Raw genomic sequence first — 225,998 nt, forward strand, 5'->3', positions numbered from 1 at the left:
GGTGGTGGCACCGACGTTGCCGCCTTGGACGCAGCGCTGAACAGCGCGGCCGAGTGGGTGGCACAGCAGTAGGAATTTGAGGGGTCGGCCCTGAGGGCGGACGCAACAAATCGGGCAACCGATTACGGCATGGGGGTTGGTGCAACAAATGGCACTTATTGTCCAGAAGTTTGGTGGTACCTCGGTGGGCAGTGTGGAACGCATTACCCAGGTAGCCGAGAAAATCAGGAAGTTCAGAGCCGAAGGGCACGGGCTGGTGGTCGTGGTCTCCGCCATGAGTGGCGAAACCAACCGGCTGATCGCGCTGGCCAGGGATATCAGCGAGGATCCGGATCCCCGGGAGCTCGATGTGATCCTGTCTACCGGTGAGCAGGTGACCATAGGTCTGCTGGCCATGGCGCTGAAGGCCATTGGGGTGCCGGCCGTGTCCTTTACCGGACCCCAGGTGCGCATCGGTACCGACAACGCCTTCGGCAAGGCGCGTATCCAGCATATTGATGATGGCAAGCTGCGCGATGCGCTGGACAGCGGCAAGGTAGCCATTGTCGCCGGTTTCCAGGGTATGGATGACAACGGCAATATCACCACTCTGGGCCGGGGCGGCTCCGATACTACCGCGGTGGCGCTGGCCGCTGCGCTGAAAGCAGATGAGTGTCAGATCTATACTGATGTGGATGGCGTCTACACCACCGACCCCCGGGTGGTAGACAGCGCCCGCCGGCTGGACAAGATCACCTTCGAGGAAATGCTCGAGATGGCCAGTCTCGGCTCCAAGGTATTGCAGATCCGGGCGGTGGAGTTCGCCGGCAAATACAACGTGCCACTGCGTGTGCTGCACAGTTTCAAAGAGGGTCCCGGGACCCTGATTACCCTTGAGGAAGAGCTTTCAATGGAACAGCCCGTCATCTCCGGCATTGCATTCAACCGTGATGAAGCCAAACTGACCATTCGTGGTGTGCCGGACACTCCCGGCGTGGCATACAAGATTCTGGGGCCGGTCAGTGCGGCGAACATCGAGATCGACATGATCGTGCAGAACGTGGCACAGGATCACACCACCGATTTCACCTTCACCGTCAACCGCAGTGACCAGCGTCGTACCGAAGAGATACTGCGCAGGGTAGCGGCGGAGATCGGTGCTCGCGAGGTCGCAGGCGACAGCGGCATTGCCAAGGTCTCCATTGTCGGGGTCGGGATGCGCTCCCATGCCGGTGTGGCGAGCAAGATGTTCGAGGCGCTGGCCAAGCATGGCATCAACATCCTGATGATCTCTACCTCGGAGATCAAGATCTCCGTGGTGATCGATGAGAAGTACCTGGAGCTGGCAGTCCGCAGTCTGCATTCGGCCTTCGAGCTGGATGCGCCCTCGGAGCAGGTTACCGAGTAAGGGACGTCGTTTCGGGCGAAAATGGGGCGGGCGCAGCAGCGTCTGCCTCTGGCCAGGGCATTAAAAGGTTCATCCAATCGAACGCCCGGGCAAGGTTGTGGTCACACTTAGGCGAACGTGACGGCCAATACAAGGGCCCGGGTTATTCGGACTGTGTCCTGATTAAATGAGCAAGGAGAAATGGAATGCTTATTCTGACTCGCAGGGTGGGTGAAACCCTGATGGTAGGTGATGAAGTAACGGTAACTGTGCTGGGTGTGAAGGGCAATCAGGTCCGAATCGGCGTCAACGCTCCGAAAGAAGTGGCGGTTCACCGCGAGGAAATCTACCAGCGCATCCAGAAAGAAAAGGATGAGTCATCAAATACCTAATTTTCTTAAATTTTTCATTGCATTAGCGCAGCGGCACGGTTAATATTCTGCGCGTGTTACGGAGAGGTGGCCGAGAGGCCGAAGGCGCTCCCCTGCTAAGGGAGTACACCTCAAAAGGGTGTCGAGGGTTCGAATCCCTCCCTCTCCGCCACTTTTGTATTGTAGAGTTGTCAACAGGTAATTTCTTGAATTAAAAAGAAAAAACAGGTTGACAGGCAGATAGAACGCTCTATAATACGCACCCACAACGCACTCGTAGCTCAGCTGGATAGAGTACTCGGCTACGAACCGAGCGGTCGGAGGTTCGAATCCTCCCGAGTGCGCCATACAGGAAACCCACTGAATTTTCAGTGGGTTTTTTTTCGCCTGGAGTTCGCGCATCGGGTGCAGGGAAGGGCTCTGGAGCAGACCGCCCGTGGCCCGGCGGTGCCTCCGGTGCGCAATGGAATGAGCCTCTGCCCCCGCTTTGTGATTGATTGGAAGCCCGAGCACAGGTACATTCAACCGGCTCATCAGGATCCGGATACCTGACCAAGGGGGAAATAACGAATGACGTCCAATGAGTTGCTGATGGAGGGGGTGGAGCTGATGTTCGTCGGAGTGGGGGCGGTATTCCTGTTCCTCATCCTGCTGGTCGGCTGCACCAATCTCATGTCCTGGCTGGTATCGCGTTTCTTTCCGGAGCAGGCGCCGGTTGCTGCTGCGCCGGTCCGCAAGGCGCCCGCAAGCGAGCCGGCTGTTGATCCCGAGATGCTGGCGGTCATCACTGCCGCGATACGCCAGCATCGCTCCCGTCGCGCAGCCTGACCGATTCTGCGCATAACGCAAAAGACAAGATAAACAATAAGGTCTGACCTACATGAGTGACTTGCAATCCGGTGCCCTGGGTATCACCGATGTCATCCTGCGCGACGCGCACCAATCCATTCTGGCCACCCGCATGCGCCTCGAGGACATGCTGCCGATCGCTGACAAGCTTGATCGGGTCGGGTTCTGGTCCGTCGAATCCTGGGGGGGAGCTACCTTCGACGCCTGCATCCGCTATCTGGGCGAGGATCCCTGGGAGCGCATCCGCGAACTGAAGAAGGCCATGCCCAATACCCGCCAGCAGATGCTGCTGCGTGGGCAGAACCTGCTTGGCTACCGTCATTACGCGGACGATGTGGTGGAGAAGTTCGTCGAGCGTGCCGCCGTCAATGGTGTGGATGTCTTCCGTGTCTTCGATGCGATGAACGATCCGCGCAACCTGGAGACCGCACTCAAGGCGGTACACCAGGTCGGCAAGCACGCCCAGGGCACCATCTCCTATACCACCAGTCCGGTACATACCCTGGACATGTGGGTGGATCTGGCAAGGCGTATCGAGGATATGGGCGCCGATTCACTCGCCATCAAGGATATGGCCGGTATTCTCACCCCCTATGTGGCCTTCGAGCTGGTCTCCCGGCTCAAGCAGACCCTGAGCATTCCGATCCACATGCAGTGCCATGCTACTGCCGGCCTGTCTTCGGCAGCCATCCTCAAGGCGGCCGAGGCGGGCATCGACAACGTGGATACCGCCATTTCCTCCATGTCGATGACCTATGGTCATTCGCCGACCGAATCCATCGTGGCGATGTTCCAGAACACGCCGCGCGATACCGGACTGGACCTCAATCTGCTGGAGGAGGTCGCGGCCTACTTCCGCGAGGTGCGCAAGAAATACGCCAAGTTCGAGGGTAACCTCAAGGGTGTGGATGCCCGCATTCTGGTCGCCCAGGTCCCCGGCGGCATGCTGACCAACATGGAAAGCCAGCTCAAGGAGCAGGGCGCCGAGGACAAGTTCGACCAGGTGCTCGAGGAAATTCCGCGGGTGCGCGAGGATCTGGGTTTCATCCCGCTGGTGACGCCCACCTCGCAGATCGTCGGTACCCAGGCGGTACTGAACGTCCTCACCGGCGAGCGCTACAAGTCCATCACCAAGGAAACAGCCGGCGTGCTGAAGGGCGAATACGGGGCTGCTCCTGCGCCCTTCAATGCTGCCCTGCAGGCCCGGGTGCTGGATGGTGGCGAAGCCATCACCTGTCGTCCGGCGGATCTGCTGGAGCCCGAAATGGATCGTCTGACCGAGGAGCTGCGCGAGTTGGCCGCGGAGAAGGGCATCCAGCTCGGCGCCAACGAGATCGACGACGTGCTGACCTACGCCCTGTTCCCGCAGATCGGCCTCAAGTTTCTGGAGAATCGTGGCAATCCCGCGGCCTTCGAGCCTGTGCCCACCGGTCGGGAGAAGGTGGCCGCGCCTGCCGAGGGTCCGGAAGTCTACACCGTATCGGTCAATGGCCGTGATTTCGTGGTTCAGGTGTCCGAGGGTGGCGATATCAGTGGCATCAAGCCGCTCGGTGGCGCCGGCAGCAGTGCTGCAGCAGCCCCCGCGTCGGCACCGGCTGGGGAAGGTGAGCCTCAGGCCGCACCGCTGGCCGGTAACATCTTCAAGGTGCTGGTCAGCCCCGGCGACCATGTCGAGGAGGGGCAGCTGATCCTCATCCTGGAAGCCATGAAGATGGAAACCGAGGTCCGTGCCAAGCGCGCCGGGGTCATCGGATCTGTCGCAGTCAAGGCCGGTGATGCCGTGTCCGTGGGCGATACCCTGGTGACCATAGGCTGAGGAGAGCTCCATGGAAAAGCTGGCACTCTTGTGGCAGACCACAGGTCTGTTCCACATTGCACCTGGTCAGGTGCTGATGATCCTGGTCTGCCTGGCGCTGATCTACCTGGCTATCCGCAAGGGCTTCGAGCCGCTGCTGCTGATTCCCATCGGGTTTGGTGGCGTACTGGCCAACCTGCCGGTGGCCGGCATGGCCGAGGCGGGCGGGCTGCTCAAGCTGATCTATGACGTCGGTATCCCGACCAGCGTGTTCCCCCTGCTGATCTTCATGGGCGTGGGTGCCATGACGGACTTCGGTCCGATGCTGGCCAACCCGCGTACCCTGCTGCTGGGGGCGGCCGCCCAGTTCGGTATCTTCGGCACCCTGCTCGGTGCGCTGGCGCTGACGGCCTGGGGCGTTCCCGGGTTCGACTTCACCCTGCGCGAGGCGGCGTCGATCGCCATCATCGGCGGGGCGGATGGGCCCACCTCGATCTTCGTCACCTCCAAGCTGGCACCGGATCTGCTGGGGCCCATTGCCGTGGCGGCCTACTCCTACATGGCACTGGTGCCCTTGATCCAGCCGCCGATCATGCGTGCACTGACCACGGAGCAGGAGCGGAGCATCGTCATGACCCAGCTGCGCACCGTGAGCAAGACCGAGAAGATCATCTTCCCGCTGGTGCTGCTGTTGCTGATCTCCCTGCTGCTGCCGGATGCGGCACCGCTGGTGGGCATGTTCTGCTTCGGCAACCTGATGCGCGAGTGTGGTGTGGTCGAGCGCCTGGCTGACACCAGTCGTAATGCCCTGATCAACATCGTCACCATTGCCCTGGGGCTGGCGGTGGGCTCCAAGCTGTCTGCCGGTGCCTTCCTGCAGCTGACCACCCTGGGGATTCTGGTGCTGGGCATGGTCGCCTTCTGCATGGGGACCGCTGCGGGCGTACTGATGGCCAAGCTGATGAACCTGCTCAGCCAGCACAAGATCAACCCCTTGATCGGGTCGGCCGGTGTGTCTGCGGTACCGATGGCGGCGCGGGTTTCGAACAGGGTGGGGCTGGAATCCAACCCGCAGAACTTCCTGCTGATGCACGCCATGGGTCCGAACGTGGCGGGTGTGATCGGCTCTGCGGTCGCCGCTGGTATCCTGCTGGCCTTCGTCAGCTGATATCCGCTTTGCGGAAACGGAAGAGCCCGCCAGGTAACCCTGGCGGGCTCTTTCATTTCCGGTCCCCGCTGGGGGCCGGGGCTGTCTGCCGATCAGGCCTGTTCGGCGGCCAGCAGGGCAAGCAGGGCGTTCTGCTGGCGACGGCTCATTTCACGGAAGCGCAGCAGCAGTTCACGCTCGGGTTGATTCAGTGCATCGACTTGCTGATCGTTGAGCGCTTGGCGAGAGGGGTACTCGGGCAGGCTCGGCAGGTCCAGCAGACTGTGCTCCAGACGGGCAATGATCTCGGAGTTCATGCTGCGGTGATGTTGCTTGGCAACTTCTGCTATGCGGTCTCGCATGCCTTCGGGCAGTCGAACGACAAACTTGTCGGCGGTGCGGCTGGTGTAGTGCTGAAGTGCAGTTTTCATGGGCAAAAATATCGCTTTTAGCTGATGAATCGATCCCGGCCAGTTGGAACCCTATGGCTTCCTGCCATCCAAGCTGCCGTGTCGTTGGGCTGGCAGATGACCCACGAGCCCGTGACATGGACAACGGATAAAGGCATTTTGCTCAAATTCAATGCCCGATCTTCCTGCGTCCGCTCCCGAAGTGCCGGAAATACGTCCACAAGGTGACGACTTTCCGACGCTGGCCATTTGAGATCGAACTTTGGCAGCATTTGTCAAGGTGGTCAAGTATTCCTGTAATCAGGTAATATCCGCCACGCTGAAACCTGCATTTCCGTGCGCTTGTAGCTCAGCTGGATAGAGCAATCGCCTCCTAAGCGATAGGTCCCCGGTTCGAATCCGGGCTTGCGCACCATTTCCTCCCCATGTCCTCCCCATGCCGCCGTTGCGTTTTGCTTCGGGCGCAGCGCGAAACCTTCGCTAAACTTGTTCGGACCTCTCGCCGCAATCCGGGTTTGCTGCCAGAATACAGCGGTTTATCTCTCGTCCTGAATATGAAGGGAATGTTATGGGCGTTCTATCCACTCATCGTTGGAAATTCTTCCGTGCCGGCGGTTTCGACCAGGTGCAACTGGAAACTCCGGAAGACCTGGCTGCATTGCGTGGTCTGGACCAGAAGCTGTGGGCCGCGCTGGCCTGTCCCACCCGCAATCTCGAACTGGACCAGCGCATGCTGGCCTATATAGATACCAACGGCGATGGGCGGATCCGTGCGCCGGAGATCCTGGACGCGGTGGACTGGACCCTGGCCCATCTGGCCGATCCCCAGAGCCTGTTCCGGGAAGAGCCCCTGACGCTGGCGTCCTTCCCTGACACGGCGGATGGCCACCGTCTTGCCTCCGCAGCGCAGCGGTTGCTGAAGGTGCTGGGCCGTGACCCCGAGCAGGGGCTGACAGCGGCGGATACCGATGACCTGGCAGCGCTGTTCCCGCCGGGTGAGACCAACGGCGACGGTCTGGTGCCGGCCAGCCTGACCAGTGACGCCGGGCTGCAGGCGGTCATTGCCGATATCATCAGCTGTCTGGGTGGCGAGCAGGATCGCAGTGGAGAGCCTGCCGTCTCCGAAGCACTGATCAACGAGTTCTTCGATCAGGCCCGCCAGGTGCAGGAGTGGCAACAGGGCGGTGCGCAGCACGGCGTGCAGTCGCTTGGTCCGGACGAGGAGCAGGCGGTTGCTGCCATCAGTGCACTGCGCGACAAGATCGATGATTACTTCACCCGGGTGGAGATGGCGGCCTTCGACCCGCGGGCGGCCAGCATCATGAATGCCGATGAGGCCGAGCTGACACGCCTGTCTGCCCTGAACCTGGCCGATGCCAGCCAGATTGCCGATCTGCCCCTGGCCAGCCTGCAGTACGGCGAGAGCCTGCCGCTGCAGCAGGGCATAAACCCTGCCTGGCGACCGGCTATGCAGGCTCTGCGCGAGCATGTGGTGCGTCCGGTGCTGGGCGATGTGGAGTCCATCACCCGCAGCCAGTGGCAGGAGCTGACCGCGCGCAGCGATGACTATTTTGCCTGGCAGGCAGCCAAGCCCCAGGTGCGCATTCTCGAGGTCCTGAGTGTGGAGCGCGTTGTCGAGCTGGTGGAGCAGGGCGTGCAGCCGCGCCTGCTGGAACTGGTGGCCAGGGACCTGGAAGTGGCCGAGGCTGCCGGTGGTCTGGTGGATCTGGACAAGTTGCTGCGTCTGCAACGGGGGCTGGTAACCCTGCTGCGCAACTTCGTGTCCTTCCAGAATTTCTACTGGCGTCGGGAAAAGGCCATCTTCCAGGCCGGCCGGCTGTACATCGATGGCCGCAGCTGCGATCTCGTGGTGGAAGTGGGCGATGTGGATGCCCACAGTGCAGTGGCCGCCAACAGCGAGAGTTTCCTGCTGTATTGCGCCTGTACCCGTCGCGGCCAGCCGGTCAGGGACCGGGAGACGCTGAACATAGTGGCAGCGGTCACCGCGGGTGAGCAGAGCGAGCTGGCGGTGGGACGCAACGGCCTGTTCTATGATCGCGATGGCAACGACTGGGACGCCACCGTGGTCAAGGTGGTGCAGAGCGCCATCAGCGTACGGGAAGCCTTCTGGTCACCCTACCGGCGGGTCTCCAAGCTGGTGTCCGACCAGATCCAGAAATTCGCCGCCAGCCGGGATGACGCCCTGGTCAACAACGCAGCCGCCCAGGTCGGCACCAGTGCAACCGCGCCGGCGGAAGCCAGTGCCGCCTCCAAGACCTTCGACATTGCCAAGTTTGCCGGGATCTTTGCCGCCATCGGTCTGGCGGTCGGCGCGCTGGGCGCCGCCCTGGCTGCCATCTTCAGCGGACTGATGTCGTTGCAGTGGTGGCAGTGGCCTCTGGTGGTGGTGGGTGTGCTGCTGGCCATTTCCGGTCCGTCGATGCTGATGGCCTGGTTCAAGCTGCGCCGGCGCAACCTGGGTCCGATCCTTGATGCCAACGGCTGGGCAGTCAACAGTCAGGCACGGATCAACATCGCCTTCGGCACCGCGCTTACCCAGCTGGCCACTCTGCCCGGTGGGTCGGCCCGTTCCCTGCGCGATCCCTATGCCGCCCGCAGGCCGGTATGGCCTTGGCTGCTGTTGCTGGTGGTGGTACTGGGGCTGGCCCTGTTCGGCCTCCAGGCCGGCTGGTTTTCCGCCTCGGTGACGCCGCCTGCCGCGCCGCCGGCCTGACAACGGCGTGATCCGGAGAAGGCAGCCCTGGGGCTGCCTTTTTCGTTTGTGGGCAAACGGCTGCTATGCTTGTTCTGGCCAGCAGGGACGCGGCCATTGATCAACCCTTCAGCCAACCTGCTGTACGTTTTCGGGAGGCACCGTTGCCCAGTACCCTTTCTTCGTTCTCCTCGCTCTATTTCTCCACGTTGCTGATGCTGATCGGCAGCGGCCTTCTCAGTACCTATCTGGGCCTTCGTCTGGCCGCCGAAGGGGTCAACGCGGTCTGGATAGGACTGTTGATGACCGGCTATTACGTGGGGCTGGTCATGGGTGCCAGCGTGGGGCACCGGCTCATCGCCCGGGTCGGCCATATCCGCGCCTTCGTCGCCAGTGCCGGTGTGGTGACGGCGTCGGTACTTGGCCATGCGCTGACCTCCAGCGTGGAAGTCTGGCTGGCGCTGCGCTGGCTGGTAGGGGTGGCGATGATGTGCCAGTACATGGTGCTGGAGAGCTGGCTGAACGAACAGGCCGAGTCCCACCAGCGCGGCACCGTGTTTGCGGGCTACATGCTGGTGACCTTTCTCGGGCTGGGATTGGGGCAACTGATCCTGACCTGGATGCCCGAGCTGAGCTTCCGGCACGTGATTCTGGTGGCGATGTGTTTCTCCCTGTGCCTGGTGCCGGTGGCGGTAACCCGCCGTATACACCCGGCGCCGCTGCATCCCGCCCCCCTGGAGATCCGCCATTTCATCAAACGCATCCCCCAGGCGTTGAGCACCATAGGTGTGGCCGGGCTGCTGCTCGGTTCCTTCTACGGACTGGCGCCGACCTATGCGGCCGCGTCGGGCCTGGATACCCATCTGGTCGGCGTCTTCATGGCGGTCACCATCGGTGCGGGGCTCTTCGCGCAGGGGCCGGCCGGCTGGCTGTCCGACCGCTTTGACCGCAGCCGCATGATCCAGGTGAATGCCATCATCCTGACCACGGTGTCCCTGCTGATAGCCCTGATTTCTCTGCCTGGGGTCCTCATGTGGCTGACTACCCTGTTCGGCCTGCTGGCGTTCACGCTGTATCCGCTGGCGGTGGCATTGGCCAATGACCACGTCGATCAGGAGCGGCGGGTGCAGCTGGCGGCGACCCTGCTGGTCACCTTCGGTGTCGGTGCCAGTACCGGTCCGCTGCTCGGCTCGGTGCTCATGCAGCTGGGCGGGCCCGGCATGCTGTACGTGTTCATGGCCTGCTGCAGTCTGCTGCTGGTGGTGTTCGTGCGCCCGGAACGGGTCACCGGGGAGAATCTGGTGGAAGAGGCGCCCATCCAGTTCATGCCGGCGGCGGGTAACCTGGCGAGCTCTCCGCTGGCGGCGGCGATAGACCCGCGGGTGGACGAGCAGGTGGTGATGGAGCAGATGGTGGATGAGGCCGACCAGGAACCGGCCGGGGATCAGGATGAAGAGGAGCACCGGCCGGGCTGAGGGAGCCCTGGCCGGCACGTGCGATCAGAACAGGTCTTCGCGCGCCTGGCGCCGCGCTTCGCGCTGCAACTGGGTTACGAAGCGCTCGATGTGGCGCTGGGTGACCGCCGGCGGCTGGTGGAAGTGCAGGCCCACATGGGTTTCATCGCCGGCCTCATGGTAGGTGCGATGGCGGATCTCCACCGCCACGTCCAGCAAGGGACTGTCCTCCAGTTGCAACTGGCTGCGCTCGTAGCGCTCGCCCGGTTGCAGCGCCTGAAGCTGGTTGCCGGCCAGGCGCAGCTTGCAGCCGGTAACGGAGATGTCGAGGAGTTCGCCGGCGAATGCGCGCTTGTCGGCGCTGTGCACAAGCTCGAGGCGGGTGTCGATGCTGCGCTGTACCGTTGCCCGGTAGGCGCCGCGGCGCTGGTGATAGGTCAGCTGCGTCGGGAAGGGGAGGCTGAAGGCCGGAGCGCCGTCATCCAGTTCGACCTGCGCGGCGTCGCTGTGCTGCCAGCGCAGGTGAACGCCGTCGAGCCACGCATCGACACGGAAACTCTCGCCCTGGGTCATCCACTTGTCACCGACGGAGGGGATGAGCTCGTCGATATACAACATGCCGCTGGCGGTATCGAGTTCGACCAGATAACTCTGGAAGGTCTGGGCCCGTTCCTCGAAACGGACCTCCAGCGGCGTTCTCGCGGCGTGCAATGCCTTGAGCAGTGACTGGATCTCCAGCGGTGCGGTGACTTCCCTGGGGGGCTGCGGGCCGAGACCCTGTTCTAGGAGCATTGACACGTCAGCTTCTCATCCGTAATTCCTGACCGGTGACAGCGATCATATATCAGGCGCGGCTGATCGGTCGTCCCGGGCGTGCGCGGTTGGCATTGCCGAGGCGATCATACACATTCAGGCTGGTTTCCCCCTGGTTGCGCAGCAGGTCCAGCAGGTTGCTGTTGATGTGCTGGCTGTGGCGGATCAGGCGTGCATTACGCAGATTGGCTTCCTCGCAGGCCCTGGCTGCGTCGAGGAAATCGGCATGCTGCCGGGACAGCTGGTCGTCGCCCAGACCGCGGATGAAATCCCCGGGGCTGAGATCCTCGGGCATGCCGGCTGCCTGCAACTGCGCAGTCATCTCGGCGTGCACCTCATTGAGCGCAGCCATTGCCGCAGACTTCTCGTCGAGCAGCCCCTGCAACGCCGTCATGTCCTGATCGAGCAGGGCCTGCTTCTCCCTGTCGAGCAGGTCGGTGAACTGCTGGCACAGGGTTGTAGCCCTCGCGAACAGCTCGCTCAGTTGCCGCATCCTTCACTCTCCACCAGTGGGGCGCCGGCCGTCACTCAGGATTCCAGGTCGATCAGCTTGTCGGCAATGCGGCGACTGTCCGGCTGGTAGCTGCCGTCGGCAATGGCCTGCTTGATCCGCTCCACGCGCGCAGTGTCTACTTCCGGCAGCTCACGCAGACGCTCTTCTATCGCCTGCAGCTGCTGGGCCTGATTGCTCAGACGGACCTCGGCGTCGCCGGTTGCCGGCTGACCGGTATTCTGGGTGCCGGCCGGGCGATCGGCAGTGACCTCGCGCTTGCCGGCAGTAGCACTGCTCTGGCTGCTGCGTGAGGCGCCGTTGGTGCCCGGGTTGAAATCGATGACCATGTGTATGTCCTCAGCCTGAATGCTTCATCGGCCTCTGTAACGGCCGCGGGGCCGTAAACTTTAGGCTTTTCCTGAAAGATTCAGGGTTGGATATGTGATCTGCCTCACAGTGTTGCCCAATGGATGGCAGGCTGGCAAGTATAGCTTCCGCGGGAGGGGCACTACATGTGGACTTCCACCTGACCGGGCCCGACTATCCGGGCGCGCACGACACGGTCGGAACGGGTGTTGCGCACCCGGATCTGCGCGCCGGTGCCACCGCTTTCCAGTGCTTCACCGGGCATGCGCACGGCGACCCGGCTGTTGGCTGCGGTGATGACCACCCGGTCGCCGCGCTTGACCGTCTCATCCTGTTCCAGCTGCTGGGGGCTGAGCACGTTGTCGGCCTGTACCGGGCGTCGCAGGCGCATGCCGATAGCCTGTTCAGGTTGCAGCAGGTAACCTCCGCTGATCTGGCCGATATTGCGCTCGCGCAGTGTAATGTCCTCCGGGCCGAGGATGGCGTGACGGGCGAGTGGTCGGGTGAGTACCACTACCGACTGGAAGAGGTCCACCTGGGCGGGCACAAACAGGCGCCATTGTACCTGGCTGCTGTCGCAGCTGACCCGGACCGTGACCCGGCCGACGGGGATCTCCGGGCTTTCGAGCTGGGCGCTGATCGCGTCCGCCGGGCACAGCGGCAGACGCAGCCTGGGGTCCAGGCGGTTGACGCTGATCTCATGCCGGGCCGGTTGGCTGCTGGCGGCCAGATGAAGCGCAACCTGATCCTCAAGATATGCGGTGGTGGTGCCGATAAGCTGGTCGATAAGCGGATTGGCGTGCAGGCTGCCACAGCCCGTGAGGGTAATGGCTATAATCAGCCGGATAAAAGGTGCCCGAAACTGCATATAATCCAACCTCGATCGTGCGATGTGTGTCAAATCGCCGGCGTCCCAAAGTGTCTGATGGATGCAAGCAAGGATCATGCCGTCTGCGCTTCCATTAAAGAAGGAGTAGTTTCATGGCTGGCATAATGGCCTCAGTGGATCAGCGCACCCAGTTGGTAGGACAGAACCGACTCGAGCTGCTGCTGTTTCGCCTGAACGGGCGGCAGCTGTATGGCATCAATGTGTTCAAGGTCAAGGAAGTACTGCAATGCCCTCGACTGACGCTGCTACCCAGGCTCAATCCCATTGTCCGCGGCGTGGCGCACATCCGCGGCGGAACGCTGCCGATCATTGATCTGGGGCGGGCTACCGGTGGCCGGGCGCTGGAAGACCTGTCCACGGCCTTCGTCATCATCACTGAATACAACAACCGGGTTCAGGGATTTCTGGTGCGGGCGGTGGAGCGCATCGTCAACCTGAACTGGAGTGACGTACATCCACCGCCAAAGGGGACCGGTCGCGACCACTACCTGACCGCGGTTACCCGGGTGGAAGACCAGATGGTGGAAATCATCGATGTGGAGAAGGTTCTGGCCGAGGTGCTGGCCGGGGACGAGGCCCTGCCGCAGCAGGCAACCACCACCGAGGCGATGCCGGAGGCTACCGGCAGCCGCATTCTGGTCGTGGACGATTCCTCAGTGGCGCGGCGGCAGATCATCCGCTGCATGGAATCGCTCGGCATCGAGGTCTTTGCCCTCAATGATGGACGTCAGGCGCTGGACTGGCTCAAGGAACAGGCGGACCAGGGCAGAGATGTCACCGAGGATCTGCTGATGATGATCTCCGACATCGAAATGCCGGAGATGGATGGCTACACTCTCACCGCCGAGGTGCGCAGTGACCCCCGGCTGAAGGATCTGCACGTGATGCTGCACACCTCCCTGTCCGGTGTGTTCAATCAGGCCATGGTGCGCAAGGTGGGGGCGGACGATTTCCTGGCCAAGTTCAGCCCCGACGAACTGGCCGACAGGGTGCTCGCGCGGATGCGTGGAGCCGGAGTTGAACATGCTTGAATATGATTTCACGGGTCTGGAGTTGATGCGTGTCGGCAAATGATCCGGACTTCGACCTGTTCCGGGATTACCTGGAGCGCACCTGCGGCATCGTGCTGGGGGACAACAAGCAGTATCTGGTGACCAGTCGTCTCGGTCGTCTGCTGACCCAGCGCGGTATCCGCAGTCTGGGGGAGTTGGTACGTCAGGTACAGCAGCAGCCCGCGTCCGGCCTGCGCGAGATGGTGGTGGATGCCATGACCACCAACGAAACCCTGTGGTTTCGCGACGGTTACCCTTTCGAGCTGCTCAAGTCACGGCTGATTCCCGAGTTTCTTGCCAGCAACCCCAACGGGCGGTTGCGGATCTGGTCGGCCGCGTGCTCCTCGGGGCAGGAGCCCTATTCGCTGAGCATGGCCGTCGACGAGTTCGAGCGCGCCAATCCCGGACGTCTGCGCGGCGGGGTGCAGATCGTTGCCAGTGAGATCTCGGCCGGCATGCTCAATGCCGCCCGTGCCGGCTGCTATGACAGCCTGGCCATGGCCCGGGGCCTGTCCCGCGAGCGCCGGGACCGTTACTTTGATGAGACCGGTCCGGGGGAGTGGACCGTCAAGCCGGCCATCCGCAGTCGGGTGGAGTTTCGCCAGCTCAATCTGCTGGACAGCTACAGCGTCCTGGGGCGCTTCGATATCGTGTTCTGCCGCAATGTCCTCATCTACTTCTCGGCCGATGTGAAGAAGGACATATTACGGCGCATTCATGCCACCCTGCGCCCCGGCGGTTATCTGATGCTGGGCGCCTCCGAAGCGCTGAATGGGTTGCCCGATCTGTATTCCATGGTCCAGTGCAACCCGGGTATCGTCTACCAGGCCCGCTGAAGACACCCTTTCCTCTCCGTTCCCTGCCGGCGGCAGCGTACAGCAAGGTTTGCCGATGAGTGCGGCAGCCTTGCCGCCCGGCGGAAATCCCTTGCCGCTCCCTGTCCTGATTTATTCGCTATCCAATTGAAAATCAAAGAGATTTCTATGGTGGCACAGGTATTGCTGTGTACTTGGCGATAGAACACTGGCCCTGGCCGATGTGAGGATTGCCACCATGAGTTTGAGTTTTGACCGCGCCCTGGGATTGCATGAGCAAGCGTTGGCTTTCCGTGCCGAGCGTGCCGCGGTGCTGGCCAACAATATTGCCAATGCCGATACGCCCAACTACAAGGCCCGGGATCTGGACTTTGCCAGCGTACTGGAGGCTCAGCAGAGCGGGGCGAACAGCACCGTGTCGCTGCAACGCACCCATGCCAATCACATTCCCGCCCAGAGTCTGATCGATCAGGCGGCAGGTTTGCGCTATCGCACACCGCATCAGCCGTCGATCGATGGCAACACCGTGGAGGTCCAGGCCGAGCAGGCCAGATACACGGAAAATGCCATCGACTTCCAGGCCAGCTTCACCTTCCTCAACAGCAAGTTCAAAGGGCTGATGACGGCCCTGCGGGGAGATTGACCATGTCCCTTGACCGAATCTTCGATATTGCCGGTTCCGGCATGAACGCCCAGTCGGTGCGCCTGAACGCGGTGGCCAGCAACATAGCCAACGCCGACACCGTGTCCAGCAGCATCGATCAGACCTATCGCGCGCGTCAGGCCGTGTTCGCCACCCTGTTCAACGAGCAGCAGCAATCGCTTGGCGGTTCCCTGTTCGCTCCGGAGGATCAGGCCGGGCAGGGCGTCAGCGTGCTCGGTGTGGTGGAGTCGGATGCCGAGCTGCAGGCCCGCTATGAACCTGACCATCCCATGGCCAACGAAGAAGGCTATGTGTTTTACCCCAACGTCAACGTGGTCGAGGAAATGGCCAACATGATGGCCGCTTCCCGCGCCTATCAGACCAACGTGGAAATCATGAATACCGCCAAGAGCATGCTGCAGCGCGTGCTGACCCTCGGACAATAGGAGAGCAGGGAATGAGCATCAGTGTCGGCAGCAGTGTGCTTGACCAGTACCAGGTGGATCAGGGGCGCTTTGCCAAGGGTAACGAGCTGGGCAAGAACGAGTTCCTGCAGCTTCTGGTAGCCCAGTTGAACAACCAGGACCCGCTGGCGCCCCAGGAAAACGGCGAGTTCATTGCCCAGCTGGCCCAGTTCAGCACCGTCGAAGGCATCGAGAAGATGAACAGCAGTATCGATGCCATGGCCAGCAGCTTCCAGTCTTCCCAGGCCCTGCAGGCCTCCTCCATGGTCGGGCGCACCGTGGTATTTCCCAGTGACCGGGCCATGGTTGATCCGGCCGAAGGCTTTACCGGCCAGTTGGTGCTGCCCCAGCCCAGCCAGATGGTGCTGGTCAACGTCTATGACGAGGCTGGCAGCATGGTGGCTACCATCAACCTCGGGGCCCAGGAAACCGGAATCCGCGACTTCGCCTGGGACGGTCAGGATGCCAGCGGCAATCCCTTGCCGGCCGGCAAATACCGCTTCGAGGCGCAGGCCAGCATCGACGGCGAGCCAGTACAGCTGGCCACCCTGTTACCAGCCAACGTGGACAGCGTCTCGCTGGGCGTGGGTAAAGGCGGGGAAATGGTTCTCAACCTGGCAGGTCTGGGCAGTATCGGCCTGTCGGATGTTTTCACTATTGGTAAATAAAACGTCGTCCGTAGAGTACGAAACAGGAGTCTGATCATGTCATTCAATATTGGCCTCAGTGGTATCCGGGCGGCATCTTCCGATCTGAATATCACCGGTAACAACATCGCCAACGCCAGCACCGTCGGCTTCAAGGCTGCACGGGCCGAGTTCGGTGATGTCTACGCCGCCTCGATTCTGGGAACCGGAACAAATGCCCAGGGCAGTGGTGTGGTGCTCAACAACGTGGCGCAGATCTTTACCCAGGGCAATATCAACTACACCGAGAACAGCCTGGACCTGGCCATCAACGGCAACGGCTTCTTTGTCACCAGCAAGAACGGGGCGCTGAGCTACACCCGTGCCGGCTACTTTGGTACCGATCGCGAAGGCTTCATCGTCAACAACCAGGGCGAACGGTTGCAGGGCTATGGCGTCAACGCCGTGACCGGGCGCATCAATGAAGGGGTGCCCACGGACCTGCGGGTCGACACCAAGGCGGCCAACCCGAACCCGACCAGCGCGGTCAGCTCCACGCTGAACCTGAACTCCACCAGCGTGCGCCCGGCAGGTGCCCAGGCCGCCTATGACGCCGCTTATGCTACCGCCTACCAGACCGCCTATGACGACGCCTACGCGACTGCCATAGCCGGTGCCGCCGATCCGCTGAACCCTACCCCTGCCGAGATAGAGGCTGCCACTGCGGCAGCGGAGGCGGCAGGTGCGCAGGTGGCTTCCGCCGAGGCCGTTGTCGCGGCTACCCAGGCTTCGCGCGCGCAGTTCGATCCCGCGGACTCTTCCACCTACAACAGCTCGACTTCCGTCACCGTGTACGACAGCCTGGGCAACTCCCACGTCATGTCCAAGTACTTCGTCAAGACCGACGCCAACACCTGGGATATGCACATCCTGATCGATGGTCGCAATCTGGACGGTGTGCTGGCGACGGATCCCGCTTTCACCAGCACACCGCGGGAACTGGTGTTCAACAATGACGGTGTGCTGGTCGGTGGCCAGATCAACGAGATTGCCGGTTGGACCCCTCTGGATGCCAACGGTCAGCCGGCAGGTGCACAGGTGCAGGCATTCACCCTGAACCTGACCGGGTCTTCCCAGTACGCCTCCACCTTCGGAGTCACCTCGGTGGTGCAGGATGGCTTCACCACCGGTGAGCTGGCAGGTCTGGAGATTGATGATCGCGGCATGCTGGTGGCGCGTTATACCAACGGTCAGACCAGGACCCAGGGCCAGCTGGTACTGGCTACCTTCGCCAACCAGCAGGGGCTGGTGCCCCTGGGTGATACCGCCTGGGCCCAGTCCAGCGCCTCCGGGGAGCCCGTGGTCGGAGCCCCCGGCAGCGGAACCCTGGGACTGGTGCAGTCCGGCGCTCTGGAGCAGTCCAACGTCGATCTGTCGGAGATGCTGATCAACCTGATCGTTGCCCAGCGCAACTACCAGGCCAATGCCAAGACCATCCAGACCGAAGATGCGGTAACCCAGACCATCATCAACCTGCGCTGATCCCTCCCCCGGGCGGCAATAGCGGCAATGACCTTGCCGCTATTGCCGCTTCTGACGCTCTACCGGCTCCTAACTCATTGATTTGACGTCTCTGTTGGCTCCCTCCGGCTGTTGGCACGATCTCTGCTTGGTTATCTGCAAGGAAAATCAGATGCGGCAGATTTCCGTCAGGGATTGCCGGAGCGGAGTTACAGCATGGACAAATCACTCTTCATTTCCATGAGCGGAGCCAGCCAGAACATGCTGGCCCAGCGTGCCCACGCCAACAATCTGGCGAACGTGGCCACCACCGGCTTCCGCCGGGATTTCGAGCAGGCGCGTTCCATGCCGGTGTTCGGCGACAGTTTTCCGACGCGGGTCTATGCCATGACCGAACGTCCCGGCACTGACCTGTCGGCCGGCACGCTTCAGGAAACCGGGCGAGATCTGGACGTTGCCATCAATGGCGAAGGCTGGATTGCCGTGCAGGCGCCGGATGGCAGCGAGGCCTACACCCGGGCGGGTAGTCTGCAGATCGACCTGTTCGGCGTGCTGCGTACCAGCAGCGGCCTGCCGGTGCTGGGCAATGCCGGTCCCATTGCATTGCCGCCGGCGGACAAGGTTGAGATCGGCACCGACGGCACCATCAGTTTCCGAGCCCAGGGCGAGGCGCCGGCGGTACTGGCCGAGGTGGACCGGATCAAGCTGGTACGCCCGGAGCAGCGCATGATCAAGGGCGCCGACGGCCTCATGCGCACCGAGGACGGTCTGGCCCAGCCGGCGGACGGGGCCGTGACCCTGGTCACCGGTTTTCTGGAAGGCAGCAACGTCAATGCGGTAGAGGAGATGACCGCCATGCTGTCACTGGCGCGGCAGTTCGAACTGCACGTCAAGATGATGCGCACCGCGGAAGAGAACGCCCAGTCCACCAACAAGCTTCTGCAGATCAGCTAAGCGGATTTTCATCAGCCGGGTCAGGCCACTGACAGGCAAGGAGACAGCACATGCACGCAGCACTTTGGGTAAGCAAGACCGGACTGTCCGCCCAGGACACCATGCTCACCACCATTTCCAACAACCTGGCCAACGTGTCCACTACCGGCTTCAAGCGTGACCGGCCCGAGTTCGAGGACCTGCTGTATCAGATCAAGCGCCAGCCCGGTGCCCAGAGTACCCAGGACACCCAGTTGCCTTCGGGTCTGCAGCTGGGTACCGGTGTGCGTGTGGCCGGGACCCAGAAGATCTTCACTGCCGGCACCCTGCAGACCACCGAGCAGCCGCTGGACATGGCCATCAACGGCCGCGGCTTCTTCCAGATCCTGATGCCCGACGGCAACATCGGTTACACCCGTGATGGCAGCTTCCATCTGGATGCCGATGGCCGGATCGTCACCTCCAACGGCTACCCCCTGGAGCCGGGCATCGAGCTGCCGCAGGATGTGCAGACCTTTACCGTTGGTGAGGACGGCACCGTATCCATCTCGGTATTCGGTGACCCGGGCGTACAGCAGCTGGGCGTCATCCAGACCGCCGACTTCATCAACCCGGCCGGACTGCAGGCCATTGGAGGCAACCTGTTCCTGGAGACCGCCTCCAGTGGCGCTCCCCAGGTCGGCAACCCCGGTGAGAACGGCCTGGGTACCGTGCTGCAGAACACCCTGGAGAACTCCAACGTCAGCGTGGTCGAGGAGCTGGTGAACATGATCACTACCCAGCGCGCCTACGAGATGAACTCCAAGGTCATCTCCACCGCCGACCAGATGCTGCAATACATCAGCCAGAACCTGTGATGACGGGTTCGGGGAGTAGATGAGAATGAAAGCCCTGCGTGCCACCCTGATGCTGTTGAGCCTGTCGACCCTGGCCGCCTGCGTGCAGACCCCGCCCAAGCCGGACGATCCGGCTTATGCGCCGGTGATGCCACGCACGCCGATTCCCCAGGAGCTGAACAACGGCGCTATCTATCAGGCCGGCTTCGAGCGCAACCTCTATGAGGACCGCAAGGCCAACCGGGTGGGCGATGTCATCACCGTGGTGCTGACCGAGCGCATGGCGGCGCAGAAGAAGGCCGAGAACGAGATCAGCAAGGGCAGCAATACCAGCATTGCCAATCCCATGCTGTTCGGACGCGCGGGCATCGCCGGCATCAACACCGGTGTCGAGTTCGGCGGTGAACGTGGCTTCAATGGCGAGGCCGATGCGAACCAGAGCAACAGCCTGACCGGCTCCATCACGGTGACCGTGGCCGATGTGCTGCCCAATGGCCTGTTGGCAGTACGCGGCGAGAAATGGATCACGCTGAACAACGGTGACGAGCTGATCCGCCTCGCCGGCCTGATCCGCCCCGAGGATGTGGGCCCGGACAACTCGGTGCTCTCGACCCGGATTGCCGACGCGCGCATCACCTACTCGGGCACCGGGGCCTTTGCCAACGCCAGCAAGCCCGGCTGGCTGAGCCAGTTCTTCATGAGCCCGGTGTGGCCTTTCTAGGATCCAGGAGTCATCCATGCGCACATTGCTGATCTGTCTCTGCCTGGCCCTGGTAAGTCCGTGGGCGCAGGCCGAACGCCTGAAGGATATCGCCAGCATCGCCGGTATCCGCAGCAACCAGCTGATCGGCTACGGCCTGGTGGTCGGTCTGGATGGGTCCGGTGATCAGACCACGCAGACGCCGTTCACCGTGCAGACCTTCAACAACATGCTCACCGAGTTCGGCATCACGGTGCCGCCGGGGACCCGCATCCAGATGAAGAATGTGGCAGCGGTGGCCATCCACGCCGAGCTGCCACCCTTCGCCAGTCCCGGGCAGACCATCGACATTACCGTGTCCTCCATCGGTAACGCCAAGAGCCTGCGCGGTGGCAGCCTGCTGATGACGCCGCTCAAGGGCATCGATGGTCAGGTCTACGCCATTGCCCAGGGCAATCTGGTGGTCGGCGGCTTCGGTGCCGAAGGGGCTGACGGCTCGCGCATCACGGTCAACGTGCCCAGCGTCGGGCGGATTCCCAATGGTGCCACCGTGGAACGTGCGGTGGCCAACCCCTTCGCCAGTGGCGACCATCTGGTATTCAACCTGAACCGGCCGGACTTCACCACGGCCAAGCGGGTGGTGGACCAGATCAACAGTACCTTCGGGCCGGATGTGGCCCAGGCGCTGAACGCCGGTTCCATTCGCGTGCGCGCGCCGCTGGATCCCAACCAGAGGGTCGACTACCTGTCCATGGTCGAGAATCTGCAGATAGAGCAGGGCACCGCGGCGGCGCGGGTCGTCATCAATTCCCGTACCGGCACCATCGTCATCGGCCAGGACGTGCGGGTACAGCCGGCGGCAGTGACCCATGGCGGGCTGACCGTGACCATCAGCGAGAACTATCAGGTCAGCCAGCCCGAGCCCTTCAGTGGTGGCCAGACCGTGGTGACGCCCAGTTCCCAGGTCAGTATCGAGGAAGGGGACGGTCGCATGTTCGTGTTCAACCCGGGAGTATCGCTGGATGAGATCGTGCGTGCGGTCAACCAGGTAGGGGCCGCCCCCGGCGATCTGATGGCCATCCTCGAAGCGCTCAAGCAGGCCGGTGCGCTGAATGCCGACCTGATAGTGATCTGAGGAGTACTGACATGAACGGTCCGAGTCTCAGCTACACCGACCTCAACGCCATGGCCCAGATGAAGGCCGGCAGTCAGGCCGACAGTCCCGAGAACATGGAGCGGGTAGCCCGCCAGTTCGAGTCGCTGTTCCTCAATGTCATGCTCAAGAGCATGCGTGACGCCAACCAGGTGTTCGCCGAGGGTAACCCGCTGAACAGTCCCCAGACCCGCTTCTATCAGGACATGTACGACAATCAGATGGCGGTACACCTGGCGGAAAAACAGGGTATGGGTCTGGCGGACGTGATGCTGCGTCAGTTGCAGCCGAGCCAGGCCCGTCCGGCCCCGGCGGTCGGCGCGGTGGCGTCGGGCAGCGATGCCGGTGAGCGTGCGGACCAGTCCGCCCTGCTGGCGCGCCGCCGTCTGGCCATTCGTCTGGGTCATGGCGAGGCTGCCCTGGGTGGCAGCAGTACAGCCGAGGCTCCGGCAGCTGCTGCCCGCGACGCGGCTCCGGCGACCCGCACCGAGCCCTCGGCCAGCTGGCAGCCCCTGCGCGGCCTGCGCGCCGCCGAGCGCAGCCAGGCGGCGCAAGCCGCTGCGCCGACCCGCTTCAACAGTCCGGAGGAATTCGCCGCGGCCATGCTGCCAATGGCGGAGAAGGCCGCCTCGCGACTGGGCGTGGACCCGCATTACCTGGTGGCCCAGGCCGCGCTGGAAACCGGTTGGGGCAAGTCCATCATCCGCAACGGTGATGGCAGCACCAGCTACAACCTGTTCGGCATCAAGAGTCACGGCCAGTGGCAGGGCGACTCGGCCGAGGTGCTGACCACCGAATACCGTGACGGGGTGCAGCGCAAGGAGCGGGCCGAGTTCCGCAGTTACGCCTCCTACGAGGAGAGCTTCAACGACTATGTGGACTTCCTGCATCGCAACGGTCGTTATTCCCGGGCGCTGCAACGCACGGACAATGGCGATACTTTCTTCCGTGAGCTGCAGGCGGCCGGTTACGCCACCGACCCTCGCTACGCCAGCAAGGTATCGCAGATCGCCCGCAAGCTGATCGGCCAGAACATTGCAGCCGCCAGCCAGGCGCCGGACAACCAGGGTAGGGTGTAAGTCATGGCAGACCTGTTCAAAATCGGCCTGAGCGGGCTGCGCGCAGCCCAGACCAACCTGTCGGTCACCGGCCAGAACATCACCAATGTCAACACGCCGGGCTACACCCGGCAGACCGCTGTTCAGACCACCAGTCCCGCCGCCTTCACCGGCGCGGGCTATCTGGGCAGCGGCACCAAGGTGGTGGATATCCAGCGTATCTACAACCAGTTCCTGACCAACCAGGTACGCACCACCACCTCGGCGGCAGCGGCGAACCAGGCCTACAACGCCCAGATCGAGGCACTGAACAACACCCTCTCGAGTACCGCATCGGGCATCACCGATGCCATGAAGAACTACTTCTATGCCCTGCAGACCGCCATCGAAGATCCCGCCAGCCTGCCTGCTCGCCAGCTGTTCCTGTCCGAGGCGCAGGGGCTGGCCGGGCGCTTCAACTCGGCCCAGGATCAGCTGTCGGCCCAGAACCGCTTCATCAACGAAGAGTTGACCTCGATAGCGCAGCAGGTCACCCGCCTGGCCAGTTCCGTGGCCGGCTACAACGACGCGATTGCCAAGGCAGCTGCCAACGGCGCCATGCCCAATGACCTGCTGGATGCCCGGGATGAAGCGATCCGCGAGCTGAGCAGCTATGTCGGCGTCAATGTGGTGCCCCAGGATGACCACAGCGTCAATCTGTTCATCGGTTCCGGTCAGCCCCTGGTCATCGGCAAGGAAGCATCCAGCCTGCAGACCTTGCCGGGGCTGGATGATCCCTCGCGGCTCGAACTGCATGTGGTCAGCGGGCATACCGCCCAGAATGTGACCAGCCTGCTGAGTGGCGGGGAGCTGGGCGGGCTGCTGAGCTATCGCCGGGACGTGCTGGACATGGCGCAGAACGCCCTGGGGCGGATGTCGCTGGCATTGGCCAGCGAGTTCAATCAGCAGCTGGGCAAGGGGCTGGACCTCAACAGCGAGCTTGGCCGCGGGCTGTTCAATGACATCAATGCCGATGCGCTGGTGGAGCCGCGCAGCCGCGGGCGGGATGGAAACCAGTCCACCGACCCCTTGACGGTGCACATCGGCGACACCAGCCAGCTGCAGACCTCGGATTATGAACTGACCTTCATCGGTGACACGGAGTTCAGGGTGCGCCGGGTCAGTGACGGTCAGATGCTGGGGCCCTTCGATCTGAGCGTGACGGATGAGAGTGCGCCCGGTTACCCGGCCTTCGACGGACTGGATCTGAGCCAGAGCAACGGTAGCTATATCGAGGGCGACCGGTATCTGCTGACCCCGACACGCCACGCAGCGGGCAGCCTGTCGGTGGTAATGACGGATCCGCGTCAGCTGGCCTTTGCGGGACCTGTGGCAGTGGAGGCCGATCTGCAGAACCGGGGCACCGGCAGCATGACCCAGCCGGTGCTCAACAGCGGGCCCGAGCCCATGGACCTGCAGGCGTTGCAGGCGATGGGCGTGACCCTGACCTACGTCAACGGCACCCTGAGCATCGAAAGTACGGCAACTCCGCCGCGGACCATTGAAATACTGAACCCGACCGACCCGGCCAATCCCGGGGCATGGAGTCTGGAGGCAGGCGCGACCGCCGAGCTGCAGTGGAGCATAGACGGTTACAGCTTCAGCATGAGCATTTCCGGCAGACCGCTGGACGGGGACAGTTTTGCCGTCAGCTTCAACGAGGGGGGCGTGGCGGACAATCGCAACGCCTTGCTGATGTCCGAACTCCAGAGTCGCCAGGTTCTGGGGCAGGCCGACGGGGCTCGCGGCTTCTCCCTGCTGGATGGCTACGGTGATCTGGTTCAGCGGGTAGCGACACTGACCGCCCAGTCCCGTACCGAAGCCGAGGCCAATCAGGCCATGCTGGTGCAGGCGACCAATCAGCGCAACTCGATATCGGCAGTGAATCTGGACGAAGAGGCAGCCAACCTGATCCAGTTCGAGCAGTACTACAACGCCTCCGCACAGATAATTCAAGTTGCGCGCACCGTGTTCGATACATTGATCAGCACCATGCGCTGAAGGGGATAGACCGGCATGCGTATTTCTACCATTCAGGCATTCAACACCAGTGTGCGCGGCATTCAGGATAACTATTCCGCGGCCATGCGTACCCAGGAGCAGATCAGCTCCGGCAAGCGGCTGCTGAGTCCGGCGGACGACCCGGTGGCTTCCGTGCGCCTGCTGCAACTGGATCAGGAAGCCAGCAAACTGAGTCAGTACAAGGACAACCTCACGGCAGCGACCAACAGCCTCACCCAGCAGGAAGCGGTGCTGAATTCGGTGAACAATATCCTGCAGCGGGTGCGGGAAATTGCCCTGAGCGCGGGTAATGGCGCGCTGGATGCCGGCGGCCGACAGGCGCTGGCCCAGGAGCTGGCGGAACGGGAAGATGAACTCTATGGCTTGCTGAACAGCCAGAACGCGCGCGGGGAGTATCTGTTCGGCGGGTTCAAGAGTGACGCCAGGCCCTTTGAACGTCAGGCCGATGGCAGCTATCGCTATCAGGGCGACGAGGGGCAGCGGTCGATCCAGATCGGCAGCTCCAGGATGGTGGCTATCAATGATAATGGCAAGGAGCTGTTTGTTGACGTGCCCAATGCCTCCCGCCTGGAGATGGCGGCGAGTTCCCGGGAGGGCTATATCGCTCAGGCCGGGGTGGTGGATGAGGCGGCCCTGTACCCGGGTGCGGGCTTCCGGGTAACCATCCATCGGGAAGCAACAGATCCATCCCTTCCGGAAGATGCAGAGACCAACCCGGTTATCGACAAGTATTCGATTACCAATGCGGACGGAAGCCCGGTTCTGGACGACAATGGCGATCCTGTCCCGGACTACACCGATGCTGACGGCAACCCGCTCAGACTGGCGCTGGAGCCCAACGCCGACGGGAATTATGACATCAGCTATGCCGGCATGACGGTCACCTTGAGTGGAGACCTCGCCGCCGATGATCATTTCACTGTCGGCCATCGGGAAAAGCAGGGTGTGCTCGATACCGTGCGCCAGCTACGCCAGGTGCTGGAGAACCCGGGGGACGCCGGCACCGACAGGCAGCGGTTGGCCGTTGCACTGTCGTTCAGCCTGCAGAACATCGACAACGCCATAGGGCAGGTCGATGGCGTGCGCACCAGCCTCGGTGCCCGTCTCAACGTGATCGAGTCGACCCAGCTGGAGAACGACGAGGCCACACTGATCAACACCCAGGTGCAATCAGGACTGAAGGATCTGGATTATGCCGAGGCCCTGAGTCGACTGAGCATGCAGAGCATAGTGCTTCAGGCGGCCCAGCAGACCTTCGTCAAGACCAGCAATCTGAGTCTGTTCAACTTTCTGCGCTGAACTTTCCCGGCCCTGGGGTAGACTATCCCCGGACTCCAGGGCTCCGGCAGGGCTTTGATTTTCCTTAACATTAGATTATTCTAATTTAGTTTATTGAGAAGCAGATCATGTCATTGAGTGCAGAGGACATCGAGCAGTTCGCTGAAGGGGCAGCGCGTGCCGCAGCACTGCTCAAGGCGGTGGGTAATGAGCACCGCCTGCTGGTGCTGTGCCTGCTGGTCGCCCACGGTGAGCTGACCGTAGGGGAGTTGCTGCAGCGCATACCACTGAGCCAGTCGGCCCTGTCCCAGCACCTTGCGCGCATGCGGGAAGAGGGGCTGGTGGCTTTCCGGCGCGAGTCCCAGACGCTGTACTATCGCATCGCCGACCCGAGGGTCGAACGCTTGCTGGGTACCCTCAAGGAGATGTTCTGCCCCTGACACTACAGGAGGGAATGTTGATGTCTCTGAAATCCGTTTCGCCGCAGGCGGCCAGGCAATTGCTGGACGCCGGGGCTGTACTGGTGGATATCCGCGGTGCGGATGAGTATGCCCGGGAGCATATCCGTGGTGCGCGACACCTTTCGCTCGATCAGCTGAATGCTGCCGGCACCGAGCTGGTCGGCAGCAAGGCCGTCATCTTCCACTGCCGGGGCGGTCAGCGCACCCGCATGAACGAGGCCCGATTGGCCGGCTGCGTCAGCTGTGAGGCGTACATGCTCGAAGGGGGCATTGATGCCTGGAAGGCGGAGGGTCTGGAAGTGGAAAAGGACCCGGCGCAGCCGCTGGAGCTGCAGCGGCAGGTGATGATCGCCGCCGGCAGCCTGGTGCTGCTGGGCGTGCTGCTGGGCTACGCCCTGTCGCCCTGGTTGTTTCTGTTGTCGGGATTCGTCGGCGCCGGGCTGATCTTTGCGGGTATCAGCGGATTCTGCGGCATGGCCCTGTTGCTGCAGCGCATGCCCTGGAACAGGCGCCTCAATCAGACCTGAGCGAGCCGTCCGGCAGCGGCTGGTCATCGGCCAGCCGTTCGAGAATCGGACAGTCCGGGCGGTCATCGCCCAGACAGCAGCTGGCCAGCTCCGCCAGGCTGGCGTGCATGGCCTGCAGGCCGGCGATCTTCTCCTCCAGCTCCTGCAGGTGCTGGCGGGCCAGCTGTTTGACTACGGCGCTGCTGCGCCCTCGATCCTGCCACAGCGCCAGCAGCTGACCTATCTGCTCAATGGAAAACCCCAGGCTGCGTGCGCGCTGGATGAAGCGCAGGGTATGGATATCCTGCTCGTCAAACAGGCGGTAGCCCGACGCGGTACGACGGGTGCTGCGCAGCAGTCCTATCTTTTCGTAATGCCGGATCATTCTCGGTGTCAGACCGGTGGTCGTCGCTGCCTGGCTGATGTTCATCATGTCGGTTGCTCCGGCTGTGCAGGGGCGCTGCAGGGAAAGCTAATTTTCAGCCTGGCGGGTCAGCTTCAGGCCGATCTTCTGGATCCAGCCGTCCTCCATCTCGGCCACTACCCAGGTCAGCCCATGCCAGACGATGCTGTCACCGATATCGGGGAAGCCATCGAACTGTCTTACGAAGAGTTCCGCCAGGCTCATCTCGGCCATATCCTCGGGCAGCTCGAAATTATACACCTGGGCCACATCCCTTATCCGGGCGCCGCCGTCCAGAATGAAGTCGCCGAAGAACTGACGGTTGTTCAGGTGCTGCCGGGTGGAGGTGGTGCTGAACAGGCGTGACAGCGCCGGCAGATCCCGACCACGTCCGACTACACAGAGAACATCATTGAGCTCCAGTCGGGTGCTGCCGGAGGGGTGAAGCAGTTTTCGCTGGCGGAACACTGCTGCGATACGGGTATCAGGCGGCATCTTCAGCGAGCGCAGCTGGGTCCCCACGCACCAGTTGGTTTGGGACAGCTGGTAGACCATGAGTTCATAGTCGCTTTCCACAATGACGTCCAGACTGGTGCGATACAGCGGTTCGGGGGTCGGAGGTATTTCCACCTTGCACAGCCGGGCGGCCAGCGGCAGGCTGGCGCCTTGCAGCAGAAGAGACAGCAACACCACGATGAAGGCGACGTTGAACAGCAGCTGGGCCTGTTCCAGCCCGGCTACCAGCGGAAAGATCGCCAGCATCACCGGGACGGCTCCACGCAACCCCACCCAGCTGATGAACAGCCGCTCCATGGTGGAGAACCGGAAGGGCGCCAGGCACACCAGAACCGCCACCGGCCGCGCCACCAGTATGAGGAACACCGCCACCGCCAGTGCCGGCACTGCCACCTCCAGCATGGCCGAAGGGCTGACCAGCAGCCCGAGCATCAGGAACAGACCGATCTGGCTCAGCCAGGCCATGCCGTCCTGCATGTGAAGGATGTTCTGCAGGCTACGCAGGCGCTTGTTGCCCAGCACCAGGCCGGTTACGAAGATCGCCAGAAAGCCGCTGCCGCCGAGGATGTTGGTCAGAGCGAATACCAGCACTGCGCCGCTGGTGATCAGCAGCGGATACAGGCCGCCCTCCAGGGTCATGCGGTTGACCAGCCAGACGATGGCCAGACCGCCGCCCAGACCACACAGGCCGCCGATGCCGAACTGCTGAACCAGAAGACCGAGAAACGACCAGCTGAAGGCGGTCTGGCCGTCGGCAAGCATCTCCACCAGGGTGATGGTAAGGAAGATTGCCATGGGGTCGTTGGAGGCCGACTCCATCTCCAGGGTGGCACTGACCCGGCGCTTGAGATTCAGCCCCTTGCCCTGCAGCAGGGAGAATACCGCAGCAGCGTCGGTGGAGCCGACAATGGACCCCAGAAGCAGACCTTCCAACCAGTGCAGATCCAGCAACCAGGCCGCGAACAGACCGGCTAGCAAGGCGCTGATGAGCACGCCGAAGCTGGCCAAGGTCAGCGACGGCCAGAGTGCCACCTTGAAGTTCTCGGCCCGGGTGCGCATACCCCCGTCCAGCAGGATGATCGCCAGCGCCAGGCTGCCGAGGACATAGACGGTGTCGACGTTATCGAAGGCGATCCCACCCGGGCCTTCCTCACCGGCGAGCATGCCCACCACCAGAAAAAGCAGGAGCAGAGGGATTCCCAGCCGGGAAGACATGGAACTGGCCAGAATGCTGATGGACAGCAGTCCGGCGCAGATTACGAAAAGGGTGTTCATTACATCCATGGGGGCTGAGCTCTGAGTGGTCGTTGGGCCGTCCTGACGGCACTGTTACGGCTGTTGGGGGCGAATCCGAGGCGGCCGGCGCAATGGCTCCAGCAGGGCTGACAGACCGTTGTGATCTATCTCCTGCATCAGCTGCAGCAGTCGACCTGTCTCGCCGGCAGGAAAGCCCTCCCGAGCAAACCAGTTCAGATAGTGGCCGGGCAGGTCGGCGATCAGCCGGCCCTTGTATTTGCCGAAGGGCATCTGGCGGGTAACCAGCAGTTGCAGATCTTCAGGTCGCATGAAAGGCCTCTGGCAGGTGGTGCCGGGAGATTATACCGGCGTCGGACGGCCAGCGCTCGTCGGCCGCGTGATTGCAGATCCCGCACCTGCCGGTTTGGTTACATAAGAAGAATCGGCTTGTAAGTTACGGGCAAGCCGTTACAATAGCGCGGCCCGCATCAGTCGGGTTCGTTATGGCGACCCTGTCGGTCCCCTCGCAACGATTCGCCGTGAACCCGGTCAGGCCCGGAAGGGAGCAGCCGTAGCGGTACCGTCGTGTGCCGGGGTGTGGCTGGCAGGGTTGCCACCCTTGTTCCCCCCCCTCTGTTGTTTTGCATTGGTCACCCCTTTCTTCGGATTCTGCCCGGCGCCCAGCCGGTCACAGAGCATTCTGCGTCTTTCGGTTGTGATGATACATTTCTGCTGTTTGCACAATGGTGCTTCAGCATCCAGAATCATCCTGCTGGAATACTCCAGCCAAATAACAACAAGAAGAGGACATTTTCATGAGAAGTACCGCATACCTGCGTGGCGCCGGACTCGTTCTGGGTCTTGGCATGGCAACGCTGCTGGCCGGCTGCCTGAGTGGTTCCGGCTCCAGTTCGGGGAGTGGACTGCTGCCTGGGCCGTCCATGCCGGACATACCCGAGGAGCGGGTTCTGCCATTGATCTTCGTGCATGGTACCGCCGGCTCGGCATCCCAGTACCAGACCCAGGCCATGCGCTTTTCCAGCAACGGTTATCCTGACGATCACGTTCTGGCCTTCGAGTACAGCACTGCAGGTATCGGCGAGGTGACGTGGGCGCTGACCGGTGAACTGAGTCCGGATCTGGACGCCTTCATCGACCAGGTGCTGAGTGATCTGGACGCTGACCAGGTCTATCTCGCCTGTCACTCGCTCGGTACTGCGGTATGTGGCTACTACCTGACTGATCCCGCGCGCGCCGCCAAGGTCGCCGGCTATGTCGCCATTGATGGCGCCACCGGCGAGAACTGCCCCGGTAACTCCAACTGCATGGGCATCTTTGTCAGCGAGGAGCGGCGCCTGGGCTCCAACAATGCCTACTTCCCGGATGAGACCCACGTTCAGGTGGCAACATCGGAAGCCTCCTTCGCTGCCCAGTTCGAATTCTTCACCGGGGTCGAGCCCGAGCGCGTGCGCATTCTGCCCGCCCGCGGTGATGCGAATATTTCCGGACGGGCGGTGTACTTCCCGGCCAACAGCGGTGCCGCCGGTACTGAGCTGCAGATCTGGGAAGTGGATGCGGATACCGGGGAGCGGCTCGGAGACAGTTCGCTGGCCAACTTCAATATAGGCACCGACGGTCGCTGGGGACCGGTCCGTCTCGACCCGGAGGCGCACTATGAATTCCTGCTGCTGCGCCCGGGCAGGGCCGATCATCACTTCTACCGCCAGCCGCTGATCCGTGACAGTCATCTGGTGCGGCTCAATACCTCGCCGGCGGGGTCCGAGATCGAGCTCAATACCCATGTCAGCGATGACCATGCCGCGCTGGTCATCAGTCGGGACATGGAATGGTGGGGCGACCGGGGTGCGGACAATGATGTGCTGGAAATCTCCACCACCAGCGCCTCCGGCGATCAGGCCGCCGTGGATATCATCAGCAGTGCCATGGGCAGCGCCAATATCGGCATCCATGTGCATGATGATGAGGCCACACCGCTGCTGACCAGTGGCGAGCCGCTGCCGTACTTCCCGGACCAGCCGTTCCAGTGGGGTGTGGATGTCTACATGCCCGCCGCTGAGCCGCCGGATGGCACCATCTCGATTGTCAGCTCGCCCCGCGGCGACACGGCCAATCAGCAGATACTGAACGTGCCCAACTGGGCCTCCTCGGGTCACCGCATATCGCTGATCTTCAACGACTACCAGCAGGACTGAGCGGGCCGGGGCCCGGTGGCGTGCATCTCGCCTTCACCGGGCCCTTTAAGGTACAGTAGCCGCCTATAGTTGACACCGGATAGCAGCCCATACGATGAGTTACCAGGTACTAGCCCGCAAATGGCGTCCGCGCCTGTTCCGTGAAATGGTCGGCCAGACCCACGTGTTGCAGGCGTTGATCAATGCCCTGGACCACAACCGGCTGCACCATGCCTATCTGTTTACCGGTACCCGTGGGGTGGGCAAGACCACCATAGCGCGGATTCTGGCCAAGTGCCTGAACTGCGAGGCGGGGGTCAGTTCCGAGCCATGCGGGGTCTGCTCGGCCTGCCGGGAAATCGACGAGGGGCGCTTCGTTGACCTGATCGAGGTCGACGCCGCGAGCCGTACCAAGGTCGAGGACACCCGCGAGCTGCTGGACAACGTGCAGTACGCGCCGTCCCGCGGTCGTTTCAAGGTCTACCTCATCGACGAAGTGCACATGCTCTCCGGGCACAGCTTCAATGCCCTGCTCAAGACCCTGGAGGAGCCGCCGGCACACGTGAAGTTCCTGCTGGCCACCACGGACCCGCAGAAGCTGCCGGTCACCATTCTGTCGCGCTGTCTGCAGTTTTCCCTGAAGAACATGCTGCCCGAACGGGTGGTCGAACATCTGCGCCATGTGCTGGCCGAAGAACAGGTACCCTTCGACGAGGAGTCCCTGTGGCTGCTCGGCCGGGCCGCTGACGGCTCCATGCGTGATGGCCTGAGCCTGACCGATCAGGCCATCGCCTTCGGTAACGGCCAGCTGCGGGCGGCAGAAGTGCGCGCCATGCTCGGGACCATCGATCAGGGGCAGGTATTCGATCTGCTCAACGCCCTGGTAGCCAATGATGCCCCCGGGCTGCTGGCCGCAGTGGCCGAGCTGGCGGAGCAGGGCGCGGACTTCGCCGGCGTGCTGGCCGAACTCATCACCACCCTGCAGCGTGTTGCCGTGGCCCAGGTTCTGCCCGAGGCGGCGGACAACAGCCTGGGCGATCAGCAGCGGGTACTCGAGCTGGCGGGCCGCGTCAGTGCCGAGGACGTTCAGCTGTTCTATCAGCTGGCGTTGCACGGCCGTCGGGATCTGCCGTTGGCACCGGACCCCCGTGGCGGCTTCGAGATGGCGCTGCTGCGCATGCTGGCGTTCCGCCCCGGCACCCTGACCCATACCGGGCCGACTGCTCCGGCGACGGAGCTGTCCCGGCAGGCATCTGCGGTAGCGCGCGCCCAGGCGGCAACCCCGGCCCCCCCGCCGCAGCCCGATCCGGAACCGGTGTCGGGAAAGTCGACGGGAGTCAGCCAGGCCAGGCCTGATTCCGATACACAGCGGCCAGCAGCACAACCGGTGGCTGCCCCTGCTGTTGTCGCGGCGCCAGCGATCACCGAGGCTTGCGTTGATGCAGCCACGGTCACCGACGTGCCGGCGCCTGGCGAAGCCCGGTCGGGCATACAGCAGTCTGGCCAATCCGAGGAGCCTCCCGCCTGGTTGCAGGAGGCGCCGCCGGATGACGACTTCGAGGCCGAGAGCGAAGACCAGGACGTTGATGTCAGCCAGTACATGGATGGCTGGGAGCCGGCAGAGCCCGCAGCCCCTGTGGCCGATACAGCGGATGAAACCAGCGATCTGCCCCCTGCCACCGGGCTGGCAGCCCGCTGGCTGGATATCTACCCGGATCTCGGCGTGGCGGGCCTGACCCAGAGCATTGCCGCGCATTGCCAGCTGGTCGCCGTCGAAGGGGATCACTGGCGCCTGCACCTGGACCCCGGTCACAGCGCCCTGTACAACGAGAACCATCGTCTGCGGCTGCAGAATGCCCTTGTCGAGCTGGAAGGGCGTCCGCTCACCCTTGAGGTGCTGGTAAAGGCACCCGATCAGGAAACCCCCGCGGTGGCAGCGGCACGCCGTCGGGCGGCGCGCCAGCGGCAGGCCGAGGAGAGCATCCAGGCCGACCCGCTGGTACAGGCCCTGATCACCGATTTCTCTGCGCAGGTCTACCCTGACAGTATTCGCCCGATAGACGCGTAATCAAATCCATACCGAGGATACCGACATGATGAAAGGCGGCATGGCTGGCCTGATGAAGCAGGCCCAACAGATGCAGGAAAAGATGCAGAAGATGCAGGAAGAACTGGCCAACGCGGAAGTCACCGGCCAGTCCGGCGCCGGCCTGGTGTCAGTGGTGATGACCGGTCGCCACGACGTGCGCCGGGTCACCATCGATGAAAGCCTGCTGACCGAGGACAAGGAAGTGCTCGAGGACCTGATTGCTGCAGCGGTCAACGACGCCGTGCGCAAGGTGGAGAAGAACAGTCAGGAGAAGATGGCCGGCATGACCGCCGGACTGAACCTGCCTGACGGCTTCAAGATGCCCTTCTGAGCAGGCCGACCGAGCAATGAGTTTCAGCCCGCTGATCCGTCAGTTGATCGACGCCCTGAGGGGCCTGCCCGGGGTAGGTCCCAAAACCGCACAACGCATGGCGCTGCACCTGCTTGAACGCAACCGCGAGGCGGGGCGGCAGCTGGCCCATGCACTGGAAGCGGCGATGGATGGGGTGGGTTACTGCTCGCGCTGCCGCACCCTGAGCGAGACCGAGATCTGCGAGCTGTGCCGTGATCCGCGTCGGGATGACAGTCTGCTGTGCGTGCTGCAGAGCCCGGCGGATGTCTGGGCGGTGGAGATGGCCGGCAGTTTCCGCGGGCGCTACTTTGTGCTCAAGGGGCACCTGTCGCCGATCGACGGCCTCGGCCCCGAAGAGATAGGCGTGCCGGCGCTGCTGGAGCGGGTGCAGGGCAGTGACGTGGCGGAGGTGATTCTGGCGACCAACCCTACGGTCGAGGGTGAGGCCACTGCACACTATGTCGCCGGGCTGCTCAAGCCGCTGGGTATCAGCGTATCGCGGATAGCCCATGGGGTGCCCCTGGGCGGTGAGCTCGAATTCATTGATGGCGGCACCCTGGCCCATGCCCTGGCCGGGCGCACCCGGATCGACTGATCAGGTGAAACGGCGGTGGCCCGGACGGGCATCACCGCTCAGATCTGCAAACGGAACCCCAGCTGGTCAGCTGGGGTTTTTCTCCCTCAGTTCCTTGATCACGCGGTCGTAGGCTTCGCAGGCTCCATGATCACTGCGGGTCGGATCGCGCTGTTGCAGCTCGATCAGCTGATTGTGCAGGCGTTCTGCCTTGGCGGCATCCCCGGCGGCAATCTCATTGATGGTGATGGCGGTTTCTTCCGCCTTCTTCAGGGCTTCTTCCGGGGTGCAGACATAGGGCGGTGTGTCAGTGGTCTCGACGCTTTCTGCCGATACCAGTGTGGCGAAGCCCAGCAGGGCGACAAGAATCAGGGGAGAACGCAGTTTCATCATTTACCTCATCGGACCCGCGTGGGTATAAGGCCATCTATATTAGTCCCTTGTCCGCCGTACTCCAAGCATCTCGGTCCGGGTGCGTCACCCGGTAGCAGGTGGGACTCAGAGCGTTTCCCGCAGTTCGCGCAGCAGTTCCGGCGGAACATCCCGGCGGTGGGCGAGGCTGGTATCACCGGTCTCGGGATGGAATACGATCAGCACTTCGCTGCGTTCGATCTGCCGGCGCAGGCGCTCGACCCGCTGCTGCAGGGTGGCCTCGTAACCGTTGTCGGTGCCGTCGCGGGTGACGAAGTCCTCCAGCAGGCGCTGCAGGGTATCGGGGTCGAGCAGGGTGTGGGGTATCAGCATGGTGTCTACTTCCCGGATGACGGACTGAACAGGGGGAACCCACGGGCGGGGCTACGCGTCAATGATACACTGTCGGCTTTTCCATGCCTTTGCGGTGCCCATGCTAACTGATCCTCTGTTCTATCTCTGCGCCATCCCCGCCGTGCTGCTCTACGGCATAGCCAAGGGTGGTTTCGGCGGCAATATCGCCATACTTTCGGTGCCGCTGATGACCCTGGTCATGCCGCCCCAGCAGGCGGCGGCGATACTGCTGCCGATACTCTGCACCATGGACCTGGTGGCACTGCGGACCTTCCGCGGGCGCTGGAGTCTGCCGAATCTGCGCATCATAGTGCCGGCGGCGCTGGTCGGCACGGTGCTGGCCTGGGTGGGCTTTCGCTGGATGAGCGAGGCGCATATCCAACTGATGATCGGCATTATCGCGCTGGTCTTCACCCTGAATATCTGGCTGCGTCGGGGCGAGCCGCCGACCCGGGGAGTAAGCCGCTGGCGCGGCGGCTTCTGGGGTACCATCGCCGGTTTTACCAGCTTCAGCATCCACGCGGGCGGGCCGCCAATCAACGTCTATCTGCTGCCGCAGAAGCTGGACAAGACCCTGTTGATGGGCACCATCGCGGTCTTCTTCGCCGTGGTCAACTTCGCCAAGATTCCCTTCTACATCCAGCTGGGGCTGTTCGACACCAGCAACCTGCTGACTGCCCTGGTGCTGCTGCCGCTGGCCCCGATCGGCATTCGTCTGGGGTTCTGGATGCTGCAGCGCACCAATCAGGAACTGATCTACCAACTGTGCTACGTCTTCCTGTTCTTCACCGGCTGCAAGCTGCTGTACGACGGGATCACCAATCTGCTGGCCTGAGTTCAGCGGCCCCGGATCAGCCGACGCAGCATGAAACGCGTCGGATGTACCGCTGCCACCACATCTGCGGGCAGGGGCAGTGGCTCGTCGTTCAGCCAGGCGGCGATCAGCTCGCCACTCAGCGGGCAGCTGATCATGCCTCGCGAGCCGTGACCGGCGTTGATGTAGAGCCCCGGATACCAGGGGGCCGGCGCGGTCGGCTGGCGCGAGGCATCCTTGGCCAGCTCTGCGTAGCGCTCGCGGAAGGCCTGGGCATCCACCACCGGGCCTATCAGTGGCAGGTAGTCCGGTGAAGTGCAGCGCAGGGCGGCGCGTGCCGGCAACCGGTCGGCGTCCAGCGTCTCGAGCTGCAGGTGTCCGGCAAGCTCGGGCGACAGCTGGCCGATCAGCTGCAGGTTGCTGTGGTTCTCCTCGCTGCTCGGCTCAGTATCCAGGCGATCGAAACGGAAGCTGGCACCCACATGGTGTTCGTCATGACGCGCCGGCGAGATATAGCCTTCGGCGCAGAGCACCGTCTTCAGCGTCTTGCTGCTGCTGGTGGCCGGCAACTGGGTGACCTGGCCGCGGATGGGCTTGAGTGGCAGTTCGGCGGTCTGGGCAAAGCGCTGGCTGTCGTTGGCCGAGCAGATAACGGCGACGCTGGCCCGGGCCAGTGACCGCCCCTTATCATCCAGTGCCTGCCATTCGCCGTCCCGGTGTTGCAGAGACATGGCTTCGCTGCGGGTGAGCAGACGAATGTTGCCGTGCTGCAGCATGGCCCGGCACAGACTCGGTGGATGCACCCAGCCGGCGCCGGGGAAGAACAGCCCCGGTCGATTTACTGCCACGCCCGCCAGCGTGCTGGCCTGGTCGGCATCCACCGCACACAGGAAGCTCTCCGGATAACCCTGTTCGGCAAGGGCCAGCTGCCGTTGACGCTCCCGGTCATCGGTGCACAGCTGCAGTACGCCGCAGGCCTGCCAGCTGTCCTGGCCCTGCGGCAGGATCTGATGCAGCAGGCGCAGGCCGAAGGCATAGCTGGCCTGAACGTAGCGTGACAGGGGCGTCTGATGGGCCGAGAGCTTGCAGTAGAGAATGCCCTGAGTATTGCCGGAGGCTTCGGCCGCGGCCCGGTCATGCCGTTCTATCAGGGTCACCTGCCAGCCGCGTCGTGCCAGGGCCAGGGCGGTAGCGCAGCCGGCCAGTCCAGCGCCTACGATCAGCGCGCTGCGCTCGCCGGCCGGCGACTCGGGTCGGGCCAGCCAGGGGGCGCTCCAGGCAGCAGCGCCGGCGCCGGCCAGGGTGCCGCAGAGCATTTCCCGCTTGCGCCCGTAACCCTTGACCTTGCGCATCTCGAAGCCGACCGCCTGCAGGCCGCGGCGGACCTCGCCGACACTGGTGAAGGTGGCCAGGGTGGCAGACGGGGCGGACAGCCGGGCAAGCTGGGCGTAGAGTGCCGGCTGCCACATGTCCGGGTTCCTGGCTGGAGCGAACCCGTCCAGGAACCAGGCATCGACCCGGGCATCCAGCTGGGGCAGGGTATCCAGGACGTCGCCGATCAGCAGGGTCAGGGTGACCCGTCCATCTGCCAGATTGAAGTGCTGCCAGCCGGGCGCCAGGTCGCTGTACTGGGCCAGCAGCTGATCGGCCCAGGGAGTCAGCTCCGTCCAGAGGGCCAGGGCACGCTGCAGATCCTCGCGGCGGAGGGGATATTTTTCGCAGCTGACGAAATGCAGCCGGGCATCCGCCGGTGCCAGCTCGTCCCAGAGTTGCCAGGCGCAGAGAAAGTTCAGGCCGGTACCGAAGCCGGTTTCACCGATGCAGAATCGGGTTCCGGGGGGCAGGGCGCGCCAGCGTCGGGACAGATCATTGTGCTGCAGGAACACATGGCGGGTTTCCGCCAGCCCGGACTCCCGGGAGAAGTACACATCATCGAAGCGGGTGGAAAAGGGCTGACCGTCTTCCGACCAGCTCAGCTGGGCAAAGGGGGGCGTATTCACGGTTACTCCGGCGCACACTGGGGCGCGCCATTGTAACCGGAAAAGCCTCAGCCCATATTGGGCAGGATCAGCAGCAACCAGGTCGCCAGAAAGATCAGCGCAACGCTCGGCAATTTCGCCTGAATGGAATATTTCATGGACACACCTTTTATTGTTCTGATCGCAGGCCCGGTACGGACGAATCCAGTCAATCCGCAGGCGGCGAGCATGGGTCCGAATATCCGTTGTGCGCGTTTTCCTCACAACGTCCATTTGTAGTATCGCCCGCTTTTCATACTATTCCAGAAGCCGGCGAGCGTCTTTTAGACCATTTGGCTACATGGCCGAAGGCGCTTGTCGCGAAGCGACTGATACTTCCGCGGCTGTTAAGTCCTTGCCCCGGACCTTACAATGGACGCTGCCTTTCCTCTTCGAATCGAGAAATCCCCATGCATGTCACATCCGGTCGCTGGTTGTACGGATTCCTGTTGGCGTTGACCACCACTCTGCTCTGGGGCGTGCTGCCGATCATGCTCAAGCAGGTGCTGCAGGGCATGGATGCAGCGACTGTCTCCTGGTATCGCATGCTGTCCTCGGGGGTGGTGCTGCTGATCTGGCTCGGCGTCCGTGGCCAGCTGCCATCCCTGCGGTCGCTGTCCCCGGCAAACCGCTGGTTGCTGGCGGTCGCGGTGCTGGGGCTGGGCTGCAACTATGTGCTTTATGTTCAGGGGCTGGATCGCCTGACCCCCGGCACCATGCAGCTGATGATCCAGTTGGCGCCCATCATGCTGATGTTCGGCAGCATGCTGGTATTCGGAGAGCGCTTCGGTATCGGGCAACTGGCGGGTCTGGCAATACTGCTGCTGGGCTTCGTGCTGTTCTTCAATCAGCGGCTGGAGGAGCTCTTCACCCAGCTCACCGACTACACCCTCGGCATTCTCATTACCCTGGCGGCGGCCTTCGCCTGGGCGTTGTACGGGCTGGCCCAGAAGCAGCTGCTGACCGTCTGGTCGTCGGTCAGCATCATGCTGGTGATCTATCTGGCCTGCGCGGTACTGATGCTGCCGCTGGTGACACCCAGCCAGATCCTGGAGCTCGACGCGCTGCAGTTGTGGATGCTGCTGGGCTGCTGCCTGAACACCCTGGTGGCCTACGGCGCCTTTGCCGAAGCACTGGTGCACTGGGAAGCCTCCCGGGTTGGCGCCACCGTGGCCACCACGCCATTGTTCACCTTCGCCCTGGTTGGCCTGGGCTCCGCACTCTGGCCTACCGTTATCCAGCCCGAGCTGCTCAACAGCCTGGCCTATCTGGGGGCCCTGCTGGTGGTGTCGGGCTCGGCGCTCATCGCCCTGGCGCCGGCGCTGCTGCATCAGTGGCGGACCCGGCGCCTGCGGCAAGGGGTCAATCGCTGAGCGGGTCCGGGTTGCCGAGCATGGATTCGGGACGCACCGCCTGATCGAAGCTGGCCGCATCCAGATAGCCCAGCGCCAGGGCTGCCTCGCGCAGGGACAGTCCCTCGGCATAGGCCTTCTTGGCGATCTCCGCCGCCCGGTCGTAGCCGATGACCGGATTCAGGGCCGTCACCAGCATCAGACTGTTGTCCAAGTGTTCACGCATGCGTTGGGCATCGGGCTGCAGCCCCTGCACGCAGTGCTCGCGGAAGCTCCGGCAACCATCGGCCAGCAGCCGCACGGACTGCAGCAGGGTATGTATGATGACCGGCTTGTACACATTCAGCTGCAGCTGGCCCTGGCTGGCGGCCACCCCCAGGCTGACATCATTGCCCAGCACCTGACAGGCGATCATCGACAGGGCCTCGCACTGGGTGGGATTGACCTTGCCCGGCATGATCGAGCTGCCCGGCTCGTTGGCCGGCAGGCGCACTTCAGCCAGTCCGGCGCGCGGGCCGCTGCCGAGCAGGCGCAGGTCATTGGCCAGCTTCATCAGGGTGACTGCCAGTTGACGACAGGCTCCATGCAGCTGGACCAGCGGCTCATGCCCACTGAGCGCGGCGAACTTGTTGCTCGCCGAGGTGAAGGGCAGGCCGGTCAGCGTCCTGAGCTTATCCGCCAGCCGTTCGGCAAAACCGGCGGGGGTGTTGAGGCCGGTTCCCACCGCTGTACCGCCCTGGGCCAGGGCGCAGACCGCCGGCAGCGCCTGGCGCAGCGCGGCGATGCCCATGTCCAGCTGGGCGACAAAGGCGGACAGCTCCTGGCCGAAGGTCACCGGGGTGGCGTCCATCAGGTGGGTACGACCGATCTTGATCAGCTGCGCGTGGCGACGAGCCTGCGCCTCGAGGCTGTCGCGCAGTTCGCTGACGGCGGGCAACAATTGCTGGTCTACCTGAATTACCGCCGCTACATGCATGGCGCTGGGGAAGGTATCGTTGGAACTCTGTGAACGGTTGACGTGGTCATTGGGATGTACCGGCGTCTTGCCCCCCAGGGGCTGGCCGGCCAGTTCGTTGGCACGGTTGGCCAGTACCTCGTTGACGTTCATGTTGCTCTGGGTGCCGCTGCCGGTCTGCCATACCGCGAGAGGGAAGTGTTCGTCGAGATGGCCGGTCAACACCTCATCCGCGGCCCGGGTGATGAGTTCCACGAGGGCGCTGTCCAGATTGCCGAGCTCGCCGTTGGTCAGGGCGGCGGCCTTCTTGATCAGTGCCAGGGCATGCACGACCGGGAGCGGCATGCGCTCTTCGCCGATCGCAAAATGCTGCAGCGAGCGCTGGGTCTGGGCGCCCCAGTAGCGATCTGCCGGGACTTCGATGTTGCCCATGCTGTCTGATTCGATACGTGTCTTCATCGTGTTGGCCTGTAACTGGAGAATGGCGTTCCAAGCTGCCAGTATAGTTAGCTCGACCTTCACTGGACCTTTCGTCATGCGCCTGCTCTGCCTGTTGCTGCTCTGCTGCCTGTCGATGTCATCCGTGGCGCTGGCCTCCGAGGCCGGTCACCGGGCAGCCGCCGAGCGTTTTCTCAAGCTGGCCAGGGCCCAGAGCATGACCGCGCCCCTCTATGTGCAGACCGACCAGCTGCTGGTCGCTCGCTTTGCCCAGCTGGGCGGCTCCATGCAGCACGAGACCCTGCTGTGCAAGTACCGGGAGCGTGCCAGAACGCTGCTGGACAGGCAGCTGGCCTGGGAAGCGATCCGCGACGAGCTGATCGAGCTGTATCTGCCGGTCTTTTCCGAGCAGGAGTTCGAGGAACTGGCCCGATTCTATGAGTCGGAGGTCGGCAGCAAGCTGCTCGAGCACCTGCCGGAGCTGACCCGGGGCTCCATGGCCATCGCCCGGGAGCGGGTCGAGGAGGTGCTGGCGCCGCAGCTGGAACAGCTGATCGAGGAGATGGGGCGCGAGCTGGAACTGCACCAGCTGGGGCCGACCGACGGGTGAACGCAGGGTACAATGCGGGGCATTGCCTCAGCTTTCCGGAGAACTGCCCATGACTACTACCCAAGCCGCCCTGGAACGAGCGCTGCAGAGCCTGGCGCCGGTGCATATGGAACTGCTCAACGAGAGTCACATGCACGCCGTGCCGCCGGGTTCGGAATCCCACTTCAAGCTGGTGATCGTCAGCCAGGAGTTCGAGGGGCTCAATGCGGTCAAGCGCCACCAGGCCGTTTACCGCACCCTTGGCGACCTGATGCAGCAGATCCATGCCCTGGCCCTGCACACCTACAGCCCGGCCGAATGGCAGGCGCGCAGCGCCGCACCGGATTCGCCGGCCTGCATGGGCGGCAGCAAGGCCGACCATTGACCGTTTGCCCGGCGGTACCTCGCCGCCGGGTATTTCCTGCTAGAATCGCCACCGCGCAGCACTGCGCTCTTTCAAGGTATGCCCTTTACGCGGGCGTCTACTGAACAACGAGGTATGCATGTCCAATATTGTCGTGGTGGCGCTGTACAAGTTCGTCACCCTGGAAGACTTTCAATCCCTGCGCGAGCCGCTGCTCGATACCATGAACCAGCATGGGGTCAGGGGCACCCTGCTGCTGGCCCTGGAAGGCATCAACGGCACCGTTGCCGGCACCCGCGAAGGTACCAGCGCGCTGCTGGAGTGGCTGCGCCGTGATCCGCGTCTGGCGGATCTGGACTGGAAGGAGTCCTTCTGTGACGAGATGCCCTTCTACCGCACCAAGGTCAAGCTGAAGAAGGAAATCGTCACCATGGGCATTCCCGGTATCAGCCCCAACGAGCGGGTGGGTACCTATGTCGAGCCCAGGGACTGGAATGACCTGATCAGTGATCCTGAGGTGCTGCTGATCGACACCCGCAACGACTATGAGGTGTCCATAGGCACCTTTGAAGGGGCTATTGATCCGCAGACCAGGACCTTCAGGGAATTCCCCGAGTACGTGCGTCAGCAGTTCGATCCGCAGAAGCACAAGAAGGTCGCCATGTTCTGCACCGGCGGCATCCGCTGCGAGAAGGCGTCCAGCTTCATGCTCAAAGAAGGATTCGAGGAGGTCTACCACCTCAAGGGCGGCATTCTCAAGTATCTGGAGGAAGTGCCCGCCGAGCAGAGCAAGTGGCGAGGCGAGTGCTTCGTGTTCGACAACCGGGTCACCGTACGCCATGACCTGGCGCCGGGCACCTTCGACCAGTGCCATGCCTGCCGGCATCCGGTATCAGCCGAGGACATGGCTTCCCCGCAGTACGAGCAGGGCGTCAGTTGCCCGCATTGCTATGACAGCCTGCCGGAGAAGACCCGGCGCCGGGCGGAGGAGCGTCAGCGGCAGATCGAGCTGGCCAAGCGGCGCAATCAGCCTCATCCCATAGGCCTGGCACCGGAACTGGCCAGCCCCAGCGCCCGTTAGGCCGGAGAGCAGCGCATGTCCCAGCGCCTGATCTACATAATGGATCCCATGTGTTCCTGGTGCTGGGGCTTCGCCCCGGTGATCGATGCGCTGCAGGCAGCTCACCCACAGTTGCCGTTGCATCTGGTGGTCGGCGGGCTGCGCCCCGGCGTCACCGATCCGCTGTCCGAAGCCACCCGTCGCACGCTCGGCGAGCACTGGCAGGCGGTAGGCCGGAGCAGCGGTCAGCCGCTTTTGACGCCCGATGCCCTGCCGGACGGTTTCATCTACAACACCGAGCCGGCCTGCCGTGCGCTGGTGGTGGCCCGGGAGCTGGATCCACAGTGCGTCTGGCCGCTGGCCAGGGCCATTCAGGCTGCCTTCTACACCCAGGCCCGGGATGTGACGCAGTGCCAGATCCTCATCGAGCTGGCCGAGCAGGTGGGCTACAACCGGCAGCGCTTTCACAGGGCCTTCATCGCCGAACAGGCGGTGACGGCAACCGCAGCGGATTTCAACTGGGTGGCGGATCTGGGGATCAGTGGGTTCCCCACGCTGCTGGCACAGCGCAACGGCATGCTGGCGCTGCTCGCCAACGGCTATCAGCCGGCGGAGCGGATACTGCCGCTGTTGCAGCGCTGGGTGGAGGCGGGCTGAGAAAAACCCCCGCCAGGGCGGGGGCTTCTCGGACTCAGTGGCGCGGGTCGAGCAGGGCCGGGCGGCCCTTCTCTTCGGGGGCCTGGAACAGCAGGTAGAGCTGGGTCAGCACGTCGGGGATGTGGTCCAGCATGTCCTGTACCATTTCCTCGTCCTGGGCGATCTCGGCGAACTCGGGCTGATCCTCGAACAGGCCGGAGCCGACCATGATCGGCAGCAGCAGCTCGCTGACGGTTTCCTCGTCCTGACGGAACCAGTCTTCCTCGCGCAGGAATACCCCTTCCAGAAAGCCCACGCACCAGCTGCGCAGATCCGACAGGTCCGGCTCGTCACCCAGGGAGAGTTCACACGGCGGCTCCAGATCCTCGTCACTGGCCAGGGTCCGGGCGATCTGCTCCTTGAGCTCGCGCAGGGCGGACTCGATATCGGCCTTCTGGGCCTCGTCAACGTAGCGGGGCTCCTCGGCGAACAGCTCGAACATCCACTCCTGTTCCGGCACTTCAACCGGGGCGATGGACAGGGCGGTCAGGTAACCATGCCCGGCTAGATAATCGAGGGCTTCATCGTGCAGGTCGTCGGCATCAAGGAACTGCTGCAGGCGCTCGAGTTGGTCGGCAAAGGACATGGCACACCTCATCATGGATAATGGGTCGCATTGTACGCATCTGCCGGGCGTTTTGCCAAAGCATTGGCAAACCGGCAGTGTGTCCGGGCGAACCCCGCCTGGGCTGATATACTCGCCCCTTTCATGCCGGTCTCAACCGGCTGCCCGAGTGCAATCATGCAAGGAGAACCATGCGCGAGCAAGCCTTACAGAAACTGCGGGATATTTTCGGTTATGGCGAGTTTCGCGGACAGCAGGCCGATATCATCGATCAGGTTGCCTGCGGCGGTGATGCCCTGGTCCTGATGCCCACCGGCGGTGGCAAGTCCCTGTGCTACCAGATCCCCGGCCTGCTGCGCCCCGGGCTGACGGTGGTGGTGTCGCCGCTGATCGCGCTGATGGACGATCAGGTGGCCACTCTCAACGAGCTGGGGCTGCGGGCGGCGGCGCTGAACTCGACCCTGGACGAGCAGAGTCGGCGGGATATCGCCGAGCGCCTGCGTCGGGGTGACATGGACTTTCTCTATCTGGCCCCGGAGCGCCTGCTCAAGCCCCGCACCCTGCAGTTCCTGCAGAGTCTGGACATTGCCCTGTTCGCCATCGACGAGGCCCATTGCGTATCCCAGTGGGGGCATGACTTCCGCCCCGAGTATCTGCAGCTGGGGCAACTGGCCGAGCTGTTCCCCGGCGTGCCGCGCATGGCGCTGACCGCCACGGCCGATGAACGTACCCGGGAGGAGATTGCCCAGCGACTTCGCCTGGAGCACGCCAGGCGCTTCATCTCCGGCTTTGACCGGCCCAACATCTTCTATCGCATCGTGCCCAAGGACCGCCCGCGCCAGCAGCTGCTGGCCTTTCTCAGGGACCAGCGCGGCAATGCCGGTATCGTCTACTGCCTGTCGCGCAAGAAGGTGGAGGACACCGCCCAGTGGCTGAGCGAGCAGGGCTGGCCGGCCTTGCCCTATCACGCGGGGCTGCCGCCGGAGCTGAGGGCCACCCACCAGCGGCGCTTCCTCAACGAGGAGGGGCTGATCATGGTGGCGACCATCGCCTTCGGCATGGGTATCGACAAATCCAACGTGCGTTTCGTGGCGCATCTGGACCTGCCCAAGAGCATCGAGGCCTATTATCAGGAAACCGGTCGTGCCGGACGTGACGGGCTGCCGGCCGACGCCTGGATGGCCTACGGGCTGCAGGACGTGCTGCTGCTCAACCAGATCATGGCCAGCTCCGAGGGTGATGAGCGACACAAGCGCATCGAGCGGCACAAGCTCGACGCCATGCTGGCATTGTGTGAGCTTACCGGCTGCCGGCGGCAGTCGCTGCTGGGCTATTTCGGTGAAACCCTGGAAGAGCCCTGCGGGCACTGTGACAACTGCCTGGAACCGGCGGACACCTGGGACGGCAGCGAGGCCGCCCGCATGGCCCTGTCCGCCATCTACCGCAGCGGACAGCGCTATGGAGTGGGACATCTGGTGGACATACTGCTGGGACGGGATAACGAGAAGATCCGCAGCGCCGGACACCAGCACCTGTCCACCTACGGGATCGGCAAGCAGCTGAGCGAGCAGGAGTGGCGTTCGGTATTCCGTCAGTTGATCGCCCGCGGGCTGGTGGAGATCGATCTGGACGGCTTCGGCAGCCTCAGACTCTCTGAGAGCTGCCGTCCGCTGCTGCGTGGCGAGCAGACCCTGGCCCTGCGCCGGGATATCGCCAGAACCGCACCGCTGCCGGCCCGCGGAGGCGACAAGCCGGTGATTGCCGAGGCCGATCGTGCCCTCTGGGAGCAGCTGCGGGCGCTGCGCAAGCGCCTGGCCGAGGCCCATGGCGTTCCGCCCTATGTGGTATTCGCCGACTCCACCCTGGTCGACATGCTGCGTCTGCGTCCCACCACCATGCAGGACATGGCCCAGGTCAGCGGTATAGGTGCGCACAAGCTGGAGCGATACGGTGCGGACTTCCTGCAGGTGCTGCTGGCCGATGGCGAGGGCGGGGATGCTGTCCCGCCGGTGCACCAGGCCCAGGAGGTTCAGGCCCTGGCGCTGGCCGGCATGGAGCCGGCGCAGATTGCCGCGCAGACCGGCATGCCGATAAAACAGGTCTATCTGAAGCTGGCCCAGGCCATCAGTACCGGCCAGCTGGAGCTGCACCATGCGGTGGACCTGCCGCCGGGGCAGCTGGAGCGCATCCAGGATCTGTTCCTGAACGAGGCCGAGGATGACCTTCCGGGGGTGCGCGCGGTGGCCCGGGAACTGGATGAGCCGGTGGAGGAGGGCGTGCTGCACTGCATCCGGGCGGCCCTGGTGCTGGAGATCAGCGGCTGAGCCGGGGCGGACTCAGAAGGTCTGCCCCAGGTTCATGTACAGCGCCCGCTCGCCTTCCTCGTTGGCGCCTATGCCCAGAAACAGCGGCCCGAGGAAGGTGTCCATGCCCAGCAGCAGGCTGGCGGCGCCCATGTAGCCGGTATCCAGCTCATTGGCTCCGCGGTTGTAGATACGCCCGTACTCCAGGGTGCCACCCAGATACATGGGAATGGTCAGCGGCATGCTGCTGGGGTTGAGCCGGCGGTAGTACACGGCCCGGGCCAGATTGTAATTCTGGCCGGCCAGGGCGTTTTCCCGGAACCCGGAGAACTTGCCCAGCCCGCCCAGGATGAAACTGCTCTGGGCTACATCCACGTCATCATCCGTACGCCCGATGGAGGCGCCCAGTTGCAAGCTGTGCGGACCGCTGGCGAAGGCCCGGCTGGCGCGCAGCTCGACCTGCTGGTAGCGCTCATCGGCACCCAGGCTGGGCTCCGACTGTCGCCACATCAAGCGTGCCGAATCACCGGAGCGGGGGAAGTTGACGTTGTCCAGGGTATCGCGATCGACCTGCAGGGTGTAGAAGGCCTCGTTGAATTTCAGGGTCGGCTGATCCTGATCGCCCACCCGGATCTCCGCCTCGCCGTCGTAGCGGGAGATGCCGAAGCGCACCTCACCATTATTGGCTATCTGCCGACCCACGTTGATCCCCGCACCGTAGCGCTGCTGGCGATAATCGGCCACCGGGTCGTTGTCCAGGATCACTTCCACATTGCGCGCTTCGGCGTCGATGAAGGGTGCGATGAAGTAGCGCGAGCCGTAGTCCAGCGGCTGGTAGAACTCGCTGTACAGCTGCTGGTGCTCGCCCAGCTGCAGTCGGGTCAGCCACTCGGCGCCCAGCGGGTTGACGCCATTGACCCGGAAGCTCGCGCCTATGGTGAAGCGGCTGCCTCCCTCGAAATCGTCGGACAGGTTCAGCCCCAGGCGCAGGTAGTCGGTGCCGGTCTGGCGACCATGGGTGCGGATCAGCAGGGTATTGCGCTCGCCCTCATGCACTATCTCGTAATTGACCTGACTGAAGTAGTCGGTGCCGTAGATGGTGCCCATGTCCTTGGCCAGGTGGTCGGGGTTCAGCGGCTCACCCAGCTGCTGGCGCACCATGCTGCGTACTACCTCGTCGGCGACCTTGCCGCTGTTGATCACCCGGATGTCATGGATGATCGGCTGGCGGTGGGGGCGGGCACGGGCCAGGTTGCCCCCGGTGCGGTCATCCCGGGGTGAGGAATAGGCGTGCAGCAGGGGCGATTGCAGCAGGCTCTGTTCCCCGGCAGCTATGGCCTCCTCCGCCTCGGCAAAGCTGCTGAAGGCGATGTCGCCCAGTTCCGGCTGCAGCAGCATGTCCGTACCGGTCAGTGTGGCCAGCTGCTCCTGGGTGTTGTGTCGGGTCAGCAGGGTGGTGGTCTGGTCCATAACGTCGAGAATGGTGGTCATCTGCTCCGCCGGCTTCAGCGGAGTGGCGATGTCCACCACTATTACCCGGTCCACGCCCATCTGGCGGGCCACGTCCACCGGCAGGTTCTTCGACAGCACGCCGTCTACCAGCATGCGCCCGTCGACGGTCACCGGGGCAAAGAAGCCGGGCAGGGCGATGCTGGCCCGAATGGCCTGGGGAAGGTGGCCTCGATCAAACACCACGGCGTCGCCGGTGGCAATGTCGGTGGCCACGGCGCGGAAGGGAATGGGCAGCCGGTCGAAGTCGTCTATGTCGTTGGTATGGACCAGCAGGCTCTCCAGAACCAGGCCCAGGTTCTGGCCCTGCAGCAGGCCCAGCGGGAAACTCAGCTTGCCGTCCTTGAAGGACAGCCGCTGCTTGACCAGGAAGTCCCGGTCGTCCTGCTTGCGGCGGTAGGGAATGTCCTCGCGCTGGGGTGAGTCGCTCAGGGCTGCCGGCCAGTCCATTTCCAGGGCGATGCGTTCCAGTTCCTCGGCGCTGTAGCCGGCGGCGTACAGACCGCCGATCACCGCGCCCATGCTGGTGCCGGCGATGGCGTGAATCTGGATGTCCATCTTCTCGATCTGCTTGAGCACGCCGATATGGGCCAGGCCGCGGGCGCCTCCGCCGGACAGTACCAGGCCGGTGCGGGGTTCGCTGGCGGTGGTGGTATCGGCCAGACTCGGCAGGCACAACAGCAGGAGCAACAGAATGAGCGCGGATCTGAACATGGTACGGCCTGAAGAGTGACAAAGAGGGCGAACGGATTGCGCCATAGTATACGGGGCAGGAGACCCGGGGTGCACCCGCCGGCCCGGGGGAGTTGTTTCAGCGCCGGCACCCGCCGGCGAGTGCTCAGATGATGACCTTGTCGCGCAGCTTGCGCGCGGCCAGCTCCAGGGCCTTGACGATCTCGTCCTTGTCGTAGTTGCGAATGCCGTTGGTGTCCAGGTACATGGAGAATCCCGGCAGCTCGTGCTCGACGAAGGTGGGGGCGGCCCCCAGATCCCGGCGCAGACCGACCACCTGATAGATCTGCATCGGCCGGCTGAAGCCCTTGACGTTCAGCTGGCCCTTGTCCCGGCACATGACCAGATCCTTGGTCAGCGACCAGGTTTCGTGGGAGATCAGAATCTCCCCGGCCTCGGCGGCGCTTTCCAGACGGCTGGCCAGGTTCACCTCGCGGCCGATGATGGTGTAGTCCATGCGCATGTCGGCGCCGAAGTTGCCGACGGTACAGTAGCCGGTGCTCAGACCCATACGGATCTCCAGCGGCTTGGTGATGCCCTGGCTGCGCCATTGCTGGCGCAGCACCTTCATGTGCTTGCGCATGGCGATGGCCATGGATACGGCCGCTTCGGCGTCCTGCTTGGCGCCGCGGCTGACCGGGTCGCCGAAGAACACCATCATGCTGTCACCGATGAACTTGTCGATGGTGCCGCCGTATTGCAGGGCGATGCGGGACATCTCGTTCAGATAGTTGTTGAGCAGGTCGGTCAGTGCTTCGGCTTCCATCTCTTCGGCCAGCTCGGTGAAGCCGCGGATGTCGGAGAAGAACACCGTGAGTTTCTTGCGTCGGGTTTCCAGGGTGACCTTCTGGTTGCCGGAGAAGATGGATTCCCAGACCTGGGGTGACAGATACTTGGCCAGATTGCTGGCCAGGGTGGCAGCCTTTTCCTGTTCAGCGCTGATCACCTCCTGTGCCTGTTCCAGATGGCGGCCCTGACGATAGATGAACATGGCCATCACCACGGTGAAGATCCCGCCTCCCGCCAGACTGCAGAACGCCAGCAGCGGGCTGCTGGCAAACTGCGGCTCCGGCGTCAGCAGCGCGGCGGACAGCATGGTACCGGTCATTGCCAGCAGAAGGGCGGAAAACAGATACAGCGGCCCGCCGATGATGATGGCGGTGAAGCTGATCAGCAGCAGGAACACCAGACTGGGGACCATGCTGAACTGGCACAGGGTGATGAACACCCCGGTGTGCACGGCATCCAGCGCGAGCAGCACCAGATTGAACTGGCTGCGCTGCCCCTTGTTGCGCCAGCGGGCGATCAGGCGCATGAGATGGGGGTAGATCAGGGCGTAGAGGACCGCGCCACCGGTTATCGGGGTCAGTCCCTGCTCCCGGGCCAGCGCGGCAAATACCAGGGCCACGCACAGATAGGCCATGACCCGGGAGTAGTAGCCCTCCAGCGGTGGGCGAACCGGTTGCGTTCGAGTATCCAGATTCATGATCAGTCGTTCCCTGGCCTTGGCGTTTGCCGGCCTGATCTCTGGGACATACCCTGATCGGACCGGACGCCGGACCGATCATAGTACGCATGTATCACCGGGAAAAGTACCGCCCCGTGCTGCAGGGGGCGCATCAGAAGCGGATACGCCCGGTCAGCGCGTCGCGCAGCATGACCCAGTCACCCATGAAGCTGTACAGCGGGTACTTGAAGGTCGCCGGACGGTTCTTCTCGAAGAAGAAGTGGCCTACCCAGGCAAACCCGTAGCCGGCCACGGGCAGTGCCAGCAGCAGCCAGAAGTTGGCGCTGATGAGGGCCCAGGCCAGTATCGTCAGGACCAGCAGACTGCCGACGTAGTGCAGGCGGCGGCTCACATCATTGCTGTGTTCGCTGAGGTAGAACGGATAGAACTCGGCAAAGGAGCGGAACTCGCGGCTGGCGGCGGGCTGCTGGATGCTGGTATCGGACATGGATGTTCTCCTTTGTTGTTATGGGTTTGTTACTGGATCCTGCCCGCCGGTCGTTGCCGGGGGTTTGCTATGATTCCCAACTCATGTTTCTGGAGTTGGTCTGATAATGAATGCATTGAGTGCTTTGCACAACCGTGTTTCCATGCCAAGGCTGACCGGTCCGGCACCGACCGCAGAGCAACAGGAGGCCATGTTCCGGGCCGCCCTGCGTGCACCGGATCATGCCTGGCTGCGGCCCTGGCGTTTTCTGGTGCTGGAGGGGGCGGATCTGGAGCGGCTGGGCGAACTCTTCCATGCAGCGGCGCTGGCACGCTGTGGAGACCCCTCTGCCGAGGAGGTGCAACGTGCACGCAAGCTGCCGCTGCGTGCGCCCATGATCATTGTTGCCATCTGCAGTCCAAGGGCGCACCCCAAGGTGCCGGCTCAGGAGCAGGAAATGTCCTGTGCCGTGGCGGTGGGCAACATGCTGCTGGCAGCCCATGCGCTGGGATTGGGGGCGGTGTGGCGCACGGGTGATCCGGCCCGGGATCCGGTGATACGTGAGGGTCTGGGGCTCAGCGCCGAGGAAAGCATCGTTGCCTTCCTCTATGTCGGTCAGCCTCTTGGGGAGCCCAAGCCGGTGCCGCTGCTCGATTCGCGGGACTTCTTCCAGCGCTGGCCCGACAACTGAGCATGGCGGGGCAGGCTGATGCGGGCGCGCAGACCACCTGTATCGGTCAGACTGAAATCCAGCGTGCCACCGTGTCTGGCCACCGCCCGCCGGGCGATGGCCAGCCCCAGACCATGGCCTGAGTCGGCGGGCTGGCCGGGTACCCGGGCGAAGGGCTCACCGAGGCGCGACAGCCACTCCTCGGGAACCCCGGGACCCTGATCGCTGATTTCCACCTGATAATCACGGCCAGTGGCCTCCAGCCTGACCATCACTTCTCCTCCTGCCGGGGAAAAGCGCAGGGCATTGCGCAGCAGATTGTCCACGGCGCTGGCCAGCTGGTCCGACCAGCCGTACAGGGTGCCGCCGGTGGCACCTTCCAGCCTGAGCTGCCGATCACCGGCAACGAAACGGGCATCCTCCAGGGTGTCGGCAACCAGACTGTCCAGTTCGAAGGGCACGGGCGGGATGTCCCGCGCATCGAGTCGGCTGAGGGTCAGAATATCCCCGATCAGACTGTCAAGGCGGCTGCATTCGCGGTCCAGGCGCTCCCAGAGAGGATTGTCCGCGCTCAGCCCCTGCTTCTGTCCCAGCGCCAGTCCGATACGCAGCCGCGCCAGCGGCGAGCGCAGCTCATGGGATATGTCTCGCATCAGCTGGGTCTGACTGTTGAGCAGGCTCTGCACCCTGTCTGCCATGTTCTGGAACTGGCGCGACAGCTGGCCTATCTCGTCCCGACGGCGTCCGGTCCGGGCCAGGGCGGTGGCATCGAAGCGGCCCTCGGCCAGATCCTCGGCGGCAGCGCCGAGCTGGCGCAGGGGAGCCGTCAGGTAGCGGCTGAGCAGTAGACTCAGTGCGGCCAGCACCAGCATGGCGATGGTGATATTGGTCAGCATGGCAAAGGGTGTGCGCTGCCAGCGGAACAGCTCGGGGCCGGGTATGTGCAACAGCAACTGGTAGGACGCCTGATCGGAATCCCAGGCCAGCTGGAACAGGCGGCCATAGCGCGGTCGCGGGGGGGAGGCTTCGTCGCTGGCCTCGCGCCGGGGCAGGGTGGGCAGGGTGCCCTGCAGCAGTCGCTGGCCCTGGTCATTGAACAGCTCGGCGCGCAGACGGTACTGCTGCAGCTGCTGCTCCAGCCACTGCTGCGCGGCAGCCGGGCCCTGCTCCTCATAGACGCCAACCAGCTGCGAGCTGAAATCGCGCAGCTGCGGATGGAACTGCAGCAGGAGCCAGTCCTGCTGCAGGGCGCGGCTGATCAGGAAGCCCGAACCACCCACCAGCAGGGTGGCCAACCAGAGAACGGCGAAGACCTTCCAGAACAGCCGCATGGGCGGGGTTACTCCCGGAGTCAGTTAGTGTCGGCGTCGCGCTCGGCGCCACGGCCCTGGCGACGCTCCTGCATGTGCTTGCGCATCTCTTCGCGGCGCTGCTCGCGCAGTTCCTGCAGTTTGCTGCGCTGCTCCTCGGTCAGTACCGCGTTGACCTGCTCCTGGCGCTGTTCGCGCAGGGTGCGCATCTGTTCGCGCTGCTGCTGGTGGATGTCACGCAATTGTTCCTGCTGCTGTTCGGTCAGTTGCAGTTCGCTTGCCATGCGCTCCATATGGCGCTGGTGATGCTTGCCCGGCGCCTCGGTGGCGGCCAGTGTGCTGGTGGCCAGGGCGGTAGTCAGGGTGAAGAGACCGGCAATCAGAATAGGTTTCATGGACTTGCTCCCGTTATGACGACCGGGGAATCCGGCCAGTGATTGACAGTCTAGGGATGCCAGTGTCAGCCAGCGCCAGTGTTGGGTAAAGGCTGTGTAAAGTCATTGCCGCGGCGTCCGGAAACGGCATCAGCCATACAGATAGCCGCGCCCGCGGATCGACTGTATGCGGTTGCGCCCGTCGGCAAAACTGCCGAGCTTGCGTCGCAGATTGCTGATATGCATGTCCAGGCTGCGGTCATAGGGGCCCAGCGGCTTGCCCAGTGCCTGCCGGGACAGGGACTGGCGATCAACCAGCTGGCCGGCGTGCTCCAGCAGGGTCCTGAGGATCAGCGCCTCGGTCTGGGTCAGGGGCAGCAGCTCGTCATCCTGCCAGCACATCAGGCTGGCGGTGTCCATGCGCAGATCGCCGACTTGCAGTACCGGCGCATCGCTGCCTGCGGCGGAGCGGCGCAGCAGTGCTCGCAGGCGGGCCACCAGTTCCCTCGGGTCGGCGGGCTTGGCCAGATAGTCGTCGGCGCCCAGCTCCAGACCGAGGATGCGGTCCACCGGCTCGCCGCGGGCACTGAGCATCAGCAGCGGCGTGTTGCAGCTCTGACGCAGGGCGCGCAGCACCTCGAGGCCATTCATGCCGGGCAACATCATGTCCAGCACTATGGCACCATAGTCACCGTTGAGCGCTGCCTCCAGGCCCGCGGCGCCGTCATGTACGGCGGTCAGGCTGAAACCCTCCGCCTCGAGCCAGGAACCCAGCAGATCGCAGAGTTCCCGGTCGTCGTCGATCATCAGGATATGCTGTTTCAATTCAACCACATATTGCGTTTGCGACCACCACCCAGACGGCCCAGCAGCCAGCCGGCCAGCAGGCTGAGCGCCACAGTGGCACCGCCGACCGTGAACCATTTGCGTTGTTCTTCGCTGCGCTGGGTGTCAACCAGTTCCTCCATGACCGCCAGACGGTCACGCAGGGCTATGTTCTGCGTACTCAACTGCTCGATCTGCGCAGCGTTGTCATTGCCGCCGCCTGCCAGCTGGTCAGCCAGGCGCTGGCGCTCGGCTTCGATCCGGGCCAGCTCGGCCTGAAGGGTGCCTATGTCCTGTTCGGTCTGCTGTTCGATGGCAGACTCATCGGCGGGCGTGTCGGCAGACTGCGCAATGCCGGTCTGGGGAAGCCAGAGTGTGGCCAGCAGAGCGAGGATCAGGGGGCGGCTGGACATGTGGATTCTCCGGTCATCAGGCTGGCAGTACGCGTTTGAAAGGTTTTACCACGACCTGCGAATACACCCCGGCGCTGACATAGGGGTCGGCATCGGCCCAGGCGCGTGCTTCCTCCAGGGAGGCAAACTCGGCGACTACCAGACTGCCGGTGAACCCGGCTTCCCCGGGGTCGTTGGCGTCCACCGCGGGGTGGGGGCCGGCCAGCAGCAGGCGGCCGGCATCCTGCAGCTGCTGCAGGCGCTCCAGATGCGCCGGTCGGGCGGCCAGTCGGGCCTGGAGTGAGCCAGGCGCATCGCTGGCGATGATGGCGTAGAACATGGGTTCTCCTGATCGGTGAAGCGGGTCCTGGCGCCTACGTTATGCGATTCGGTTAGGTGTTGTCAGCGCCCAGGCGGCATAATAGCCGAATTCTCTTGCCGGATGACCGGAGACAGGCGTGTTGGTTGATCTTCATATGCACAGTACCGCGTCGGATGGTGCCCTGGCGCCGGCCGAGCTGATGGCCCGGGCGGCCGAGGCCGGTGTCGACCTGGTCGCTCTGACCGACCACGACTGCGTGGACGGTCTGGATGAGGCCCGTGACGCCGCTGCCCGGCTGGGCATGGCGTGGGTCAGTGGCGTTGAACTCTCGGCCCAGTGGCAGGGCCATACCGTGCACGTGCTGGGCTATGGCTTCGACCCTGCCGCACCGGGGTTGCAGGACGCCCTGGGGCAGGTGCGCCAGGGGCGCTGGCGCCGGGCCGAACAGATTGCCGAGCGATTGGCCGCCAAGCGCATGCCCGGCGCCCTGGAGGGCGCGCTGGCTGCCCAGCGCGCCGCTGGGGGCGACCCCGACAGCCCACCGGCGCGGCCGCACTTTGCTGACTGGATGGTGCAGGCCGGCCATGTCCGTGATCAGGGCGAGGCTTTCCGCAAGTGGCTGGGGGCCGGCAAGCTGGGGGATATCAAGCAGCACTGGCCGACCCTGGCCGAGGCGGTGCAGCAGCTGCGTGGGGCAGGCGGGGTTGCGGTGCTGGCGCACCCCTGGCATTACGGCTTCACCCGGGCCCGGCTGCGGCGCCTGCTGCGCGACTTCGCCGAGGCCGGCGGGCGCGGTCTGGAGGTGGTCAATGGCAAGCAGGCCCCGGAGCAGGTCGGGTTGCTGGGCCGGCTGAGCATCGAGTTCGGATTCCTGGCCAGTGTCGGCAGTGATTTCCACCATCCGGCAGCCCCGTGGATGGCCCTGGGGGCCATGACGCCCCTGCCGAGCGACTGCCAGCCGCTGTGGACCGACAACCAATTTACCGATGCGGTTGTGATGCATGCTCAATAAATCCTAAACTCCTGCTAAACAACGCGAGATTACTGCCGTGAGCCAATATTTTCAGATCCACCCGGACAACCCCCAGCCGCGGCTGATCAGCCAGGCGGTTGAGATCATCCGTGCGGGCGGGGTGATCGCCTATCCGACCGACTCGGCCTATGCACTGGGCTGTCATCTCGGCGACAAGAACGCGCTGGAGCGCATTCGGCGGCTGCGGCAGCTGGACGACAAGCACAACTTCACGCTGGTGTGCCGCGACCTCTCCGAGCTGGGGGTCTACGCGAAGGTGGACAATGCCACCTTCCGCGCATTGAAGAACAACACTCCGGGGCCCTATACCTTCATTCTGCACGCCACCACCGAAGTGCCCCGGCGGCTGCTGCACCCCAAACGGCGCACCATAGGCCTGCGGATACCCGGTCACCGCATTACCCAAGCGCTGCTCGAGGCCCTGGGCGAGCCGCTGATGAGCGTCACCCTGATGCTGCCCGGCGAGGACCTGCCGCTGACCGATCCGGAGGATATCCGCGACCGGCTGGACAAGCATGTGGATCTGATCATTGACGGCGGCGCCTGCGCCATCGAGCCGACCACTGTGGTGGCGCTGCTCAATGGCGAGACTGAGGTGCGCCGCATCGGTCTCGGCGATCCCGAGCCCTTCGGTGCAAGCCGTGACTGAAGCCACGCCGGCCGCCGACCAGAGCGTCGGTGGCCGGCAACTAACCGACGACTGCCAACCCCTATGAACTACCAGACAATCAGGAGTATCCCTTGAGTTCCGTTGAATCCCGGCACCGGGTCGTATCCGGCATGCGTCCTACCGGACGCCTGCATCTTGGTCATTATCACGGTGTGCTGAAGAACTGGGTGAAGCTGCAGCATGAGTACGAGTGCTTCTTCTTTGCCGCCGACTGGCACGCTCTGACCACCCTCTACGAAAACCCGCAGGACATCGAACAGAACGTCTGGGACATGATGATCGACTGGCTGGCAGCCGGCGTCAGTGGCACCTCCGCGACCCTGTTCATCCAGTCACAGGTGCCGGAACACGCCGAACTCAGTCTGCTGCTGGGCATGTCCACCCCGCTCAGCTGGCTGGAGCGGGTGCCGACCTACAAGGATCAGCAGGAAAAACTGCGCGAGCTGGATCTGGCCACCTACGGTTTCCTCGGTTACCCGCTGCTGATGAGTGCGGATATCCTGATCTACCGCGCCGGCCTGGTGCCGGTGGGCGCCGATCAGCTGTCCCACGTGGAGATTACCCGGGAGCTGGCGCGCCGCTTCAACCATCTGTATGGCAAGGAGCCGGGGTTCGAGGACAAGGCCCGTGCGGCAATCCAGAAGATGGGCAAGAAGGCTGCCAAGCTCTACAGCAACCTGCGCGCCGCGTACCAGGAGCAGGGCGATGCCGAGGCCCTGGAAACGGCTCGAGCGCTGTTGCAGGAGCAGCAGAACATCACCCTGGGTGACAAGGAACGCCTGTTCGGTTACCTGGAAGGCGGTGGCAAGGTCATCCTGCCCGAGCCGCAGGCGCTGCTGACCCCGGCCTCGAAGATGCCGGGGCTGGATGGGCAGAAGATGTCCAAATCCTATGGCAATACCATCACGCTGCGCGACACCACCGACGAAGTGAGCGAGAAGGTGCGTCGCATGCCGACCGATCCGGCCCGTGTGCGGCGCACCGATGCGGGTGATCCGGACAAGTGCCCGGTCTATCAGCTGCACCTGGTGTACACCGATCAGGCCACCCACGACTGGGTCAATCAGGGCTGCCGCAGCGCCGGCATCGGCTGTCTGGACTGCAAGAAGCCGGTGATCGACGCTATCTGCGCTGAACTGGGCCCGATCCAGCAGCGGGCCGTGGAGTACGAAGGCAATCCGGATGCGGTGCGCCTGATCCTCAACGAAGGTGCCGAGCGCGCCCGTGATGCGGCCCGTGATACCCTCAACGAAGTGCGCCAGGCTATGGGCCTGAGCTACCGCCGCGGCTGATGAGCACTCGCGAGCCGGAGCAACCGTCCGCCGCTGCCCCGCCAGCGGCGCCGCCGGTTGCTCCGGCTCCGGTGCAGCATGAGCTGCCGCTGGCCATCGTCAACGGCCAGCCGCTTACCGAACTGCCCCAGGATCTGTACATACCGCCCCAGGCGCTGGAGGTCTTTCTTGATGCCTTCGAAGGGCCCCTGGATCTGCTGCTGTATCTGATACGCCGGCAGAACCTGGATATCCTCGACATCCCCGTTGCCCAGATCACACACCAGTACATGGGTTACGTGGAGCTGATGAAGGCCGTGCGCCTGGAGCTGGCCGCCGAATACCTGGTGATGGCGGCCATGCTGGCGGAGATCAAGTCGCGCATGCTGCTGCCACGCCAGGAGACCCAGGGTGACGAGGAAGAGGACCCCCGGGCGGAGCTGATCCGGCGGCTGCAGGAATACGAACGTTTCCGCCAGGCCGCCGAGCAGCTGGACGAGCTGCCGCGAGTGGGTCGGGATATCGCCCTGGCCAGCGCTGCGCCGCCGGCCCTGCAGGCGCGGACCGCCCATCCGCCGGTGAGCATGGAGGAGCTGTTGCTGTCGCTCGCCGAGGTGCTGCGTCGGGCGGACATGTTCGAAAGTCATCAGATCAGTCGCGAGACACTGTCGACCCGAGAGCGCATGACACAGGTACTGGAGCGGCTCAAGGGCGGCCAGTTCGTGCCCTTCAGCGGCCTCTTCACTCCCGAGGAGGGGCGGCTCGGAGTGGTGGTGACCTTCATGGCGGTGCTCGAGCTGATCAAGGAACAACTGGTCGATCTGGTGCAGAGCGAGCCCTTTGCACCCATTCACGTCAAGGTAAGGACAGATGTCACAGCCAGCGCTTGAACGGATTCTCGAGGCGGTGCTGCAGGCGGCGGGCAAGCCGCTGAGCCTGGAGCGCATGCGTGAACTCTTCGACGAGCACCTGACGCCCTCGGCGCAGGAGCTGCGCAGCGCGCTGACCCGTTTGCAGGAGGAGTATGCCGACCGGGCGGTGGAGTTGCGCGAGGTGGCCGGTGGCTGGCGTCTGCAGGTGCGCAGTGATTATGCCGAGTGGGTCGGTCGGCTCTGGGAGGAGCGGCCGCAGCGCTACTCCCGGGCACTGCTGGAGACCCTGGCGCTGATCGCCTATCGCCAGCCTGTAACCCGGGGCGAGATCGAGGAAGTGCGGGGCGTGGCGGTGAGCAGCCAGATCATCCGCACGCTGCTGGATCGGGAATGGGTACGGGTGGTCGGCCATAGGGAGGTGCCGGGCCGACCGGCCATGTACGCTACCACCCGGCAGTTTCTCGACTACTTCAATCTGACCAGTCTGGCCGAGCTGCCGCCACTGGCGGAGCTGCGTGAACCCAGCGAGGTGCTGGAGCACCCGCCGCTGGCCGATGAGCAGGCACCTGACGGCACGCAGCCTGCCTGGCCGCCGGCCGACAGTGGCGAGGAGGAGGTGGAGACCGGCACCGACTTCCATACCCTGCTCGAAGAACTCAATGCAATGGAGACCGGCCTCAAGACCGATTTTGCCGACCTGCCGCCACCGGGGATGGATGTCGAGCCCGAGGATCCGGACGAGCAGTAGATCCCGCTGGCTGCTGCGCGGGCAGGGTGCTATTCTGCGCACCCATCCGTTCATTTCAGTCGCAAACACACCGGGAGGTGCCCATGACAGACCAACCCATCAATCCCGAACTGCAGGAAGACGTGCCTGCCGCCGGGGAAAAACTGCAGAAAGTCCTGGCCCGCATGGGGCTGGGTTCCCGCCGCCAGGTCGAGGAGTGGATCTCCGCCGGTCGGGTAACCGTCAACGGTGAACCGGCACGTCTGGGTTGTCGCGTGGACAGCCTCGACCAGATCGCCGTCGATGGCCGCCCGCTCAAGCGTGACCTCAACACCGAAGTGGTACGCCGGGTGCTGATCTACAACAAGCCCGAGGGCGAGGTGTGCACCCGTGACGACCCCGAAGGGCGCCCGACCGTGTTCGACCAGCTGCCGCGGCTCAAGCAGGGGCGCTGGGTCAATGTCGGACGACTGGATATCAACACCACCGGGTTGCTGCTGTTCACCACTGATGGCGAGCTGGCGAACCGGCTGATGCATCCGTCCTGGCAGATGGACCGCGAGTACGCGGTCCGCGTGATGGGCGAGGTGGACGAGGAGATGATCGAGCGGCTCAAGGAGGGCGTCATGCTCGAGGACGGGCCGGCGCGCTTCACCGACATCGTCAGTTCCGGTGGCGAGGGTATCAACCGCTGGTTCCATGTCTGTCTGCTGGAGGGCCGCAACCGCGAAGTGCGACGCCTGTGGGAATCCCAGGGCGTGCGGGTCAACCGTCTCAAGCGGGTACGTTTCGGGCCGGTGTTCCTGGGCGCGGAGGTGCCGGTGGGGCGCTGGCGTGAGATGAACCAGCAGGAGCTGGATGTGCTCAGCGCCGAAGTCGGACTGCCGCCGGTGCGTCTGCCCGAAGTCAGCGTGGCGGAGAAGGAAAGGCAGAAGCGCCAGTCGCGCAAGCCCTCCATGCACCAGGCGCGCTCGGTACGCCAGAGCAAGCCCAGGGACAGGGATCGGCGCCGCTGATCGATCTGAGGCCCCGGTTCGCCGGGGCCTGTCATTTCAGCCCCGCGCGTCCAGCGCCTGGCCGTTGACCTTCCGGCTGTCGGGGCCCAGCAGGTACAGGAAGGCCGGCATGATATCCGCCGGTTCGGGGTTCTTCTCCGGCTCCTCGGCGGGGTAGGCCGCCTTGCGCATCGCAGTGCGGGTCGCGCCGGGATTGATGCTGTTGACCCGAATCTCGCTGGTACCTTCCTGCTCATCGGCCAGCACCTGCATCAGCCCTTCCAGGGCGAACTTGCTGACCGCATAGGGGCCCCAGTAGGCCCGTGCCCGGCGGCCGACGCTGGAGGACACGAAAATCACCGAGGCATCCGGCGCAGCGCGCAGCAGCGGCATCATCGCCTTGGTCAGGGCGAAGGGCGCGTTGACGTTGACCTGCATCAGCCTGAGCCAGTCCTCGTTCTTGACCTGATCGAGCAGGGTACGCGGGCCAAGCTGCGCAGCATTGTGGACCAGGCCGTCGAGCTTGCCGAAGGTATCGAACAGCTGGTCGGCCAGGTCGTTGTAATCCTTCTCTGCCGCCGTCTCCAGATTCAGCGGACAGATCGCCGGCTGCGGATACCCGGCTTTCTCTATTTCGTCGTACACCGCCTCCAGCTTGGCCAGGGTGCGGCCCAGCAGCACCACGGTGGCGCCGTGGGCGGCACAGGCCAGGGCGCAGGCGCGACCGATGCCGTCGCCGGCGCCGGTGACCAGAATGACACGTCCCTGCAGCAGATCCGGTGAGGCCTGGTAATCAAACATGGGAAGACTCCTGTTGTTTCAGCTGCTCCAGCCAGGGGCGCAGGGCAGCGGCGTTCCTGATGGTGAAATCGGCGTTCCAGTGTAACGGATCATCCCCGGGGGGAAGATAGCCATAGAGCGCTGCGACCGTGCGCATGCCGGCAGCGTGCCCGGCCTGGATGTCCCGCAGGTGATCACCGACGTAGACACTGCGTGCCGGATCCACACCCATCTTGGCACAGGCCTTGAGCAGGGGCTCGGGGTGCGGCTTGCCCCGGCTGACCTGATCGGGGCACACCAGGCTGGCGCAGCGCCCGGCCAGACCCACCGCTTCGAGCAGCGGGATGCTGAACCGGCTCATCTTGTTGGTTACCACGCCCCAGGGCAGCTGCTCGGCGTCGAGCCAGTCGAGCAGCTCGACAATACCCGGAAAGGGGCGGGTGTGGCGGGCAATGTCCTGCTGGTAGCGCTCCAGAAACTCGTCCCTGAGCTCGGCGAACTGCGCATGCTCCGGGGTGATGGAAAAGGCGGCGCAGAGCATGCCGGCGGAGCCATCGGAGACCGTGGAGCGGATCAGGTGCAGCGGTGCTTCCGGCATGCCGCGTTGCTCGCGCATGCTGTGGATGATCGCGAGAAAGTCCTCGACCGTATCCAGCAGTGTGCCGTCCAGGTCGAAAAGTACTGCCTGGAGCATGGTCACTGACCGCGCTGGCAGTGGATCATGTAGTTGACGTCCACGTCCGGGGCGAGCTTGTAGTGGCGCAGCAGCGGGTTGTAGGTCAGGCCGATGATGTCCCGGGTATCCAGGTCCGCTTCCCGAGCCCAGCGGCTCAATTCGGCCGGGCGGATGAACTTGGCATATTCGTGGGTGCCGCGCGGCAGCATGCGCAGCAGGTATTCTGCACCGACAATGGCAAAGGCGAAGGCTTTCGGGTTGCGGTTGATGGTGGAGAAGAACACGTGGCCGCCCGGCTTGACCAGGGTGGCGCAGGCGCGGATGACAGAGGCCGGATCGGGGACGTGCTCGAGCATCTCCATGCAGGTCACTACATCGAAGCGCCCGGGGTGGAGTTCGGCCATTTCCTCGGCGGTGCACTGCTGGTAGTCCACCTGCACTCCGGACTCGAGCTGATGCAGACGGGCAACCGCCAGTGGCGCTTCGCCCATGTCGATACCGGTGACATTGGCGCCACGCTGGGCCATGGCTTCGCTGAGAATGCCTCCGCCGCAGCCGACGTCCAGGACTTCCTTGCCGGCCAGTGATGCCTTGTCGTCAATCCAGTTGGTACGCAGCGGGTTGATCTCGTGCAGTGGCTTGAATTCGCTCTCACGGTCCCACCAGCGGCTGGCCAGTGCTTCGAATTTGGCAACTTCCGCACGATCGACGTTAAGCGTCATTTCAATCCCCTCATTGAATTAGCCGGCCCCCGCGGGGCTGATATCTGTTATTGACCTGCCGTGTCGCGGGCCGCCCGGGTTGCGGACGGCTTTCGGCAGTATACCCTCTGCTCCCGGGCTGGGGCAGTGACATTTGCGCACGCGCCGAGGCGCTGGGGGTATAATGGCGTTTTCGCTGGAGTCCCCCATGCAGTTTCCTTCCCGGGATCAGGTGCCGCCGGCCGCATCGGCACTGGAATGGCACACCAATCATCTGCGCCTGCTCGATCATCGGAGTCTTCCCGAGGCCCGGGTGTGGGTGGAATGTTGGGATGCGGATGAGGTGGCAGACGCCATCGTCCAGGGCGTGGTCCCGGGTGCGGCCGCCGGCGTGGTGGCGGCCTACGGTATCGCCCTGGCGGCGCGCCGTATCGGTCGGAGCGCTGACTGGCTGGCGGCACTGAAACCTGATCTGACGCTGCTGGCCGGGTCGTCACCGGCATCGGCTCAGCTGGGCTGGGTGCTGGGCGTCGTGACCGATCGGCTGCAGCGTCTGCCTTCCAGCGGAGCGGATGTGCCGGAGCTGCTGGCGCAGCTGGCCATGGATCTGCATCTGAGTGATCGGGAGGCGGCGCGCAGCATGGGCCAGCTGGGGCTGCAGGTCCTCAAGCGTCATGCCAGTCAGTCGCAGCGATTGCTGGCGATGCCCGGCAATCTGGCCGGCGGCAGTCTGCGTGGGCTGCTGGAGCTGGTCCGTGCCGCCCATGGGGCGGGACTGATGGAGCATCTCCATCTGTGTGCGGATCAGGATGCCGGGGCGTTGCGCCTGGCGCGCTGGGCGCTGGAGCAGGATGGGGTGCCGGTCAGTGCTCAGGTACTCGCTGCAGCCGGCCAGCTGATGAAGGGCGACAATCTGCACTGGGTGGTGGTGGGTGCCCAGCGCGTTGCCGCCAACGGTGATGTGATCAGCGATCTGGGCACCTATGCGCTGGCGGTGCTGGCCATGCACCATGGGCTGCGTTTCATGGTGGTTGCGCCCAGCTCCGCGTTCGATGCGGAGCTGGAGGATGCGGATGAGATCGAGCCCGAGGATGCGCTGCTGCAGCGCGATGGGCGGTTGCAACTGGATGTCACCCCGGCGGAGCTCATCGATGTGCTGGTAACCGAGCGCGGGGTGGTCGAGCGTCCCGATGCCAGCCGAATCGCCGAGTTGCTGAGTCCGCTGCGGCTGCACTGAATAATGTCGTCGATCGCCTGTGATGCCGAGCACGGGATTGTCGGGCAACTCCCGTCGGGTCATGGGGTGTGGTATCATTTGGCGCTTTGATCCGGACCCGACAGGGCCTCGTTCCGCGTTGTGTACGCATGGTCACCCCCGCGGTGGCCGACAATAAAAGGAATGCCGTTTCATGGGTGAGCTGGCCAGAGAGATCCTTCCAGTCAATATTGAAGATGAGATGAAGCAGTCGTACCTCGACTACGCGATGAGCGTGATCGTGGGACGGGCGCTGCCGGATGTGCGCGACGGACTCAAGCCGGTGCACCGCCGGGTGCTGTTCGCCATGAGCGAGCTGAAGAACGACTGGAACAAGCCCTATCTCAAGTCTGCCCGTGTGGTCGGTGACGTGATCGGTAAATACCACCCCCACGGTGACTTGGCGGTCTACGACACCATAGTGCGCATGGCCCAGCCGTTCTCCCTGCGCTACCTGCTGGTGGACGGTCAGGGCAACTTCGGTTCGGTGGACGGTGACAGCGCGGCAGCCATGCGTTACACCGAAATCCGCATGACCAGGCTGACCCATGAGCTGCTGGCGGACCTGGACAAGGAAACCGTCGACTGGGTCGACAACTACGACGGCTCCCTGCAGATTCCCGAGGTGCTGCCGACCCGTATCCCCAACCTGCTGGTCAACGGTTCCAGCGGTATTGCGGTGGGCATGGCGACCAACATCCCGCCGCACAACCTCACCGAGGTGATCAACGGCTGTCTGGCGATGATCGCCAATCCGGATATCACCATCGACGAGCTGATGGAGCACATTCCCGGCCCGGACTTCCCCACCGCCGGCATCATCAATGGCCGTGCCGGTATCGTCGAGGCCTACCGCACCGGCCGTGGCCGCATTTACGTGCGTGCCCGCTGCGAGATCGAGGATATCGACAAGGTCGGCGGCCGGCAGCAGATCATCATCAACGAGCTGCCGTACCAGGTGAACAAGGCCAGGCTGATCGAGCGCATCGCCGAGCTGGTCAAGGAAAAGAAACTCGAGGGCATCAGCGAGCTGCGTGACGAGTCCGACAAGGACGGCATGCGCGTGGTGATCGAACTGCGCCGTGGCGAAGTGGCCGAGGTGGTGCTCAACAACCTCTATGCCCAGACCCAGATGCAGAGCGTGTTCGGCATCAACGTGGTGGGTCTGCTGGACGGCCAGCCGCGCATCCTCAACCTGAAGGAGCTGCTGGACGCCTTCATCCGCCACCGCCGCGAGGTGGTGACCCGCCGCACCGTCTACGAACTGCGCAAGGCCCGCGAGCGCGGCCATATCCTCGAAGGCCAGGCGGTGGCCCTGTCCAACATCGATCCGGTGATCGAGCTGATCAAGGCTTCGCCGTCCCCGGCCGAAGCCCGCGAGCGCCTGCTGGCGACCGCCTGGGAGCCGGGCAGCGTGATGGAGATGGTCGAGCGTGCCGGTGCCGAATCCTGCCGTCCCGATGAGCTGCCCGAGCAGTACGGTCTGCGTGACGGCAAGTACTACCTGTCTCCGGAACAGGCCCAGGCCATCCTTGATCTGCGCCTGCACCGCCTGACCGGTCTGGAACACGAGAAGCTGCTGACCGAGTATCAGGAGATCCTGGTTCAGATCGGCGAGCTGCTGCGCATCCTCAACAGCGAGGTGCGCCTGATGGAAGTCATCGTCGAGGAGCTGGAGCAGATCCGTGACAGCTACGGCGATGAGCGCCGCACCGAGATCGTGGCTTCGCGCATGGATCTGAGTGTGGCCGATCTGATCACCGAGGAAGACCGCGTGGTGACCATTTCCCACGGCGGTTATGCCAAGAGCCAGCCGCTGGCCGACTACCAGGCCCAGCGCCGTGGCGGTCGCGGCAAGGCCGCGACCGGGGTAAAGGACGAGGATTACGTATCCCACCTGCTGGTGGCCAACAGTCACACCACGCTGATGCTGTTTTCCAGCAAGGGCAAGGTGTACTGGCTCAAGACCTACGAGATTCCCGAGGCCTCGCGTACCGCCCGCGGCCGGCCGCTGGTCAACCTGCTGCCGCTGGAAGAGGGCGAGTTCATCACCGCCATGCTGCCGGTGGAGGAGTACACCGAGGGCTGGTACGTGTTCATGGCCACCGCCAACGGCACCGTGAAGAAGACCCCGCTGCCGCAGTTCAGTCGTCAGCGCAGTGTTGGTCTGATCGCGCTGGATCTGGACGAGGGCGACATCCTGATCGGCGCTGCCCTGACCGATGGCAGCAAGCAGGTCATGCTGTTCTCCGACGGCGGCAAGGTGACCCGTTTCGAGGAGTCCGACGTCCGGCCGATGGGCCGTACCGCGCGCGGCGTGCGCGGCATGCGCCTGGCCGACGGGCAGCGACTGGTGTCCATGCTGATTGCCGAGGAGGGTACGCAGATTCTGACCGCCTCCGAAAACGGTTACGGCAAGCGTACGCCGGTGGAGGACTTCCCGCAGTACAAGCGGGGTGGCCAGGGCGTCATCGCCATGATCACCAACGAACGCAATGGTCCGCTGGTCGGCGCGGTACAGGTGGTCGACGGCGAGGAAATCATGCTGATCTCGGATCAGGGTACTCTGGTGCGTACCCGGGTGTCCGAGGTCTCAAGCCTGTCCCGCAACACCCAGGGCGTGACCCTGATCAAGCTGTCCAACGGCGAGAAGCTGGTGGGTCTTGAGCGGGTGCAGGAGCCTTCCGATGACGAGGAAGGCGATGATGAAGAGATGGGCGATACCGACGCCGGTGCAGCCGAAGGCAGTACCGGAACCACAGACGCAGAAGAGTAGAGGTCAAGGTGAGCAAACGCGTGTTCAATTTCTGTGCTGGCCCGGCAGCGTTGCCGGAAGCCGTATTGCAGACAGCCCAGGCTGAGCTGCTGGACTGGCAGGGCAAGGGCCTGTCGGTCATGGAAATGAGCCACCGCAGTGACGAGTTCGTGGGTATCGCCGAGCGGGCCGAACAGGACCTGCGCGACCTGCTCGCCGTCCCGTCGGACTACAAGGTGCTGTTCCTGCAGGGTGGCGCCAGTCAGCAGTTCGCGCAGATCCCGCTGAATCTGCTGGGCGAGGGCGGCAGTGCCGACTACATCGACACCGGCATCTGGTCGCGCAAGGCCATCGAGGAGGCCTCCCGTTACGGTCACGTCAACGTCGCGGCCTCGGCCAAGGGCTACGATTACTTCGCCATCCCCGGGCAGAACGAGTGGCAGCTGTCGGCCGATGCCGCCTATGTGCACTACACCCCGAACGAAACCATCGGCGGCCTGGAGTTCAACTGGATTCCCGAGGTGGGTGACAAGCCGCTGGTGGCGGACATGTCCTCCACCATACTGTCCCGTCCGCTGGATGTATCGCGTTTCGGCCTGATCTACGCCGGCGCGCAGAAGAACATCGGCCCCAGTGGCCTGGTGGTGGTCATCATCCGCGAGGACCTGCTCGGCAAGGCCCACAGCAAGTGCCCGACCATGCTCGATTACAGCGTGGCCGCCGCCAATGGCTCCATGTACAACACCCCGCCGACCTTCGCCTGGTACCTGTCCGGGCTGATCTTCCAGTGGCTCAGGGAGCAGGGTGGGCTGGAGGCGATTCAGCGCATCAACGACGCCAAGCAGCGCAAGCTGTACGCCGCGATCGATGCCAGCGAGCTGTACACCAACCCGATCAATGTCGCCGACCGCTCCTGGATGAACGTGCCTTTCCGTCTGGCCGACGACCGTCTGGACAAGGCGTTCCTGGCCGGTGCCGAAGAACGCGGCCTGCTCAACCTCAAGGGGCATCGCTCGGTGGGTGGCATGCGTGCCTCCATCTACAATGCCGTGCCCGAGGCGGCGGTGGATGCGCTGGTGGCCTACATGGCCGAATTCGAAAAACAGCACGGTTGATCAGCGATGTCAGAAGAAGCCCAACTCAAGGCCCTGCGTAACCGGATCGACGCCATCGACGAGAAGGTTCTGGAGCTGATCAGCGAGCGTGCCCGCTGTGCCCAGGTGGTGGCCGAGGTGAAGCAGAAGACCCTGGCCGAGGGCGAGCAGCCGGTGTTCTACCGCCCCGAGCGCGAGGCCCAGGTACTCAAGCGCATCATGGAGCTGAACAAGGGGCCGCTGGACAACGAAGAGGTTGCCCGGCTGTTCCGCGAGATCATGTCTGCCTGCCTGGCACTGGAAGAGCCGCTGCGTGTGGCCTATCTGGGGCCCGAGGGTACCTTCACCCAGGCCGCGGCGCTCAAGCATTTCGGTCACTCGGTGAAGAGCCTGCCGATGGCGGCCATCGATGAGATCTTCCGCGAGGTGGCGGCCGGCGCCATGCATTTCGGCGTGGTGCCGGTGGAGAATTCCACCGAGGGTGCGATCAACCACACCCTGGACAGCTTCCTTGAGCATGACCTGGTCATCTGCGGCGAGGTGGAGCTGCGCATTCACCACCATCTGCTGGTGGGCGAGAACACCCGGGTGGACAAGATTTCCCGGGTCTACTCCCATGCCCAGTCCCTGGCGCAGTGCCGCAAGTGGCTGGATGCCCACTACCCCAACATCGAGCGGGTGGCGGTGGCCAGCAATGCGGATGCGGCGCGCCGGGTGCAGAGCGAGTGGAATTCGGCGGCCATCGCCGGCGACATGGCCTGCGAACTCTACGGGCTGACCCGGATTGCCGAGAAGATCGAGGACCGCCCGGACAACTCCACGCGTTTCCTGATCATCGGCAATCAGGAAGTGCCGCCGACCGGCGATGACAAGACCTCGGTGATCGTGTCCATGAGCAACCGTCCGGGCGCGCTGCATCATCTGCTGCAGCCGTTCCACGACAACGGCGTGGACCTGACGCGCATCGAGACCCGTCCCTCGCGCAGTGGCAAGTGGACCTACGTGTTCTTCATCGACTTCCTCGGCCATCAGCATGATCCGCTGGTCAAGGATGCACTGGAAAAGATTCGCGATGAGTCGGTAGGGCTGAAGATTCTCGGTTCCTACCCCAAAGCAGTACTTTGAAACTGTCGCAGCAGGCCGCAAGCGTCCGGCGAAAGGCGATGCTTGGGGCCTGCCGCCTGAAGCTTGAGGCTTGGACATGAGTTGTGATTTTCTGAGTTTGGCGCTGCCGGGCGTGCAGAAGCTGTCGCCCTATGTGCCCGGCAAGCCGGTGGAAGAGCTGGCCCGGGAGTTCGGTCTGGACCCGGCCAGCATCGTAAAGCTGGCCAGTAACGAGAACCCTCTGGGGCCGGCTCCCTCGGTCCTTCAGGCGGTGCAGCGGGCCCTGCCGGAGCTGACCCGTTATCCCGATGGCAACGGTTTTACCCTCAAGCAGGCGCTGTCCGAGCGCTTCGGCTTCGAGCTGTCGCGTATCACCCTGGGCAACGGCTCCAATGATGTGCTCGAGCTGATAGGTCGAGCCTTCGCCATGCCCGGTGTTGAGGTGGTGTTCAGTCAGCACGCCTTCGCCGTCTACCCGATAGTGACCCAGGCGGTGGGCGCTACTGCGGTCCAGGTGCCGGCGCGCAACTGGGGTCATGACCTGCCGGCCATGGCTGCGGCCATCACCCCGGCGACCCGGCTGGTGTTCATCGCCAACCCCAACAACCCGACCGGCACCTGGTTCGAGCGGGCGGAGTTCGAGGCGTTCATGGCCAGCGTGCCGGAGCATGTGCTGGTTGTGCTGGATGAAGCCTATACCGAATACGTCGAGCCCGGCGAGGCGCTGAACGGCTTCGATTACATCGAGCGCTATCCCAACCTGATCGTCTGCCGCACCCTGTCCAAGGCCTACGGTCTGGCAGCCCTGCGGGTCGGTTACTGCATCAGCCACCCGCAGGTGGCAGATGTGCTGAACCGGGTGCGTCAGCCGTTCAACGTCAACAGCCTGGCCCTGGCCGCAGCGGTCGCGGCCCTGGCAGACGAGAGCTATCTGGCGGAAAGCCGCCAGCTCAATCGCGATGGCATGCGCCAGCTGGAGCAGGGGCTGAACGAGCTCGGACTGCAGTGGATTCCCTCGCGCGGCAACTTCATTGCCGTGGACCTGGGGCGCGATGCTGGCCCCGTCTACCAGGGACTGCTGCGCGCCGGTGTCATCGTACGCCCGGTCGCCGGCTACGAAATGCCCAATCACCTGCGCGTCTCCATCGGGCTGCGCGAGGAAAACCAGCGATTCCTCGAAGCGCTGGCCGCGGTGCTCGCCCAGTGAGCCAGTCGATCATCGGATCGTCCTCGGCCCAGCCGACAATAGGCCGTCTGGCGGTCATCGGGCTCGGCCTCATCGGCGGCTCCTTTGCCAAGGGGCTGCGCGAGTCCGGTTGTTGCCGAGAGGTGGTCGGCTGCGATCCCGATCCGCAGACCCAGCAGCTGGCGGTATCCCTGGGTGTGGTGGATCGCATGGCCGCAGACATTGTCGACGCGGTACGGGGCGCTGATCTGATCCTGCTGGCGGTACCGGTGCTGGCCATGGAGTCGGTACTGCGTCAGCTTGCCGCCCTGGACCTGGGGTCGGCGGTGATCACCGACACTGGCAGCACCAAGACCGCAGTGGTCGAGGCGGTCCGTCAGGCCTATGGCCGCGTGCCGCCCCGCTTCGTGCCCGGTCACCCGATAGCCGGCTCCGAGCGCAGCGGCGTGGAAGCCGCGGATGCCGGGCTGTTCCGCCGGCACAAGGTCATACTGACACCGTTGGAGGATACCGACCAGGCCGCCCTGGCTCTGGTGCGCCGGGCCTGGCAGTTGTTGGACGCCGATGTCGAGGAGATGCCGCTGGCAGACCATGACGAGGTGCTGGCGGCGACCAGTCATCTGCCGCATCTGCTGGCCTTCTCGCTGGTCGATACCCTGGCCTCGCGCAGCGAGAACCTGGAGATATTCCGCTATGCTGCCGGCGGCTTTCGAGATTTTACCCGGATCGCTGCCAGCGATCCGGTCATGTGGCGTGATGTGTTCCTGGCCAACCGCGATGCGGTGCTGCGCAGTCTTGACACCTTCACCCGTGATTTAAGCCGCTTGCGTGCGGCGGTCGAGGAGGGGGATGCCAACACCCTGTTGGGGGTGTTTACCCGGGCCCGGTCCGCACGTGAGCATTTCAGCAAGATTCTGGCCCGCAGGGCATATATGGAACCCATGCAGACTCAATCAATCAATTTCATCGCCAGCCCCGGCGGCACCGTTCAGGGGCGTATCCGCGTACCGGGCGACAAGTCCATCTCCCATCGCTCGATCATGCTGGGCTCCCTGGCCGAAGGGGTGACTGAGGTCGAGGGCTTCCTCGAGGGCGAGGACAGCCTGGCGACCCTGCAGGCCTTCCGCGACATGGGGGTGGTCATTGAGGGGCCGCACCGTGGTCGGGTGACCATCAATGGCGTGGGTCTGCACGGTCTGCAGCCTCCCCCGGGGCCCATCTATCTGGGCAACTCCGGCACTTCCATGCGACTTCTGGCCGGCCTGCTGGCCGGACAGAGGTTCACCAGTGAGCTGTCCGGTGATGCCTCCCTGAGCAAGCGCCCGATGGGGCGTGTGGCCGACCCGCTGCGGCAGATGGGTGCCAGCATCGACACCGCCGAGGGCGGGCGTCCGCCGCTGGTGATCAAGGGCGGCGAAAGCCGGCTCAAGGGCATGGATTACCAGATGCCGATGGCCAGTGCCCAGGTCAAATCCTGCCTGCTGCTGGCGGGCCTGTACGCCGAGGGCGCCACCTCGGTGACCGAACCGGCACCGACCCGGGATCACACCGAGCGCATGCTCCGCGGCTTCGGTTATCCGGTCAAGGTGGAGGGCAGCAGGGTGACCGTCGAGTCCGGCCACAAGCTGACAGCCTGCAGGATCGATGTGCCGGCGGACATCTCCTCGGCGGCCTTCTTCATGGTCGCGGCGAGCATTGCCGAAGGCTCGGATCTGACCCTGGAGCATGTGGGCATCAACCCCACCCGGGTCGGTGTGATCAACATCCTGCGTGCCATGGGCGCGGATATCACCCTGAGCAACGAGCGCGAAGTGGGAGGCGAGCCGGTGGCCGACATCCGCGTGCGCTACGCGCCGCTCAAGGGCATCGAGATTCCCGAGGATCAGGTGCCCCTGGCGATCGACGAATTCCCGGTGCTGTTCATCGCTGCCGCCTGCGCCGAAGGGCGCACCGTGCTGCGCGGCGCCGAGGAACTTCGGGTCAAGGAATCCGATCGTATCCAGGTCATGGCCGACGGTCTGCAGCAGCTGGGAATCAAGGCAGAGCCGACCCCGGACGGGATCATCATCGAGGGCGGCGTCATGGGCGGCGCCACGGTCGACAGCCACATGGACCACCGCATCGCCATGTCCTTCGCCGTGGCCTCCCTGCGCGCCACCGCCGATATCCGCATCACCGACTGCGTCCACGTGGGTACTTCCTTCCCCGGCTTCATCGACCTGGCCCGTTCGGTCGGTATGAATCTTCGTCAGGAGGCCAGCGCGTGAGCGATCACTCCACCCCCGTGATCACCGTTGACGGGCCCGGCGGCTCGGGCAAGGGCACCCTGTCCGGCATGCTGGCAGCACGTCTGGGCTGGCACCTGCTGGACTCCGGCGCCCTGTACCGGCTGCTGGCCTTTGCCGCGCAGAAGCGCGGCACCGACCTGGCCGACGAGCTGGCGCTGGTACAACTGGCGGCCAACCTGGACGTGCAGTTCATCGCCGATGCCGAGGGTGGCGAGCAGCGCATCATGCTTGAGGGCGACGATGTCAGCCGCAGCATTCGGACCGAAACCGTCGGTGCCGGCGCCTCCCGTGTGGCAGCCCTGCCGGCGGTACGTCAGGCGCTGCTGGCCCGCCAGCAGGCCTTCCGCGAGGCGCCCGGACTGGTGGCCGACGGCCGGGACATGGGGACAGTGGTTTTTCCCGATGCGCAGTTGAAGATCTTTCTGACCGCAAGCCCCGAGATTCGCGCCGAACGGCGCTACAGGCAGTTGCTGGAAAAGGGCGAAACTGCTAGTCTTGCGGGTCTTCTCGATGAGATCAATGCACGGGACGAGCGGGACATGAATCGCAGCGTAGCGCCACTGCGGCCGGCTGAGGATGCGGTTCTGATCGATTCCTCGCACATGAGCATCGAAAACGTACTTGAGACAGTGCAGGCGGAAGCGCGCAAACGTAACCTTCTGGGCTGATCAGGCGAGTCCTTTGTCGGGCAACCAGCATCACCGTCAGGGGCATTACTTTAATCAACCCACGCAAGCTGGTGGCGTGGCGGGTACGTGGCTGCAGGGCGCGCGAAGTTGGCGGCTCGGCGGTAGCGGCCTTTTACATATCTACAGGAATCCAAATGAGCGAAAGCTTTGCCGAACTTTTTGAAGAAAGCCTGAAAACCCTTGATATGGAGCCGGGCTCCATCATCACCGGTATCGTTGTGGACATCGACTCCGACTGGGTCACCGTTCACGCCGGCCTGAAATCCGAGGGTGTCATTCCGCGTGAGCAGTTCCTGGACGACCAGGGTGAACTGACCATCAACGTGGGTGATGAGGTACACGTTGCACTGGACGCCGTCGAAGACGGTTTCGGTGAGACCAAACTGTCCCGTGAGAAGGCCAAACGCGCCGAATCCTGGAAAGTCCTCGAAGCAGCTTTCGCCGCAGAAGAAATCGTCAAGGGTGTCATCAACGGCAAGGTCAAAGGTGGCTTTACCGTGGACGTCAACACCATCCGTGCGTTCCTGCCGGGTTCCCTGGTCGATGTTCGCCCGGTTCGCGACACCGCGCACCTGGAAAACAAAGAGCTGGAATTCAAGGTCATCAAGCTGGACCAGAAGCGCAACAACGTTGTCGTTTCCCGCCGTGCCGTCCTCGAAGCCGAGAACAGCGCCGAGCGCGAAGCCCTGCTGGAAACCCTGCAGGAAGGCCAGGTTGTCAAGGGTATCGTCAAGAACCTCACCGACTACGGTGCGTTCGTTGACCTGGGCGGCGTAGACGGCCTGCTGCACATCACCGACATGGCCTGGAAGCGCATCAAGCATCCGTCCGAGATCGTCAACGTTGGCGACGAGATCGACGTCAAGGTGCTGAAGTTCGACCGCGAGCGCAACCGCGTTTCCCTGGGTCTGAAGCAGCTGGGCGAAGATCCGTGGGTCGCGATCACCGGTCGTTATCCGGAAGGTACCCGCGTCATGGCCAAGGTCACCAACCTCACCGACTACGGCTGCTTCGCCGAGCTGGAAGAGGGTGTCGAAGGCCTGGTTCACGTTTCCGAAATGGACTGGACCAACAAGAACATCCATCCTTCCAAGGTCGTTCAGGTTGGCGACGAAGTGGAAGTCATGGTTCTGGACATCGACGAAGACCGTCGTCGCATCTCCCTGGGTATCAAGCAGTGCAAGATGAACCCCTGGGAAGAGTTCTCCAGCAAGTTCAACAAGGGCGACAAGATCTCCGGTTCCATCAAGTCCATCACCGACTTCGGTATCTTCATCGGTCTGGACGGCGGCATCGACGGTCTGGTTCACCTGTCCGATATCTCCTGGAACGAGACTGGCGAAGAAGCCGTACGCCGCTTCAAGAAGGGCGACGAGCTGGAAACCGTCATCCTGTCCGTTGATCCGGAGCGTGAGCGCATCTCCCTGGGTATCAAGCAGCTGGAAGACGATCCGTTCTCCAACTTCGTTGCCCTGAACGAGAAAGGCAGCATCGTTACCGGTACCGTCAAGGAAGTTGACGCCAAGGGTGCGGTAGTTACCCTGGGTGACGACATCGAAGGTACCCTGAAGGCCTCCGAAATCAGCCGTGACCGCGTTGAAGATGCGCGCAACGTGCTGAACGTCGGCGACGAAGTCGAAGCCAAGATCATCGGTGTTGACCGCAAGACCCGCGTCATCAGCCTGTCGATCAAGGCCAAGGACGTCGAGGACGAGAAGGAAGCCATGCAGGATCTGCGCAAGCAGGAAATGCTGGCCGCCGGTCCGACCACCATTGGTGATCTGATCAAGCAGCAGATGGAAAACAAGGGCAACTGATTGCCTGAGTGACTCCATGCAAGAAAGGGCGACTTCGGTCGCCCTTTTTTGTGCCCGCATAAAAAACGGCACCTGAGGCTTGACTTCGTGAAGGTGTTCGGATCTTCAGCCTTGAACCTTTAAGCGCAAGCGTGGTACAACCCTTGAAGTGGATCCTACTCGCTTGAATAAAAAGGGAAAATGATGACCAAGTCTGAGTTGATCGAGCGCATAGTCGAGCAACAACAGGGGCAGTTGACGGCCAAGGATGTAGAGCTGGCAATCAAGACCATGCTGGAACACATGTCGGCGACGCTGGCGGCCGGAGAGCGTATAGAAATCCGCGGGTTCGGCAGTTTCTCACTTCATTACCGCGCTCCCCGGGTCGGCCGTAACCCCAAGACGGGGGAGTCGGTTGCCCTTGAAGGCAAGTATGTACCGCACTTCAAGCCGGGCAAGGAACTCCGTGATCGGGTTAACGAGTCATTGGAAACAGCCTGAGCCCGGTATAATAAAACACGGTGCTGCGCTATACTTTCCGGCATGCTTAATGGATGAGGGTGGTGTTGCATGCAATGGCTCAAGCGCGCGGTGCTTATCATCGTTCTGTTACTGGTGGCACTGTCGACCATTGATTTCATGCTGGAGAACCAGCAGAACATTGCGTTGCAGTTCCTCGAATTCTCTTCTCCTCAGCTCCCCATCTCCCTCTTCATGGTCATTGCCTTCATTCTCGGCAGTCTGCTCGGCATTCTCATCGGCTGGCTCATGACTACCCGCCTGCGCCTGCGCCTGATGGTGCAGAGCAATGAACTGAACCGTTACCGCAAGGAAATCGACAAGTTGCGCACTCAGGCCGTCAAAGGCTGACCGGCATGCAGGAACTGCTGTTCCTCGGTTTGTTTGTAGTGGCCCTGGCCATCGGCTGGTTCCTTGGGCGCCGCGAGGCCATCCGGGTCGGCGTCATGCTGGCGCCTCACGGCAGCGCAATCGACAAACAGTATTTCATCGGTCTCAACTACCTGCTCAACGAGCAGCCGGATGAGGCGATAGAAACCTTCATCCGGGCACTTGAGGTCAACCCGGAAACGGTCGAGACCCATATTGCCATCGGCAAGCTGTTCTGCCAGCGGGGTGATGTGGAGCGTGCGATCAAGGTACACCAAAACCTGCTGGCGCGGCCTAATCTGACCGCGCTGCAGGCCGACCGGGTGCAGTTCGAACTGGCCAGGGATTATCTGGCAGTAGGCCTGCATCACCGGGCCGAGCGGCTGCTCAACGAGCTGGTGGAGAACAGCTCGACTCTGCGGGCGGAGGCGCTGGCTGATCTGGTTCGTATCCACGAGCGGGAGCGGGACTGGCAGAAGGCCGTTGAAACCGGGCGGCGTCTGCTGCGCGAGCGCGAGGAGTTCGCGGGCACGCTGGCACACTACTACTGTGAACTGGCACGTGAGTCCATCCGACGCGGGGAGGTGGTACAGGCACGGCACGAACTGCTGGATGCTCTGGCGGTCCATCGGCAGAGTGTGCGGGCCATGCTGATGCTGGCCGATCTCGACGCGGCGCAGGGGCGCGATGCCGAGGTGCGCAGATGGCTCCAGCGGCTGGCCACCCATGATCCGGATTTCGTACCCCAGGCGCTGCCACTGCTGCACCAGCTGGCCGAGCGCGGGGCCATTGATGTGCTGGCATATCTTGATGAGGTGCTGGACAATAGCCAGCCGCCGATGATGGCGACCGTTCTGGCCAAGGCGGATGAACTGAACCGGCGAAAGGGGCTCAGTGCGGCCAGCGATCATGTACTGGCGCACCTGCAGCAACAGCCCTCCCTGAGCGGGTTGCTCTATCTGATTGATTTACACAAGGGCAGTGTGGAGCCCAGAGGCTATGCCAATCTGATGATCCTTCGCGGGATCGTCGAGGCTCTGCTGGTGGATCAGCACAAGTACCAGTGCCAAGCCTGCGGTTTCTCCGGCCGTCAGTTGCACTGGCAGTGTCCGACCTGCCACGGCTGGTCAACCATACGCCCATTGAAAGGACGTGAGCTGGCGAAGGCCGGCACGCAGCGATTTATCTGAAACAGGAATACGAAATGCCCTGCCAAACTCCGATCATTGTTGCCCTGGATTTCCCTGACGCGGCCACCGCAGTGGCCATGGCCGATAGGTTGAATCCGACCCACTGCCGGGTCAAGGTCGGCAAGGAGCTGTTCACCGCCGCCGGCCCGCAGGTAGTGGAGGCGCTGCAGAACAAGGGATTTGAAGTCTTTCTGGATCTCAAGTTTCACGATATCCCCAACACCACGGCCGGGGCGGTGCGCTCGGCTGCTGAGCTGGGTGTGTGGATGGTCAACGTCCATGCCAGTGGCGGCCGGCGCATGATGGAAGCCTGTCGGGAGGTGCTGGACAAGCGCGTCGGCCAGCGGCCCCTGTTGACGGCGGTAACCGTACTGACCAGTCTCGAGCAGGAGGATCTGCATGAGGTGGGCATCGATATCGAGCCCATGGTGCAGGTCCAGCGCCTGGCACGCCTGACCCAGGAGTGCGGTCTTGATGGCGTGGTCTGTTCGGCGCGGGAGGCCAAGGCGCTGCGCAATACCCTGGGCGACGACCTGCAACTGGTCACCCCGGGCATTCGCCCGGCCGATGCCAGTGCCGACGACCAGAAACGCATCGTCACCCCGGCGCAGGCCATGGAGAACGGCAGTACCTATCTGGTGATCGGCCGGCCGATCACCTCCGCCGCCGATCCGGCCCAGGCGCTGGACGCCATTCTGCAGAGTCTCTGACCCGAAGGGTCGTCACCCTGGACGCGCCGCCGCGAACTCTCGCCGGCGTCGGGCGGCTTTCCATGCAGGTGCTGTCCGGATTCAGGAGTTCGGGCGGCTCCACAGCCATAGCGCCACGCAGGGCAGAAACAGCGTCAGGAACCAGCGCAGCAGCATGGGAGCGGGCAGCAGCCAGATCGATACCAGACTGCTGAGCATCAGCGCGCTGGCCATCCATTTTGCCTTGCGTGGTACCGCCCGGCGCTCGCGCCAGTCGATGATTACCGGTCCGTACTTCGGATGACGCAGCAGGCGTTGCTCCATCTGCGGCCAGCCCCGCGCGCCCGCCCAGGCGGCCAGCAGCAGAAAGGGGGTGGTTGGCAGGCCGGGCAGCAGCACGCCCAGGGCGCCCAGCCCCAGGGCGAGGGAGGCAATGCTGCGCCAGAGCCATCTCATTGGGCTGCTCTCAGGTGTTGTCGCTGGCAATGATGCCGGCGCGGTGTTCCGGGGCCGGTGTCTGGCCCTGGGCGAACTCGTCCAGCAGCCGCTGGATGCTGGGTATCCGAATGATCCGTGCCCGGCTGTCAATCAGCCCTCGCTCACGCAGATTGGCGATGGCCCGGGAGAAGGTTTCCGGCTTGATCGACAGGCGCGCGGCAATCAGGCTCTTGGGCAGTAACAGTTCGATCTCGGCGGTGTCGGTCCCGCGATCGCGAACCTGTCCTACCAGGTAGAGCGCCAGGCGCTGGGTTGCATTCTGCAGGGTCAGGTTCTCCAGCTCGTCCAGGCGCTGATGCAGGCGCACGCTCATGTGGCCCAGTAGATGCAGACAGGTGTGGGGGTTCTGCTCCAGATGGCGCAGCATCAGCTTGTTGGAAAAGCCTATGAGGCGAACCGGCTCCAGAGCCTCGGCACATACCGGAAACACCGAACGCTGCATGAACATGATGGCTTCGGCGAAGGTGTTGCCTGCGGTAATGATCTCGACGACCTTTTCCTTGCCGTCAGCGGAAATGCGGTAGAGCTTGACCTTGCCACTTTGCACCAGATAGAAGCGCTCGGCCGGATCGCCCTGGCGCTGGATCAGGCCCTGTGGCGGGTACTCCCGTACCTGGGCATCGGCCAGCAGTTCCTCCTGTGCCTTCTCATCGAAATGGGAAAACAGCGGATGATTCAGAATCAGTTGGCGTTGTTCCTGTGTTGAGACCATGGCTGCTCTTCCTTCGGTGAGTTGGGGGCGGGACGCCCCGTGTTCTGCCGCATCCTGAACACATTATAAGGCTTCTGCGGCGCTCGGCGCTGACCGGAGCACTATCCGGGCATCTCTTGATATGCGTCAAAGTGGCACGCAGGTGAAGGGCGTAGTCTGCGGACCATCAGCAAGACATGTACCGGAGCACGCTTTCCATGTCCGATCCAATCAGTTGGGATGCGGGTCTGATCCGCCGCTACGACAAGGCCGGACCGCTTTACACTGCCTACCCGCCGGTTGCCCAATACAGTGACGGTATCCTTGCCACTGACCTGTTTGCCGCGCTGCGGGAAAACCGTCGTCCGGATCGACCGTTGTCACTGTACGTCCATATTCCTTTCTGCGCCAACGCCTGTCATTACTGCTGGTGCCCCCGGGTGATTACCAAGGATCGCAGTCGTGCACAACCCTATCTGGCCGCCCTCTACCGCGAGATGGAGCTGGTCTCCCGGCATCTGGAAGGTGATCAGCCGGTGCAGCGCCTGCATCTGGGTGGTGGTACGCCGACCTTTCTCGGGCATGCCGACCTGACCGAGTTGATGGGTCGGATACGCAGACACTTCCATCTGCACGAGGATGACAACGCCGACTACAGCGTCGAGGTCGACCCGCGGGAGGCCGACTGGTCGACGCTGGGTCTGTTGCGCGAGCTGGGATTCAACCGGGTGAGCCTGGGTGTGCAGGACCTGGACCCGGAGGTGCAGCGGGCGGTGAACCGCCTGCAGAGCCTGGAACAGACCCAGGCGGTGATGGATGCGGCGCGCGCACTGGCCTACCGCTCGGTCAGCATGGACCTGATGTACGGCTTGCCCGGTCAGACGGGGAACTCCTTTGCCCATACCCTGGAACGGGTGCTGGAGATGAAGCCGGATCGGCTGACATTGCACAACTATGTGCACCTGCCCCAGCTGCATGCCTCCCAGCGTCATATCGACGAGAGCCGCCTGCCCAGTCGTGATGAGCGGCTGGCGATCTACGCCCGGAGTCAGTGCCAGCTGCTTCAGGCCGGCTACCGTTATATCGGCATGGGCCAGCTCGCCCTGCCGGATGACGATCTCAGCCTGGCCCGGGAAACCGGCCTGATGAGCAGGGGGCTACAGGGCTATGTCCCGGGAGAGCAAACGGATCTGCTGGGGTTCGGCATGGCGGCCATCAGTCAGGTGGGTGACCTGCGCTGCCGCAACACCGGCGATGCGCTGGAGTATCAGCAGAGTCTGGCACGGGACCGGCTGCCGCTGCGCACGGGTCTGCGCTGTACCGCTGACGACCGCTTGCGCAGTGCCGTCATCCAGCAGTTGATGTGCCGTTTCGCCCTGCGATTCAGTGACATCGAAAAACGCTTCAATATCGAGTTCTTCGCCTACTTCGCCGATTGCCGGGCCCAGTTGCAGCAGATGCATGACGACGGGCTGCTGCAGCTTGGGGAGCGCGGTATCCAGGTGCTGCCGGCGGGCAAGCCCCTGATCGCACGAATCTGCATGGTGTTCGATGCCTACCAGCAGGTCGGCAATGGTAACCGCTACGCCCACACCCTCTGAGTGTCCGCGAGCCTGCTGCCGCGAATCTGTATAATGCCCGGCTTTATGGCTCACTGACACGACAGGCTTCCCATGCAATCGAAAATCAGAATTGGTATCGCCGGCTACGGCAATCTTGGACGTGGCGTGGAGATGGCCATTGCCCAGAGTCCTGATATGCAACTGGTCGGCGTCTTCACCCGGCGTGATCCGGCCAGCATCCAGTTGCTGGATGCGAGCGTACCGGTTCATCCCCTGGACGATATCGAGCGGTTCCAGCAGCAGATCGATGTGCTGATCCTCTGCGGCGGTTCAAAAAATGACCTGCCCGAACAGGGTCCCGCCCTGGCGGCGCTGTTCAACACCGTCGACAGCTTCGATACCCATGCCACCATCCCCGAATACCATGCGGCGCTGGATCAGGCCGCCCGCCCGGCAGGCAAGACCGCGATGCTGTCGGTCGGCTGGGATCCGGGCCTGTTCTCCCTCAATCGCCTGTACGGCGAAGCCATCCTCCCGGTCGGGGCAACCTACACCTTCTGGGGCAAGGGTCTGAGTCAGGGCCACTCCGATGCGGTGCGCCGGGTGCCCGGGGTCAAGGCCGGGGTGCAGTACACCATTCCCGCCGAAGAGGCGATCGAACGGGTGCGCAACGGCGAGCTGCCCGAGCTCAGTACCCGGGAAAAGCACAAGCGTGAATGCTACGTGGTGCTGGCTGACGGGGCGGATGCCGCCGAGGTGGAGCAGGCGATCGTCAGCATGCCGCACTACTTCGCCGACTACGACACCACAGTCACCTTCATCACGGAAGAAGAGCTGCGCCGTGATCATACCGCCATGCCCCATGGTGGCGTGGTGATCCGCAGCGGCACTTCCGCCGCCGGGACCACCCAGGTGATGGAATATACCCTGAAGCTGGGCAGCAACCCGGAATTCACCGCTGCGGTGCTGGTGGCCTACGCCCGCGCCACCTGGCGCCTGAATCAGCAGGGTGTGGTGGGGGCACAGACAGTGCTGGATGTAGCGCCGGCATTGTTGTCGCCAAAGTCGCCCGAGCAGTTGCGCAAGGAGCTGCTCTGATCCGCATCAGCCTCTGACTCGTCTCGATGGGCCGGCCCGGGAGTGCCCTGTGCATGCCCCGGGAACCGGTGGAGGTCTTCAGTCGCTTCTACAGCTGACTCAACCGGGCCGGCCATCCGGCCGCGGCGCCAGCAGGATCGGTGTGTAGTGCCAGACAAACAGGGCAAAGGCGATTGCCCAGCACAGCGCTGCCAGCCAGTAGCCGGTCAGCGGCATGGGGATTGTCAGCCAGACCCGCAGCGGCACCGCCAGGTTGATCAGGATGAAGGCCAGGCTCATTGCCGCCGCCGGTTGCAGGGGGCGGCCGGTGTGGCCGAGGCTGACCCGTGAGATCATCGCCAGGATCATGCCGCCCATGCCGCCGATGGCCAGCAGGTGGGTGGCCTGACTGAAGCCCAGCAGCCAGCCTCCGTGCCACAGGGCCATGGCAATCAGTGCCAGCGCCAGCCAGGCATAGGACAGGTGCAGTGACCACAGCAGCGGCACTGTCCAGATGCGCGGGTGGTGCCAGCGCAGCAGCCGCAGCAGGTGCCCCAGACCCAGCAGCAGGTAGATCGGCGCCTGCCAGGGTGAGGGCCGCAGGCCCACGCCGGTCAGCATCAACAGCGCGACAAACACGCTGCCGGCCATCAGCAGGTTGTCCAGGCGGGGCAGGGCGGCGGTCTGCTCGCGCAGATCCAGCCCGCGCTGGGTGAAGAAGGGGATCACCCGACCACCGATCAGGCCCATCAATCCGGCGATCAGCCAGAGCGCGGCGACGCTGCCATGCCGCTGCAGGGCGAAGTCATCCTGCGCCAGACCCAGCAATGCCAGCAGGTTGCACAGGGTCAGCAGCACCAGCATCACCAGCACCGGGTAGTTGCGAGTCTGCCGGACCTTGAACAGCAGCCGGCCGATGACCAGCGCCACCAGTGGCAGAAACAGCAGGTCCACCGGCACCAGCAACCACAGCGGAGCATTCAGCAGCCAGACCAGCCGGCCCGCCAGCCACAGAGCGGCCAGCAGCAGTACCGGCAGGCCGCTGATGGTCGGCACCCCGGTCCAGGCCTGGATGGCGGTCAGCAGAAAGCCGGCAACAATCGCCATGCCGAAGCCGAACACCATTTCATGCCGGTGCCAGCCGAGGCTGCCGCCGGCGGGTGTAAACTCGATATGACCGAAAAAGGCGGCAATCCACAGTGGCACGGCCAGCATCGCAAACAGCGCCCCGGCCAGAAATAGCGGACGAAAGCCCAGGGCGAACAGGGCGGGGAGTGTGCTGCGAGGTTCCTGCATGAAAATCTCCTGATTGCTTGTTATGCTTTTCCCGGTGTCACCGGTACTGCGCGACTGATGGCACCCAGGCCAACGGCGACGGGAAAAACATGACCTATCTGACGATCAAAACACTGCACCTGCTGGCGGCCATCGCCTTTATCGGCACACTGTTCTTCCAGGTGCTCATTCTTGCTCCCGCTTCGCGCCGCCTGGCCCCGGCAGTACGGGAGGCGATCGGTCCGGTGTTGGGCCGGCAGGCGCGTCACGTCATCCACTTCGTTGCGCTGGTGCTCTACGGCGCCGGTCTTACCCTGGCCTGGCCCTATCGCACGCTGCTGGCCAATCCGCTGTCCAGCACCTTCACCATCCTCTTGTCGCTGAAGATACTGCTGGCCTTCCTGATCATAGGTCACTATGTGGCGCTGATCTTCCTGCGCCGCGGTCGGCATATCGGTGAGCGCGGCATGCACTGGCTGAACGTCAGCCTGCTGGTCCACGCGGTGCTGCTGGTGGTCTGTGCCAAGAGCATGTTCGTGCTCTGACCTCAGCGGTTGAACAGTACCTCGTTCTCCAGCTGGATGTGCTGGTCCAGTTCCTGACAGAAAATCTCCAGTTCGCGGTACAGGGTTCGCCAGGTGCCGCACGCATATTCCGGTGGCTGGTTGTCGTTGGTCAGCCCGCGCAGTCTGGCCAGGCCCTCATCGTGCTGCTGGTGTTCAAAGCGCATGACGCTGATGGGGCCGCGCGCCATCAGACTCTCGTCACGCAGCAGCATCGGAAAGAGTATCTGTTCCTCCTTCTGCATATGGCTTTCCAGCGCCTGATGGATATCACACAGGTGGTCGGCCAGACCGTTGGGGCATTCCGGGTGGCCGCTGTGCACCTGTTCCACCCGCCGAGCCAGACGTATCAGCTCGGGGAGCTGCTGGCGGTGGCGCTCATGGAACTCGTGGAGGATGTGGTCGATGAGCTGGTCGGTGGGAGTATTTACCCAGCTGCCGGTATCGAGGCGCAGGGTATCGAGGCGGGGAGGATGGGCGTGGGACATGGGGCTCTCCGAATGGTTGATTCCGCTGATATATTTATCAGAGCAAGTCGCATGCCAGCTGTATCTGACTGATATAAAGGGTGTTTTATAAATATATGGTTTTTCCTACCCGGCAGGCGTATGGTTCTATGAACCATTAAAGGGTTTGATTGACCATGATTGAAGACTTTCTTCTCCCCGATCTCGTGACCGAGCTGCCTGCGGCCATACGTTTGCAGCGTCTGGTGCAGGTGCTGCGCGAGACCTTCATGTGTGGTGCGGTAGTGCTGCTGCAGCATGACAACGACGCCCTGCGCCCGGTGGCGGCCGTGGGGCTGGTGCAGGATGCCCTGGGTCGTCGTTTCGACCTCGCCAGGCATCCACGCCTGGCAGCGCTGATCTCCCGGCGGGAAATCACCCGGTTCGAAGCCGACAGCACCCTCCCCGATCCCTACGATGGCCTGCTTGATGACAGCCCCGGCGAACCGCTGCCGGTACACGACTGCATGGGGGTGAGTCTGCATGTGGAAGGTGAGCTGTGGGGCGTGCTGACCCTGGATGCGCTGGAGGAGGGGACCTTTGACGAGGGTGCCCGGCAGAAGCTGCAGCGCCTGCTGCCGCTGATCGAGGGGCTGCTGCGGGTAACCCGGCTGGAGCAGGAGAACCGGGCCCTGCGCATGGTGCGTGCCGACGAGCAGCGGGCTCTGCCGGGGATCAAGCAGCATGGCATTGTCGGCAACAGTCAGGCGATCACCCGTCTGCTGGACGAGTTGTCGATAGTGGCCGATTCGGACCTCACGGTACTGATCACCGGCGAGACCGGCGTGGGCAAGGAACTGTTCGCCCACTGGTTGCATGCCCATTCGCCCCGGGCGGGCAAGCCCCTGGTGCAGGTCAATTGTGCCGCCCTGCCTGAGTCGCTGGCCGAGAGCGAGCTGTTCGGCCATGTGAAGGGGGCCTTCTCCGGCGCCAACAGCGACCGGGCCGGGCGTTTCGATGCGGCCAATGGCGGCACCCTGTTCCTCGACGAGGTGGGAGAGCTGCCCCTGCATGTGCAGGCCAAGCTGCTGCGCACCCTGCAGAACGGCGAAATCCAGCGTCTGGGGGCCGACCAGCCACTGCGGGTGGATGTGCGCATCATCGCCGCCACCAATCGCAATCTGGCCGACTCGGTGGCCAAGGGAGACTTCCGCGCCGACCTCTATCACCGGTTGTCGGTATATCCGGTACCGGTGCCACCACTGCGCGAGCGGGGCAACGATGTGCTGTTGCTGGCCGGACACTTTCTCGAGCTCAACCGCGCCCGCCTTGGCGTACGCAGCCTGCGACTGTCCGCCGACGCCGAGCAGGCTCTGCTCAATTATGACTGGCCGGGTAACGTGCGTGAACTGGAGCACGTCATAAGCCGCGCCGCGATCAAGGCGCTGGGGCGCAATGGCTCACGCCAGGCGATGCTGTCACTGGATGCCGCCTTGCTGGATATTCCGATTGGCAGCATTGCCATGACTGACGCCAGCCAGCCCGCCGCAGCCGTGGTGGAAGGAGAGGTACAACCCCTGCGCCTGAGCGTGGAGGCCTGCCAGCGCGAACAGATTCGCCTCGCTCTGGCCGCCACCGAGGACAACTGGAGCGCCGCCGCCCGGCTGCTGGAGCTGGATGCCAGCAATCTGCACAAGCTGGCGCGGCGGTTGGGGTTGAAATAAGCCTGGCCCGGGCGGCGGCTGCGGGTCAGTGCGGTGCTCGACGGGGAATGGTCTTGAGCAGGTCTTCCGGGGTGATCGAGCCGACGATATTACTGCCCGGCTGCGGCTGATGGAGGATATGTCCCTTCATCTTGCCGATCACATGCATCTCGCAGGGTTTGCAGTCGAACTTCAGCGTCAGCACTTCATCGCCATGCACCAGTTGCATCGGTGCCACTTTGGTACGCACACCGGTAACGCCCTTGGCCTGTTTCGGACACAGGTTGAAGGAAAAACGCAGGCAGTGCTTGGTGATCATCACCGGCACCTCGCCGGGTTCCTCGTGGGCCTCGTAGGCCGCATCGATCAGTTGCACGCCGTAGCGCTGATAGAAGGCCCGGGCCTGGTGATTGTACACGTTGGCCAGAAAGCTCAGGTGTGATTGCGGATAGACCGGTGGCGGCTCGCTGACCGGCTTGCGGCTGCCATGGGGGAAGGCGGCGATACGGGCCTGGCTGAGACGCTCGATCAGCTCCCGGCGCAGGGTCTTGAGCTGGGAGTTGGGTACAAAGGGCGCGAAGTCACCGCGCATTTCCACCTGTTCGGCATGATAGCTGGTGGTACCCAGCTGGCTGAGCAGGTCACGCAGTTGTTCCCGTGACCGTTCCGGCTGTTTGGCCGGCTCGAAGGGGCCGTTCAACGTGCTGCTGACGGTAATGCCTTCCTCGCTGGTAGCAGACAGGGTCAGCCTGTCTGCGGCCAGTTCAACCTGCCAGCGCAGGCCGATCCGCCGCTCCGCCGAGGTTTTCAGCAAAGCCTGTTGCCAGTTGTGATCCAGGTTGCGGTTCAGTGCCTGGGGCAGGCGTGCCCGGCGTAACTGTTCCGGCAACTCGTTGGGCTCGATGCGGTACTCCCAGCGTGGTTGGCCGTCTTCCTCGAAGGTACGTAGCTGTTGGGCGATATTGGCGCGGAAACCCACCACTTCGCGTTTGACCAGCACGTTCAGACCGTCGCCATTGGACAGCGGCTCATGGGTGACCACCCGCAGGTCCTTCTTGCCGACCTGCTGCAATTCGCCGACCAGCAGACCGGTGAAGGTCGGGGAGTCGAAGGCGCCGATATCGATCTTGCGATCAGTCACGAAGTAATCGGTACTGCCGCGGTGGAAGGTCTTGTCCGGGTCGGGTACGAAGAAGTGCTGGGTACGGCCGCTGGAAGCGCGGGCCAGATCGGTGCGGTCCTCCAGAATGCTGTCCAGCTGCTGGCGATACCAGGCGGTGATGTTCTTCACATAGCCCATGTCCTTGTAGCGCCCCTCGATCTTGAACGAGCGTACTCCGGCGTCCACCAGCGCGCGCAGGTTGTCGCTCTGGTTGTTGTCCTTCATCGACAGCAGGTGCTTTTCATAGGCAACCACGCCGCCATGCTCGTCCTTCAGGGTATAGGGCAGGCGGCAGGCCTGGGAGCAGTCGCCGCGGTTGGCGCTGCGGCCGGTCTGCGCGTGGGAGATGTTGCACTGGCCGGAGAAGGCCACGCACAGTGCGCCGTGGATAAAGAATTCCAGGGTCGAGTCGACCTTGTCATGGATGGCGCGGATCTGCTGCAGGTTCAGCTCCCGGGCCAGTACCAGCTGGGAGAAGCCGGCCTGGTCGAGGAACATGGCCTTGTCCAGGGTGCGGATATCGCACTGGGTACTGGCGTGGATCTCGATCGGCGGAATGTCCATTTCCATGATGCCCATGTCCTGCACGATCAGCGCATCCACCCCGGCGTCGTACAGCTGGTGGATCAGCTGCCGGGCTGGCTCCAGTTCATCGTCATGCAGAATGGTGTTGAGCGTGACGAAGATGCGGACATGGAACAGCCGGGCAAAGCGCACCAGCTCGGCGATATCCGCCAGGCTATTCTCGGCATTGTGCCGGGCACCGAAACTCGGGCCGCCGATATACACCGCATCGGCGCCGTGCAGAATGGCCTCGCGGGCAATGGCAACATCCCGGGCCGGGCTGAGCAGTTCCAGGTGATGTTTGGGTAGGGACATGGCAAGAGACCGCGCTGCTGGAAAACCGCCTATTCTAGCTGGAATGGCAAAGACCTGCACGGAACGACCGGCGAGTGCCGACCGGCGTCACCGGCCCCATGGATTGCCACGGCCTTTGGCCTCGCAATGACGTTGGTGTGGCGGTCGGGGTCGGTGGGTGTCGTGGTGTCGCTCCACCCCTCCGTCATTGCGAGGAGCGTAGCGACGCGGCAATCCATGGGCTCCGGTCTTACCGTTTGCGCTTTGGTGACTTCCTTCTACTGGCCTTCTTCCGGTCGCCGTCGGGCAGCAGCCTGGCCAGTTTGCGCAGACGTTTCTCTGCCGCCATCAGTTCCTCGGCGGCTGCCTGGCTCCAGCGTTGCTGCACCACCTTGAGGTCCTTCTCCTGCTGGCTGCGCAACAGCCATTGGAAATGGTCGTGCCAGGCGCCGAGGGCGGCCTGGACTTTCTTCAGGGTTTTGGTGGCATCGGCAGAAAGGGGCGAGAGGGAGGGGAAGGCGTCGGTCAGGTAGCGGGTGCGCTTGACCAGAATGCGCAGCTGATGCCGATCATAAGCGGGATCATCTATCGCCTTGTCCAGCTTGCTGACCTGCTTTTCCACGGCCAGACGAATGGTGCGTTTCAGCCCCTTCGAGTTGCTGCCCAGCTCGGACTGCTGAAAGGCCTCGGGCCATTGGCGCAGTGCGTCGAACAACTGCTGCAGCTCGGCTGAGGCGATGATCTGCTGGTAGTCCTGCTGCAAGCGATCCCGTCTGCGCTTGGCCAGGATCGGGTGGCGTTGCTCCTGCAGCTCGACGGCCAGGACTTCCAGATCCCGGGTCGGGGTGGTCAGGCGGCCGACTGCGCAGCGGTTTCGCGCAGGGGCCGGTTTTCCGGCAGTGTGCGCAGCGGGGCGATCAGGCTGCGGATGCGGCGTACCGCAATACGCAGGTCATGCAGGGCTTCGCCGTCACCCCCTTTCTTCAGGCGGTCAAAGGCCTCCTGCAGTGCCAACTCGAGATTGCGAATCTCTTTTACGTAACTATCCAGAAACATGGCCCATCCACCTGATTGTGAATCGAACCCGGTCAGGCTGGCAGAGAACAAGCGAGGCGTGGTGACAGCCTTATTACCGGTTGTTGCCCGCCCGGGCAGGCCGTGGAGCAAAGCCCGTCGGCGAGCAGGCGTTCGCCAACCCCGGGTTGGCATGGAGTGCCGGGCTCCATCCCGGCAAATTGGGGGAAGGGACGCTGGGAAGGACGAGCACCAGCTCGTCCGCAGGCTACCGGCAAGCACAGAGGGTGCGGGCTGACGCCGCTCATCGAGCTGGTGCTCGACGGTCCCAGGGCTCGCTGGGGGTGCAGCGCACCTGCGCTGCGCCTGCCGACAGGCAATGGCGAGAAAGGCCATAGGTGAGCAGGTGCCTACACCCCCAGGCGCTTGATCAGCCGGGAAAAGTTGCCGCGGTCAATGCCCAGTGCCTGGGCGGCGCGGCTCTGGTTATTGTCGTACCGGGCCAGGGTGTGACGGATCAGCTGTACCTGGAACTCATCGGTGGCTTCACGCAGGGTCTGTTCGTCAGCGGGCTGCTCTGTAGCCGGGGGATGGACCGGCATGACCAGCTTGTCAGGCCGAGCCAGCGCCGGTATCCCTTGCAAGTCCAGTAGCCCGGCCGTCAGGGTCAGCAACCGGCGGCTGCCGTCCTGTCCGGTCTGGGCCTTGAGCACGGCGCGACTGATCAGGTGTTCAAGCTCGCGCACATTACCAGGCCAGGGGTAGGTCAGCAGCGCTTCCCTGGCGCTGGCATCCAGACGCAGCCCGCGCAAACCGAGGCGTCGACGATTCTGCTCGAGAAAATGCCCGGCCAGCAGCAACACATCCTTGTGTCGCTCGCGCAGGTTGGGTACGGCGATCGGGTAGACGCCCAGCCGGTGGTACAGATCGGCACGGAAGCGCCCCTCGGCCACTTCCCGCTGCAGGTCCCGGTTACTGGCGGCAATGATCCGTACATCCACCTGGTGATGACTGTCGCTGCCCAGGCGCTGTACTTCACCACTTTGCAGGGCGCGCAGCAGCTTGGGTTGCACCGTCAGTGGCAGTTCACCGACTTCGTCAAGAAACAGGGTGCCGCCGTGGGCCAGCTCGAACTTGCCGAGCCGGCTCTGCATGGCGCCGGAGAAGGCGCCGCGGGTATGGCCGAACAGCTCGCTTTCCACCAGATTCTCCGGCAGCGCCGCACAGTTCAGATAGATCAGCGGAGCCTGCGCACGATTGGACAGGGCATGTACCCGCCGTGCGACCAGTTCCTTGCCGACCCCGGTCTCGCCGGTGATCAGTACCGCCAGATCGGAGCGGGCGACCATATCTATTTCCTGCTGCAACTGCGTCATGGCGCGGCTGCGCCCGATCAGCTCCTGCTGCCCGTCAGCAACCAGGGCTCGGGTCATGGCCTGATGGTGCTCGGTACGGCTCTGCAGCTGGCTGGTCAGCTCGGTGACCCGGATGACCGCCTCGCTCAGTCGGGCCAGATAGCGCAATTGGCCCGGGTCGACCCGGTCGAAGGCATTGGCATTCAACGCATCCAGGGTGAGCACGCCCCAGGGGACGCCCTGCAGATAGAGCGCGATGCCCAGACAGTCGTGCACATGCAGATCACCCTCCACCGCATGCAGCAGGCCGTCATAGGGATCAGGCAGCGGGGAGTCCGCAGCAAAACGGACCGGTTCGGGGTTGAGCAGAATCCTCGCCAGACGGGGGTGATCCTCGATCACGAAATGCCGACCGAGGGTGTCGATACTCAGGCCATCCACCGCCATCGGGATCAGCTCATCCCCACGCAGCTGCAGCAGGGCACAGGCATCGCAGGGCAGAACCTGACGAATGGTCGCCAGCAACTGGCCGAAGCGCTCGGCTGGCGGCATGTCGCGGGCCAGGTCGGTGATCACGCCCAGCAGAGGGTAGCTCTTGCCAGTTGTCATATATACAGCTCTGGTGTTCTTTATACAGCGTCAGTGATGTTGTTGATTATACATATCCGGGTCGAAACCCCAGTATTCCCGCCATATTCTGTCTTTGGCACGATACATGCTCAGGTCTCACCGTTTGATTTGAGTCAATTTTAACAAGAGAGAGACCATGCTATCCCAACAGAGTAAAGACATCATCGCCGCCACCCTGCCAGTCGTCCGTGAGCAGGCTAACGCTATCACCGCAGTATTCTATCCCCTGATGTTCGAGCGCTATCCTGCGGTCAAGGCTTATTTCAACGAGGCGCATCAGCTTCAGGGCACCCAGCCCCAGGCGCTGGCCAACGCGGTAGTTGCCTATGCTGCCAACCTGGAGCGACTGGAAGTACTGGGCGATGCAGTGTCACTGATAGTACAGAAGCACGTATCCCTGAATATCCAGCCGGAGCATTATCCGATTGTCGGTGAGTGCCTGCTGGCTGCGATCCGAGAAGTGCTGGGCGAGGCCGCCAGTGATGAAGTGTTGGGTGCCTGGGGCGAAGCCTACGGCCAGTTGGCGGATATTCTGATCGCCGCCGAAGAGCAGCGTTATCAGCAGAATGAGCAGAAGGCCGGTGGCTGGCGCGGCGAGCGTCGCTTTACCGTGCAGCGCAAGGAACGGGAAAGCGAGGTGATCACCTCCTTCTATCTGGTGCCGAGCGATGGCGGCGCGCTGGCCGAGTTCATCCCCGGTCAGTTCACCTGTGTGGTGGTCGATATCGATGGCCGCAGCCTGCGCCGCAACTACTCCCTGTCCGACCGTCCCGGTCAGAGTCACTACCGGATCAGTGTCAAACGCGAGACTGAAGGGGAGGTGTCCAACTTCCTGCATGACCGGCTGGAAGTCGGTGATGAGCTGTGTCTGACTGCGCCCAGTGGCAACTTTGTGCTGAATCAGCAGCAGCGTCCGCTGGTGCTGCTGACCGGTGGGGTGGGTATCACTCCGGCCATCAGCATGCTGCAGCCAGCGCTGGAGAGTGGCCGTCAGGTGCACTTCCTGCACGGTGCGTTGAACAGCAGCACCCATGCCTTCCGTGCCCATGTAGATGCACTGGCCGCGCAATACGATAATCTCAAGGTCAGCTACGTCTACAGCGATCCGCTGGAGGGTGATCAGGCCCATGAGACCGGTTTCTTCGACCAGCAGAAGCTCAGTGCCATGCTGCCCGCCAGTACCGATGTGGATGTCTACTTCCTCGGTCCCAAACCCTTCATGCAGAGCTGTCAGAAGCTGCTGAACGAGCTGGGTATTCCGGCGGAGAATCAGCGCTATGAGTTCTTTGGGCCGCTGGAGAGTCTGTAGGCCTGAGGTTGAGCAGTAATAATAAAAAGCCTGGAACGCTACCGCGCCTAGGCTTTTTTCATGCACTGATAATAATCAGAACTTCATCCCGGGCAGGTTCAGCGAGGCGGTGTTGCCGCCATCCACTGCCAATGCCTGGCCGGTGACGTAGCTGGCATCGTCGCTGGCGAGGAAGGCGATGGCGCCGGCAATTTCCTCCGGGCGGCCGTAGCGACGCAGCTCGCAGCGCGAACCGAGCCTGTCTTCCTTGTTGTTCTCCCGCGCATAGTCGAACACCCGCTGGGTCATGCCGGTCTCGATCAGCCCGGGGCACACGGCGTTGACACGGATATTCCACTGCCCCAGATCGCAGGCAGAGGTCATGGTGAAGTTGATCACTCCGGCCTTGGAGGCGCTGTAGGCGTTGCCGCCGGCGCCGGAGCGGATGCCGGCCACCGAGGCGGTGTTGACGATGGCGCCGCCGTTCTGCTCACGCATCTGCCGGGAGGCATATTTGGTGAACAGCACCACCCCGAACAGGTTGACGTTGATGATCTTCTGCCAGGTTTCCATGCTCTGGTCGGTGGCCAGGCTGTAGTCACCCCCGGCGATGCCGGCGTTGTTGCACAGCACATCCAGCCGCCCGAAGTGGGCCACGGTGTCGGCCACGCACTGCTCGACAGCGGCCTCATCGGATACATCCAGCTCGCGGTGCAGCACCTCGGTGTGCTCCGGCAACTGCTGCAGTGTCTCGGTCAGACCTTCGGCATTGCGGTCGACCAGCATCAGGCGGGCGCCCTCGCTGGCCAGGCGTTTGGCGGTAGCCCGGCCAATGCCGCTGCCGGCACCGGTGATCAGTACAATCTTGTTCTCGAAGCGCTGCATTCTCATCTCCTGTTATTGTTCAGCTGCCGGCTCAGTGGTCGATGCTCGGCTCGCTTGCTGGAACGTCATCCCGGTCGTCGGTATTGATGCCAAGCCGGTCGGACAGCTGATCGGTATCGATATGCCAGGAGTCGGCGATGCCGCGTTCGAAGCGTACCGGTGAGAGGGCGATCAGACCGTCACGCAGAGCACCGACATCGGTTTCCCGCCCGATGATGCGTTCGCTCTGGCGTTTGAAGCCAAGCCAGTAGTAGGGGACGCCGCGGGTGTCCTCGCGACGCTCGATCTTCACGCCGCCGATGCTGCCGCGCTGCGGCCGACAGATGGCTACCCCACGCACATCCTCCGGCGCCAGGGCCGGGAAGTTGATGTTCATGGCGCAATCCTCCGGCCAGCCCCTTTCCAGCAGTTCGCGCACCAGCTGCGCGCCGTATTGCCGGGAGGTTTCCCAGTGAACCGGATTGGTGGAGTGGTAGGCCTGACTCAGGGCAATGGCCGGAATGCCCAGCAGGGTGCCGGTAAGGGCACCGCCGATGGTGCCGGAGTAGGCCACCGAGTCGCTGATATTGGCTCCGCGATTGACACCGGACAGAATCAGATCCGGCTTGGCCGGCAGCAACTCGGCGACACCGAGCAGGATGCAGTCACTGGGCGTGCCGCTGACGCTGAAGCGGCGCTCCTCGAACTGGTGAACCCGCAGCGGATGGTGTACCGAAATGGACATGGAGACGCCACTCTGATCCAGGTCGGGGGAGACCAGCCATACCTCCTCGGCGATCTCGTGGGCGATCTCCTCGAGCACCTGGAAGCCCGGCCCGCGCCAGCCGTCGTCATTGGTGAGTAATACGCGCTTTACGGGTTTGGACATGGAAGTACCTCGATTGATAGTGCCTGGTGACCGGGAGGGACGAGCACCAGCTCGTCCGCGGAGTGTGTTGGCACCTGTTTCATCGAGCTGGTGCTCGACGTTCCCGGGAGGTTGGCGTGGCCGGGCGGCAGTTCACTTGCCCTGGGCAATCTCCCAGCCCACGTCGGCCAGCAGGCTGGCGCGTTTGCCGACTTCCAGTGCGTCGGCGTTGCTGGCGTTGCCCTGCAGGGCGCGGTGGTAGACGCCCTGGACAATCGCCGCCAGGCGGAACAGGGAGAAGGCGAGGAAGAAGTTCCAGTCCGGAATCTCCGAGCGACCGGTGAATTCGCAGTACCAGTCCAGGACCTGCTGCTCTTCCGGCACGTTGTAGTCCTTCAGGTTCAGTCCTTTCAGCCCGCGCATGCCTTCAAAACCGGTGTTCTGGTGGTAGGGCAGGCAGCAGTAGGCCAGATCCGACAGCGGGTGACCCAGGGTAGCCAGTTCCCAGTCGAGGATGGCCACGACCCGGGGTTCGGTCGGATGCAGGATCAGGTTACCGATGCGGAAGTCGCCGTGGGCGATGGTGGTGAAGTCGTCCTGGGGTGCGTTCTTCGGCAGCCACTCCATCAGTGCGTCCATCGAAGGCATGTCACCCGTACGGCTGGCCTCGAACTGGCCGCTCCAGCGCTTGATCTGACGCTGTACGTAGCCTTCGTGGCGACCGTAGCTCTCCAGCCCCACGGCCTTCCAGTCTACATTGTGCAACCGTGCCATGGTCTCGATCATGGAGCGGTGGATGGGCATGCGCTGTTCGATGTCGACCTTCTCCAGCAGCGGGTGGGAGTGCACGCGGCCTTCGACGTGATCCATGATGTAGAAGGCGGTGCCGATGACCTCCGGGTCTTCGCAGAGCAGGCGCGCCTTGGGCACCGGCACATCGGTCTGCCCCAGGGCGTTGATCACCTGAAACTCGCGCTCGACCATGTGCGCCGAGGGCAGCAGCTTGCCCGGCGGCTTCTTGCGCAGGACATAACGCTTCTCGCCGATGGTCAGCAGGAAGGTCGGGTTGGACTGGCCACCCTGGAACTGCTTGACCTGCATGCCGTTTTTAACGCCCGGTATGCGTCCCTTCAGGTAGGCTGCCAGCCGCGCTTCATCGAAGCGGTGGGCGGGCAATACGTCGATCAGGATGGCTTCGCTCATCTACAGGATCCCATGCGTAACTAGTGTTGTGGTTGTGCTTCAGCTACCAGAGCCTGCCACCGCGGCAAGGATTTTGCCAGCAGGGCAGGCGGGTTGACCGGGCTCAGGTGATGGTGTCGCCACCGTCGGCCACTATGGTCTGGCCGGTCACGTAGGCACCGGCGGAGGAGGCGAGGAACAGGGCAACACCGGCGATGTCCACCGGTTCGCCGACCCGGCGCAGCGGCAGGGCCTGTTCGACCCGGGTCAGACGGTCCGGGTCGTCCAGCAGCGCCTGGGCGAAGTCGGTGCGGATCAGGCCGGGGGCGATGGCGTTGACGCGGATGTTCTTCGGACCCCACTCCAGCGCCAGGTTGCGCGCGAGGCCGGCCTCGGCTGCCTTGGACATGCCGTAGACGCCGATATTGGCGCTGGCACGGATGCCGGCGATGCTCGACAGCAGCACGATGGAGCCGCCGCCCAGGCGCACCATCTGCGGGATCACCATGTTGCACAGCCAGAAGGTGCCCTTGACGTTGGTGCCCATGATCTTGTCGAAGGCCTCGTCGCTGACCTCGGAGGTGGGGCCGTACACGGGGTTGGTGGCGGCGTTGCACACCAGGATGTCGATCTTGCCCCAGGTATTGAGGGTGGTATCCACCAGGTTCTGCAGCTGGGCCTTGTCGCCCACATGGCAGGGGATGGCCAGAGCCTCGAAGCCCTGGGCCTGGAGTTCACCGGCAACCTTTTCGCAGGCATCGGCCTTGCGGCTGGAGATGACCACGCGGGCGCCGGCCTTGGCAAACTCTTCGGCGATCGCCTTGCCGATGCCCTTGGTGGAACCGGTGATCACTGCGACCTTGCCGGTCAGATCAAAAAGAGAGCTCATGGATAGCTCCTGTGAAAGTGGTGAGAGGATTGTCGGTCATCGTGAGGGCATCCGCCGGATGCCCTCAACCGAAGTCGTCAGAGGTACTGACCCATTTCCAGCTTGGCAATGCTGTTCAGGTGCACTTCGTCCGGACCGTCGGCCAGGCGCAGGGTACGGGCCTTGGCGTAGGAGGAGGCAAGGAAGCTGTCCTGGCATACGCCCTTGGCGCCATGGACCTGAATCGCGCGATCGATCACGTTGCACAGCATGGTCGGGGCCACGGCCTTGATCATGGCGATCTGCTGACGGGCAACCTTGTTGCCGTACTTGTCCATGCTGCGTGCGGCGTGCAGGGTCAGCAGGCGGGCCTGGTCGATTTCGCAGCGCGAGCGAGCGATCATTTCCGGCACGCTGCCCAGCTTGTACATCGGCTTGCCGAAGGCAACCCGCTCGGCGGCGCGGCGGCACATGGCTTCCAGCGCACGCTCGGCCTGACCGATGGCGCGCATGCAGTGGTGGATGCGGCCCGGCCCGAGGCGACCCTGGGCGATCTCGAATCCGCGACCCTCACCCAGCAGGATGTTGGAGGCCGGAACCCGCACGTTTTCGTAGCGGATCTCGGCGTGGCCGTGGGGAGCGTGGTCATAACCGAATACGTGCAGGTCACGGACGATGGTCACGCCGGGGGTGTCCAGCGGCACCAGGATCATGCTCTGCTGCAGGTGACGGGGTGCATCGGGGTTGGTCTTGCCCATGACGATGGCGATCTTGCAGTGCTCGTTCATTGCGCCGGAGGACCACCACTTGGTGCCGTTGATGACGTACTCGTCACCTTCGCGGCGGATCTCGCACTGGATGTTGGTGGCGTCGGAGGAGGCCACATCCGGCTCGGTCATGGAGAAGCAGGAGCGGATTTCACCGGCCAGCAGCGGCTTGAGCCATTTTTCCTTCTGTTCTTCGTTACCGTAACGCTCGATGGTTTCCATGTTGCCGGTGTCCGGGGCGTTGCAGTTGAACACCTCGGGGGCGAAGGAGACGCGGCCCATGATCTCGCACAGGTGGGCGTATTCCTCGTTGGTCAGGCCGGCGCCGCGCTCGGACTCGGGCAGGAACAGGTTCCACAGCCCCTGGTTGCGTGCCTTCTGCTTGAGTTCTTCAAGGATGGCCGGGTGGCCCCATTTGTTCTGTTTTACCTGCTGGTAGAACAGTTCCTCGTTGGGGTAGATGTGCTCATCCATGAAGGCTTCGAGCTTTTGCTTCAGGTCCTGAATGCGGGGGCTGAGATCGAACATAATGGATCCTTGCAGAGTCGGAGTAGATTGAACCACAGTAGTAGCGGTGGCCGGTTGACGCCGACCTTATAGAGGGACAGGCACCGGGAAAAGCATGTCCTGCAGTTGGAATGGAGGTGCATAAGCAAATTTGATCGGGCCGGTGCCGACCCCGCCGAAATTCACTGACCCATGGAGTAGATGATGTTCAAGACCCTCACTGCAGTCGCGCTGGTACTGACCGCCGGTCTGGCTGCCGCCCAGGACTACCAGGCCGCGCCGCGACTGCAGCCCGAGCAGCAGGAGCAGATCCGCCAGGCGGTAGGCAATCCCCATCGTACGATCAGCAACCTGATGCGCGATGCCGGTCGCAATCCCGAACAGACCCTGAGTTTCTTTGCGGTGGAACCGCAGCATACGGTGGTGGAAGTCTGGCCGGGCGCGGGCTGGTATACGGAGATTCTCGCCCCGCTGCTGCGCGAGCAGGGGAGGTATATTGCGGCGCATTTCGATCCGCAGAGCCCGGTCGGTTACTTCCGGCAGTCCCGTGCCAGCTTCGAGGAAAAGCTGGCAGGCAAGCCGGATGTCTATGACAAGGTCGAGGTAACGGTACTCAACTATGAGCCGGATGTAGCCATGGCGCCGCCCGAATCCGCTGATCGGGTGCTGACCTTCCGCAACGTGCACAACTGGCTGGCCGAGGGTGAGGAGCAGGCAGCTGTGGTGTTTGCCAAGATGTATGCGGCCCTCAAGCCCGGCGGGCTGCTCGGGCTGGTGGAGCACCGGGCGCGCATCGGCACCGATCTGGAGACCATGACCAAGACCGGTTACGTCACCGAAGAGCTGGTGGTGCAGCTGGCTGAACAGGCCGGCTTCGAGCTGGTCGGGCGCAGTCCGGTGAACCAGAACCCCAGAGATACCACCGACCACCCCGAAGGTGTCTGGACCCTGCCGCCGACCCTGCGGCTGGGCGACGAGAATCGTGCCCAATATCTGGCGATAGGCGAAAGCGACCGGATGACGCTGCTGTTCATCAAACGCTGATACGCGCCCCGGGGCGGTGACGCCCCGGATGCCTGCCGCTGCTTTTCTTCCGCGCGCCTGTCTCCTCCCCGGCGGGTCTTCCCTTCTGTTGCATCTGTCTTTCACCGCCGCCGCGGACGCTGATTCCTTAACGATTTGAAACCGTCATAGCTCCAACTGATAATTCCGCATCCTGTTTGTTGATGAGTGGTTTTCGAAATCGACTTTCGCTGTGCGAACCTGATAGTCTTCGGGTGAGTCCTCTTGCGAGCGGAGTACACGAGTGCTGAACAACAATAATTACCCCACCACGGGGCGTGCCTGGTTTACCGTGGTCATTCTGCTGCTGGCTTATGTGCTGTCCTTCATCGACCGGCAGATCCTGAATCTGCTGGTCGGCCCGATCCGTGCCGATCTGGGCATTTCCGACACCCAGATGAGCCTGTTGATGGGCCTGTCGTTCGCTATTTTCTATACCGTAGCCGGGATTCCGCTGGGCCGGGTGGCCGACTCGCGCAGCCGTCGTGGGCTGATCGCCTGGGGTATCTTCTTCTGGAGTCTGATGACCGCCGCCTGCGGCCTGGCCAAGACCTACTGGCACTTCGTGCTGTTCCGTATCGGTGTCGGCGCCGGGGAAGCTGCCCTGTCGCCGGCCGCCTATTCGCTGATGGCCGACAGTTTCCCGCCGGAGAAGCGCGCTACCGCCATCAGCGTGTACTCCATGGGTATCTATCTGGGCGCCGGCATGGCTTTCCTGCTTGGCGGCATCGTCATTACCTGGGCCAATGCCAAGGGTGACGTGACCCTGCCGGTACTGGGTGTCATCCGTCCCTGGCAGCTGATCTTCCTGGTGCTGGGTGTGGTCGGCGCGCTGTTCAGCCTGGTGCTGCTGGCCATCAGGGAGCCGACCCGCAAGGGCGTGGGCGCCGGCGTGGCCGTGCCGCTCAAGGATGTGGGCGCCTATCTGCTGAAGATCCGCAAGGCGGTGATCTGCCACAACTTCGGCTTTGCCTGCCTGTCCTTTGCTTCCTATGGCGCATCGGCATGGATTCCGACCTTCTTCATCCGCACCCACGGTCTGACAGCCGGTGAGGTGGGTATCTACTACGGCAGCCTGGTGATGGTGGCCGGCTCGCTGGGCATCGTGTTCGGCGGCCGCCTGTCGGACTATCTGGCACGCAAGGGCCATCAGGATGCCAACATGCGGGTAGGCCTGTTGTCGGCGGTGCTCACGCTGATGTGCAATGTGGTCTTCCTGGTGGATAACATGACCCTGCTGTGGGTGATCATGTTCTTCAATGTATTTACCGTCGCCATGCCCTTCGGTGTCGCCCCGGCGGCCATCCAGGAGGTCATGCCGAACTCGATGCGGGGCCAGGCCTCGGCTATCTACCTGTTCGTCATCACCCTGATCGGCCTGGGCATCGGTCCGACGGCGGTGGCCCTGGTGACCGACTACGTGTTCCAGGACGACATGGCGGTACGTTATTCGATCTTCTGGGTGGCCAGTGTCATCACCATAGGTGCAGTAGTGTTGCTGTGGCTGGGCATCAAGCCCTACCGTGAGGCGCGGGAAACCCTCGCTGCCTGGGGTGCCCGGCAGGAACAGAACGCCTGATGCATTCACCCTTTACTCTCGGCACCCGAAGCAGGGTGCCAGGCTTGAAAAACAGGAGCTGAACCATGACTGATGCAGTAATCGTTTCCACGGCCCGTACCGGCCTGGGCAAATCCTACCGCGGCGCACTGAACGACACCCACAGTGTCGACATGGCCGGTTTCGTGATCCAGGAAGCGGTCAAGCGCGCAGGCATTGACCCGGCGCTGGTCGAGGACGTGATCCTCGGTGCCACCTTCCACGAAGGTGCTCAGGGCAAGAACATGGCCCGTCTGGCAGCCATCCGTGGCGGCCTGCCGGTAACCACCGCCGGCATGTCCCTGAACCGCTTTTGCAGTTCCGGCCTGCAGTCCATCGCCATTGCTGCCCAGCGTGTGGTCAGCGAGAAGATCCCGGCCATCGTTGCCGGTGGCGTGGAATCCATCAGCCTGTGCCAGAACGACAAGATCAACATGTTCCGCGGCACCAACGAATGGATCATGAAGAACAAGCCCGAGCTGTACCTGTCCATGATCGAGACTGCCGACATTGTCGCTGCCCGCTACAACGTCAGCCGCGAGTCCCAGGACGAGTACTCCCTGATCAGCCAGCAGCGCGTGGCTGCAGGTCAGGAGTCCGGCAAGTTCGACGACGAGATCGTACCCTTCACCACTACCATGAAGGTGCAGAACAAGGAAACCGGCGAAATCACCAGTCAGGAAGTCACCCTGACCCGTGACGAGTGCAACCGTCCGAGCACCACCCTGGAAGGCCTGGCCGCTCTGCAGCCGGTGCGTGGTCCGGAGCACTTCGTCACCGCCGGTAACGCCAGCCAGCTGTCCGACGGCGCCTCCGTCTGCACCGTGATGAACAGCAAGGTCGCCGAGCAGCTGAACATCGAGCCCATGGGTATCTTCCGTGGCTTCGCCGTCGCCGGCTGCGAGCCCGATGAAATGGGTATCGGTCCGGTCTTCGCCATTCCGCGTCTGCTTGAGCGCAACGGCCTGACCATGGACGACATCGGTCTGTGGGAACTGAACGAAGCCTTCGCTTCCCAGGTTGTCTACTGCCGCGACCGTCTGGGCATCCCGATGGAAAACCTGAACGTCAACGGTGGCTCCATCGCTATCGGTCACCCCTACGGTGTCACCGGCTCCCGCCTGACCGGCCATGCGCTGATCGAAGGCAAGCGCCGTGGCGTCAAGTACGTGGTTGTCACCATGTGCATCGGCGGTGGCCAGGGCGCTGCCGGTCTGTTCGAGATCGTCTGAGGCACCCACAAGCCTTAAGCGGCAAGCAGCAAGCAAACCCCGGGCCGCGCTCGGGGTTTGTGTTTTCTGGCTTGCCTCCGATTGTCTTGCAGCCTGAAGCTGCCTTCCCAGGGAAATTGCCATGCAGAAGATCATCAACACCAACGATCTGGCCTTTCTGTTGTACGAGCTGCTGGATGTCGAGCGTTTTACCCGATATTCCCGCTATGCCGATCACAGCCGCGACACCTTTGATGCGGCCATCGAACTGGCACTGAAAGTCGGTGCGGAAACCTTCGCACCGCACAACCACCTGTGCGACGGCGACGAGCCGCGCTTCGAGAACGGCAAGGTGGTGATCCGCCCGGAGGTATCCGAGGCGCTGGCGGTACTGCGCGATACCGGCCTGATGGCTGCCGCCCAGGATTACGAGCGCGGCGGCATGCAGTTGCCCTCGGTCATCGCCCAGACCTGCATCGGTCTGATCAAGGGCGCCAACGTCAGCACCCAGGCCTACGCCGGGCTGACCATCGCCGCCTGCAACCTGATCATGGCCCACGGCAGCGAGGAATATAAGCGCCGCTTTGCCGAGCCGATGATGGAGGGTCGCTTCTTTGGCACCATGTGCCTGACCGAGCCCCAGGCCGGCTCCTCACTGGCCGATATCAAGACCCGCGCGGTGCCCGCCGAGGATGGCAGCTACCGCATCAGCGGCAACAAGATCTTCATCTCCGCCGGCGACCACGAGCTGAGCGAGAACATAGTGCACCTGGTATTGGCCAAGCTGCCGGACGCACCGCCCGGCGTGAAGGGTATCTCCCTGTTCATCGTGCCCAAGTACCTGGTCAACGAGGATGGCAGCCTGGGTGAGCGCAACGACGTGACCCTCGCCGGCCTGATCCACAAGATGGGTTACCGTGGCACCACCTCGACCATGCTCAACTTCGGTGAGAAGGGTGGGGCGGTCGGCTATCTGGTGGGTGAGCCGCACCAGGGCCTGGCGCAGATGTTCCACATGATGAACGAGGCCCGTATCGGCGTGGGCCTGGGCTCGGTGATGCTCGGCTACACCGGCTACCTGCATGCACTGGAGTACGCCCGGGAGCGCCGTCAGGGCCGTCCGCTGAAGGAGCGCGACCCGCAGAGCCCGATGATTCCGCTGGTCCAGCACGCCGACATCCGTCGAATGCTGCTGGCGCAGAAGGCCTTCGTCGAAGGCGGCCTGTCCCTGTGCCTGTACGCGGCGACCCTGTCCGATGAGAAGAAGCATGCCGAGGACCCGCTGGTGCGCGAGGAGGCTTCCGGCCTGCTGGATCTGCTGATCCCCATCGTCAAATCCTGGCCGTCGCAGTTCTGTGTCGAGGCCAACAGCCTGGCCATCCAGGTGCATGGCGGTTACGGCTATACCCGGGAGTACCCGGTGGAGCAGTTCTACCGCGACAACCGGCTGAACCCGATCCACGAAGGCACCCACGGCATCCAGGGCCAGGACCTGCTGGGCCGCAAGGTTCCCATGCAGGACGGGCGTTTCTACCAGGCACTGGTCAAGCGCATCCGCAGCACCATCGCCGCGTGCGAAGGGGTAAGCGAACTGCAGGTTTCCGGCCAGCTGCTGGGCGAGGCGCTGACGACCCTGGAGCGGGTGACTGAGGCGTTGCAGGCGATCCGCAAGCAGGATGTGGAGCGGGGACTGGCCAATGCCTGTCTGTACATGGAGTGCTTCGGCCATGTGGTGGTCGGTTGGATGTGGCTGCGCCAGGCCCAGGCCGCACTGCGCGGGCTGCAGGGCAATGGTGTCCAGCCCAAAGCCTTCTACGAGGGCAAGCTCAGGGCCTGCGAGTACTTCATGCGCTACGAGCTGTCCAAGCCACTGGCTCTGGCCGAGGTGCTGGAGCAGGGAGATCGCACCACCCTGGAAATGCCGGACGAGTGCTTCTGACGGATGGGCGCTGGATGTGGACGAGCTGGTGCTCGTCCGTCCCAGGGCGCTCCGGCGGCAACGTCTTTCCCGGGAACGTCGAGTACCAGCTCGATGAGGGGGGCGCAGTGCAGCGGCGCTAGGCCCCGCTTCCCGCCGCCAGCTCCCGCTCCAGCTCGATCAGCCGGAGTTTTCTGTCCACACCCCAGCGATAGCCCGAAATGCCTCCATCGCTGCGCAGCACCCGGTGGCAGGGTACGACCATGGCCAGCGGGTTGGCCGCGCAGGCGCCGGCCACGGCGCGTACTGCGGCGGGGTTGCCGACCCGTCTGGCCAGCTCGGTATAGGTAATGGTCTGACCGGCCGGGATGCGTGACAGCTCCGCCCAGACCCTCTTCTGGAATTCACTGCCGCGGGCCGCCAGCGGGCGTTGCAGTTGCAGCCGGCCCAGCGGGTGGTCCACATAGGCCAGCAGGGCCTGCATGTCCTGTTCCAGACCTTTACTGTCCTGCTTCAGCGTTGCGCTTGGAAAACGCTGCTGCAGGTCTGCGACCATGGCGGCGTCCTCATCCCCCAGCAGAATGGCCGCTACCCCATCATCGGAGACCGCCAGCAGCAACCCGCCGAAGCGGCAATGGCCGGTGGTAAAACGCAGATGCTCGGGCAGGGTTTTCATGGCAGCTCCGGGAAAATGATTTCCGACCAGTGTAGGACCATGGGATAGCGACAACCAGCCCCGGGAGGGAGCGGGTCGCCCCCGGAGATGCTCGGGAAAGACGAACACCAGCTCGTCCACGGGGTGCAGCACCCCTGTGCCACACCAACACTCACATCGAGCTGATACTCGACGCGTCCGAAAGCCGCACTTCAATTGACCCTGACATCATGGCAAGGTCTACTCTTTCCCCATCGTCAGTTCCACAACAGGGTGTCCGATGACTCTTTCCGCCAGCAGCATGCAATCCGCCAGCCTCAGCCTGCCGATCGAAGGCATGACCTGCGCCTCCTGCGTGCGCCGGGTGGAGAAGGCGCTGGCCGGGGTCGAAGGTGTCGAGTCGGTGGCGGTCAATCTGGCGACCGAGCGGGCGGACATCCGCGCCGCCGCGCGGCTGGATGCCTCCGCACTGGTGCAGGCGGTGGAGAAGGCCGGCTACCGGGTACCGGCTGCCACAACCGAGCTGGCAGTACGAAACATGAGCTGTGCCTCTTGCGTCGGCCGGGTCGAGCGGGTGCTCAGGGCGGTGCCCGGGGTGACCGGGGTGGCGGTGAATCTGGCCACCGAGCGGGCCAGCGTTCAGGGGGTGGCCAGCGAACAGGCGCTGCTGGACGCGCTCAGCCGGGCCGGCTATCCCGGTCGGCTGCTGGGTGAGGCGAGCGCTGAAGTCGATTCCGCACGCAGGGAAGGCGAGCGCCGGGCCCTGTGGCGGGACCTGCTCACTGCCGTGGTACTGACCCTGCCGGTGTTTGTCATTGAAATGGGCTCGCACCTGATTCCCGGCATGCATCACCTGGTGGGCCGCACCATCGGCATGCAGAACAGCTGGTATCTGCAGTTCGTGCTGACCAGTCTGGTGCTGATCCTGCCCGGACGGCGCTTCTACCAGCAGGGCGTACCGGCGCTGCTGCGCCTGGCTCCGGACATGAACTCGCTGGTGGCGGTGGGCACGGCGGCGGCCTATGGCTACTCGCTGGTGGCGACCTTCCTGCCGGCGCTGCTGCCCTCCGGGACGGTCAACGTCTATTACGAAGCGGCGGCGGTCATCATCACCCTGATCCTGCTGGGCCGCTATCTGGAGGCCCGCGCACGGGGGCGTACCTCCGAGGCGATCCAGCGGCTGGTCGGGCTGCAGCCCAGGGTGGCCCATGTGCAGCGGGATGGGCAGCTGGTCGATGTGCCGGTGGCCGAGGTGCAGACCGGCGATCTGCTCGAGGTCAGACCGGGGGAACGTATCCCGGTGGACGGTGAGCTGCTTGATGGCCGCAGCTATGTGGACGAGTCGATGATCACCGGAGAACCGGTACCGGTGGAAAAGCTCCAGGGCAGCGCGGTGGTCGGCGGCACCGTGAACCAGACCGGGGCCTTCATCCTGCGCGCCACTGCCGTGGGTGGGCAGACGGTGCTGGCGCAGATCATCCGTCTGGTAGAGCAGGCCCAGGGCTCCAAGCTGCCGATCCAGGCGGTGGTCGACAGGGTCACCATGTGGTTCGTGCCAGCGGTGATGGGGGCGGCCCTGCTGACCTTTCTGGTCTGGCTGCTGGTCGGTCCGCAGCCGGCGCTGACCTTTGCGCTGGTCAATGCGGTGGCGGTGCTGATCATCGCCTGCCCCTGCGCCATGGGCTTGGCCACGCCGACCTCGATCATGGTCGGCACCGGGCGGGGCGCCGAGCTGGGCGTGCTGTTCCGCAAGGGTGAGGCGCTGCAACTGCTCAGGGAGGCCTGTGTGGTGGCGGTGGACAAGACCGGTACCCTGACCGAGGGGCATCCGGTGCTCACCGATCTGGAGCTGGCCGAGGGATTTGACCGGGCGGCAGTATTGGCGCTGGTCGCGGCGGTGGAATCGCGCTCGGAACACCCCATTGCCCGGGCGATAGTCGAGGCCGCCGTGGAGGAGGGGCTCAGCCTGCCGGAATTGACGGATTTCGAATCGGTGACCGGCATGGGCGTGCGTGCCCGTGCGCAGGGGCGGCAGGTGCAGGTTGGCGCTGACCGTTACATGCGTGAGCTGGGGCTGGATGTGGCGCTGTTTGCCGATACCGCAGAGCGCCTGGGCCGCGAGGGCAAGTCGCCGCTGTATGCGGCAGTGGACGGGCATCTGGCGGCCATCCTCGCCGTGGCTGACCCGATCAAGGCCGGCACCCCGGAGGCCATCGACGCGTTGCACAGGCTCGGGCTCAAGGTGGCGATGATCACCGGCGACAACCAGATCACTGCCCGCGTCATCGCCGATCGGCTGGGCATCGATGAGGTGATAGCCGAGGTGCTGCCCGAGGGCAAGGTCGAAGCGGTGCGTCGGCTCAAGGCCGCGCACGGCCGGCTGGCCTTTGTCGGCGATGGCATCAACGACGCCCCGGCACTGGCCGAGGCAGATGTGGGGCTGGCGATAGGCACAGGCACCGATGTGGCCATGGAGGCGGCGGATGTGGTGCTGATGTCCGGTGACCTGCGCGGCGTACCCACCGCCATTGCCCTGTCCCGGGCCACCATAGGCAATATCCGCCAGAACCTGTTCTGGGCCTTTGCCTACAACACGGCACTCATCCCCGTAGCCGCCGGAGTGCTCTATCCCGCCTTCGGTCTACTGCTGTCCCCCATGTTCGCCGCCGGCGCCATGGCCCTGTCCAGTGTCTTCGTGCTCGGCAACGCCCTGCGCCTGCGGCGCTTTGGAAAGAGCGGGCAGCTCACAGTGGCGTAGCGCGCCTGCGCTACGCCCATCCCCCCATCAAGCTGCTGCTCGACGTTCCGGGGCGCGGCGTCGCTGCCCATCCGGGCCGGATTCTTCCCGAGGCCAGTCCCATCGGGGCCTGCGCAGGACTCCGCTTTTATTGACCCATGTCATGGTGTTCCCGCCAGCCAGGTCTATGCTTGGGATAAAGAACTCCCAGCCAGGTCGCGCTGGCTGACCGATATATCCCGGCTTTGCAGTTGCAGGCAGTCTTCGGTGAGGCCCAAGGGCAAGGAGAAATGACAATGAATGAAGGACAAGTAAAACAACAGGATACGGAAGATGTGCTGGCAAGCCGATTTCCGACAGCCTACACCGTCCTGTTTCTGCTGATCGCCGTTGTCGCGGCGCTGACTTGGGTCATTCCCGCCGGCCAGTACGAGCGGGTGATGAACGAGGAGATCGAGCGCGAGGTGGCGATCCCCGGTACCTACCAGCTGGTCGAACCCAGCCCCCAGGGCTTTGTCGACGTCATGCTGGCACCCACCGCCGGTTTCTACGACCCCGACAGCTATGCCGCCAACGCCATCGATGTGGCCCTGTTCGTGCTCTTTCTCGGTGGTTTTCTCGGGGTGGTCAACGCCACCGGCGCCATAGACACCGGCGTCAAGAGCGTCATGCAGCGTCTCAAGGGCCGGGAGATATGGATGATCCCCATCCTCATGGTACTGTTTGCAATAGGCGGTACCACCTACGGCATGGCCGAGGAAACCCTGGCCTTCTACATCATCCTCATCCCGATCATCATCGCCGCCGGTTATGATGCGGTCACCGGGGTCGCCATCATCCTGATCGGTTCCGGCATAGGTGTGCTGGGTTCCACCATCAACCCCTTCGCCACCGTCATTGCCTCCAACGCAGCGAACATCCCCTTTACCGACGGCATGATGCTGCGCATGGTGCTGCTGATCGGCGGGCTCGCCATCTGCATTGCCTATGTCATGCGCTATGCCGCGCGGGTCAAGGCTGACCCGTCCCGTTCGGCGGTGGCCAGGCAGCTCGAAGCCCATCGTCAGCTGTTTCTCAGCGGTCATGACGACCTGGAAGCGGTGCGCCTGACCATGACCCAGAAGATAGTGCTGGTCATCTTTGCCCTGACCTTCGTGGTCATGATCTGGGGCGTATCATCCCAGGATTGGTGGATGGCCAATATGGGGGCGCTGTTCCTTGGTGCAGCCATTGTCATCGGACTGGTTGGACGTCTGGGGGAAAAGCGGCTGACTGGCAGCTTTGTCGATGGGGCCCGGGATCTGCTTGGCGTCGCGCTGGTGGTCGGCCTGGCTCGCGGGATTGTGGTGATCATGGAACAAGGCATGATCGCCGACACCATATTGCACAGCGCTGAAAACAGTCTGGGCGGGTTATCGGAACTTGCCTTTATTAACCTGATGTTCTGGATTGAGGTAGGCATGAGCTTCTTCGTGCCGTCTTCCTCCGGGCTTGCCGTACTGTCGATGCCCATCCTTGCGCCGCTGGCGGACTTCGCCAACGTAAACCGGGATCTGGTAGTTACCGCCTTTCAATCAGCCAACGGACTGGTCAACCTCATCAACCCGACCTTTGCGGTGGTGATTGGTGGCCTGGCTATCGCGCGTGTTTCCTATGACCGCTGGCTGGTTTTCATCTGGCCGTTGCTGCTGACTCTTACCCTGTTCATTACGCTGGTGATCAGCATTGGTACCTTTCTGTAACTGCTGGCCAACGAGGAGTTTTGCATGACTGACTATAAACTGGGCGTTCATTCTGAAACCGGTATTCTTCGGCAGGTTATTGTTTGCAGGCCCGGACTGGCCCATCGCCGACTGACACCCAGCAACTGCAATGCCTTGCTGTTCGACGACGTGTTCTGGGTCAAGCAGGCGCAGAAGGACCACGATGTGTTCGTATCCCTGATGCGCTCGCGCGGGGTGGAGGTTCTGGATGTCAACGAGCTGCTGGCGCAGACGCTGGATATCGACGAGGCGCGGGCCTGGATTCTGGATAACCGCATCACCTGGAACCATGTGGGTGTGGGCATGGTGTCCGACCTGCGAGCCTGGATGGACGCGCTGCCGGGCGAGCGGCTGGCGGAGTTCCTGATCGGCGGCCTGCAGGTCAGCGACCTGCCGTTCAACCCCAGTGGCCTGTTCGGCAACCACCTGGGGCCCTTTGGCTTCATCCTGCCGCCGCTGCCCAACTTCCTGTTCACCCGCGATACCAGTGCCTGGATCCATGACGCCGTGTCGCTGAACCCGATGTACTGGGCCGCACGCCAGCCGGAGACCCTGCTGATGGCAGCGATCTACCGCTTCCATCCCAAATTCGCCGGCAAGGTGGAAACAGTGTGGGGCGACCCGCTCAGGGACTACGGACTGGCGACGCTGGAGGGCGGCGACATCATGCCGGTCGGCAACGGCAGCGTGCTCATCGGCATGGGCGAGCGCACCTCGCCGCAGGCGATCGGCCAACTGGCCAACGCCCTGTTCGAGCGGGGTACAGTCAACCGGGTTGTGGCCTGCCAGATGCCCAGCAGTCGCGCGTCCATGCACCTGGATACGGTGTTCACCTTCTGTGGCGGCAATGTGGTCACCGCCTTCCGTGAAGTGACCGACCAGATCCTCTGCTATGACATCCGTCCCGGCAAGGGCGGCAAGCATATTTCCTTCAGCCGTGATCCGCGGCCGATGTTCGATGTGGTCGCCGATATGCTGGGTTGCGAATCGCTGGTGGTGGTGCCCACCGGTGGGGACACCCCCGCCGAGCGTGAACGCGAGCAATGGAACGACGGCAACAACGTGCTGGCGCTCAGCCCCGGGGTGGTCATCGGCTACGACCGCAATGACGACACCAACGCCGCGCTGGAGGCCGCCGGGATCCAGGTGCTGCAGGTTCCTGGTGCCGAGCTTGGCCGGGGCCGCGGCGGCGGGCGCTGCATGAGCTGCCCGACCATCCGCGATGCCCTCTGACCTGACAGGTGCTGATCCATGGCTTTCAATCTGAAGAACCGCAGCTTCCTCACCCTGAAGGACTTCACCCCGGCTGAGATCGGCTTTCTGCTGAAACTGGCCGCCGACCTCAAGGCCGCCAGGTATGCCGGTACCGAAGTGCCGCAACTGCTCGGCAAGGAGATCGCCCTGATTTTCGAGAAGGACTCCACACGTACCCGGGTCGGCTTCGAGGTGGCGGCTTATGATCAGGGCGCCCATGTCACCTACCTGGGGCCGAGCGGCACCCACCTGGGGCACAAGGAGTCGGTCAAGGATACCGCCCGCGTGCTCGGTCGTGTGTACGACGCCATAGAATACCGCGGCTACGGACAGTCCGTGGTCGAAGAACTGGCCCGGTATGCCGGGGTACCGGTGTACAACGGGTTGACCGATGAATTTCATCCCACCCAGGTGCTTGCCGACTTCCTGACCATGCAGGAGCATGCGGAAAAGCCACTGCGGGACATCGCCTATGTGTTCATTGGCGATGCGGCCAACAACATGGGCGACAGCCTGCTGATCGGCGGCGCCAAGATGGGCATGGATGTGCGTTTGTGTGCGCCACAGAGTTGCTGGCCGTCTGCCGATATCCGCCAACAGGCCGAGCAGATTGCCAGCACCACCGGCGCGCGAATCATGATTACCGACGACATTGACAGCGCGGTAGCGGGGGTGGATTTCGTTTATACCGACGTCTGGGTGTCCATGGGCGAGCCAGAGGAAAAATGGGCCGAGCGGATCAAGCTGCTGCTGCCGTATCAGGTCAACGCCGCACTCATGGCCAGAACGGGCAATCCTTACGTACGCTTCATGCACTGTCTGCCGGCATTCCACAATACCGAGACGGTTATTGGCAAGGAGATCGAGCAGAAGTTCGGCATCGCTGCCATGGAGGTTACCGATGAGGTATTCGAAAGCCCCGCCTCGATCGTTTTCGACCAGGCGGAAAACCGCATGCACACCATCAAGGCGGTACTGGTGGCCACCCTGGGAGGTTGACCATGCTGGTTGTTGCAGCCCTGGGCGGTAACGCCCTGTTGAAACGGGGCGAACCCCTGACTGCGCGCACCCAGCGCGCCAACGTGCAGATTGCCGCCGAGGGGCTGGCGGCGATCATCCGCGCCGGTCATCAGTTGGTGATCACCCATGGCAACGGCCCCCAGGTCGGCCTGCTGGCCCTGCGCACGGCGGCCTACAAGCCGGACGAGCCCTACCCGCTGGACATGCTGGGGGCCGAAACCGAAGGCATGATCGGCTATGTCATCGAGCAGGAACTGGAGAACGCGCTGGGCCATGAGCCGGCTGTGGCGACCCTGCTGACCCAGGTGGTGGTCGATCAGCACGACCCCGCCTTTGCCAACCCCACCAAGTTCATCGGCCCGGTGTATGAGCGGGACGAAGCGCAGGCCCGGGCTGATGCGCTAGGCTGGCATATCGCCCGGGATGGCGACAAGTGGCGGCGTGTGGTGCCCTCACCGACACCGCTGGACATCCCCGATATCCGCGTCATCCGATTGCTGCTGGAGCAGGGGGTGGTGGTGATCTGCGCTGGTGGCGGCGGCATTCCCATCATCCGCCGGGACGATGGCAGCAGCCTGGGGGTCGAGGCGGTCATCGACAAGGACGCCGCCAGCGCGCTGCTGGCCCGACAGCTCAATGCCGATGCTCTCTTGCTGCTGACCGATGTGGATGCCATCTACCGGAACTTCGGTACAGACCAGGCCGCCCCCATCCGCCGGTTGACGGTGGAGCAGGCCAGGGCCATGGATCTGCCCGCGGGATCCATGGGCCCGAAGGTGGCCGCTGCCGCTGACTTTGCCGAGCAGGGTGGTTTCAGTGCGATCGGGCGGCTGGAAGATGCGCTGGATATTCTTCAGGGCCGTGCCGGTACCAGGGTGGCGCGCCAGCCTGAGTAGCGCGGCTGGTATTTTCTGCCGCTATCGTGCAGCGAGTTGACCCAGGGCATTCAGCCGGGCCGGGGTTTGGCTTAGAGTTGGCTGACAGGCAACCACCGAGGATTTTCCATGGCTTCTTCTGTGCTCTCCGGTAAACGCATGCTGGCTCTTCTGATCATTGCCATTCTGGCGCTGCTGGGCTGGTATGCCTGGTCCCACTATGTGCATCAGGACCCGGGGGAGGGCTTTATCAGCGGCAACGGCCGCATCGAGGCCACCGAGATAGACATCGCCACCAAGCTGGCGGGTCGGGTCGAGGAGATTCTTGTGCGCGAGGGCGACTTCGTGCAGGCCGGGCAGGTGCTGGCGCGGATGCAGATAGACAGCCTGCAGGCCCAGCTGGAGGAGGCCCAGGCTGCCCACCAGGAAGCCATTCAGGCAGTGGCCGCAGCCAGGGCGCAGATCAGTCTTCGGGAAAGCGACGTGGCGGCGGCTCAGGCGCTGGTGGCACAGCGTGAAGCCGAACACCAGGCCGCCTCCCGGCGCAGCGCGCGTACCGAGGTGCTGGCCCGGGACGGCTCGGTATCTCGCCAGCAACTGGATGACGACCGCGCCCGGGCGCGCAGTGCTGAGGCCGCAGTGGCAGCGGCCAGGGCGCAGGTACTGGCGGCCCAGGCTGCGGTCGAGGCCTCCAGGGCGCAGCAGAGCGGGGCCGAGTCTCGGGTAGCCGCCACTCAGGCAACCATCAACCGCATTCAGGTTGAACTGACCGACAGTGAACTCAAGGCGCCGCGCAACGGCCGGGTACAGGTGCGCGTGGCCCAGCCGGGCGAGGTGCTGGGGGCCGGTGGGCGGGTGCTGAATCTGCTGGACCTGGCCGACGTCTACATGACCTTTTTCGTCCCGGAGGTGGTGGCCGGCCGTCTGGCGCTTGGCAGCGAAGCCCGTCTGGTGCTGGATACCGTGCCGGATCACGTGATTCCGGCTCGCGTCTCCTTCGTTGCCAGCCAGGCCCAGTTCACCCCCAAGACCGTCGAGACGGCCAGTGAGCGACAGAAACTGATGTTCCGGGTGCGCGCTCAGATTCCGCCCGCGCTGCTCGAGCGCTACCTGGAACAGGTCAAAACCGGGGTGCCGGGTGTGGCCTGGCTGAAGCTGGATGCCGATGCGCCCTGGCCGCCGGAGCTGGCGGTATCCGATCAGCTGTTGAAGCTGCTGGCCGATGAGTGACTTTGTCGCCCGCTTGCAGGGCGTGCGTCTGGATTATGGCAAGACGCGGGCACTGGATGGCATCGATTTGACGGTGCCGGCCGGCTGCATGGTCGGCCTGCTCGGCCCGGACGGAGTCGGCAAGTCCAGCCTGCTGGCGCTGATCTCCGGCTCCCGGCGTATCCAGCAGGGCAGTGTGCAGGTGCTCGGCGGTGACATGGCCGAACGGGGCCACCGCAATCAGGTATGCCCGCGTATCGCCTATATGCCCCAGGGCCTGGGGCGCAACCTCTACCCGACGCTGTCGGTGGAGGAAAACCTGCAGTTCTTTGCCCGGCTGTTCGGGCATGGTCAGGCCGAACGCCGCCGGCGGATCGACCACCTGACCCGCGCCACTGGCCTGCACGGCTTCCTGCAGCGCCCGGCTGGCAAGCTGTCCGGCGGCATGAAGCAGAAGCTGGGCCTGTGCTGTGCACTGATCCACGATCCCGATCTGCTGATCCTCGATGAACCCACCACCGGGGTCGACCCGCTGGCCCGTGCCCAGTTCTGGGAGCTGATAGCCGATATCCGCCGCCAGCGGCCGGGCATGAGCGTGCTGGTCGCCACCGCCTATATGGACGAGGCGCAGGGCTTCGACTGGCTGGTGGCCATGGACCAGGGCCGGGTGCTGGCCACCGGCAGCCCCGCCGAACTGCTGGAAAGCACTGCCAGCGAGTCGCTGGAGCAGGCCTTCGTTGCGTTATTGCCGGAAGAGCGCAAGCGCGATCACGCCCCGGTGGTCATTCCGCCGCTGGACGTCGACGAGAACGATATCGCCATCGAAGCGAAGAATCTGGTGCTGCGCTTCGGCGACTTTGTCGCTGTCAAGGATGTCAGTTTCCGCATCCGCCGGGGCGAGATCTTCGGTTTTCTCGGCTCCAATGGCTGCGGCAAGACCACCACCATGAAGATGCTTACCGGCCTGCTGCCGGCGAGTGAGGGGCAGGCTTGGCTGTTCGGCAGTGAAGTCAGCCCGAAGGATATCGAGACCCGCCGCCGGGTCGGTTACATGACCCAGGCATTTTCCCTGTACAGCGAGCTTACCGTGCGCCAGAACCTGGTGCTGCATGCGCGGCTGTTTGCCGTGCCTGAAGAGCAGATTCCGGCTCGTGTCGAGGAGATGATCCAGCGTTTTGGTCTGGTCGATGCGGTCGACAGTCTGCCCTCGAACATGCCGCTGGGAATGCGCCAGCGCCTGTCGCTGGCGGTGGCCATGGTGCACAAACCCGAGTTGCTGATCCTCGATGAGCCTACTTCGGGGGTTGATCCGGTGGCCCGGGATGCCTTCTGGCGGCTGCTGATCGAACTGTCTCGCAAGGACGGCGTCACCATCTTCCTCTCGACCCACTTCATGAACGAGGCCGAGCGCTGCGACCGCATGTCGATGATGCACGCCGGCATCGTGTTGGACAGCGATGAGCCGGCGAAGCTGGTGGAGAAGCGCGGGGCGGCCAATCTTGAAGAGGCGTTCGTGGGCTATCTGCTGGAGGCCGGAGCCGGAACCGATCAGCCGCAGGGGGAGCTGTCCGCCGCGCCGCTGGTGGAACAGGATGTGGCCGTTGCGCCACGTCGCCAGCGCTTCAGTTGGCAACGCATGCTCAGCTACCTGTGGCGCGAAGCCCTGGAGCTCCAGCGCGACCCGATCCGTGCCACCCTGGCGCTGGCCGGATCGATCATGCTGATGTTCGTGATCGGCTTCGGCATCAGTCTGGATGTGGAGGATCTGCGCTACGCGGTGCTGGATCGGGACGACACCAGCCTCAGCCGCGACTATGCCCTGCAACTGTCGGGCTCGCGCTACTTCATCGAACAGCCGCCGCTCAGTGATTATCAGGAACTGGACCGGCGCATGCGCAGCGGCGAGGTGTCGCTGGCCATCGAGATACCCCACGGCTTTGCCCGGGACGCGTTGGCCGGGCGACCGGTGGAGATCGGCGCCTGGGTCGATGGGGCCATGCCCCAGCGCGCGGAAACCCTCAAGGGCTATGTGCAGGGCATGCACCAGCACTGGCTGGTGACCCAGCTCAGCCAGCGCGGCGGTGCGCTGCCGACCGGTGCCGAGATCCAGACCCGCTTCCGCTACAACCCGGACGTGCAGAGCCTGCCGGCCATGGTGCCAGCGGTGATCCCGTTGCTGTTGCTGATGATCCCGGCCATGCTCACCGCGCTGGCGGTGGTGCGGGAAAAGGAAACCGGCTCGATCACCAACTTCTACGTCACCCCGGTCACCCGCAGCGAGTTTCTGCTCGGCAAGCAACTGCCCTATGTGGCGCTGGCGATGGTCAACTTCCTGCTGATGAGTCTGCTGGCGGTGACCGTGTTCGGTGTGCCGATCACCGGCAGCTTCGCCGCTTTGGCGCTGGCGGCGCTGGTGTTCAGCTTCGTCGCCACCGGCATGGGCCTGCTGGCCTCGTCGATCACCCGCAGCCAGATCGCCGCCATGTTCTTCGCCATGATCGGCACCATGGTGCCCGCCACCCAGTTCTCCGGGCTGATCGACCCGGTATCCTCGCTGGAAGGAACCGGGCAACTGATCGGGCAGATCTATCCGGCCACGCACATGGTCACCATCAGCCGCGGCGTGTTCAGCAAGGCGCTGGGGCTGGCCGAACTCAGTGGCGCCTTCTGGGCCATGCTGCTGTCGGTGCCGGTGATCATGGGCCTGGCGGTGATGCTGTTGAAGAAGCAGGAGCGCTGACATGAACCGTCGAACGCTGGCCAACATCTACCGCCTCGGGGTCAAGGAACTGTGGAGCCTGTGGCGCGACCCGATGATGCTGGTACTCATCATCTATGTGTTCACCGTGGCCGTATACACCGCCGCCAACGCGATGCCGGAAACCCTCAACCGCGCACCTATCGCGGTGGTCGACGAGGACGACTCGGCACTGTCGCGGCAGATCATCTCGGCCTTCTACCCACCGTATTTCACCGAGCCGCAGATGATCAGCATGGCGCAGATGGACGAGGGCATGGACGCCGGGCGCTACACCTTCGCCCTGTACATCCCCCAGGGCTTCCAGCGCGACGTGATGGCCAACCGCAGCCCGGATCTGCAGCTCAACGTCGATGCCACCCGCATGAGCCAGGCGTTTACCGGCAGCGGCGCAGTGCAGCAGATCATCCAGGCCGAGATCAACGAGTTCCTGCAGCGTGAACGGGTTGCCAGTCAGCCACCGGTGGACCTGGTAGTACGCGCACGCTTCAACCCGTCCCTGGAGAGGGCCTGGTTCGGCAGCCTGATGCAGGTGATCAACTACATCACCATGCTGTCGATCGTACTGACCGGCGCAGCGCTGATCCGCGAGCGCGAGCACGGCACCATCGAGCACCTGCTGGTGATGCCGGTCACCCCCACCGAGATCATGCTGGCCAAGATCTGGTCGATGGGGCTGGTGGTGCTGGTGGCGGCGGCCGTATCGCTGAACCTGGTGGTGCGCGGCATCCTCGGGGTGCCGGTGGAGGGCTCGCTGCCGCTGTTCTTTACCGGCGCTGCGCTGTGCCTGTTTGCCACCACCTCGATGGGCATCTTCCTCGCCACCCTGGCGCGCAACATGCCGCAGTTCGGTATGCTGATGATGCTGACCATCATTCCGCTGCAGTTGCTTTCAGGCGGTTCGACACCGCGGGAAAGCATGCCCGAGCTGGTGCAGAACATCATGCTGGCAGCCCCCACCACCCATTTCGTCGAGCTCGGTCAGGCCATTCTCTACCGTGGCGCCGGTATCGAAACCGTCTGGAAACCCTTCCTCGCCCTGGTCCTGATCGGCGCTGTGATGTTTGCCGGTTCGCTGCTGCGGTTCCGCAAGGCGATTACGCGGATGGCGTAGTCTGGCGTTACCCTGAGGGACGAGCACCAGCTCGTCCAGCGAGGCTGCTGGCCAGCACAGAGGCTTGAACCAGGCCGCCCATCGAGCTGGTGCTCGACGTTCCCAGCGGCGCGATACTCCCGAGCGAACAAAGGAAACACCAAACAATGACTACAAGGAGTACCACCCATGAGCACTGACACCGATCCCCGCAGCCAGTGGCTGGCCGGCTATGGCCCGATTCACCATGACCAGCAGACCCGCCAGCGCATCGCCGAGCTGGCTGCCCAGCTGGTGGCGGACGGGCGGATAGCGGATGAGGATCGCTTCTACGCCATGCTCGCCGCCGCTGACCGGCTGACCTGCGCCGGGATGAATGTGGTCGCCCACATGACCTACGCCAGGCGGGTGGATCTGGATGGCCAGCCACTGGCCGCCGAGGATTTCAAGCCGGTGCCCGAAGGGCACACCGGTGGTTCCCTGAACATGGTGCCCGCCTTCGTCGGCTATCTGCTGGCCAACGCCCTCAGCGGACGGACCCGGGCCTGGCTGATGGGCCAGGGCCACTGCGTCGCCGCGATAGAAGCGATCAACACCCTGACCGGTGACCTGTCCCCGGCCCAGCAGGGCCGTTATGAACTGAGTGAAGCCGGACTGGCGCGCCTGTGCCAGGACTTCTACTCCTACCAGACCGATGCCGGCGGCATGCCCTCGGCACCCCTTGGCAGCCACGCCGGACCGAACACCGCCGGGGCCATCTCCGAAGGTGGTTACCTGGGCTTTGCCGAACTGCAGTACATTCATATGCCGCTGCCGGGGGAAAGCCTGGTGGCCTTCCTCAGTGATGGCGCCTTCGAGGAACAGCGGGGTTCGGACTGGGCCCCGCGCTGGTGGCGCGCCGAGGACTGCGGCATCGCCATCCCGGTGATGATCCTCAACGGACGCCGTATCGAGCAGCGTACCCAGATCATCCAGGAGGGTGGCCCCGAATGGCTGCTCGAGGATCAGCGGCACAATGGTTTCGATCCGGTGATCATCGATGGTCGCGACCCGGCGGCCTTTGCCTGGGCCATCCTGATGGCTGAGGACCGGCTTGAGGCCTTTGCCGCCGATCCGCAGCGGCGCTATCCGGCGCCCTTGCCCTATGTAATTGCCGAGACCGAAAAGGGTTTCGGCTTCCCCGGTGCCGGCACCAACGCCGCACACAACCTGCCGCTGGTGAGCAATCCGCACCGGGATGCGGTGGCGCGCGAGCTGTTCAACAGCAGCGCTCGGGCCCTGCACGTGCCGCTGCCGGAGCTGCAGCAGGCAGTGGCCACCCTGGCTAACCACGACAGGCAGAACCGCCCGCTGGAAAGCCGCAACCCGCTGGTCCATCGCGAGCCGGCAGCGCCGGTCCTGCCGACCCCGCAATGGCAGGCCCCGGGGCTGGAGGACAGTGCCATGACGGCGCTGGATCGCTGGTTTGTCGAGCTGGTCAAGGCCAACCCGCAGTTGCGGGTACGGGTCGGCAATCCCGACGAGCTGGCCAGCAACAAGATGGGCGAGACCCTGGCGATGCTCAAGCACCGGGTCAACGAGCCGGAGCCGGGTGTTCCGGAGGATCTGCACGGATCGGTTATCACCGCACTCAACGAGGAGGCCGTGGCCGCCGCCGCGCTGGCCAACAAGGCAGGTCTGAACCTGATTGTCAGCTACGAGGCGTTTGCGGTGAAGATGCTCGGCCTGATGCGCCAGGAGGCGATTTTCGTCCGCCGCCAGAAGGAGCTCGGCCAGCGGCCGGGCTGGCTGCCGGTACCCCTGGTCGTCACCTCCCATACCTGGGAGAACTCCAAGAACGAGCAATCGCACCAGGACCCGACCATCGGCGAAGCGCTGCTGGGGGAGATGTCGGACACCGTGCGGGTACTGTTCCCGGTCGGTGGCAACACCACGGTGGCAGCCATGCGCTCGGTCTATGCCGGTCGCGGCCAGCTTGCCTGTGTGGTGGTCTCCAAGCGCGAGGTGAAACAGTATCTGGATGGCGCCGGGGCCGAGGCACTGGTAGAGCAGGGCGCGGCCCATGTGGTGGGCGACCCGACCAGCGCCGATGTACAGCTGATCGCCATCGGTGCCTATCAGCTGGAGGAGGCGCTGCGGGCCCAGGCTGCGCTGGCGCAGCAGGGACGGGCCGCCTGCGTCACCGTGATCATCGAGCCGGGTCGGCTGCGCAGCCCGCGGGATGAGCTGGAAGCGAGCTTCGTGCTGGATGATGCCAGACTCCAGGCGCTGTTCCCGCCGGGTATGCCCCGGGTGATCCTCACCCACACCCGCCCTGAACCCATGCTCGGCATCCTGCGGCGGATCGACAGCGGCCCCCAGAAGACCCGGGCGCTGGGTTATATCAGCCGTGGCGGCACCCTGGATGTGGCCGGCATGCTGCGCGCCAACCGCTGTACCTGGCTGGACGCCCTGCGCGCCACTGCTCTGGTGACCGGCTGGGCCCTGTCCGAGCCGGATGAACAAGACCAAGCCCTGGATAACTGACGATGCTGACACTGACCTGTCTTGGTGGCGCCGGAACCGTAACCGGCTCGAAACACCTGCTGACCCACGATGACACCCGCATCATGATCGATTGCGGCCTGTTCCAGGGGCTGAAGAACCTGCGTGAGCTGAACTGGCGACGCCTGCCGATCAACCCCCACAGCGTCGATGCGGTGGTGCTCACCCACGCCCACCTGGACCACTGTGGCTACCTGCCCAGGCTGCTGCTGGATGGCTTCGAGGGCGAAATCTATGCCAGCAGGGCCACCCGGGATGTGGCCGAGCTGATCCTGCTTGACAGCGCCTGGCTGCAGGAAAAGGACGCCGAGTTTGCCAACCGCAAGGGTTTTACCAAGCACAAGCCGGCACTGCCGCTGTACCGGGTGGTGGATGCCGAACGGACCATGCGGCAGTTCCGCACCGTCGCCTGGCACAAGGAAATCGAGCTGCCCGGCAATGCCCGGATGCTGATGCGCCGGGCCGGGCATATCCTCGGCGCGGCGACCGTGCAGATCGAAATCGCCGGCAAGCGGATAGTGTTCTCAGGGGATCTGGGGCGCTACCACGATCCAGTCATGCATGACCCCGAGCCGGTGACCGAGGCGGACTATATCGTGGTTGAGTCCACCTACGGCAACCGCCGGCATGACAACGCCGACCCGCAGGAGGCCCTGGCCCAGGTGATCGAGCGAACCGTGTCCCGAGGCGGCACCGTGGTCATTCCAGCCTTTGCCGTGGGCCGGGCGCAGAGTCTCATCTACCAGTTGTGGCGCCTGAAGCAGGCGGGGCGGCTGAAGAATGTCCCCATCTACCTCGACAGCCCCATGGCGACCAGCGCCACCGAGCTGCTGTGCCGGCACAATGTCGATCACAAGCTCACCGCCGACGAGTGTGCGGCAGCCTGCGGAGCGGTGAACTACATCCGTGACGTGGAGGAATCCAAGGCGCTGTCGGCCAACCGCTACCCCAAGGTGATCATCTCCGCCAGCGGCATGGCCACCGGCGGCCGGGTACTGCACCACATTGCCGCCTTCGGCGGCGACCACCGCAATACCCTGCTGTTCTCCGGCTTCCAGGCCGCCGGTACCCGTGGTCGCAAGCTGCTGGAAGGCGCCCGGGAGGTGAAGATCTACGGACACTGGATGCCGGTCAACGCCGAGGTCACCGAGCTGCCCATGCTCTCGGCCCATGCTGACAGTGATGAACTGATGCGCTGGCTGTCCGGCTTCCAGCGTCCACCGCGGCGGGTATTCATAGTGCATGGCGAGCCGGAGGCCTCCGAAGCACTGCGCGAGCGCATCATCCGCGAGCTGGGCTGGGACGCCACGGTGCCGCTGCAGGATCAGGTGCTGGAGTTGTACTAGGCGTTGGGCGGGATGAGCAGGCTCGCCCCGTTTCATCGAGCTGGTGCTCGTTCCTGCCGGTACTCGACGTTTCTGCTGGCGCTTGGCGTCGCCGAAAAAAGGGGGCTCCCGGGAGGGGCGAGCACCAGCTCGTCCAGCGGCAGTGAGCCTTGTTGCCAATACCGGCAAAGCGCAGGCACAAAAAAAGAGCCCTGAGGCTCTTTTCTGTTCTTCAGTACAGCAGGGCTGCCTGAAGATGATCTGGAGCGGGAAACGAGACTCGAACTCGCGACCCCAACCTTGGCAAGGTTGTGCTCTACCAACTGAGCTATTCCCGCAAATCTGACGCCGAAGTGGCGTCCCCTAGGGGACTCGAACCCCTGTTACCGCCGTGAAAGGGCGGTGTCCTAGGCCACTAGACGAAGGGGACGTATCCGGACTTCACAGTGCCGAGGTGTTAACCCTGGCTACCTGCGGCGTTCTTCGCTGTGCGTTGTTCGCTGCAAGTGGCGCGCATTTTAGGCATGGCCCGAGGGGGCGTCAACCCCTCAAGCCAATATTTTTTCAGGTTTTTTTCGATTTCCGCGAATTCTCTGGGCTGGCGGCCCGGAAGGATATTTTCCGGGGCCTCGGGATCCCCGGACAGCCTTGCCGTTACGCTTCATTGTCGCCATGCTCAAGCGGATCTGTCTTCGATTGAGTTGCCCTGCCGACTGTGGCATAACGATATCCACCCCCGTCGATGGAGAGAGATTTTGTCTACCACGCTGATTGTCGCCCTGGTTGTCGGCGGCCTGGCCATCGTCATCGCCATCGGCTTCTTCAGCCAGGCGGTGGAGCGCGCCCGTCTCGAGAAGGCCCGGGCGGTGGCGGAGCTGCATGCACGGTGGAATCACTGCAACGGGATCAATGCCGCACTGCCCGGGCAATTCATGAGCCCCGACCTGAAGAAACTGCTGCTGACAGTGGAAGCCGCGCTGCTGGAGCGTCTGCTCAGTCACGATCCGCGTCACGAAGCCGCTGGCAGGCTGGCCAAGGTGCGTGAACAGCTGGCCGGCGCAGGTGCCTCGGCAGGCAACCCCGAGATGAACATCAGCGATGAGACGGCGGCGCAGAAAGTACGCCAGCAGCTGGGCGAGCTGCTGCGTGTTCTGGAGCTGGCTCGCCAGGATGGACTGATCGATGATGGAACGCTGCTTCGCTGGTCGCAGAAGATCCGCCGGCAGCGCACCGAGGTGACCCTCAACATGCTCCGTGCCCTGGCCGAGGCCGCCATGCAGGCCGGCAAACCACGGGTGGCCAAGCTGCAATATGAGAGAGCGGTCGCCTATCTGAGCAAGCAGGGCGCGAACGCCCCAGCCGATCAACTGGCCGTCTTCCGTCATCTGCTCATTCAGGCCGAGCAGGCGGCTGCCCAGATGGAGCGGGCAGCGCCGGGTACGGCCCTGAGTGAAGGGGTGCAGGCGCTGGAGGAGGATGATCAGGCGTGGCGCAAGAAAGCCCTGTACGATGACTGAAATCCACTGACGGAGCCCTCCGATGTCCCTGACCCTTTACGGCGCCATCCTGTCGCCGTACGTACGCAAGATCCGTATCCAGCTCGCGGAACAGCAGATCGAACATGAACTGGTACCCCAGACACCCTTCAACCAGCCGGACTGGTTCTTCGATATCAGTCCGCTGGGCCGGATCCCTGCGCTGAAGGATGGAGAGCTGGGGCTGGCCGACTCCTCGGTGATCGCCCAGTACCTGCAGGAAACCCGGGGTGGCAAGCCGCTGTTCGGCTCATCACCGGAGCAGGCGGCCCGGGTGCGCTGGCTGGAAAAGTATGCCGACTATGAGCTGGGGCGGCTCGCCACCCAGGTGATCTACATCAATCGCATTCTCAAGCCGGTGATGGGCGGGCAATGTGATGAAACTGCCGTGGCGGCGGCCCTCGAGCAGTTGCCGGCGCTGTTCGACTATCTGGAAGCACAGCTGGGCGATCAGCACTACTTCCTCGGTGAGCAGCTGAGCATGGCGGACATTGCCGTGTGCAGTCAGCTGATCAATCTGGCCCATGCCGGTGAGCTGATCGACGAGATGCGCTGGCCGGGTCTGTCCTCCCTGCTCAGCCGGCTGACCTCACGCAGCAGCGTGAGCAGCCTGCTGCCGGAGGAACATCAGCTGGTCGCCAGGCTTACCGGTCGAGCCTAGCCCGCCGCGATTACTGCCCGTCAGGCGTGCAGCTGAGGTGGGCGCAGGTGTCGGGCTTCGGCACCTGCTGGCTGCACTGCCTTGCTGCCGCCGCAGCTGATGCACACCCGCTGAGCTCCAGGCCGGTTGCCAGATTGTTCCAGCCGGGCTGGAAGTCGGGGAAGTCGTTGACCAGTTGCTGGAACTGCTCCAGCGCAGCGGGGCGCTTGTCCGCGGCCCAGAGCGTGTTGCCCAGACCGAAGCGGGCGGTGGGCTGGTCAGGCCACTGCTCCACGGCGCTGCGATAGGCCGCTTCGGCGCTGTGCAGGCGACCGGTCTGCTCCAGATCACTGGCGGCTCTGAGATAGGTCAGGGGACGGGCTGTGGCCGGCAGCTGACCCGGCGGCAAGATTACCCGGGCCCAGTAGTCTGCCCGGCTCCAGGTTCGCATGAATACGTGGAAGGGCTCGCGCTGGGCCTTGTTGAGGCCGCTGTGTACCAGCATCTCGCGGGCTTTCAGGTCATAGCCCACCACAACGGCGTAGTGCCATTGCGGATACCAGTTGAAGGCCAGATTCTGCATCACCAGTACGGGATTGCCAGCGGCGAGCTCGGTCAGGATGGCCTGCAGATCCTTGTCCAGCGGGTAGACCAGCAGGTCCCTCTCCCGGGCGGCAGAGATCATTTCCACCTGCAGCGTGCCCTTGCGCTCAGGCAGATAGACACGGTCCTTCAGCTCATCCGGGCTGGCGGCGATGCCACGGTGGTTGAGGACCATGGCCAGGGACGCGGGACCGCACTGGTACGCGTCCTGAGCATGGAAGGGGACATCCTGCAGCAGAATCCGGTCGGGCAGATGGGCCAGTTCGGTCGCCTCAGGCATGACCATCGGTGAGCGCCCTGCGCAGGCAGACAGCAGTACCGTCAGGCCGAGCAGGGCGAGGGGTTTGAGAATCCTCAGCACTTAGCGGTTGATGCAGTTCACGAAGCGGAAGATGTTGGTGGCGCAGAGCATGTCGGTGATGATGAAGATCACCAGGAACAGCACGATCACACCGAGAATACCGGCACCGGCAGGTGCTTCGTCGAGCTGGGCATTGAAGTAGGCGAGCTCGTCGGCGGTCAGACTGTTGATTCGCTGTTCGACCTGCTCGGGAGATACCCCCATGCTGGCCAGCTTGTCCTGCACGGCCTGGTCGTCAAGCATGGCCTTGAGCTGGTCGCGGTCGACGCTGAGCTGCTGCTCGGCAATCACCTCGTGGGTCGATGTCATCGCCGCCTGGCTTGCCTGGGCGTGCAGGCTCACCATGCTGGTGAACATGAATAGCGCGGCCATGAAAACGGACAGGTAGCGCCGTACGGCGGATGTATGGTTCATGGTGGTACTCCTGAGTCGAATTGATGTTGTTGTGTCCACGACGGTGACATCCCTATGACCACACATTGACCGAGGCGGTTCCAATCACCATCCGAGTCTGTCGCGCAGCTGGTAGTACCAGGCGCCCAGGGCAGTGAAGGGCACGCGCAGCAGGCGCCCACCGGGGAAGGGATAATGTGGCAGGGCGGCAAAGGCATCGAAACGTTCAGCCTGGCCGCGGATGGCTTCTGCCAGTACCTTGCCGGCCACGTGGGTAAAGGTTACTCCGTGCCCGCTGCAGCCCTGGGAATAGTAGATATTGCTGCCCAGGCGGCCCATCTGCGGCAGCCGTGACAGGGTCAGCAGGAAGTTGCCGGTCCACGCATAGTCAATCTGCACATCCCGCAGCTGCGGGAAGGTGCGCACCATATTCGGCCGTACCAGTGCCTCGATATCCGCTGGATCACGGGCACCGTAGACCACGCCGCCGCCGAAGATCAGCCGCCTGTCGGCGGACAGCCGATAGTAGTCCAGCAGATAGTTGCAGTCCTCCACGCAGTAGTCCTGGGGCAGCAGGGAGCGGGCCAGCTCCTCGCCGAGGGGCTCGGTGGCCACCACCTGGGTGCCGCAGGGCATGGACTTGGCTGCCAGCGGTGGCAGCAGGTCACCCAGATAGGCATTGCCGGCCACGACCAGGAAGCGGGCAGTGACCTGCCCGTGTTCGGTATATGCAACAGGGCGCTCGCCAGGCTGCACGCGCACGACAGCCGACTGCTCGTGAATGATGCCGCCAAGGGATTCCACCGCGGCTGCCTCGCCCAGCACCAGATTCAGGGGGTGGATATGACCGCCGCCCATGTCCAGCGAACCGCCGACATAGAGGTCGGTATTGACCACTCCGCGTATTCCCGACGCGTCCAGCAACTCGACCCTGTCGTAGCCGTAGCGCCGCCAGAGCGCCTGCTGCTCCTCCAGCGCCTTGAGCTGACGGTGGTTCACGGCGGCAAACACCCCGCCGTCCTTGAGGTCGCAATCGATGGCGTAGCGGCGCACCCGGTCGCGGATTATCTGCCCGCCTTCGAAGGCCATTTCCCCCAGCAGGCGCGCCTGCCTTGGCCCTACCTGCTTCTCCACTACGTCCAGATCGCGGCTGTAGCTGTTGACTATCTGCCCGCCGTTGCGCCCGGACGCCCCGAAACCCACGCTGGCCGCCTCCAGCACTGTTACCCGAAAACCCTGCTCCAGCAGGAACAACGCGGTCGAGATGCCGGTGTAGCCCGCTCCGATCACGCAGACGTCGGTTTCATGGGCACCCTGCAGGGCAGGGCGCTTCGGAGCAGGGCTGGCCGAGGCGGCGTAATAGGAATGTGGATAGGGTGTGTGACGCATGCAACGCACCTCGTTCGTTATTTTTTACATTGCATGCATGCTACCGCGGGGCGCACGGCAGCGCCAGAGGCGAGTGCAGGGCAAGCCTGCCGGGAATGTCGCGCACAAGCCCCGTCCCCGGAGCCTGGTCAGCGTGCGGCCTTGGGCAGGCCGCGGGTCATGATGATGCACAGCATGGAAAAGCCGAGCATGATGGCGATAGCGTGGAAGGCGTCGTTGTAGGCCATGATCTGGGCCTGTTGGCGGACCTGACCATCCAGCAGGCGCAGTGCCGACTCCGCGCTGCCCAGGTGGTCGGTGAGCAGCGCCAGGCGCTCGGCAGCGGCGGGGTTGGCCGGGGTCACATGGCTGCGCAGGATATCGAAATAGTAGGCTGCACGGCTGTCCAGCACCGTGGCCAGCATGGCGATGCCCATGGCGCCCCCCAGGTTGCGCAGGATGTTGTAGAGACTGGAGGCGGAGCCGGCCTGGGACGGCGGAATCATGGCGGTGGCAATGATCGACATGGGCACCAGCACCAGCGGCTGCCCCATGGCGCGCAGGATCTGGATGGCGATGAACTGATCCCCGGCAAAGTCCGGGTTCAGAGAGCCGCTGAGGAAGCTGCCGGCACCGAACAGTACGAAGCCTGCCGCGCAGATGAAACGTGGCGGGATGTGCCGCATCAGGACTGGCACCAGCGGGATCAGCAGCAGCTGCGGCAGGCCCAGCCACATGATGACCTGACCGATCTGCAGGGCGTTGTAGCCCTGGATCTGGGCCAGATAGACCGGCAGCACGAATACAGTGCCATAGAGACCGACACCCAGGCCTATATTGGCCAGACTGCCGAGCAGGAAGTTTCGCTCAGTCAGCAGCCGCAGGTTGACCAGGTGGTTGTCCCTGGACAGTTGCAGGATGACGAAGCACACCAGACTGATCAGCGCGATACTGCCGAGGGCGACTATGTAGCTTGATTCCAGCCAATCCTCCCGATGGCCTTCCTCGAGAAAAACCTGCAGGCAGCCGAGACCGACCGCCATGGTGACTATGCCGGCGTAGTCCCCCTTGCGAAGCAGCTCCCAGCGCGGGGGGCTGCGGTCCAGCCCGTAGAGCAGCCCCAGGGTCATGAGTGCGCCGGGGACCACGTTGATGTAGAAGATCCATTCCCAGCCGAAGTTCTCGGTCAGCCAGCCGCCGATGGTGGGGCCGATGGAGGGGGCGAAGGTGGCGGTGATGGCGAACAGCGCCATGCCCTTGGGGCGTATGTCCAGCGGCAGCTTGGTCAGCACCAGGGAGAAGGCGAAGGGGATAAGGGCGCCTCCGGCCAGTCCCTGCAGCACCCGAAACACGATCATGCTCTGCAGGCTCCAGGCCATGGAGCAGAGCAGGGAGGCGATGACAAAGAGCACCGAGATGCTGACCGCAAAACGCCGTGGTGACAGCACCATGGCCAGCCAGGCCGCCAGCGGAATGATGATGATCTCCGCGACCAGATAGGAGGTGGATATCCAGGAGCCTTCCTCGATGGTGGCCGACAATGCGCCCTGGATATCCTTCAGCGAGGAGTTGATGATCTGGATGTCCAGAATCGCCATGAAGGCGCCGAGGATGGCGCTGAGGATGGCAATCCAGTCTCGCCTCGTGGGTGGCGGTATATAGCCGGGGGCCAGGGTGTCAGTCACGCAGATCGACCTTCACGCTGACGGACATGCCGGGACGGATCAACTGTGCCAGCGGATGCTCGTCGGCCAGCACTACCTTGATCGGAATGCGCTGTACCACCTTGGTGAAGTTGCCGGTGGCATTGTCCGGCGGCAACAGGCTGAACTGGGCACCGGAGGCCGGGAACAGGCTGTCGATGTAACCCTCTACCGGCTGATCGTCGAAGGCGTCGAAGATCAGGGTGGCGCGCTGGCCCTTGTGCATGCGCTTGATCTGGGTTTCCTTGAAATTGGCCTGGACCCACAGGTCCCTGTCCGGTACCAGGGACAGCAGATGCGCGCCGGGCTGCACGTTCTGCCCCGGGCGGACGCTACGCTGTCCGACCCGGCCTGCCACCGGGGCGCGAATCTCGGTGCGGGAGAGGTCGATCTCGGCGGCGGCGACGTCGCTTTCCGCTGCCTGGACCAGGGCTGCCAGGCGCTCGATATCCGCGCTGAGGGTGTCCTTGCCGAGTATCTGGCTCTGCAGCTCGGCCTGGGCACCGCGGACCTGGGCCTTGGCCACATCCAGCTGGGCGCGGAAGTTGCTCAGTTGCTCTTCGGAGGCGTAACCGGACTGGCGCAGGGGCAATATGCGCTGGATATCCAGCTCGATCCGCCGCTGTTCGGCCTGGCGTGCCTGCAGAGCCGCTCTGGCAGCTTCGATCACGCTGTCCTGACGGGCGAGCTGCGCGCGGGCCTGCTGATGCTCGGCCCGGCGGGTGGCCAGATTGGCGCGGGCGCGGGCCAGCAGGGTAGTGAAGTCGCGGTCATCCAGGCGCACCAGCAACTCGCCGGCGGTCACGCTCTGGTTGTCGGTTACCAGCACCTCGGTGACCTGGGCAGCCAGCTGGCTTGAGATACGGGTGATATCACCCTGAACATAGGCGTTGTCGGTGCTCTGGTAATGGCGGCCGACCAGCCACCAATGGGCGAACAGGGCGGCAGCCACCACGGCTACCAGGAACAGAAAGAGGAACAGTCGTTGGCGAACACGTGCCGGCATTGTGGTTTTCCCTGATTATTCTTTTCATGCGGTACCCTGTTCTGCACTCTACCACTGTTCCCCCGTCTCCTATCGGCGCTAGAATCTGGAAACTTTGTTGCATCACAGGAACAGTGACGTGGGACTGGACGACGCCCTGATCTTTACCCGAGTGGTGGAATGCCACAGTTTTACCAATGCCGCGCTGATGCTGGGCATGCAGAAGTCCACGGTCAGTCGCCGCATAGCGCAGCTGGAGGAGCGGCTTGGTGTGCGCCTGCTCAACCGGACCACCCGCAAGCTGCGGCTGACCGAGGTGGGGGAGGCCTATTACGAGCGCTGCCGGCAGATCATGCAGGAATTCGCCGAAGCCGAAGAGGCGATCATGCAGCTGCAGAGCGAACCCACCGGATTGCTGCGGATCACCTCGACCATCGAATTCGGCCAGCTGCTGCTCGGTGCCGTGGTTGGCGAGTTCGTGGGCCGCTATCCCAACCTGCAGGTGGATGTGGAGCTTACCAGCCGCCATATCGACCCGGTGGAGGAGGGCGTGGATATCGCCATCCAGCTGGGGCGGCCCCAGGATTCCAGCCTGGTGGCGCGGCCGCTGCTGCTCAGTCCGCGACAGCTGTTCGCCAGTCCTGCCTATCTGGCGGAGTTCGGCGAGCCGAAGCGGCCGGAGGATCTGAGCCGTCATCGCTGCATCCAGACCCTGATCGACGAGGGCCGCAAGTGGCAGTTTGTCGAACCCTGCGTGAACGTTCCGGTACCCCATGCGGTTACGGTGAACAACATCACCTTCGCCCGGGAGGCGGCCGCAGCCGGCGGCGGAATCATCAACGTGCCGTCCTTCATCGCCCAGCCGCTGGTGGAAGAGGGAAGGCTGTGCCGGGTGCTGGCAGACTGCGTGCTGCCATCCACCCAGCTCTATGCCCTTTACCCCTCCCGTCGCTTCCAGTCGATGAAGGTCAAGACCTTTATCGACTATCTTCTGGAGAAGCTGGAGCAGCGGGTCAAGGACAGGGTAGAGACCACCGATGATCCGCTGGTAAAATTGCCGACCACCTGAATTACCCATTCGGCCTTCCAGGCCGTCGTTATCGAGATATTCCATGACCGTGCGTACCCGTATTGCTCCGTCGCCGACCGGAGACCCCCACGTAGGCACCGCCTACATCGCCCTGTTCAACCAGTGCTTCGCTCGCCAGCACGGCGGTCAGTTCATCCTGCGTATCGAGGACACCGACCAGGTGCGCTCCAGCGCCGAATCGGAAAAGCAGATCCTCGACTCCCTGCGCTGGCTGGGGCTGGATTGGGACGAGGGCCCGGATGTTGGCGGTCCCCATGGCCCCTATCGGCAGAGCGAGCGCAGCGAGATCTACCGGGAACACAGCGAGCTGCTGATCAGCAAGGGCCACGCCTTCCGCTGCTTCTGCACTGCCGAGCGTCTGGATCAGCTGCGCGCCGAGCAGATGGCCAACAAGCAGACCCCGGGCTACGACGGTCACTGCCTGCATCTGGGCGAAGACGAGGTGAACCGCCGGGTCGCCGCCGGCGAGCCCCACGTGGTGCGCATGAAGGTGCCCGAGCACGGTGTCTGCGTGGTCAATGACATGCTGCGCGGGGAGATCGAGATTCCCTGGGAGCAGGTGGACATGCAGGTGCTGATGAAGGCCGACGGTCTGCCCACCTACCACCTGGCCAACGTGGTTGACGACCACCTGATGCAGATCACCCACGTACTGCGCGGCGAGGAGTGGATCAACTCCGCACCCAAGCACATCCTGCTGTACCGCTATTTCGGCTGGGACATGCCGCAGTTGTGTCACATGCCGCTGCTGCGCAACCCGGACAAGAGCAAGCTGTCCAAGCGCAAGAACCCGACCAGCATCATTTTCTACCAGCGCATGGGCTATCTGCCCCAGGCGCTGCTCAACTATCTGGGGCGCATGGGCTGGTCCATGCCCGATGAGCGCGAGAAGTTCTCCCTGAGCGAGATGGTCGAGCACTTCGACATCCAGCGGGTATCGCTCGGCGGGCCGATCTTCGACGTGGAGAAGCTGGCCTGGTTGAACGGCCAGTGGATCCGAGATCTGTCGGAGCAGGACTTTGTCGACGCGGTGCAGACATGGGCGCTGAACAGCGACTACCTGCGCCCGCTGGTACCCCTGGTGCAGAGCCGGGTGGAAACCTTCAGTGAACTGGTGCCCCTGGCCGGCTTCTTCCTGACCGGTCGGGTCGAGCTGCAGATCGAGCAGTTCGCCCACAAGAAGCTGTCCCAGGACGAGGTGCGCAAGGCGCTGCAGCTGCTGCTGTGGAAGCTCGAGGCCCTGCGCCAGTGGGACAAGGACGGCATTACTGCCAACATCCAGCAGGTGGCCGAGGTGCTGGAGCTGAAGCTGCGCGATCTGATGCCGCTGCTGTTTGTTGCCATCACCGGGCAGGCCAGTTCGGTCTCGGTGCTGGACGCCATGGCCCACCTCGGACCGGATCTGACCCGCTATCGCCTGCGTCAGGCCCTGGAGCTGCTCGGCGGCGCCTCGAAGAAGGAGGTCAAGGCCTGGGAGAAGCTGATCTAGGTTCGGAGGGGTATAGGGCCATTCGTGCCTGCGCCGCCGGAGCGCCGGCCGCCGGAACCGCTCTGGCCCGCAGGCCGCGGAAAATCGGCCCTTTGCCCTTAAGTCGCTGTTTTATTGAATTTATTTGTTGACAGAAGTTGGTGGGCGCCCTAATATGCGCCCCGTCCAGAACGACGGGGCTATAGCTCAGCTGGGAGAGCGCTTGCATGGCATGCAAGAGGTCCGCGGTTCGATCCCGCGTAGCTCCACCAATTTTTTGGTCATCGCCTGGCGGTGACCTGTTTTACACTAGCCGGTATGCTTTACTGCATATCTGGTGAAGAAACGATACCAGCAGTCGTTTCGAGAAGGGTTTGCGTCCCCTTCGTCTAGTGGCCTAGGACACCGCCCTTTCACGGCGGTAACAGGGGTTCGAGTCCCCTAGGGGACGCCACTTTTTACCGACACTTCGGTGTCGGGGTCGAAAGACCATTGGGGCTATAGCTCAGCTGGGAGAGCGCTTGCATGGCATGCAAGAGGTCCGCGGTTCGATCCCGCGTAGCTCCACCAATTTTCAAGGGCCGACACTTGTTGTCGGCCCTTTTTTTTGCTTTTCAGATGCAGCCCATCACTCACGCCAGTAATCATTCGCCGCCGCGATAGTCTGAAAGTGGATGGCCACCACCTGCGAAACGGCAATCAGGCTGTCCGGGTTATTGGCGTACACCGCACGCAACTGCTTACGCACCTCCACATCCGGCTGCACGGTGCCCACCGCCTTTTGCGACAGCTTCACCGCCAGGGCAAAGCCTTCATCTGCGTTGGCGGTCTGTAGCGACAAGGGCGGCGGCGTATTGGCGGCGGGTTGGTCGGCGGCACTTGCGCTGCCGACAGCACACAGGGCCAGTGCTGCCCAGAGCAGGCAGGCGGCGGATACGGGGCGAGAAAGCGGATCACGGAACAGGCTTTTCATTATTATCTCCGATGAGCGATGACAGAAAGCACCGGGGGCTTCGTTACAGCTTGCTATCAGTGTAGTGACAATCAAGCCAAGCGCCACCGCTGGCCCGGCAGGCTGGGCTCCCGAGGCAAGGATTATTGGTGCGACCAATGTTAATGTGTATCTACACCGGTTGGGACGAGGAGGACTCCATCATGCAAACTGAAATCAAACGCTGGGGTAATAGCGCGGCCGTGCGCCTTCCCCGCAGGATCTTGGCGCAAGCCAATCTTGAGATATCCAGCCCCATAAAAATTGGTGTGAAGTCTGGAAAGATCATGATCGAAGCTGCACCGCAAAAAGTACGGAAGCTCCATCTTCCATTTTCGGAAGCTGATTTGCTGAAAGGACTCGACTCTCGCGGTGCCCACGCAGATGAACTGGCTGAGCCCTTAAACTCTGAAGCTGGGGTTTGAGGCCCAAAATATTCCTGAACAAACACTATGCCCACACAACTGCAAACTGCCATAGACCACCTGAGCCGCGCCCAGCGAGTGGTCGTCTTTACCGGCGCCGGCGTTTCCGCTGAAAGCGGCATACCCACCTTCCGTGATGACCTGACCGGCCTCTGGGCCCGCTTCGATCCCCAGCGCCTGGCAACCCCCGAAGCCTTCCTGGCCGACCCCGAACTGGTCTGGGGCTGGTACGAGTGGCGACGGGCCCGGGTAGGGCAGGTACAACCTAACCCCGGCCATACCGCCATAGCGCAGCTGGAGCGGCATGTACCCCAGGTCTGCGTGGTCACCCAGAACGTCGATGACTTGCATGAGCGCGCCGGCAGCACCCGGGTACTGCATCTGCATGGCAGCATCCAGAGCCCACGCTGCCATGATTGCGCCCGACCGATGCAGATCCCGCTGGCGGATCTGGATCAACTGGGTGACGGCCAGCGCATGGCACCGCCGCGCTGCGAGGACTGCGATGGCCCGGCCCGCCCGGGTGTGGTCTGGTTTGGTGAGTCCCTGCCGGAACAGGCCTGGCAGAGCGCCTGGCCGGAGGTTCAGAAGTGCGACCTGCTGCTCTCGGTAGGTACCTCCGGAGCCGTCTATCCCGCTGCCCAGCTGCCGCAGCTGGCGTTGGAGCAGGGAGCCGTCGTGGTGCACGTGAATCCGGACCCGATAGCCGTCAGCTCCGAGCGCGAGCTGTCACTGGTCGGCAGGGCAGGAGAGATACTGCCCCGTTTGATGGAAGGGCTCTGATCCGCTGCAGAGCAGGGTTGAGCAAGCATCCGGGATCTCCACAAGACTGCCAGCAGCTTAGCGGTTAACCTATACACCTAGAAAAAAGGCAGCCAACCCACGCCCTGCGCCCAGCGGCTGCCTCTCCCCCGACCGACCCGAACAGTGACACCGAAACACGATGAACGCAGTAGAAATTGAATCAGCTATTTCCGATCTGGCCTTGCTGCCTTTTGATGCAGCGGAGTTTCCGTTCCAGTTTCTGGCTGCTTTCGGTAACAAGCCCACGGCCCTCAAGCGGTTGCGGGCGGGGAATAGTAATATTTCGGATCTGCCGGGCGGGGTTTTGCAGCGCAATAATATTCATATTGCTGTCTGCGAAGCAGGGCAGGTGGGGGAGACGCTTGCTGCGCTGCGCAGCAGTCCGGCCACCGCCAAGGGTAAGGTCAGGTTCATTCTTGCTACTGATGGCGAGTGGTTGGAGGCGGAGGAGTTGGGCACGGGGGAGACCATTGCCTGCGACTACGCGGATTTCCCCAACCATTTTGGTTTCCTGCTGCCACTGGCGGGTATCTCCACGATCAAGGAGATCAAGGACAACCCCATTGATGTGCGGGCGACCAGTCGCCTGAACAAGTTGTACGTTGAGCTGCTGGACGAGAACCCGGAGTGGGCGTCAGAAGAACGTCGTGCTGACATGAACCATTTCATGGCGCGATTGATTTTCTGCTTCTTTGCTGAAGATACCGATATCTTCCATGGGGAGGGCATCTTTACCCAGGCGGTGGATCAGTTCAGTGAGCGCGACGGCAGCAATACCCATCAGGTGCTGGCGGAAATCTTCCGCGCCATGAATATCCCGATGGATGAGCGTGATGCTGTGCAGCCGCGGCTGCCAACCTGGGCCAGCCGTTTCCCCTATGTGAACGGTGGGTTGTTTTCCGGCGATACCGAGGTGCCCCGTTTCACCCGCATGGCGCGCACCTATCTGGTACACGCGGGCAACCTGAACTGGAAGCAGATAAACCCGGATATTTTCGGCAGCATGATCCAGGCGGTGGCCGATGAGGAAGAGCGCGGCGCCTTGGGTATGCACTACACCAGCGTGCCCAATATTCTCAAGGTGCTGAATCCGCTGTTTCTGGATGACCTGCGCGAGCAGTTGGAGGCGGCAGGCCAGAACAGAACCAAGCTGCTGAACCTGCGCAAGCGCATGGCCCGTATCCGTGTATTCGATCCGGCCTGCGGGTCGGGCAACTTTCTGGTGATTGCCTACAAGCAGATGCGCGAGATCGAGGCGGTTATCAACGAGCGTCGTGGTGAGGCCAACCTGAAGTCGCAGATTCCGCTGACCAATTTCCGGGGTATCGAGCTGAACAACTTCCCGGCGGAAATCGCCCGGCTGGCGCTGATCATTGCGGAGTACCAGTGTGACGTGCTGTATCGGGGGCAGCAGGATGCCTTGCAGGAGTTTCTGCCGCTGTCCAAGGAGAACTGGATTATCTGCGGTAACGCCCTGCGGCTGGATTGGTTGAGTATCTGTCCGCCTACTGGCACCAGTGTTAAGGTGACGGGGGATGATCTGTTCAGTACGCCGACGGATCAGAGTGAAATTGATTTTGAGAACGAGGGTGGAGAGACCTATATTTGTGGGAATCCACCGTATCTGGGTAGTAGAGGTCAGACGGAAGAGCAAAAGGAAGAATTACGAGCATTGTTCGATAAGCGTATCAAGAACTGGAAGTCTCTGGATTATGTGGCTGGTTGGTTTATAAAGGCTTCAGATTATTGCACGCATACACCAGCGACTGTTGCTTTTGTTTCTACAAACTCTATTTGTCAGGGTGTACAAGCTTCGGTTCTCTGGCCAGAGATTTTTAATGCTGGGTGCAGAATTGAATTTGCGCATACAAGCTTCAAATGGGCTAATCTTGCTGCGTATAATGCGGGAGTTACTGTATCCGTCATAGGTTTTAGCTTGAAGCCTCGAACTCCTCGCCGTTTGTTTTCGCTCGATTCGCTTGGCGAAGTTGTTGAACGAAAATGCGATCACATCAACGCATATTTGGTGGCGGGAAAAGACATTATTGTGAATAGAGCTTCCCAGCCTATAAGCAGACAAGCGGAGATGACTTTTGGCAACACGCCGATAGATGGTGGCTACTTATTGTTGTCGCGCGAAGAGCGTGATGCTTTGGGTTTGACACTTGAGCAGCAAGCTCGATTCGTTCGGCGCATACTTGGGTCAGCCGAGCTCATTCGCGGATTGGAACGGTATTGCTTGTGGATTGAGGACCAGCACCTACCGGAAGCACAGGCTATTCCAGTTATTTCTCAGCGTATACATAACGTTAGAAAGTTACGTCTTAATGGTGGTAAAACCGCGCGTGATTTAGCGGACAAACCTCATCAGTTTCAGAGAGCATATTTTGGTGAAATGCACACCATAGTTGTCCCAAGTGTCTCTTCTGAGTCTCGTGAGTTTTTACCATGCGGTTATGAGGCAGCGGACACTATTGTTTCCAATCTGGCCTTCGCCTTATACGACGCCCCCCTCTGGAACATGGCCATTATCGCCTCACGTCTGCACCTGGTCTGGATCAGCACCGTTTGCGGCAAGCTGGAAACACGACTCCGTTACTCCAACACCCTCGGCTGGAACACCTTCCCCGTTCCCTTCCTCACCGAGCAGAACAAGGCCGACCTGACCGCTTGCGCCGAGAACATCCTGCTGGCCCGGGAAGCGCATTTCCCCGCGACCATCGCCGATCTCTATGACCCCGAGAAGATGCCGGATAACCTGCGCGCCGCCCACGATCATAACGATGAGGTGCTGGAGCGCATCTATATCGGTCGCCGCTTCAGGAACGATACCGAGCGGCTGGAAAAGCTGTTTGATCTCTACACCAAGATGACCGCCGCCGAGCAAGCCAAGCCCGTAACCAAGGGCACTCGGAGGAGCAAGGCGTGAGTGAAAAAGCCGTAAGCCTGACGACCTCGCCAAGCGGGTATGCTGAAGCCTGGCCGGATGCTGAATTTGTGCAAGAAGGCTTGCACAATTGTCCTTGAACTGAACACCCCGGGAGCGGGCAAGAAGCCCTGAAAGGTATCGCTACATGACCAACTCCACCAACAGCTACACAGTGCCGGCGGTTTCCATCACCACGGCGCACACCGGTGCGTCCAGCAAGTCCAATGAGCTGGGCATGCGTACCATGCAGGAGCGGGCCTATGCTAAGCGCGGTGAGCAGTACCTGCTGATCAAGTCGCCGCCGGCATCGGGCAAGTCCCGGGCGCTGATGTTTATCGCGCTGGACAAGCTGCATAACCAGGGGCTGCAACAGGCGATTATCGTGGTGCCGGAGCGCTCGATTGGCAGCAGCTTTGCCGATGAGCCGCTGAGTGAGTTCGGCTTTCATTGGGACTGGGAGGTAGCCCCGCAGTGGAACCTGTGCAATGCGCCGGGTGTGGACGAGCCCCGCGTCGCCAAGTCCAAGGTGGATGCGGTGCGCCAGTTTCTGGCCAGCTCCGATCGCATACTGGTCTGCACCCATGCCACTTTCCGCTTTGCCGTGGATGAGCTGGGGATCGAAGCGTTCGATAATCGGCTGATCGCTGTCGATGAGTTTCATCACGTGTCCAGCAACCCGGATAACAAGCTCGGCAGTCAGCTGGGCGAGCTGATTGGTCGGGACAAGGTGCATATCGTGGCGATGACCGGCTCCTATTTCCGTGGCGACAGCGAGGCGGTGTTGAGCCCGACGGATGAGGCCCGGTTCGAGACGGTGACCTACACCTATTACGAGCAGCTCAATGGTTACCGCTGGCTCAAGTCGCTGGATATCGGTTACTTCTTCTACACCGGGCGCTACGTCAATGCGGTGGCCAAGGTGCTGGATCCGGCCTTGAAAACCATAGTGCACATACCCAGCGTCAACGCCCGGGAAAGCCTCAAGGACAAGGAGCGCGAAGTAAACGAGATCATGCATACGCTGGGCGAGTGGAAGGGGCTTGATCCGGACACCGGCTTTCATCTGATTCAGGCGGCCGATGGGCGTGTGCTGAAGGTGGCTGATCTGGTGGACGACACTGATCACGCCCGGCGCTCCCGGGTGCTGACGGCATTGAAAGACCCGGCGCAGAAGAACAACCGCGACCATGTGGATGTGATCATCGCGCTGGGCATGGCCAAGGAAGGGTTTGACTGGATCTGGTGCGAACATGCGCTGACCATCGGCTATCGCAGCAGTCTGACCGAGATTGTGCAGATCATCGGTCGTGCCACCCGTGATGCCGAAGGCAAGGAGCGGGCGCGCTTCACCAACCTGATTGCCGAGCCCGCCGCTGATCAGAGCGCGGTCTCCGAAGCGGTCAACGATATGCTCAAGGCCATCTCCGCCAGCCTGCTGATGGAGCAGGTGCTGGCGCCGCGCTATGAGTTCACCCCCAAGGACAGCGGCCCGAAGGACGGTTTCGATTACGGCCCGCAAGGTTATGTGCCGGGGCGCAGCAACTTTGGGGTGAATGAGGCCAGCGGACAGTTTCATATGGAGATAAACGGCCTGTCGACCCCGCAGTCTCCGGAGGCAGCGCGCATCTGCAAGGAAGATTTGAACGAAGTGGTGACCAGCTTCCTGCAGGATAGGGTGGTGTTGGAGCGCGGGCTGTTCGATACCGAAAACACTCTGCCTGAAGAACTGACCCAGCTGCGCATGGGCAAGATTGTGCGCGAGCGTTATCCGGAGCTGAGCGCAGCGGATCAGGAAGCGATACGCCAGCACGCGGTGGCGGCGATGAACATCACCCAGCAGGCCAAGCTGGCTCTGGGTCAGGCTGATACCAACAGCGCCGGCGGCAGTGGTGATGATGCGCTGGGCAGCACCTCGCTGATCGACGGGGTGCGCCGCTTCGTCAATGTGCGTGATCTGGACATTGACCTGATCGACCGCATCAACCCCTTCGAGGCGGCCTATGCGGTGCTGGCCAGAGCGATGGATGAAAAGTCCCTGCGTCAGGTTCAGGACAGCATCGCCGGGAAGAAAATCACCATCCCCGAGGAGGATGCCCGGGAGCTGGCCAAGCGTGCCCTGCTGTTCAAGAACGAGCGCGGACGCCTGCCTTCCCTCAACTCCTCCGATGCCTGGGAAAAACGCATGGCCGAAGGGGTCGCTGCGCTGGCCCGCTATCGCGCCCAGGCCAAGGCCAAGGCCGAGAAGGAGGCCAGTAATGGCTGATATGGATGATGACGAGCTGCTGGCCGCGCTGGGCGTTGAGGTCACGCCGATCAAGGTTGAGCAGAGAACCCCGCGTGAGGAACGCATTATTGCCGGATTCGAGGATATTCTGCGCTTCCACCAGGCCCATGGCCGCGCTCCCCAACATGGCGAGGATGGCGATATCTTCGAGCGGCTGTATGCGGTACGGCTGGATCAGATACGCAAGTTGCCGGAAGCCCAGACCCTGCTGGCAGAGCTGGACACGCCCGGACTGCTGACAGCAACCAGCTCGATCAATGTGGATGAGCTGGATGAAGACGCGCTGCTGGCCGAACTGGGCATTGACCTGGATGCGCCTGCTGAAACCGCGGACCCGGATGACATAACCGTGCTGCGCCATGTGCGCTCCAGTGCAGCCAAGCGCGTGGCGGAAGAGATTGCCGACCGCACCCGTTGTGAAGACTTCGAGCGTTTCCAGCCGCTGTTCGAACAGGTTGAACGCGAGCTGAAAAGCGGCGCTCGTAAAGCGCTGCGCTTTGGTCGCGATGCCAGCATCGAGATCGGCAACTACTTCATTCTGGGTGGCCAGATCACCTATGTGGCGGAGATGGGCGAAGCGATTAAAGTCCCTAATCGACAGGCGAATGCCCGGCTGCGCGTTATCTACGATAACGGCACGGAAAGCAATCTTCTGCTCCGCTCCCTGGAACGCGCCCTGTACAAGGACGAAACCGGCCGGCGCATAACCGATATCGACCTGGGGCCACTGTTCGGCGACGCCCAGGAGCCGGACGATATAGAAAGCGGCACCATCTACGTACTGCGCAGCCTGTCCGACCACCCCTACGTGACCGAGCACCGTGAGCTGATCCACAAGATCGGCGTGACCGGCGGTAAGGTCGAAACCCGCATCGCCAACGCCAGCCATGACGCGACCTATATGCTGGCAGACGTCGAGATAGTAGCCACCTACAAACTGCACAACCTCAACCGCACCCGACTGGAAAACATCTTCCACCGCCTGTTCAGCACCGCCCAGATCGACCTGACCATCCACGATCGCTTCGGCCACCCGGTCAAACCGAAGGAGTGGTTTCTGGTGCCGTTGCAGGTGATTGACGAAGCGGTGCAGCGTATACGGGACGGGTCGATTACGGAGGTGGTTTATGATCGGGGGACGGCCAGTCTTAAGCAGGTTGAAGGGTGAGGGTGGGATGTGGTGACATTTCGGCCTCTTGATGCTGAGTCAGGGCCGCAGAAACCACATGTTTCTCGGAATGGTTTTGCTTTTAAGATGGTTTCATGAAAAGGCCTGTCCCATGCCCCCCGACACTCCCACGCCTGTACTCCTTCCGCCGCTGCCCCTACGCCATGCGCGCTCGGCTTGGTCTGTTGTTTGCCGAGTTGCAGGTGGAGTTGCGCGAGGTGGTGCTGAAAAACAAGCCGCCGCAGATGTTGGCGATCAGCCCCAAGGGCACGGTTCCGGTTCTCGAGCTGGTGGGGAACGGTGGTGCTGGGGGCGTGGTTATCGAAGAGAGCCGGGAGATAGTAGAGTGGGCGCTGGGGCAGAGTGATCCGCAGGGTTTATTGCAGGTTGACCTGGCCAGCGCCAATGCGCTGATCGATCAGAACGATAACGAGTTCAAGCACTGGCTGGACCGTTACAAGTACGCCGATCGCTATCCCGAGTTGGCGCAGTCGGAGTATCGACAGCGGGGCGAGGTGTTTCTGCAGATGCTGGAGCGGGCGCTTGCCGATCACCGCTATCTGCTGGGTGACCGCATCAGCATCGCGGATATCAGTCTCATGCCTTTTGTGCGCCAGTTCGCCCATGTCGATCAGGACGTGTTCTACAGTTTGCCCTATCCGCATCTGCAGCAGTGGTTGAGGGGCTGGCTGGCGCATCCGGTGTTTCAGCAGGTCATGGTCAAGTTTCCGCCCTGGCAGGAAGGTGATCCTGTAGTGGTATTTCCGTAGGCTTATTTGGTCGGAAACGGATCGTTCGGCAAGGGGATGAATTCCTTGTCGTCGGCGTCCGGCAGTTTCATTCTTCCTGCTTTCCAGTCTTCTGCGGCTTGGGCGAGCCGGTCCCTCTGCCGCTTTCATGGCGAGTGCCGCTGACTTCGACAGCTCCGGTTGTTATGTGACGGCTTGGTCGAGTATCTCGTTGAACTCCAGCACATTCAGATCGGGGTCGCGGATAAAGCAGACGTTGCGGCGACCATGCCCCATGATCACTGGGCCTTCGCTGATGCGGATATTTTCGCGGCCAAGCCAGGCTACCAGCTCATCCATGCTTTCGATGATGAAGGCAGCGTGGGTGTAACCCGGGTATTTCACCGGGGCGTCCAGCAGCACGTTGCCTGCCTGTGCCGCCTCGCCGTTATAGATCAGATGGATGCGCAGGCCGGTCGGGTGTTTCAGACCACAGGCCCTGGCGGCCGGCGCAAACTCCTCCGGATCGCGCTGGAAGCCGAGCCTGGCGTAGAAGGCTTCGGCCATCGCCAGATCGGTTACCCGGATACCGATGTGATCAAGACGCAGGTTGGTGAAGTTCATGGTGGCTACTCCTCGACAGCGGCACGCAGGCCGGCGCTTGTCTGCTGGAAGGGGACAAACCCCGGCAGCTGCTCGATGCAACTAAGCCAGCGGCGGACATGCGGGTAAGGTGCAAGGTCCACATTGCCTTCAGGGGCGCTCGCGGTATAGCTGTACAGGGCGACATCGGCGATGCTGGGCTGCACCGTGCGGGCCAGCCACTGCCAGCGCTCCAGGGTGTGCTCCATCACTGCCAGGGTCGCATGGGCTCGTTGCATGACTTCCCGGGGATCGAAGTGGGCTCCGAATACCGTGATCAGGCGCGCGGCGCACAAACCATAGGCGACCTTGCCGGCGGCTACGGCGAGCCAGCGCTGAATCTCGGCCTCCACAGCGGGCTCGCCGGGTAACCAATGCGAAGGGCCGATTCGGCGCGCGACATACAGGAGAATGGCCAGCGAATCGGCAATGATGATGCCGCTGTCCTCCAGCACCGGCACCTCGCCGAAGGCATTGAGCGCGAGAAATTCCGGCCGTCGGTGTTGCCCGGCAGCAAGATCCACGTCGATCAGTTCGTGGGGCAGGCCACTGAGGGAGAGGAAGAGGGCGGCCCGGTGGGCGTGCCCGGACAGGGCATAGTGATAGAGTTTCATGACCGTTGATCTCCTGAATGGGGTACGGTCATTCTGTCCATTGCGGATTGGTGAGAGAATCAGCCAGTCTGGCACTTCACTATTGCGAAAAACGATACCAATCGAGGTCGAATTCATGGACCGGCTGCGCACACTGCGTACCTTCATCAGCGTTGCCGAGCATCGCAGTTTTGCCGAAGCCGGTCGTCGGCTGAGCCTGTCACCGACGACGGTGTCACGCACCATTGCTGCGCTTGAAACCAGTCTGGGTGTCCAGCTGCTGCGACGAACCACCCGCAGTGTCAGCCTGACCGAGGAAGGGGCGTTGTTTCTCGACCACTGCCGGGCCGGTATTTCCGAAATTGAACAGGCCTACGATGTTCTGCAGGGGCGCCGCTCCGCGCCGAGCGGACTGCTGACGGTGACCGCCCCGGTCCTGTTCGGTCGCCTGCATATCCAGCCGGCCGTCACTCAGCTGCTGGCCAGCTTTCCCGAGCTGCGGGTACGGCTGCTGTTGCTGGATCGGGTGGTGAGCCTGGTGGAGGAAGGCGTGGATGTCGCCGTGCGTATCGCCGAACTGCCTGACAGTGCGCTGCACATGACCCGGGTCGGGGAGGTCCGCCGGGTATTCACTGCCAGTCCGGCATATCTGGCTGTCCATGGCCGGCCGACGTCACTGGCCGAGCTGGCCCAGCATCAGCTGATCTGGGTGGAGGATGAGCTCGGTCCGCACCGTGGCTGGGGGCTGGACGAGGTCCGCCGTTCCGGTCATGCCCCCAGGTTCTCGGTGAACAATACCGAGGCGGCGGTGGCAGCGGCAGTGGCGGGTCTCGGGGTGATCCGTACATTGTCCTATCAGGTAACAGAGCAGCTTGCCAGCGGGCAGTTGGAGCTGCTGCTGGCCGAGGACAATGCACCCCGGTTGCCGGTGTCCCTGCTGTTCCAGGGCGGCCGCCGCAATCACCCCAATGTGCGGGCTTTCATCGACGCGGTCCGGCAGCACCTGCGCACGCGGACACTGTAGGGCTGGCGGACCTCAGCTGCCCGCGTTCGGCTCCACCAGGCAGTCAACAAACAGCCGCACGCTGCCATCCTCCTGCACCACCGGGCGCAGTCCGTGAATGTCACTCTCGAACCCGGGGAACTGCCGGTCCTGGTCCAGGGCGATCTTCAGGTAGTCGGCGATGGCACTGTTATCCCGGGAGAAGCGCTCGCCGGGCATGATCACCGGGATGCCCGGCGGGTAGGGCACCAGCATGACCGCGCTGATGCGTCCGCCCAGCTGGTCGATGGGCACCATTTCCACCTGGCCGCGCACCATCTTCTGGTAGGCGTCTGCGGGGCGCAGGACGATCTCCGGCAGCTGGGTATAGATCTGCCGCAGTATGCGCACCATGTGCTGCTGCTTGTAGAAGTGGTGCAACTGATTGCACAGGTCACGCAGGCCCATGTCCGGGTAGTGTCCGGTACGGGCGATGACCGGCAGGGTCAGCTCCAGCGGCGCGTTGCTGTCGTACAGGCGCTTGAACTCCTGCAGCTCGGCCACCAGGGTGCTCCACTTGCCCTTGGTGATGCCCAGGGAGAACAGGATCAGGAAGGAATACAGGCCGGTCTTCTCCACCACCAGGCCGCGCTCGGCCAGAAAGCGGGTGACAATGGCGGCGGGTATGCCGGTGCGGCCCAGGCGGCCATGCTCTTCCACCCCCGGCGTCAGCAGGGTGACCTTGATCGGATCGAGCAGGGCATAGTCGTCGGCGGTGTCACCGAAACCGTGCCAGTCGGCGCCGCTGTCCAGGGTCCAGTCGCTGGCGACCAGCTGCTCGCTGTCCAGCGCCTGCTCCGGTTCCCAGACATCGAACCACCATTCGTCCTCATCCAGGCGCTCGGCGGTCTGCTGCATGGCGCGGCGGAAGGACAGGGCCTCGTCCAGGGTCTCCTGCACCAGCGAGCGGCCCGGCTCGCCGGCCATCATGCCGGTGGCTACGTCGATCGAGGCGATGATGCCGTAATGCGGCGAGGTGGAGGTGTGCATCATGAAGGCTTCGTTGAAGCGGCCCACATCCAGCTGCTGCTCAACGCTGTTCTCGGCCAGGATGATCGAGGCCTGGGACAGGGCGGCCAGCACCTTGTGCGGCGACTGGGTGGCGAATACCAGGGGGTGCCTGGCCCGCTCGAAGCCACGCTTGCTGCCCATGCCGTGGCGGCCGGCATAGAACTCGTGGAAGGCGGCGTAGCCGTACCAGGCTTCGTCGAAATGCAGGATGTCCACCGCATCCTCCAGCTCGTCCTTGATCAACTCGGCGTTGTAGCACAGGCCGTCGTAGGTGGAGTTGGTCAGCACCGCCAGGCGGATGCGTGGTGTACGTCCCTGCAGCAGCGGGTGCTCGGCCAGGCGCTGGCGCAGGCTCTGCGGGGAGAAGGAGTCCAGGCTGATGGGGCCGATGATGCCGTAGTCGTTGCGCGAGCCGGTGAGGTACACGGGGATGGCGCCGGTCATGGTGATCGCATGCAGTATCGACTTGTGGCAATTGCGGTCCACCAGCACCACATCATCCCGGGTAACGAAGGCGTGCCAGATGATCTTGTTGGCGGTAGAGGTGCCGTTGATCACATAGAAGCTGTGGTCGGCGCCGAAGGTGCGGGCGGTATTGGCCTCGGCTTCGGCAATGGGGCCATTGTGATCGAGCAGCGAGCCCAGCCCCGGCACCGATACCGACAGATCCGAACGCAGGGTGTTCTCGCCGAAGAAGTCGTGGAAGGCACGGCCTACCGGGCTCTTGCGAAAGGCCACGCCGCCGCCGTGGCCCGGGGAGTGCCAGGAATAGCTGGCACGACCGGTGTAGGTCAGCAGGGCCTTGAAGAAGGGCGGCAGCAGCTGGGACAGATAGGTCCGGGCGGTGCGCGCGATCTGCCCGGCGATGAAGGGCATGGTGTCCTCGAACAGATAGATGATGCCGCGCAGCTGGTGCAGGTCGCGCACTCGCCCGAGCAGCTGGGTATCCAGTGCCTGGGTGGTGCTCAGGGCCATGATCGGCAGTTCGGGGGAGCGGGAATGGGCTGCATCGAACAGGCGTCGTTCCGGGCCCAGATCGCCGTCCGGGTGATTCTCGGGGGTGAACAGGATGCACGACAGCCCCCGGTGCGCCTCGGCCACAAGCCGGCCCTCTTCCAGGGAGGCGGTGGCCAGCACCTCGAAGCCTTCCTGCTCCAGAGCCCTGAACAGTTCGGTCAGCTGTCGGCCGGCGACGTTGTTGCGATCGATATCGGAATTGATGACCAGAATCGGAAAGTGCAGATGCTTGAACATGCCAGCTCCTGTAACGGCTCGTGCCTCCAGTGTCGTGCGGGCCGGCGTTGATGGCAAGTCGGCTGAGGCTCTGCCGGGCGATTTACCGGGGCCGGCAATGGTATGCTTCTTCACTTTCAAACACTGTCGGGCCGGGAGACAAACGTGAACTGGGATCTGGAAGCCCCCTTTATCGAGCAGGTGCAGGTGCAGCCCGAGGATATCGACGAGCTGGGCCACGCCAACAATGCATCCTATGTGCGCTGGCTGGAGCGCTGCGCCTGGCAGCACTCCCGGTCGCTGGGGTTGGGGCTGGACGAATACCAGCAGTTGAACCGCGCGATGGTGGTGCTGCGCCACGAAATTGATTATCTGGCCTCCGCCTACGAGGGCGAAGAGCTGCAGATGGGCACCTGGATCGTCAGCTGGGACAGCAAGCTGCGCATGACACGGCGCTTCCAGCTGCTGCGCCCCGGCGACGGCGTCACCCTGTTGCGGGCCTATACCACCTTTGCCTGTGTGGAGCTGAGTACGGGGCGGCCGCGGCGCATGCCGGCGGAATTTCTGGATGGTTATGGCAAGGCGATCGTGGGCGAAAAGTAGGGACTTGGCAGTCGCCCCGGCTGCGGGGCTCCCACAACAGGGGCGGGAGCCCATGGGCCGAATGGAATTCGGCCCTTCCGGAATACGGGTCTGTCTCAGCGGTATTCGCAGAGGTAGGCAGTATCCTGCTCGACCTTCAGTTGAAAGCGGCTGTTGCCGGGGACAGTGAACTGGCTGCCGGCGACAAAGTCCTGCCACTGTTCGCTGCCGGGCAGTTTCACGGTCAGCTTGCCGCTGATCACGTGCATGATCTCCAGTTCGTTGGTGCCGAATTCATATTCGCCGGGAGCCATGACGCCCACAGTGGCGCGGCCTTCGGGCTAGCTGAAGGCGATGGATGCAACCTTGCCGTCGAAATACTGGTTGGTGCTGAACATGGCGGAACTCCGGATGTGAGTAAATGGGCGCCAATTATGCCTGCGGCCGGTTTCGCCGAACAGGGGGTTTCGCCTGCTATCATTCTGCCCGTGCAAATCAATGAACACCCATTCAGGAGTAACTATGGCTAGCGTTGCGTTTATCGGTCTGGGCGTCATGGGGTACCCGATGGCGGGTCATCTGGCGCGTGCCGGGCATGAGGTTACGGTGTACAACCGGACCGCTGAAAAGGCCCGACAATGGGTTGCCGAGCACGGCGGTCGCAGCTGTCCGACCCCGGCCGAGGCGGCAACCGAGCAGGATTTCATCATGATCTGCGTCGGCAACGACAATGATCTGACCGACGTCGTCAGTGGTCCCGAAGGTGTGCTGGCCGGCGCCCGCAGCGGCGCGGTCATCGTCGACCACACCACTGCCTCGGCCGAGGTGGCCCGACGGCTGGCCGGTCTGGCCGGGGAGCAGGGAGTAGGTTTTCTCGATGCGCCGGTGTCCGGCGGTCAGGCCGGTGCCGAGCACGGTCAGCTGACGGTGATGGTGGGCGGCGAGGAGGCGGTCTTCGATCTGGCGCGCCCGGTGATCAACAGTTATGCGCGCATGGTCAAGCTGATGGGGCCGGTGGGTAACGGGCAGCTGACCAAGATGGTGAACCAGATCTGCATTGCCGGTCTGGTCCAGGGTCTGGCCGAGGCGCTGCATTTCGCCCAGTGCGCGGGGCTGGACGGGGAAGCGGCCATGGCGGTGATCAGCAAGGGCGCGGCCCAGTCCTGGCAGCTGGAAAACCGCCACAAGACCATGCTGGCCGGGGAGTTCGACTTCGGTTTCGCAGTGGACTGGATGCGCAAGGATCTGGCCATAGTGCTGGATGAGGCGCGCAGCAACGGCGCCCAGCTGCCGGTCACCGCCCTGGTCGACCAGTTCTACGCCGAGGTGCAGAAGCTGGGGGGAGGGCGGTGGGATACCTCCAGTCTGATTGCCAGGCTCAAGCCCGGAAAATAAAATACACCGCGCCGAGCAGACAGAGCCCGGCCCAGAGATAGTCCAGCTTCAGGGGTTGATGCAGGAAGAGCACCGCAAAGGGCACGAACACGCACAGGGTGATCACTTCCTGCATTATCTTCAGCTGCGCCACCGACAGCTCGGTATAGCCGATGCGGTTGGCCGGCACCATCAGCATGTATTCGAACAGGGCGATGCCCCAGCTGACCAGCGCTGCGATGATCCAGGGCTTGCTGTTCAGCGTGCGCAGATGTCCGTACCAGGCGAAGGTCATGAAGATGTTGGACAGGCTCAACAACAGGGCGGTCTGTGCCCAGATGGGTATCTGCATGGTCTGGATCCCGGTAGGAGTAGGCGAAGGGTGGGCCGCCAGGGGCCCTGTGCAAAGCGAGGATTCTAGCTTCTATATGGAATGTCGAGAAGGTTGTGGCGCCTGCTGCGTGGCGCCCTCGATCACTACCCCGATTCCCGGCATGCCGCAGGGCAAACCTGCAGGCGTGGCCTGTGTCCATCTGACCGCCGACAAGCGCTGCGCCCTGTTCGGCAAGCCCGAGCGCCCCGCTGTGTGTTCCCGGTTCATGGCCGATCCCGAGGTGTGTGGCGACAGCGCCGAGCAGGCAATAGAGATATTGAGCTGGTGGGAGCAGGCGACTGCGTGCTGAGCAGTCCGTTCGCCCCGAGGGAGGTGCTCCTGCAATCGCATGCGCCACCCCCGCTCCCCCGGTAGGAGCACCCGCCCCGGGTGCGAATGATGCCCGCCCGGTTCGCACCGAGGGCGGTGCTCCTACTATTTCATGTGCCACCTGCCTGGGGAGCATTAAAAAAACCCGCCGAAGCGGGTTTTTTTAATGCTCAGACAGATTACCGGTTCGGGTAATCGCGCTGGGTGTGGCCGGTGTACAGCTGACGCGGACGACCGATCTTGTACGGGTGGCTGATCATCTCGTGCCAGTGTGCGATCCAGCCCGGGGTGCGGCCGGTGGCGAAGATCACGGTGAACATCTCGGTGGGGATGCCCAGCGCCTTGAGGATGATGCCGGAGTAGAAGTCCACGTTCGGGTACAGGTTGCGTTCCACGAAGTAGGGGTCGCTCAGGGCGATCTCTTCCAGCTTCATGGCCAGTTCCAGTTGCGGATCGTTGATGCCCAGCTCGCCCAGAACCTCGTCGCAGGTCTGCTTCATGACCTTGGCGCGCGGGTCGAAGTTCTTGTAGACCCGGTGACCGAAGCCCATCAACTTGAACGGATCATCCTTGTCCTTGGCCTTGGCGATGAACTTGTCGATGTTGGAAACGTCGCCGATCTCATCCAGCATGCGCAGAACAGCTTCGTTCGCGCCGCCATGTGCCGGTCCCCAGAGGGCGGCAATACCGGCTGCGATACAGGCGAACGGGTTGGCACCGGAGGAGCCGGCCAGACGCACGGTGGAGGTGGAGGCATTCTGTTCGTGATCGGCGTGCAGGACGAAGATGCGGTCCATGGCGCGGGCCAGAACAGGGCTGATCTCGCGGCTGCCGGCCGGGGAGTTGAACATCATGTGCAGGAAGTTTTCCGAGTAGCTCAGATCGTTCCGCGGGTACATTGCCGGCTGGCCGACCGAGTACTTGTAGACCATCGCAGCAATGGTAGGAATCTTGGCAATCAGGCGGATTGCGGAGATTTCACGATGCATCGGATCGTTGATGTCCAGGGAATCGTGATAGAAGGCAGACAGCGCGCCGACCATGCCGCACATGATCGCCATCGGGTGGGCGTCACGGCGGAAGCCGTTGAGGAAGCTCTTGAGCTGCTCATGCACCATGGTGTGAGCCTGGATGGTGCCGGTGAATTTGGCCTTTTCCTCGGCGCTGGGCAGTTCGCCCTTGAGCAGCAGATAGCACACTTCAAGGAAGTCGGATTTCTCGGCCAGTTGCTCGATCGGATAGCCGCGATGCAGCAGGATGCCCTTGTCGCCGTCGATGTACGTGATCTTGGATTCGCAGGACGCGGTTGACATGAAGCCGGGATCGAAAGTGAAAACACCCTCGCTGGTGAGGCTGCGAACATCAATCACGTCCGGGCCCATAGTGCCGGAATAGACAGGCAGCTCGATGGGGGCAGCGCCCTCGATGATCAACTGCGCTTTTTTGTCAGCCATTGATGGCCTCCTGTTTTGCTGTATCGAAAGTGTGACCCCCCACGCAGGGCCCGCATCACTATAAAGTCAAAAACCCGTTTGTCAATTCTGCGATTTAGTCTGTCTATAGAGATTTCTGATCGCAATCATGCAAAGGTTTTATGGAAAAAAGGGCATGCGCGCTTTTGACGCAGTGGGAATGTTGCAGAAGCCGGGAAAGGCCGATGGGAAGGCTTTGCCGCGTTGTAATCTGACGACTGAGTCACTATACTCCTTGGCCGGCAAAATGACCTTTCGGCTTCTTCCTCGAAGCTATGCCGCGCGTCATTTGGGTGCGTGAAGCGCCTTCCTATAATCCCGCCCTGTCCACAGGGTAACGAGTGTGAATATAGCCGTGAATAGCAAAAGACCTGTCAACCTGGATCTCAGGACAATCAAACTTCCTGTCACAGCCTATACGTCTATCGCTCACCGCATCTCGGGAGTCATTCTGTTCATCGCCATTGCAGGCCTGCTTTGGATGCTGGACACGTCTCTGAGTTCCGAAAGCGGCTTCGAGCAAGTAAAGGCCTGTTTTGAAAATCCGATCGCCAAGCTGGTGTTGTGGGGCGTGCTGTCCGCGCTGCTGTACCACCTGGTTGCCGGTATCCGTCACCTGCTGATGGACGCCGGAGTTGGTGAAGGGCTGGAGAGTGGCCGACTGGGCGCCCAGGTGCTGATTGTCGTTGCCGCCGTTCTGATTGTTCTGCTGGGGGTATGGATATGGTAACCAACGTCACCAACCTGTCGCGTAGCGGCCTGTATGACTGGATGGCGCAGCGCGTTTCCGCCGTGCTGCTGGCAGCCTACACCATCTTCCTGCTGGGCTACCTGATCCTCAATCCGGGACTGAGCTACGAGCAGTGGCAGGCCCTGTACAGCAACAATGCCATGCGCATCTTCAGTCTGCTGACGCTGGTGGCGCTGGCTGTGCATTCCTGGGTCGGTATGTGGACTATTTCTACCGACTACCTCACCCCCATGGCTTTCGGCCGATTCGCAACCGTGCTGCGCTTCCTGTTCCAGGTGGTGTGCGGTCTGCTGATGTTCGTGCTGTTCGTCTGGGGTGTACAGATCCTGTGGGGTATTTGATCAATGGCTAATATTCGTACTTTGACTTTTGACGCCATCATCGTCGGTGGTGGTGGTGCCGGTATGCGCGCGGCGCTGCAGCTGGCCCAGGGTGGTCACAAGACTGCCGTAGTTACCAAGGTGTTCCCGACCCGTTCGCACACCGTTTCCGCCCAGGGCGGCATCACCTGTGCCATCGCTTCGGCTGATCCGAACGACGACTGGCGCTGGCACATGTATGACACCGTCAAGGGTTCCGACTACATCGGTGACCAGGATGCCATCGAATACATGTGCTCCGTAGGTCCGGAGGCCGTGTTCGAGCTGGAGCACATGGGTCTGCCGTTCTCCCGCACCGAGCAGGGCCGCATCTATCAGCGCCCCTTCGGCGGTCAGTCCAAGAACTACGGTGAGGGCGGTCAGGCTGCCCGTACCTGCGCCGCCGCCGACCGTACCGGTCACGCGCTGCTGCACACCCTGTACCAGAACAACGTCAAGCACAACACCACCTTCCTCAATGAATGGTATGCCGTGGATCTGGTGAAGAACCAGGACAACGCTGTTGTGGGCATCATCGCCATCTGCCTGGAAACCGGTGAGACCGTCTACATCCGCTCCAAGGCCACCGTGCTGGCCACCGGTGGTGCCGGACGCATCTATGCCTCCACCACCAACGCCCTGATCAACACCGGTGACGGCGTTGGCATGGCCCTGCGCGCCGGTATCCCGCAGCAGGACATGGAAATGTGGCAGTTCCACCCCACCGGTATTGCCGGTGCCGGTGTACTGGTTACCGAAGGCTGCCGTGGTGAGGGTGGTTACCTGATCAACAAGCATGGCGAGCGCTTCATGGAGCGTTATGCTCCGAACGCCAAGGACCTTGCCGGTCGTGACGTTGTTGCCCGTTCCATGGTCAAGGAAATCCTGGCCGGCAATGGCTGTGGTCCGGATGGAGACCACGTGATGCTGAAGCTGGACCACCTGGGTGAGGAAGTGCTGCACAGCCGCCTGCCGGGTATCTGTGAACTGTCCAAGACCTTCGCCCACGTTGACCCGGTTACCGCTCCGATCCCGGTCGTACCGACCTGCCACTACATGATGGGCGGCATTGCCACCAACATCCATGGTCAGGCCATTGCTCCGGATCTGGAAGGCAACGACCGCATCGTCGAAGGCCTGTTCGCCGTTGGTGAAGTGGCCTGCGTATCCGTACACGGTGCCAACCGTCTGGGCGGCAACTCGCTGCTCGACCTGGTAGTGTTCGGTCGTGCGGCCGGTCTGCATCTTGAAAGCGCGTTGAAGGAAGGCATCGAGTACCGTGGCGCTTCCGAATCCGACATCGAGGCTTCCCTGTCCCGTCTGTCCGGCCTGAATACCCGCACCAAGGGTGAGGATGTGGCTCCGCTGCGCAAGGCGCTGCAGAACTGCATGCAGAACTACTTCGGTGTATTCCGCACCGGTGAGTACATGCAGAAGGGTATCCAGGAGCTGGCCGATCTGCGCGAGCGCATTGCCAACGTCAAGATCGACGACAAGAGCAACGCCTACAACACCGCCCGTATCGAAGCGCTGGAACTGCAGAACCTGCTGGAAGTGGCCGAGGCTACCGCCATCGCCGCCGAAGGCCGCAAGGAAAGCCGTGGCGCCCACGCCCGTGAGGACTACGAGGAGCGCGACGACGAGAACTGGCTGTGCCACAGCATCTACCACCCGCAGACCAAGCAGCTGACCAAGCGTTCGGTGAACTTCCAGCCGAAGACCGTGCCTGCGTTTGAGCCCAAAGTCCGTACATATTAAGGGGATCCGGTATGTTGCAAGTCAGTATCTATCGTTACAACCCGGAGACCGACAAGGCTCCCTACATGCAGGACTTCCAGATCGACACCGAAGGCAAGGACCTGATGGTGCTCGACGTTCTGCAGCTGGCCAAGGAGCAGGATGCCGGTCTCGGCTTCCGTCGCTCCTGCCGCGAGGGTGTCTGCGGTTCCGACGGCATGAACATCAACGGCAAGAACGGTCTGGCCTGTATCACTCCGCTGTCCAGCGTGGTGAAGAACAACAAGCTGGTCCTGCGTCCGCTGCCGGGTCTGCCGGTAATCCGTGACCTGGTCGTGGATATGAGCATCTTCTATAAGCAGTATGAGAAGGTTCAGCCGTATCTGCAGAACGACACGCCGGCGCCCGCTATCGAACGCCTGCAGTCGCCGGAGCAGCGCGAGAAGCTGGATGGCCTGTACGAGTGTATTCTCTGTGCATGCTGCTCCACTTCCTGCCCGTCGTTCTGGTGGAACCCGGACAAGTTCCTCGGCCCGGCAGCGCTGCTGCAGGCTTATCGTTTCCTCGCCGACAGCCGCGACACCGAGACCGAGAACCGACTGGCTGCACTGGACGACCCGTTCAGTGTCTTCCGCTGCCGGGGCATCATGAACTGCGTGAATGTCTGCCCGAAGGGTCTCAACCCGACCCGGGCGATCGGACATATCCGCAACATGCTGCTGCAAAGTGGAACCTGATCGAGCTCAGCTCATCAGACCAAACTCTACTGGCGCCGGCATAGGGTGCCAGTAGAGAATTGATTCGGACTGCTGCCCACAAAGCGGCAGTCGGTTTATAGAAAGCTTAACCAACAGGGGCAACGGGTAACACCCGAACTATCTGTCGGGGCCGGCAATATTCCGGTTTCGTGGAATCAGACAGAGCAGGGCGATTGGCAGGGACAATGCCGCGACCCCTCCTGACTGTTCTGCCCGGAGGGCAATTCCATTGCCAATTAATGGTCTTTGCGCCAGGTGGTGTCCCCCTTATAGAGGGTGACCAAGAATGCCAGACAGCGAAATGCAGCAGCTGTGGAGTACATCTCACCTGTCAGGTGGGAATGCCTCCTACGTTGAAGAGCTGTACGAGCTCTATCTGCACGATCCGAACAGTGTCGCCGAAGAGTGGCGCAGCTACTTCGACAAGCTGCCCCAGACCAGCGGGACCGGGTCGGACATTTCCCACTCCACTATCCGCGAGCACTTTCTGTCGCTCGCAAAGAATCCCCGTCGGCCCCAGGCGGTCAGCGGCGGCCAGGTAAGCAGCGAACGCGACAAGAAGCAGGTCGGCGTGCTGCGACTGATTCAAGCCTATCGGATGCGGGGCCACCAGGCTTCCAATCTTGATCCCCTGGGGCTGTGGCAGCGGGAACCCATCGCTGATCTGACACTGGCCGAGTACGGTCTGACCGAAGCTGATCTGGACACCGTGTTCCGTACCGGTGAACTGCAGATCGGCAAGGAAGAGGCCCCTCTGCGTGAAATTCTCGACGCGCTCAGATCGACCTACTGCGGCACCATCGGCGCCGAGTACATGCATATTGTCGATTCGGCGCAGCGTCGCTGGTTCCAGCAGCGCCTGGAAAGCGTACGCGGCAAGCCGCAGCACTCCGCCGAAAGTCGTCGTCATCTGCTCGAACGCCTGACCGCCGCCGAGGGTCTGGAAAAGTACCTGGGCACCAAATACCCCGGCACCAAGCGTTTCGGCGTCGAAGGGGGCGAGAGCCTGATCCCCATGCTGGACGAGATCATCCAGCGTTCGGGCTCCTATGGCGTTGCCGAAGTCGTGCTGGGCATGGCCCACCGCGGCCGCCTCAACGTACTGGTCAACACCCTGGGCAAGAATCCCCGCGACCTGTTCGACGAGTTCGAAGGCAAGAAGATGATCGATCTGGGCTCCGGTGACGTGAAATACCACCAGGGCTTCTCGTCCAACGTCATGACCTCCGGTGGCGAGGTCCACCTGGCGCTGTCGTTCAACCCGTCGCACCTGGAGATCGTCTCTCCGGTAGTGGAGGGTTCGGTGCGTGCCCGTCAGGACCGTCGCAAGGATCCGACCGGTGACAAGGTGCTGCCGATCAGCATCCACGGCGACGCCGCCTTCGCCGGTCAGGGTGTGGTCATGGAAACCTTCCAGATGTCCCAGACCCGGGCCTACAAGACCGGTGGCACCATCCACATCGTGGTCAACAACCAGGTCGGCTTCACCACCAGCCGCCAGGAAGACGCCCGTTCCACCGAATACTGCACCGATATCGCCAAGATGATTCAGGCGCCGATCTTCCACGTCAATGGCGACGACCCGGAAGCGGTGCTGTTCGTCACCCAGCTGGCGGTCGATTACCGCATGCAGTTCAAGCGTGACGTGGTCATCGATCTCGTGTGCTACCGCCGTCGTGGTCACAACGAAGCGGACGAGCCCTCCGGTACCCAGCCGCGCATGTATGCGGTGATCAACAAGCACCCGACCACCCGCGAAATCTACGCCAAGCGTCTGGTCGAGGCCGGTGTGGTCTCCGAGGAGGATGTTCAGGCGCGTATCGAGGAGTACCGCACCGCCCTGGACAACGGCGATCACGTGGTCAAGAGCCTGGTCAAGGAACCGGATTCCAACTCCTTCGTCGACTGGAAACCCTACCTGGGCCACAAGTGGACCGCGCGCCACGATACCCGTTTCGACCTCAAGACCCTGCAGGAGCTGGCCAACCGCCTGACCAACCTGCCCGACGGTCTGGTCCTGCAGCGTCAGGTTGCCAAGATCATCGAGGACCGGGTGAAGATGGCCGCAGGTGGCCTGGCCCTGAACTGGGGCTTCGCCGAGACCATGGCCTACGCCACCCTGCTGCACGAGGGGCATCCGGTGCGCATCACCGGGCAGGACGTGGGTCGCGGCACCTTCTCCCACCGTCATGCGGTGCTGCACAACCAGAAGGGCGATGGCGCCTACATTCCGCTGGCCAACCTGTACGAAGGTCAGCCGCGGTTCGATATCTACGATTCGCTGCTGTCGGAAGAAGCGGTGCTGGCCTTCGAGTACGGCTATGCCACCACCACTCCGAACGCCCTGGTCATCTGGGAAGCCCAGTTTGGCGACTTTGCCAACGGCGCCCAGGTGGTGATCGACCAGTTCATCACCAGCGGCGAACACAAGTGGGGCCGTCTGTGCGGCCTGACCATGCTGCTGCCCCATGGTTATGAAGGGCAGGGACCGGAGCACTCCTCCGCCCGCCTGGAGCGCTTCCTGCAACTGTGTGCAGAGCAGAACATCCAGGTCTGCGTACCCACCACACCGGCACAGATCTATCATCTGCTGCGCCGCCAGGTGATCCGCCCGCTGCGCAAGCCGCTGGTGGTACTCAGTCCGAAATCGCTGCTGCGTCACAAGCTGGCCGTATCCACCCTGGAAGATCTGGCCGAAGGCTCCTTCCAGACCGTGATTCCGGAGATCGATCAGATCGATCCGGTCAAGGTGGATCGCGTCATCATGTGCAGTGGCAAGGTGTACTACGATCTGCTGGAGAAACGCCGCGCCGACGGCCTGGACAACGTCGCCATAGTGCGTATCGAGCAGCTCTATCCGTTCCCGGAAGACGACCTGTCCGAGGTGCTGGCACCCTACACCAATGTACGCAAGGTGGTGTGGTGTCAGGAGGAGCCCATGAACCAGGGCGCCTGGTACTGCAGCCAGCACCACATGCGTCGGGTACTGAGCCAGCACAGCGTCAGCAATCTGTATCTGGACTACGCTGGACGGGAGGCATCGGCGGCCCCTGCGGGTGGCTACCCCTCCGTTCACGCAGAAGAACAGGCCAAACTCCTGCAGGATGCGCTCTACGCTTGAGCCGCTGCACAACACAGTTATTTAAGGATCGACAATGGCAATAGAAATCAAGGCTCCTACATTCCCCGAGTCGGTTGCTGACGGCACTGTGGCAACCTGGCACAAGCAACCCGGTGACGCGGTCAAGCGTGACGAGCTGCTGGTCGACATCGAGACCGACAAGGTCGTTCTGGAAGTGCTGGCCGAGGCCGATGGCGTTCTGGGCGAGATCATCAAGGGTGAAGGGGAGACCGTCCTCAGCGCCGAGCTGCTGGGCACCCTGAACGCCGGCGCAACCGCTGCGCCCAAGGCCGAAGCCGCTGCTGCTCCTGCTCCGGCTGCCGCTCCGGCCGCCGCTGCGCAAGCCGACAGCGCGGAAGAACCCCTGCTGAACCCGGCCGCGCGCAAGCTGGCCGAGGAGAACGGCCTGGATCCGGCCCAGATCAAGGGCACCGGCAAGGGCGGTCGCGTCACCAAGGAAGACGTGCTGAACGCCATCGAAGCGAAGAAAGCCGCCCCGGCAGCTGCCCCGGCAGCCAAGCCCGCCGCGGCCCCCAGCGCCTCGAGCGTGGTACTGGGTGAGGGTGATCGCATCGAGAAGCGCGTGCCCATGACCCGTCTGCGCGCCCGTATCGCCGAGCGCCTGGTGGATGCACAATCGAGCATGGCCATGCTGACTACCTATAATGAAGTCAACATGAAGCCGATCATGGACCTGCGCAAGAAGTACAAGGACCTGTTCGAGAAGAAGCACAACGGTGTGCGTCTGGGCTTCATGTCCTTCTTCGTCAAGGCCGCCACCGAGGCGCTCAAGCGTTTCCCCGAGGTGAACGCCTCGATCGACGGCAAGGACATCGTCTACCACGGCTATCAGGATATCGGCGTGGCCGTATCCAGCGATCGTGGCCTGGTGGTTCCGGTACTGCGTAACACCGAGTTCATGAACCTGGCCCAGATCGAGGGTACCATCGCCGAGTTCGGTCGCAAGGCGCGTGACGGCAAGCTGTCCATGGAAGAGATGACCGGCGGTACCTTCACCATCTCCAACGGTGGCGTATTCGGTTCGCTGCTGTCCTCGCCGATCGTCAACCCGCCGCAGGCCGCCATTCTGGGTATGCACAAGATCCAGGAGCGCCCGATGGCCGTGGATGGTCAGGTGGTCATCCTGCCGATGATGTATCTGGCCCTGTCCTATGACCACCGTCTGATCGACGGCAAGGAAGCAGTCAGCTTCCTGGTGGCCATCAAGGATCTGCTGGAAGACCCGGCACGCATGCTGCTGGACATCTGATATCACACGCTATCAAACAGGTCGCTGCCGGCAACCCCGGCGGCGTCCGCTCCACAGTTGCCTACCCCGCAGCTGAACACAGAGGAAAGGTTATGAGCGATAAATTCGATGTAGTCGTTATTGGTGCCGGCCCCGGTGGCTATGTGGCTGCCATCCGTGCGGCCCAACTGGGCCTCAAGACCGCCTGTATCGAGAAGTACCAAGGCAAGGACGGCAAGCTGGCTCTCGGCGGCACCTGCCTGAACGTGGGTTGCATTCCCTCCAAGGCCCTGCTGGACAGCTCCTGGAAATACCACGAAGCCAAGGACGCTTTTGCCGTCCATGGCATCAGCACCGGCGAGGTCAGCATCGACGTCGCGGCGATGATTGGCCGCAAGGACCAGATCGTCAAGAACCTGACCGGCGGTGTTGCGGGTCTGCTCAAGGCCAACGGTGTGACCGTCTATGAAGGCCACGGCAAGCTGCTGGCCGGCAAGCAGGTCGAAGTCACCAAGACCGACGGCAGCACCGAAGTGCTGGCCGCGGAAAACGTCATTCTGGCCTCCGGCTCGCGTCCGGTGGAAATTCCCCCGGCTCCGGTTGATCAGAAGGTCATCGTCGATTCCACCGGCGCCCTGGAATTCCAGTCCGTGCCCAAGCGTCTGGGCGTGATCGGTGCCGGCGTCATCGGTCTGGAGCTCGGCTCCGTATGGTCGCGTCTGGGCGCCGAGGTCACCGTGATCGAAGCCCTCGACAAGTTCCTGGTCGCCGCTGACGAGCAGCTGGCCAAGGAAGCCATGAAAATCTATACCAAGCAGGGCCTGAATATCCTGCTGGGTGCCCGGGTTACCGGCACCGAGGTCAAGGGCGACGAAGTCACCGTCAAGTTCACCGACGCCAAGGGCGACCAGGAAATGACCTTCGACCGTCTGATCGTCGCGGTTGGTCGTCGTCCGGTCACCACGGACCTGCTGGCCGCCGACTCCGGCGTTACCCTGGATGAGCGTGGCTATGTCTATGTCGACGACAACTGCGCCACTTCGGTGCCGGGCGTTTACGCCATCGGTGACGTGGTGCGTGGCCTGATGCTGGCCCACAAGGCCTCCGAAGAGGGTGTTGTGGTTGCCGAGCGCATCGCCGGTCACAAGGCGCAGATGAACTACGACCTGATTCCGTCGGTTATCTACACCCACCCCGAAGCCGCCTGGGTCGGCAAGAACGAGCAGCAGCTCAAGGCTGAAGGCGTCGAGATCAATGTCGGCGTGTTTCCCTTCGCCGCCAGCGGCCGTGCCATGGCCGCCAATGACACCTCCGGCTTCGTCAAGATCATCGCCTGCGCCAAGAGCGACCGGGTTCTTGGCGTGCACGTGATCGGGCCGAGCGCTGCCGAGCTGGTACAGCAGGGTGCCATCGCCATGGAATTCGGCACCAGTGCCGAGGATCTGGGCATGATGGTCTTCGCTCACCCGACCATGTCCGAGGCGATGAAGGAAGCTGCGTTGGCCGTGAACGGCCAGGCCATTCACGTCGCCAACCGCAAGAAGCGTTAAGCAATCCTCCCGGCATGGTATTGCTTCAGTGGCATCGAGGCAGTACCGCGCCGGTTGCCGACATCCAAGGCAAGGTCGAGGGATCGACCACACCCTACCAGGGGTGAACGGGTGTGCAGGGACCATGCGTCCGGCAGGCCTGATCGGTGGCAGTGGCGGGTACCGTCACTGTTATGAAACTCATACGAATAACGGTACAAGAGAATGAACCTTCACGAATATCAGGGGAAGCAGCTGTTTGCTGAATACGGCCTTCCTGTCTCCAAGGGCATCGCTGTCGACACTCCGGAAGCAGCTGCCGAGGCCTGTGACACCATTGGCGGTTCCGAGTGGGTGGTCAAGGCTCAGGTTCACGCTGGTGGCCGCGGCAAGGCCGGTGGTGTGAAGCTGGTCAAGAGCCGGGAAGATGCCAAGGCCTTCGCCGAGCAGTGGCTGGGCAAGCGTCTGGTGACCTATCAGACTGACGCCAATGGTCAGCCGGTTTCCAAGATCCTGGTTGAAGCCTGTACTGATATCGACCAGGAGCTGTACCTGGGCGCGGTTGTGGACCGTTCCACCCGTCGTATCGTTTTCATGGCTTCCACCGAAGGCGGTGTCGAGATCGAGAAGGTTGCCGAGGAGACTCCCGAGAAGATCCTCAAGGCCACCATCGATCCGCTGGTAGGCCCGCAGCCCTATCAGGGCCGTGATCTGGCCTTCCAGCTGGGCCTCAAGGGCGACCAGATCAAGCAGTTCACCAACATCTTCGTTGGCCTGGGCAAGCTGTTTGCCGACTACGATCTGGCTCTGCTGGAAATCAACCCGCTGGTGATCAAGAAGGACGGCAACCTGCACTGCCTGGACGCCAAGATCAACATCGACGGCAACGCCCTGTACCGCCAGCCCAAGCTGCGCGCCATGCATGACCCGTCCCAGGACGATCCGCGTGAAGCCCACGCTGCCAAGTTCGAGCTGAACTACGTGGCTCTGGACGGCAACATCGGCTGCATGGTCAACGGTGCCGGTCTGGCCATGGGTACCATGGACATCGTCAACCTGCACGGTGGCAAGCCGGCCAACTTCCTCGACGTGGGCGGCGGGGCAACCAAGGAACGCGTTACCGAAGCGTTCAAGATCATCCTGTCCGACAGCAACGTACAGGCCGTTCTGGTCAACATCTTCGGCGGTATCGTCCGTTGCGACATGATTGCCGAGGGCATCATCGGCGCAGTCAAGGACGTGGGCGTCAAGGTGCCGGTCGTGGTCCGTCTGGAAGGCAACAACGCCGACCTGGGCGCCAAGGTACTGGCTGAAAGTGGTCTGAACATCATCGCAGCAACCAGTCTGACCGACGCTGCAGTACAGGTCGTCAAAGCGGCGGAGGGCAAGTAATGAGCATCCTGATCGACAAGAACACCAAGGTAATCTGCCAGGGCATCACCGGTTCCCAGGGCTCCTTCCACACCGAACAGGCCATCGCTTACGGTACCCAGATGGTCGGCGGCGTAACCCCGGGCAAGGGCGGCACCACCCACCTGGGTCTGCCGGTGTTCAACACCGTGCGTGAAGCCGTTGAAGCCACTGGCGCCGACGCTTCCGTGATCTACGTTCCGGCTCCCTTCTGCAAGGACTCCATCCTGGAGGCTGCCAATGCAGGCATCAAGCTGATCGTGTGCATCACCGAAGGCATCCCGACCCTCGACATGCTGGACGCCAAGGTCAAGTGTGACGAGCTGGGCGTGCGCCTGATCGGGCCCAACTGCCCGGGCGTGATCACCCCCGGCGAGTGCAAGATCGGCATCATGCCCGGTCACATCCACATGCCGGGCAAGGTCGGCATCGTGTCCCGTTCCGGCACCCTGACCTACGAAGCGGTCAAGCAGACCACTGATGCCGGTTTCGGTCAGTCCAGCTGCGTCGGTATCGGCGGTGACCCGATCCCGGGCTCCAACTTCATCGACATCCTGGCAATGTTCCAGAACGACCCGCAGACCGAAGCCATCGTCATGATCGGCGAGATCGGCGGCAGCGCTGAAGAAGAAGCCGCAGCCTACATCAAGGCCAACGTGACCAAGCCGGTCGTGTCCTACATCGCCGGTGTTACTGCTCCGGCAGGCAAGCGCATGGGTCACGCCGGTGCGATCATCTCCGGCGGCAAAGGCACCGCTGACGAGAAGTTCGCTGCACTGGAAGACGCTGGTGTGAAGACCGTCCGTTCGCTGGCCGATATCGGCAAGGCACTGTCCGAGCTGACCGGTTGGGCAATGAAGTAACGGTTGCCTGATGTTCCACAGAACCCCGCCTCGGCGGGGTTCTGTGTTTTCAGCCGGGCCGCGTGAGCCGGCCATTAACGCCCCCTTTGCCCACCTGCTTGTTTATAATGCCGCCACTACTGTCTCTACCAGACAGTTCCAGACTGAAGAAAACCAATGAAGACACTCTCGCCGGCCAATATTCTGGCCCTCGGTTTCATGACCTTTGCCCTGTTTCTGGGCGCCGGGAATATCATCTTTCCACCCAGTGCCGGTCTTCAGGCCGGTGAAAACCTCTGGCCCACAGCGATGGGCTTCCTGATTACCGCCGTCGGCCTGCCGTTGCTGACGCTGGTCGCCCTGGCGCGCGTAGGGGGCGGTATCCAGGAACTTACCGCACCGCTCGGCAGATTGCCCGGCCTGATCCTCGCCATTCTGGTCTACCTTGCCATTGGCCCGCTGTTCGCCACGCCGCGGACTGCCACCGTTTCCTACGAGATCGGTATCGTCAGCCTGGTGGGAGACAGCTGGCAGGCACTGCTCGGCTATTCGCTGGTCTACTTCGCCATAGTGCTGGCGCTGGCGCTCAAGCCGGGCAGACTGATCGACAATATCGGCAAGATCATCACCCCGGTGCTGCTGCTGGCTGTAGGGGTACTGGGGATCACCGCCGTACTCTTGCCACCCGGCCCGCCGGAACTGGCTGCTCCGGCCTACCGCGACGCACCTGTCATTGAAGGCATATTGCAGGGTTATCTGACCATGGACGCGCTGGGCGCCCTGGTGTTCGGTGTGGTGATCACCCGTGCCATCCGGGACCGTCAGGTGCAGGAAAGCCACGTTGTTACCCGTTACACCATTTTTGCCGCAATCATCGCCGCCATTGGTCTGGCGCTGGTCTACCTGGCTCTGTTCCGACTGGGTGCCACCAGCAGCTCGCTGGTGGGCGAGGGCGCCAATGGCGGCCAGATCCTGGCGGCCTTCGTTCAGTATCGCTTCGGTAATGGCGGCAGCTTCCTGCTGGCGGTGGTCATCACCCTGGCCTGCCTGACAACGGCGGTAGGGCTGATCTCAGCCTGTGGCTCCTTCTTCAGCCGCGAGTTTCCGGTCAGCTATGCCCAGGTGGTCTGGATCTTTACCATTTTCTGCATGGCGGTCTCCAACCAGGGGCTGGACAGCCTGATCCGCATCTCCATTCCGGTACTGGTTGGACTCTATCCGCTGGCCATAGCCCTGGTGTGCCTGGGACTGTTCTCGCGCAACCTGACCCGTCCGGAAAATATCATGCGTCCTGTCATGCTGGTTGCACTTGCCTTCGGCATCATCGATGGTCTGAAGACGGCGGGGTTCATGGCCAGGGATACCGCCTGGCTGAGTGCACTGCCCTTCTCGTCGCAGGGATTGGGGTGGCTGGTACCGGCGTTGATCATGCTCGCTCTGGCACTGGCCGTGGATCGTGTTCGTTTTGGCAGGTTGGGTAACGCTTGATCTCTGATGTCATGACCATAAGCAGCATTCTGAATGCCGAGTCACTCTGGCTGAACCTATTCGCGTTCTGCTGGTTCATGTTCTGCTGGGTGGGATACACCCGGTACGCCTGGCACCGGGGCAGGGATACCGCCTGCCTGGCCAGCGTGCTGCACCTGTACCGCAAGGACTGGATGAGTCGGCTGCTGTTGCGCGAGCAGCGGATCGCCGATGCCAGCCTGATCAGCAACCTGGAGCGCAATACCTCCTTCTTCGCCTCCAGCACCCTGCTGATCGTGGCGGGTCTGATCACCGTCATGGGGGCAACTGACCAGGCGCAGAACCTGCTGCGTGATCTGCCCCTGGTGGCGGAGGTCAGTCGGGAGGTCTCGGAGATCAAGCTGCTGATCATGCTCGGCATCTTCGTCTATGCGTTTTTCACCTTTTCCTGGGCGATGCGTCAGTACAACTTCGCCTCGGTGCTGTTCGGCTCCGCGCCGCTGGTGGGTGAGAAACATGTCAGCGAAATCGAGCGCAAGGCCTTTTCCAGCCGGGCGGCGAAGGTGCTGTCGATGGCAGCGCACTCCTTCAACCTGGGGTTGCGTTCCTACTATTTTGCGCTGGCCATGCTCAGCTGGTTCATCAACCCCTGGGTGTTCATGGCCATTACCGCAGGCGTGGTCTACGTGCTGTACCGGCGGGAGTTCAAGTCGGAGGTGCTGGGAGTGCTGATGGCCACTCCGGCGCATTTTCCCGAGCCGCCTCCGGAGCAGCAATAGGGAAGGGCGGGGTGCTCATGAAACAACACCGGCCGCGATAGCGGCCGGTGTTGTCGTGGGATACAGCAAGACGTCGGATCTATTCGCGGTCCAGACGCTCCTCGATATTATCGCGGGCCTCGGCGGCGGATTCACGAGCCTGCTCGCCTTTCTCCTCCAGATAATCCGCGGAGTCTTCATAGGCCTCGCTGATCCGGTCGCCAGCGGCGTCCAGGTTGTCCTGAAGGCGCTCGGTGGTGGTCGGTTCGTTGTCGAAGGCCTCGTCGGTGCGCTGCTCAATGGCCTCGCCGGTGTCTTCCATCGCATCACCGATGTTTTCGGCGGCGTCGGACATGGACTCCCGGGCCGATTCCATCTTGTCTTCCGGGCTGTCCTGACACGCAGCCAGCAGACCCAGGCTGGCCATGAGCATGGCTGTTGCACAAAGTTTCTTCATCTCGTTCTCCAAGTGATGATCCATCGTCAGGTTAGTCACGTATTACGCATCCGAGTTCCCGCTATGCTTGAACAAGCGTAGTAGATTCAGCCAGGTCTGTTAAAATCTGCACTTTTCCCGGTGAGTTATCCGATGACGATCCAACAGCGTGCGCAAACCTTTCTTTCGGTGCTGCGCCATTGTCAGGTGCTTGGCATGACAGTGGAGCAGGCCGACGAGAATGGCCTGGTGATCAAGCTGCCCTACAGCGAACTGATCGTGGGCAATCCGGTCACCGGCGTGGTGCATGGCGGCGCCATCACCACGCTGATGGATACCTGCTGCGGCATCTCCACCGTGTGCTATCTGGAGGAGCTGGAAGTCTGTCCGACTCTGGATCTGCGTATCGACTACATGCATCCGGCCGAGCCGGGCAAGCCCATCTATGGTTTCGCCGAATGCTACCGGGTTACGCCGGCGGTCATCTTTACCCGGGGTGTGGCCTATCAGGAGCGGCGGGAGGAGCCCCTGGCCCATGTGGTCGGGACTTTCATGCGGATGGGCCCCGGACCGGACGGCCTGAAGTCATTCAAACTCGGGGGCAAGGCATGACCGACATCGAACATCTGGTGCATCTGGCCCACCAGACCGGAGATTATGATGCCCTGATCGAGCAGATCCCCTATGCACGACTGATCGGCATCCGCGTGCTGCGGCTGGGCGAGGAGATGATCTTTCACCTGCCGCTGAACAGGGACAACATCGGTAACCCCATACTGCCGGCGTTGCATGGCGGGGTCCTGGCGGGGTTCATGGAGCTGGGGGCGATGCTGCAGCTGATGGTCAGCATGAACAGCCCGACCTTTCCCAAGATCATCGATTTTTCCGTGGATTACCTGCGTGCCGGGTTGTCCCGCGATACCTATGCGACCTGCCAGGTATGGCGTCAGGGTCGCCGAGTGGGTAACGTAGCCATAACTGCCTGGCAGACCCGCTCGGAAGAGCCGGTTGCCACGGCCCGGGCACATTTCAAGCTGGACTGACGGGCGTCAGTCAGCTCAGGGAGAGGGCGGACATGGAAGCCTTGATGATACTCGCTGGCGCAGGAGCTCTGGTTGCGGGCTGGGTGTGGCTGGTGGTTGCCACCATGCGTCGCTCGGTCAGCAAGATGCTGCTGGCCCTGTTTTTCGCGCCGCTGACCCTGCTGCTGCGCGGCATGGGGTACCCGCTGGGACCGCGGCTGCTGATGCTGGTCGGGAGCCTCGCCATGGTGGCCGGCGGCGCCCTGCTGCAGCAGCGACATCCCGACCGCGTGCAGGAGCTGCTGGCCGGCCACTGGCTGGATGAGCCGGGAGCAGCGGAGGATCTGCGCGGTACCATCATGGGACAACCCTTCCGCCCCAATCGCATCCTCTGGCGCGGTGATGATCTGGTATTCGAGGAGGGGACCGGGGACCGTGTCCGACGCTCCCTGACCATCCGTTTCGGCAATGCCCGGGAGCTGCTGCTGGAATCTTCCGTCGAGCGGCTGCCCAGTGACGAGGGATTGTGGCCGGAGCTGGTGCTGCAGTGGCATACCGGCGCCCTGTCCGAACCGGGTCTGCGCCGGATCACCGACAACTACAGTCTCAGTCTGGATTTCCGGGGAGGGCAGCAGGGCCAGACTGCCGGCCGTATCCATCTGCACCTGCCGACCATCCACAGCACCTGGCTGACCGGGGAAATACCGCCGCTCACGCTGCCACAGTGGATGACCGAACGCAGCCGCAGCGACACCCTGGTGCTTCAGCCCAGGGTCGAGGCTGCTGCCCGGTCCGCACAGTCGGTGCGACCGGTACCTGCCTGGCGTGAGCTCAGTCTGCTGGCCATGCTGGACGAGCCGGAGCTGTTCAGTGGCTCTGTGGTGCGCCTGACCACCTGGTCCGGGCGTACCCATGAGGGTGTGCTCAAGCAGCTGAGCGAGGACAAGCGACTGGTTCTGGCCCTGCCGCGTGGAGCGGATCAGGTCGAGCTGCACTTTCACCCGCTGGACATCCGCCAGATCGAAGAGCGGATCACTCCACGCTGACAGCTCCCGCCGGGCCCGCGGCGGCCGCTCACTCCCGAGCGGATGCCCGGCCCGGGCCTTGAAATTTCCTCCCCCCGTCCCCATCCACACAGTCATCTGCCCGATGCCGGGCGATCCCCTATCGTGAGCACAGGAGATACTGCCAAGATGACCGTGGAAGCCCAGAAGGAAACGCTCGGATTCCAGACCGAGGTGAAGCAGCTGCTGCACCTGATGATCCATTCGATGTACTCGAACAAGGAGATATTTCTCCGCGAGCTGATTTCCAACGCCTCGGATGCCTCGGACAAACTGCGTTTCGAAGCCATTGCCAAGCCGGAACTGCTGGAAAGCGACCCCAACCTGCGCATTCGAATCAGCGCAGACGAAACGGCCAATACCCTGACCATCGAGGACAACGGCATCGGCATGTCCCGGGACGAGGTCATCAGCCACCTGGGCACCATTGCCAAGTCCGGTACCGCTGCCTTCATGCAGCAGCTCACAGGCGACCAGAAGAAGGATGCCCAGCTGATCGGCCAGTTCGGTGTGGGTTTCTACAGTGCCTTCATCGTCGCCGACCGTGTCGAGGTGTTCACCCGTCGCGCCGGTCTGGGCGCCGATGAGGGTGTGCGCTGGGAATCGGCCGGGCAGGGCGAGTTCACCATCGAGAACATCAACAAGCCCGAGCGTGGCACCCGCATCGTCCTGCACCTGAAGGCCGACGAGAAGGAGTTTGCCGACGGCTGGCGGCTGCGCAACATCATCAAGAAATATTCCGATCATATCTCCCTGCCGATCGAGCTGCCCAAGCAGCACTTCGGCGACGAGAAGGACAAGCCGAAAGAGATCGAATGGGAAAGCGTCAACCGCGCCAGCGCCCTGTGGACCCGCCCGCGTACCGACATCAAGGACGAGGAATACCAGGAGTTCTACAAGCACGTATCCCATGACTTCGAGAACCCGCTGACCTGGAGCCACAACAAGGTGGAAGGCAAGCTGGAATACACCAGCCTGCTGTACGTGCCCGGCCGCGCGCCCTTCGACCTGTATCACCGCGAGGCGCCCCGTGGCCTGAAACTCTATGTGCAGCGCGTGTTCATCATGGATGACGCCGAGCAGTTCCTGCCGCTGTACCTGCGCTTCATCAAGGGCGTGGTCGACTCCAACGACCTGTCACTGAACGTCTCCCGGGAGATCCTGCAGAAGGACCCGGCCATCGACAGCATGAAGTCCGCACTGACCAAGCGCGTGCTCGACATGCTGGAGAAGATGTCCAGGAACGATCCGGAGAAATACAGCACCTTCTGGAAGGCCTTCGGCAGCGTGATGAAGGAAGGCCCGGCCGAGGACTTCGCCAACCGCGAGAAGATCGCCGGCCTGCTGCGTTTTGCCTCCACCGCGCAGAACGACGACAGCGAAGTGGTCAGCCTTGACGCCTACATCGAGCGCATGCAGGAAGGTCAGGACAAGATCTACTACCTCACCGGTGAGCGTTACAACCAGGTCAAGAACAGCCCGCACCTGGAAATCTTCCGCAAGAAGGGCATCGAGGTGCTGCTGCTGACCGACCGTATCGACGAATGGCTGATGAGCCACCTGAGTGAATACAAGGGCAAGGAGTTCGTCGACGTGGCCCGGGGTGATCTGGATCTGGGCAAGCTGGAAGGTGAGGAAGACAAGAAGGCTCAGGAAGAAGTGGCCAAGGCCAAGGCCGATCTGATCGAGCGGGTCAAGAAGGTACTGGGCGACGAGGTCGACGACGTCAAGGTCTCCCACCGCCTGACCGACTCCCCGGCGGTGCTGGTGATCAACGAGGATGGCATGGGTCTGCAGATGCGCAAGATCCTCGAAGCCACCGGCCAGAAAGCGCCGGACAGCAAGCCGATCCTCGAAATCAACCCCGGCCACCCGCTGCTGGAAAAGCTGGATCAGGAGCCCGACGAAGACCGCTTCGCCGACCTGACCCGCATCCTCTTCGACCAGGCCGCCCTGGCCGCCGGCGAGGCACTGCAGGATCCTGCCAGTTATGTGCGGCGGTTGAATGCGCTGCTGGTGGAATTGAGCAAGTGATGGAGCAGGGAGGGGCGGGCTGAGCCCGCCTTTCCCTCACCCCGGCCCCTCTCCCGCAAGGGGCAAGGGGTGAGTGCGCTGCCAGTTCCATGTATTTCTGAAAACACCTGAGCTTGCGGAAACACGCGAGAACCAGACCGCGCAGCTGGCTCCCTCACTTCATCTCGTCCCCATCCGGCCACACAAACCCCTCCGGCACCTTGCCCTTCAGGTGCCAGGCAAAGGCAATGATCTCCGCAATCGTCCGGTACAGCGCCTCGGGTATCTGGTCACCCAGCTCCATGCGCGTGAGCATGCTCGCCAGATCGGCGTTCTCGTAGATGGGCACTTCGTACTCCAGCGCCAGCTGGACTATCTGCTCGGCCAGTTCGCCTTCACCCTTGGCGGTGATGCGCGGGGCTTCCGGGCCGCCGTCGTAGAGCAGGGCAATGGCTTCTCGGGGTTGGCTCATCAGGTCACCTCATCGATCCAGCGTTGTTGCACCGCCTGCTGCGGTTGCGGTGGGCTGCCCCGGTGGCAACTGAGTTCGCCCACTTCCAGTCCGCGGGTCAGAAGACGGTCGCGCAGCTGCTCCAGCTGGCTGTTGACCAGCCTCAGGGTGCTGGCCTGTTCGGCCCAGAACTCGCTGCTGACCCGTCCCTTGTACAGTCGGGCGACCACTTGCAGCGGCCCCAGGTGGTCGAGATTGAAGGCCAGGCGTATCTCCCACTGTGGTGTCTGCTCAGACTGGCGCCGATCCGGTGCCTGCTGTTCGCGCTGGATGCGCAGCTGCACCTGGGTGAACTGCTGGCCATCGCGCAGGGGCAGGTCCAGTTGCCAGACGGTCTGGGTGCTGCCATCGGCAAAGGTCTGCGTCTGGCCCAGGCTCTGGAACTGGTGATGCTGGATGCGTGACAGCAGGGCCGCGGTGAGGCGCAGGAGACCGCCCAGGTCGGCGTTTTCGGTCAGCGCCTGTACGGCCCGGGTGGGCAGGGGAAAGAGTCCCGGCCGCACCTGCAGTGAGGGCTGCCATGGTCCCGGAGGCGGGGCCAGGCTGCGACCGGGGTCCGCCGGCAGATGCTGCTGCAGGGTAATCAGCAGGTTGAGTACGCTGGCCTTGAAGTCGGCGCCGGGCAGCGGTTCGGTGCCCGGCGGGGTGGCCAGACTGGCCAGCAGGGGCAGCAATCGCGTCAGAGGTGGCAGGTTGACTGTTGCCGGCGTGTTCTCGGCAGTGCCCTGGCTGGGAACCGCATTGCCTGTCGACAGCGCCTGCTGCAACTGCTGCAGGCTGGCCTCCAGGAATATACCGCTCTGGCGGATCGCCTGGGCGACCCCGGCCGGGGTCGCCAGATGCTCCGGTGTGGCCACATGCTTGAGCACCTGCTGCATGCCGGCCTGCAGCAGCGGCGGCAGATCGGGCAGGCTGGCCAGTTTCTCCAGGGTACGCAGCATGGGGGTGGCAGGTGCCTGGTCAGGCAGGGTCATGCGCATGCCCTGGAGCAGATCGAGCTGGCGTACCTGCTCGCTGGCGCTGCTCAGGCGCAGGGCGCCATTCTCCACCGCAGCGGTGAGCAGGGTACCCGGGGGGTGCGGACGGCTGCTGTCCAGACTGAGCAGGGCGCCGGCAGCCGGCCCCTGCAGCAGTCGGGCGAGCAGGGCAAAGCGGTTCTGCTCGCCGGCCACTGGCTGGCTTTCCATCACCCGGGCCTGAAGCAGGGTGCCATTGGGGAATAGCTGGGGATCGAGCCGGGTCAGGGTGGGCGGGACTGTACCTGATTCGGCCGGGGGTGCCAGTACCGCCAGCAGGCGCACCGGGCTCAGCGCCTGGACTTTGAGTTCGGTCCCGGCCGGCAGCGGCTGCGGGCTGCGGACGCTGAGCTCAACCGGTGCCGCGCTGGCTCGGGCCAGGCGCAGCAGCAGCTCGAACTGGCCGTCCCGCGGCCTGTTCTGGAGTACCTCGGCGCTGGCGCTTTCACCGGGCGCCAGGGTCGCTGCGGCAATCGGACGCAGAAGCTCCAGGGGCACTGCCGCGGCCGTGGCCGGTGCGCTGGAAGGCCCGGTCCTGAGGCTGTTGAGCGGGATGGATGACAGCTTTATGTCCGGCGTCATGTATGTCACATATTGATGTAAATCAGACCCATATGGGCAGGGGGCCAATGTATAATGGCGCCAGATTGATACGGGTGTTCGATGTACCTGAGTATAGCGGCAGAACACCGGTAAACATGAGTCATCCGCCCCGGCGGTCTGGAGTGAAGGTGAAGCCACTGCCTGTTGAGCTGGATGGTCTGGCGTGCGAGCGTGACGAGCGCGAACTCTTCGCCTCCCTGTCCCTGCGCCTGGAGCCCGGCGAGGTGCTGCAGGTCGCCGGCCCCAACGGGTCGGGCAAGACCAGCCTGCTGCGGATCATGGCCGGGCTGCTGCCACCCTCGGCGGGTGACATGCGCTACGGCGGCAATTCGGTATACCATGGCGCAGGCCGGGAAGACTGGCGCCGGCAGCGGCTCTATATCGGCCATGCACCTGCCATCAAGGGCGCGCTGACCGCCGAAGAGAACCTGGCCTGGCTCTGCGCCCTGAGCTCCCCGGTCGGCACCGAGCAGATCTGGCAGGCGCTGGAGCAGGTCGGCCTGCGGGGATTCGAGGACGTTCCCTGTCATAATCTGTCCGCCGGCCAGAAGCGCCGCGTTGCACTGGCCCGTCTGTATCTTGAACAGCATCCGGTCTGGATTCTGGACGAGCCCTTCACCGCCATCGACAAGGCCGGGGTGACGGCACTGGAAAATCACATCATGGCGCACGCACAGCAGGGTGGGATGGTGATCATGACCACCCACCATGGCCTCGACCATCTGCCCGGCGTGCGTTGTCTGGATCTGGGGCAGGCGAACTGATGCGGCGCATCATCTGGTTGTTGTTCTGCCGCGAATGGCGGCTGGCCTGGCGGCGTCCCGGCGACCTGCTCAATCCGCTGGTGTTCTTTGCCCTGGTGGTGAGCCTGTTCCCCCTGGCGGTCGGACCGGAACCCTCCATGCTGAGGGCCATGGCCCCCGGGGTAATCTGGGTGGCGGCCCTGCTGGCAACCCTGCTGTCTCTGGATGGCCTGTTTCGCAGTGATTACGAGGACGGGTCCCTGGAACAGTGGGTGCTGTCGCCGCATCCGCTGGAACTCATGGTGCTGGTCAAGGTGCTGCACCACTGGATGGTTTCGGGTCTGGCAATGGTGCTGCTGGCGCCGCTGTTCGGCATGATGCTGGCGCTGCCGGCGTCGGTATTGCCGGTGCTGGTCCTGACCCTGCTGCTGGGTACCCCGATACTCAGCCTGCTCGGCGCGGTGGGCGCGGCACTCACCGTCGGTCTGAAGAGTGGCGGGGTTCTGCTGGCGCTGCTGATCCTGCCGCTGTATATACCGGTACTGATCCTCGGTACCGGCGCCATGGATGCGGCCCTGCAGGGCATGCCGGTGACCGGGTTCATGCTGTGGCTCGGCTGTCTGGCGGTGCTGGCAATAACTCTGGCACCCTTTGCCATCGCAGCCGGATTGCGTATTGGAGTAAGTGAATGAATGCTCAGGCGGGTAAGGCATGAAGTGGACCTTCTTCCATAAACTGGGTTCGCCCAAGTGGTTCTATGATATCAGCGGGCGCTGGCTGCCGTGGCTTGCCGTGGCGTCCGTGCTGCTGCTGGCGGTGGGCTCGGTCTGGGGGTTGTTCTTCGCGCCCCAGGATTACCAGCAGGGCAACAGCTTCCGGATCATCTACATCCATGTGCCGGCGGCCTTCGTTGCCCAGTCCTGTTACATCATGCTGGCGGTGGCCGGGGTGGTCAGTCTGGTCTGGCGCATGAAACTGGCTGACGTGGCGCTCAAGTGCGCTGCGCCTATCGGCGCCTGGATGACCTTCGTGGCGCTGCTTACCGGCGCCATCTGGGGCAAGCCGACCTGGGGTACCTACTGGGTCTGGGATGCGCGTCTGACCTCCATGCTGATCCTGCTGTTCCTGTACTTCGGGGTCATTGCCCTGGGGCAGGCGATCAGCAACCGGGATACGGCGGCCAAGGCCACCGCGGTGCTGGCGATAGTCGGCACGGTGAACATTCCGATCATCAAGTACTCGGTGAACTGGTGGAACACCCTGCACCAGCCGGCCACCTTCAAGCTCACCGAGAAGCCGGCCATGCCCGTGGAAATGTGGCTGCCGCTGCTGCTGATGGTGCTGGGCTTCTATGCCCTGTTCACCGTCAGCCTGTTCATGCGCATGCGCCTGGAAGTGCTGCAGCGTGAACACAAGACGCGCTGGGTTCGCGAGGCGCTGGAGAAGATGTCATGAGCGGTCTGAGTGAAATTCTGGGTATGGGCGGGCACGGCGTCTACGTCTGGTCCTGCTACGCCATTACCCTGGTGGTACTGGCGCTGAACGTGGTGCAGCCCTGGCTGGCCCGCCGGCGCCTGGTCAATCAAGAGGCGCGTCGTCGCCGTCGGGAGGTGATGTAAATGCATCCGCAGCGCAAGAAACGCCTGATACTCGTCCTGCTGGTCCTGCTCGGAGTGGGGGTGGCCGTGGCGCTGGCCTTGGGCGCCCTGCGCCAGAACATCAACCTGTTCTACACGCCCACCGAGATCGCCAGCGGCGTCGCGCCGCAGGATGCACGCATCCGTGCCGGCGGCATGGTGGTGGCCGGCAGCCTGAAGCGCTCGGCCGATTCCCTTGATGTGGTCTTCGATGTCACCGACGGCGCCGAGCAGGTGACCATCACCTACAGCGGCATACTGCCGGACCTGTTCCGTGAAGGGCAGGGCATTGTCGCCCTGGGGCGCCTGAACGAGGACCGCGTGCTGGTCGCCGATGAAGTGCTGGCCAAGCACGATGAGGAATACATGCCGCCGGAGGTGGCCCAGGCCCTGGACAAGGTCGAACACATGAAAGTGGATGGCGTCTATACGCCGCCCGCCAACTGATCCGGAGGCCGAATGATTCCCGAACTTGGACAGGTCGCGCTGATCATCGCCCTGGCGGTGGCAGTACTGCAGGCGACCATTCCCCTGTACGGGGCCTGGAAGGGTGACACCCTGGCCATGAGCTTTGCCCGCCCGGCGGCGCTGGCACAGTTCATGTTCGTGCTGTTTGCCTTCCTGTGTCTGATACAGGCCTTCCTGGCCGATGATTTCAGCGTGACCTACGTGGCGCTGAACTCCAACTCGGCGCTGCCCTGGTACTACAAGGTCAGTGCCGTATGGGGCGGGCACGAGGGGTCGCTGCTGCTGTGGGCGATGATCCTGGCGGCCTGGACCTTCGCCGTGGCGATCTTCTCCCGCGATCTGCCGGAGGAGATGTTCAGCCGGGTGCTGGCGGTGATGGGCATGATCAGCACCGGCTTCCTGCTGTTCATGCTGATGACCTCCAACCCCTTTGATCGGCAGCTGCCGTTCTTCCCCGAGGACGGCCGCGACCTCAACCCGCTGCTGCAGGATTTCGGTCTGATCGTCCATCCGCCGATGCTGTACATGGGCTACGTCGGCTTCTCGGTGGCCTTCGCGTTTGCCATCGCCGCACTGCTCGGCGGCCGACTGGATGCCGCCTGGGCGCGCTGGTCGCGGCCCTGGACCATAGTCGCCTGGGCCTTCCTCGGTCTGGGCATAGTGCTGGGCTCCTGGTGGGCCTACTATGAGCTGGGCTGGGGCGGCTGGTGGTTCTGGGATCCGGTGGAGAACGCCTCCTTCATGCCCTGGCTGGTCGGCACCGCGCTGATCCATTCGCTGGCGGTGACCGAGAAACGCGGCGTGTTCAAGAGCTGGACGGTATTGCTGGCCATCGCGGCCTTTTCCCTGAGCCTGCTCGGCACCTTCCTGGTGCGCTCCGGGGTGCTGACCTCGGTGCATGCCTTCGCCACGGATCCCGAGCGCGGCGTGTTCATTCTCGCCTTCCTGCTGGTGGTGGTCGGCGGTTCCCTGACCCTGTACGCGGTCCGTGCGCCCGTGGTCAAGAGCCGGATCGGCTTCGCCCTCTGGTCGCGGGAAACCTTCCTGCTGATCAACAACGTGATCCTGGTGGTGGCCACCCTGATGGTGCTGCTCGGGACCCTGTACCCCATGGTGCTGGATGCGCTGACCGATACCATGGTCTCGGTCGGGCCCCCGTACTTCAATGCGCTGTTCGTGCCGCTGATGGTGGTGCTCATGCTGGCCCTGGGTGTCGGTGGCATCAGCCGCTGGAAGGACACGCCGGTCAAGTGGCTGGTCAGCATGCTGAAATGGGTGCTGGTGCTTGCCGCCCTCGGCGCGGTGGGGCTGGCCATCTGGGTCGGTGATCACCATCTGGCGGTGGGCAGCATGCTGTTTCTGGTGCTCTGGGTTACCGGCAGCGCCCTGCGCGACATCCTCGACAAGACCCGTAACAAGGGTCTGCTGCGTGGCGTGCGGGCTCTGCCGCGCAGCTACTGGGGCATGGTGCTGGCCCACGTGGGTATCGCGGTCTGCGCCGTGGGCGTGGTAGGCGCCAGCCTGTTCGACAGTCAGCGCGACCTGCGCATGGTTCCCGGTGACAGTCTGGAGCTGGGCGGCTACCGCTTCCTGTTCCAGGGCTCGACCCACCGGGAAGGCCCGAACTGGATTTCCGATCAGGGCATCATCGAGGTCTACCGCGGCGAGCGCCGTATCACCACGCTGCGGCCGGAGAAGCGTCTGTATACCGTACAGAACATGCCGATGACCGAGGCGGGCATCCATCCCGGCCTGACCCGCGACCTGTTCGTGGCAATGGGCGAGCCGCTGGATGCGGAGAACAGGGCCTGGGCCATCCGTGTGCATATCAAGCCCTTCGTGCGCTGGATCTGGGGGGGCGGTCTGATGATGACCCTCGGCGGTCTGCTGGCTGCCACCGACAAACGTTACCGCCTGCGGGCACGCCAGCGTCGCACCGCGCCGCAGGCGGCAAGAGTGGAGGCTGTCTGATGCGTCGACCCTGGATGCTGATTCCGCTGATCCTGTTTCTCGGGCTCGCCGGGCTGTTTCTCAAGACCCTGTACGACAAGAAGAACCTGCAGGATCTGGCGATCGATCCCAGCGCCCTGCCGTCGGCGCTGATCGGCAAGCCGGTACCGGCCTTCGCCTTGCCATCCCTGGACGAGCCGGGACGCACCCTGACCGAGCAGGACTTCCGGGGTGAGGTGGCTCTGGTCAACGTCTGGGCCACCTGGTGCCCCACCTGTCGCGCCGAGCATGCGATGTTCAACAAGCTGGCCAGCCAGGGGGTGACCATTCACGGGGTCAACTACAAGGACAACAGCGAGGCGGCTCGGCGCTGGCTGGAGGAGCTGGGCAATCCCTACCAGCTCAATGTCGAGGACCCGCAGGGCAGTCTGGGCATCAACCTCGGCGTGTATGGCGCCCCCGAGACCTTCCTGATCGATGCCGACGGGGTCATCCACTACAAGTACATAGGTGCGGTGGATGAGCGGGTCTGGGCCGATCAGCTCGGTCCTCGCTATCAGGCCCTGCTCAAGCAGGCCTCCGGAGGTCAACCATGAGATGGCTCTGGTTGCTGGTACTGGCGCTGATGGCGCCCCTGGCACTGGCTGCGATAGATACCTACGAGTTCGACACCGAGGAGCAGCGTCAGCGCTTCTATCAGTTGAGCAGCGAGCTGCGCTGCCCCAAGTGTCAGAACCAGAACATCGCCGACTCCGATGCGCCCATTGCCATGGACCTGCGCCGGGAAGTCTACCGGATGCTCAATGAGGGCAAGGACAACGAGGAGATCGTCGATTTTCTGGTGGCGCGCTACGGCGAGTTCGTGCGCTACAAGCCCGCGCTGACGCCGGCCACGGCGATCCTCTGGTTCGGTCCGGCGGCCATGCTGCTGGCCGGTTTCATCGTGCTGCTGGTCATGCTCCGCCGGCGCCAGAAGGCGCTGCGTGAGGCGGCTGGCAAGAGCCTGAGCCAGGACGAGCAACGACGTCTGCAATCCCTGCTGGAAAGAGAAGAAGACAGCTGATGACTGATTTCTGGTTGTATGGTGCGCTGCTGATTCTGGCGGGCATGCTTTTTGTACTCTGGCCGGTGTGGAAAATGCGCCGCCAGAACACGGTGGATCGTACCGCCCTGAACGTGGCCCTCTACGAGGAGCGAGTGGCGGAGCTGGCGGCACAGAAGGCCGCCGGTGAGATCACCCCGGAACTGCACGATATCGCCCTGGAGGAGGCCGGCAAGCTGTTGCTGGAGGACACCGCCCGGGCGGATCAGGAGCGGCGTCCGACCCACAGGGGCAGCCCCTGGCCGATCATTCTGGGGGCCGGCGCCATGCCGCTGGTGGTCATTGCGCTGTACATGAGCTGGGGCAACCCGGACGGACTGCAGCTGCTGCGGGAGATGGAAAACGAGCCGGCGCCGGCCGACATCGTCGCCTACATCGACCGCATGGAACGGGTGACCCGGGTGCAGCCGCAGAATGGCGAGGTCTGGTACATGCTGGGCCGCGCCTATCTGATGCAGCAGCGTCCGGCCGAGGCGGAGCGGGCCTTCGGCAACAGTCTGGCCCGTCTCGGGGAAAGCCCCGAACTGCTGGCCCAGCTGGGCCAGGCGCGCTTCTTTGCCAATGGCAATCAGCTGGACAGCGAAGCACGGACTGCGCTGAATCGGGCCCTGGAGATGAACCCGCGCGAGCCCACCGCGCTGGGCCTGCTGGGTATTTCCGCCTTCGAGGAGGGCCTGTACCCGGAGGCCATCGGCTACTGGGAACGTCTGCAGGCCGGCATGCCGCCGGACAGCGAGGGCTACAGGGCCATTCAGGGCGGCATTGATCGCGCCCGCGAGCGGCTGGGACAGGGTTCGGAGACAGTCTCGCAAGCCCAGGCCGGTATCAGCCTGCGCATCGAACTGGCCGAGGAGCTGGCCGACAGCTACGGCGACGAGGCCGTGGTATTCGTCTCCGCCCGCGACCCCGATGGCCCACCCATGCCGCTGTTCGCCCAGCGACTGGAGCGTGGCAGCCTGCCGGCTGAACTGGTGCTGGACAGTCGTTACGCCCTGATGCCCGGGGTGCAGATGGAGAACGGTCAGCAGCTGCAACTGAGTGCACGCATATCCCCAGACAGCGATGTGCGCAACGCAGCCCATGCGGCGGACAGCCTCGATGTAACCGTGGGCGAGATAGAGGGCAGGGTGACCCTGGTCATCGACCGCAAGCTGTGATCGGGATCAGGGGCCGGAATCCGGCCCCCTGATCCCCGGCCCCGGCGCGTCATGCCGCCGGCGCCGGGCGCATTTCCTCTTTGGAGAAATCATCCACCTCGATTACCGCCCGGCGTGCCTCCCGCGCGTCGCGCACCAGCTTGGCCTCTTCCGGACTGATCACGCCACTTTCCGCGGCGACCGCCAGATAGTCAATGCCTTCGGCGTCCTCCAGCTCGCCGGAGCGCAGGGCCTTGGCCAGTCGCTGTTCGACCGGGTCGGCGAGGAGGATTTTTTCCAGGGTGTCGTTGAGCAGGCCGGTGACATCCTCGGGGTCCCGGTTGACATGGCAACCTTCCAGCAGGCGGTCTCGGGCCGGTCCGGGCGTCATCAGCAGTCGGGCAACATGTCGCCCGGTGCGGTCGCTCGGCGGCTTGAGGCGTCGGCCCAACGGGAAGATGATCACCCGCAGGAGCATCCCTACACCCCGGTCGGGGAAGTTCAGCAGCACTTCGTGCATCGCCTGTTCTATCCGTACCAGCAGGTCCTCCACGCCCCAGCAGAGCAGGGGCAGGTCCTCCTCCGGCTCGCCCTGGTCATGGAAATGCTTGAGACAGGCGCTGGCCAGATAGAGAAAGCTGAGCATGTCGCCGAGCCGGGCGGACAGGCGCTCCCGGCGCTTGAGCTCGCCACCGAGCATCAGCATGCTGACATCGGTCAGGGTGGCGAAGGCTGCTGACAGTCGGCTGAGCTGGCGGTAGTACCCGGCCAGATCAACCTGTTCGGCATACCGGGAGGCGCGGCCGCCACCCGCCCGACGCCGACGGCCCAGATGCTCCGGCGTGTCAGCCAGCAGGCCCCCGGTCAGCCCCAGCAGGAGGCTGCCTGCGGCATTGCCCAGGGCGTGCCCGATATGCTGGTAGAGCAGGCGGTCGAACTCGGCGATCGCCTGCTGCTCATCGGGCAGCTGGGTAGCCATCATCTCGCGCAGCACATAGGGATGACTGCGGATGGCGCCCTGACCGAAGATCATCATGCTCCGGGTGAGAATGTTGGCCCCCTCGACGGTGATGGAAATGGGAATGGACTGATAACCCCGACCCAGATAATTCTTCGGGCCCATGCAGATGCCCTTGCCGCCGTGCACGTCCATGGCATCGTTCAGGCACTGGCGCATCCGTTCGGTGATGTGGTACTTGACCACGCCGGACAGCACCGCCGGTTTCTCGCCGAGATCCACCGCGCCGGCGGTCATGCGCCGGGCCGCATCCATCACATAGGTGTTGCCGCCAATGCGGGCCAGCGCCTCCTGCACCCCTTCGAACTCCCCGATCGGCAGGTTGAACTGGCGCCGGATGCGGGCATAGGCGCCGGTGGTCATGCTGGCCATCTTGGCTGCACCGGTGCCTCCGGCCGGCAGGGAGATGGAACGACCCACCGCCAGGCAGTTCATCAGCATCTTCCAGCCATGGCCGATCATGCTCTGGCCGCCGATCAGGTAGTCCATGGGGATGAAGACATCGGTGCCCGAGTTGGGGCCGTTCATGAAGGCGGCGTTCAGCGGGAAATGCCGGCGGCCTATGTTCACGCCGGGGGTGTCGGTCGGGATCAGCGCCAGACTGATACCCAGCTCCTCCTCGCCGCCGAGCAGACCCTCGGGGTCGTACACCTTGAAGGCCAGACCGAGCAGGGTGGCTACCGGCCCCAGGGTGATGTAACGCTTCTCCCAGGTGACCCGCAGCCCGAGTACCTCCTGGCCCTGCCACTGACCACGGCAGACGATGCCCCGGTCGGGCATGGAGCCGGCGTCCGATCCGGCTTCCGGCGAGGTGAGGGCAAAGCAGGGTACTTCCTGGCCGGCGGCCAGACGGGGCAGATAGTACTGTTTCTGTTCATCGGTGCCGTACTGCATGATCAGCTCAGCCGGCCCCAGGGAGTTGGGTACCATGACCGTGGAGCCGACATCGCCGCTGCGACTGGCCAGCTTCATCGCGATCTGCGAGTGGGCGTAGGCGGAAAAGCCCTTGCCGCCATACTCTTTGGGAATGATCAGGCCGAAAAAGCCGTTGCTCTTGATGAAGTCCCAGACCTGCGGCGGCAGATCCTGCAATTCGGTGGTGATCTGCCATTCGTTGGTCATGCGGCAGAGTTCCTCCACCGGCCCGTCGAGAAAGGCCTGCTCCTCCTCGGTCAGCCGAGGCTGCGGATAACCGAGCAGCCTGTCCCAGTCCGGACGCCCGCTGAACAGCTCACCATCCCACCAGACGGTCCCTGCTTCCAATGCTTCGCGCTCGGTGTCGGAGATGGGTGGCAGTACCTTGCGGAACCAGTGGAACAGGGGGGTGGTGATGCTGCGGCGGCGCCAGTCCGGCATGTTCAGGGGAATGGCGACCCCCAGAAACAGCGCCCAGAGTATCAGGTCCAGCAGCCAGTGCACCGGACCGACCAGGGTCATGGCCAGCAGATAGGCGGCTACAACGACACAGGCATTCAGCAGACTGCTGCGCTTCCAGGCAAGCACAGCGACAATCAGAACCAGGCCCAGCAGCCAGAGCAGGGTCAGCATGAAGCACTCCTTGGGTCATTATTGAAACAACCTCAAGGATAGTCGCTGGGCCGGGGGTGCGCCTGTCAGTACAGGATTTCGCTGCCGGTTGCGTGGCTCAGCTGCGGGCCTGGGACATCAGCAGCTGGCGGGCCTGCTCCCAGTTGAATTCCTCGCCCCGGGCGGTGGCTTCGGCCATGTGTTCATCCAGCAGCTGGTACTGGGCTATCTCCTCATCGGGCATGAAGTGCAGGCAGTCGCCGCCGAAGTACCAGAGCAGGTCGCGGGGGATCAGGTGGGCGACCTGGGGGTAGCGGCTGATGACCTGGCAGATGATCTCCTGGCCATTGTACAGGGCGTCCTGATCACCCGCCTCCAGCTGCGTGATCAGCTCTTCGAAGCGTTCCAGAAACAGCTCGTTGCTTTCCTCCGGTACCTGGGCCATGAGCACGGTCTGGGCCCGCAGGGTGTCGAACAGGCTGGTCAACAGGGCGAGGTGGTAGCGGTGATAGGGCAACTTGGTATTCATGGTAGACTCCTGCAACTGAGGGCGGGAGTCTAGCACCGCCCGTGTCCCGGCGGTACCTTTGCCGTGGAGCAGACGCTGGCCTGTCTGGGCTCGCTGCTGTATCTGGCGCTGATCGGCTCCATCGTCGGCTTTGCCACCTACTTCTCCCTGATCGGGCGCCTCGGCGCCGGGCCGGGCTGATCCTGATCGGCAATCTGGTCATGTTCTACTGCCCCGCCGCCTGAATCGCCAGCAGCCTATTCGCTGAACAGATCGGCCATCCTGCCGGGCAGCATCGGCGGCGCCAGATGGTGCCGTTCCATCTGCCACCACCCCGGCAGCAACTGGCGCACCCGCGGTTGACCGAAGCGGTCATCCAGCAGCCAGAGCACGCCCTGATCCTCCGGGCTGCGGATCACCCGGCCGGCGGCCTGAACCACCTTCTGCAAACCGGGAAACAGGTAGGCATAGTCGTGACCGTGGCCGAACAACTGGTCCATGCGGGCGCGGATCTGTTCGGTAACCGGGTTGACCTGGGGCAACCCCAGGGTGGCAATGAAGGCGCCGATCAGCCGCTCGCCGGGGAGGTCAATGCCCTCACCGAAGGCCCCGCCGAGCACTGCGAATCCCACCTGCCGGCTGTCCCCGGTGAAACTGTCGAGAAAGGCCCTGCGCGCCGCCTCGTCCATGCCTGCGGACTGCACCTGCAGCGGAATGCCGGGCCAGTGTGACTGCAGCAGCTCGACCACCTGCTCGAGGTAGCGGTAGCTGCTGAAAAACGCCAGGTAGTTGCCCGGCCGCTGACGGTACTGCTCGGCAATCAACTGGCAGATCGGCAGCAGGCTGTCGGCCCGGTGCTGGTAGCGGGTGGACAGGTTGCTGACATAGCGGACCTGTAACTGCTCTGGGCTGAAAGGTGACGCCACATCCAGCCAGCGGGTGCCCTCGGGCAGGCCGAGCATGTCCTGCTGATACCGGGCCGGAGTCAGGGTGGCGGAGAACAGGGTGCTGCTGTGCGCGGCGGCAAAACGCCCCCGCAGGAAGGGGGCCGGCAGCAGGTTGCGCAGGCACAGGGTGGACAGCCTGCGGCGTCCATGTCGCCGCAGGCTGATATCGAAGATCGAATGCTCGGAAAAATGCTCGGCCAGGCGGCAGAACAGCAGTGCGTCCAGATAGAAGCGCAGCAGGGCGGCGTCATTATTGCCCTCGGGCTGCTCGGCCAGATGGTCGGTGATGGCACCGACCAGTTTCTGCAGGCTGAGCATGAACAGTTCCGGCAGCTGCGGCTGCACCTGATAGTCCTGCTGCTGATCGCGCACCAGCTGACGCCAGTGGCGCTCCAGTCGGTCCAGCGCCGGGCCCAGGGCGGCTGGCGCGGTACTGCGCAGGCCGTGCAGGCGCTGCTGGTCCAGCTCGGCGCTGTACATGCTGCGTCCGCGCTCGACCAGATTGTGCGCCTCGTCCACCAGCAGGGTCACCCGCCAGTCGTTGACCAGGGTCAGGGCGTGCAGCAGGGCGCTGCTGTCGAAGTAGTAGTTGTAGTCGGCCACCACCACATCGGCCCAGTGGCACAGCTCCTGGCTCAGGTAATAGGGGCAGATGTCATGGGTCAGGGCGATCTCCCGCACCCGCTCCCGGGTCAGCCAGCGCGCCGCCACCGCCACTTGCCGGGCGGCGGGCAGACGATCGTGGAAGCCCCGTGCCAGCGGACAGGACTCGCCGTGGCAGGCCCGTTGCGGATGTTCGCAGGCCTTGTCCCGGGCGATGTGCTCCAGCACCCGCAGGGGCATCTGCGGCTGCCGGGCGTGCAGGGTGGCCAGCGCGTCCAGCGCCAGCTGCCGACCGGGGGTGCGGGCGGTAAGGTAGAACAACCGGTCCAATCGCTGGCCGGGGAAGGCCTTGAGCTGGGGAAACAGGGTGCCCAGGGTCTTGCCGATGCCAGTGGTGGCCTGGGCCAGCAGGGTCTTTCCGTCACGGGTGGCACGGTAGACCTCGGCAGCCAGCTGGCGCTGTCCGGTGCGGAAACTCGGCCAGGGAAACTCCAGTTGCTCCAGGCTGGCGTCCCGGGCCTGGCGGTGCTCGAGCTCCTGCTGCGCCCAGTCGAGGAAGCGCTCGCACTGCAGTTCGAAGAAGGCGCGCAGTTCCCCGGCCCGGAACTGCTCCCGGCAGGCCGTTTCCTTCTGGGTGTTGATGTTGTAGTAGACCACCGCCAGCTCGATCTCCGGCAACTGGCGACTGGCGCACAGCAGCCAGCCATAGACCTTGACCTGGGCCCAGTGCAGGCGACGCTGGTTGTCGGCAATGCGTTCGACCTTGCCGCGGTGGGTCTTGATCTCTTCCAGCCGGTTCAGTACCGGGTCATAGCCATCGGCGCGGCCGCTGACCAGCAGTCCGCGGTACTCACCGCTCAGGGCCAGTTCGCTGAGGTAATGCGTGCCACGTCGGCCGGTCACCACCTGATGCCCGGCAATGCCTTCCTGCGGGCTGGGCGCCGGCGTGAAGCGCAGATCCAGGTCGCCCTCGCGGGCGGTGAAGGCGCACAAAGCGCGGACGGCTACGCGATAGTTCATCGAGTCCATTGGACGTAACAGACCTCCACCGGCATCTGGTGGCGGGCACAGTAGTCCAGCCAGCGGCGCTGGTTGTCCTGCAGGCGATCGCCGGGACCCTTGACCTCGATCATCCGGTAGCGCTGCTGCTGCGGCCAGAACTGGATGAGATCCGGCATGCCGGTGCGGTGGGCGAGCAGATCGGCCAGCAGGCGCTGACACCACAGCTGCAGGTGGCGGGCGGGCAGGCAATGCAGGGCCATTTCCAGCAGTTCCTCGGACAGCAGCGCCCAGTTGACGAAGGGCGTCTGGATACCCTGTTTATGTCGCCAGATATGGCGCAGGTGCTGACGGTAGCTGTCCGATTCCAGTCGGGCCAGGCAACGGTCGAAGGCCTGCCGCCGGCGGCTGTGGAAATCCGGGCTGTGCAGGTCGGCGGGGGCACTGTGGAACGGATGGAAGAAGGCGCCGGGCAGGGGGGCAAAGATTGCCTCCCAGCACAACAGACCGAACAGGCCGGTGATCAGACTGTTCTCCACGTAGTAGACCGGTGCCTGATCGCTGCTCAGGTGCTCGCGGACTGCCAGCTCCACGCCCAGCGGGTGGGGCCCGGGCAGCACCAGGTCGAACCGGGGGCTGTCAGCCTTGCCGGCCACCGCCCTCGGCGGCAGACCCAGCTGGCGGGCGAGCCGGCGCTCGGCGCGCAGCACCAGCTGCATTTCCGCATCGTCCTCGGGCTCGGCCAGTGCCTGCTGCACCAGGGCATGGGCCCGGACGTGGTCGCGGCGCTTTTCCAGTATGCGGATCTGCCGCTGGCGGGCCCCCCGCCAGCCGCTGCGCTGGTACAGAGCAAGGGCGGCATCCAGTTGCTCCTCGCGCTCGAGCTGGCGGGCCAGACTGAATTGCAGTCGCGCCAGGCGGCTGGCCAGCCAGGGGTTGTCCGGGCGCTGTTCGCCGAGCAGCTCGGCCACCTCGCCTGCCGCCATGCCCTCATCCAGCGCCTGGCGGCAGCGGTGCAGATGCCGGTAGCACTCAATGTCCTCTCTACAGTGAAAACCCCGGGAGTCGGGGCCCAGTTCCACCTGCTCGTAACGGAAAATCCCCAGCTGGGCGAGCACGAACTCCTCCCAGCCCTGACCCAGATTGCCGAAAAACATCAGCCGCAGCGTTTCGCACAGCTCGCCGATCAGCAGGGTGAACAGGCTGGCGGTATGCCCGGTGCACCACTGGCTGAAGGGACGCGGCTGTGGCTGGGTGGCGGCCAGCTCGGCAATCAGCTCTGGCTTGCGCCGGCCGGAGCGGACAGTGGCGGCGGGCAGCAGGGCGGCCAGCTCCTCCCGGCGCAGCAGTTGCCCGAGCTGCTCGGCATCCAGCGGCTGGCTGTCACTCAGCCAATCCAGTTCGAGCAGGGGGCCGGCGGCGGTGGGGATGCAGCCGATCTCCGGATAACTCAGCCGGTCACTGCGAAAATGTGGCCCCTTGCGCATGATCAGGCGCACCAGCAGGGCACGGCTGGGCACCGGCAACAGCAAAAACTGGCGTATGAAGTCCTGCTCCTGCGCCGTCAGCAGATCGGCGTAGCGGGTCTGCAGCCAGTCCAGTGCCTGCTGGAAATTGTCCAGGTAGTACAGTGGCGGCGGGTCAGTGGTAATGGGCTGGCTGGGCATACAGTATTGTGGCCGGGGCGGCTGTTCCGGCGCAAGCCGCCGGCGACGAACGCACGTCCTGCGGCCCGGTCAGGAGCGCAGCAGCCGCAGGCCGTTGAAGATCACCAGCAGGCTCACGCCCATATCGGCAAATACCGCCATCCACATGGTCGCCTCACCGGCCAGGGTCAGGGCGACGAAAACGGCCTTGATACCCAGTGCCAGGACGATGTTCTGCACCAGTATGCGCCGGGTGCGCCGGGACAGGCGGATGAAGGCGGGAATGCGCCGCAGATCGTCGTCCATGATCGCCACATCGGCGGTTTCGATCGCGGTGTCGGTGCCGATCGCCCCCATGGCGAAGCCGATGTCGGCCCGTGCCAGCGCCGGGGCATCGTTGATGCCGTCACCGACCATGCCGACCCGCGCCGGCGGCCGGGCCAGGGCGTCGATCTCGGCCAGCTTGTCGGTTGGCAGCAGGTTGCCACGCACCTCGTCGATGCCTGCCTCGGCACCGATGGCGGCGGCCGTGTGCGGGTTGTCACCACTGAGCATCAGGGTGCGCACACCCAGCCGGTGCAGTTCGGCGATGGCCTCGCGGCTGCCCTCCTTGAGCTGGTCGGCCACGGCGAACAGGCCCAGGGCACGCTGCTCGTCACAGAGGATGATCACGCTGCGGCCGAGCCGTTCCAGCTGTCCCAGCTGCTTCTCCAGCGCCGGGGAGCAGAGTCCCTGCTGTTCCAGCAGGCGGTGGTTGCCCAGATGGTACAGACGGCCCCCGATCAGCCCGCAGCTGCCCAGACCGGGCAGGGCGCGGAAGTCGCTGACATCCAGCGGCGGCTGCTTCGCTGCCTCGGCAACGGCGCGGGATACCGGATGGTCTGAGCGGCTGGCGAGGCTGGCGGCAAGGCGCTGGATAGCCTCCGCCGGTACGTCAGGGACCAGGGTATGGAAGTCGGTCTGCTCCGGACGGCCGCGGGTCAGGGTGCCGGTCTTGTCCAGTGCCAGATGGGTGAGGCCGGCCGCCTGTTCCAGATAGCTGCCGCCCTTGACCAGGATGCCGCGGCGTGCGGCGGCGGCCAGACCGCTGACGATGCTGACCGGGGTGGAGATGACCAGCGCGCAGGGACAGGCGACCACCAGCAACACCAGCGCGCGGTAGACCCACTCCGGCCAGGCCCCTCCGAGCAGCGGTGGCAGGATGGCGACCAGCAGAGCCAGGGCAAACACCAGCGGGGTATAGAGGCGGGCGAAGCGGTCGACGAAGCGCTGGGTCGGTGCGCGGCTGCCCTGGGCCTGCTCCACCGCGTGGATGATGCGAGCCAGGGTGCTGTGTCCGGCCAGGGTGGTCACCCGGTATTCCAGCTCGCTGTGCTGGTTGATGCTGCCGGCAAACACCCGGTCGCCGGGTTGCTTGTCCACCGGCAGGCTTTCCCCGGTGATCGGCGACTGGTCGACGGCGGACTGGCCGGCAAGCACCTCGCCATCCAGCCCGATGCGCTCGCCCGGTCGTACCCGCACCCGGCTGTCCAGCGGGACCTCCTTCAGCGGCAGGGATTGCCAGCTGCCGTCGGCCTGCTGCACCAGGGCGGTTTCCGGTGTCATTTCCAGCAGGCCGCGAATGGCATTGCGGGCCCGGTCGAGCGAGCGCGCCTCGATCAGCTCGGCCACACTGAACAGGAACATCACCATGGCAGCCTCCGGCCACTGGCCGATCAGCAGAGCGCCGGTTACCGCAATGCTCATCAGCGCGTTGATGTTCAGATCCAGCTGGCGCAGGGCTATCCAGCCCCGGGCATAGGTACCCAGCCCGCAGAGCAGTACCGACAGCAGGGCCAGGGCAGCCACCGTCCAGTCGGCGGCGGCTGCGGTGAAATGCAGCAGCTCGGCAGCCAGGGCCAGCAGGCCGGCCAGCGCCAGCCGGGCGTATAGCCAGCGCCTGGGTGGGGCGGCGGGCTCCGGTTCGGTGACGGGCAGGGGAGTGAAGCCCAGCCGGCGTATCGCCTGCAGCGCCGGCTCCAGCGCCTCCGGGCTGTGCTGCAGGGTCAGGGTGCGCTCCAGCAGGTTGAAACTCAGTTGCCCGACGCCGTTCATGCCGCTGAGCCGGTCGGTGATCAGCCGCTGCTCCGTGGGGCAGTCCATCTGGGTGATACGCACCGTGGTACTGAGACTGTCGCCGAGGTCGACAGGGCGGTCGGCGGTGGTCGCCGGATCATTGTTCCGGGCAGTGCAGCTACAGCAATCTTTCATGGGACTCTCCTTTTGCTGCCCTTCAATAAACACCCTATAGTGGCTATAGAGTCAAGGGCGGAGGAGCCGGGCATGAAAATAGGCGAGCTGGCGGCACGTACCGGTTGTCAGCCGGTGACCATCCGCTACTACGAACAGGCGGGGCTGCTGCCGGTGCCGCCGCGCAGCGAAGGTAACTACCGGGTCTATACCCGCGCCCATGAAGAACGCCTGTTGTTCATCCGCAATTGCCGGGCGCTGGACATGTCCCTGGACGAGATTCGCCAGCTGCTGGACTACCAGGACAACCCCAGCGGTGATTGCAGCGAGATCAATGCGCTGGTGGAGGCACACATAGAGCATGTGTCGAGCCGCATCAAGGTGCTGCAACAGTTGCAGGACAAGCTGGTTGCACTGCGTCAGCGCTGCGCCGGGGCCGGGCCGAGCTGCAGCATATTGCAGGAGCTGACCGCAGGGGAGCCGCATGTCAGCCAGGACAGCGACTCCCACGTCGGCCACAGCCACTAACGGCTATTGTCCGCCCAGCAGTCTGGCTGCATCTGCGGCGCCCATGGCCATGGCCAGCTTCAGGGCGGTATTGCCTTCGGCATCGGTTACAGTGGGGTCGGCCCCGACCTGCAGCAGACGCTGCAGTATCTCGGTACGCTCGAACATCGCTGCATACATCAGCGGCGTCTTGCCGCCCGGTGTGCAGCTGCTGGCGTCGGCGCCGTATTCGAGCAGCAGCTCGACCATGGCCTGATCACCCTTGAAGATGACTCCGGCAAGCGGCGTCTGGAAGCGCAGATTGGCCAGCTCCGGGTCGCCGCCGTGCTGCAGTATCAGGCGCGCAGTATCCGGATGACCGTTGTAGCAGGCGAGCATCAGCAGGCTGTCGCCCTTGCTGTTGCACAGGTTGGCCGGCAGACCGGCCTCCAGCAGTGGTTGCAGGTCCTCTGCGGCGCCATGGCGGGCCATATCGAAGACCCGCTCGGCAAAGGCCAGGGTTGCGTCATCCAGTGGGGGTTGCTCGGCCATCGGTCTGCTCCAGCGGCGGGGTGAAGAGCCATTGTGCATGGAACAGGGGCTGTGGTCATCCCGGTTCCTTGAACACAGCCCCCGGCTCGATGGTCACAGCAGGTAGACCTGTAAACTGACCCAGGAGGTTATCAGCATGGAACTACCCAATCAGGACCTGCCCGCCCTGTTCGACCAGCTCGGGCTGCCCTCGGACCACGAGGCGATCGAGCGCTTCTTCGCCACCCACGCTCTGCCCCAGGACGTGAAGCTGGTGGATGCTCCCTTCTGGACGCCGGCTCAGTCGGCCTTCCTGCGCGAGCAGTTCCAGCGGGATGCGGAGTGGGCGCCCGTGGTGGATGAGCTCAATACGCGTCTGCACGAGCAATAGCGCCCCCCATACCCGAGCCTGGCGCGTTTTTCAGCGGCAGCGGAATCTGGCATGATGCCGATTCCGCTGCCCGTGCTGGCGGCCCATGCTCTTGCCTGGATATCCCATGCCGTTTCGCCTGTTACTGATTCTCGGTGGGTTGAGTGCCTTCGGCCCACTGGCCATCGACCTGTATCTGCCCGCCTTTCCGGCCATGGCGCAGAGTTTTGCCACCGACACCGAGCATGTGCAGCTGAGCCTGTCGGTCTATTTTGTCGGTCTGGCGCTGGGGCAGGTGTTCTACGGTCCGGTGGCGGACCGCTTCGGGCGGCGCAAGCCGCTGCTGTTCGGTATCGGCCTGTTTACCCTGGCTTCGCTGGGCTGCGCCCTGGCGCCGACCCTGGAATGGCTGCTGGTGGCGCGCTTTGCCCAGGCCCTGGGCGGCTGTGGTGGCATGGTGGTCAACCGGGCGGTGGTGCGCGACCTGTGCTCGCCGATCGAGTCGGCGCGGGTGTTCTCCAAGCTGATGCTGGTCATGGGCATTGCCCCCATCCTGGCGCCGCTGGCCGGTGGCTGGTTGATGCTGGTCGGCGGCTGGCACAGTATCTTCGGCTTCCTCACCCTGTTTTCCGCCGCCTTCTGGGTGCTGGTGTGGCTGCGTCTGCCGGAAACGCTGCCCGCCGATGCGCCGCGCAGCCGGTTGTCCGGCGCACTGGGCAGCTATGCAAGGCTGCTGCGCGCCCCGGAGTTCATGTTCCATGCACTGACCGGTGGGTTGGCCATGGCCGGCATGTTCGCCTACATCGCAGGCTCGCCCTTCGTGTTCATCCAGCTGTATGGCGTGCCGGCGGAACATTACGGCTGGCTGTTCGGCATCAACTCCGCCGGCTTCATTCTCGCCGCGCAGTTCAATGGGCGCTTTCTGCGCCGGCGTACACCACTGCAGCTGCTGCGTACCACCACCCTCTGTTTCATGGCCGGCACTCTGCTGCTGCCGGTCATTGCGCTGTTGCGGACCGACTCCCTGTGGCCGCTGATGCTGCCGCTGTTCTTCTGCATGGCCTCGCTGGCGCTGGTGGTCCCCAACTCCTCGGCCTGTGCGCTGGCCGGGCAGGGCCATCAGGCCGGCGTCGCCTCGGCGCTGATGGGCACCATGCAGTTTGCCATTGCCGGGGTGATGTCGGCACTGGTGGGGGCGTTGCATGACGGCACGGCGGTACCGATGACGGCGATCATCGCGGTCTGTGGTGTCGGGTCGGCGGGGATGGCGCTGATGGCCAGGCGGGTTGGAAGCGTGGAGTTTGGCGTGAGGTAGAAGGGGCGCCCCCTCTCCCGCAGGGAGAGGGGGGCAGGGGCTTATCAGGCCCCGGTCCAGCGCTTGAGTACCAGAGTGGCGTTGGTGCCACCGAAGCCGAAGCTGTTGGACATGATCAGATCCACCGCCTGATCCAGGCGCTCGCGCAGGATCGGCAGGCCGGCGGCGTTCTCGTCCAGCTCCTCGATGTTGGCCGAGGCGGCAAGGAAGTTGTCACGCATCATCAGCAGGCAATAGATGGCTTCCTGCACACCGGCGGCGCCCAGGGAGTGGCCGGAGAGGCTCTTGGTCGAGCTGATCTTCGGTGCCTTGTCGCCGAACACTTCACGGATGGCCTTGAGCTCGGCCACGTCACCCACCGGGGTGGAAGTGCCGTGGGTGTTGAGGTAGTCGATGGTGCCGTCAACGGTGGCCAGGGCCTGCTGCATGCAGCGTACTGCGCCTTCGCCGCTCGGGGCTACCATGTCGTAGCCGTCGGAGGTGGCGCCGTAGCCAACCACTTCGGCGTAGATCTTGGCGCCGCGGGCCAGGGCGTGTTCCAGCTCCTCGACCACGACCATGCCGCCGCCGCCGGCGATGACGAAGCCGTCACGCTTGGCGTCGTAGGCGCGGGAGGCCTTTTCCGGGGTGTCGTTGTACTGGGTGGACAGCGCGCCCATGGCGTCGAACAGCATGGACTGGCTCCAGTGCTCCTCTTCACCGCCACCGGCAAAGATCACGTCCTGCTTGCCCATCTGGATCTGCTCCATGGCCGCGCCGATGCAGTGCGCGCTGGTGGCACAGGCGGAGGAGATGGAATAGTTGACGCCCTTGATCTTGAACGGGGTAGCCAGACAGGCGGAGACGGTGCTGCCCATGGTACGCGGTACGCGATAGGGCCCGATCTTCTTCACGCCCTTGTCACGCAGGATGTCCACGGACTCCATCTGGTTCAGGGTGGAGGCGCCACCGCTGCCGGCAATCAGACCGGTGCGTACGTTGCTGACCTGCTCCTCGCTCAGGCCGGCGTCGGCGATGGCCTGCTGCATGGACAGATAGGCGAAGGCGGCGGCATCGCCCATGAAACGCTTGATCTTGCGGTCGATGGCGGCGTCCAGGTCAATCTTCACGCTGCCGGAGACCTGGCTGCGCAGGCCCATTTCCGCGTATTCGGGGTTGTGGGTAATGCCCGACTTGCCCTCTTTCAGGCTGGCAGCAACGCTTTCCAGATCCTGGCCGAGGCAGGAGACGATGCCCATACCGGTAATCACGACGCGACGCATAGTGATGATCCTCAGAAACTATCAGTGGAAGTGAACAGACCCACCCGCAGACCTTCTGCCGTGTAGATCTCGCGGCCGTCAACCGCTACGCTGCCATCGGCGATACCCAGCGTGAGGGCCCGGTTGATGGTGCGCTTGATATGAATGGTGTAGGTGACCTTCTTCGCATCCGGCAGTACCTGACCGAAGAATTTCACTTCGCCGGAGCCCAGTGCGCGGCCGCGGCCCTTGTAACCCAGCCAGCCCAGGTGGAAGCCGACCAGCTGCCACATGGCGTCCAGACCCAGGCAGCCGGGCATGACCGGGTCGCCTTCGAAATGGCACTGGAAGAACCACAGATCCGGATGGATATCGAGCTCGGCAACGATCTCGCCCTTGCCGAAGCGGCCGCCGGTGTCGCTGATGTGGGTGATGCGATCGATCATCAGCATGTTGGGGGCGGGCAACTGTGCGTTACCGGGGCCGAACAGTTCGCCACGACTGCATTTGAGCAGCTCTTCCCGGGTATACGCATTCTGTTTTGACATAGAGGCTCCTGCTCTACCCCGTTCGGCGGGGCGCTATTGTTTGGGCATGGCGGGGGTTGATTGAGGATGAAACCGCCAGCGTTAGCTCAGACTATCAGGCGTCGATAAAAGTCACGCCTGCGCGACAGGCGTCGAGGATACCTGTGATGCGGGTTGAGGACAAAAAAAGGTTCATTGAAGTTTGAGTCTTTTCTTTCTGGATTCGTGGGTGCTTGAAAAATGCAAGCTTCAGCAGCGTGGATGCCTCCGCATTGGTACGCTCCCGCTACGACACGCCGTGAACACGTCCCTGTGGGCTCGTTGATGTCATCCCTGACATCAAACGGTCGTATCGGGGGCGTCCCAACGCTCCGGCGGCAACTCCCGAGCCGCTGTAAGAAAAAACCATCGGCAGCTCCTAAGCTTGTCGGCGGGCTGGGGTGCAGGGTTGTGCCGACCGTCGGTTTTCAGGGATGAAAACCGCGAGCTTACAGGGACGTACTTGCAGCGTGTCGGCACGGCCCTGCACCCCAGTACGACCTCACTCGACTTCGCACCAGACGGGGCGGCTACAGATCCGACTCAGGCTATCAGGCACCGGCACTCAGTCGAGCACCCCATATTGCGCCTGAAACTGATCACGCAGCTCGCGCTTGAGCACCTTGCCGATGGCGCTGCGGGGCAGTTCGTCGGTGATGATCACGCGGTTAAGGCGCTGGGTCTTGCCGACCTGGGCGTTGAACCACTGCAGGATGTCAACGGCGCTGATGCTGGTGCCCGGTTTGGCTACCACGTAGCCCACCGGGGTTTCGCCCCAGCTGGTGGACTGCACGCCTATCACGGTCACTTCCAGCAGGTCGGGGTGCTGGCGCAGCACCGCTTCCAGGTCGCTGGGGTAGATGTTGAAGCCGCCACTGATGATCATGTCCTTGCGTCTGTCCATCAGCGTCAGGAAACCGTCCTCGTCGAAGCGGCCGACGTCGCCGGTGCGGATGAAGCGCTTGCCGGTGCTGTCGTACCACTCGGCTTCGGCAGTCTTCTCCGGCTTGTTCAGATAGCCGGTCATCATGGCGACGGAATGGCCTACCACCTCGCCGATCTCGCCGCGGGGCAGTTCGTTGCCATCCTCGTCGATCACCCGCATGTCGTGGCCATCGAGGGGGTGGCCGACGGTATGCAGCTTGTCCGGGTGCTGGTGGGCTACCAGCATGCAGGAGCCGCCACCTTCGGTCATGCCGTAGAACTCCACCAGACCGCCCGGCCACCGGGCCAGCACGTCGGCCTTGAGTTCGCCGTGGAAGGGCGCGCTGGTGCTGAACTTCATCTGGAAGCTGGACAGGTCGTACTTGTCGAAGTCCGGGCGGGCCATGATGCGCTGGTACTGCACCGGCACCAGCATGGTATGGGTGGCGCGGTGCTCCTGGGCCAGCTCGAGGTAGCGCTGGGCATCGAACCTGGCCATCAGCACCAGAGTGCCGCCCAGGCCGATGGTCGGCAGGAAGGATACCAGAGTGGTGTTGGAGTACAGCGGGGTGGACATCAGGGTCACGCAATCCGGGCCGTAGCCGAAGGCAATGCCGCGCTGGATGTGGGACCAGCGCATCAGGTGGTCGTGGACGATGCCCTTGGGCTCACCGGTGGTCCCGGAGGAATAGATGACGTTGAACAGGGTCTGCGGGGTCAGTTCGACCGGGGCCGGCGGGGTGTCGGCCAGCCACTGGCTCAGCGCCGGGTGGGCGGGGCCGTCATCCAGGCTCAGCAGCGGAATGTCGATGCGCGGGGTCACCGGCTCCAGGGCGCGGGCCACCGCGGTGTCGACGAAGAACAGCCGGGCGGCGGAGTCGCGCAGCATGGTCAGCAGGCTGTCGTTGGTGGAGGAAGGCGCCAGGGGGGCGACCACCACGCCGGCGCGCAGCGCGGCCAGAAACATGACCACATAGGCAATGGAGTTGGCCGCGCAGATGGCGATGGCGTCACCGGGGCGCAGGCCGTCACGCTGCAGGGCGGCGACGGCGCGGTCTACCTGGCTGTTCAACTGGGCGTAGTTGAGCTGCTGTCCATCCTGGATGACCGCCGGATGCTCGGCCCGGTGCTGCGCATGCAGCGCCAGCAGTTGCGGCAGGGTGGTGAAGGGGGACTCCAGAGTGATCGGATAAACGGCTGTCGCAGTCATGGCGAGAGTACTTCCGTAAGCAGTTTCAGTGGGCCTCAAGTGTCTCGCTTCGGGGCAATGGAATCCATGCCCCGGTGCCGGCGGAATAATCCCTGATCAATCAGACTGATGCTGCGATTCGGAGCCGTCGAAACGGGCCAGCACCTGCTGCAGGGCCTTGCGGGTAACGGGTTTGGCGAGGAAACCCTGCATTCCGGCCTGCTCGGCACGCTGGCGCGCTTCAGCCGAGGTGCTGGCGGTCACGGCGACGCAGGGCAGGGGCCGCAGGCCCAGTTGGCGACAGTGCTCTACATACCGGAGGTAGACCTCGTCGCCGTCCACATCGGGCAGCTGCAGGTCCATGAGGATCAGCGAGAACTGCTGACGCTGTTCCTGCAGCAGCTGCAGGGCCTGCTGCCCCTCGCTGACCATGACCACCGGCCAGTGCAGGTTGCGCAGCATGCCTTCCATGACCATCTGGTTGACCGGATTGTCTTCCACCAGCAGTACCGGCAGGGCGGCGGCCGGTATGACCGGCTCGCCATCGTTGCCAGCCACGCCGGCTTCCGCGGCAAGCTCCAGCGGGATGGACAGGGTGAAGCAGGAGCCCACTCCGGGCTGGCTGCTGGCCCGCAGGTGTCCGCCCATCTTGTGGGCCAGATTGCGGGCGATGGCCAGGCCCAGGCCGGTGCCACCGAAACGACGGGAAGTGCTGCTGTCTTCCTGCTGGAAGGCGTCGAACATCTGTTCCAGGCGGGCGCTGTCGATGCCTATCCCGGTGTCCATGACCTCGCATACCAGTTGCAGGCGCCGTTCCTCGGTGCTCTGCCAGCGTGCCCTGAGGCAGACGCTGCCCTGCTCGGTGAACTTGAGCGCGTTGCCCAGCAGGTTGACCAGCACCTGGCGCAGTCGAGTGGGATCGCCGATGACTACCGGGGCCTCGGGGGTGCCTTCGATGTCCAGCGACAGCGTCAGTCCACGCTGGCCGGCGGCATAGTCGAAGGCCTGGGTGGTACGCAGCAGCAGGCGTGCCAGCTCGAAGCGGATGTGCTCGAGCTCGAAGGCATCGCGCTCGATACGGGACAGGTCGAGGATGTCGTTGATGATCTTCAGCAGGTGATCGGTCGATTCGCTGGCGACGCTGACGTACTCGCGCTGCTCCCCGCTGAGCTCCGTGGTGTCCAGCAGTTGCAGCATGCCCATGACGCCGTTGAGTGGCGTACGCAACTCGTGGCTCATCATGGCGAGGAAGTCCGATTTCGCCCGGCTGGCCTGTTCCGCCTGCTCCCGCGCGCTGACCAGCTGTGCCACGGTTTCCGACTGGCGTGCCTCGGCGGCCTGCAGGGTCGCTGCGAGGTGATTGAGGTTGCTCATCAGTTCGCCGATCTCGCTGTCCTCCCGCACCTGCAGGCGGGTGTCCAGATGCCCCTCCTGCAGGGCCCTGACCGCATTGCGCATATCCACCAGGGGGCGGGCCAGAGCGCGGGCCAGACGCGTGGACAGCAGCAAAGCCGCAAGCAGGGCGACGGCACTGAACAGCAGACTGCGCATGAGGATGCCGCGTTGACGCTCGATGAAATGCTGATAGCTGAGGCTGACCGCCACGCTGCCCACCTGTTGTGGTGCGGTCGTGACCGAGTCGCTGTTGAGCAGGAAAAGGTCGTAGTACACCGGCACCTGCTGCCGCCGAATCTCGGCGGTGAAGGTGCGCAGGTGTCTTTCGTCAAGGTCCCCCTGGTGCATCATGGCCAGGGATTGGCCGTGCTGGTCGAAGACCTCGATCCGCTGCACGTTGGCAATGCTCAGCGAGCTGGCTACCAGGTTCTCCAGCAGTGCCAGGTTGCCGGTGAGCACCGCATATTCGGTGGCCGGTGCCAGCTGGTCGGCAATCAGCTGGCCGGTGGTCTGCATTTCCTGATCCAGCGCGTCCAGCCGAACGTGGGTGAAGAAGGTCACCAGCAGCACGCCGAGCAGGGCGGCCGGGATCAGGGTGATCAGGATCAGGCGGCGCTGTATACCACCGCGTTGCAGGAAATTCATGGTGTCTGGTTCTCCCTCATCCGGATGAGTCTCAGCAGCTGTGCGTCATCGGGCGGCGGCAGGCCGAGTGAGCGTGCGACCTGCGGATTGCTGAGTACCGAGTAATGTTGGGGGTAGTTCAGTGCGCCGTTCTGCCAGGGTTGCTGGAACAGCTGGTGTACGCTCATGGCCATGTCGCGCGGCGAGCTGTAGGTAGTGCTGAGACTGCCGGCGGCGATGAAGGGAGCAGATGGTCCGATCAGCACCCGGTTGCGGTTGTAACTGGTCAGCAGCAGGGACTTGATGGTGGTGGCATTGTAAATGTCGGGGTCGTCGATGCCGATGAGTACTTCACTGCTGTCGAGGACCCGGGACAGACCGCGCAGCAGATCGCGTTGCTGGTGTACTTCGCTGGCAACCAGCCCCAGCCCCTGCTGGCGTGCGGCCTGGCGCCAGAGCGGCAGCTGCCATTGCTGGCCACTGCTGTGCAGCAGGCCGACGGTCTGCAGGCGCGGAATCAGCAGCTGCGCCAGCAGCAGCTGGCGTTCCGGCCTGGCACTGGCAAGCAGTATCTGCACATGGTCGGGGTAGCTGGCGCCGGGCGCGAGCTGATCCAGGGTGACGTAGGTGGCGATGGTCGGCGTCCGCGAGGCCTGGGTCAGGCGCCATTGCAGTGCCTCCACCCCCATGGTGACGGCCAGGGGCGTGGAATCCAGATCCGGCAACTGGTCGATCTGCCGACTGAGCACCTCCAGCTCCGGTTGCTGCTCCTGGAGTGTGGCGATGAAGGTGCGGGTCAGCTCGGTTTCCCGCGGCTTGATGACCAGCAGCCCCTCGGCCCGGACCTGCATGCAGAGCAGGCACAGCAGTATCATCAGGCACAGCCGCCACGGCGTCATGGCCCGGTCATGCCTGTGAGTGAAGGCTGGCGACATTCCCTTGTCCCCGTGCAGGCATGGTTCAGAAATTCAGCTCGGCGCTGAGGTAATAGTGGCTGCGACTGTCAAATCGGTTCTCCTTCCAGGTCAGCGCCTCGTCGTCCAGTCGGTACTGCCAGGTCAGTGCCAGCGCCAGGCTGCTGCGGTCGGCGAGGGCAAACTGCTTCTCTATACGCGAGTCCAGGCGCTCGAAGCGCAGCTCGTTCAGATGGTCGGCACCATAGTAGATCAGGCTGGTGCGTATCTGCCCCGGCCATTCCCGCAGCCAGGCGGCACTGCCGGAGTGTCGGGCCGTCAGTCGTGAGTCGCGCTTATTGCTGGCATCGAAGGCGATATAAGCATAGGTCAGACGCAGCCGATCCATGCTGCTGAACGCCCAGTCCAGTTCACCCTCGGCGCCCTTGAAGCGGATGCTGGAGCGGTTGTCGGGCCGGAAATCGTCTACTTTCAGCGGCTCGCTGTTCATGCCGGTGACGCGTTCCTGGAAGGCGCGCACATCCAGTTGCAGTCCCAGCAGGGGAAAGTGGCCGTTGTAACCGACCTCGTGGGAGCGCATGCGTTCCTGATGCAGATCGGCCGGCCCGCGGGCCCAGCCATAATGAACCAGCGGCCCGCTCAGCGGGCCGGTCACATCCCGCAACCGGTAGCGCCAGCTGGCATGATTCTCATACATGTCGGGCGAGCGCACCGCTTCGGCATAGACCAGTCGCAGACTGTGCAGCGGGGCCAGGAAGAAGTGGGTGGCCAGGCGTGGCGAGAAGGAGTCGCCGATCAGCTGCTCGTACTCGTACATGCCGCCGGCCTGGAACAGCCAGCGCTGATTGGGACGATACTCCAGATTGCCGAACAGCTGGGTGACCTGATTGTCCACGGTGCCGTTGAAAAAGGTCTCGGAGCTGGCCCGGTCGTGGCGGTAGCTGGCGCCGCTGAGCAGACGCAGCTCCGGGGTCAGCCGCAGTATATCCTGTATCTCGATATGGGTGCGGGTTTCGCGAACGTTCTCATTGACCCGCCCACATACCGGGTCACCGTTGCTGTAGAGCGGAACCTGGTCCCGTACCCGTGCGGCCAGTTCGGCCATCTGCGGCGTGTAGGCCTCGCCTTCGATACCCATGTAGTAATCGATATAGGAGTCCATGCTCTCGGTCTGGGTGCTCTCCAGATAGCTTCTGACCCGGCGCGCCGCCAGCTGGCTCAGGCCGCTGAGTTCTAGCAGAGCAGGCGAGAAGGCGACCGGCGACTCGCAGACCCGCCAGTCGCGCAGGCGCTCGACATGCTGGGCATAGGCCTGCACCTGCAGTTGATGGTCGGGATTGATATCCAGCTTCCACAGGCCAAGGGTGGAAAAGTCTCGCCCGCGTATGTCTGCATCGGGCTGATGGGCGGTAATGGCCAGATCCAGCGGTGTGCTGCCCTTGCGGTGATTGAAGTAGGTGCTGAATTCGTAATAACTCTGGCGGCTGGCCTCGCTGGCCGCCATCTGCCAGTTCAGGGTCTGGTTCGGCGTCAGTTGCCAGGCATGGCGCAGATTGAAGCGGGTGGCGCGCATGCCGTCACGGTAGTCGTTGCCGCCCTTATCATGATCGAAGCCGTTGTCCTGCTGAGTTGACAGGCTCATGCGCCAGTTGTGCTGCAGCGATCCACCACTGTGGCTGGCATACACATCGCGTACGCCACGGGTACCTTGGGTGTACTTCAGGGTGGTACCGTGATTTTCCAGCGGCAGACGGGTGACGATATTGATCACCCCCATCAGGGCATTGGCACCGTAGGCGGCAGTATTGGGACCGCGGAAAACCTCGATGCGGTCGATGTCCTCGATCGCCAGCGCCAGTTCGCTCCAGTCCACGGTGGCCAGCCCCGGGCGATACACCGAACGGCCATCGACCAGTACCTGCAGACGCCGCGCCTCGGTAACGTTGGTACCGTGCAGGTTGACGTTCATCTGGTTGCCGCGGCGATAGCCGACATGCATGCCGGGCACCAGTCGGAGAATTTCCGGGATACTGCGTGCGCCACTGGCGCGGATCAGCTCCCGATCCAGTACCGTCATGCTGCCTGGTACCTCCGCCGGGGCCTGCTTCAGGCGGGTGGCGCTGAGCACCGTGGGCAGCTCCATCGGCTCCAGGGAGTCGGCACAGAGGGGGAGCGCTGCCAGGCCCAGACATAGAGGCAGCAGGGCAGTGGCGGTCGGGGAGAGCAGTGTCGGCATGGAAGCTTCTGGGTTGGTTTCACAGTGATGGCATGGTAACGGCGCGCTCCGGTTTTTTCATCATCGCTTCGCTGTTATCGTTGACGAACATATACTGTTGGCTGTTCAACAGTCTCAAAGGAATTTGCATGAGCGACCTAAAGGTACCCGTGACTGTCCTGGGTGGAGGCAGTTTTGGTACCACCCTGGCGAATCTGTTGGCGGGTAACGACGTGCCCACCAGACTCTGGCTGCGTGACGAGGAACAGGCTGCCTCCATGCGCGCCAAGGGCGAGAACGCGCGCTATCTTCCGGGCGTCCGGCTGGATCCGCGGCTGGTCATCACCAGTGATGCCGAGGAGGCCCTGAAGGATGCACAGCTGGTATTCCTGGCCATTCCCAGCGGTGCTTTCCGCAGCGTGCTGCAGCAGCTGGCCCCGGCGCTGGCGGGCAAGGGGCTGATCAGCACCACCAAGGGCATCGAACAACCGGGCTTTCTGATGATGAGTCAGATCGTCGAGCAGGAAGTGCCCGGGGCCAGGGTGGCGGTGCTGTCCGGGCCCAATCTGGCCCGGGAGATGGCTGCCGGCGCCCTGACTGCCACCGTGATCGCCAGTGGCGATGCCCAGCTCAACGCCCAGGTGCAAGCTGTACTCGGCTGCTCCAGTCTGCGCGTCTATGCCAGTGCCGACCGCTACGGGGTCGAACTCGGCGGTGCATTGAAGAATGTCTATGCCATCATCTCCGGCATGGCCGCTGCCATGGGTGTGGGTGAGAACACGCGCAGCATGCTGATTACCCGGGCACTGGCGGAAATGACCCGCTTCGCGGTGCACATGGGTGCCAACCCCATGACCTTCCTCGGTCTGGCCGGTGTGGGCGACCTGATAGTGACCTGCACCTCGTCGATGTCACGCAACTATCAGGTAGGCTACGCCCTGGGGCAGGGGCACAGCCTCGAGGAAAGCGTGGCGCGCCTCGGCCAGGTGGCCGAAGGGGTGAATACCCTGCGGGTGCTGCGTCAGAAATCCGAGGAGGAGGGCGTGTACATGCCGCTGGTGGCCGGGCTGCATGCCATCATCTTCGAGCAGCAGCCACTGCAGGAAGTCATCGGCCGCCTGATGAGTGCCGAGCAGAAACATGATGTGGAGTTTTCCGCCTTCATGCCCCGTCGTGCAACCGACAAGGAGCAGCAATGAATCGTTTCACCGATAACCTCACCGATCCCGACTTCTGGCTGCGGCTGGTCTACACGCTGCTGTTTGCGCTCGCCTGGCAGGTGGTCGAGCTGCTGCTGGCCGTCATCCTGGTATTGCAGATCGGTTTCCGGCTGTTCTCCGGCCGGGCCAATCCGGAGCTGGCCGGGTTCGGCAACAGCCTGTCGCAGTATGCCTGGCAGATGGGCCGCTACGTCACCGGCGCCAGTGAAGTGAAGCCCTGGCCCTTCCTCGAGTGGCCGGCGGCCGATGCGGAATGGCAACCACGCCCGCCCGCCGGTCCGGTCACTGTGGAGCCGGTGGCGCCTGCAACTGCACCCCAGACCGCAGCGCCGACCCAGGCCGATCCCGTGGCTGAGGTAGTCCAGCCCGAGCCACCGCTGGTGCACCCCCTGCCGGAGGATGAGCAGGACGAGCCCGGCGCGGAGGACAGGCCCGCATCATGAAGCTCTGGGTTCTGCGCCATGGCCAGGCTGAAGCCCGCGCGGTCACCGATGCACAGCGCCCGCTGACCGAAACCGGTCGCCGGGAAGCCCTGCGGATGGGCGAGCATCTGCAGGGTGAGACGCTGGAGGTGATACTGGCCAGTCCCTACCTGCGGGCGCAGCAGACGGCCGAGCTGGTACGCCAGTGTATCGGTCTGCGCCGGGCTGTGGTCACCGTGGACTGGGCCACTCCCGATGATGATCCGCTGGCGGTTCTGGACCGCCTGGCCGAGCGTTCCGAGAGCAATATCCTGCTGGTCAGTCATCAGCCCCTGGTCGGGACGCTGCTGAGTCTGGCGGTGGAGGGGCATCGCCGGGGGCATTATCCGATGCCGACAGCGGGGCTGGCCTGCCTGGAGATGCCGCTACCCGCGCTGGGGGTGGCGACGATGCTGGAATTGACCAGCCCGACCAGCCTGGCTGGTCAGTGAAGCGCCGAGGCGCTTCGGTCCGATAACAAGATAGAGAAAAGGACAGGGGGACAGCGCATGGGGCAAGAGAGTAGGGGAGTGCTGCCCGTGCTCGAGGACTTCTTCCGCCATGAGCGTGAGCAGCCTGATCGCATCTATCTGGTACAACCGCTGGCCGAAGGCCGCAAGCAGGAACTGAGCTGGGTCGAGGTGGGCGACCAGGCTCGGCGCTTCGCCAGTTGGCTGCTGCAGCAGCAGTTGCCGCCACGCAGCCAGATCGCCATTCTCTCCAAGAACTGTGCCCACTGGATCATTGCCGATCTGGCGATCTGGATGGCTGGCCACGTTTGCGTTCCCCTGCAGCCGACCCTGTCGCCCCGCGCGCTGGAGGGGATTGTCGAGCATGCCGAAGCGCGCATGGTTATCGTCGGCAAGCTGGATGACTGGCAGGAGCTGCGGCGCGGCCTGCCGACCAGCTTGCCCTGGGTCGGCCTGCCGCTGGCGCCGGAGGACCCGGAGCTGATCCCCTGGGAGCAGCTGCAGGAGGAGTCGACACCATTGCAGGAGCCGGTACCGCGTGATCGCGGGGAGCTGGCCACCATCATGTACAGCAGCGGCACCACGGGACTGCCCAAGGGCTGCATGCTGAGTTTCGACAGCATGTATTTTGCGGCGAAGAACTATCTGCGGCTGTTTCTGACGACGGAGACGGATCGCGTGCTGTCCTGGCTGCCGCTGTCACACATAGCCGAGCGCCAGTTCATCGAAATGCAGTCACTGCTGTCGGGAATGACGGTGTATTTCGCCCACAGCCGTGCGAGTTTCATCCGCGACATCCGCCGCGCCCGTCCCACGCTGTTTCTCGGCACCCCGGCCACCTGGCACCAGATCCGTCAGGGTGTGCAGCAGCAGATGCAGCAGCGCATGCTCAACCGCGCCCTGGCCATCCCCCTGATACGCAAGCGCGCAGCGTTGAGGATGCTCGATCAGACCGGGCTGAATCAGGTGCGTTTTGCCGTGGTGTGTGGCGACACCACGCCGACCCAGACCATGGACTGGTATCACCGTATCGGGGTCCGCTTGTTCGAGATCTACGGCCTGACCGAAAACTGCGGCTATTCCCATGTCGGTCGCCCCGGCAGGTTCCGACCCGGCTGGTGCGGCCTGCCCAACCCGGGGGTTGAATGCCGCATCGATGAACAGGGCCAGCTGCTGGTGCGCAGTCGGGCCACCATGCTGGGCTACTTCAAGAATCCGGCGCGCACCGCCGCGGTGCTGGATGCGGACGGATTCCTGCAGACCGGTGACCGGGGCGAGATCGACCAGGAGGGGTTTCTGCGGCTGAGCGGGCGCATGACCGATCTGTTCCATACCTCCGATGGTCGTCTGGTGGTCCCGCAGCCCATCGAACACGAACTGCTCACGCATCCGCTGGTCGAGTATGCCTGTGTGGTCGGCCAGGGGCTGCCCCAGCCCCTGGCCCTGCTGACGCTGACCGAGCAGGCCCGCCAGCTGCCCCATCATGAGGTGGAGCGCGAGCTGGAAGCCCTGCTGCAGAGGGTCAATCGGGAGATGTCGCGTCACGAACAGCTGGCCTGCATGGTCGTGATCAGTGATGCCTGGCACCGGGATGCGGAGGCGACCACGGCTACCATGTTGCTGCGCCGCGGGGTGATCCGTGCGCGCTACCACGAGTTTCTGGGAGACTGGCTGGTCAGCGGCAGTACCATCGTCTGGCAGTGACAGGTCTCCGGTGCGGGGGCATTATGTGCGGCCATTCACGTCGCGCCGGACGCTTGTAGCTGGCCTGCGGCGCCTCGTACATTCGCAACCGACATCACTGACGCAGAACGGACATCATGGGAAGTCATGAAATACGCTTCAGCCTGCCCGCCATCGAAATCGCGGGCAAGGTGTGGGGAAAGCCGGGGGAGCTTCCGGTCATCGGCCTGCATGGCTGGCTGGACAATGCCGCCACCTTCGACCGCATAGGGCCACAGCTCAACAACGTGCATCTGGTGGCGCTGGATCTGCCCGGCCATGGGCTGTCGGGGCATCTGCCCGCTGGCGGCTACAGCCTCTGGCAGCAGGCGGCGACGGTGCTGCAGGTGGCGGATGAGCTGGGCTGGAAACGCTTTGCGCTGCTCGGCCATTCCATGGGCGGCATCATCAGCTGCATCCTCTCCGGCAGCCTGCCGGACCGGGTCATAGGCGCGGCCATGATCGACGGCATTCTGCCGGTCACCGGCGAGGCCCGGGATGCGCCGGCGCAGATGGCGCGATTCTTCCAGGCCAGCCAGGCGCTGGCGCACAAGCGCAAGCCGATCTACGACAGCCTGGATAAGGCGGTCACGGCCCGGGTGCTGGGGGGCGCCTCGCGCATCTCCCGCGATGCCGCCGCCTGCCTGGCGGAGCGGGGGTTGATGCCGGAGCAGGGCGGCTGGACCTGGCGCACCGACCCCCAGCTGATGCTGCCCTCACCCATGCGTCTGACTGCCGAGCACGCGGTGGCCTTTGCCGAGGCCATCACGACACCTACCTGCCTGGTCCTGGCCAGCGAGGGGGTGATGGCAAGGCGCGAGCTGCTGCTGGAGCGGATCGACAGTTTCGAGCATATCCAGACCCATCGCCTCGAGGGCGGGCACCATCTGCACCTGGAGGAAGCGGCGCCGGCGGTTGCAACAATTATCGACACCTTTTTCCGCAGTCTCACTTGACCCTCGCAGGCGGCTGGGCAAGTCTGGGGGAGCGGGACAAACCCGGTCCCCACAGCACATGGATCACGATCGGGACCGCTGCATACCCGAGCCCCCTGGATGAGGAAATTTGATGCATTTGTCTAACAGGAATCGCCGATGGTGGCGCCGTTCACTGGTCACTGGAGCGCTGCTGGCTGTCGCAGCGACCGGCGCCGGTGCCGCCGAAGGCCTGGCGATCGAACCTTTCCCCCGCGCCGAAGTGGCTCGGGAGCGCGTGCAGCAGGCCAGCGAACACCGGGTGGTCATCGGCAATATCCGCAGGATCAACAATCAGGTGCGCGCCGAGCGGGAGCTGCAGGTGGTTGGCGAGCTGATCCGCGTGTCCTGGCGCATCCCCGCCGGTCACAGTGCCCGTGAGGCACTGGGATATGCGGTTGAGCAGCTGCAGCAGCATCCGCACACCACGCTGTTCTTCTGCGAGGGCAGGGAGTGCGGCAGCAGCAGTCTCTGGGCCAATCAGGTGCTGGATTATTCCCGGCTCTACGGGCCGGAGGACAACCAGCTGTATCTGGCCCTGCGCCTGGATGATCAGCCCCAGCGCTTCATCAGCCTCTATGCCATTACCCGGGGCAACCAGCAGGTCTACCTGCACATGGATCAGCTGACCCCCGAGCAGCCGGTGACCGAGGTGCTCTATCCCACGGCAGCGACCCTGGGCAAGATACTCAATGCGGAGAATGAACTGCTGCTGCCGGATGCCTCCGTCGGGGACGACGAGCAGGCCGCGGCCTGGCTGGATCTGGTGACCCGCATGCTGCGCTCGGATATCCGGCTGCGGGTTCAGGTAGATGGCGCGCGGGCCCCGGAGTTCGTCGAGGGGCTGGTGGAAAGGGGTATCAGCAGCCAGCGCCTGGACATCGGCAAGCCCGAGCCGGCTGGCAGCATTCGCCTGGAGAAGCGCTGACTCCTCGGGCGATCCCTGCCCCCGTCAGGCTGCGCCTACTTGCGTCGGCGCGGCTTCAGCACCAGTCGATCGGGTAGAGCCTGAATGCCCAGCCAGTCGAACAGCTGCGCGCGGTAGTTGCCCTGGGCAAACAGCTGCGCCTGATCGGCATAGTGGCGGTCCAGCGGGTTGCCGGACTGGCCCATGGGGCTGATGCCCAGCGAGGCGGCCGGCTCGGCCAGGTCGATCAGGCGGCGGGTCGAGGGGCCGGCGATGACGTCGTACTGCGCCCCGCCGAGATTGAATACCATGTTGTTCAGACTGCCCGTGGTGCCGTTGATGGCTACCCGTTCGCTGTTCAGTCGACCGCCCAGAGGCAGCTTGTCCGCCAGCGGGTGCTTGTGCTGCAGGCTGGCCAGCTGGTCCCAGGTCCATTTCTGCGGGTCGTTGCCCAGGGCGTCGCTCAGGGACTCCAGTGTCCGTACCCAGGCCTGCTCGATGGAAGCCTGACGGCCGTCCATGCTCGGCTGCTGCCGGTTGTCCCACCAGGGAGAGGCGGGCTTCCAGTAGAGGCTGGCGAGCGACTTGCGGGCCATGAAGGTGTCGCGGAAGTGGCTGTAATGCTCACCCAGTTCGTCGGCGAACAGGGCTTCCATCAGGTTGTCTTCCCAGCGCTGGTAGATGAGCGCGGCGGCGCTGCCCGCCTGGAAATTTCCATCCCAGTCCGTGAGCAGTTGTCGGGCGGCATCCGCCAGGGTGCGCTGCTTCTCCGCAAACAGGCCGTTGTCGAGCAGGGGCAGGGCATCCTTGATCATCGCCAGGGCGTGGGCACGGTGACTGTCCAGCTGCATGGCCTTGAAACGGGAGAAATCGAACTTTTCACCGCCGGCCAGCAGCGCTTCCAGACGCTCGGCACGCTCCGCCGGGGCATAGTAACCGGGCAGGGCGCGGCGCGGGTTGTTGCCCGGGTAGGGGCTGTTGGCGTTGTACAGATAGCCACTGGGCGGGTTGACCAGCCTGGGGTTGGAGGCAAAAGGCTGATAACCGAGAAAGTCATGCTGCCGATTGGCCCCATCGAGCAGGGTGAAGCTGTTGTTGCTCAACGGCCAGCGCTTCAGTCGCCCGGTGGCCCACATGGCAATGTTGTCATCGACGTCGGCATAGATCACGTTGAGCCCCGGTGACCAGTGCATGGCGGCGGCGGCTTCGAACTCCGCGATGCTGGTGGCCCGGGAGTACCGGTAGAAGGCTTCGGTGGAATCGCTGCCCGGGGCCAGGAAGGTCCAGAACAGGCTGACCGGCGGTGTCGGCGTGGCACCTTCGGCCTGGGATGCCAGGACCAGGTCATCGTTGATGATGGGGCCATGCCGGGAACTGCGCAGACGGATGAGCCGGTCCTCCTTGTTGCGCACCTTGATGACCTCCTCGTGCACCTCCAGATCCTGCCAGCGATTGCCGACGCGCACCTGCATCGGGTTGTCCGGATTGACCTGTTCGCGATAGAAGTCGATCTCGTCATTCATCAGCATGGTCAGGCCCCAGGCGTGGTGCGGCGTATGTCCCAGCAGGGGGAAGGGCAGGCCCGCAAGGAAGTGACCGTACACCTCATGTTCCGGGGTGCGGATGTGGGCTTCGTACCACACTGCCGGTACCGCAAAGCCGATATGCGGGTCGTTGGCCAGCAGCGGCTTGCCGCTGGCGCTCAGCTGTCCGCTCACCGCCCAGGCATTGCTGCCGTGGAACTGGCCCACAGGCAGGTAGGACTGCACCTGTGCCAGCTGGTCCAGCAGTGGGGCCAGCGGGGTATCGGTCTGGCCCGGAAGGATCCGTGCCGAACGGCTGGGGGAGGTGTCCGGAAGTCCGGGCAACAGCTCCTGGGCGTGGCGCTCGCCCAGGGTGCCGCGTACATGATCGATGAGCGCGTCGGTACGGAAGGCCTCGGCGAAGGAGTAGGCCATGTAGCCCATTACATGGGCGATATCCTCGGGACTGAAATGATCGGGGCGGGTCAGCAGCAGACGGTACTCCACCGGAATTCGCCCCTGATCGATGTACTGATTGATGCCGTCCTGGTAGGCGAGGATGAGCTGCACATGGGGCTTGTCCGCGTTCTCCCGCAGATACTGGGCGTACTGCCGTGCGTGACGGCTGATGCCCAGGGTGCGAAAGAACTTGTCGGTGGCGTAGCTTTCCTGGCCGAACAGCTCGGACAGGCGGCCACCGCCCACGCGGCGCAGCAGGTCCATCTGGAACAGCCGGTCCTGGGCGTGCAGGTAGCCCAGGGCGCGATAGGCATCCAGATCGTTGCGCGCATCTATGTGCGGTACGCCCCAGGCATCGAAATACACCTGCACCTCTTGCTGCAGGTTCTTCAGACGCAGGCTGCCACTGCGCTGGGCGTCGGCGGTATGCACCAGCCAATGCCCCAGGGCCGCCAGGGCAATGACGATGATGAGCAGTGCGGCAATAATTTTCAGACGGAACAGGGTGCGACGCTGGATCACGGTGTGCCTTGTAGCAGAGAATGACAACGGAACGGGAGATCATGCTGAGAGACTGATCCGTCGTCAATCGGGATTGAAGCAGGGGAGGCAGGAAATGACGAAAAGCGTTGCGCTGGTGCTGGGCAGCGGAGGAGCCAGGGGCTATGCCCATATCGGCGTCATCGAGGAGATCGAACGGCGCGGCTACTCCATCGAGTGCATCGCCGGCTGTTCCATGGGCGCCGTGGTCGGCGGTATCTACGCTGCCGGCGGGCTGCCGGCCTACCGCGACTGGGTGTCCGGACTGGCCTATCTGGATGTGCTGCGGTTGCTGGATTTCGGCTTCGGCAATCTGGGCGCCATCCGCGGCGAGCGCATCTTCGGTCGCATCCACGAGATGCTCGGGGAGATCGATATCGAGGATCTACGCATTCCCTTCACCGCAGTGGCCACGGACCTGACCAACCAGCAGGAGGTATGGTTCCAGCAGGGCTGTCTGCACCAGGCAATGCGCGCCTCGGCGGCCATTCCCAGTCTGTTTGCGCCGGTACGCCAGGGCAGCCGGGTGCTGGTGGACGGTGGCCTGCTCAACCCCCTGCCGATCAATCCGGTGGTGTCGGCGCACTGCGACCTGATCATGGCGGTCAATCTCAACGCCAGCTCCAACGGTTACACGCTGCCGGTCATCCCCCGCCCGGCGCCGATCCGCCAGCAGCTTGAGGGCTGGATGGACTCCCTGCGTCTGCGCAATCTGCTCAGCTGGCACAGCGAGGAAGAAGAGGGTGAGACGCTGCAGAAGCTCGAGTATCAGGCCGAGGACGAACCGGTGGCCAGGGCGGTCGAGCGGCGCAGCGAAGACGAGGGCAAACCGGTGCGCACGGACATCCAGGTCGGTCCGGCGAGCATGCTGGAGTTGATCAACCTGTCGTTCGAGACCATGCAGACCTCACTGACGCGCTACAAGATCGCCGGGTATCCTCCGGATGTCGTTTTCGACGTGCCCAAGCGCCTGTGCCGCTTCTTCGAATTCCAGCGGGCGCCGGAGCTGATCGAACTCGGACGCATCGTCGCCCGGGACACCCTGGACCGCTTCGAGGCCGGTGAGCACTAGTCGTCGCGGCCTTCCAGCATTTCCCGGCGCAGCAGTACGTATACCGAACCCGTACCGCCATGGCGGGGCAGGCACGAGGTGAAGGCCAGTACCTTGGGGTGCTGGCGCAGCCAGGTGTTCACATGGCTCTTGAGAATGGGCTTGCGACCGTCCTTGCGCTGGGCCTTGCCGTGGGTGATGCGCACGCAGCGCACCTCGATGCGGGTCGCCTCATCGATGAATTCCCAGAGCAGCTCCCGGGCCCGGTCCACCGTCATGCCGTGCAGGTCGATGCTGCCGTCAAAGGGGATCTGCCCCGATTTCAGCCGGCGCAGCTGGCCGTCCTGCACTCCGTTGGCGGCCCAGGCCAGCTCCTCTTCGGGATGGACATCGATAACGAACTGGTCGGACAACCCGTCCACCCGAATGGCCTGCTTGCCCTCGACGGCACGCGCTCGACGGCTCTGCAGCTGGGCAGGGTCCACGCGGGGTTTGCCGGTATCGGCCTGATCGACCTGAATGGGTCTGACGCCCTGGGTAGCCTGGCGGAACAGCTCCAGTTCGTCGGCGTCGTCCTGATCCTGGTTCATGGAAAGATCTGCCCTGTGCAACGGAATCGAGGCAGGCAGTTTACCAGTTGATGTTCCGTGCTGCTCAGCGCAGTACCACCCACAGCAGCATCAGTGCCTGGAAGATGGAAAACACGATCAGGCAGCCGATGGCGAAGCGGTGTCCCAGGTCGTTGCGCTGGTATTCTTCCAGGCGCGCCTGCAGGGTGGTGATCTGTGCCAGCTGCTGGCGGTTCTGGGTTTCCTGCTCGCGCAACTGCTGCAGCAGCTCACCGACATGCAGGCGCTGGACGCGCTCGACATTCCAGCTGGCGACCAGATCGCCGACCCGGTTGGCCTGAGCCTTGCCCTGGGTGCGACCCTCGTCATTGTAGGACTGATGGAATCCGGCGCGCTTGAGCAGACGTTCACGAATCTGGCGGGCTTCACCATCGGCAACCTCGGCGGCATGCAGGGTGATGGGCGTAACGGCATAGTCGGCGTACTTGCGCTGTGCCCAGTCGATCAGCTGTGCCAGCAGGAAACCGCCCACGCCCCGCTGCGCCGGGAAGATGCGCAGGCCCTGAAGGGGGCCGAAACGCACCCGCTGGTGGCGGTGGTCCACCAGCATTTCCATATAATTGGTGCCCGGCGGCACGCTGTCTTCCTCGATGCGCAGCTCCAGACGTAGCAACTCCAGGCTGGCAACCCGCTCATGGGTCACGGCGACCTGCGCCAGCCGTTCGCCATGCAGCATCAGCCGCCCCTTGTACACCGGCTTGAGCTGAATCCAGTAATACTCCGAGGGGCGCGCGTGGGCGAAGGGGTCCCGCGGGGGAGCGGGTTCCTGGGCCGGGCTGTGAGGCTGATCGTCGGACATGGTTTTCCTTCCTGAATACCTGCTGTATCGGTAGTCTGGTGCAGATCTTGAATCTTATCCTGCCAGCAGCGCCTGCCACACCAGCCGCAACGCCAGCAGGGTCAGCAGCAGGTTGAAGATCAGGGTGAAACGCCGATCATTCAGACGCCGCAGCAACCGCAGCCCCAGCCAGGTGCCGACCGCACCGGAGAGGATCATCAATACTATCAGTCCCAGCCAGTCGGCGAAGACGAAGCCGGCGGCACCATAGATGATCGCCTTGGGCGCATGCTGCAGGCACATGGCGGCAGCGAAGGTGGCCACCGTGGAGAAGCGTTCGCCTTTCTGCTGCTGCTTGACGAAGGCGGCCACCAGCGGCCCCGTGGCCCCCACGAACAGACTGATGAAGGTGGTGATCGCCGCCGCCACAAGGGTGCCGACGGCGCTGGTGGCAATGCGGGGGATCGGCGGACCCCAGCACAGCAGCAGAATGAAGGCGGCGATGCACAGCTGAACCAGGGCCAGCGGCAATTCGACCAGAAACAGGCTGCCCAGCCAGGCGCCGAGCAGGGCGCCGGGGGCGAACCAGAGAATGAGTCGCAGGTTGATGTGTCGCAGCGTCATGCTGGCGCGACTGATGTTCGAGCCCAGCTGGACCATCCCGTGTACCGGGATGATCGCTGCCGGCGGCAGGGCCACTGCCATCACCGCCAGCAGCAAGACGCCGCCGCCGATACCCAGCGAAGCGGTGACGGCCGAGGTCAGCGCCGATACGGCAATCAGCATCAGGCTGGTCAGCGCAGGCAGGTCGGCGGGCAGCACCTCGGTCAGTAGCGGCATCAGCTGATGTTCGTTGGCCAGTGGTAGCGGCATTGTACAGGAGCCGATTCCTGCGCGCAGTCCGCACTGTCACCGGAACGGACGGGGGGCTATAATCGGTCTTTTCACTGATTCCGGGATGGAAGGCGCGCATGGCCGGCAATACTCTGGGCACACTCTTTACCGTTACTACCGCTGGCGAGAGCCATGGGCCGGCGCTGGTTGCCATCGTCGATGGCTGCCCCCCTGGGCTGGAGCTGTCGGCAGCGGATCTGCAGAAGGATCTGGACCGGCGCAAGCCGGGCACCAGCCGACACACCACCCAGCGTCAGGAGCCGGACGAGGTCGAGATCCTCTCCGGCGTGTTCGAGGGGCGCACCACCGGCTGCCCGATCGGTCTGCTGATCCGCAATACCGACCAGAAGTCCAAGGACTACTCGGCCATCCAGAACCTGTTCCGTCCGGCCCACGCGGATTACACCTACCACCACAAATACGGCATCCGCGACTATCGTGGCGGCGGCCGCTCCTCGGCCCGGGAAACCGCCATGCGGGTGGCGGCCGGTGCCATTGCCCGCAAGTATCTGGCTACCCAGGGCATTCAGGTGCGCGGTTACATGAGCCAGCTGGGACCGATCGAGATCCCGTTCCGCAGCTGGGAAGCGGTGGAGCAGAATGCCTTCTTCAGCCCCGACCCGGACAAGGTGCCGGAGCTGGAAGCCTACATGGATCAGCTGCGCCGTGATCAGGACTCGGTCGGGGCGAAGATCACCGTGATTGCCGAGGGCGTGCCGCCGGGGTTGGGCGAGCCGGTATTCGATCGGCTGGATGCCGAGCTGGCCTACGCGCTGATGAGCATCAACGCGGTCAAGGGTGTGGAGATCGGCGCCGGCTTTGCCTCTGTCGCCCAGCGCGGTACCGAACACCGTGACGAGCTGACCCTGGAGGGCTTTACCAGCAACAACGCCGGCGGCGTGCTGGGCGGTATCTCCTCCGGTCAGCCGATTGTCGCCCATCTGGCGCTCAAGCCCACTTCGAGCATCACCACCCCGGGCCGTTCCATCGATCTGCATGGCAATCCGGTGGAGGTGGTGACCAAGGGGCGCCACGACCCTTGCGTCGGTATCCGCGCTACGCCCATTGCCGAGGCGATGATGGCGCTGGTGCTGATGGATCACCTGCTGCGCCATCGGGCACAGAATGCCGATGTGCAGGTGTATACCCCGGTACTGGGTCAGCTCTGACCGCGTCCGTGATCCGACAGCGGCGGCGGGAGCGCTGAGATGCTGCCGTACTGGCGGCTGTCGGGTTTCTATTTCTGCTACTTCGCCCTGCTCGGCGGAGTAGCGCCGTTCCTTTCCCTGTACTTCCATTACCTGGGTTTCAGCGCCGCCAGAATCGGCGAGCTGGTGGCCATCCCGCTGCTGATGCGCTGCCTGGCGCCCAACCTCTGGGGTTGGCTGGGCGACCGCAGCGGCCGGCGGCTGCTGATCGTGCGCCTGGGTGCGTTGCTCACGGCGCTGAGCTTCAGTGCCATTCTCTGGCGTCAGGACTACCTGTGGCTGGCGCTGGTGATGGCGCTGCACAGCTTCTTCTGGCACGCCATCCTGCCCCAGTTCGAGACCATCACGCTGGCCCACCTGGGTGCCCAATCGGCGCGCTACAGCCAGGTGCGGCTGTGGGGCTCGGTGGGCTTCATTCTCGCGGTGGTGCTGCTGGGTATGCTGCTTGAGCACTATTCGCTGGCAGCCTATCCGCCGGCCATGCTGGGCATCATGTGCGGCATCTTTGTGTGCAGCCTGCTGGTGCCCCCGGTGCCGACAGGATCGGCGCCGGGGGCGGGCGGTTCGCTGGCCGGCTTTGTCCATCAGCTGCGCCAGCCCGGCGTATCCGTGTTCTTCCTCAGCGCAGCCCTGATGCAGCTGTCCCACGGGCCTTACTACACCTTCCTGACCCTGCACCTGGAAGCGCTGGGCTATGCCCGCGGCTGGATCGGGGCCCTGTGGGCGCTGGGGGTGATCGCCGAGATTGTGCTGTTTCTGCTGATGGCTCGGCTGCTGGCGCGCTTTTCCCTGAAGCAGCTGCTGGTGGCCAGCTTTGTCCTGGCGGCGCTGCGCTGGCTGCTGCTCGGCTGGTTGGCGGCGGATCTGCCACTGCTGCTGTCTGCCCAACTGCTGCACGCTGCTACTTTCGGCTGCTTCCATGTCACTGCAGTGCACCTGGTGCAGCGCAGCTTCGGCAGTGAACACCAGGGGCAGGGACAGGCGCTGTATGCCACCCTGTCCGGCTGCGGCGGTGCGCTGGGGGCGCTCTACGCCGGTTACAGCTGGAACTCGCTGGGCGCCGGCTGGACCTTCACCCTGGCCAGTCTGGCCGCGGCTGCGGCGGCGCTGCTGCTGTGGCGGCGTCTGCCAGCCAGGGTCTGAGGCTGGGCTATAGTGGTGAGCACGGAGGTGGCGTAATGAATACCAACTTCATGCTGGTGGCTGCGTTCATGGTGCTTCTGCTGCTTGTCCTGTCAGCAATCAGCAGCATCGCGGCCAGCGATATCGGGCGCAGGGCCAAGGTGCGCTGGATAGTGCTGGTGGCGCTGGTACCGCTGCTCGGCTTGGGAATCTGGTGGCTACGGGGGCCGAAACGATCATGAGTGAACTGGAGCAGACCCGGGTGGCGCTGGTGACCGGTGCCGCCCGGGGAATCGGCAAGGGAGTTGCCGTCAGCCTGCTGCGCGCGGGCTGGGATCTGGTGCTGGGGGATGTGGATGAGGCGACCGGGCTGGCCACCGCCGAGGAGCTGGCGCGGCTGGGCAATGTCGAGTTCGTCGCACTGGATGTGGCCGATGAGGCCAGTGTGCAGGCGGCGCTGGAGCAGATCGAGGAAGACTTCGGCCGGCTGGACGCCGTGGTCAACAACGCCGGGCTGTCCGATCCGGATACCGGCCCGCTGGAACAGCTGAGTCTGGCCGACTGGAACCGCATGCTGGCGGTCAATCTCACCGGGGCATTTCTGGTCTCCCGGGCCAGCATCCCGCTGCTGCGCGAGAGCCGTGGGGCCATTGTCAATATCGCCTCGACCCGGGCGCTGCAGTCGGAAGTGAATACCGAGGCTTACGCGGCGGCCAAGGGTGGGCTGGTGGCCCTGACCCATGCCATGGCCATCAGCCTGGGGCCGGATATCCGGGTCAATGCGGTCAGTCCCGGTTGGATAGATACCCGCGACAGCGTCCTGCAACGCAGTGATCCGCTGCGGCGGATCGACCACGAGCAGCATGCGGTGGGGAGGGTTGGTCAACCGGCGGATATCGGGGAGCTGGTGGCTTTTCTGCTGAGTCCGGCGGCGGGTTTCATTACCGGGCAGAATCTGGTGGCCGACGGTGGCATGAGTCGGCAGATGCTCTATCGGGAGTAGGCGCCGCTCCGGATGAAGCGGCGCCGGGGGAGTTACTTCTCGACGAAGGCGCGCTCGATGGCATAGTGGCCCTGAATGCCCTGACGGGATTCCTCGAAGCCCCAGCCATCCAGGATGGCGGTCAGGTCCTTGAGCATGGCCGGGCTGCCGCAGAGCATGAAGCGGTCGTCTTCCAGGTTCGGCTTCGGCAGGCCGATGTCCTCGAACAGCTTGCCGCTGGTCATCAGATCGGACAGGCGCCCCTCGTTGCGGTAGGGCTCGCGGGTCACGGTCGGGTAGTAGATCAGCTGTTCACGCACCTGCTCGCCGAAGTACTCGTTGTTCGGCAGCTGCTGGGTAATCAGATCCTGATAGGCCAGCTCGCGCACCCAGCGGCAACCGTGGGTCAGGATCACCTTGTCGAAGCGCTCGTAGGTTTCCGGGTCCTGGATGATGCTGATGAAGGGCGCCAGACCGGTGCCGGTGCTCAGCAGGTACAGGTTGCGGCCCGACAGCACGTTGTCCAGAACCAGGGTGCCGGTGGGTTTGCTGCTGACGATGATGTTGTCACCTACCTGGATGTGCTGCAGGCGCGAGGTCAGCGGGCCGTCCGGCACCTTGATGCTGTAGAACTCCATGGTGTCCTCGTAATTCGGGCTCGCGATACTGTAGGCGCGCATCAGCGGGCGACCCTCGACTTCCAGACCTATCATGATGAAATGGCCGTTCTTGAAGCGCAGACCCGGATCACGGGTGGTCTTGAAGGTGAACAGGGTGTCGGTCCAGTGATGTACGCTGAGGACAGTTTCGGTTCTGAATTTGGACATCGCGACAAGGCTCTCCAGGGATGAATCGGGATTTGCCGGCATTCTACTGCCGGGCTAATCTACCGGTTAAGTGATTTATTTTAATTTGCTTATCCGGGAAAACCGATAATGAAATACACGCTCCGCCAGCTGGAAGTCTTTCTCGCAACGGCTTACCACGAGAACCTCACCCGCGCGGCAGAGAGCCTGGCGATGTCCCAGTCCGCAGCCAGCAGCGCGCTGCGCGATCTGGAGGGGCAGTTCAACGTTCAGCTGTTCGATCGTATCGGGAAGAGACTGCAGCTCAACGAGCTGGGCCGCAGCATCCGACCCAGGGCTCAGGCGCTGTTGGAGCAGGCCCAGGGGCTCGAGGCGGCTCTGGCGGGGGGCGAGGAGATCGGGCACCTGCGGGTCGGGGCGACCATGAGCATCGGCAACTACATTGCGGTGGGCATCATGACCCGCTACATGCTCGAGCAACCCGGCGCCCGGGTCGAACTGGAAGTCGCCAATACCTCCACCATAGTGCGCAAGCTGGCCAACTTCGAACTGGATCTGGGGATGATCGAGGGGGAGAACCTGCACCCGGATCTGAAGATGCTCTACTGGAAGGAGGACGAGCTGGTAGTGTTCTGCGCTCCCGACCATGAACTGGCCGGCAAGCCCTGGCTGACCGACGAGGACCTGCTGCAGGCCGAATGGATAGTTCGCGAGCCGGGGTCGGGAACGCGGCAGAACTTCGAATGGGCACTGCACGGCATCCTGCCGCAGCTCAATATCAAGCTCGAGCTGCAGCACACCGAGGCCATCAAGCGTGCAGTCGAGGCCGGGCTCGGGGTGGGGTGCCTGTCAGCCATCACCCTGGGCGATGCCTTTCGCCGGGGGACCCTGGTGCCCCTCCCGGTGCCGCACCGTGATTTCAAGCGGGGATTGTACTTCGTGCGTCACCGCAACAAGTTCATCAGCGCGGGCATGCGTCGCTGGCTGGAACTGTGTCGGGAGTCGCAGCCGGATTTCGAGGCGGGTGACTGACAGGGGCGAGCAGGGAGGTTGCACCACCCGGCAGAACCGGGTGGCGCAGGAGGCATCAGAGCACCAGCTCACCGTCCTGCAGCGGGATGCGGTCCCCGGGGTGGCGATCCATGCGTACCGAGCCGGTACGCTCGCCAATGCGATATTCGACCTGATAGCCGACCACATTTTCCTTGCTGTCGTATACGGTTTCGCAGCGCTGTTCGGTGGTGGTGTAGGTGTTGTTCTGCTGCATGCGCTCCTGGGTCTTGTTGCCCGCATAACCGCCTGCTGCAGCACCTGCCACCGTGGCGATCTTCTTGCCGGAGCCGCCGCCGACCTGGTTACCCAGGACACCACCGATCACGGCACCGGCGACACTGCCAAGCACCTGGTGCTGGTCCTGTACCGGGCGCTGCCGGGTAACGGTGACATCCTGGCAGACCTGGCGGGGAATGCGCTCATTCTCCGTGAGCTCGACCACGTTGAGCACTTCGGCGTGGGTGGGGGCTCGGTCCGACAGCGCGTTGTATCCGGCGATGGCGCCGCCTGCGGTGGCCACGACCGCGCCAATGACTATGCCTGACAACATTGACTTGTTCATACTGATTTCCTGACATCGATTGGCAATTCAGCAGGGGGATTCCCACCTGATGCCTCTATGACCATGGTCATTGCATCAAGTTCACCCCGACTGCATCGCCGATTCCTGCAGCAGCGACATCAGGGCCTGTCCGGCATTGGACAGGGTGCGGCCGCTGTGATGGATGCAACCCAGCTGGCGCTCCAGCTGCACGCCGGGCAGCTGCAGTACGCGAACCTGGGAGTCCAGCATGCTGCGTGGCAGCACGCTCCAGGCCAGACCGATGGATACCAGCATCTTGATGGTCTCCATATAGTTGGTGCTCATGCCGATGCGCGGCTGCAGGTTGTGCTGTTCGAACAGTCTGCCCACCACCTGATGGGTGAAGGTATTGGAGCCGGGAAACACGGCCGGATACTGCGCCAGCTGGCGCAGCTCCAGCTCTCGGGTCTGTCCCAGCGGATGATCCGGAGCGACAACAAACTCCAGAGGGTCGCGCCAGATGCGGGTCGCCACCACCGGCGGGGCTATCTGGGGTGCCAGGGTAATCACCGCCAGTTCGATCTCGCCCTGCAGCACCTTTTCATAGGCCACCTCCGAGTCGAGGAACTGGATGTCCAGTGACACGCCCGGGTAGGCCTTGGTGAAACGGCGCAACACCGGGGGCAGTCGGTGCAGCCCGATGTGGTGACTGGTGCCCAGCTGCAGCCGCCCCTGTACCGTCGCCGACAGGTTGCCCAGTGCCCGCGCCGTGTCCTTGAGCGTATTGATGATCAGCTCCGCACGCGGTCGCAGGGCTCGGCCCGCTTCGGTCAGGTCCACCCGCTTGCCGATGCGATCGAACAAGCGGGCGTCCAGCTGCTGTTCCAGCGTGGCGATGCGCTTGCTGATGGCCGGCTGGGTCAGGTGCAGGCGCTCGGCAGCACGGGAGAAGGACCCGGTGTCGGCCACGGCTAAAAAGGCATCCAGGTTGGCGGTGTCCATAGCGTCATTCCTGATGGTTATCCAAGGTATGAATATAATGAATTTGTTTTATTCTATACCTGCCCGTACCATCCGTGGGGTGATTTATCAGCCATGAGCCTTTCAGGAGACACCCATGTCCGCCAAGACGCTCTACGACAAGTTGTGGGACAACCACCTGGTCAAGCAACGGGATGACGGTTCCGCCCTGTTGTACATCGACCGCCACCTGCTGCATGAGGTGACCTCGCCGCAGGCCTTCGAAGGGCTGCGTCTGGCCGGTCGCAAGCCCTGGCGCATCGATGCCAACCTGGCAACTCCCGACCACAACGTGCCTACCGACAACCGCGCCGCGGGCGTTGCCGGGATCGAGGATGAGGTCTCCAAGCTGCAGGTGGTAACCCTGGACCAGAACTGCGATGACTTCGGCATCCTCGAATTCAAGATGACCGACCGGCGTCAGGGCATCGTGCACGTGGTCGGGCCGGAGCAGGGTGCGACCCTGCCGGGCATGACCATCGTCTGCGGCGACTCCCATACTGCCACCCACGGCGCGTTCGCCGCGCTGGCCCATGGTATCGGCACCTCCGAGGTCGAGCACGTGCTGGCCACCCAGTGTCTGGTGGCCAAGAAGATGAAGAACATGCTGGTCAGGGTCGAAGGCGAGCTCGGCTTCGGCGTGACCGCCAAGGACATCGTGCTGGCGGTGATCGGCAAGATAGGTACCGCCGGCGGCAACGGCCATGCCATCGAGTTCGCCGGCTCGGCGATCCGCAGCCTGTCCATCGAAGGTCGCATGACCGTATGCAACATGGCGATCGAAGCCGGTGCCCGGGTAGGTCTGGTGGCCTGCGACGAGAAAACCATCGCCTACGTCAAGGACCGTCCCTACGCGCCCAAGGGCGAGGACTGGGACCGGGCCGTCGAGGCCTGGCAGGGTCTGGTATCCGATCCCGACGCCCACTTCGACACCGTGGTCGAGCTGGACGCGGCGCAGATCAAGCCACAGGTGTCCTGGGGCACGTCACCGGAGATGGTGGTGCCGGTGGATGCCAGTGTTCCGGACCCCGAACAGCAGGCCGATCCGGTCAAGCGCAGTGGTTATCAGCGAGCCCTGCAGTACATGGGCCTGCAGCCCAACCAGCCGATCACCTCGATTGCGGTCGACCGGGTATTCATCGGCTCCTGCACCAACTCGCGCATCGAGGATCTGCGTGCCGCAGCCGTGGTAGCCAAGGGTCGCAAGGTCGCCGCCAGCGTCAAGCAGGCAATGGTGGTGCCGGGTTCCGGTCTGGTCAAGGAGCAGGCCGAGCGTGAAGGTCTGGATCTGATCTTCAAGGCAGCCGGCTTCGAGTGGCGCGATCCGGGTTGCTCCATGTGTCTGGCCATGAACCCCGATCGTCTGCAGCCGGGCGAGCACTGCGCCTCGACCTCCAACCGCAACTTCGAGGGTCGTCAGGGCAATGGTGGGCGTACCCATCTGGTCAGCCCGGCCATGGCTGCCGCTGCGGCGATTGCCGGCCATTTTGTTGATGTTCGCGAGATGCTCAGAGAGGAGGCGACCGCATGAAGGCCTTTACCACACATACCGGCCTGGTAGCGCCGCTGGATCGGGCCAACGTCGATACCGACCAGATCATTCCCAAGCAGTTTCTGAAGTCGATCAAGCGCACCGGTTTTGGTGCCAACCTGTTCGATGAGTGGCGCTATCTGGATGAGGGCTATCCGGGGCAGGACAACAGCCTGCGTCCGCTGAACCCCGACTTCGTGCTCAACCAGCCCCGCTACCAGGGTGCCAGCGTGCTGCTGGCCCGGGAGAACTTCGGCTGCGGCTCCAGTCGCGAGCATGCGCCCTGGGCGCTGGATGAATACGGCTTCCGCGCGGTACTGGCGCCGAGCTTTGCTGATATCTTCTTCAATAACAGCTTCAAGAATGGTCTGTTACCCATTGTTTTGAAAGAAGAAGAGATCGACGAGCTCTTTGCCCAGGTCGACGCTCAGGAAGGTTATCAGCTGACCGTGGACTTGCAGCAGCAGACCGTCACCCGCCCCGATGGCGTGCAGTACAGCTTCGAGATCGACGAGTTCCGCAAGCATTGCCTGCTCAATGGCCTGGATGACATCGGTCTGACCCTGCAGGACGCCGATGCGATCCGCGCCTTCGAGGAGCGGCACCGTCAGGCCCAGCCCTGGCTGTTTGGCGCCATCAAGTGAGATCAGGGGCCGGGGGCACCGGCCCGTTTGAGGAATATGGATACATGAGCAAGAAGATTCTGGTTCTCCCGGGTGACGGTATCGGCCCGGAAATCGTTGCCGAAGCGGTCAAGGTGCTTCAGCTGGTCGGCGAGAAGTACGAGTTGTCGCTGGAGCTGAGCTATGACGATCTGGGCGGCGCCGCCTACGATCGCTACGGCACGCCGCTGGCCGATGAAACACTCGAACGTGCCCGCCAGGCCGACGCGGTTCTGCTCGGCGCGGTGGGCGGGCCCAAGTGGGACACCATAGACCCCGCCCTGCGCCCGGAGCGCGGCCTGCTGAAGATCCGCTCCCAGCTGGGGCTGTTCGCCAACCTGCGTCCGGCGCTGTTGTACCCGCAGCTGGCCGAAGCCTCCACCCTCAAGCCCGAGGTGGTTGCCGGTCTGGACATCCTGATCGTGCGCGAGCTGACCGGCGGCATCTATTTCGGTCAGCCCCGTGAGCGCCGTGTGCTGGACAACGGCGAGCGTCAGGCATACGACACGCTGCCCTACAGCGAGAGCGAGATCCGTCGCATCGCTACCGTCGGCTTCGACATGGCTCGCCTGCGCAACCGCAAGCTGTGCTCGGTGGACAAGGCCAACGTGCTCGCCTCCAGCCAGTTGTGGCGTGAGGTGGTGGAAGAGGTGGCCCGGGACTACCCGGATGTCGAGCTGTCGCACATGTATGTGGACAACGCCGCGATGCAGCTGGTGCGCGCACCCAAGCAGTTCGATGTGATAGTCACCGATAACATGTTCGGCGATATCCTCTCCGACCAGGCCTCGATGCTCACCGGCTCCATCGGCATGCTGCCCTCGGCGTCTCTCAACGAGCAGAACAAGGGCATGTACGAGCCCTGCCACGGCAGCGCTCCTGATATCGCCGGACAGGGTATTGCCAACCCTCTGGCAACCATTCTGTCGGTATCCATGATGCTGCGTTACAGCTTCGGCGAAGCCGCCGTGGCCGACGCCATCGAACGGGCCGTCAGTCAGGTGCTGGATCAGGGGCTGCGTACTGGTGATATCATGGCACCGGGCTGCCGCCAGGTTGGTACCGCGGAAATGGGTGACGCCGTGGTAGCTGCGCTGAAAACCCTGTAACCTGTTGTGTTTCCCATATGCACCCGGCATCTGCCGGGTGCTGTTGTCGAGAATCTTCACCCCATGGGGGTCTTGCTGTTATGAAACAAGTTGGTTTGATTGGCTGGCGCGGTATGGTGGGCTCTGTGCTCATGCAGCGGATGCGCGAGGAAAATGATTTCGCTTCCATCGACCCGGTGTTCTTCACCACGTCCAACGTGGGTGGTGCCGGTCCGGATATCGGCAAGGATATCCCGGCACTGAAAGATGCCTACGATCTCGATGCTCTCAAGCCAATGGACATCATCATTACCTGCCAGGGTGGTGATTACACCAACGAGGTCTATCCCAAGCTGCGCGCGGACGGCTGGAAGGGTTACTGGATCGACGCGGCCTCGGCCCTGCGCATGGAAGACGAGTCCGTCATCGTGCTGGACCCGGTCAACCGGCGCAGCATCGATCAGGCCCTGCGTGACGGCATCAAGACCTACGTCGGCGGCAACTGTACCGTCAGTCTGATGCTGATGGGCCTCGGTGGCCTGTTCGAGAACGGTCTGGTCGAGTGGATGACCGCCATGACCTATCAGGCCGCCAGTGGTGCCGGTGCCCAGAACATGCGTGAGCTGATCAGCCAGATGGGTGGTCTGCACGCCAGTGTCGCCGACCAGCTGGCCGACCCGGCCAGTGCCATCCTCGACATCGATCGCCAGGTCGCCGCCACCATGCGCGACGCCTCCTTCCCGGTGGACAACTTCGGCGTGCCGCTGGCCGGCAGCCTGATCCCCTGGATCGACAAGCAGCTGCCCAACGGTCAGAGTCGTGAAGAGTGGAAGGCCCAGGCCGAAACCAACAAGATCATCGGTCGCAGCGGTCGCCCGATCCCGGTGGACGGCATCTGTGTGCGCATCGGCGCCATGCGGTGCCACAGTCAGGCGCTGACCATCAAGTTGAACAAGGATGTGCCGCTGGCGGACATCGAAGCCATGCTCGATGCCCACAACCCCTGGTCCAAGGTGGTGCCGAACGAGAAAGAGGCCACAGTCCGCGAGCTGACCCCGACTGCGGTGACCGGTACCCTGAAGGTGCCGGTGGGTCGTCTGCGCAAGCTCAACATGGGCTCCCAGTACCTGTCCGCCTTCACCGTGGGCGACCAGCTGCTGTGGGGTGCGGCCGAACCGCTGCGTCGCATGCTGCGGATCCTGCTCGAAGGCTGAGGCCGGCCGGCAGTACAATCCGAATGAGGAGGGCATTCCCGGCTGACGGGGATGCCCTTTGCTTTTCAGGCTTTATATGGATTCGAGAAACTCCCCTATGCCCAACACCCGCAATATCGCCCTGGTAGGCCTTACCGGTCTGGCAGGTGAAGCTCTGCTCAACCTGCTGGACGAGCACGAGTTCGATTTCGAGCAGATTCACCTGGTGGATACCGAGGAGCAGGCTGGCGGCCGGCACATGGTCAAGGGCCACAGTCAGCGAGTGGAAGTGCTGGAGCGCTTCGACTTCTCCCAGGTGGCGGTGGTGCTGTTCGCCGATGCCTGGCTGGCGTCGGACTGGGCCGACCGGGTGGTAGCTGCGGGCTGCGTCGTGGTGGATGCCTGCGGTGCCTTCCGGCACCGGCGGGATGTGCCCCTGGTGGTTGCCGAGGTCAACCCGCAGGCCCTGGCGGACATGGGGTCGCGCCGGATCGTGTCCTGTCCCGACGCCCAGGTGGTGCAGACCCTGATCGCCCTGCAACCACTGGTCGCCGAGGCCGGGCTGCAGTCGCTGACCATCGCCACCTACCAGTCGATGTCCACCCTGGGCAATGATGAAGTGGAAGCACTGGCGCTGCAGACCGGGCGGCTGCTCAATGGGCAGCCGGCGGAGAAGGGTGCCTTCGACAAGCAGGCGGCCTTCAACCTCATTCCCCGGGTCGGCGAGCTGGACGAGGCGGGCAACAGTCAGCTGGAACAGCATCTGGCAGAGGATGTGAGGCGAATCCTGGGTATGCCCCAGTTGCCGGTGTCGGTCACCTGCGTTCTGGTGCCGACCTTCTTCGGCACCGCCCAGGTCATGCAGTGCCGCACGGATCAGCCCCTGGCAAAGGCCCGGGCCCTGACCCTGCTGCGCCGCGCACCGGGTATCAAGCTGCTGGACAAGCCCGCCGCGGGCGGCTATCCCACGCCGGTATCCGACGCCACCGGCAGTGATCACGTGTGGGTCGGTCGGGTACGTCAGGACGACCTGGATCCTGCCGGTATCGGCATGTGGGTTGTCTCTGATAATCTTCGGAAAGGTGTCGCACTTAACGGTCTTGCTGTTGCACAGTTATTGATAAAAGACTATTTGTAATCGATACTTGCTGCTGATTTGTATCGCTTCAGACAAGACCCTGACACTCACCGGTTTTGAATTGAGGTGGCTCGGGTTGCCGGCAGCTGGTACGGTTATGCGGCCGCTGCTGCGGTGATGGGTTCATGGACGCGTGTAAACGATAAAAGCAAAGGATCTTCGCTATGGTTCGCAAACTGGTTTTGGCTGTCGCCGCAGCTAGCGCTCTGATGTCTTCCAATATGGTGCAGGCGCTGGGGGTTGGGGAAATCAATCTGCGGTCGGCGCTGAATCAGCCACTGGACGCCGAAATCGAGTTGTTGCAGGTTCGGGATCTGAGCAGTGCCGAGATCCGCTCGGTGCTGGCTTCTCCGGATGACTTCGGCAAAGCCGGTATTGATCGCGCCTTCTTTCTTACCGACCTGACCTTTACTCCGGTCGTGCAGCCCAACGGCAGATCCTATATCCGGGTGACCTCCAGTCGCCCGGTCATGGAGCCCTATCTCAACTTCCTGATGGAAGTCCGCTGGCCCTCGGGGCGCGTATTGCGCGAGTTCACCCTGCTGCTTGATCCGCCCATGTACGACCCGACGCCGGTCACCTTCAGTGCCCCTGTGACGCCGCCAGCTGCCGCCAGCGCGCCGGCGCCCCGGTCGTCGGCCGCCCCGGTGGTACGCCAGCCGGCGCCTGCCGCTGCGCCCCGCGCAGCGGCTGCTCCGTCCCAGGCTGGATCTGCTGCCCGTGACGGTCAGCGGCGCACCACCCGGGATGACACCCTCTGGGCCATTGCCATGGAGACCCGTCCCCAGGGCGCCAGCGTGCACCAGACCATGCTGGCCATTCAGGACCTGAACCCGAATGCCTTTATCGACAACAACATCAACGCGCTCAGGGCCGGCCAGACGCTGACGCTGCCTACCGCCGAGCAGGCCGCTGCCCGCAGCAACGCTGAAGCCATTGCCGAGGTCGGCAACCAGAATGCCGCCTGGCGCAATCGCCAGCGGCCGGCTGCCGAGCCCGCCCAGCGCCAGCTCGACGCACGTGAGCGCAGCGTTGCCGGTGCTGCCCCCGCCCAGTCCCGTGGTGAGGATTCGCTGCGACTGGTCGCGGCGGGTGACAGCGCGAAAGACACTTCTTCCTCCGGCGGCAGCGGTGATCTGCGCGACGCGCTGGATCAGACCCGTGAGCAGCTGGATACCTCCGAACAGGCCCGCAATGAACTGGCCAGTCGTCTGAGCGATCTGGAAAGCCAGGTGGAAACCCTGCAGCGGCTGCTGACGCTGAAGGACGCACAGCTCGCTGCCCTTCAGCAGGAGCTGGCTGCCGACGGGCAGCTGCCGGACATCCTGCCGGTGCCCGAGGCTGAGCAGGTCGCCGAGCTGTCTGCGGAGGATGCGGCAGGGCAGGAGCCCGGTGATGTCGCTCCCGACACCGAGATTACCGAGGCGGAAGGCGTAGAGCCGTCCGCTGCCACCGTGGCCGAGGGCCCTGACGCTGCTGGCGAAGCGTCGGCCGCTCTGGCCGAGGCCGAGCCTGCCGAGGCGGACGATGGCGATGCGGGCGAGTCGGCGGACGCCGCCGACGACGAACAGGTGGCTCTGGTTGTCCCTGGCGCGGTGGATACCCAGGCCGGTAACGATCCCCAGGGTGGCGCTGCGGCGACCCCTGAACCCAGCGCGCCGGTAACCGGTGCTGCGCCCCCCGCTGCCCAGACCGACTCCAGTCCCCAGGCTCTGCTGCAGCGCTTCATGCAGAACCAGACCCTGGTCCTGAGCACTGGCGCGGTGGCGCTGCTGATATTGCTGCTGATTCTGATGTCCGTTGCCCGCCGCAACGCACGTCGTGAGGCGGAGCTGGCCGAGGATTATGCACGGTCTGGCCTGGCTTCCGGTGCAGCTGCTGGCGCAGCAGCTGCAGCCGAGAGCGCCGAAGGTGATGAGTTCAATGTGGCCCTGGCCGAAGCGCAGCAGGAGCCGGTTCAGGACGAAACCGCTGACATTTCTCCGGATGCCGAGCTGGATGCGGCGCTGGCCGAGATCGACGATTCCCGGGACGAGCTCCTGGGCGGCGGGCTGGAGGACGGCGATCAGCGTGATGCAGAGCTGCCGGCAGAGCATGCCGAGGACGGTCTGGAAGCGTTCGAGGTGGAAAGCAGCCTGGAGGAGGAGCTGGCCGAGTCCGATCAGGCCGCCACTGAAGCCATGGATTTCGATTTCGCCGACTTCGGGCTGGAAGAGGAATCCGCCGCATCGCTGGCTGACAGCAACGAGTCCGAGCCGGGCTTCGATCTGGATTTCGATCTGGATGAGGTCCCGGCAGAAGGTGCGGAGGCCTCGGTCGAGCCGGTGGCAGAAGAGCCGCTGGTGTTCCAGGAGCCGGAAGTGGAATCTCCCCTGGCCGAGCCGGCGGCGGATGATTTCGATCTGACCCTGGATGACGAGCTTCAGGTGGACAACCTGCTGGCCGAGTTCGATGCCCTCAGCGATGCCGAGCCGGACTCGACTGCTGTGGAGCAACCGGAAACGCCCGCTGAGGATGAGTTCAGCCTGAGTGACGAGGATCTGGCCAGCTTCGAGGCCCAGTTGCAATCGGCCATGCAGGGTGAAGAGCAGGTTGGCGCAGGCGCACCGCAGGACCAGGAACAGCCTCTGTTCGAGACCCCGGCCCTGCTCGACGAAGGTCTGGGCGATGACCTGATCGACGGGGAGCTCGACGAGGACTTCGCCTTCCTCTCCGACACCGACGAGTGTGCCACCAAGCTGGATCTGGCCCGCGCCTACATCGACATGGGCGACGAGGAGGGGGCCCGTGATATCCTTGCGGAAGTGGTCGAGGAAGGAAACGAACAGCAACGGCAGGACGCTCGGGAAATGATGGAGCAACTTGGCTGATACATGAGTAGTACGACTGATGAAGCGGCCGCCCAAGGGGCGGCCGCTGTTGTTTCAAGGGTTGCCGCCTGTGTTGAATACAGCGGGACGGCCTATCGCGGCTGGCAACGCCAGCAGCCCGGTGTGAAGAGCGTTCAGGAGGAGGTCGAGAAAGCCCTTTCCAGGGTTGCCAACCACCCGGTGCAACTGTTCTGCGCCGGGCGAACCGATGCCGGTGTGCATGCGGCCTGCCAGATCATTCACTTCGATACCAGCGCGCGGCGAACGCCGGAGAACTGGTTCCACGGCGCCAACGCCAACCTGCCGCACGATATCAGCCTGGTCTGGGCCAAACCGGTGGGTCTGGACTTCCATGCCCGCTTTTCGGCGATGGCCCGCCGCTATCGCTATGTGATCTACAACGATCCGGTACGCCCGGCGCAGCTCGGGCGGGAGGTGACCTGGAATTACCGCCCGCTGGATGTGGAGCGCATGCAGGAAGCGGCTCAGGTGCTGATCGGCGAGCACGATTTCACCTCCTACCGGGCTACCGCCTGTCAGGCCAAGTCACCGGTCAAGACGGTGCACCATCTGAAACTGATCCGCTTCGGCCGCTTCATCGTGCTGGATATCCGCGCCAACGCCTTTTTGCACCACATGGTGCGCAACATCGCCGGCGTACTGATGCAGATCGGCTGTGGCGAGCGGCCGGTGGAATGGGCCGCGGAGATACTGGCGGCACGCAACCGGCATACCGGTGGTCTCACTGCGCCGGCCTACGGTCTGTACCTGGTGGATGTGACCTACCCCGAACATTTCGAGCTGCCCAGCCGCTATATAGGGCCGCACTTCCTTTCCGCGCTCAACGAGCTGGACTGACGGGTCGCGGATTGATCTGCTACTATCCTTGGCTTCCGTTATACAGAGTACCCGGCTGAATTCATGGTGCGTATCAAAATCTGTGGCATCACCCGTGTTGAAGATGCCCTTGCTGCGGCGAGGGCAGGCGCCGATGCCATTGGTCTGGTGTTCCACGAAGCCAGCCCGCGGGCTGTCGATATCCAGCGGGCGAGCCTCATTGTCCGGGCGCTGCCGCCCTTCGTGACCAGTGTCGGTCTGTTCGTCGATGCCGAGGAGGCGCGAATCCGTCAGGTGCTCGAGCGGGTGCCGCTGGACATGCTGCAGTTCCATGGTGATGAGCCTGACGACTTCTGCCGGCGCTTTGCGAGGCCTTATCTCAAGGCAGTACGAGTGCGTCCCGGCGTCGACCTGGACAGCCTGGCGGGCAACTGGCCGGGGGCCAGCGGCATTCTGCTGGACAGTTACAAACCGGGTGTGCCCGGCGGCACCGGCGAGACCTTCGACTGGGGGCTGATCCCGGCGCAGCGCAACTGGAACCTTGTGCTGGCCGGCGGCCTGAGTGCCGGCAATGTGCGCGAGGCGGTGGATTTGACCCAGCCCTGGGCAGTGGACGTCAGCGGTGGCGTGGAAGCCGCCAAGGGCATCAAGGATGTCTCGAAAATCAACGCTTTTATTCAAGAGGTGAAGCGTGTCTGATTCAAAATCGATCGATTTCGCAAGCGTGCCTGATCAGCGCGGTCACTTTGGTCCCTACGGTGGCCGCTTCGTATCCGAGACGCTGATGGATGCACTGGATGAGCTCGATCAGCTCTACAGGAAGCTCAAGGACGCCCCCGAGTTCCAGGCCGAGTTCGACCGGGATCTGGCGCACTACGTCGGCCGGCCCTCACCGCTGTACTTTGCCGAGCGGCTGACCAGCAAGATCGGTGGCGCACAGATCTGGCTCAAGCGCGAGGACCTGAACCACACCGGCGCGCACAAGGTGAACAACACCATTGGTCAGGCCCTGCTGGCCAAGCACATGGGCAAGCCGCGGGTGATCGCCGAGACCGGTGCCGGTCAGCACGGCGTGGCCACCGCAACCGTAGCGGCGCGCCTCGGCCTCAAGTGCCAGGTCTACATGGGCGCCGAGGACGTCAAGCGTCAGGCGCTGAACGTGTATCGCATGAAGCTGCTCGGTGCCGAGGTCATTCCGGTCACCTCCGGCTCCCAGACGCTCAAGGACGCGATGAACGAAGCCATGCGCGACTGGGTTACCAACATCGATGACACCTTCTACATCATCGGCACCGTGGCCGGCCCGCATCCCTATCCGCAGATGGTCCGTGACTTCCAGTGCGTGATAGGTCGCGAGGCGCGGGAACAGTGCCTGAAGCAGGCCGGCCGACTGCCCGACGCACTGGTCGCCTGCGTTGGTGGTGGGTCCAATGCCATCGGTCTGTTCCACCCCTTCCTGCAGGACGAAGGGGTCGCCATGTACGGCGTGGAAGCGGCCGGTGACGGGCTGGATACCGAGCGCCATGCCGCGCCGCTGAACCGTGGCAAGCCGGGCGTGCTGCACGGTAACCGTACCTACCTGATGGCCGACGAGAACGGCCAGATCATCGAGACCCACTCGGTCTCCGCCGGTCTCGACTATCCCGGTGTGGGGCCCGAGCACAGCTGGCTCAAGGACATCGGACGGGTCCAGTACATGGGGGCAACGGATGAGGAGGCCCTGGCAGCATTCCGCGAGCTGACCCGCGTCGAAGGCATCATGCCTGCGCTGGAGTCCAGCCATGCCGTGGCTTATGCAATGAAACTGGCCGCCACCATGCGTCCGGACCAGATCATCGTGGTCAACCTGTCCGGCCGTGGCGACAAGGACATCCATACTGTCGCCGCTATTGATGGCATCAGCATTTAAGGATCTGACATGAGCCGAATCAAGCAGTGTTTCGACCGGCTGCGCGCCGAAGGCCGCAAGGCACTCATTCCCTACATCACCGCCGGTGACCCGAACCCGCAGATGATGCTGCCGCTGATGCACGAGCTGGTGGAAGCCGGCGTCGACGTGATCGAGCTGGGCGTGCCGTTCTCCGACCCCATGGCGGATGGCCCGGTCATCCAGCTGGCGATGGAGCGGGCACTTGCCCACAACGTCGGTCTGCGCGATGTGCTGGACATGGTGCGTGAGTTCCGCAAGACCAATCAGACCACCCCCGTGGCACTGATGGGCTATCTCAACCCGGTCGAGCACATGGGTTACGAGGCCTTTGCCGAGCAGGCCGCTGCTGCCGGTGTCGACGGCGTACTGCT

The 225,998-nt window shown here is 63.5% G+C and carries 204 protein-coding genes, 8 tRNA genes, 1 other RNA gene and 3 pseudogenes (2 of these 216 running past the window's edge); 142 read left to right on the plus strand and 74 right to left on the minus strand.

The genetic code is table 11. The features are described from left to right. The 8 genes from alaS to VF673_RS00900 all read left to right on the plus strand — a co-directional run. Positions 1–72: the 3' portion of an alanine--tRNA ligase gene (alaS, locus tag VF673_RS00865; RefSeq protein ID WP_440290554.1), read on the plus strand. Its footprint begins 2,550 nt before the window's first position; 72 of the gene's 2,622 nt are visible here — the last part of the coding sequence; the start codon falls outside the window, past its left edge; it ends in the stop codon at positions 70–72. A 76-nt stretch (positions 73–148) separates the two neighbouring features. Beyond that, on the plus strand, positions 149–1,387 hold the full coding sequence (locus VF673_RS00870) for an aspartate kinase (RefSeq protein ID WP_440290555.1): 1,239 nt from the start codon (positions 149–151) through the stop codon (positions 1,385–1,387). Between the two features lie 185 nt (positions 1,388–1,572). Next, a complete protein-coding gene (gene csrA / locus VF673_RS00875; RefSeq protein WP_090537930.1) occupies positions 1,573–1,758 on the plus strand; it encodes a carbon storage regulator CsrA in 186 nt (61 codons plus the stop codon). Positions 1,759–1,818: 60 nt separating this feature from the next. Then, a tRNA-Ser gene (locus tag VF673_RS00880) sits at positions 1,819–1,909 on the plus strand. 98 nt (positions 1,910–2,007) lie between these two features. After that, positions 2,008–2,084: transfer RNA gene (locus tag VF673_RS00885), tRNA-Arg, on the plus strand. Between the two features lie 223 nt (positions 2,085–2,307). Beyond that, positions 2,308–2,565, plus strand: a complete 258-nt coding sequence (locus VF673_RS00890; RefSeq protein ID WP_440290556.1) for an OadG family protein — start codon at positions 2,308–2,310, stop codon at positions 2,563–2,565. 52 nt (positions 2,566–2,617) lie between these two features. Further along, positions 2,618–4,402, plus strand: coding sequence for a sodium-extruding oxaloacetate decarboxylase subunit alpha (gene oadA / locus VF673_RS00895; protein ID WP_440290557.1), 1,785 nt, complete (start codon positions 2,618–2,620; stop codon positions 4,400–4,402). A 10-nt stretch (positions 4,403–4,412) separates the two neighbouring features. Beyond that, on the plus strand, positions 4,413–5,549 hold the full coding sequence (locus tag VF673_RS00900) for a sodium ion-translocating decarboxylase subunit beta (RefSeq protein WP_440290558.1): 1,137 nt from the start codon (positions 4,413–4,415) through the stop codon (positions 5,547–5,549). Positions 5,550–5,641: 92 nt separating this feature from the next. Here VF673_RS00900 and VF673_RS00905 read toward each other — a convergent pair whose 3' ends face one another. After that, entirely contained in the window at positions 5,642–5,959 is a 318-nt protein-coding gene (locus VF673_RS00905) for an Arc family DNA-binding protein (protein WP_440290559.1), read from the minus strand. Positions 5,960–6,276: 317 nt separating this feature from the next. On the opposite strand from VF673_RS00905, the gene VF673_RS00910 reads away from it, so the two are divergent. From VF673_RS00910 to VF673_RS00920, 3 genes are all read left to right on the plus strand, one after another. Then, positions 6,277–6,353: transfer RNA gene (locus VF673_RS00910), tRNA-Arg, on the plus strand. A gap of 153 nt (positions 6,354–6,506) precedes the next feature. Continuing rightward, the gene (locus VF673_RS00915) at positions 6,507–8,672 is read left to right on the plus strand and encodes a hypothetical protein (protein WP_440290560.1); all 2,166 of its coding nucleotides are present in this window, start codon (positions 6,507–6,509) and stop codon (positions 8,670–8,672) included. A gap of 143 nt (positions 8,673–8,815) precedes the next feature. Beyond that, positions 8,816–10,126, plus strand: a complete 1,311-nt coding sequence (locus VF673_RS00920) for an MFS transporter (protein ID WP_440290561.1) — start codon at positions 8,816–8,818, stop codon at positions 10,124–10,126. Between the two features lie 24 nt (positions 10,127–10,150). Here VF673_RS00920 and VF673_RS00925 read toward each other — a convergent pair whose 3' ends face one another. The 4 genes from VF673_RS00925 to flgA form a co-directional block, all read right to left on the minus strand. Continuing rightward, positions 10,151–10,897 carry a flagellar brake protein gene (locus VF673_RS00925; protein WP_440290878.1) on the minus strand — a complete coding sequence of 249 codons (747 nt, stop codon included), beginning with the start codon at positions 10,895–10,897 and terminating at the stop codon, positions 10,151–10,153. 52 nt (positions 10,898–10,949) lie between these two features. After that, the gene (locus VF673_RS00930; RefSeq protein WP_440290562.1) at positions 10,950–11,411 is read right to left on the minus strand and encodes a flagella synthesis protein FlgN; all 462 of its coding nucleotides are present in this window, start codon (positions 11,409–11,411) and stop codon (positions 10,950–10,952) included. Positions 11,412–11,446: 35 nt separating this feature from the next. Beyond that, a complete protein-coding gene (gene flgM, locus VF673_RS00935; protein ID WP_090537915.1) occupies positions 11,447–11,758 on the minus strand; it encodes a flagellar biosynthesis anti-sigma factor FlgM in 312 nt (103 codons plus the stop codon). A gap of 161 nt (positions 11,759–11,919) precedes the next feature. Next, positions 11,920–12,645 (minus strand): flagellar basal body P-ring formation chaperone FlgA, encoded by a 726-nt coding sequence (gene flgA / locus VF673_RS00940; RefSeq protein WP_440290563.1) that lies wholly within the window; start codon positions 12,643–12,645, stop codon positions 11,920–11,922. A 113-nt stretch (positions 12,646–12,758) separates the two neighbouring features. Between flgA and VF673_RS00945 the strand changes: the two genes are divergently transcribed. From VF673_RS00945 to VF673_RS01015, 15 genes are all read left to right on the plus strand, one after another. Further along, positions 12,759–13,697 (plus strand): chemotaxis protein CheV, encoded by a 939-nt coding sequence (locus tag VF673_RS00945; protein WP_440290564.1) that lies wholly within the window; start codon positions 12,759–12,761, stop codon positions 13,695–13,697. 29 nt (positions 13,698–13,726) lie between these two features. Beyond that, positions 13,727–14,554, plus strand: a complete 828-nt coding sequence (locus VF673_RS00950) for a protein-glutamate O-methyltransferase CheR (protein ID WP_273126256.1) — start codon at positions 13,727–13,729, stop codon at positions 14,552–14,554. A 217-nt stretch (positions 14,555–14,771) separates the two neighbouring features. Beyond that, complete coding sequence (flgB, locus tag VF673_RS00955) at positions 14,772–15,176, plus strand: flagellar basal body rod protein FlgB (RefSeq protein ID WP_440290565.1); 405 nt, start codon at positions 14,772–14,774, stop codon at positions 15,174–15,176. A gap of 2 nt (positions 15,177–15,178) precedes the next feature. Beyond that, the gene (flgC, locus tag VF673_RS00960; protein ID WP_090537905.1) at positions 15,179–15,622 is read left to right on the plus strand and encodes a flagellar basal body rod protein FlgC; all 444 of its coding nucleotides are present in this window, start codon (positions 15,179–15,181) and stop codon (positions 15,620–15,622) included. Positions 15,623–15,633: 11 nt separating this feature from the next. Beyond that, positions 15,634–16,308, plus strand: coding sequence for a flagellar hook assembly protein FlgD (flgD, locus tag VF673_RS00965; protein WP_440290566.1), 675 nt, complete (start codon positions 15,634–15,636; stop codon positions 16,306–16,308). 36 nt (positions 16,309–16,344) lie between these two features. Further along, positions 16,345–17,808: a flagellar hook protein FlgE gene (locus tag VF673_RS00970; protein ID WP_440290567.1), complete on the plus strand. Its 1,464-nt coding sequence runs from the start codon at positions 16,345–16,347 to the stop codon at positions 17,806–17,808. Positions 17,809–18,003: 195 nt separating this feature from the next. Further along, complete coding sequence (gene flgF / locus VF673_RS00975) at positions 18,004–18,741, plus strand: flagellar basal-body rod protein FlgF (RefSeq protein ID WP_273127616.1); 738 nt, start codon at positions 18,004–18,006, stop codon at positions 18,739–18,741. A 50-nt stretch (positions 18,742–18,791) separates the two neighbouring features. Then, a complete protein-coding gene (gene flgG / locus VF673_RS00980; protein WP_090537897.1) occupies positions 18,792–19,577 on the plus strand; it encodes a flagellar basal-body rod protein FlgG in 786 nt (261 codons plus the stop codon). Positions 19,578–19,602: 25 nt separating this feature from the next. Beyond that, positions 19,603–20,277, plus strand: a complete 675-nt coding sequence (gene flgH / locus VF673_RS00985) for a flagellar basal body L-ring protein FlgH (RefSeq protein ID WP_440290568.1) — start codon at positions 19,603–19,605, stop codon at positions 20,275–20,277. A gap of 16 nt (positions 20,278–20,293) precedes the next feature. Next, complete coding sequence (locus VF673_RS00990; protein WP_090537893.1) at positions 20,294–21,391, plus strand: flagellar basal body P-ring protein FlgI; 1,098 nt, start codon at positions 20,294–20,296, stop codon at positions 21,389–21,391. Positions 21,392–21,402: 11 nt separating this feature from the next. Then, positions 21,403–22,488 carry a flagellar assembly peptidoglycan hydrolase FlgJ gene (gene flgJ, locus VF673_RS00995; protein ID WP_440290569.1) on the plus strand — a complete coding sequence of 362 codons (1,086 nt, stop codon included), beginning with the start codon at positions 21,403–21,405 and terminating at the stop codon, positions 22,486–22,488. Positions 22,489–22,491: 3 nt separating this feature from the next. Then, positions 22,492–24,507: a flagellar hook-associated protein FlgK gene (flgK, locus tag VF673_RS01000; protein WP_440290570.1), complete on the plus strand. Its 2,016-nt coding sequence runs from the start codon at positions 22,492–22,494 to the stop codon at positions 24,505–24,507. Positions 24,508–24,522: 15 nt separating this feature from the next. Beyond that, positions 24,523–25,827 (plus strand): flagellar hook-associated protein FlgL, encoded by a 1,305-nt coding sequence (gene flgL / locus VF673_RS01005; RefSeq protein WP_440290571.1) that lies wholly within the window; start codon positions 24,523–24,525, stop codon positions 25,825–25,827. Between the two features lie 107 nt (positions 25,828–25,934). After that, positions 25,935–26,246: an ArsR/SmtB family transcription factor gene (locus VF673_RS01010; protein WP_090537885.1), complete on the plus strand. Its 312-nt coding sequence runs from the start codon at positions 25,935–25,937 to the stop codon at positions 26,244–26,246. A 20-nt stretch (positions 26,247–26,266) separates the two neighbouring features. Further along, positions 26,267–26,794: a rhodanese family protein gene (locus VF673_RS01015; protein WP_440290572.1), complete on the plus strand. Its 528-nt coding sequence runs from the start codon at positions 26,267–26,269 to the stop codon at positions 26,792–26,794. On the opposite strand, the gene cueR is transcribed toward VF673_RS01015, so the two are convergent. The 3 genes from cueR to VF673_RS01030 are packed head-to-tail and all read right to left on the minus strand — an operon-like array spanning position 26,781 to position 29,258. Next, the gene (gene cueR / locus VF673_RS01020; RefSeq protein WP_440290879.1) at positions 26,781–27,203 is read right to left on the minus strand and encodes a Cu(I)-responsive transcriptional regulator; all 423 of its coding nucleotides are present in this window, start codon (positions 27,201–27,203) and stop codon (positions 26,781–26,783) included. The genes VF673_RS01015 and cueR overlap by 14 nt on opposite strands. 42 nt (positions 27,204–27,245) lie before the next feature. Next, entirely contained in the window at positions 27,246–28,976 is a 1,731-nt protein-coding gene (locus tag VF673_RS01025; RefSeq protein WP_440290573.1) for a potassium/proton antiporter, read from the minus strand. A 45-nt stretch (positions 28,977–29,021) separates the two neighbouring features. Beyond that, positions 29,022–29,258, minus strand: a complete 237-nt coding sequence (locus tag VF673_RS01030; protein WP_440290574.1) for a DUF3820 family protein — start codon at positions 29,256–29,258, stop codon at positions 29,022–29,024. 183 nt (positions 29,259–29,441) lie between these two features. Between VF673_RS01030 and ffs the strand changes: the two genes are divergently transcribed. From ffs to recR, 5 genes are all read left to right on the plus strand, one after another. Next, positions 29,442–29,538: signal recognition particle sRNA small type (ffs, locus tag VF673_RS01035), an RNA gene on the plus strand. A 205-nt stretch (positions 29,539–29,743) separates the two neighbouring features. Further along, positions 29,744–31,141: an alpha/beta fold hydrolase gene (locus VF673_RS01040; protein WP_440290575.1), complete on the plus strand. Its 1,398-nt coding sequence runs from the start codon at positions 29,744–29,746 to the stop codon at positions 31,139–31,141. A 94-nt stretch (positions 31,142–31,235) separates the two neighbouring features. After that, the gene (gene dnaX / locus VF673_RS01045; RefSeq protein WP_440290576.1) at positions 31,236–33,188 is read left to right on the plus strand and encodes a DNA polymerase III subunit gamma/tau; all 1,953 of its coding nucleotides are present in this window, start codon (positions 31,236–31,238) and stop codon (positions 33,186–33,188) included. Positions 33,189–33,213: 25 nt separating this feature from the next. Further along, positions 33,214–33,540 carry a YbaB/EbfC family nucleoid-associated protein gene (locus VF673_RS01050; protein ID WP_090537872.1) on the plus strand — a complete coding sequence of 109 codons (327 nt, stop codon included), beginning with the start codon at positions 33,214–33,216 and terminating at the stop codon, positions 33,538–33,540. Between the two features lie 16 nt (positions 33,541–33,556). Next, positions 33,557–34,156 (plus strand): recombination mediator RecR, encoded by a 600-nt coding sequence (gene recR, locus VF673_RS01055; RefSeq protein WP_440290577.1) that lies wholly within the window; start codon positions 33,557–33,559, stop codon positions 34,154–34,156. Between the two features lie 66 nt (positions 34,157–34,222). Here the strand turns inward: recR and VF673_RS01060 are convergent, their stop codons facing one another. After that, entirely contained in the window at positions 34,223–34,525 is a 303-nt protein-coding gene (locus VF673_RS01060) for a hypothetical protein (RefSeq protein WP_273123203.1), read from the minus strand. A gap of 108 nt (positions 34,526–34,633) precedes the next feature. Then, positions 34,634–34,879, minus strand: coding sequence for a YheU family protein (locus tag VF673_RS01065; protein ID WP_273123200.1), 246 nt, complete (start codon positions 34,877–34,879; stop codon positions 34,634–34,636). A gap of 100 nt (positions 34,880–34,979) precedes the next feature. Here VF673_RS01065 and VF673_RS01070 point away from each other — a divergent pair, with 100 nt between their 5' ends. Then, positions 34,980–35,735 carry a sulfite exporter TauE/SafE family protein gene (locus tag VF673_RS01070; RefSeq protein WP_090537865.1) on the plus strand — a complete coding sequence of 252 codons (756 nt, stop codon included), beginning with the start codon at positions 34,980–34,982 and terminating at the stop codon, positions 35,733–35,735. 2 nt (positions 35,736–35,737) lie between these two features. Here the strand turns inward: VF673_RS01070 and mnmC are convergent, their stop codons facing one another. Beyond that, the gene (gene mnmC, locus VF673_RS01075; protein WP_440290578.1) at positions 35,738–37,714 is read right to left on the minus strand and encodes a bifunctional tRNA (5-methylaminomethyl-2-thiouridine)(34)-methyltransferase MnmD/FAD-dependent 5-carboxymethylaminomethyl-2-thiouridine(34) oxidoreductase MnmC; all 1,977 of its coding nucleotides are present in this window, start codon (positions 37,712–37,714) and stop codon (positions 35,738–35,740) included. Between the two features lie 428 nt (positions 37,715–38,142). On the opposite strand from mnmC, the gene VF673_RS01080 reads away from it, so the two are divergent. Continuing rightward, positions 38,143–39,105, plus strand: a complete 963-nt coding sequence (locus VF673_RS01080; protein ID WP_440290579.1) for a DMT family transporter — start codon at positions 38,143–38,145, stop codon at positions 39,103–39,105. Here VF673_RS01080 and fumC read toward each other — a convergent pair. Next, positions 39,095–40,498 (minus strand): class II fumarate hydratase, encoded by a 1,404-nt coding sequence (gene fumC / locus VF673_RS01085; protein WP_440290580.1) that lies wholly within the window; start codon positions 40,496–40,498, stop codon positions 39,095–39,097. The two genes, VF673_RS01080 and fumC, sit on opposite strands and share 11 nt — an antisense overlap. A 76-nt stretch (positions 40,499–40,574) precedes the next feature. Here fumC and VF673_RS01090 point away from each other — a divergent pair, with 76 nt between their 5' ends. The 4 genes from VF673_RS01090 (at position 40,575) to VF673_RS01105 (ending at position 43,147) form a co-directional block, all read left to right on the plus strand. Then, the gene (locus VF673_RS01090) at positions 40,575–41,087 is read left to right on the plus strand and encodes a DUF2059 domain-containing protein (RefSeq protein ID WP_440290581.1); all 513 of its coding nucleotides are present in this window, start codon (positions 40,575–40,577) and stop codon (positions 41,085–41,087) included. A 49-nt stretch (positions 41,088–41,136) separates the two neighbouring features. Next, positions 41,137–41,451, plus strand: a complete 315-nt coding sequence (locus VF673_RS01095; RefSeq protein ID WP_090537857.1) for a BolA family protein — start codon at positions 41,137–41,139, stop codon at positions 41,449–41,451. Between the two features lie 118 nt (positions 41,452–41,569). Continuing rightward, a complete protein-coding gene (gene trhO / locus VF673_RS01100; RefSeq protein WP_440290582.1) occupies positions 41,570–42,511 on the plus strand; it encodes an oxygen-dependent tRNA uridine(34) hydroxylase TrhO in 942 nt (313 codons plus the stop codon). A 15-nt stretch (positions 42,512–42,526) separates the two neighbouring features. Then, positions 42,527–43,147: a DsbA family protein gene (locus VF673_RS01105; RefSeq protein WP_273126950.1), complete on the plus strand. Its 621-nt coding sequence runs from the start codon at positions 42,527–42,529 to the stop codon at positions 43,145–43,147. 34 nt (positions 43,148–43,181) lie between these two features. On the opposite strand, the gene VF673_RS01110 is transcribed toward VF673_RS01105, so the two are convergent. After that, on the minus strand, positions 43,182–43,772 hold the full coding sequence (locus tag VF673_RS01110; protein ID WP_440290583.1) for a UPF0149 family protein: 591 nt from the start codon (positions 43,770–43,772) through the stop codon (positions 43,182–43,184). 170 nt (positions 43,773–43,942) lie between these two features. On the opposite strand from VF673_RS01110, the gene recQ reads away from it, so the two are divergent. Beyond that, positions 43,943–46,075 carry a DNA helicase RecQ gene (gene recQ / locus VF673_RS01115; RefSeq protein ID WP_440290584.1) on the plus strand — a complete coding sequence of 711 codons (2,133 nt, stop codon included), beginning with the start codon at positions 43,943–43,945 and terminating at the stop codon, positions 46,073–46,075. Between the two features lie 12 nt (positions 46,076–46,087). Here recQ and VF673_RS01120 read toward each other — a convergent pair whose 3' ends face one another. From VF673_RS01120 to VF673_RS01130, 3 genes are all read right to left on the minus strand, one after another. After that, the gene (locus tag VF673_RS01120) at positions 46,088–48,277 is read right to left on the minus strand and encodes a patatin-like phospholipase family protein (RefSeq protein ID WP_440290585.1); all 2,190 of its coding nucleotides are present in this window, start codon (positions 48,275–48,277) and stop codon (positions 46,088–46,090) included. Between the two features lie 124 nt (positions 48,278–48,401). Further along, complete coding sequence (locus VF673_RS01125) at positions 48,402–49,781, minus strand: adenylate/guanylate cyclase domain-containing protein (protein WP_440290586.1); 1,380 nt, start codon at positions 49,779–49,781, stop codon at positions 48,402–48,404. A gap of 133 nt (positions 49,782–49,914) precedes the next feature. After that, positions 49,915–50,250, minus strand: coding sequence for an Mpo1-like protein (locus tag VF673_RS01130; RefSeq protein WP_090537843.1), 336 nt, complete (start codon positions 50,248–50,250; stop codon positions 49,915–49,917). Between the two features lie 106 nt (positions 50,251–50,356). Between VF673_RS01130 and VF673_RS01135 the strand changes: the two genes are divergently transcribed. Beyond that, positions 50,357–50,920, plus strand: coding sequence for a nitroreductase family protein (locus VF673_RS01135; RefSeq protein ID WP_440290587.1), 564 nt, complete (start codon positions 50,357–50,359; stop codon positions 50,918–50,920). Here the strand turns inward: VF673_RS01135 and VF673_RS01140 are convergent. The 5 genes from VF673_RS01140 to VF673_RS01160 all read right to left on the minus strand — a co-directional run bounded on the left by VF673_RS01140 (position 50,845) and on the right by VF673_RS01160 (position 54,140). Next, a complete protein-coding gene (locus VF673_RS01140) occupies positions 50,845–52,230 on the minus strand; it encodes a HAMP domain-containing sensor histidine kinase (protein ID WP_440290588.1) in 1,386 nt (461 codons plus the stop codon). The genes VF673_RS01135 and VF673_RS01140 overlap by 76 nt on opposite strands. 20 nt (positions 52,231–52,250) lie before the next feature. Continuing rightward, the gene (locus VF673_RS01145) at positions 52,251–52,604 is read right to left on the minus strand and encodes a Spy/CpxP family protein refolding chaperone (protein ID WP_320330808.1); all 354 of its coding nucleotides are present in this window, start codon (positions 52,602–52,604) and stop codon (positions 52,251–52,253) included. 129 nt (positions 52,605–52,733) lie between these two features. Next, on the minus strand, positions 52,734–53,390 hold the full coding sequence (locus VF673_RS01150) for a response regulator (protein ID WP_440290880.1): 657 nt from the start codon (positions 53,388–53,390) through the stop codon (positions 52,734–52,736). Positions 53,391–53,404: 14 nt separating this feature from the next. After that, the gene (locus tag VF673_RS01155; RefSeq protein ID WP_440290589.1) at positions 53,405–53,821 is read right to left on the minus strand and encodes a hypothetical protein; all 417 of its coding nucleotides are present in this window, start codon (positions 53,819–53,821) and stop codon (positions 53,405–53,407) included. 16 nt (positions 53,822–53,837) lie between these two features. Next, positions 53,838–54,140, minus strand: a complete 303-nt coding sequence (locus VF673_RS01160) for a YciI family protein (RefSeq protein ID WP_090537830.1) — start codon at positions 54,138–54,140, stop codon at positions 53,838–53,840. Between the two features lie 118 nt (positions 54,141–54,258). Between VF673_RS01160 and VF673_RS01165 the strand changes: the two genes are divergently transcribed. The 6 genes and pseudogenes from VF673_RS01165 to rluB form a co-directional block, all read left to right on the plus strand. Next, on the plus strand, positions 54,259–55,134 hold the full coding sequence (locus tag VF673_RS01165) for a PHP domain-containing protein (RefSeq protein WP_440290590.1): 876 nt from the start codon (positions 54,259–54,261) through the stop codon (positions 55,132–55,134). Between the two features lie 37 nt (positions 55,135–55,171). Further along, on the plus strand, positions 55,172–55,804 hold the full coding sequence (locus VF673_RS01170; protein WP_440290591.1) for an L-threonylcarbamoyladenylate synthase: 633 nt from the start codon (positions 55,172–55,174) through the stop codon (positions 55,802–55,804). Positions 55,805–55,896: 92 nt separating this feature from the next. Continuing rightward, on the plus strand, positions 55,897–57,117 hold the full coding sequence (locus tag VF673_RS01175; protein ID WP_440290592.1) for a tryptophan--tRNA ligase: 1,221 nt from the start codon (positions 55,897–55,899) through the stop codon (positions 57,115–57,117). Then, positions 57,117–57,986: a segregation and condensation protein A gene (locus VF673_RS01180; RefSeq protein WP_440290593.1), complete on the plus strand. Its 870-nt coding sequence runs from the start codon at positions 57,117–57,119 to the stop codon at positions 57,984–57,986. Before VF673_RS01175 ends, VF673_RS01180 begins: the two co-directional genes overlap by 1 nt. Further along, a complete protein-coding gene (gene scpB / locus VF673_RS01185; protein ID WP_440290594.1) occupies positions 57,967–58,716 on the plus strand; it encodes an SMC-Scp complex subunit ScpB in 750 nt (249 codons plus the stop codon). Before VF673_RS01180 ends, scpB begins: the two co-directional genes overlap by 20 nt. A gap of 83 nt (positions 58,717–58,799) precedes the next feature. Then, a pseudogene (gene rluB, locus VF673_RS01190) lies at positions 58,800–59,675 on the plus strand (23S rRNA pseudouridine(2605) synthase RluB); the annotation flags it as partial. A gap of 72 nt (positions 59,676–59,747) precedes the next feature. Here rluB and VF673_RS01195 read toward each other — a convergent pair. From VF673_RS01195 to ubiG, 3 genes are read right to left on the minus strand one after another with little or no spacing between them, the layout of a single operon-like run. Further along, entirely contained in the window at positions 59,748–60,491 is a 744-nt protein-coding gene (locus tag VF673_RS01195; protein WP_320330801.1) for a YciK family oxidoreductase, read from the minus strand. After that, on the minus strand, positions 60,484–61,164 hold the full coding sequence (locus tag VF673_RS01200) for an HAD-IA family hydrolase (RefSeq protein WP_320330800.1): 681 nt from the start codon (positions 61,162–61,164) through the stop codon (positions 60,484–60,486). Before VF673_RS01200 ends, VF673_RS01195 begins: the two co-directional genes overlap by 8 nt. A gap of 2 nt (positions 61,165–61,166) precedes the next feature. Then, positions 61,167–61,868: a bifunctional 2-polyprenyl-6-hydroxyphenol methylase/3-demethylubiquinol 3-O-methyltransferase UbiG gene (ubiG, locus tag VF673_RS01205; RefSeq protein ID WP_273127195.1), complete on the minus strand. Its 702-nt coding sequence runs from the start codon at positions 61,866–61,868 to the stop codon at positions 61,167–61,169. Positions 61,869–62,055: 187 nt separating this feature from the next. Between ubiG and VF673_RS01210 the strand changes: the two genes are divergently transcribed. The 12 genes from VF673_RS01210 (at position 62,056) to pyrF (ending at position 76,802) form a co-directional block, all read left to right on the plus strand. Continuing rightward, positions 62,056–63,084 carry an S-methyl-5-thioribose-1-phosphate isomerase gene (locus VF673_RS01210; RefSeq protein ID WP_440290595.1) on the plus strand — a complete coding sequence of 343 codons (1,029 nt, stop codon included), beginning with the start codon at positions 62,056–62,058 and terminating at the stop codon, positions 63,082–63,084. Between the two features lie 172 nt (positions 63,085–63,256). Next, positions 63,257–65,878, plus strand: coding sequence for a DNA gyrase subunit A (gyrA, locus tag VF673_RS01215; protein ID WP_440290596.1), 2,622 nt, complete (start codon positions 63,257–63,259; stop codon positions 65,876–65,878). Positions 65,879–65,886: 8 nt separating this feature from the next. Further along, a complete protein-coding gene (gene serC, locus VF673_RS01220; protein WP_440290597.1) occupies positions 65,887–66,972 on the plus strand; it encodes a 3-phosphoserine/phosphohydroxythreonine transaminase in 1,086 nt (361 codons plus the stop codon). A 6-nt stretch (positions 66,973–66,978) separates the two neighbouring features. Continuing rightward, positions 66,979–68,076, plus strand: coding sequence for a prephenate dehydratase (gene pheA, locus VF673_RS01225; protein ID WP_440290598.1), 1,098 nt, complete (start codon positions 66,979–66,981; stop codon positions 68,074–68,076). A 76-nt stretch (positions 68,077–68,152) separates the two neighbouring features. Beyond that, positions 68,153–69,262, plus strand: coding sequence for a histidinol-phosphate transaminase (gene hisC / locus VF673_RS01230; RefSeq protein ID WP_440290599.1), 1,110 nt, complete (start codon positions 68,153–68,155; stop codon positions 69,260–69,262). Next, positions 69,259–71,508 (plus strand): bifunctional prephenate dehydrogenase/3-phosphoshikimate 1-carboxyvinyltransferase, encoded by a 2,250-nt coding sequence (locus VF673_RS01235; protein WP_440290600.1) that lies wholly within the window; start codon positions 69,259–69,261, stop codon positions 71,506–71,508. The genes hisC and VF673_RS01235 overlap by 4 nt, the downstream gene beginning before the upstream one ends. Further along, complete coding sequence (gene cmk, locus VF673_RS01240) at positions 71,505–72,197, plus strand: (d)CMP kinase (RefSeq protein ID WP_320330793.1); 693 nt, start codon at positions 71,505–71,507, stop codon at positions 72,195–72,197. Before VF673_RS01235 ends, cmk begins: the two co-directional genes overlap by 4 nt. A gap of 155 nt (positions 72,198–72,352) precedes the next feature. Further along, positions 72,353–74,035, plus strand: a complete 1,683-nt coding sequence (rpsA, locus tag VF673_RS01245; RefSeq protein ID WP_440290601.1) for a 30S ribosomal protein S1 — start codon at positions 72,353–72,355, stop codon at positions 74,033–74,035. A gap of 183 nt (positions 74,036–74,218) precedes the next feature. Next, positions 74,219–74,515, plus strand: a complete 297-nt coding sequence (gene ihfB, locus VF673_RS01250) for an integration host factor subunit beta (RefSeq protein ID WP_090538410.1) — start codon at positions 74,219–74,221, stop codon at positions 74,513–74,515. A gap of 69 nt (positions 74,516–74,584) precedes the next feature. Beyond that, a complete protein-coding gene (locus VF673_RS01255; RefSeq protein ID WP_320330792.1) occupies positions 74,585–74,884 on the plus strand; it encodes a LapA family protein in 300 nt (99 codons plus the stop codon). 5 nt (positions 74,885–74,889) lie between these two features. Continuing rightward, positions 74,890–76,092: a lipopolysaccharide assembly protein LapB gene (gene lapB, locus VF673_RS01260; protein WP_440290602.1), complete on the plus strand. Its 1,203-nt coding sequence runs from the start codon at positions 74,890–74,892 to the stop codon at positions 76,090–76,092. A gap of 14 nt (positions 76,093–76,106) precedes the next feature. Continuing rightward, entirely contained in the window at positions 76,107–76,802 is a 696-nt protein-coding gene (gene pyrF, locus VF673_RS01265) for an orotidine-5'-phosphate decarboxylase (RefSeq protein ID WP_440290603.1), read from the plus strand. Positions 76,803–76,883: 81 nt separating this feature from the next. On the opposite strand, the gene VF673_RS01270 is transcribed toward pyrF, so the two are convergent. Further along, positions 76,884–77,237 (minus strand): YbaN family protein, encoded by a 354-nt coding sequence (locus tag VF673_RS01270; protein WP_440290604.1) that lies wholly within the window; start codon positions 77,235–77,237, stop codon positions 76,884–76,886. A gap of 10 nt (positions 77,238–77,247) precedes the next feature. Continuing rightward, positions 77,248–77,991 carry a Crp/Fnr family transcriptional regulator gene (locus VF673_RS01275; protein WP_440290605.1) on the minus strand — a complete coding sequence of 248 codons (744 nt, stop codon included), beginning with the start codon at positions 77,989–77,991 and terminating at the stop codon, positions 77,248–77,250. A 197-nt stretch (positions 77,992–78,188) separates the two neighbouring features. Here VF673_RS01275 and hemN point away from each other — a divergent pair, with 197 nt between their 5' ends. Together hemN and VF673_RS01285 are read left to right on the plus strand one after the other, a co-directional pair. Beyond that, positions 78,189–79,571, plus strand: a complete 1,383-nt coding sequence (gene hemN, locus VF673_RS01280; RefSeq protein ID WP_440290606.1) for an oxygen-independent coproporphyrinogen III oxidase — start codon at positions 78,189–78,191, stop codon at positions 79,569–79,571. Between the two features lie 72 nt (positions 79,572–79,643). Further along, positions 79,644–80,630 carry a diaminopimelate dehydrogenase gene (locus VF673_RS01285; protein ID WP_440290607.1) on the plus strand — a complete coding sequence of 329 codons (987 nt, stop codon included), beginning with the start codon at positions 79,644–79,646 and terminating at the stop codon, positions 80,628–80,630. 99 nt (positions 80,631–80,729) lie between these two features. Here the strand turns inward: VF673_RS01285 and VF673_RS01290 are convergent, their stop codons facing one another. Further along, positions 80,730–81,905: an NnrS family protein gene (locus VF673_RS01290; RefSeq protein WP_440290608.1), complete on the minus strand. Its 1,176-nt coding sequence runs from the start codon at positions 81,903–81,905 to the stop codon at positions 80,730–80,732. Between the two features lie 89 nt (positions 81,906–81,994). On the opposite strand from VF673_RS01290, the gene VF673_RS01295 reads away from it, so the two are divergent. Then, a complete protein-coding gene (locus VF673_RS01295) occupies positions 81,995–82,429 on the plus strand; it encodes a hypothetical protein (RefSeq protein ID WP_273126461.1) in 435 nt (144 codons plus the stop codon). 2 nt (positions 82,430–82,431) lie between these two features. On the opposite strand, the pseudogene VF673_RS01300 reads toward VF673_RS01295, so the two are convergent. After that, positions 82,432–82,881: pseudogene (locus VF673_RS01300) on the minus strand (hemerythrin domain-containing protein); the annotation flags it as partial. Positions 82,882–83,090: 209 nt separating this feature from the next. Here VF673_RS01300 and norR (VF673_RS01305) point away from each other — a divergent pair. Then, complete coding sequence (norR, locus tag VF673_RS01305; protein ID WP_440290881.1) at positions 83,091–84,617, plus strand: nitric oxide reductase transcriptional regulator NorR; 1,527 nt, start codon at positions 83,091–83,093, stop codon at positions 84,615–84,617. A 25-nt stretch (positions 84,618–84,642) separates the two neighbouring features. Here norR (VF673_RS01305) and VF673_RS01310 read toward each other — a convergent pair whose 3' ends face one another. From VF673_RS01310 to norR (VF673_RS01325), 4 genes are all read right to left on the minus strand, one after another. Beyond that, on the minus strand, positions 84,643–86,637 hold the full coding sequence (locus VF673_RS01310; protein WP_440290609.1) for a peptidase U32 family protein: 1,995 nt from the start codon (positions 86,635–86,637) through the stop codon (positions 84,643–84,645). A 229-nt stretch (positions 86,638–86,866) separates the two neighbouring features. After that, a complete protein-coding gene (locus tag VF673_RS01315) occupies positions 86,867–87,469 on the minus strand; it encodes a CHAD domain-containing protein (RefSeq protein ID WP_440290882.1) in 603 nt (200 codons plus the stop codon). Beyond that, positions 87,466–87,672: a CHAD domain-containing protein gene (locus tag VF673_RS01320; RefSeq protein WP_440290610.1), complete on the minus strand. Its 207-nt coding sequence runs from the start codon at positions 87,670–87,672 to the stop codon at positions 87,466–87,468. The genes VF673_RS01315 and VF673_RS01320 overlap by 4 nt, the downstream gene beginning before the upstream one ends. A gap of 368 nt (positions 87,673–88,040) precedes the next feature. Then, the gene (gene norR / locus VF673_RS01325) at positions 88,041–89,594 is read right to left on the minus strand and encodes a nitric oxide reductase transcriptional regulator NorR (RefSeq protein WP_440290611.1); all 1,554 of its coding nucleotides are present in this window, start codon (positions 89,592–89,594) and stop codon (positions 88,041–88,043) included. Positions 89,595–89,751: 157 nt separating this feature from the next. On the opposite strand from norR (VF673_RS01325), the gene hmpA reads away from it, so the two are divergent. Next, positions 89,752–90,924 (plus strand): NO-inducible flavohemoprotein, encoded by a 1,173-nt coding sequence (gene hmpA, locus VF673_RS01330; RefSeq protein WP_440290612.1) that lies wholly within the window; start codon positions 89,752–89,754, stop codon positions 90,922–90,924. A gap of 75 nt (positions 90,925–90,999) precedes the next feature. On the opposite strand, the gene VF673_RS01335 is transcribed toward hmpA, so the two are convergent. From VF673_RS01335 to VF673_RS01355, 5 genes are all read right to left on the minus strand, one after another. Beyond that, complete coding sequence (locus tag VF673_RS01335; RefSeq protein ID WP_273124701.1) at positions 91,000–91,788, minus strand: SDR family NAD(P)-dependent oxidoreductase; 789 nt, start codon at positions 91,786–91,788, stop codon at positions 91,000–91,002. 31 nt (positions 91,789–91,819) lie between these two features. Further along, on the minus strand, positions 91,820–92,656 hold the full coding sequence (gene surE / locus VF673_RS01340; protein WP_273124703.1) for a 5'/3'-nucleotidase SurE: 837 nt from the start codon (positions 92,654–92,656) through the stop codon (positions 91,820–91,822). A gap of 132 nt (positions 92,657–92,788) precedes the next feature. Then, positions 92,789–93,838, minus strand: a complete 1,050-nt coding sequence (locus tag VF673_RS01345) for a phosphotransferase (RefSeq protein WP_440290613.1) — start codon at positions 93,836–93,838, stop codon at positions 92,789–92,791. A gap of 103 nt (positions 93,839–93,941) precedes the next feature. Continuing rightward, positions 93,942–94,706: an SDR family NAD(P)-dependent oxidoreductase gene (locus VF673_RS01350; RefSeq protein WP_090537762.1), complete on the minus strand. Its 765-nt coding sequence runs from the start codon at positions 94,704–94,706 to the stop codon at positions 93,942–93,944. A 77-nt stretch (positions 94,707–94,783) separates the two neighbouring features. Continuing rightward, on the minus strand, positions 94,784–95,980 hold the full coding sequence (locus VF673_RS01355; protein WP_177197796.1) for an acyl-CoA dehydrogenase family protein: 1,197 nt from the start codon (positions 95,978–95,980) through the stop codon (positions 94,784–94,786). A gap of 183 nt (positions 95,981–96,163) precedes the next feature. Here VF673_RS01355 and VF673_RS01360 point away from each other — a divergent pair, with 183 nt between their 5' ends. The 4 genes from VF673_RS01360 (at position 96,164) to VF673_RS01375 (ending at position 101,768) form a co-directional block, all read left to right on the plus strand. After that, the gene (locus VF673_RS01360) at positions 96,164–97,003 is read left to right on the plus strand and encodes a class I SAM-dependent methyltransferase (RefSeq protein ID WP_440290614.1); all 840 of its coding nucleotides are present in this window, start codon (positions 96,164–96,166) and stop codon (positions 97,001–97,003) included. A 262-nt stretch (positions 97,004–97,265) separates the two neighbouring features. Further along, the gene (locus tag VF673_RS01365; RefSeq protein WP_407920433.1) at positions 97,266–98,600 is read left to right on the plus strand and encodes a spinster family MFS transporter; all 1,335 of its coding nucleotides are present in this window, start codon (positions 97,266–97,268) and stop codon (positions 98,598–98,600) included. Positions 98,601–98,665: 65 nt separating this feature from the next. Continuing rightward, positions 98,666–99,850: an acetyl-CoA C-acyltransferase gene (locus VF673_RS01370; protein WP_090537760.1), complete on the plus strand. Its 1,185-nt coding sequence runs from the start codon at positions 98,666–98,668 to the stop codon at positions 99,848–99,850. A gap of 121 nt (positions 99,851–99,971) precedes the next feature. Further along, the gene (locus VF673_RS01375; protein WP_440290615.1) at positions 99,972–101,768 is read left to right on the plus strand and encodes an acyl-CoA dehydrogenase; all 1,797 of its coding nucleotides are present in this window, start codon (positions 99,972–99,974) and stop codon (positions 101,766–101,768) included. Between the two features lie 118 nt (positions 101,769–101,886). On the opposite strand, the gene VF673_RS01380 is transcribed toward VF673_RS01375, so the two are convergent. Further along, a complete protein-coding gene (locus VF673_RS01380) occupies positions 101,887–102,423 on the minus strand; it encodes a methylated-DNA--[protein]-cysteine S-methyltransferase (RefSeq protein WP_440290616.1) in 537 nt (178 codons plus the stop codon). Positions 102,424–102,682: 259 nt separating this feature from the next. Between VF673_RS01380 and VF673_RS01385 the strand changes: the two genes are divergently transcribed. The 10 genes from VF673_RS01385 (at position 102,683) to VF673_RS01430 (ending at position 119,001) form a co-directional block, all read left to right on the plus strand. After that, a complete protein-coding gene (locus VF673_RS01385; protein WP_440290617.1) occupies positions 102,683–105,160 on the plus strand; it encodes a heavy metal translocating P-type ATPase in 2,478 nt (825 codons plus the stop codon). Between the two features lie 275 nt (positions 105,161–105,435). After that, entirely contained in the window at positions 105,436–106,881 is a 1,446-nt protein-coding gene (locus tag VF673_RS01390; RefSeq protein ID WP_440290618.1) for a YfcC family protein, read from the plus strand. Positions 106,882–106,905: 24 nt separating this feature from the next. Further along, complete coding sequence (locus VF673_RS01395; protein WP_440290619.1) at positions 106,906–108,135, plus strand: arginine deiminase; 1,230 nt, start codon at positions 106,906–106,908, stop codon at positions 108,133–108,135. 18 nt (positions 108,136–108,153) lie between these two features. Next, complete coding sequence (gene argF / locus VF673_RS01400) at positions 108,154–109,155, plus strand: ornithine carbamoyltransferase (RefSeq protein ID WP_440290620.1); 1,002 nt, start codon at positions 108,154–108,156, stop codon at positions 109,153–109,155. Positions 109,156–109,157: 2 nt separating this feature from the next. Beyond that, positions 109,158–110,072: a carbamate kinase gene (arcC, locus tag VF673_RS01405; RefSeq protein WP_090538444.1), complete on the plus strand. Its 915-nt coding sequence runs from the start codon at positions 109,158–109,160 to the stop codon at positions 110,070–110,072. A 108-nt stretch (positions 110,073–110,180) separates the two neighbouring features. After that, complete coding sequence (locus VF673_RS01410; RefSeq protein ID WP_440290621.1) at positions 110,181–111,281, plus strand: HlyD family secretion protein; 1,101 nt, start codon at positions 110,181–110,183, stop codon at positions 111,279–111,281. Next, on the plus strand, positions 111,274–114,000 hold the full coding sequence (gene rbbA, locus VF673_RS01415) for a ribosome-associated ATPase/putative transporter RbbA (protein ID WP_440290622.1): 2,727 nt from the start codon (positions 111,274–111,276) through the stop codon (positions 113,998–114,000). The genes VF673_RS01410 and rbbA overlap by 8 nt, the downstream gene beginning before the upstream one ends. A 1-nt stretch (position 114,001) precedes the next feature. Further along, positions 114,002–115,132: an ABC transporter permease gene (locus VF673_RS01420; RefSeq protein WP_440290623.1), complete on the plus strand. Its 1,131-nt coding sequence runs from the start codon at positions 114,002–114,004 to the stop codon at positions 115,130–115,132. 168 nt (positions 115,133–115,300) lie between these two features. Next, positions 115,301–117,637: a xylulose 5-phosphate 3-epimerase gene (locus VF673_RS01425; RefSeq protein WP_440290624.1), complete on the plus strand. Its 2,337-nt coding sequence runs from the start codon at positions 115,301–115,303 to the stop codon at positions 117,635–117,637. Positions 117,638–117,642: 5 nt separating this feature from the next. Then, positions 117,643–119,001, plus strand: coding sequence for an MBL fold metallo-hydrolase RNA specificity domain-containing protein (locus tag VF673_RS01430; protein WP_440290883.1), 1,359 nt, complete (start codon positions 117,643–117,645; stop codon positions 118,999–119,001). A gap of 241 nt (positions 119,002–119,242) precedes the next feature. Here VF673_RS01430 and VF673_RS01435 read toward each other — a convergent pair. Beyond that, positions 119,243–119,318, minus strand: a tRNA-Gly gene (locus tag VF673_RS01435). Positions 119,319–119,334: 16 nt separating this feature from the next. Continuing rightward, positions 119,335–119,410: transfer RNA gene (locus VF673_RS01440), tRNA-Glu, on the minus strand. Between the two features lie 325 nt (positions 119,411–119,735). Between VF673_RS01440 and VF673_RS01445 the strand changes: the two genes are divergently transcribed. Continuing rightward, a complete protein-coding gene (locus VF673_RS01445; RefSeq protein ID WP_090538450.1) occupies positions 119,736–120,497 on the plus strand; it encodes a hypothetical protein in 762 nt (253 codons plus the stop codon). 22 nt (positions 120,498–120,519) lie between these two features. Continuing rightward, positions 120,520–121,176: a glutathione S-transferase family protein gene (locus VF673_RS01450; RefSeq protein ID WP_090538451.1), complete on the plus strand. Its 657-nt coding sequence runs from the start codon at positions 120,520–120,522 to the stop codon at positions 121,174–121,176. Between the two features lie 10 nt (positions 121,177–121,186). Here the strand turns inward: VF673_RS01450 and VF673_RS01455 are convergent, their stop codons facing one another. The 5 genes from VF673_RS01455 to VF673_RS01475 all read right to left on the minus strand — a co-directional run bounded on the left by VF673_RS01455 (position 121,187) and on the right by VF673_RS01475 (position 126,589). Beyond that, complete coding sequence (locus VF673_RS01455; protein ID WP_440290625.1) at positions 121,187–122,119, minus strand: PA2778 family cysteine peptidase; 933 nt, start codon at positions 122,117–122,119, stop codon at positions 121,187–121,189. After that, complete coding sequence (locus VF673_RS01460) at positions 122,120–122,491, minus strand: PA2779 family protein (protein WP_440290884.1); 372 nt, start codon at positions 122,489–122,491, stop codon at positions 122,120–122,122. A gap of 126 nt (positions 122,492–122,617) precedes the next feature. Then, the gene (locus tag VF673_RS01465) at positions 122,618–123,901 is read right to left on the minus strand and encodes an NAD(P)/FAD-dependent oxidoreductase (protein ID WP_440290626.1); all 1,284 of its coding nucleotides are present in this window, start codon (positions 123,899–123,901) and stop codon (positions 122,618–122,620) included. A 128-nt stretch (positions 123,902–124,029) separates the two neighbouring features. After that, positions 124,030–125,565, minus strand: coding sequence for a DHA2 family efflux MFS transporter permease subunit (locus VF673_RS01470; protein WP_440290627.1), 1,536 nt, complete (start codon positions 125,563–125,565; stop codon positions 124,030–124,032). Continuing rightward, complete coding sequence (locus tag VF673_RS01475; RefSeq protein WP_090538455.1) at positions 125,558–126,589, minus strand: HlyD family secretion protein; 1,032 nt, start codon at positions 126,587–126,589, stop codon at positions 125,558–125,560. The genes VF673_RS01470 and VF673_RS01475 overlap by 8 nt, the downstream gene beginning before the upstream one ends. Before the next feature lie 118 nt (positions 126,590–126,707). Between VF673_RS01475 and VF673_RS01480 the strand changes: the two genes are divergently transcribed. The 5 genes from VF673_RS01480 (at position 126,708) to VF673_RS01500 (ending at position 129,696) form a co-directional block, all read left to right on the plus strand. Then, entirely contained in the window at positions 126,708–127,637 is a 930-nt protein-coding gene (locus VF673_RS01480) for a LysR family transcriptional regulator (protein WP_090538456.1), read from the plus strand. Positions 127,638–127,680: 43 nt separating this feature from the next. Next, the gene (gene gltX, locus VF673_RS01485) at positions 127,681–129,147 is read left to right on the plus strand and encodes a glutamate--tRNA ligase (protein WP_440290628.1); all 1,467 of its coding nucleotides are present in this window, start codon (positions 127,681–127,683) and stop codon (positions 129,145–129,147) included. A 175-nt stretch (positions 129,148–129,322) separates the two neighbouring features. After that, positions 129,323–129,398 (plus strand) — tRNA-Ala (locus VF673_RS01490). Between the two features lie 106 nt (positions 129,399–129,504). After that, positions 129,505–129,580 (plus strand) — tRNA-Glu (locus VF673_RS01495). Positions 129,581–129,620: 40 nt separating this feature from the next. Then, positions 129,621–129,696, plus strand: a tRNA-Ala gene (locus VF673_RS01500). A 58-nt stretch (positions 129,697–129,754) separates the two neighbouring features. On the opposite strand, the gene VF673_RS01505 is transcribed toward VF673_RS01500, so the two are convergent. After that, positions 129,755–130,099: a hexameric tyrosine-coordinated heme protein gene (locus VF673_RS01505; RefSeq protein WP_440290629.1), complete on the minus strand. Its 345-nt coding sequence runs from the start codon at positions 130,097–130,099 to the stop codon at positions 129,755–129,757. A gap of 182 nt (positions 130,100–130,281) precedes the next feature. Between VF673_RS01505 and VF673_RS01510 the strand changes: the two genes are divergently transcribed. From VF673_RS01510 to VF673_RS01535, 6 genes are all read left to right on the plus strand, one after another. Beyond that, positions 130,282–130,542, plus strand: coding sequence for an AbrB/MazE/SpoVT family DNA-binding domain-containing protein (locus VF673_RS01510; protein WP_440290630.1), 261 nt, complete (start codon positions 130,282–130,284; stop codon positions 130,540–130,542). Between the two features lie 27 nt (positions 130,543–130,569). After that, positions 130,570–131,325: an SIR2 family NAD-dependent protein deacylase gene (locus VF673_RS01515; protein WP_440290631.1), complete on the plus strand. Its 756-nt coding sequence runs from the start codon at positions 130,570–130,572 to the stop codon at positions 131,323–131,325. Positions 131,326–131,485: 160 nt separating this feature from the next. Next, complete coding sequence (locus VF673_RS01520) at positions 131,486–134,275, plus strand: class I SAM-dependent DNA methyltransferase (RefSeq protein ID WP_440290632.1); 2,790 nt, start codon at positions 131,486–131,488, stop codon at positions 134,273–134,275. 145 nt (positions 134,276–134,420) lie between these two features. Beyond that, a complete protein-coding gene (locus VF673_RS01525) occupies positions 134,421–136,538 on the plus strand; it encodes a DEAD/DEAH box helicase (protein WP_440290633.1) in 2,118 nt (705 codons plus the stop codon). Continuing rightward, complete coding sequence (locus tag VF673_RS01530) at positions 136,531–137,727, plus strand: GIY-YIG nuclease family protein (protein ID WP_440290634.1); 1,197 nt, start codon at positions 136,531–136,533, stop codon at positions 137,725–137,727. Before VF673_RS01525 ends, VF673_RS01530 begins: the two co-directional genes overlap by 8 nt. Before the next feature lie 95 nt (positions 137,728–137,822). Further along, entirely contained in the window at positions 137,823–138,497 is a 675-nt protein-coding gene (locus VF673_RS01535; protein ID WP_440290635.1) for a glutathione S-transferase, read from the plus strand. 162 nt (positions 138,498–138,659) lie between these two features. Here the strand turns inward: VF673_RS01535 and VF673_RS01540 are convergent, their stop codons facing one another. After that, complete coding sequence (locus VF673_RS01540) at positions 138,660–139,079, minus strand: VOC family protein (protein ID WP_440290636.1); 420 nt, start codon at positions 139,077–139,079, stop codon at positions 138,660–138,662. 5 nt (positions 139,080–139,084) lie between these two features. After that, the gene (locus tag VF673_RS01545; RefSeq protein ID WP_273126932.1) at positions 139,085–139,711 is read right to left on the minus strand and encodes a glutathione S-transferase family protein; all 627 of its coding nucleotides are present in this window, start codon (positions 139,709–139,711) and stop codon (positions 139,085–139,087) included. A 115-nt stretch (positions 139,712–139,826) separates the two neighbouring features. Between VF673_RS01545 and VF673_RS01550 the strand changes: the two genes are divergently transcribed. Continuing rightward, entirely contained in the window at positions 139,827–140,714 is an 888-nt protein-coding gene (locus tag VF673_RS01550) for a LysR family transcriptional regulator (RefSeq protein ID WP_320330763.1), read from the plus strand. A 12-nt stretch (positions 140,715–140,726) separates the two neighbouring features. Here the strand turns inward: VF673_RS01550 and VF673_RS01555 are convergent, their stop codons facing one another. Next, on the minus strand, positions 140,727–142,997 hold the full coding sequence (locus VF673_RS01555; protein ID WP_440290637.1) for an Orn/Lys/Arg decarboxylase N-terminal domain-containing protein: 2,271 nt from the start codon (positions 142,995–142,997) through the stop codon (positions 140,727–140,729). A gap of 144 nt (positions 142,998–143,141) precedes the next feature. Between VF673_RS01555 and VF673_RS01560 the strand changes: the two genes are divergently transcribed. Then, entirely contained in the window at positions 143,142–143,579 is a 438-nt protein-coding gene (locus VF673_RS01560) for an acyl-CoA thioesterase (protein ID WP_320330761.1), read from the plus strand. Between the two features lie 95 nt (positions 143,580–143,674). Here the strand turns inward: VF673_RS01560 and VF673_RS01565 are convergent. Then, a pseudogene (locus VF673_RS01565) lies at positions 143,675–143,956 on the minus strand (pyrimidine/purine nucleoside phosphorylase). 124 nt (positions 143,957–144,080) lie between these two features. On the opposite strand from VF673_RS01565, the gene VF673_RS01570 reads away from it, so the two are divergent. Next, entirely contained in the window at positions 144,081–144,953 is an 873-nt protein-coding gene (locus VF673_RS01570; RefSeq protein WP_440290638.1) for an NAD(P)-dependent oxidoreductase, read from the plus strand. Here VF673_RS01570 and VF673_RS01575 read toward each other — a convergent pair. Next, on the minus strand, positions 144,937–145,278 hold the full coding sequence (locus tag VF673_RS01575) for a DMT family protein (protein ID WP_090538681.1): 342 nt from the start codon (positions 145,276–145,278) through the stop codon (positions 144,937–144,939). The genes VF673_RS01570 and VF673_RS01575 overlap by 17 nt on opposite strands. Positions 145,279–145,360: 82 nt before the next feature. On the opposite strand from VF673_RS01575, the gene VF673_RS01580 reads away from it, so the two are divergent. Further along, a complete protein-coding gene (locus tag VF673_RS01580) occupies positions 145,361–145,615 on the plus strand; it encodes a YkgJ family cysteine cluster protein (protein ID WP_440290639.1) in 255 nt (84 codons plus the stop codon). Between the two features lie 199 nt (positions 145,616–145,814). On the opposite strand, the gene gltA is transcribed toward VF673_RS01580, so the two are convergent. Then, positions 145,815–147,089 (minus strand): citrate synthase, encoded by a 1,275-nt coding sequence (gltA, locus tag VF673_RS01585; protein WP_320330758.1) that lies wholly within the window; start codon positions 147,087–147,089, stop codon positions 145,815–145,817. 361 nt (positions 147,090–147,450) lie between these two features. Between gltA and sdhC the strand changes: the two genes are divergently transcribed. The 11 genes from sdhC to VF673_RS01640 all read left to right on the plus strand — a co-directional run bounded on the left by sdhC (position 147,451) and on the right by VF673_RS01640 (position 161,109). Next, on the plus strand, positions 147,451–147,837 hold the full coding sequence (sdhC, locus tag VF673_RS01590) for a succinate dehydrogenase, cytochrome b556 subunit (RefSeq protein WP_090538470.1): 387 nt from the start codon (positions 147,451–147,453) through the stop codon (positions 147,835–147,837). Further along, positions 147,831–148,199, plus strand: a complete 369-nt coding sequence (sdhD, locus tag VF673_RS01595; protein ID WP_090538471.1) for a succinate dehydrogenase, hydrophobic membrane anchor protein — start codon at positions 147,831–147,833, stop codon at positions 148,197–148,199. The genes sdhC and sdhD overlap by 7 nt, the downstream gene beginning before the upstream one ends. Positions 148,200–148,202: 3 nt before the next feature. Next, entirely contained in the window at positions 148,203–149,975 is a 1,773-nt protein-coding gene (gene sdhA / locus VF673_RS01600; RefSeq protein ID WP_440290640.1) for a succinate dehydrogenase flavoprotein subunit, read from the plus strand. 11 nt (positions 149,976–149,986) lie between these two features. After that, positions 149,987–150,691, plus strand: coding sequence for a succinate dehydrogenase iron-sulfur subunit (locus tag VF673_RS01605; protein WP_090538473.1), 705 nt, complete (start codon positions 149,987–149,989; stop codon positions 150,689–150,691). Positions 150,692–150,998: 307 nt separating this feature from the next. Further along, positions 150,999–153,833: a 2-oxoglutarate dehydrogenase E1 component gene (locus tag VF673_RS01610; protein ID WP_440290641.1), complete on the plus strand. Its 2,835-nt coding sequence runs from the start codon at positions 150,999–151,001 to the stop codon at positions 153,831–153,833. A gap of 34 nt (positions 153,834–153,867) precedes the next feature. Continuing rightward, the gene (gene odhB, locus VF673_RS01615; RefSeq protein WP_440290642.1) at positions 153,868–155,103 is read left to right on the plus strand and encodes a 2-oxoglutarate dehydrogenase complex dihydrolipoyllysine-residue succinyltransferase; all 1,236 of its coding nucleotides are present in this window, start codon (positions 153,868–153,870) and stop codon (positions 155,101–155,103) included. Between the two features lie 92 nt (positions 155,104–155,195). Further along, a complete protein-coding gene (lpdA, locus tag VF673_RS01620) occupies positions 155,196–156,632 on the plus strand; it encodes a dihydrolipoyl dehydrogenase (protein WP_440290643.1) in 1,437 nt (478 codons plus the stop codon). Between the two features lie 204 nt (positions 156,633–156,836). Beyond that, positions 156,837–158,003 carry an ADP-forming succinate--CoA ligase subunit beta gene (gene sucC / locus VF673_RS01625; RefSeq protein WP_090538477.1) on the plus strand — a complete coding sequence of 389 codons (1,167 nt, stop codon included), beginning with the start codon at positions 156,837–156,839 and terminating at the stop codon, positions 158,001–158,003. Continuing rightward, the gene (sucD, locus tag VF673_RS01630; protein ID WP_090538478.1) at positions 158,003–158,884 is read left to right on the plus strand and encodes a succinate--CoA ligase subunit alpha; all 882 of its coding nucleotides are present in this window, start codon (positions 158,003–158,005) and stop codon (positions 158,882–158,884) included. The genes sucC and sucD overlap by 1 nt, the downstream gene beginning before the upstream one ends. A 156-nt stretch (positions 158,885–159,040) precedes the next feature. Then, a complete protein-coding gene (brnQ, locus tag VF673_RS01635; RefSeq protein WP_440290644.1) occupies positions 159,041–160,351 on the plus strand; it encodes a branched-chain amino acid transport system II carrier protein in 1,311 nt (436 codons plus the stop codon). An 11-nt stretch (positions 160,352–160,362) separates the two neighbouring features. Further along, entirely contained in the window at positions 160,363–161,109 is a 747-nt protein-coding gene (locus tag VF673_RS01640; protein WP_440290645.1) for a DUF599 domain-containing protein, read from the plus strand. A gap of 79 nt (positions 161,110–161,188) precedes the next feature. Here VF673_RS01640 and VF673_RS01645 read toward each other — a convergent pair whose 3' ends face one another. After that, entirely contained in the window at positions 161,189–161,545 is a 357-nt protein-coding gene (locus VF673_RS01645; protein WP_440290646.1) for a hypothetical protein, read from the minus strand. Between the two features lie 132 nt (positions 161,546–161,677). Here VF673_RS01645 and VF673_RS01650 point away from each other — a divergent pair, with 132 nt between their 5' ends. From VF673_RS01650 to htpG, 4 genes are all read left to right on the plus strand, one after another. Then, positions 161,678–162,136, plus strand: a complete 459-nt coding sequence (locus VF673_RS01650) for a PaaI family thioesterase (RefSeq protein WP_090538481.1) — start codon at positions 161,678–161,680, stop codon at positions 162,134–162,136. Then, on the plus strand, positions 162,133–162,567 hold the full coding sequence (locus VF673_RS01655) for a PaaI family thioesterase (protein ID WP_273124499.1): 435 nt from the start codon (positions 162,133–162,135) through the stop codon (positions 162,565–162,567). Before VF673_RS01650 ends, VF673_RS01655 begins: the two co-directional genes overlap by 4 nt. A 32-nt stretch (positions 162,568–162,599) precedes the next feature. Continuing rightward, positions 162,600–163,592, plus strand: a complete 993-nt coding sequence (locus tag VF673_RS01660; protein ID WP_440290647.1) for a hypothetical protein — start codon at positions 162,600–162,602, stop codon at positions 163,590–163,592. 147 nt (positions 163,593–163,739) lie between these two features. Further along, the gene (gene htpG, locus VF673_RS01665; RefSeq protein ID WP_090538484.1) at positions 163,740–165,644 is read left to right on the plus strand and encodes a molecular chaperone HtpG; all 1,905 of its coding nucleotides are present in this window, start codon (positions 163,740–163,742) and stop codon (positions 165,642–165,644) included. 154 nt (positions 165,645–165,798) lie between these two features. Here htpG and VF673_RS01670 read toward each other — a convergent pair whose 3' ends face one another. Then, complete coding sequence (locus VF673_RS01670) at positions 165,799–166,095, minus strand: EscU/YscU/HrcU family type III secretion system export apparatus switch protein (RefSeq protein WP_440290648.1); 297 nt, start codon at positions 166,093–166,095, stop codon at positions 165,799–165,801. After that, positions 166,095–167,732 carry a flagellar hook-length control protein FliK gene (fliK, locus tag VF673_RS01675; protein ID WP_440290649.1) on the minus strand — a complete coding sequence of 546 codons (1,638 nt, stop codon included), beginning with the start codon at positions 167,730–167,732 and terminating at the stop codon, positions 166,095–166,097. The genes VF673_RS01670 and fliK overlap by 1 nt, the downstream gene beginning before the upstream one ends. Positions 167,733–167,881: 149 nt before the next feature. Here fliK and ccmA point away from each other — a divergent pair, with 149 nt between their 5' ends. Genes ccmA through ccmI form a run of 9 tightly spaced genes read left to right on the plus strand, consistent with a single transcriptional unit; the run spans position 167,882 to position 174,810 of the window. Continuing rightward, the gene (ccmA, locus tag VF673_RS01680; protein ID WP_235818596.1) at positions 167,882–168,517 is read left to right on the plus strand and encodes a cytochrome c biogenesis heme-transporting ATPase CcmA; all 636 of its coding nucleotides are present in this window, start codon (positions 167,882–167,884) and stop codon (positions 168,515–168,517) included. Continuing rightward, positions 168,517–169,188: a heme exporter protein CcmB gene (ccmB, locus tag VF673_RS01685; RefSeq protein ID WP_273123242.1), complete on the plus strand. Its 672-nt coding sequence runs from the start codon at positions 168,517–168,519 to the stop codon at positions 169,186–169,188. Before ccmA ends, ccmB begins: the two co-directional genes overlap by 1 nt. Before the next feature lie 19 nt (positions 169,189–169,207). Next, positions 169,208–169,951 carry a heme ABC transporter permease gene (locus VF673_RS01690; protein WP_320330745.1) on the plus strand — a complete coding sequence of 248 codons (744 nt, stop codon included), beginning with the start codon at positions 169,208–169,210 and terminating at the stop codon, positions 169,949–169,951. Continuing rightward, the gene (ccmD, locus tag VF673_RS01695; protein ID WP_090538490.1) at positions 169,948–170,115 is read left to right on the plus strand and encodes a heme exporter protein CcmD; all 168 of its coding nucleotides are present in this window, start codon (positions 169,948–169,950) and stop codon (positions 170,113–170,115) included. The genes VF673_RS01690 and ccmD overlap by 4 nt, the downstream gene beginning before the upstream one ends. Continuing rightward, positions 170,116–170,580 carry a cytochrome c maturation protein CcmE gene (gene ccmE, locus VF673_RS01700; RefSeq protein ID WP_090538491.1) on the plus strand — a complete coding sequence of 155 codons (465 nt, stop codon included), beginning with the start codon at positions 170,116–170,118 and terminating at the stop codon, positions 170,578–170,580. Positions 170,581–170,592: 12 nt separating this feature from the next. Beyond that, positions 170,593–172,572, plus strand: coding sequence for a heme lyase CcmF/NrfE family subunit (locus VF673_RS01705; protein ID WP_440290650.1), 1,980 nt, complete (start codon positions 170,593–170,595; stop codon positions 172,570–172,572). Continuing rightward, positions 172,572–173,147 (plus strand): DsbE family thiol:disulfide interchange protein, encoded by a 576-nt coding sequence (locus tag VF673_RS01710; protein ID WP_440290651.1) that lies wholly within the window; start codon positions 172,572–172,574, stop codon positions 173,145–173,147. Before VF673_RS01705 ends, VF673_RS01710 begins: the two co-directional genes overlap by 1 nt. After that, on the plus strand, positions 173,144–173,614 hold the full coding sequence (locus VF673_RS01715) for a cytochrome c-type biogenesis protein (RefSeq protein ID WP_090538494.1): 471 nt from the start codon (positions 173,144–173,146) through the stop codon (positions 173,612–173,614). The genes VF673_RS01710 and VF673_RS01715 overlap by 4 nt, the downstream gene beginning before the upstream one ends. Continuing rightward, positions 173,614–174,810: a c-type cytochrome biogenesis protein CcmI gene (gene ccmI / locus VF673_RS01720; protein WP_090538495.1), complete on the plus strand. Its 1,197-nt coding sequence runs from the start codon at positions 173,614–173,616 to the stop codon at positions 174,808–174,810. The genes VF673_RS01715 and ccmI overlap by 1 nt, the downstream gene beginning before the upstream one ends. A 49-nt stretch (positions 174,811–174,859) precedes the next feature. On the opposite strand, the gene VF673_RS01725 is transcribed toward ccmI, so the two are convergent. The 5 genes from VF673_RS01725 to VF673_RS01745 all read right to left on the minus strand — a co-directional run bounded on the left by VF673_RS01725 (position 174,860) and on the right by VF673_RS01745 (position 184,287). After that, entirely contained in the window at positions 174,860–177,352 is a 2,493-nt protein-coding gene (locus tag VF673_RS01725) for an acyl-CoA dehydrogenase (protein WP_440290885.1), read from the minus strand. A 100-nt stretch (positions 177,353–177,452) separates the two neighbouring features. After that, complete coding sequence (locus VF673_RS01730; protein ID WP_440290652.1) at positions 177,453–177,863, minus strand: PA2817 family protein; 411 nt, start codon at positions 177,861–177,863, stop codon at positions 177,453–177,455. 236 nt (positions 177,864–178,099) lie between these two features. Then, positions 178,100–180,412 carry an ATP-dependent DNA helicase gene (locus VF673_RS01735; RefSeq protein ID WP_440290653.1) on the minus strand — a complete coding sequence of 771 codons (2,313 nt, stop codon included), beginning with the start codon at positions 180,410–180,412 and terminating at the stop codon, positions 178,100–178,102. Then, positions 180,409–182,058 carry a VRR-NUC domain-containing protein gene (locus VF673_RS01740; RefSeq protein ID WP_440290654.1) on the minus strand — a complete coding sequence of 550 codons (1,650 nt, stop codon included), beginning with the start codon at positions 182,056–182,058 and terminating at the stop codon, positions 180,409–180,411. The genes VF673_RS01735 and VF673_RS01740 overlap by 4 nt, the downstream gene beginning before the upstream one ends. 69 nt (positions 182,059–182,127) lie before the next feature. After that, a complete protein-coding gene (locus tag VF673_RS01745) occupies positions 182,128–184,287 on the minus strand; it encodes a heavy metal translocating P-type ATPase (protein ID WP_440290655.1) in 2,160 nt (719 codons plus the stop codon). A 72-nt stretch (positions 184,288–184,359) separates the two neighbouring features. On the opposite strand from VF673_RS01745, the gene cadR reads away from it, so the two are divergent. Next, positions 184,360–184,794 carry a Cd(II)/Pb(II)-responsive transcriptional regulator gene (gene cadR, locus VF673_RS01750; RefSeq protein WP_440290656.1) on the plus strand — a complete coding sequence of 145 codons (435 nt, stop codon included), beginning with the start codon at positions 184,360–184,362 and terminating at the stop codon, positions 184,792–184,794. A gap of 3 nt (positions 184,795–184,797) precedes the next feature. On the opposite strand, the gene VF673_RS01755 is transcribed toward cadR, so the two are convergent. Beyond that, positions 184,798–185,304 (minus strand): ankyrin repeat domain-containing protein, encoded by a 507-nt coding sequence (locus VF673_RS01755; RefSeq protein WP_090538501.1) that lies wholly within the window; start codon positions 185,302–185,304, stop codon positions 184,798–184,800. Positions 185,305–185,440: 136 nt separating this feature from the next. On the opposite strand from VF673_RS01755, the gene VF673_RS01760 reads away from it, so the two are divergent. Beyond that, on the plus strand, positions 185,441–185,674 hold the full coding sequence (locus VF673_RS01760; RefSeq protein WP_090538502.1) for a DUF2789 domain-containing protein: 234 nt from the start codon (positions 185,441–185,443) through the stop codon (positions 185,672–185,674). 106 nt (positions 185,675–185,780) lie between these two features. Continuing rightward, positions 185,781–186,968 (plus strand): Bcr/CflA family multidrug efflux MFS transporter, encoded by a 1,188-nt coding sequence (locus tag VF673_RS01765; protein WP_440290657.1) that lies wholly within the window; start codon positions 185,781–185,783, stop codon positions 186,966–186,968. 44 nt (positions 186,969–187,012) lie between these two features. Here the strand turns inward: VF673_RS01765 and fabB are convergent, their stop codons facing one another. The 6 genes from fabB to VF673_RS01795 form a co-directional block, all read right to left on the minus strand. Next, entirely contained in the window at positions 187,013–188,230 is a 1,218-nt protein-coding gene (gene fabB, locus VF673_RS01770) for a beta-ketoacyl-ACP synthase I (protein WP_090538504.1), read from the minus strand. Positions 188,231–188,241: 11 nt separating this feature from the next. After that, the gene (fabA, locus tag VF673_RS01775; RefSeq protein ID WP_440290658.1) at positions 188,242–188,757 is read right to left on the minus strand and encodes a 3-hydroxyacyl-[acyl-carrier-protein] dehydratase FabA; all 516 of its coding nucleotides are present in this window, start codon (positions 188,755–188,757) and stop codon (positions 188,242–188,244) included. Positions 188,758–189,340: 583 nt separating this feature from the next. Then, positions 189,341–190,909 carry a class I adenylate-forming enzyme family protein gene (locus tag VF673_RS01780; protein WP_440290659.1) on the minus strand — a complete coding sequence of 523 codons (1,569 nt, stop codon included), beginning with the start codon at positions 190,907–190,909 and terminating at the stop codon, positions 189,341–189,343. 96 nt (positions 190,910–191,005) lie between these two features. Continuing rightward, positions 191,006–192,928 carry an ATP-binding protein gene (locus tag VF673_RS01785; RefSeq protein WP_440290660.1) on the minus strand — a complete coding sequence of 641 codons (1,923 nt, stop codon included), beginning with the start codon at positions 192,926–192,928 and terminating at the stop codon, positions 191,006–191,008. Beyond that, a complete protein-coding gene (locus VF673_RS01790) occupies positions 192,925–193,806 on the minus strand; it encodes a hypothetical protein (protein WP_440290661.1) in 882 nt (293 codons plus the stop codon). Before VF673_RS01790 ends, VF673_RS01785 begins: the two co-directional genes overlap by 4 nt. Before the next feature lie 61 nt (positions 193,807–193,867). Further along, positions 193,868–196,057 (minus strand): TonB-dependent receptor plug domain-containing protein, encoded by a 2,190-nt coding sequence (locus VF673_RS01795; protein WP_440290662.1) that lies wholly within the window; start codon positions 196,055–196,057, stop codon positions 193,868–193,870. 128 nt (positions 196,058–196,185) lie between these two features. Here VF673_RS01795 and VF673_RS01800 point away from each other — a divergent pair, with 128 nt between their 5' ends. The 6 genes from VF673_RS01800 (at position 196,186) to VF673_RS01825 (ending at position 201,811) form a co-directional block, all read left to right on the plus strand. Then, the gene (locus tag VF673_RS01800) at positions 196,186–197,235 is read left to right on the plus strand and encodes an NAD(P)H-dependent glycerol-3-phosphate dehydrogenase (protein ID WP_440290663.1); all 1,050 of its coding nucleotides are present in this window, start codon (positions 196,186–196,188) and stop codon (positions 197,233–197,235) included. Next, a complete protein-coding gene (locus VF673_RS01805; RefSeq protein ID WP_090538511.1) occupies positions 197,232–197,699 on the plus strand; it encodes a DUF4389 domain-containing protein in 468 nt (155 codons plus the stop codon). The genes VF673_RS01800 and VF673_RS01805 overlap by 4 nt, the downstream gene beginning before the upstream one ends. Continuing rightward, complete coding sequence (gene sixA, locus VF673_RS01810; protein WP_440290664.1) at positions 197,696–198,169, plus strand: phosphohistidine phosphatase SixA; 474 nt, start codon at positions 197,696–197,698, stop codon at positions 198,167–198,169. The genes VF673_RS01805 and sixA overlap by 4 nt, the downstream gene beginning before the upstream one ends. 57 nt (positions 198,170–198,226) lie before the next feature. Further along, complete coding sequence (locus VF673_RS01815; RefSeq protein ID WP_440290665.1) at positions 198,227–199,891, plus strand: AMP-binding protein; 1,665 nt, start codon at positions 198,227–198,229, stop codon at positions 199,889–199,891. Between the two features lie 116 nt (positions 199,892–200,007). Then, positions 200,008–200,865, plus strand: coding sequence for an alpha/beta fold hydrolase (locus tag VF673_RS01820; protein ID WP_440290666.1), 858 nt, complete (start codon positions 200,008–200,010; stop codon positions 200,863–200,865). 112 nt (positions 200,866–200,977) lie between these two features. After that, positions 200,978–201,811, plus strand: coding sequence for a DUF4892 domain-containing protein (locus VF673_RS01825; protein ID WP_273124607.1), 834 nt, complete (start codon positions 200,978–200,980; stop codon positions 201,809–201,811). A 35-nt stretch (positions 201,812–201,846) separates the two neighbouring features. Here the strand turns inward: VF673_RS01825 and VF673_RS01830 are convergent, their stop codons facing one another. Further along, positions 201,847–204,294 (minus strand): penicillin acylase family protein, encoded by a 2,448-nt coding sequence (locus VF673_RS01830; protein WP_440290667.1) that lies wholly within the window; start codon positions 204,292–204,294, stop codon positions 201,847–201,849. 94 nt (positions 204,295–204,388) lie between these two features. Between VF673_RS01830 and VF673_RS01835 the strand changes: the two genes are divergently transcribed. Next, on the plus strand, positions 204,389–205,384 hold the full coding sequence (locus VF673_RS01835) for a patatin-like phospholipase family protein (protein WP_090538517.1): 996 nt from the start codon (positions 204,389–204,391) through the stop codon (positions 205,382–205,384). On the opposite strand, the gene VF673_RS01840 is transcribed toward VF673_RS01835, so the two are convergent. The 3 genes from VF673_RS01840 to VF673_RS01850 all read right to left on the minus strand — a co-directional run bounded on the left by VF673_RS01840 (position 205,381) and on the right by VF673_RS01850 (position 207,643). Next, entirely contained in the window at positions 205,381–205,953 is a 573-nt protein-coding gene (locus VF673_RS01840; protein WP_273124614.1) for a Smr/MutS family protein, read from the minus strand. The genes VF673_RS01835 and VF673_RS01840 overlap by 4 nt on opposite strands. Before the next feature lie 64 nt (positions 205,954–206,017). After that, entirely contained in the window at positions 206,018–206,791 is a 774-nt protein-coding gene (locus tag VF673_RS01845; protein ID WP_090538519.1) for a hypothetical protein, read from the minus strand. A gap of 54 nt (positions 206,792–206,845) precedes the next feature. After that, positions 206,846–207,643, minus strand: a complete 798-nt coding sequence (locus VF673_RS01850; protein WP_273124619.1) for a TSUP family transporter — start codon at positions 207,641–207,643, stop codon at positions 206,846–206,848. A gap of 98 nt (positions 207,644–207,741) precedes the next feature. Here VF673_RS01850 and aroC point away from each other — a divergent pair, with 98 nt between their 5' ends. From aroC to VF673_RS01870, 4 genes are read left to right on the plus strand one after another with little or no spacing between them, the layout of a single operon-like run. Continuing rightward, positions 207,742–208,833 (plus strand): chorismate synthase, encoded by a 1,092-nt coding sequence (aroC, locus tag VF673_RS01855; RefSeq protein ID WP_090538520.1) that lies wholly within the window; start codon positions 207,742–207,744, stop codon positions 208,831–208,833. 39 nt (positions 208,834–208,872) lie between these two features. Continuing rightward, positions 208,873–210,015 (plus strand): MFS transporter, encoded by a 1,143-nt coding sequence (locus VF673_RS01860; protein ID WP_090538521.1) that lies wholly within the window; start codon positions 208,873–208,875, stop codon positions 210,013–210,015. A 35-nt stretch (positions 210,016–210,050) separates the two neighbouring features. Further along, positions 210,051–210,236, plus strand: a complete 186-nt coding sequence (locus VF673_RS01865) for a hypothetical protein (RefSeq protein WP_440290668.1) — start codon at positions 210,051–210,053, stop codon at positions 210,234–210,236. Then, the gene (locus tag VF673_RS01870) at positions 210,233–210,997 is read left to right on the plus strand and encodes an SDR family oxidoreductase (protein WP_090538523.1); all 765 of its coding nucleotides are present in this window, start codon (positions 210,233–210,235) and stop codon (positions 210,995–210,997) included. The genes VF673_RS01865 and VF673_RS01870 overlap by 4 nt, the downstream gene beginning before the upstream one ends. 32 nt (positions 210,998–211,029) lie before the next feature. On the opposite strand, the gene VF673_RS01875 is transcribed toward VF673_RS01870, so the two are convergent. Then, entirely contained in the window at positions 211,030–211,803 is a 774-nt protein-coding gene (locus tag VF673_RS01875; protein WP_090538524.1) for a ferredoxin--NADP reductase, read from the minus strand. Between the two features lie 108 nt (positions 211,804–211,911). On the opposite strand from VF673_RS01875, the gene VF673_RS01880 reads away from it, so the two are divergent. Next, on the plus strand, positions 211,912–212,814 hold the full coding sequence (locus VF673_RS01880) for a LysR family transcriptional regulator (protein ID WP_440290669.1): 903 nt from the start codon (positions 211,912–211,914) through the stop codon (positions 212,812–212,814). A 55-nt stretch (positions 212,815–212,869) separates the two neighbouring features. Here VF673_RS01880 and VF673_RS01885 read toward each other — a convergent pair whose 3' ends face one another. Both VF673_RS01885 and VF673_RS01890 read right to left on the minus strand, forming a co-directional pair. Continuing rightward, complete coding sequence (locus tag VF673_RS01885) at positions 212,870–213,397, minus strand: glycine zipper 2TM domain-containing protein (RefSeq protein WP_090538526.1); 528 nt, start codon at positions 213,395–213,397, stop codon at positions 212,870–212,872. 81 nt (positions 213,398–213,478) lie between these two features. Continuing rightward, positions 213,479–214,360 (minus strand): LysR family transcriptional regulator, encoded by an 882-nt coding sequence (locus VF673_RS01890; RefSeq protein WP_090538527.1) that lies wholly within the window; start codon positions 214,358–214,360, stop codon positions 213,479–213,481. Positions 214,361–214,475: 115 nt separating this feature from the next. On the opposite strand from VF673_RS01890, the gene leuC reads away from it, so the two are divergent. From leuC to trpA, 10 genes are all read left to right on the plus strand, one after another. Then, positions 214,476–215,909: a 3-isopropylmalate dehydratase large subunit gene (leuC, locus tag VF673_RS01895; RefSeq protein ID WP_440290670.1), complete on the plus strand. Its 1,434-nt coding sequence runs from the start codon at positions 214,476–214,478 to the stop codon at positions 215,907–215,909. Then, positions 215,906–216,553: a 3-isopropylmalate dehydratase small subunit gene (gene leuD / locus VF673_RS01900; protein ID WP_090538529.1), complete on the plus strand. Its 648-nt coding sequence runs from the start codon at positions 215,906–215,908 to the stop codon at positions 216,551–216,553. The genes leuC and leuD overlap by 4 nt, the downstream gene beginning before the upstream one ends. A gap of 44 nt (positions 216,554–216,597) precedes the next feature. Beyond that, positions 216,598–217,680 carry a 3-isopropylmalate dehydrogenase gene (gene leuB, locus VF673_RS01905; RefSeq protein WP_273127149.1) on the plus strand — a complete coding sequence of 361 codons (1,083 nt, stop codon included), beginning with the start codon at positions 216,598–216,600 and terminating at the stop codon, positions 217,678–217,680. A gap of 80 nt (positions 217,681–217,760) precedes the next feature. After that, complete coding sequence (gene asd / locus VF673_RS01910) at positions 217,761–218,873, plus strand: aspartate-semialdehyde dehydrogenase (RefSeq protein WP_090538531.1); 1,113 nt, start codon at positions 217,761–217,763, stop codon at positions 218,871–218,873. Between the two features lie 97 nt (positions 218,874–218,970). Then, a complete protein-coding gene (locus tag VF673_RS01915) occupies positions 218,971–219,990 on the plus strand; it encodes an aspartate-semialdehyde dehydrogenase (protein WP_440290671.1) in 1,020 nt (339 codons plus the stop codon). A gap of 209 nt (positions 219,991–220,199) precedes the next feature. Continuing rightward, positions 220,200–222,860: a FimV/HubP family polar landmark protein gene (locus VF673_RS01920; protein WP_440290672.1), complete on the plus strand. Its 2,661-nt coding sequence runs from the start codon at positions 220,200–220,202 to the stop codon at positions 222,858–222,860. Positions 222,861–222,863: 3 nt separating this feature from the next. Beyond that, positions 222,864–223,718: a tRNA pseudouridine(38-40) synthase TruA gene (gene truA / locus VF673_RS01925; RefSeq protein ID WP_273126589.1), complete on the plus strand. Its 855-nt coding sequence runs from the start codon at positions 222,864–222,866 to the stop codon at positions 223,716–223,718. Between the two features lie 63 nt (positions 223,719–223,781). Further along, complete coding sequence (locus tag VF673_RS01930; RefSeq protein ID WP_273126591.1) at positions 223,782–224,396, plus strand: phosphoribosylanthranilate isomerase; 615 nt, start codon at positions 223,782–223,784, stop codon at positions 224,394–224,396. Further along, positions 224,389–225,606 (plus strand): tryptophan synthase subunit beta, encoded by a 1,218-nt coding sequence (gene trpB, locus VF673_RS01935; protein WP_440290673.1) that lies wholly within the window; start codon positions 224,389–224,391, stop codon positions 225,604–225,606. Before VF673_RS01930 ends, trpB begins: the two co-directional genes overlap by 8 nt. Before the next feature lie 9 nt (positions 225,607–225,615). Next, positions 225,616–225,998: the 5' portion of a tryptophan synthase subunit alpha gene (trpA, locus tag VF673_RS01940; RefSeq protein WP_273126596.1), read on the plus strand. Its footprint extends 421 nt past the window's final position; only the first 383 of its 804 coding nucleotides appear in the window; the start codon lies at positions 225,616–225,618; its stop codon lies beyond the right edge, outside the window.

The organism is Halopseudomonas sp. Lyrl_26, assembly GCF_051948695.1.
Lineage (GTDB): Bacteria > Pseudomonadota > Gammaproteobacteria > Pseudomonadales > Pseudomonadaceae > Halopseudomonas > Halopseudomonas formosensis.

Excerpts from the sequence above, each read along its gene's own strand:
- VF673_RS00870 (WP_440290555.1), top strand. The coding sequence starts at position 149 with ATGGCACTTATTGTCCAGAAGTTTGGTGGTACCTCGGTGGGCAGTGTG.
- csrA (WP_090537930.1), top strand. The coding sequence starts at position 1,573 with ATGCTTATTCTGACTCGCAGGGTGGGTGAAACCCTGATGGTAGGTGAT.
- VF673_RS00890 (WP_440290556.1), top strand. The coding sequence starts at position 2,308 with ATGACGTCCAATGAGTTGCTGATGGAGGGGGTGGAGCTGATGTTCGTC.
- oadA (WP_440290557.1), top strand. The coding sequence starts at position 2,618 with ATGAGTGACTTGCAATCCGGTGCCCTGGGTATCACCGATGTCATCCTG.
- VF673_RS00900 (WP_440290558.1), top strand. The coding sequence starts at position 4,413 with ATGGAAAAGCTGGCACTCTTGTGGCAGACCACAGGTCTGTTCCACATT.
- VF673_RS00905 (WP_440290559.1), bottom strand. The coding sequence starts at position 5,959 with ATGAAAACTGCACTTCAGCACTACACCAGCCGCACCGCCGACAAGTTT.
- VF673_RS00915 (WP_440290560.1), top strand. The coding sequence starts at position 6,507 with ATGGGCGTTCTATCCACTCATCGTTGGAAATTCTTCCGTGCCGGCGGT.
- VF673_RS00925 (WP_440290878.1), bottom strand. The coding sequence starts at position 10,897 with ATGCTCCTAGAACAGGGTCTCGGCCCGCAGCCCCCCAGGGAAGTCACC.
- VF673_RS00930 (WP_440290562.1), bottom strand. The coding sequence starts at position 11,411 with ATGCGGCAACTGAGCGAGCTGTTCGCGAGGGCTACAACCCTGTGCCAG.
- flgM (WP_090537915.1), bottom strand. The coding sequence starts at position 11,758 with ATGGTCATCGATTTCAACCCGGGCACCAACGGCGCCTCACGCAGCAGC.
- flgA (WP_440290563.1), bottom strand. The coding sequence starts at position 12,645 with ATGCAGTTTCGGGCACCTTTTATCCGGCTGATTATAGCCATTACCCTC.
- VF673_RS00945 (WP_440290564.1), top strand. The coding sequence starts at position 12,759 with ATGGCTGGCATAATGGCCTCAGTGGATCAGCGCACCCAGTTGGTAGGA.
- flgB (WP_440290565.1), top strand. The coding sequence starts at position 14,772 with ATGAGTTTGAGTTTTGACCGCGCCCTGGGATTGCATGAGCAAGCGTTG.
- flgC (WP_090537905.1), top strand. The coding sequence starts at position 15,179 with ATGTCCCTTGACCGAATCTTCGATATTGCCGGTTCCGGCATGAACGCC.
- flgD (WP_440290566.1), top strand. The coding sequence starts at position 15,634 with ATGAGCATCAGTGTCGGCAGCAGTGTGCTTGACCAGTACCAGGTGGAT.
- VF673_RS00970 (WP_440290567.1), top strand. The coding sequence starts at position 16,345 with ATGTCATTCAATATTGGCCTCAGTGGTATCCGGGCGGCATCTTCCGAT.
- flgF (WP_273127616.1), top strand. The coding sequence starts at position 18,004 with ATGGACAAATCACTCTTCATTTCCATGAGCGGAGCCAGCCAGAACATG.
- flgG (WP_090537897.1), top strand. The coding sequence starts at position 18,792 with ATGCACGCAGCACTTTGGGTAAGCAAGACCGGACTGTCCGCCCAGGAC.
- flgH (WP_440290568.1), top strand. The coding sequence starts at position 19,603 with ATGAAAGCCCTGCGTGCCACCCTGATGCTGTTGAGCCTGTCGACCCTG.
- VF673_RS00990 (WP_090537893.1), top strand. The coding sequence starts at position 20,294 with ATGCGCACATTGCTGATCTGTCTCTGCCTGGCCCTGGTAAGTCCGTGG.
- flgJ (WP_440290569.1), top strand. The coding sequence starts at position 21,403 with ATGAACGGTCCGAGTCTCAGCTACACCGACCTCAACGCCATGGCCCAG.
- flgK (WP_440290570.1), top strand. The coding sequence starts at position 22,492 with ATGGCAGACCTGTTCAAAATCGGCCTGAGCGGGCTGCGCGCAGCCCAG.
- flgL (WP_440290571.1), top strand. The coding sequence starts at position 24,523 with ATGCGTATTTCTACCATTCAGGCATTCAACACCAGTGTGCGCGGCATT.
- VF673_RS01010 (WP_090537885.1), top strand. The coding sequence starts at position 25,935 with ATGTCATTGAGTGCAGAGGACATCGAGCAGTTCGCTGAAGGGGCAGCG.
- VF673_RS01015 (WP_440290572.1), top strand. The coding sequence starts at position 26,267 with ATGTCTCTGAAATCCGTTTCGCCGCAGGCGGCCAGGCAATTGCTGGAC.
- cueR (WP_440290879.1), bottom strand. The coding sequence starts at position 27,203 with ATGAACATCAGCCAGGCAGCGACGACCACCGGTCTGACACCGAGAATG.
- VF673_RS01025 (WP_440290573.1), bottom strand. The coding sequence starts at position 28,976 with ATGGATGTAATGAACACCCTTTTCGTAATCTGCGCCGGACTGCTGTCC.
- VF673_RS01030 (WP_440290574.1), bottom strand. The coding sequence starts at position 29,258 with ATGCGACCTGAAGATCTGCAACTGCTGGTTACCCGCCAGATGCCCTTC.
- VF673_RS01040 (WP_440290575.1), top strand. The coding sequence starts at position 29,744 with ATGAGAAGTACCGCATACCTGCGTGGCGCCGGACTCGTTCTGGGTCTT.
- dnaX (WP_440290576.1), top strand. The coding sequence starts at position 31,236 with ATGAGTTACCAGGTACTAGCCCGCAAATGGCGTCCGCGCCTGTTCCGT.
- VF673_RS01050 (WP_090537872.1), top strand. The coding sequence starts at position 33,214 with ATGATGAAAGGCGGCATGGCTGGCCTGATGAAGCAGGCCCAACAGATG.
- recR (WP_440290577.1), top strand. The coding sequence starts at position 33,557 with ATGAGTTTCAGCCCGCTGATCCGTCAGTTGATCGACGCCCTGAGGGGC.
- VF673_RS01060 (WP_273123203.1), bottom strand. The coding sequence starts at position 34,525 with ATGAAACTGCGTTCTCCCCTGATTCTTGTCGCCCTGCTGGGCTTCGCC.
- VF673_RS01065 (WP_273123200.1), bottom strand. The coding sequence starts at position 34,879 with ATGCTGATACCCCACACCCTGCTCGACCCCGATACCCTGCAGCGCCTG.
- VF673_RS01070 (WP_090537865.1), top strand. The coding sequence starts at position 34,980 with ATGCTAACTGATCCTCTGTTCTATCTCTGCGCCATCCCCGCCGTGCTG.
- VF673_RS01080 (WP_440290579.1), top strand. The coding sequence starts at position 38,143 with ATGCATGTCACATCCGGTCGCTGGTTGTACGGATTCCTGTTGGCGTTG.
- fumC (WP_440290580.1), bottom strand. The coding sequence starts at position 40,498 with ATGAAGACACGTATCGAATCAGACAGCATGGGCAACATCGAAGTCCCG.
- VF673_RS01090 (WP_440290581.1), top strand. The coding sequence starts at position 40,575 with ATGCGCCTGCTCTGCCTGTTGCTGCTCTGCTGCCTGTCGATGTCATCC.
- VF673_RS01095 (WP_090537857.1), top strand. The coding sequence starts at position 41,137 with ATGACTACTACCCAAGCCGCCCTGGAACGAGCGCTGCAGAGCCTGGCG.
- trhO (WP_440290582.1), top strand. The coding sequence starts at position 41,570 with ATGTCCAATATTGTCGTGGTGGCGCTGTACAAGTTCGTCACCCTGGAA.
- VF673_RS01105 (WP_273126950.1), top strand. The coding sequence starts at position 42,527 with ATGTCCCAGCGCCTGATCTACATAATGGATCCCATGTGTTCCTGGTGC.
- VF673_RS01110 (WP_440290583.1), bottom strand. The coding sequence starts at position 43,772 with ATGTCCTTTGCCGACCAACTCGAGCGCCTGCAGCAGTTCCTTGATGCC.
- recQ (WP_440290584.1), top strand. The coding sequence starts at position 43,943 with ATGCGCGAGCAAGCCTTACAGAAACTGCGGGATATTTTCGGTTATGGC.
- VF673_RS01120 (WP_440290585.1), bottom strand. The coding sequence starts at position 48,277 with ATGTTCAGATCCGCGCTCATTCTGTTGCTCCTGCTGTTGTGCCTGCCG.
- VF673_RS01125 (WP_440290586.1), bottom strand. The coding sequence starts at position 49,781 with ATGAATCTGGATACTCGAACGCAACCGGTTCGCCCACCGCTGGAGGGC.
- VF673_RS01130 (WP_090537843.1), bottom strand. The coding sequence starts at position 50,250 with ATGTCCGATACCAGCATCCAGCAGCCCGCCGCCAGCCGCGAGTTCCGC.
- VF673_RS01135 (WP_440290587.1), top strand. The coding sequence starts at position 50,357 with ATGAATGCATTGAGTGCTTTGCACAACCGTGTTTCCATGCCAAGGCTG.
- VF673_RS01140 (WP_440290588.1), bottom strand. The coding sequence starts at position 52,230 with ATGCGGCTGTTCTGGAAGGTCTTCGCCGTTCTCTGGTTGGCCACCCTG.
- VF673_RS01145 (WP_320330808.1), bottom strand. The coding sequence starts at position 52,604 with ATGAAACCTATTCTGATTGCCGGTCTCTTCACCCTGACTACCGCCCTG.
- VF673_RS01150 (WP_440290880.1), bottom strand. The coding sequence starts at position 53,390 with ATGATCGACGACGACCGGGAACTCTGCGATCTGCTGGGTTCCTGGCTC.
- VF673_RS01155 (WP_440290589.1), bottom strand. The coding sequence starts at position 53,821 with ATGTCCAGCCGCCCCCTGATCCTCGCTCTGCTGGCCACACTCTGGCTT.
- VF673_RS01160 (WP_090537830.1), bottom strand. The coding sequence starts at position 54,140 with ATGTTCTACGCCATCATCGCCAGCGATGCGCCTGGCTCACTCCAGGCC.
- VF673_RS01180 (WP_440290593.1), top strand. The coding sequence starts at position 57,117 with ATGAGCACTCGCGAGCCGGAGCAACCGTCCGCCGCTGCCCCGCCAGCG.
- scpB (WP_440290594.1), top strand. The coding sequence starts at position 57,967 with ATGTCACAGCCAGCGCTTGAACGGATTCTCGAGGCGGTGCTGCAGGCG.
- VF673_RS01195 (WP_320330801.1), bottom strand. The coding sequence starts at position 60,491 with ATGTTTGATTACCAGGCCTCACCGGATCTGCTGCAGGGACGTGTCATT.
- VF673_RS01200 (WP_320330800.1), bottom strand. The coding sequence starts at position 61,164 with ATGCTCCAGGCAGTACTTTTCGACCTGGACGGCACACTGCTGGATACG.
- ubiG (WP_273127195.1), bottom strand. The coding sequence starts at position 61,868 with ATGACGCTTAACGTCGATCGTGCGGAAGTTGCCAAATTCGAAGCACTG.
- VF673_RS01210 (WP_440290595.1), top strand. The coding sequence starts at position 62,056 with ATGCAGTTTCCTTCCCGGGATCAGGTGCCGCCGGCCGCATCGGCACTG.
- gyrA (WP_440290596.1), top strand. The coding sequence starts at position 63,257 with ATGGGTGAGCTGGCCAGAGAGATCCTTCCAGTCAATATTGAAGATGAG.
- pheA (WP_440290598.1), top strand. The coding sequence starts at position 66,979 with ATGTCAGAAGAAGCCCAACTCAAGGCCCTGCGTAACCGGATCGACGCC.
- hisC (WP_440290599.1), top strand. The coding sequence starts at position 68,153 with ATGAGTTGTGATTTTCTGAGTTTGGCGCTGCCGGGCGTGCAGAAGCTG.
- rpsA (WP_440290601.1), top strand. The coding sequence starts at position 72,353 with ATGAGCGAAAGCTTTGCCGAACTTTTTGAAGAAAGCCTGAAAACCCTT.
- ihfB (WP_090538410.1), top strand. The coding sequence starts at position 74,219 with ATGACCAAGTCTGAGTTGATCGAGCGCATAGTCGAGCAACAACAGGGG.
- VF673_RS01255 (WP_320330792.1), top strand. The coding sequence starts at position 74,585 with ATGCAATGGCTCAAGCGCGCGGTGCTTATCATCGTTCTGTTACTGGTG.
- lapB (WP_440290602.1), top strand. The coding sequence starts at position 74,890 with ATGCAGGAACTGCTGTTCCTCGGTTTGTTTGTAGTGGCCCTGGCCATC.
- pyrF (WP_440290603.1), top strand. The coding sequence starts at position 76,107 with ATGCCCTGCCAAACTCCGATCATTGTTGCCCTGGATTTCCCTGACGCG.
- VF673_RS01270 (WP_440290604.1), bottom strand. The coding sequence starts at position 77,237 with ATGAGATGGCTCTGGCGCAGCATTGCCTCCCTCGCCCTGGGGCTGGGC.
- VF673_RS01275 (WP_440290605.1), bottom strand. The coding sequence starts at position 77,991 with ATGGTCTCAACACAGGAACAACGCCAACTGATTCTGAATCATCCGCTG.
- hemN (WP_440290606.1), top strand. The coding sequence starts at position 78,189 with ATGTCCGATCCAATCAGTTGGGATGCGGGTCTGATCCGCCGCTACGAC.
- VF673_RS01285 (WP_440290607.1), top strand. The coding sequence starts at position 79,644 with ATGCAATCGAAAATCAGAATTGGTATCGCCGGCTACGGCAATCTTGGA.
- VF673_RS01290 (WP_440290608.1), bottom strand. The coding sequence starts at position 81,905 with ATGCAGGAACCTCGCAGCACACTCCCCGCCCTGTTCGCCCTGGGCTTT.
- VF673_RS01295 (WP_273126461.1), top strand. The coding sequence starts at position 81,995 with ATGACCTATCTGACGATCAAAACACTGCACCTGCTGGCGGCCATCGCC.
- norR (WP_440290881.1), top strand. The coding sequence starts at position 83,091 with ATGATTGAAGACTTTCTTCTCCCCGATCTCGTGACCGAGCTGCCTGCG.
- VF673_RS01310 (WP_440290609.1), bottom strand. The coding sequence starts at position 86,637 with ATGTCCCTACCCAAACATCACCTGGAACTGCTCAGCCCGGCCCGGGAT.
- VF673_RS01320 (WP_440290610.1), bottom strand. The coding sequence starts at position 87,672 with ATGTTTCTGGATAGTTACGTAAAAGAGATTCGCAATCTCGAGTTGGCA.
- norR (WP_440290611.1), bottom strand. The coding sequence starts at position 89,594 with ATGACAACTGGCAAGAGCTACCCTCTGCTGGGCGTGATCACCGACCTG.
- hmpA (WP_440290612.1), top strand. The coding sequence starts at position 89,752 with ATGCTATCCCAACAGAGTAAAGACATCATCGCCGCCACCCTGCCAGTC.
- VF673_RS01335 (WP_273124701.1), bottom strand. The coding sequence starts at position 91,788 with ATGCAGCGCTTCGAGAACAAGATTGTACTGATCACCGGTGCCGGCAGC.
- surE (WP_273124703.1), bottom strand. The coding sequence starts at position 92,656 with ATGTCCAAACCCGTAAAGCGCGTATTACTCACCAATGACGACGGCTGG.
- VF673_RS01345 (WP_440290613.1), bottom strand. The coding sequence starts at position 93,838 with ATGAGCGAAGCCATCCTGATCGACGTATTGCCCGCCCACCGCTTCGAT.
- VF673_RS01350 (WP_090537762.1), bottom strand. The coding sequence starts at position 94,706 with ATGAGCTCTCTTTTTGATCTGACCGGCAAGGTCGCAGTGATCACCGGT.
- VF673_RS01355 (WP_177197796.1), bottom strand. The coding sequence starts at position 95,980 with ATGTTCGATCTCAGCCCCCGCATTCAGGACCTGAAGCAAAAGCTCGAA.
- VF673_RS01360 (WP_440290614.1), top strand. The coding sequence starts at position 96,164 with ATGTTCAAGACCCTCACTGCAGTCGCGCTGGTACTGACCGCCGGTCTG.
- VF673_RS01370 (WP_090537760.1), top strand. The coding sequence starts at position 98,666 with ATGACTGATGCAGTAATCGTTTCCACGGCCCGTACCGGCCTGGGCAAA.
- VF673_RS01375 (WP_440290615.1), top strand. The coding sequence starts at position 99,972 with ATGCAGAAGATCATCAACACCAACGATCTGGCCTTTCTGTTGTACGAG.
- VF673_RS01380 (WP_440290616.1), bottom strand. The coding sequence starts at position 102,423 with ATGAAAACCCTGCCCGAGCATCTGCGTTTTACCACCGGCCATTGCCGC.
- VF673_RS01385 (WP_440290617.1), top strand. The coding sequence starts at position 102,683 with ATGACTCTTTCCGCCAGCAGCATGCAATCCGCCAGCCTCAGCCTGCCG.
- VF673_RS01390 (WP_440290618.1), top strand. The coding sequence starts at position 105,436 with ATGAATGAAGGACAAGTAAAACAACAGGATACGGAAGATGTGCTGGCA.
- VF673_RS01395 (WP_440290619.1), top strand. The coding sequence starts at position 106,906 with ATGACTGACTATAAACTGGGCGTTCATTCTGAAACCGGTATTCTTCGG.
- argF (WP_440290620.1), top strand. The coding sequence starts at position 108,154 with ATGGCTTTCAATCTGAAGAACCGCAGCTTCCTCACCCTGAAGGACTTC.
- arcC (WP_090538444.1), top strand. The coding sequence starts at position 109,158 with ATGCTGGTTGTTGCAGCCCTGGGCGGTAACGCCCTGTTGAAACGGGGC.
- VF673_RS01410 (WP_440290621.1), top strand. The coding sequence starts at position 110,181 with ATGGCTTCTTCTGTGCTCTCCGGTAAACGCATGCTGGCTCTTCTGATC.
- rbbA (WP_440290622.1), top strand. The coding sequence starts at position 111,274 with ATGAGTGACTTTGTCGCCCGCTTGCAGGGCGTGCGTCTGGATTATGGC.
- VF673_RS01420 (WP_440290623.1), top strand. The coding sequence starts at position 114,002 with ATGAACCGTCGAACGCTGGCCAACATCTACCGCCTCGGGGTCAAGGAA.
- VF673_RS01425 (WP_440290624.1), top strand. The coding sequence starts at position 115,301 with ATGAGCACTGACACCGATCCCCGCAGCCAGTGGCTGGCCGGCTATGGC.
- VF673_RS01450 (WP_090538451.1), top strand. The coding sequence starts at position 120,520 with ATGTCCCTGACCCTTTACGGCGCCATCCTGTCGCCGTACGTACGCAAG.
- VF673_RS01460 (WP_440290884.1), bottom strand. The coding sequence starts at position 122,491 with ATGGCCGCGCTATTCATGTTCACCAGCATGGTGAGCCTGCACGCCCAG.
- VF673_RS01465 (WP_440290626.1), bottom strand. The coding sequence starts at position 123,901 with ATGCGTCACACACCCTATCCACATTCCTATTACGCCGCCTCGGCCAGC.
- VF673_RS01475 (WP_090538455.1), bottom strand. The coding sequence starts at position 126,589 with ATGCCGGCACGTGTTCGCCAACGACTGTTCCTCTTTCTGTTCCTGGTA.
- gltX (WP_440290628.1), top strand. The coding sequence starts at position 127,681 with ATGACCGTGCGTACCCGTATTGCTCCGTCGCCGACCGGAGACCCCCAC.
- VF673_RS01505 (WP_440290629.1), bottom strand. The coding sequence starts at position 130,099 with ATGAAAAGCCTGTTCCGTGATCCGCTTTCTCGCCCCGTATCCGCCGCC.
- VF673_RS01510 (WP_440290630.1), top strand. The coding sequence starts at position 130,282 with ATGCAAACTGAAATCAAACGCTGGGGTAATAGCGCGGCCGTGCGCCTT.
- VF673_RS01515 (WP_440290631.1), top strand. The coding sequence starts at position 130,570 with ATGCCCACACAACTGCAAACTGCCATAGACCACCTGAGCCGCGCCCAG.
- VF673_RS01520 (WP_440290632.1), top strand. The coding sequence starts at position 131,486 with ATGAACGCAGTAGAAATTGAATCAGCTATTTCCGATCTGGCCTTGCTG.
- VF673_RS01525 (WP_440290633.1), top strand. The coding sequence starts at position 134,421 with ATGACCAACTCCACCAACAGCTACACAGTGCCGGCGGTTTCCATCACC.
- VF673_RS01530 (WP_440290634.1), top strand. The coding sequence starts at position 136,531 with ATGGCTGATATGGATGATGACGAGCTGCTGGCCGCGCTGGGCGTTGAG.
- VF673_RS01535 (WP_440290635.1), top strand. The coding sequence starts at position 137,823 with ATGAAAAGGCCTGTCCCATGCCCCCCGACACTCCCACGCCTGTACTCC.
- VF673_RS01540 (WP_440290636.1), bottom strand. The coding sequence starts at position 139,079 with ATGAACTTCACCAACCTGCGTCTTGATCACATCGGTATCCGGGTAACC.
- VF673_RS01545 (WP_273126932.1), bottom strand. The coding sequence starts at position 139,711 with ATGAAACTCTATCACTATGCCCTGTCCGGGCACGCCCACCGGGCCGCC.
- VF673_RS01550 (WP_320330763.1), top strand. The coding sequence starts at position 139,827 with ATGGACCGGCTGCGCACACTGCGTACCTTCATCAGCGTTGCCGAGCAT.
- VF673_RS01555 (WP_440290637.1), bottom strand. The coding sequence starts at position 142,997 with ATGTTCAAGCATCTGCACTTTCCGATTCTGGTCATCAATTCCGATATC.
- VF673_RS01570 (WP_440290638.1), top strand. The coding sequence starts at position 144,081 with ATGGCTAGCGTTGCGTTTATCGGTCTGGGCGTCATGGGGTACCCGATG.
- VF673_RS01580 (WP_440290639.1), top strand. The coding sequence starts at position 145,361 with ATGGAATGTCGAGAAGGTTGTGGCGCCTGCTGCGTGGCGCCCTCGATC.
- gltA (WP_320330758.1), bottom strand. The coding sequence starts at position 147,089 with ATGGCTGACAAAAAAGCGCAGTTGATCATCGAGGGCGCTGCCCCCATC.
- sdhD (WP_090538471.1), top strand. The coding sequence starts at position 147,831 with ATGGTAACCAACGTCACCAACCTGTCGCGTAGCGGCCTGTATGACTGG.
- sdhA (WP_440290640.1), top strand. The coding sequence starts at position 148,203 with ATGGCTAATATTCGTACTTTGACTTTTGACGCCATCATCGTCGGTGGT.
- VF673_RS01605 (WP_090538473.1), top strand. The coding sequence starts at position 149,987 with ATGTTGCAAGTCAGTATCTATCGTTACAACCCGGAGACCGACAAGGCT.
- VF673_RS01610 (WP_440290641.1), top strand. The coding sequence starts at position 150,999 with ATGCCAGACAGCGAAATGCAGCAGCTGTGGAGTACATCTCACCTGTCA.
- odhB (WP_440290642.1), top strand. The coding sequence starts at position 153,868 with ATGGCAATAGAAATCAAGGCTCCTACATTCCCCGAGTCGGTTGCTGAC.
- lpdA (WP_440290643.1), top strand. The coding sequence starts at position 155,196 with ATGAGCGATAAATTCGATGTAGTCGTTATTGGTGCCGGCCCCGGTGGC.
- sucC (WP_090538477.1), top strand. The coding sequence starts at position 156,837 with ATGAACCTTCACGAATATCAGGGGAAGCAGCTGTTTGCTGAATACGGC.
- sucD (WP_090538478.1), top strand. The coding sequence starts at position 158,003 with ATGAGCATCCTGATCGACAAGAACACCAAGGTAATCTGCCAGGGCATC.
- brnQ (WP_440290644.1), top strand. The coding sequence starts at position 159,041 with ATGAAGACACTCTCGCCGGCCAATATTCTGGCCCTCGGTTTCATGACC.
- VF673_RS01640 (WP_440290645.1), top strand. The coding sequence starts at position 160,363 with ATGACCATAAGCAGCATTCTGAATGCCGAGTCACTCTGGCTGAACCTA.
- VF673_RS01645 (WP_440290646.1), bottom strand. The coding sequence starts at position 161,545 with ATGAAGAAACTTTGTGCAACAGCCATGCTCATGGCCAGCCTGGGTCTG.
- VF673_RS01650 (WP_090538481.1), top strand. The coding sequence starts at position 161,678 with ATGACGATCCAACAGCGTGCGCAAACCTTTCTTTCGGTGCTGCGCCAT.
- VF673_RS01655 (WP_273124499.1), top strand. The coding sequence starts at position 162,133 with ATGACCGACATCGAACATCTGGTGCATCTGGCCCACCAGACCGGAGAT.
- VF673_RS01660 (WP_440290647.1), top strand. The coding sequence starts at position 162,600 with ATGGAAGCCTTGATGATACTCGCTGGCGCAGGAGCTCTGGTTGCGGGC.
- htpG (WP_090538484.1), top strand. The coding sequence starts at position 163,740 with ATGACCGTGGAAGCCCAGAAGGAAACGCTCGGATTCCAGACCGAGGTG.
- VF673_RS01670 (WP_440290648.1), bottom strand. The coding sequence starts at position 166,095 with ATGAGCCAACCCCGAGAAGCCATTGCCCTGCTCTACGACGGCGGCCCG.
- fliK (WP_440290649.1), bottom strand. The coding sequence starts at position 167,732 with ATGACGCCGGACATAAAGCTGTCATCCATCCCGCTCAACAGCCTCAGG.
- ccmB (WP_273123242.1), top strand. The coding sequence starts at position 168,517 with ATGCGGCGCATCATCTGGTTGTTGTTCTGCCGCGAATGGCGGCTGGCC.
- VF673_RS01690 (WP_320330745.1), top strand. The coding sequence starts at position 169,208 with ATGAAGTGGACCTTCTTCCATAAACTGGGTTCGCCCAAGTGGTTCTAT.
- ccmD (WP_090538490.1), top strand. The coding sequence starts at position 169,948 with ATGAGCGGTCTGAGTGAAATTCTGGGTATGGGCGGGCACGGCGTCTAC.
- ccmE (WP_090538491.1), top strand. The coding sequence starts at position 170,116 with ATGCATCCGCAGCGCAAGAAACGCCTGATACTCGTCCTGCTGGTCCTG.
- VF673_RS01705 (WP_440290650.1), top strand. The coding sequence starts at position 170,593 with ATGATTCCCGAACTTGGACAGGTCGCGCTGATCATCGCCCTGGCGGTG.
- VF673_RS01710 (WP_440290651.1), top strand. The coding sequence starts at position 172,572 with ATGCGTCGACCCTGGATGCTGATTCCGCTGATCCTGTTTCTCGGGCTC.
- VF673_RS01715 (WP_090538494.1), top strand. The coding sequence starts at position 173,144 with ATGAGATGGCTCTGGTTGCTGGTACTGGCGCTGATGGCGCCCCTGGCA.
- ccmI (WP_090538495.1), top strand. The coding sequence starts at position 173,614 with ATGACTGATTTCTGGTTGTATGGTGCGCTGCTGATTCTGGCGGGCATG.
- VF673_RS01730 (WP_440290652.1), bottom strand. The coding sequence starts at position 177,863 with ATGAATACCAAGTTGCCCTATCACCGCTACCACCTCGCCCTGTTGACC.
- VF673_RS01735 (WP_440290653.1), bottom strand. The coding sequence starts at position 180,412 with ATGAACTATCGCGTAGCCGTCCGCGCTTTGTGCGCCTTCACCGCCCGC.
- VF673_RS01740 (WP_440290654.1), bottom strand. The coding sequence starts at position 182,058 with ATGCCCAGCCAGCCCATTACCACTGACCCGCCGCCACTGTACTACCTG.
- VF673_RS01745 (WP_440290655.1), bottom strand. The coding sequence starts at position 184,287 with ATGAAAGATTGCTGTAGCTGCACTGCCCGGAACAATGATCCGGCGACC.
- cadR (WP_440290656.1), top strand. The coding sequence starts at position 184,360 with ATGAAAATAGGCGAGCTGGCGGCACGTACCGGTTGTCAGCCGGTGACC.
- VF673_RS01755 (WP_090538501.1), bottom strand. The coding sequence starts at position 185,304 with ATGGCCGAGCAACCCCCACTGGATGACGCAACCCTGGCCTTTGCCGAG.
- VF673_RS01760 (WP_090538502.1), top strand. The coding sequence starts at position 185,441 with ATGGAACTACCCAATCAGGACCTGCCCGCCCTGTTCGACCAGCTCGGG.
- VF673_RS01765 (WP_440290657.1), top strand. The coding sequence starts at position 185,781 with ATGCCGTTTCGCCTGTTACTGATTCTCGGTGGGTTGAGTGCCTTCGGC.
- fabB (WP_090538504.1), bottom strand. The coding sequence starts at position 188,230 with ATGCGTCGCGTCGTGATTACCGGTATGGGCATCGTCTCCTGCCTCGGC.
- fabA (WP_440290658.1), bottom strand. The coding sequence starts at position 188,757 with ATGTCAAAACAGAATGCGTATACCCGGGAAGAGCTGCTCAAATGCAGT.
- VF673_RS01780 (WP_440290659.1), bottom strand. The coding sequence starts at position 190,909 with ATGACTGCGACAGCCGTTTATCCGATCACTCTGGAGTCCCCCTTCACC.
- VF673_RS01785 (WP_440290660.1), bottom strand. The coding sequence starts at position 192,928 with ATGAATTTCCTGCAACGCGGTGGTATACAGCGCCGCCTGATCCTGATC.
- VF673_RS01790 (WP_440290661.1), bottom strand. The coding sequence starts at position 193,806 with ATGACGCCGTGGCGGCTGTGCCTGATGATACTGCTGTGCCTGCTCTGC.
- VF673_RS01795 (WP_440290662.1), bottom strand. The coding sequence starts at position 196,057 with ATGCCGACACTGCTCTCCCCGACCGCCACTGCCCTGCTGCCTCTATGT.
- VF673_RS01800 (WP_440290663.1), top strand. The coding sequence starts at position 196,186 with ATGAGCGACCTAAAGGTACCCGTGACTGTCCTGGGTGGAGGCAGTTTT.
- VF673_RS01805 (WP_090538511.1), top strand. The coding sequence starts at position 197,232 with ATGAATCGTTTCACCGATAACCTCACCGATCCCGACTTCTGGCTGCGG.
- sixA (WP_440290664.1), top strand. The coding sequence starts at position 197,696 with ATGAAGCTCTGGGTTCTGCGCCATGGCCAGGCTGAAGCCCGCGCGGTC.
- VF673_RS01815 (WP_440290665.1), top strand. The coding sequence starts at position 198,227 with ATGGGGCAAGAGAGTAGGGGAGTGCTGCCCGTGCTCGAGGACTTCTTC.
- VF673_RS01820 (WP_440290666.1), top strand. The coding sequence starts at position 200,008 with ATGGGAAGTCATGAAATACGCTTCAGCCTGCCCGCCATCGAAATCGCG.
- VF673_RS01825 (WP_273124607.1), top strand. The coding sequence starts at position 200,978 with ATGCATTTGTCTAACAGGAATCGCCGATGGTGGCGCCGTTCACTGGTC.
- VF673_RS01835 (WP_090538517.1), top strand. The coding sequence starts at position 204,389 with ATGACGAAAAGCGTTGCGCTGGTGCTGGGCAGCGGAGGAGCCAGGGGC.
- VF673_RS01840 (WP_273124614.1), bottom strand. The coding sequence starts at position 205,953 with ATGAACCAGGATCAGGACGACGCCGACGAACTGGAGCTGTTCCGCCAG.
- VF673_RS01845 (WP_090538519.1), bottom strand. The coding sequence starts at position 206,791 with ATGTCCGACGATCAGCCTCACAGCCCGGCCCAGGAACCCGCTCCCCCG.
- VF673_RS01850 (WP_273124619.1), bottom strand. The coding sequence starts at position 207,643 with ATGCCGCTACCACTGGCCAACGAACATCAGCTGATGCCGCTACTGACC.
- aroC (WP_090538520.1), top strand. The coding sequence starts at position 207,742 with ATGGCCGGCAATACTCTGGGCACACTCTTTACCGTTACTACCGCTGGC.
- VF673_RS01860 (WP_090538521.1), top strand. The coding sequence starts at position 208,873 with ATGCTGCCGTACTGGCGGCTGTCGGGTTTCTATTTCTGCTACTTCGCC.
- VF673_RS01865 (WP_440290668.1), top strand. The coding sequence starts at position 210,051 with ATGAATACCAACTTCATGCTGGTGGCTGCGTTCATGGTGCTTCTGCTG.
- VF673_RS01870 (WP_090538523.1), top strand. The coding sequence starts at position 210,233 with ATGAGTGAACTGGAGCAGACCCGGGTGGCGCTGGTGACCGGTGCCGCC.
- VF673_RS01875 (WP_090538524.1), bottom strand. The coding sequence starts at position 211,803 with ATGTCCAAATTCAGAACCGAAACTGTCCTCAGCGTACATCACTGGACC.
- VF673_RS01880 (WP_440290669.1), top strand. The coding sequence starts at position 211,912 with ATGAAATACACGCTCCGCCAGCTGGAAGTCTTTCTCGCAACGGCTTAC.
- VF673_RS01885 (WP_090538526.1), bottom strand. The coding sequence starts at position 213,397 with ATGAACAAGTCAATGTTGTCAGGCATAGTCATTGGCGCGGTCGTGGCC.
- VF673_RS01890 (WP_090538527.1), bottom strand. The coding sequence starts at position 214,360 with ATGGACACCGCCAACCTGGATGCCTTTTTAGCCGTGGCCGACACCGGG.
- leuC (WP_440290670.1), top strand. The coding sequence starts at position 214,476 with ATGTCCGCCAAGACGCTCTACGACAAGTTGTGGGACAACCACCTGGTC.
- leuD (WP_090538529.1), top strand. The coding sequence starts at position 215,906 with ATGAAGGCCTTTACCACACATACCGGCCTGGTAGCGCCGCTGGATCGG.
- leuB (WP_273127149.1), top strand. The coding sequence starts at position 216,598 with ATGAGCAAGAAGATTCTGGTTCTCCCGGGTGACGGTATCGGCCCGGAA.
- asd (WP_090538531.1), top strand. The coding sequence starts at position 217,761 with ATGAAACAAGTTGGTTTGATTGGCTGGCGCGGTATGGTGGGCTCTGTG.
- VF673_RS01915 (WP_440290671.1), top strand. The coding sequence starts at position 218,971 with ATGCCCAACACCCGCAATATCGCCCTGGTAGGCCTTACCGGTCTGGCA.
- VF673_RS01920 (WP_440290672.1), top strand. The coding sequence starts at position 220,200 with ATGTCTTCCAATATGGTGCAGGCGCTGGGGGTTGGGGAAATCAATCTG.
- truA (WP_273126589.1), top strand. The coding sequence starts at position 222,864 with ATGAGTAGTACGACTGATGAAGCGGCCGCCCAAGGGGCGGCCGCTGTT.
- VF673_RS01930 (WP_273126591.1), top strand. The coding sequence starts at position 223,782 with ATGGTGCGTATCAAAATCTGTGGCATCACCCGTGTTGAAGATGCCCTT.